At 54.5% G+C, this 230,686-nt stretch carries 184 protein-coding genes, 3 tRNA genes, 13 pseudogenes and 1 riboswitch (2 of these 201 only partly in view); of the genes and pseudogenes, 97 read left to right on the top strand and 103 right to left on the bottom strand.

Annotated elements, in window-relative coordinates; genetic code table 11:
• Positions 1 to 1,049 (top strand): annotated as a pseudogene (gene cobN / locus ACZ1HF_RS09710) (cobaltochelatase subunit CobN) (it extends 2,631 nt beyond the left edge of the window).
• 1 nt (position 1,050) lies between these two features.
• Here the strand turns inward: cobN and ACZ1HF_RS09705 are convergent.
• Positions 1,051 to 1,341 (bottom strand): hypothetical protein, encoded by a 291-nt coding sequence (locus ACZ1HF_RS09705; RefSeq protein ID WP_472657299.1) that lies wholly within the window; start codon positions 1,339 to 1,341, stop codon positions 1,051 to 1,053.
• A 122-nt stretch (positions 1,342 to 1,463) separates the two neighbouring features.
• On the opposite strand from ACZ1HF_RS09705, the gene cobO reads away from it, so the two are divergent.
• Positions 1,464 to 2,087, top strand: a complete 624-nt coding sequence (gene cobO / locus ACZ1HF_RS09700; protein ID WP_472657298.1) for a cob(I)yrinic acid a,c-diamide adenosyltransferase — start codon at positions 1,464 to 1,466, stop codon at positions 2,085 to 2,087.
• A 54-nt stretch (positions 2,088 to 2,141) separates the two neighbouring features.
• Positions 2,142 to 2,675, top strand: a complete 534-nt coding sequence (locus ACZ1HF_RS09695; protein ID WP_472657297.1) for an NADPH-dependent FMN reductase — start codon at positions 2,142 to 2,144, stop codon at positions 2,673 to 2,675.
• 21 nt (positions 2,676 to 2,696) lie between these two features.
• Here ACZ1HF_RS09695 and ACZ1HF_RS09690 read toward each other — a convergent pair whose 3' ends face one another.
• Complete coding sequence (locus tag ACZ1HF_RS09690; protein WP_472657296.1) at positions 2,697 to 3,473, bottom strand: inositol monophosphatase family protein; 777 nt, start codon at positions 3,471 to 3,473, stop codon at positions 2,697 to 2,699.
• On the bottom strand, positions 3,466 to 4,812 hold the full coding sequence (locus ACZ1HF_RS09685) for a TldD/PmbA family protein (protein ID WP_472657295.1): 1,347 nt from the start codon (positions 4,810 to 4,812) through the stop codon (positions 3,466 to 3,468). The genes ACZ1HF_RS09690 and ACZ1HF_RS09685 overlap by 8 nt, the downstream gene beginning before the upstream one ends.
• Before the next feature lie 95 nt (positions 4,813 to 4,907).
• Here ACZ1HF_RS09685 and ACZ1HF_RS09680 point away from each other — a divergent pair, with 95 nt between their 5' ends.
• From ACZ1HF_RS09680 to ACZ1HF_RS09650, 7 genes are all read left to right on the top strand, one after another.
• A complete protein-coding gene (locus ACZ1HF_RS09680) occupies positions 4,908 to 5,531 on the top strand; it encodes an enoyl-CoA hydratase/isomerase family protein (protein ID WP_472659021.1) in 624 nt (207 codons plus the stop codon).
• 133 nt (positions 5,532 to 5,664) lie between these two features.
• Positions 5,665 to 6,975 (top strand): mechanosensitive ion channel family protein, encoded by a 1,311-nt coding sequence (locus tag ACZ1HF_RS09675; protein ID WP_472657294.1) that lies wholly within the window; start codon positions 5,665 to 5,667, stop codon positions 6,973 to 6,975.
• Positions 6,972 to 8,147 (top strand): TIGR03862 family flavoprotein, encoded by a 1,176-nt coding sequence (locus ACZ1HF_RS09670; protein ID WP_472657292.1) that lies wholly within the window; start codon positions 6,972 to 6,974, stop codon positions 8,145 to 8,147. Before ACZ1HF_RS09675 ends, ACZ1HF_RS09670 begins: the two co-directional genes overlap by 4 nt.
• 71 nt (positions 8,148 to 8,218) lie before the next feature.
• On the top strand, positions 8,219 to 9,361 hold the full coding sequence (locus ACZ1HF_RS09665; protein ID WP_472657291.1) for an acetate/propionate family kinase: 1,143 nt from the start codon (positions 8,219 to 8,221) through the stop codon (positions 9,359 to 9,361).
• Between the two features lie 239 nt (positions 9,362 to 9,600).
• Positions 9,601 to 11,601 carry a BTAD domain-containing putative transcriptional regulator gene (locus ACZ1HF_RS09660; RefSeq protein WP_472657290.1) on the top strand — a complete coding sequence of 667 codons (2,001 nt, stop codon included), beginning with the start codon at positions 9,601 to 9,603 and terminating at the stop codon, positions 11,599 to 11,601.
• A gap of 93 nt (positions 11,602 to 11,694) precedes the next feature.
• Positions 11,695 to 12,651: a phosphatase PAP2 family protein gene (locus tag ACZ1HF_RS09655; RefSeq protein WP_472657289.1), complete on the top strand. Its 957-nt coding sequence runs from the start codon at positions 11,695 to 11,697 to the stop codon at positions 12,649 to 12,651.
• Positions 12,652 to 12,674: 23 nt separating this feature from the next.
• On the top strand, positions 12,675 to 13,670 hold the full coding sequence (locus tag ACZ1HF_RS09650) for a hypothetical protein (protein ID WP_472657288.1): 996 nt from the start codon (positions 12,675 to 12,677) through the stop codon (positions 13,668 to 13,670).
• On the opposite strand, the gene ACZ1HF_RS09645 is transcribed toward ACZ1HF_RS09650, so the two are convergent.
• The gene (locus ACZ1HF_RS09645; protein WP_472657287.1) at positions 13,667 to 14,227 is read right to left on the bottom strand and encodes a DUF2585 family protein; all 561 of its coding nucleotides are present in this window, start codon (positions 14,225 to 14,227) and stop codon (positions 13,667 to 13,669) included. The two genes, ACZ1HF_RS09650 and ACZ1HF_RS09645, sit on opposite strands and share 4 nt — an antisense overlap.
• Before the next feature lie 240 nt (positions 14,228 to 14,467).
• Here ACZ1HF_RS09645 and ACZ1HF_RS09640 point away from each other — a divergent pair, with 240 nt between their 5' ends.
• The 7 genes and pseudogenes from ACZ1HF_RS09640 to ACZ1HF_RS09610 all read left to right on the top strand — a co-directional run.
• Positions 14,468 to 15,706, top strand: a complete 1,239-nt coding sequence (locus ACZ1HF_RS09640) for an aspartate kinase (protein WP_472657286.1) — start codon at positions 14,468 to 14,470, stop codon at positions 15,704 to 15,706.
• 302 nt (positions 15,707 to 16,008) lie between these two features.
• Complete coding sequence (locus ACZ1HF_RS09635; protein WP_472657285.1) at positions 16,009 to 16,872, top strand: hypothetical protein; 864 nt, start codon at positions 16,009 to 16,011, stop codon at positions 16,870 to 16,872.
• 78 nt (positions 16,873 to 16,950) lie between these two features.
• Positions 16,951 to 17,748, top strand: coding sequence for a hypothetical protein (locus ACZ1HF_RS09630; RefSeq protein ID WP_472657284.1), 798 nt, complete (start codon positions 16,951 to 16,953; stop codon positions 17,746 to 17,748).
• Positions 17,749 to 17,771: 23 nt separating this feature from the next.
• Positions 17,772 to 19,397: a hypothetical protein gene (locus ACZ1HF_RS09625; RefSeq protein ID WP_472657283.1), complete on the top strand. Its 1,626-nt coding sequence runs from the start codon at positions 17,772 to 17,774 to the stop codon at positions 19,395 to 19,397.
• 3 nt (positions 19,398 to 19,400) lie between these two features.
• Positions 19,401 to 21,170 carry a hypothetical protein gene (locus ACZ1HF_RS09620; protein ID WP_472657282.1) on the top strand — a complete coding sequence of 590 codons (1,770 nt, stop codon included), beginning with the start codon at positions 19,401 to 19,403 and terminating at the stop codon, positions 21,168 to 21,170.
• Between the two features lie 33 nt (positions 21,171 to 21,203).
• Entirely contained in the window at positions 21,204 to 22,319 is a 1,116-nt protein-coding gene (locus ACZ1HF_RS09615) for a hypothetical protein (protein WP_472657281.1), read from the top strand.
• Positions 22,320 to 22,339: 20 nt separating this feature from the next.
• A pseudogene (locus ACZ1HF_RS09610) lies at positions 22,340 to 22,612 on the top strand (response regulator transcription factor); the annotation flags it as partial.
• Positions 22,613 to 22,743: 131 nt separating this feature from the next.
• Here the strand turns inward: ACZ1HF_RS09610 and dxs are convergent.
• The 6 genes from dxs to ACZ1HF_RS09580 are packed head-to-tail and all read right to left on the bottom strand — an operon-like array spanning position 22,744 to position 27,971.
• Positions 22,744 to 24,678 (bottom strand): 1-deoxy-D-xylulose-5-phosphate synthase, encoded by a 1,935-nt coding sequence (gene dxs, locus ACZ1HF_RS09605; protein WP_472657280.1) that lies wholly within the window; start codon positions 24,676 to 24,678, stop codon positions 22,744 to 22,746.
• A gap of 18 nt (positions 24,679 to 24,696) precedes the next feature.
• Positions 24,697 to 25,611 carry a polyprenyl synthetase family protein gene (locus tag ACZ1HF_RS09600; RefSeq protein ID WP_472657279.1) on the bottom strand — a complete coding sequence of 305 codons (915 nt, stop codon included), beginning with the start codon at positions 25,609 to 25,611 and terminating at the stop codon, positions 24,697 to 24,699.
• Positions 25,571 to 25,813, bottom strand: coding sequence for an exodeoxyribonuclease VII small subunit (locus ACZ1HF_RS09595; RefSeq protein ID WP_472657278.1), 243 nt, complete (start codon positions 25,811 to 25,813; stop codon positions 25,571 to 25,573). The genes ACZ1HF_RS09600 and ACZ1HF_RS09595 overlap by 41 nt, the downstream gene beginning before the upstream one ends.
• Positions 25,810 to 26,745, bottom strand: coding sequence for a histone deacetylase family protein (locus ACZ1HF_RS09590; RefSeq protein WP_472657277.1), 936 nt, complete (start codon positions 26,743 to 26,745; stop codon positions 25,810 to 25,812). The genes ACZ1HF_RS09595 and ACZ1HF_RS09590 overlap by 4 nt, the downstream gene beginning before the upstream one ends.
• A gap of 3 nt (positions 26,746 to 26,748) precedes the next feature.
• Positions 26,749 to 27,459, bottom strand: coding sequence for a response regulator (locus ACZ1HF_RS09585; protein WP_472657276.1), 711 nt, complete (start codon positions 27,457 to 27,459; stop codon positions 26,749 to 26,751).
• Positions 27,459 to 27,971: a MarR family winged helix-turn-helix transcriptional regulator gene (locus ACZ1HF_RS09580; protein WP_472657275.1), complete on the bottom strand. Its 513-nt coding sequence runs from the start codon at positions 27,969 to 27,971 to the stop codon at positions 27,459 to 27,461. Before ACZ1HF_RS09580 ends, ACZ1HF_RS09585 begins: the two co-directional genes overlap by 1 nt.
• Positions 27,972 to 28,138: 167 nt before the next feature.
• Here ACZ1HF_RS09580 and ACZ1HF_RS09575 point away from each other — a divergent pair, with 167 nt between their 5' ends.
• The gene (locus tag ACZ1HF_RS09575) at positions 28,139 to 29,008 is read left to right on the top strand and encodes a branched-chain amino acid aminotransferase (RefSeq protein ID WP_472657274.1); all 870 of its coding nucleotides are present in this window, start codon (positions 28,139 to 28,141) and stop codon (positions 29,006 to 29,008) included.
• Here the strand turns inward: ACZ1HF_RS09575 and ACZ1HF_RS09570 are convergent.
• The 3 genes from ACZ1HF_RS09570 to ACZ1HF_RS09560 form a co-directional block, all read right to left on the bottom strand.
• Complete coding sequence (locus tag ACZ1HF_RS09570) at positions 29,005 to 29,193, bottom strand: hypothetical protein (protein ID WP_472657273.1); 189 nt, start codon at positions 29,191 to 29,193, stop codon at positions 29,005 to 29,007. The genes ACZ1HF_RS09575 and ACZ1HF_RS09570 overlap by 4 nt on opposite strands.
• Positions 29,194 to 29,284: 91 nt before the next feature.
• Complete coding sequence (locus ACZ1HF_RS09565; RefSeq protein WP_472659020.1) at positions 29,285 to 30,208, bottom strand: DMT family transporter; 924 nt, start codon at positions 30,206 to 30,208, stop codon at positions 29,285 to 29,287.
• Entirely contained in the window at positions 30,205 to 31,386 is a 1,182-nt protein-coding gene (locus ACZ1HF_RS09560) for a HupE/UreJ family protein (protein ID WP_472657272.1), read from the bottom strand. The genes ACZ1HF_RS09565 and ACZ1HF_RS09560 overlap by 4 nt, the downstream gene beginning before the upstream one ends.
• Between ACZ1HF_RS09560 and ACZ1HF_RS09555 the strand changes: the two genes are divergently transcribed.
• Positions 31,385 to 32,221, top strand: coding sequence for a DUF4198 domain-containing protein (locus ACZ1HF_RS09555; RefSeq protein WP_472657271.1), 837 nt, complete (start codon positions 31,385 to 31,387; stop codon positions 32,219 to 32,221). The two genes, ACZ1HF_RS09560 and ACZ1HF_RS09555, sit on opposite strands and share 2 nt — an antisense overlap.
• A 202-nt stretch (positions 32,222 to 32,423) precedes the next feature.
• Entirely contained in the window at positions 32,424 to 32,768 is a 345-nt protein-coding gene (locus tag ACZ1HF_RS09550; RefSeq protein WP_472657270.1) for a DUF2794 domain-containing protein, read from the top strand.
• A gap of 3 nt (positions 32,769 to 32,771) precedes the next feature.
• Here the strand turns inward: ACZ1HF_RS09550 and ACZ1HF_RS09545 are convergent, their stop codons facing one another.
• From ACZ1HF_RS09545 to ACZ1HF_RS09530, 4 genes are all read right to left on the bottom strand, one after another.
• Complete coding sequence (locus ACZ1HF_RS09545) at positions 32,772 to 33,599, bottom strand: C40 family peptidase (protein ID WP_472657269.1); 828 nt, start codon at positions 33,597 to 33,599, stop codon at positions 32,772 to 32,774.
• Positions 33,596 to 34,978: a leucyl aminopeptidase family protein gene (locus ACZ1HF_RS09540; RefSeq protein ID WP_472657268.1), complete on the bottom strand. Its 1,383-nt coding sequence runs from the start codon at positions 34,976 to 34,978 to the stop codon at positions 33,596 to 33,598. The genes ACZ1HF_RS09545 and ACZ1HF_RS09540 overlap by 4 nt, the downstream gene beginning before the upstream one ends.
• A 74-nt stretch (positions 34,979 to 35,052) precedes the next feature.
• A complete protein-coding gene (locus ACZ1HF_RS09535) occupies positions 35,053 to 35,202 on the bottom strand; it encodes a hypothetical protein (RefSeq protein WP_472657267.1) in 150 nt (49 codons plus the stop codon).
• Positions 35,199 to 35,579 (bottom strand): hypothetical protein, encoded by a 381-nt coding sequence (locus ACZ1HF_RS09530; RefSeq protein ID WP_472657266.1) that lies wholly within the window; start codon positions 35,577 to 35,579, stop codon positions 35,199 to 35,201. The genes ACZ1HF_RS09535 and ACZ1HF_RS09530 overlap by 4 nt, the downstream gene beginning before the upstream one ends.
• Here ACZ1HF_RS09530 and ACZ1HF_RS09525 point away from each other — a divergent pair.
• Both ACZ1HF_RS09525 and ACZ1HF_RS09520 read left to right on the top strand, forming a co-directional pair.
• A complete protein-coding gene (locus ACZ1HF_RS09525) occupies positions 35,578 to 36,225 on the top strand; it encodes a carbonic anhydrase (protein WP_472657265.1) in 648 nt (215 codons plus the stop codon). The two genes, ACZ1HF_RS09530 and ACZ1HF_RS09525, sit on opposite strands and share 2 nt — an antisense overlap.
• A gap of 152 nt (positions 36,226 to 36,377) precedes the next feature.
• Positions 36,378 to 37,055, top strand: a complete 678-nt coding sequence (locus ACZ1HF_RS09520; RefSeq protein ID WP_472657264.1) for a hypothetical protein — start codon at positions 36,378 to 36,380, stop codon at positions 37,053 to 37,055.
• Between the two features lie 10 nt (positions 37,056 to 37,065).
• Here the strand turns inward: ACZ1HF_RS09520 and ACZ1HF_RS09515 are convergent, their stop codons facing one another.
• Positions 37,066 to 38,088 carry an aspartate-semialdehyde dehydrogenase gene (locus ACZ1HF_RS09515; RefSeq protein WP_472657263.1) on the bottom strand — a complete coding sequence of 341 codons (1,023 nt, stop codon included), beginning with the start codon at positions 38,086 to 38,088 and terminating at the stop codon, positions 37,066 to 37,068.
• 154 nt (positions 38,089 to 38,242) lie between these two features.
• Between ACZ1HF_RS09515 and ACZ1HF_RS09510 the strand changes: the two genes are divergently transcribed.
• Entirely contained in the window at positions 38,243 to 39,997 is a 1,755-nt protein-coding gene (locus ACZ1HF_RS09510; RefSeq protein ID WP_472657262.1) for an ABC transporter ATP-binding protein, read from the top strand.
• A 557-nt stretch (positions 39,998 to 40,554) separates the two neighbouring features.
• On the opposite strand, the gene ACZ1HF_RS09505 is transcribed toward ACZ1HF_RS09510, so the two are convergent.
• From ACZ1HF_RS09505 to crtA, 16 genes are all read right to left on the bottom strand, one after another.
• Complete coding sequence (locus ACZ1HF_RS09505; RefSeq protein WP_472657261.1) at positions 40,555 to 41,487, bottom strand: type IV pili methyl-accepting chemotaxis transducer N-terminal domain-containing protein; 933 nt, start codon at positions 41,485 to 41,487, stop codon at positions 40,555 to 40,557.
• A gap of 133 nt (positions 41,488 to 41,620) precedes the next feature.
• On the bottom strand, positions 41,621 to 43,210 hold the full coding sequence (locus tag ACZ1HF_RS09500; RefSeq protein WP_472657260.1) for a phosphate ABC transporter substrate-binding/OmpA family protein: 1,590 nt from the start codon (positions 43,208 to 43,210) through the stop codon (positions 41,621 to 41,623).
• A gap of 386 nt (positions 43,211 to 43,596) precedes the next feature.
• The gene (locus ACZ1HF_RS09495) at positions 43,597 to 44,415 is read right to left on the bottom strand and encodes a hypothetical protein (protein ID WP_472657259.1); all 819 of its coding nucleotides are present in this window, start codon (positions 44,413 to 44,415) and stop codon (positions 43,597 to 43,599) included.
• A 50-nt stretch (positions 44,416 to 44,465) separates the two neighbouring features.
• The gene (locus tag ACZ1HF_RS09490; protein ID WP_472657258.1) at positions 44,466 to 44,822 is read right to left on the bottom strand and encodes a hypothetical protein; all 357 of its coding nucleotides are present in this window, start codon (positions 44,820 to 44,822) and stop codon (positions 44,466 to 44,468) included.
• Positions 44,823 to 44,888: 66 nt separating this feature from the next.
• A complete protein-coding gene (locus tag ACZ1HF_RS09485; protein WP_472657257.1) occupies positions 44,889 to 45,893 on the bottom strand; it encodes a dynamin family protein in 1,005 nt (334 codons plus the stop codon).
• A 17-nt stretch (positions 45,894 to 45,910) separates the two neighbouring features.
• Entirely contained in the window at positions 45,911 to 47,989 is a 2,079-nt protein-coding gene (locus ACZ1HF_RS09480) for a dynamin family protein (protein ID WP_472657255.1), read from the bottom strand.
• Between the two features lie 264 nt (positions 47,990 to 48,253).
• Positions 48,254 to 49,546: a GTPase gene (locus ACZ1HF_RS09475; RefSeq protein WP_472657254.1), complete on the bottom strand. Its 1,293-nt coding sequence runs from the start codon at positions 49,544 to 49,546 to the stop codon at positions 48,254 to 48,256.
• Between the two features lie 220 nt (positions 49,547 to 49,766).
• Positions 49,767 to 50,534 (bottom strand): PP2C family protein-serine/threonine phosphatase, encoded by a 768-nt coding sequence (locus ACZ1HF_RS09470; RefSeq protein ID WP_472657252.1) that lies wholly within the window; start codon positions 50,532 to 50,534, stop codon positions 49,767 to 49,769.
• A gap of 1 nt (position 50,535) precedes the next feature.
• Entirely contained in the window at positions 50,536 to 51,531 is a 996-nt protein-coding gene (locus ACZ1HF_RS09465) for an FHA domain-containing protein (RefSeq protein WP_472657250.1), read from the bottom strand.
• A gap of 98 nt (positions 51,532 to 51,629) precedes the next feature.
• Complete coding sequence (locus tag ACZ1HF_RS09460) at positions 51,630 to 54,386, bottom strand: serine/threonine protein kinase (protein ID WP_472657249.1); 2,757 nt, start codon at positions 54,384 to 54,386, stop codon at positions 51,630 to 51,632.
• A 369-nt stretch (positions 54,387 to 54,755) separates the two neighbouring features.
• Positions 54,756 to 55,226 (bottom strand): 23S rRNA (pseudouridine(1915)-N(3))-methyltransferase RlmH, encoded by a 471-nt coding sequence (rlmH, locus tag ACZ1HF_RS09455; protein ID WP_472657248.1) that lies wholly within the window; start codon positions 55,224 to 55,226, stop codon positions 54,756 to 54,758.
• Positions 55,227 to 55,625: a ribosome silencing factor gene (gene rsfS, locus ACZ1HF_RS09450; protein WP_472657247.1), complete on the bottom strand. Its 399-nt coding sequence runs from the start codon at positions 55,623 to 55,625 to the stop codon at positions 55,227 to 55,229.
• A gap of 118 nt (positions 55,626 to 55,743) precedes the next feature.
• Entirely contained in the window at positions 55,744 to 56,598 is an 855-nt protein-coding gene (gene bchO / locus ACZ1HF_RS09445) for an alpha/beta fold hydrolase BchO (RefSeq protein WP_472657246.1), read from the bottom strand.
• Positions 56,598 to 58,274: a magnesium chelatase subunit D gene (locus ACZ1HF_RS09440; RefSeq protein ID WP_472657245.1), complete on the bottom strand. Its 1,677-nt coding sequence runs from the start codon at positions 58,272 to 58,274 to the stop codon at positions 56,598 to 56,600. The genes bchO and ACZ1HF_RS09440 overlap by 1 nt, the downstream gene beginning before the upstream one ends.
• Positions 58,271 to 59,275: a magnesium chelatase ATPase subunit I gene (gene bchI / locus ACZ1HF_RS09435; protein ID WP_472657244.1), complete on the bottom strand. Its 1,005-nt coding sequence runs from the start codon at positions 59,273 to 59,275 to the stop codon at positions 58,271 to 58,273. Before bchI ends, ACZ1HF_RS09440 begins: the two co-directional genes overlap by 4 nt.
• Positions 59,272 to 60,009, bottom strand: a complete 738-nt coding sequence (gene crtA, locus ACZ1HF_RS09430) for a spheroidene monooxygenase (protein ID WP_472657243.1) — start codon at positions 60,007 to 60,009, stop codon at positions 59,272 to 59,274. The genes bchI and crtA overlap by 4 nt, the downstream gene beginning before the upstream one ends.
• A gap of 111 nt (positions 60,010 to 60,120) precedes the next feature.
• On the opposite strand from crtA, the gene ACZ1HF_RS09425 reads away from it, so the two are divergent.
• The 4 genes from ACZ1HF_RS09425 to ACZ1HF_RS09410 all read left to right on the top strand — a co-directional run bounded on the left by ACZ1HF_RS09425 (position 60,121) and on the right by ACZ1HF_RS09410 (position 64,582).
• Positions 60,121 to 61,668, top strand: a complete 1,548-nt coding sequence (locus tag ACZ1HF_RS09425) for a phytoene desaturase (RefSeq protein ID WP_472657242.1) — start codon at positions 60,121 to 60,123, stop codon at positions 61,666 to 61,668.
• Positions 61,665 to 62,684, top strand: a complete 1,020-nt coding sequence (gene crtB / locus ACZ1HF_RS09420; protein ID WP_472657241.1) for a 15-cis-phytoene synthase — start codon at positions 61,665 to 61,667, stop codon at positions 62,682 to 62,684. The genes ACZ1HF_RS09425 and crtB overlap by 4 nt, the downstream gene beginning before the upstream one ends.
• A 37-nt stretch (positions 62,685 to 62,721) precedes the next feature.
• The gene (tspO, locus tag ACZ1HF_RS09415) at positions 62,722 to 63,177 is read left to right on the top strand and encodes a tryptophan-rich sensory protein TspO (RefSeq protein WP_472657240.1); all 456 of its coding nucleotides are present in this window, start codon (positions 62,722 to 62,724) and stop codon (positions 63,175 to 63,177) included.
• A 559-nt stretch (positions 63,178 to 63,736) separates the two neighbouring features.
• Positions 63,737 to 64,582 (top strand): type IV pili methyl-accepting chemotaxis transducer N-terminal domain-containing protein, encoded by an 846-nt coding sequence (locus tag ACZ1HF_RS09410; RefSeq protein WP_472659019.1) that lies wholly within the window; start codon positions 63,737 to 63,739, stop codon positions 64,580 to 64,582.
• A gap of 933 nt (positions 64,583 to 65,515) precedes the next feature.
• Here the strand turns inward: ACZ1HF_RS09410 and ACZ1HF_RS09405 are convergent.
• From ACZ1HF_RS09405 to ACZ1HF_RS09395, 3 genes are all read right to left on the bottom strand, one after another.
• Positions 65,516 to 66,085: a tyrosine-type recombinase/integrase gene (locus ACZ1HF_RS09405; protein ID WP_472659018.1), complete on the bottom strand. Its 570-nt coding sequence runs from the start codon at positions 66,083 to 66,085 to the stop codon at positions 65,516 to 65,518.
• 40 nt (positions 66,086 to 66,125) lie between these two features.
• Entirely contained in the window at positions 66,126 to 66,980 is an 855-nt protein-coding gene (locus ACZ1HF_RS09400; RefSeq protein WP_472657239.1) for a hypothetical protein, read from the bottom strand.
• A 155-nt stretch (positions 66,981 to 67,135) separates the two neighbouring features.
• Positions 67,136 to 67,212: transfer RNA gene (locus tag ACZ1HF_RS09395), tRNA-Arg, on the bottom strand.
• A 257-nt stretch (positions 67,213 to 67,469) separates the two neighbouring features.
• On the opposite strand from ACZ1HF_RS09395, the gene ACZ1HF_RS09390 reads away from it, so the two are divergent.
• Complete coding sequence (locus ACZ1HF_RS09390) at positions 67,470 to 68,465, top strand: LacI family DNA-binding transcriptional regulator (protein ID WP_472657238.1); 996 nt, start codon at positions 67,470 to 67,472, stop codon at positions 68,463 to 68,465.
• Here the strand turns inward: ACZ1HF_RS09390 and ACZ1HF_RS09385 are convergent.
• The 7 genes and pseudogenes from ACZ1HF_RS09385 to ACZ1HF_RS09355 form a co-directional block, all read right to left on the bottom strand.
• Positions 68,462 to 69,307 (bottom strand): YihY/virulence factor BrkB family protein, encoded by an 846-nt coding sequence (locus ACZ1HF_RS09385; protein WP_472657237.1) that lies wholly within the window; start codon positions 69,305 to 69,307, stop codon positions 68,462 to 68,464. The two genes, ACZ1HF_RS09390 and ACZ1HF_RS09385, sit on opposite strands and share 4 nt — an antisense overlap.
• Before the next feature lie 6 nt (positions 69,308 to 69,313).
• Complete coding sequence (locus tag ACZ1HF_RS09380; RefSeq protein WP_472657236.1) at positions 69,314 to 69,493, bottom strand: PLD nuclease N-terminal domain-containing protein; 180 nt, start codon at positions 69,491 to 69,493, stop codon at positions 69,314 to 69,316.
• A 210-nt stretch (positions 69,494 to 69,703) separates the two neighbouring features.
• On the bottom strand, positions 69,704 to 70,009 hold the full coding sequence (locus ACZ1HF_RS09375; RefSeq protein WP_472657235.1) for a hypothetical protein: 306 nt from the start codon (positions 70,007 to 70,009) through the stop codon (positions 69,704 to 69,706).
• A gap of 201 nt (positions 70,010 to 70,210) precedes the next feature.
• Positions 70,211 to 70,984, bottom strand: coding sequence for an IclR family transcriptional regulator (locus ACZ1HF_RS09370; RefSeq protein ID WP_472657234.1), 774 nt, complete (start codon positions 70,982 to 70,984; stop codon positions 70,211 to 70,213).
• Between the two features lie 11 nt (positions 70,985 to 70,995).
• On the bottom strand, positions 70,996 to 72,357 hold the full coding sequence (locus ACZ1HF_RS09365; RefSeq protein WP_472659017.1) for a TRAP transporter large permease: 1,362 nt from the start codon (positions 72,355 to 72,357) through the stop codon (positions 70,996 to 70,998).
• A gap of 69 nt (positions 72,358 to 72,426) precedes the next feature.
• Positions 72,427 to 72,813: pseudogene (locus ACZ1HF_RS09360) on the bottom strand (TRAP transporter small permease); the annotation flags it as partial.
• A gap of 309 nt (positions 72,814 to 73,122) precedes the next feature.
• Positions 73,123 to 74,356 (bottom strand): annotated as a pseudogene (locus ACZ1HF_RS09355) (TRAP transporter substrate-binding protein).
• A 114-nt stretch (positions 74,357 to 74,470) separates the two neighbouring features.
• Here ACZ1HF_RS09355 and ACZ1HF_RS09350 point away from each other — a divergent pair.
• The gene (locus ACZ1HF_RS09350) at positions 74,471 to 76,102 is read left to right on the top strand and encodes a GMC family oxidoreductase (RefSeq protein ID WP_472657233.1); all 1,632 of its coding nucleotides are present in this window, start codon (positions 74,471 to 74,473) and stop codon (positions 76,100 to 76,102) included.
• A gap of 71 nt (positions 76,103 to 76,173) precedes the next feature.
• On the opposite strand, the gene ACZ1HF_RS09345 is transcribed toward ACZ1HF_RS09350, so the two are convergent.
• Both ACZ1HF_RS09345 and ACZ1HF_RS09340 read right to left on the bottom strand, forming a co-directional pair.
• Complete coding sequence (locus ACZ1HF_RS09345) at positions 76,174 to 77,268, bottom strand: LysM peptidoglycan-binding domain-containing protein (protein WP_472657232.1); 1,095 nt, start codon at positions 77,266 to 77,268, stop codon at positions 76,174 to 76,176.
• Positions 77,269 to 77,374: 106 nt separating this feature from the next.
• Entirely contained in the window at positions 77,375 to 78,910 is a 1,536-nt protein-coding gene (locus ACZ1HF_RS09340) for a PstS family phosphate ABC transporter substrate-binding protein (RefSeq protein ID WP_472657231.1), read from the bottom strand.
• Between the two features lie 363 nt (positions 78,911 to 79,273).
• On the opposite strand from ACZ1HF_RS09340, the gene ACZ1HF_RS09335 reads away from it, so the two are divergent.
• Positions 79,274 to 80,233 (top strand): IS630 family transposase, encoded by a 960-nt coding sequence (locus ACZ1HF_RS09335; RefSeq protein WP_472656335.1) that lies wholly within the window; start codon positions 79,274 to 79,276, stop codon positions 80,231 to 80,233.
• A 77-nt stretch (positions 80,234 to 80,310) separates the two neighbouring features.
• Here the strand turns inward: ACZ1HF_RS09335 and ACZ1HF_RS09330 are convergent, their stop codons facing one another.
• The 8 genes from ACZ1HF_RS09330 to ACZ1HF_RS09295 all read right to left on the bottom strand — a co-directional run bounded on the left by ACZ1HF_RS09330 (position 80,311) and on the right by ACZ1HF_RS09295 (position 98,095).
• The gene (locus tag ACZ1HF_RS09330; protein WP_472657230.1) at positions 80,311 to 81,705 is read right to left on the bottom strand and encodes a GumC family protein; all 1,395 of its coding nucleotides are present in this window, start codon (positions 81,703 to 81,705) and stop codon (positions 80,311 to 80,313) included.
• Positions 81,706 to 81,926: 221 nt separating this feature from the next.
• On the bottom strand, positions 81,927 to 82,880 hold the full coding sequence (locus tag ACZ1HF_RS09325; RefSeq protein ID WP_472657229.1) for a hypothetical protein: 954 nt from the start codon (positions 82,878 to 82,880) through the stop codon (positions 81,927 to 81,929).
• A 3-nt stretch (positions 82,881 to 82,883) separates the two neighbouring features.
• Positions 82,884 to 83,591, bottom strand: a complete 708-nt coding sequence (locus ACZ1HF_RS09320; protein WP_472657228.1) for a 4'-phosphopantetheinyl transferase family protein — start codon at positions 83,589 to 83,591, stop codon at positions 82,884 to 82,886.
• Positions 83,588 to 88,189, bottom strand: coding sequence for a MupA/Atu3671 family FMN-dependent luciferase-like monooxygenase (locus ACZ1HF_RS09315; RefSeq protein WP_472657227.1), 4,602 nt, complete (start codon positions 88,187 to 88,189; stop codon positions 83,588 to 83,590). Before ACZ1HF_RS09315 ends, ACZ1HF_RS09320 begins: the two co-directional genes overlap by 4 nt.
• A gap of 12 nt (positions 88,190 to 88,201) precedes the next feature.
• The gene (locus ACZ1HF_RS09310) at positions 88,202 to 89,224 is read right to left on the bottom strand and encodes a glycosyltransferase family 2 protein (RefSeq protein WP_472657226.1); all 1,023 of its coding nucleotides are present in this window, start codon (positions 89,222 to 89,224) and stop codon (positions 88,202 to 88,204) included.
• 4 nt (positions 89,225 to 89,228) lie between these two features.
• On the bottom strand, positions 89,229 to 95,720 hold the full coding sequence (locus ACZ1HF_RS09305; protein WP_472657225.1) for a type I polyketide synthase: 6,492 nt from the start codon (positions 95,718 to 95,720) through the stop codon (positions 89,229 to 89,231).
• Between the two features lie 285 nt (positions 95,721 to 96,005).
• On the bottom strand, positions 96,006 to 97,277 hold the full coding sequence (locus ACZ1HF_RS09300) for an oligosaccharide flippase family protein (protein ID WP_472657224.1): 1,272 nt from the start codon (positions 97,275 to 97,277) through the stop codon (positions 96,006 to 96,008).
• Entirely contained in the window at positions 97,274 to 98,095 is an 822-nt protein-coding gene (locus ACZ1HF_RS09295) for a glycosyltransferase family 2 protein (RefSeq protein WP_472657223.1), read from the bottom strand. Before ACZ1HF_RS09295 ends, ACZ1HF_RS09300 begins: the two co-directional genes overlap by 4 nt.
• A 214-nt stretch (positions 98,096 to 98,309) precedes the next feature.
• Here ACZ1HF_RS09295 and epsE point away from each other — a divergent pair, with 214 nt between their 5' ends.
• Together epsE and ACZ1HF_RS09285 are read left to right on the top strand one after the other, a co-directional pair.
• Complete coding sequence (epsE, locus tag ACZ1HF_RS09290) at positions 98,310 to 99,509, top strand: exopolysaccharide biosynthesis GT4 family glycosyltransferase EpsE (RefSeq protein ID WP_472657222.1); 1,200 nt, start codon at positions 98,310 to 98,312, stop codon at positions 99,507 to 99,509.
• A gap of 305 nt (positions 99,510 to 99,814) precedes the next feature.
• Positions 99,815 to 100,782, top strand: a pseudogene (locus ACZ1HF_RS09285) (IS481 family transposase).
• Positions 100,783 to 100,873: 91 nt separating this feature from the next.
• On the opposite strand, the gene ACZ1HF_RS09280 reads toward ACZ1HF_RS09285, so the two are convergent.
• Both ACZ1HF_RS09280 and ACZ1HF_RS09275 read right to left on the bottom strand, forming a co-directional pair.
• On the bottom strand, positions 100,874 to 101,272 hold the full coding sequence (locus ACZ1HF_RS09280) for a hypothetical protein (RefSeq protein ID WP_472657221.1): 399 nt from the start codon (positions 101,270 to 101,272) through the stop codon (positions 100,874 to 100,876).
• Between the two features lie 277 nt (positions 101,273 to 101,549).
• The gene (locus ACZ1HF_RS09275) at positions 101,550 to 102,071 is read right to left on the bottom strand and encodes a flavodoxin domain-containing protein (RefSeq protein ID WP_472657220.1); all 522 of its coding nucleotides are present in this window, start codon (positions 102,069 to 102,071) and stop codon (positions 101,550 to 101,552) included.
• A 387-nt stretch (positions 102,072 to 102,458) separates the two neighbouring features.
• Here ACZ1HF_RS09275 and smc point away from each other — a divergent pair.
• Positions 102,459 to 105,912: pseudogene (gene smc / locus ACZ1HF_RS09270) on the top strand (chromosome segregation protein SMC).
• A gap of 152 nt (positions 105,913 to 106,064) precedes the next feature.
• Here the strand turns inward: smc and cbiB are convergent.
• The 3 genes and pseudogenes from cbiB to ACZ1HF_RS09255 form a co-directional block, all read right to left on the bottom strand.
• A pseudogene (cbiB, locus tag ACZ1HF_RS09265) lies at positions 106,065 to 106,987 on the bottom strand (adenosylcobinamide-phosphate synthase CbiB).
• Positions 106,984 to 107,937 carry a threonine-phosphate decarboxylase gene (locus ACZ1HF_RS09260; protein ID WP_472657219.1) on the bottom strand — a complete coding sequence of 318 codons (954 nt, stop codon included), beginning with the start codon at positions 107,935 to 107,937 and terminating at the stop codon, positions 106,984 to 106,986. The pseudogene cbiB and the gene ACZ1HF_RS09260 overlap by 4 nt, the downstream one beginning before the upstream one ends.
• Complete coding sequence (locus ACZ1HF_RS09255) at positions 107,934 to 108,308, bottom strand: DUF1636 family protein (protein WP_472657218.1); 375 nt, start codon at positions 108,306 to 108,308, stop codon at positions 107,934 to 107,936. Before ACZ1HF_RS09255 ends, ACZ1HF_RS09260 begins: the two co-directional genes overlap by 4 nt.
• 201 nt (positions 108,309 to 108,509) lie before the next feature.
• Between ACZ1HF_RS09255 and ACZ1HF_RS09250 the strand changes: the two genes are divergently transcribed.
• Complete coding sequence (locus tag ACZ1HF_RS09250; RefSeq protein WP_472657217.1) at positions 108,510 to 108,866, top strand: response regulator; 357 nt, start codon at positions 108,510 to 108,512, stop codon at positions 108,864 to 108,866.
• On the opposite strand, the gene ACZ1HF_RS09245 is transcribed toward ACZ1HF_RS09250, so the two are convergent.
• Positions 108,863 to 109,837 carry a glutathione S-transferase family protein gene (locus ACZ1HF_RS09245; RefSeq protein ID WP_472659016.1) on the bottom strand — a complete coding sequence of 325 codons (975 nt, stop codon included), beginning with the start codon at positions 109,835 to 109,837 and terminating at the stop codon, positions 108,863 to 108,865. The two genes, ACZ1HF_RS09250 and ACZ1HF_RS09245, sit on opposite strands and share 4 nt — an antisense overlap.
• Before the next feature lie 302 nt (positions 109,838 to 110,139).
• On the opposite strand from ACZ1HF_RS09245, the gene ACZ1HF_RS09240 reads away from it, so the two are divergent.
• The 11 genes from ACZ1HF_RS09240 to ACZ1HF_RS09190 all read left to right on the top strand — a co-directional run bounded on the left by ACZ1HF_RS09240 (position 110,140) and on the right by ACZ1HF_RS09190 (position 120,290).
• Positions 110,140 to 110,352, top strand: coding sequence for a DUF6732 family protein (locus ACZ1HF_RS09240; protein WP_472657216.1), 213 nt, complete (start codon positions 110,140 to 110,142; stop codon positions 110,350 to 110,352).
• Positions 110,349 to 111,548 carry a sirohydrochlorin chelatase gene (locus tag ACZ1HF_RS09235; protein WP_472657215.1) on the top strand — a complete coding sequence of 400 codons (1,200 nt, stop codon included), beginning with the start codon at positions 110,349 to 110,351 and terminating at the stop codon, positions 111,546 to 111,548. Before ACZ1HF_RS09240 ends, ACZ1HF_RS09235 begins: the two co-directional genes overlap by 4 nt.
• A 27-nt stretch (positions 111,549 to 111,575) precedes the next feature.
• A complete protein-coding gene (locus tag ACZ1HF_RS09230; protein ID WP_472657214.1) occupies positions 111,576 to 112,229 on the top strand; it encodes a precorrin-8X methylmutase in 654 nt (217 codons plus the stop codon).
• Positions 112,230 to 112,299: 70 nt separating this feature from the next.
• Positions 112,300 to 113,502, top strand: a complete 1,203-nt coding sequence (gene cbiE / locus ACZ1HF_RS09225; protein WP_472657213.1) for a precorrin-6y C5,15-methyltransferase (decarboxylating) subunit CbiE — start codon at positions 112,300 to 112,302, stop codon at positions 113,500 to 113,502.
• Positions 113,499 to 114,200 (top strand): precorrin-2 C(20)-methyltransferase, encoded by a 702-nt coding sequence (gene cobI, locus ACZ1HF_RS09220; RefSeq protein WP_472657212.1) that lies wholly within the window; start codon positions 113,499 to 113,501, stop codon positions 114,198 to 114,200. The genes cbiE and cobI overlap by 4 nt, the downstream gene beginning before the upstream one ends.
• The gene (cobJ, locus tag ACZ1HF_RS09215; RefSeq protein ID WP_472657211.1) at positions 114,191 to 116,050 is read left to right on the top strand and encodes a precorrin-3B C(17)-methyltransferase; all 1,860 of its coding nucleotides are present in this window, start codon (positions 114,191 to 114,193) and stop codon (positions 116,048 to 116,050) included. The genes cobI and cobJ overlap by 10 nt, the downstream gene beginning before the upstream one ends.
• On the top strand, positions 116,047 to 116,814 hold the full coding sequence (gene cobM / locus ACZ1HF_RS09210; RefSeq protein WP_472657210.1) for a precorrin-4 C(11)-methyltransferase: 768 nt from the start codon (positions 116,047 to 116,049) through the stop codon (positions 116,812 to 116,814). The genes cobJ and cobM overlap by 4 nt, the downstream gene beginning before the upstream one ends.
• Before the next feature lie 91 nt (positions 116,815 to 116,905).
• Positions 116,906 to 117,256 carry a hypothetical protein gene (locus tag ACZ1HF_RS09205; RefSeq protein WP_472657209.1) on the top strand — a complete coding sequence of 117 codons (351 nt, stop codon included), beginning with the start codon at positions 116,906 to 116,908 and terminating at the stop codon, positions 117,254 to 117,256.
• Between the two features lie 211 nt (positions 117,257 to 117,467).
• A complete protein-coding gene (dgcN, locus tag ACZ1HF_RS09200) occupies positions 117,468 to 118,469 on the top strand; it encodes an N-acetyltransferase DgcN (RefSeq protein WP_472657208.1) in 1,002 nt (333 codons plus the stop codon).
• A complete protein-coding gene (gene dgcA, locus ACZ1HF_RS09195) occupies positions 118,466 to 119,428 on the top strand; it encodes an N-acetyl-D-Glu racemase DgcA (RefSeq protein WP_472657207.1) in 963 nt (320 codons plus the stop codon). Before dgcN ends, dgcA begins: the two co-directional genes overlap by 4 nt.
• 4 nt (positions 119,429 to 119,432) lie before the next feature.
• Positions 119,433 to 120,290 (top strand): D-amino-acid transaminase, encoded by an 858-nt coding sequence (locus tag ACZ1HF_RS09190; RefSeq protein ID WP_472657206.1) that lies wholly within the window; start codon positions 119,433 to 119,435, stop codon positions 120,288 to 120,290.
• A 6-nt stretch (positions 120,291 to 120,296) separates the two neighbouring features.
• Here ACZ1HF_RS09190 and ACZ1HF_RS09185 read toward each other — a convergent pair whose 3' ends face one another.
• The 4 genes from ACZ1HF_RS09185 to ACZ1HF_RS09170 form a co-directional block, all read right to left on the bottom strand.
• The gene (locus ACZ1HF_RS09185; RefSeq protein WP_472657205.1) at positions 120,297 to 120,563 is read right to left on the bottom strand and encodes a hypothetical protein; all 267 of its coding nucleotides are present in this window, start codon (positions 120,561 to 120,563) and stop codon (positions 120,297 to 120,299) included.
• Positions 120,563 to 120,832: a hypothetical protein gene (locus ACZ1HF_RS09180; protein WP_472657204.1), complete on the bottom strand. Its 270-nt coding sequence runs from the start codon at positions 120,830 to 120,832 to the stop codon at positions 120,563 to 120,565. Before ACZ1HF_RS09180 ends, ACZ1HF_RS09185 begins: the two co-directional genes overlap by 1 nt.
• An 88-nt stretch (positions 120,833 to 120,920) precedes the next feature.
• Positions 120,921 to 121,220, bottom strand: a complete 300-nt coding sequence (locus ACZ1HF_RS09175) for a DUF1244 domain-containing protein (RefSeq protein WP_472657203.1) — start codon at positions 121,218 to 121,220, stop codon at positions 120,921 to 120,923.
• A complete protein-coding gene (locus ACZ1HF_RS09170; protein WP_472657202.1) occupies positions 121,213 to 121,971 on the bottom strand; it encodes an N-formylglutamate amidohydrolase in 759 nt (252 codons plus the stop codon). Before ACZ1HF_RS09170 ends, ACZ1HF_RS09175 begins: the two co-directional genes overlap by 8 nt.
• A gap of 134 nt (positions 121,972 to 122,105) precedes the next feature.
• Between ACZ1HF_RS09170 and pyk the strand changes: the two genes are divergently transcribed.
• From pyk to rplT, 4 genes are all read left to right on the top strand, one after another.
• A complete protein-coding gene (gene pyk, locus ACZ1HF_RS09165) occupies positions 122,106 to 123,551 on the top strand; it encodes a pyruvate kinase (protein WP_472657201.1) in 1,446 nt (481 codons plus the stop codon).
• Positions 123,552 to 123,584: 33 nt separating this feature from the next.
• Positions 123,585 to 123,806: a hypothetical protein gene (locus tag ACZ1HF_RS09160; RefSeq protein ID WP_472657200.1), complete on the top strand. Its 222-nt coding sequence runs from the start codon at positions 123,585 to 123,587 to the stop codon at positions 123,804 to 123,806.
• A gap of 122 nt (positions 123,807 to 123,928) precedes the next feature.
• Positions 123,929 to 124,129 (top strand): 50S ribosomal protein L35, encoded by a 201-nt coding sequence (gene rpmI, locus ACZ1HF_RS09155; protein ID WP_472657199.1) that lies wholly within the window; start codon positions 123,929 to 123,931, stop codon positions 124,127 to 124,129.
• A 12-nt stretch (positions 124,130 to 124,141) separates the two neighbouring features.
• The gene (gene rplT, locus ACZ1HF_RS09150; RefSeq protein ID WP_472657198.1) at positions 124,142 to 124,504 is read left to right on the top strand and encodes a 50S ribosomal protein L20; all 363 of its coding nucleotides are present in this window, start codon (positions 124,142 to 124,144) and stop codon (positions 124,502 to 124,504) included.
• A gap of 658 nt (positions 124,505 to 125,162) precedes the next feature.
• Here rplT and ACZ1HF_RS09145 read toward each other — a convergent pair.
• The 7 genes from ACZ1HF_RS09145 to xdhA are packed head-to-tail and all read right to left on the bottom strand — an operon-like array spanning position 125,163 to position 134,364.
• A complete protein-coding gene (locus ACZ1HF_RS09145) occupies positions 125,163 to 126,245 on the bottom strand; it encodes a BMP family ABC transporter substrate-binding protein (protein ID WP_472657197.1) in 1,083 nt (360 codons plus the stop codon).
• Positions 126,246 to 126,283: 38 nt separating this feature from the next.
• Positions 126,284 to 127,213 (bottom strand): ABC transporter permease, encoded by a 930-nt coding sequence (locus ACZ1HF_RS09140; protein WP_472657196.1) that lies wholly within the window; start codon positions 127,211 to 127,213, stop codon positions 126,284 to 126,286.
• Positions 127,213 to 128,298, bottom strand: coding sequence for an ABC transporter permease (locus tag ACZ1HF_RS09135; RefSeq protein ID WP_472657195.1), 1,086 nt, complete (start codon positions 128,296 to 128,298; stop codon positions 127,213 to 127,215). Before ACZ1HF_RS09135 ends, ACZ1HF_RS09140 begins: the two co-directional genes overlap by 1 nt.
• Positions 128,299 to 128,307: 9 nt before the next feature.
• The gene (locus ACZ1HF_RS09130) at positions 128,308 to 129,822 is read right to left on the bottom strand and encodes an ABC transporter ATP-binding protein (RefSeq protein WP_472657194.1); all 1,515 of its coding nucleotides are present in this window, start codon (positions 129,820 to 129,822) and stop codon (positions 128,308 to 128,310) included.
• Positions 129,819 to 130,721, bottom strand: a complete 903-nt coding sequence (xdhC, locus tag ACZ1HF_RS09125) for a xanthine dehydrogenase accessory protein XdhC (RefSeq protein ID WP_472657193.1) — start codon at positions 130,719 to 130,721, stop codon at positions 129,819 to 129,821. The genes ACZ1HF_RS09130 and xdhC overlap by 4 nt, the downstream gene beginning before the upstream one ends.
• The gene (gene xdhB, locus ACZ1HF_RS09120; protein WP_472657192.1) at positions 130,718 to 133,000 is read right to left on the bottom strand and encodes a xanthine dehydrogenase molybdopterin binding subunit; all 2,283 of its coding nucleotides are present in this window, start codon (positions 132,998 to 133,000) and stop codon (positions 130,718 to 130,720) included. The genes xdhC and xdhB overlap by 4 nt, the downstream gene beginning before the upstream one ends.
• Positions 132,997 to 134,364: a xanthine dehydrogenase small subunit gene (gene xdhA, locus ACZ1HF_RS09115; RefSeq protein WP_472659015.1), complete on the bottom strand. Its 1,368-nt coding sequence runs from the start codon at positions 134,362 to 134,364 to the stop codon at positions 132,997 to 132,999. Before xdhA ends, xdhB begins: the two co-directional genes overlap by 4 nt.
• 165 nt (positions 134,365 to 134,529) lie before the next feature.
• Between xdhA and dnaE the strand changes: the two genes are divergently transcribed.
• A complete protein-coding gene (dnaE, locus tag ACZ1HF_RS09110; RefSeq protein WP_472657191.1) occupies positions 134,530 to 137,976 on the top strand; it encodes a DNA polymerase III subunit alpha in 3,447 nt (1,148 codons plus the stop codon).
• Between the two features lie 58 nt (positions 137,977 to 138,034).
• Here dnaE and ACZ1HF_RS09105 read toward each other — a convergent pair whose 3' ends face one another.
• Positions 138,035 to 138,238, bottom strand: a complete 204-nt coding sequence (locus ACZ1HF_RS09105) for a SlyX family protein (RefSeq protein WP_472657190.1) — start codon at positions 138,236 to 138,238, stop codon at positions 138,035 to 138,037.
• Between the two features lie 101 nt (positions 138,239 to 138,339).
• On the opposite strand from ACZ1HF_RS09105, the gene ACZ1HF_RS09100 reads away from it, so the two are divergent.
• The 3 genes and pseudogenes from ACZ1HF_RS09100 to hisG all read left to right on the top strand — a co-directional run bounded on the left by ACZ1HF_RS09100 (position 138,340) and on the right by hisG (position 141,809).
• Entirely contained in the window at positions 138,340 to 139,995 is a 1,656-nt protein-coding gene (locus ACZ1HF_RS09100; RefSeq protein ID WP_472657189.1) for a histidine--tRNA ligase, read from the top strand.
• A pseudogene (locus ACZ1HF_RS09095) lies at positions 139,992 to 141,057 on the top strand (ATP phosphoribosyltransferase regulatory subunit). The gene ACZ1HF_RS09100 and the pseudogene ACZ1HF_RS09095 overlap by 4 nt, the downstream one beginning before the upstream one ends.
• Positions 141,054 to 141,809, top strand: a complete 756-nt coding sequence (gene hisG / locus ACZ1HF_RS09090; protein ID WP_472657188.1) for an ATP phosphoribosyltransferase — start codon at positions 141,054 to 141,056, stop codon at positions 141,807 to 141,809. The pseudogene ACZ1HF_RS09095 and the gene hisG overlap by 4 nt, the downstream one beginning before the upstream one ends.
• On the opposite strand, the gene ACZ1HF_RS09085 is transcribed toward hisG, so the two are convergent.
• On the bottom strand, positions 141,777 to 142,190 hold the full coding sequence (locus ACZ1HF_RS09085; RefSeq protein WP_472659014.1) for a DUF1489 family protein: 414 nt from the start codon (positions 142,188 to 142,190) through the stop codon (positions 141,777 to 141,779). The genes hisG and ACZ1HF_RS09085 overlap by 33 nt on opposite strands.
• A 165-nt stretch (positions 142,191 to 142,355) precedes the next feature.
• On the opposite strand from ACZ1HF_RS09085, the pseudogene ACZ1HF_RS09080 reads away from it, so the two are divergent.
• The 6 genes and pseudogenes from ACZ1HF_RS09080 to kdsA all read left to right on the top strand — a co-directional run bounded on the left by ACZ1HF_RS09080 (position 142,356) and on the right by kdsA (position 150,152).
• Positions 142,356 to 144,616, top strand: a pseudogene (locus ACZ1HF_RS09080) (adenosylcobalamin-dependent ribonucleoside-diphosphate reductase).
• Positions 144,617 to 145,118: 502 nt separating this feature from the next.
• The gene (locus ACZ1HF_RS09075) at positions 145,119 to 145,469 is read left to right on the top strand and encodes a hypothetical protein (RefSeq protein WP_472657187.1); all 351 of its coding nucleotides are present in this window, start codon (positions 145,119 to 145,121) and stop codon (positions 145,467 to 145,469) included.
• 110 nt (positions 145,470 to 145,579) lie between these two features.
• A complete protein-coding gene (locus tag ACZ1HF_RS09070; protein WP_472657186.1) occupies positions 145,580 to 146,878 on the top strand; it encodes a Na+/H+ antiporter NhaA in 1,299 nt (432 codons plus the stop codon).
• A 186-nt stretch (positions 146,879 to 147,064) separates the two neighbouring features.
• Positions 147,065 to 147,717: pseudogene (locus ACZ1HF_RS09065) on the top strand (ABC transporter ATP-binding protein).
• Positions 147,701 to 149,311 (top strand): KpsE/RkpR family capsule polysaccharide export protein, encoded by a 1,611-nt coding sequence (locus ACZ1HF_RS09060; protein ID WP_472657185.1) that lies wholly within the window; start codon positions 147,701 to 147,703, stop codon positions 149,309 to 149,311. The pseudogene ACZ1HF_RS09065 and the gene ACZ1HF_RS09060 overlap by 17 nt, the downstream one beginning before the upstream one ends.
• Positions 149,312 to 149,318: 7 nt before the next feature.
• On the top strand, positions 149,319 to 150,152 hold the full coding sequence (gene kdsA, locus ACZ1HF_RS09055) for a 3-deoxy-8-phosphooctulonate synthase (protein ID WP_472657184.1): 834 nt from the start codon (positions 149,319 to 149,321) through the stop codon (positions 150,150 to 150,152).
• A gap of 12 nt (positions 150,153 to 150,164) precedes the next feature.
• Here kdsA and ACZ1HF_RS09050 read toward each other — a convergent pair whose 3' ends face one another.
• A complete protein-coding gene (locus ACZ1HF_RS09050) occupies positions 150,165 to 151,340 on the bottom strand; it encodes a BaiN/RdsA family NAD(P)/FAD-dependent oxidoreductase (RefSeq protein WP_472657183.1) in 1,176 nt (391 codons plus the stop codon).
• A 91-nt stretch (positions 151,341 to 151,431) separates the two neighbouring features.
• Here ACZ1HF_RS09050 and ACZ1HF_RS09045 point away from each other — a divergent pair.
• Positions 151,432 to 151,506 (top strand) — tRNA-Gln (locus tag ACZ1HF_RS09045).
• Between the two features lie 519 nt (positions 151,507 to 152,025).
• On the opposite strand, the gene ACZ1HF_RS09040 is transcribed toward ACZ1HF_RS09045, so the two are convergent.
• On the bottom strand, positions 152,026 to 152,580 hold the full coding sequence (locus ACZ1HF_RS09040) for a type II toxin-antitoxin system RelB/DinJ family antitoxin (protein WP_472657182.1): 555 nt from the start codon (positions 152,578 to 152,580) through the stop codon (positions 152,026 to 152,028).
• An 840-nt stretch (positions 152,581 to 153,420) separates the two neighbouring features.
• Here ACZ1HF_RS09040 and ACZ1HF_RS09035 point away from each other — a divergent pair.
• From ACZ1HF_RS09035 to ACZ1HF_RS09020, 4 genes and pseudogenes are all read left to right on the top strand, one after another.
• Positions 153,421 to 154,440, top strand: coding sequence for an IS110 family RNA-guided transposase (locus ACZ1HF_RS09035; protein ID WP_472655593.1), 1,020 nt, complete (start codon positions 153,421 to 153,423; stop codon positions 154,438 to 154,440).
• Positions 154,441 to 154,541: 101 nt separating this feature from the next.
• The gene (locus tag ACZ1HF_RS09030) at positions 154,542 to 154,853 is read left to right on the top strand and encodes a hypothetical protein (RefSeq protein WP_472657181.1); all 312 of its coding nucleotides are present in this window, start codon (positions 154,542 to 154,544) and stop codon (positions 154,851 to 154,853) included.
• Positions 154,854 to 155,297: 444 nt separating this feature from the next.
• On the top strand, positions 155,298 to 165,362 hold the full coding sequence (locus ACZ1HF_RS09025; protein WP_472657180.1) for a collagen-binding domain-containing protein: 10,065 nt from the start codon (positions 155,298 to 155,300) through the stop codon (positions 165,360 to 165,362).
• 291 nt (positions 165,363 to 165,653) lie between these two features.
• Positions 165,654 to 166,067: pseudogene (locus ACZ1HF_RS09020) on the top strand (RHS repeat-associated core domain-containing protein); the annotation flags it as partial.
• Positions 166,068 to 166,097: 30 nt separating this feature from the next.
• Here the strand turns inward: ACZ1HF_RS09020 and ACZ1HF_RS09015 are convergent.
• Both ACZ1HF_RS09015 and ACZ1HF_RS09010 read right to left on the bottom strand, forming a co-directional pair.
• Positions 166,098 to 167,735, bottom strand: coding sequence for a DNA cytosine methyltransferase (locus ACZ1HF_RS09015; protein ID WP_472657178.1), 1,638 nt, complete (start codon positions 167,733 to 167,735; stop codon positions 166,098 to 166,100).
• Between the two features lie 336 nt (positions 167,736 to 168,071).
• Positions 168,072 to 168,147: transfer RNA gene (locus ACZ1HF_RS09010), tRNA-Lys, on the bottom strand.
• Positions 168,148 to 168,252: 105 nt separating this feature from the next.
• Between ACZ1HF_RS09010 and dapF the strand changes: the two genes are divergently transcribed.
• The 3 genes from dapF to ACZ1HF_RS08995 are packed head-to-tail and all read left to right on the top strand — an operon-like array spanning position 168,253 to position 170,948.
• On the top strand, positions 168,253 to 169,071 hold the full coding sequence (gene dapF / locus ACZ1HF_RS09005) for a diaminopimelate epimerase (protein WP_472657177.1): 819 nt from the start codon (positions 168,253 to 168,255) through the stop codon (positions 169,069 to 169,071).
• Positions 169,071 to 170,330, top strand: coding sequence for a tRNA (N(6)-L-threonylcarbamoyladenosine(37)-C(2))-methylthiotransferase MtaB (mtaB, locus tag ACZ1HF_RS09000; protein WP_472657176.1), 1,260 nt, complete (start codon positions 169,071 to 169,073; stop codon positions 170,328 to 170,330). The genes dapF and mtaB overlap by 1 nt, the downstream gene beginning before the upstream one ends.
• Positions 170,331 to 170,333: 3 nt before the next feature.
• Entirely contained in the window at positions 170,334 to 170,948 is a 615-nt protein-coding gene (locus tag ACZ1HF_RS08995) for a glutathione S-transferase (protein ID WP_472657175.1), read from the top strand.
• A 51-nt stretch (positions 170,949 to 170,999) separates the two neighbouring features.
• On the opposite strand, the gene ACZ1HF_RS08990 is transcribed toward ACZ1HF_RS08995, so the two are convergent.
• Together ACZ1HF_RS08990 and ACZ1HF_RS08985 are read right to left on the bottom strand one after the other, a co-directional pair.
• A complete protein-coding gene (locus ACZ1HF_RS08990) occupies positions 171,000 to 171,773 on the bottom strand; it encodes a hypothetical protein (RefSeq protein WP_472657174.1) in 774 nt (257 codons plus the stop codon).
• A 152-nt stretch (positions 171,774 to 171,925) separates the two neighbouring features.
• Entirely contained in the window at positions 171,926 to 172,354 is a 429-nt protein-coding gene (locus ACZ1HF_RS08985; protein ID WP_472657172.1) for a 6,7-dimethyl-8-ribityllumazine synthase, read from the bottom strand.
• A 77-nt stretch (positions 172,355 to 172,431) separates the two neighbouring features.
• Positions 172,432 to 172,573: riboswitch (FMN riboswitch) on the bottom strand.
• Between the two features lie 65 nt (positions 172,574 to 172,638).
• Here ACZ1HF_RS08985 and ACZ1HF_RS08980 point away from each other — a divergent pair.
• Genes ACZ1HF_RS08980 through ACZ1HF_RS08965 form a run of 4 tightly spaced genes read left to right on the top strand, consistent with a single transcriptional unit; the run spans position 172,639 to position 175,151 of the window.
• Complete coding sequence (locus ACZ1HF_RS08980; RefSeq protein ID WP_472657171.1) at positions 172,639 to 173,274, top strand: FMN-binding negative transcriptional regulator; 636 nt, start codon at positions 172,639 to 172,641, stop codon at positions 173,272 to 173,274.
• Between the two features lies 1 nt (position 173,275).
• Positions 173,276 to 173,884: a glutathione S-transferase gene (locus ACZ1HF_RS08975; RefSeq protein WP_472659013.1), complete on the top strand. Its 609-nt coding sequence runs from the start codon at positions 173,276 to 173,278 to the stop codon at positions 173,882 to 173,884.
• The gene (locus ACZ1HF_RS08970) at positions 173,884 to 174,300 is read left to right on the top strand and encodes a GNAT family N-acetyltransferase (protein WP_472657170.1); all 417 of its coding nucleotides are present in this window, start codon (positions 173,884 to 173,886) and stop codon (positions 174,298 to 174,300) included. The genes ACZ1HF_RS08975 and ACZ1HF_RS08970 overlap by 1 nt, the downstream gene beginning before the upstream one ends.
• Positions 174,297 to 175,151, top strand: a complete 855-nt coding sequence (locus ACZ1HF_RS08965) for an MBL fold metallo-hydrolase (RefSeq protein ID WP_472657169.1) — start codon at positions 174,297 to 174,299, stop codon at positions 175,149 to 175,151. Before ACZ1HF_RS08970 ends, ACZ1HF_RS08965 begins: the two co-directional genes overlap by 4 nt.
• Here ACZ1HF_RS08965 and ACZ1HF_RS08960 read toward each other — a convergent pair.
• Complete coding sequence (locus ACZ1HF_RS08960) at positions 175,148 to 175,603, bottom strand: tRNA (cytidine(34)-2'-O)-methyltransferase (RefSeq protein ID WP_472657168.1); 456 nt, start codon at positions 175,601 to 175,603, stop codon at positions 175,148 to 175,150. The two genes, ACZ1HF_RS08965 and ACZ1HF_RS08960, sit on opposite strands and share 4 nt — an antisense overlap.
• A 137-nt stretch (positions 175,604 to 175,740) precedes the next feature.
• On the opposite strand from ACZ1HF_RS08960, the gene petA reads away from it, so the two are divergent.
• The 5 genes from petA (at position 175,741) to ACZ1HF_RS08935 (ending at position 182,288) form a co-directional block, all read left to right on the top strand.
• Positions 175,741 to 176,307, top strand: coding sequence for a ubiquinol-cytochrome c reductase iron-sulfur subunit (gene petA, locus ACZ1HF_RS08955; protein WP_472657167.1), 567 nt, complete (start codon positions 175,741 to 175,743; stop codon positions 176,305 to 176,307).
• A 12-nt stretch (positions 176,308 to 176,319) separates the two neighbouring features.
• The gene (gene petB / locus ACZ1HF_RS08950) at positions 176,320 to 177,669 is read left to right on the top strand and encodes a cytochrome b (protein WP_472657166.1); all 1,350 of its coding nucleotides are present in this window, start codon (positions 176,320 to 176,322) and stop codon (positions 177,667 to 177,669) included.
• A 12-nt stretch (positions 177,670 to 177,681) separates the two neighbouring features.
• Positions 177,682 to 178,500 (top strand): cytochrome c1, encoded by an 819-nt coding sequence (locus ACZ1HF_RS08945; RefSeq protein ID WP_472657165.1) that lies wholly within the window; start codon positions 177,682 to 177,684, stop codon positions 178,498 to 178,500.
• A 185-nt stretch (positions 178,501 to 178,685) separates the two neighbouring features.
• Positions 178,686 to 179,129 carry a hypothetical protein gene (locus tag ACZ1HF_RS08940; RefSeq protein WP_472657164.1) on the top strand — a complete coding sequence of 148 codons (444 nt, stop codon included), beginning with the start codon at positions 178,686 to 178,688 and terminating at the stop codon, positions 179,127 to 179,129.
• 78 nt (positions 179,130 to 179,207) lie between these two features.
• Positions 179,208 to 182,288, top strand: a complete 3,081-nt coding sequence (locus ACZ1HF_RS08935; RefSeq protein WP_472657163.1) for a M10 family metallopeptidase C-terminal domain-containing protein — start codon at positions 179,208 to 179,210, stop codon at positions 182,286 to 182,288.
• A 122-nt stretch (positions 182,289 to 182,410) separates the two neighbouring features.
• Here the strand turns inward: ACZ1HF_RS08935 and pufC are convergent, their stop codons facing one another.
• The 12 genes and pseudogenes from pufC to ACZ1HF_RS08875 all read right to left on the bottom strand — a co-directional run bounded on the left by pufC (position 182,411) and on the right by ACZ1HF_RS08875 (position 193,445).
• On the bottom strand, positions 182,411 to 183,532 hold the full coding sequence (gene pufC / locus ACZ1HF_RS08930) for a photosynthetic reaction center cytochrome PufC (RefSeq protein WP_472657162.1): 1,122 nt from the start codon (positions 183,530 to 183,532) through the stop codon (positions 182,411 to 182,413).
• Positions 183,460 to 184,503: a photosynthetic reaction center subunit M gene (pufM, locus tag ACZ1HF_RS08925; protein ID WP_472657161.1), complete on the bottom strand. Its 1,044-nt coding sequence runs from the start codon at positions 184,501 to 184,503 to the stop codon at positions 183,460 to 183,462. Before pufM ends, pufC begins: the two co-directional genes overlap by 73 nt.
• 3 nt (positions 184,504 to 184,506) lie before the next feature.
• Positions 184,507 to 185,345: pseudogene (pufL, locus tag ACZ1HF_RS08920) on the bottom strand (photosynthetic reaction center subunit L).
• 120 nt (positions 185,346 to 185,465) lie between these two features.
• On the bottom strand, positions 185,466 to 185,630 hold the full coding sequence (gene pufA, locus ACZ1HF_RS08915) for a light-harvesting antenna LH1, alpha subunit (RefSeq protein ID WP_472657160.1): 165 nt from the start codon (positions 185,628 to 185,630) through the stop codon (positions 185,466 to 185,468).
• A gap of 14 nt (positions 185,631 to 185,644) precedes the next feature.
• Complete coding sequence (pufB, locus tag ACZ1HF_RS08910; RefSeq protein WP_472657159.1) at positions 185,645 to 185,794, bottom strand: light-harvesting antenna LH1, beta subunit; 150 nt, start codon at positions 185,792 to 185,794, stop codon at positions 185,645 to 185,647.
• A gap of 226 nt (positions 185,795 to 186,020) precedes the next feature.
• The gene (gene pufQ / locus ACZ1HF_RS08905; RefSeq protein WP_472657158.1) at positions 186,021 to 186,248 is read right to left on the bottom strand and encodes a cytochrome PufQ; all 228 of its coding nucleotides are present in this window, start codon (positions 186,246 to 186,248) and stop codon (positions 186,021 to 186,023) included.
• Positions 186,241 to 187,719: a chlorophyllide a reductase subunit Z gene (gene bchZ / locus ACZ1HF_RS08900; RefSeq protein WP_472657157.1), complete on the bottom strand. Its 1,479-nt coding sequence runs from the start codon at positions 187,717 to 187,719 to the stop codon at positions 186,241 to 186,243. Before bchZ ends, pufQ begins: the two co-directional genes overlap by 8 nt.
• Before the next feature lie 58 nt (positions 187,720 to 187,777).
• Positions 187,778 to 189,271, bottom strand: a complete 1,494-nt coding sequence (gene bchY, locus ACZ1HF_RS08895; protein WP_472659012.1) for a chlorophyllide a reductase subunit Y — start codon at positions 189,269 to 189,271, stop codon at positions 187,778 to 187,780.
• Between the two features lie 129 nt (positions 189,272 to 189,400).
• Entirely contained in the window at positions 189,401 to 190,402 is a 1,002-nt protein-coding gene (locus ACZ1HF_RS08890; RefSeq protein ID WP_472657156.1) for a chlorophyllide a reductase iron protein subunit X, read from the bottom strand.
• Positions 190,399 to 191,340: a chlorophyll synthesis pathway protein BchC gene (bchC, locus tag ACZ1HF_RS08885; protein WP_472657155.1), complete on the bottom strand. Its 942-nt coding sequence runs from the start codon at positions 191,338 to 191,340 to the stop codon at positions 190,399 to 190,401. The genes ACZ1HF_RS08890 and bchC overlap by 4 nt, the downstream gene beginning before the upstream one ends.
• A 111-nt stretch (positions 191,341 to 191,451) precedes the next feature.
• Entirely contained in the window at positions 191,452 to 192,504 is a 1,053-nt protein-coding gene (locus tag ACZ1HF_RS08880; RefSeq protein WP_472657154.1) for a methyltransferase, read from the bottom strand.
• Positions 192,505 to 192,563: 59 nt separating this feature from the next.
• Positions 192,564 to 193,445, bottom strand: a complete 882-nt coding sequence (locus ACZ1HF_RS08875; protein WP_472657153.1) for a polyprenyl synthetase family protein — start codon at positions 193,443 to 193,445, stop codon at positions 192,564 to 192,566.
• 109 nt (positions 193,446 to 193,554) lie between these two features.
• Here ACZ1HF_RS08875 and crtD point away from each other — a divergent pair, with 109 nt between their 5' ends.
• From crtD to ppsA, 16 genes and pseudogenes are all read left to right on the top strand, one after another.
• Positions 193,555 to 195,129: a 1-hydroxycarotenoid 3,4-desaturase CrtD gene (crtD, locus tag ACZ1HF_RS08870; protein WP_472657152.1), complete on the top strand. Its 1,575-nt coding sequence runs from the start codon at positions 193,555 to 193,557 to the stop codon at positions 195,127 to 195,129.
• Positions 195,084 to 195,959 (top strand): carotenoid 1,2-hydratase, encoded by an 876-nt coding sequence (gene crtC / locus ACZ1HF_RS08865; protein ID WP_472659011.1) that lies wholly within the window; start codon positions 195,084 to 195,086, stop codon positions 195,957 to 195,959. Before crtD ends, crtC begins: the two co-directional genes overlap by 46 nt.
• Before the next feature lie 349 nt (positions 195,960 to 196,308).
• Positions 196,309 to 197,445, top strand: coding sequence for a rhamnan synthesis F family protein (locus ACZ1HF_RS08860; protein WP_472657150.1), 1,137 nt, complete (start codon positions 196,309 to 196,311; stop codon positions 197,443 to 197,445).
• Between the two features lie 151 nt (positions 197,446 to 197,596).
• Positions 197,597 to 198,724, top strand: a complete 1,128-nt coding sequence (locus tag ACZ1HF_RS08855) for a 4Fe-4S dicluster domain-containing protein (protein ID WP_472657149.1) — start codon at positions 197,597 to 197,599, stop codon at positions 198,722 to 198,724.
• A gap of 3 nt (positions 198,725 to 198,727) precedes the next feature.
• Positions 198,728 to 199,198, top strand: coding sequence for a cyclic nucleotide-binding domain-containing protein (locus tag ACZ1HF_RS08850; protein ID WP_472657148.1), 471 nt, complete (start codon positions 198,728 to 198,730; stop codon positions 199,196 to 199,198).
• Positions 199,199 to 199,204: 6 nt separating this feature from the next.
• The gene (locus tag ACZ1HF_RS08845) at positions 199,205 to 200,044 is read left to right on the top strand and encodes an FAD/NAD(P)-binding protein (protein WP_472657147.1); all 840 of its coding nucleotides are present in this window, start codon (positions 199,205 to 199,207) and stop codon (positions 200,042 to 200,044) included.
• Position 200,045: 1 nt separating this feature from the next.
• Positions 200,046 to 200,813, top strand: coding sequence for an NADH-quinone oxidoreductase subunit B family protein (locus ACZ1HF_RS08840; RefSeq protein WP_472657146.1), 768 nt, complete (start codon positions 200,046 to 200,048; stop codon positions 200,811 to 200,813).
• Complete coding sequence (locus ACZ1HF_RS08835; RefSeq protein WP_472657145.1) at positions 200,806 to 202,095, top strand: Ni/Fe hydrogenase subunit alpha; 1,290 nt, start codon at positions 200,806 to 200,808, stop codon at positions 202,093 to 202,095. The genes ACZ1HF_RS08840 and ACZ1HF_RS08835 overlap by 8 nt, the downstream gene beginning before the upstream one ends.
• The gene (locus ACZ1HF_RS08830) at positions 202,088 to 202,531 is read left to right on the top strand and encodes a hydrogenase maturation protease (RefSeq protein ID WP_472657144.1); all 444 of its coding nucleotides are present in this window, start codon (positions 202,088 to 202,090) and stop codon (positions 202,529 to 202,531) included. The genes ACZ1HF_RS08835 and ACZ1HF_RS08830 overlap by 8 nt, the downstream gene beginning before the upstream one ends.
• Before the next feature lie 46 nt (positions 202,532 to 202,577).
• Positions 202,578 to 202,823 carry a HypC/HybG/HupF family hydrogenase formation chaperone gene (locus ACZ1HF_RS08825; RefSeq protein ID WP_472657143.1) on the top strand — a complete coding sequence of 82 codons (246 nt, stop codon included), beginning with the start codon at positions 202,578 to 202,580 and terminating at the stop codon, positions 202,821 to 202,823.
• Positions 202,816 to 203,187 carry a hydrogenase maturation nickel metallochaperone HypA/HybF gene (locus tag ACZ1HF_RS08820; protein WP_472657142.1) on the top strand — a complete coding sequence of 124 codons (372 nt, stop codon included), beginning with the start codon at positions 202,816 to 202,818 and terminating at the stop codon, positions 203,185 to 203,187. Before ACZ1HF_RS08825 ends, ACZ1HF_RS08820 begins: the two co-directional genes overlap by 8 nt.
• Positions 203,180 to 203,947, top strand: a complete 768-nt coding sequence (hypB, locus tag ACZ1HF_RS08815) for a hydrogenase nickel incorporation protein HypB (protein WP_472657141.1) — start codon at positions 203,180 to 203,182, stop codon at positions 203,945 to 203,947. Before ACZ1HF_RS08820 ends, hypB begins: the two co-directional genes overlap by 8 nt.
• A pseudogene (gene hypD, locus ACZ1HF_RS08810) lies at positions 203,944 to 205,073 on the top strand (hydrogenase formation protein HypD). The gene hypB and the pseudogene hypD overlap by 4 nt, the downstream one beginning before the upstream one ends.
• A 13-nt stretch (positions 205,074 to 205,086) precedes the next feature.
• Positions 205,087 to 207,354, top strand: coding sequence for a carbamoyltransferase HypF (gene hypF / locus ACZ1HF_RS08805; RefSeq protein WP_472657140.1), 2,268 nt, complete (start codon positions 205,087 to 205,089; stop codon positions 207,352 to 207,354).
• A complete protein-coding gene (gene hypE / locus ACZ1HF_RS08800) occupies positions 207,351 to 208,361 on the top strand; it encodes a hydrogenase expression/formation protein HypE (protein ID WP_472657139.1) in 1,011 nt (336 codons plus the stop codon). Before hypF ends, hypE begins: the two co-directional genes overlap by 4 nt.
• A 77-nt stretch (positions 208,362 to 208,438) precedes the next feature.
• On the top strand, positions 208,439 to 210,817 hold the full coding sequence (gene ppsA / locus ACZ1HF_RS08795) for a phosphoenolpyruvate synthase (protein ID WP_472657138.1): 2,379 nt from the start codon (positions 208,439 to 208,441) through the stop codon (positions 210,815 to 210,817).
• Here ppsA and ACZ1HF_RS08790 read toward each other — a convergent pair.
• From ACZ1HF_RS08790 to ACZ1HF_RS08770, 5 genes are all read right to left on the bottom strand, one after another.
• On the bottom strand, positions 210,814 to 211,761 hold the full coding sequence (locus ACZ1HF_RS08790; protein WP_472657137.1) for a 1-phosphofructokinase family hexose kinase: 948 nt from the start codon (positions 211,759 to 211,761) through the stop codon (positions 210,814 to 210,816). The genes ppsA and ACZ1HF_RS08790 overlap by 4 nt on opposite strands.
• Before the next feature lie 30 nt (positions 211,762 to 211,791).
• Positions 211,792 to 212,172, bottom strand: coding sequence for a hypothetical protein (locus ACZ1HF_RS08785; protein ID WP_472657136.1), 381 nt, complete (start codon positions 212,170 to 212,172; stop codon positions 211,792 to 211,794).
• A gap of 223 nt (positions 212,173 to 212,395) precedes the next feature.
• Positions 212,396 to 213,781 (bottom strand): siroheme synthase CysG, encoded by a 1,386-nt coding sequence (gene cysG, locus ACZ1HF_RS08780; protein WP_472657135.1) that lies wholly within the window; start codon positions 213,779 to 213,781, stop codon positions 212,396 to 212,398.
• 199 nt (positions 213,782 to 213,980) lie between these two features.
• Positions 213,981 to 215,150 carry a CmpA/NrtA family ABC transporter substrate-binding protein gene (locus ACZ1HF_RS08775; protein ID WP_472657134.1) on the bottom strand — a complete coding sequence of 390 codons (1,170 nt, stop codon included), beginning with the start codon at positions 215,148 to 215,150 and terminating at the stop codon, positions 213,981 to 213,983.
• Complete coding sequence (locus ACZ1HF_RS08770; RefSeq protein ID WP_472657133.1) at positions 215,147 to 215,731, bottom strand: ANTAR domain-containing response regulator; 585 nt, start codon at positions 215,729 to 215,731, stop codon at positions 215,147 to 215,149. The genes ACZ1HF_RS08775 and ACZ1HF_RS08770 overlap by 4 nt, the downstream gene beginning before the upstream one ends.
• A gap of 195 nt (positions 215,732 to 215,926) precedes the next feature.
• Between ACZ1HF_RS08770 and ACZ1HF_RS08765 the strand changes: the two genes are divergently transcribed.
• Positions 215,927 to 216,421: a hypothetical protein gene (locus ACZ1HF_RS08765; protein ID WP_472657132.1), complete on the top strand. Its 495-nt coding sequence runs from the start codon at positions 215,927 to 215,929 to the stop codon at positions 216,419 to 216,421.
• Between the two features lie 219 nt (positions 216,422 to 216,640).
• Here the strand turns inward: ACZ1HF_RS08765 and ACZ1HF_RS08760 are convergent, their stop codons facing one another.
• Positions 216,641 to 217,804, bottom strand: a complete 1,164-nt coding sequence (locus tag ACZ1HF_RS08760; RefSeq protein ID WP_472657131.1) for an alpha-hydroxy acid oxidase — start codon at positions 217,802 to 217,804, stop codon at positions 216,641 to 216,643.
• A 108-nt stretch (positions 217,805 to 217,912) separates the two neighbouring features.
• Between ACZ1HF_RS08760 and ACZ1HF_RS08755 the strand changes: the two genes are divergently transcribed.
• Positions 217,913 to 219,217: an OmpA family protein gene (locus ACZ1HF_RS08755; RefSeq protein ID WP_472657130.1), complete on the top strand. Its 1,305-nt coding sequence runs from the start codon at positions 217,913 to 217,915 to the stop codon at positions 219,215 to 219,217.
• A gap of 10 nt (positions 219,218 to 219,227) precedes the next feature.
• Here the strand turns inward: ACZ1HF_RS08755 and ptsP are convergent, their stop codons facing one another.
• Positions 219,228 to 221,474 (bottom strand): phosphoenolpyruvate--protein phosphotransferase, encoded by a 2,247-nt coding sequence (gene ptsP, locus ACZ1HF_RS08750; RefSeq protein ID WP_472657129.1) that lies wholly within the window; start codon positions 221,472 to 221,474, stop codon positions 219,228 to 219,230.
• Positions 221,475 to 221,798: 324 nt separating this feature from the next.
• Between ptsP and ACZ1HF_RS08745 the strand changes: the two genes are divergently transcribed.
• Positions 221,799 to 222,917, top strand: a complete 1,119-nt coding sequence (locus ACZ1HF_RS08745; protein WP_472657128.1) for a hypothetical protein — start codon at positions 221,799 to 221,801, stop codon at positions 222,915 to 222,917.
• 231 nt (positions 222,918 to 223,148) lie between these two features.
• Here ACZ1HF_RS08745 and ACZ1HF_RS08740 read toward each other — a convergent pair whose 3' ends face one another.
• From ACZ1HF_RS08740 to modA, 4 genes are read right to left on the bottom strand one after another with little or no spacing between them, the layout of a single operon-like run.
• The gene (locus ACZ1HF_RS08740) at positions 223,149 to 226,709 is read right to left on the bottom strand and encodes a hydantoinase B/oxoprolinase family protein (RefSeq protein WP_472657127.1); all 3,561 of its coding nucleotides are present in this window, start codon (positions 226,707 to 226,709) and stop codon (positions 223,149 to 223,151) included.
• The gene (gene modC, locus ACZ1HF_RS08735; RefSeq protein ID WP_472657126.1) at positions 226,710 to 227,795 is read right to left on the bottom strand and encodes a molybdenum ABC transporter ATP-binding protein; all 1,086 of its coding nucleotides are present in this window, start codon (positions 227,793 to 227,795) and stop codon (positions 226,710 to 226,712) included. It lies immediately after the preceding gene.
• Positions 227,792 to 228,481, bottom strand: coding sequence for a molybdate ABC transporter permease subunit (gene modB, locus ACZ1HF_RS08730; protein ID WP_472657125.1), 690 nt, complete (start codon positions 228,479 to 228,481; stop codon positions 227,792 to 227,794). Before modB ends, modC begins: the two co-directional genes overlap by 4 nt.
• Positions 228,481 to 229,233 (bottom strand): molybdate ABC transporter substrate-binding protein, encoded by a 753-nt coding sequence (gene modA, locus ACZ1HF_RS08725; RefSeq protein WP_472657124.1) that lies wholly within the window; start codon positions 229,231 to 229,233, stop codon positions 228,481 to 228,483. Before modA ends, modB begins: the two co-directional genes overlap by 1 nt.
• Before the next feature lie 84 nt (positions 229,234 to 229,317).
• Between modA and ACZ1HF_RS08720 the strand changes: the two genes are divergently transcribed.
• Positions 229,318 to 230,286, top strand: a complete 969-nt coding sequence (locus ACZ1HF_RS08720; RefSeq protein ID WP_472657123.1) for a threonine dehydratase — start codon at positions 229,318 to 229,320, stop codon at positions 230,284 to 230,286.
• On the top strand, positions 230,283 to 230,686 hold the 5' end (the start) of the coding sequence (locus ACZ1HF_RS08715) for a hypothetical protein (protein ID WP_472657122.1). 727 nt of this gene lie beyond the right edge of the window; only the first 404 of its 1,131 coding nucleotides appear in the window; its start codon is at positions 230,283 to 230,285; its stop codon lies off the right edge, out of view. Before ACZ1HF_RS08720 ends, ACZ1HF_RS08715 begins: the two co-directional genes overlap by 4 nt.

The raw sequence follows: 230,686 nt of genomic DNA, 5'->3' as shown, positions 1-230,686 counted from the left end.
TTATTGAAAAGCACCTGCAAACCCATGGCGACTGGCCGCGCGCTTTGCTTTTGACTGCTTGGGGCACTGCCAATATGCGCACCGGCGGAGATGATATCGCACAATGCCTTGCGCTGATGGGATGCAAACCAAGGTGGGATAGTGCCAATAGGCGGGTCATTGGGTTCGAGGTTTTACCCCAAGGTGTACTGGGGCGGCCACGGGTCGATGTGACATTGCGGGTGTCGGGCTTTTTTCGAGATGCGTTCCCTCAACAAATTGCTTTGGTGGATTCAGCGGCGCGCGCGGTTATGGCGTTGGATGAACCGGCGGATTTAAACCCTGCAGCGGCGCGGTTTCGCACGGAAGGGCAGGCATATCGCGTTTTCGGCTCTAAGCCGGGGGCATATGGGGCCGGGCTTCAGGCCATGATTGATGAGCGGCTTTGGACGGATAAGGCCGATTTAGCGGATGCTTACCTTGAATGGGGCAGTTATGCCTATGGCAAGGATAGCGAAGGTACGCAGATGCGCGGGGCGTTTGAAGAGCGTTTGTCTCAGGCTGAGGCCGTTGTGCAAAATCAGGATAATCGAGAGCATGATTTGCTCGACTCGGACGATTATTATCAGTTCGAGGGCGGTGCGGCGGTGGCGATTTCTACGCTTCAAGGTCGGGATCGACCTGTTTACCACAATGATCATTCCCGGCCTGAACGCCCCGTTATCCGTACATTGGAGGATGAGATCGGGCGGGTCGTGCGGTCACGTGTTGTGAATCCGAAATGGATCGCAGGCGTGAAACGGCATGGCTACAAAGGTGCGTTTGAAATGGCGGCAACACTGGATTATCTATTTGCGTTTGCCGCGACAACTGGCGCTGTCAGGGGGCACCATTTTGACTTGGTGTATCAGGCGTTTCTTGAGGATGATGATACGCGGGACTTTATCGCAGAGCATAACGCGCCTGCGTTGCGGGAAATGGCACAACGGTTAAGGGAAGCAATTGAGCGGGGCCTTTGGGTTCCGAAATCCAATTCAGCGCGTGCGCTGATTGACCGCTTGAAAGGTTAGATCAACACAGCAAATCCGCCTCAACCAAAGCAACATCGCCCGAGAGTGACGAAGGATCAACCCTGCAGCCACTTACTTGCGCCATTGCTTGCGCAGCCGCTGCAAACACAATGCGGGATTTAGGGCGTAGCTGTGGGGTCAAACGGTACGCTTCTGCACGGTCGGCCGTGTAAATCACTTTGAATTTATAATCGCCAGCTTCAACGGTTTCGGATTGCCCGCCCCAAACATCAACACCGCCTGTCGAACATGCAGGCAACGCAAGTATCAAAATGAAAAGAAGAAATCGCATATAATCACCATCAGATAAAGACAGACATGCTGACGATAGGAGTGATGGATTAAAGAAACCTTACGGCTTGTAAGTTCTGTCAGGATTGCACAGTTTGAAGTTGATATCAGGAAGGAAATCCAATGAGCGAGAAACCTGTCCAAGATGATCTGGAACGTCATTCCAGCAAGATGGCCAAGAAGAAGGCTGCACGCGACAAGATCATGGCGACGAAGACAGATAAAAAAGGTCTGATCATCGTCCATACGGGGAAAGGGAAAGGCAAAAGCTCAGCCGCTTTCGGGATGATTTTTCGATGTATTGCGCATGACATGAAATGTGCCGTGGTGCAGTTCATCAAAGGCGGTATGAGCACGGGCGAGCGGGACTTGATCCTTGAAAAATTCTCGAACACATGCGCGTTTCATACGATGGGCGAGGGATTTACTTGGGAAACCCAGGACAAATCGCGCGATATCGAGATGGCAAGTGCTGCATGGGAGAAAGCGAAAGAACTGATCCGCGATGAAAGCAACAAGATGGTGCTTCTGGATGAGATCAATATCGCACTGCGCTATGACTACATTGATATTGCCGAGGTGGTGAAATTTCTGGTCGAAGAAAAGCCCGAGATGACCCATGTGGTCCTGACTGGGCGGAATGCAAAGGATGACCTTATCGAGATCGCTGATCTTGTCACTGAGATGGAGCTGATCAAGCATCCTTTCAGGTCCGGTGTAAAAGCGCAGATTGGGGTGGAGTTTTAGAACCTGCCTTCTAAGTACTCAATTCCAGCCAATATGTTAAAAGGACCTCACATTATGAAACTTCTTGGAATTTCCGGCTCGCTTCGTGCGGATTCTTTAAATCGCAAGCTGATCCGTGAGGCGGCGCGATTGGGTGACGTCGATCAATACGTAGAAGCTGATCTGGATTTTCCGCTTTATAATGGTGATGTTGAGGAAGCATCGGGCGTTCCGGCAAAAGTTCAGGAATTGGTTGATCAAGTCAAAGCAGCGGATGCTGTGGCGATCTCTACCCCGGAATATAACAAGGCTATTTCCGGCGTTTTGAAGAATGCGTTGGATTGGGTCAGTCGTACAAAAGATGCGCCTTGGGGTGACAAACCAGTTGCGATCATGTCTGCCACAGCAGGTCGATCAGGCGGTGAGCGGGCGCAATCAAGTCTTCGGTTATGCATGGTGCCTTTTCGGGCACGGGTTCTATCAGGATCAGAAGTTCTGGTGGGTGGGGCGATGAATGAATTTGATGAAAATGGTTATTTGAAATCAGATAGCTATGTGAAGTTTCTGACTGAATTGATGGAGGCGTTAAAGGCCGAGGTTAATCGGTAAACTAAGGCGTAGCTTCTATGCCTATTTTTGGCGTAACTCTTTTTGTAACACCGAATGCAGTGCTGGCCCCGCTGCAAGGCAGCCTTTGGTTTTTGCAGCGGGGCTGTTGAAGCTGAGGGTTGCGTTCGTAATGTCCGTGGCGGAACCGCCCGCCTGCCTGACGATCAGTTCTCCGGCGGCGATGTCCCATTCCCAGCAGTCGCGCACGGTCAGCATCGCATCAAAACGGCCCTCGGCGACAAGACAAAGGCGGTAGGCCAGGGACGGGCGGAATTTACGCGTGACCGGGGGCACGCTGCCTTTCCAATGTTGCGAATCCAGATTGGGACGGGCGGCCAGCATGGTCGCGCCTTCTGCAGTTCTTACGCTGCTGGTGCTGATTGTTTTGTCATTCAGTCGCGCCGGTGTCTCGTTGCTTGCAGTGTAAAGTAGGTCAAGCATGGGAACGTAGACAACGGCAACTGTCACGCGGCCATTCTCGGCAATAGCGAGCGAGTGGGAAAACGTCCGTTCCCCTGCAATAAAGGCGCGCGTGCCATCAATTGGGTCGATAATAAAAGTACGTTGGGTGGTCAGACGTGCAGCAGTGTCCTCGGTTTCTTCAGATAGCCAGCCATAGTCAGGGCGCGCGGACAAAAGCTCGGCTTGTAGCATCTTATCAATGGCCAGATCGGCCTCGGTGACGGGTCCCGCTGTGCCGCCCTTGTCCCATGTTTCAGGGGAGGCTTTCCAGAATTTACGGGCAATATCGCCGCTGGCACGGGCCGCATCAATCAGAAGGGCAAGGTCTTTATTCACCGGCAAGTGTCATACCTTCGACCAGCAGGCTGGGAACGACACGCGATAGATGGGTCCGGGCATCATTGGCAGGGCGGATCGTCATAAGCATGTCGCGCAGGTTCCCGGCGATGGTACATTCGTTGACCGCGTACTTGATCTCGCCGGCTTCGACCCAGAACCCAGAAGCCCCGCGGGAATAGTCGCCGGTATTTGGATTAATGGTTGCGCCAATCATCGATGTGACCAGTAGCCCCGTCCCCATCTCTGACAATAGCTCGTCACGGGTCTGCGTGCCTTGAGTCAGAGCAATGTTGCTAAGCGATGGGCTTGGTGGTGCAGAGGTGCCGCGCGATGCATTGGCCGTGCTTGTCATCCCAAGCTTGTGCGCACTGGCAAGGTCAAGGGTCCAGCCTTGCAATGTGCCATTTGTGACGATGTCGCGTTGTGCTGTCGCAAGCCCCTCGGCATCAAAAGGGCGCGACCCCGCGATGCGGGGGCGATGGGGGTTTTCAGTGATTGACAGACCGTCAGGCAGAACTTGCTGTCCGAGGGCGTCCAGTAGCCATGATGATCCGCGCACGATGGAAGCGCCGTTTGCGGCGACCAGAAGGGAGCCGATCAGCGACGCAGCGACACGTTCGTCATACAGAACCGGGTAGGCCCCGGTTTTTGGCTTGCGTGCTCCGGCGCGGGCAACTGTGCGTTCGGCAGCGATGCGTCCAACCTCTTCGGGGCTTGGCAAGTCGTTTTGAAAGACACGGCCTTCGCCGTAATAATCCCGCTCCATCCCGGTGCCTTCTCCGGTGATGGCGACACAGGACAGCATCCGGTCAGAGCGTTGATACCCACCTGAAAACCCATTGGAAGCTGCAAGGTAGATACTGCGCTGACCATATCCAGCTGATGTGGATTGCACCTGTGATACATCTTTAACTGCAAGCGCTGCCGCTTCAGCGCGTTTGGCGTCTTCTTCCAGAGCAGCCGGGGTGGGCTCGGGGCTTGGGTCGTATAGCTCCAGCAGGTCCACATCCCAATCTTTTGCCAGTTGGTCCGACTCAGCGAGGCCAATATTGGGATCTTCCGGCGCTTCGCGCGCCATAGCGACAGCACGCTCGGACATGGTGATCAGGGTTGGATCGTCAATTAATGAAGAAGACACGCAAGCCTGCCGTTGACCAATCAAGACACGCAGGCCGATTTCGACGCCTTCTTCGCGTTCTGCATGTTCCAGCTTGCCGTTCAAGACATCGATGGATACTGAACTGCCATCGACCGCAACAACATCTGCAGCGTCAGCCCCGGCAGATATCGCAGCAGACAGCAAGCGTTCGGTCAGGGTAGACAGGTCTTTGGACATGGTGTCTCCTTCATAGGGTATAGCCCGGACGTAGTGCCATGCAGCTGAAGGTGCAAGTCGCAATAGGGTGTGGTCGGGACAGCATGGAGTGGATCATGGTGGAAGATGAGATTAGGCTTTCCATAGATGATGGGTTGTGGGTGGTCACGTTAAACCGCCCCGAGAAGGCGAACTCTTTGACCCGTGCCATGTTGGAAAAGCTGGCCAGCATTGCAGAAGATGCAGCAGGTAAAACCAATGCCCTGATCCTGACCGGCGAAGGCAAGGTCTTCAGTGCGGGCGCTGATCTGGAAGCGGCCAAGGCTGGGTTGGCGACGGACCCGGTGTGGGAACGCTTGTCCGGCGCTTTAGTTGCGTTTCCGGGGCTAAGCATCGCAGCCCTGAATGGTACGTTGGCCGGTGGTGCGTTTGGCATGGCACTAGCTTGTGATCTGCGGATTGCGGTGCCAGAAGCCCGATTTTTCTATCCGGTGATGAAGTTGGGTTTTCTGCCACAACCAAGCGATCCAGTACGCATGAAAGTATTGATCGGTCCAGCGCGCGCGAAGATGATTCTGATGGCGGGGCAGAAGATTAGTGCAGACGACGCTCTGCAATGGGGTCTGATCGATGCGATTGTGCCACACGATAGCCTGATGGCAAAAGCTTTGGCGCTATGCGCTGATGCGCTTGCAGCAGACCAACGACATGTGGCGGGGATCAAGGCATTGGTGTCGTAAGGCCAAAACCGGTCTTGCTATAGTCCATGTCTCAGATCAGGCGCAGTTCATCTGAGACATCACTTTCCTTGAGTGTATTCAAGGCTTAAGGATGAATACACATAGCACATACTAGATCGTCAAAGGGTGGCGCATGGATCAGACGGCTTTTCTGGAACAAGCAGCAGAGTACGGCCAGCAGGGGCTTGATATAGCAACGCAATGGCTGACCAGCCCGGCGGCATGGTCTCAATTCGCGGTACTTGTTGTTGCGTTTTTTCTGGCATGGGTCGTATCTCGCAAATTGACGGCACTCTTAGAGCGCCTTCTGACGCCTGCGCCGGACAACCAGAGCGTTCTGGCCAGTGCAAGGCGGTTCATTCTGATTTTTCTACCGTTGATGTTGCCCGTTCTGGCCTATGCGTTCACCGGCATTGGCGAGCAGATCACACGATCTGTTTTTGGTTCAGGGGCAGTCATTGCTTTTGGCAAGCGGGTCTTCCTGTTTCTGGCTGCGCGAATACTGGTACGCCATATCATCAAGGATCCGTTCCTGAATTTGTTGGGCCGCTACGTTTTGATCCCTGTGGCTGCTCTCTATGCACTTGGCCTACTGGATGATTTGATCCTGTATTTGTCGGGCGTGACGGTGTCGCTTGGTAATATCTCCTTCTCGCTGATTGCTCTGGTGCGTGGACTGATTGCAGGCAGTCTCTTGTTTTGGCTGGGGCGCTGGTCGAATGACCAAAGCACTGCTTATCTGACTAAGCGCGAAGAGATGCGGCCTGCCACCCGTCAGCTTGCAGTCAAGGCAGCAGAGATTGCGATATTTGGAACAGCCTTTCTGTTGTTGATGAATATCATGGGCGTCAACTTGTCTACGCTGGCTGTACTGGGCGGTGCGGTCGGTGTGGGCTTGGGGTTTGGTTTGCAGAAGATTGCATCGAACTTCATTTCTGGCGTTATCCTGCTTTTGGAAGGGCAGGCAACCGTCGGAGATTACGTTGAACTGGACGGCGGCGAAGCCGGAACGATCATCAAGATGACCGCACGTGCTACGATTCTAGAGTCCTTTGATGGGCGTTGGATCGTTGTTCCAAATGAAGATTTCATCACGACACGGGTGGTCAATTATTCAGACTCAGGCTCCGCCAACCGCTATGAGGTTGCATTCTCGGTTAGCTATGAGACAGATATAAACATGGTGCCCGCTATTGTAGAGGCTGCGGTCGCCACGCATCCCGGCGTTCTGGATAAGCCGGAGGGCCCTGATTGCGAACTACGTGGGTTTGGCGAGAGCGGCGTGGATTTCGGGTTGGAATTCTGGGTCAGTGGCATTGACGATGGGAAGAACAAATACGCCTCTGACGTGCTGTTCCTGATCTGGAATGCTTTGAAAGACAACAATATCCAAATTCCTTATCCGCACCGTGTGGTTGAGCTGAAAGGCGAGTTGCCCAAGTGAAACGTGCCACTGTCATTGGGGCTGGCCCTGCTGGTTTAATGGCGGCAGAGGTTATGGCAAAGGCCGGGATACGGGTCTGTGTTATAGATCAAAAACCGTCCTTCGGGCGTAAATTCCTGATGGCTGGAAAATCCGGATTGAACCTCACAAAAGATGAAGCGCCCGAACTATTTCATAATGCTTATGACGAAGCAGCTGGCTGGTTGGCCACAATGCTTGAAACTTTTGGGCCGTGCGATGTGGCGCATTGGGCCGAAGGTTTGGGGCAACAGGTGTTTACGGGATCAAGTGGCCGGGTGTTTCCCAAGGTGATGAAAGCCTCACCGTTGCTGCGGGCGTGGCTGGTCCGGCTGGACAGTCTTGGTGTTGAGCGGCGCACGCGTTGGCGCTGGACAGGCTGGCAAGGTGATGCGCTGGTGTTTGAGACACCGCAGGGCGTTGTAACGCAGACCACGGATATCACCATTCTGGCTATGGGTGGCGCAAGTTGGGCGCGGTTGGGGTCTGACGGGCAATGGGCCGCAACTTTAGCTGCGGGAAGCGTTCCTTTGAGGCCGTTTCAGCCGGCCAATGTCGGGCTGCGGATCGATTGGTCAGAATATATGACGCCGCATTTTGGCAAACCGCTGAAAAACCTAGGCTTGCGTACAGGCAAGGAAGTCGTGCGTGGAGAGGCCATGATCTCGGCCAAGGGGCTTGAGGGTGGTGGTATCTATGCGGTGTCCAAGGCTATTCGAAATGGTGCAGCGCTTTCACTGGATTTGCTACCGGATTTGCCGCGGGATGTCGTATCAGAGAGGTTATCCAAACCGCAGGGCAAAGCCAGTCTCAGTACGCATTTGCGCAAGGTTCTGAAATTGGATTCGGTAAAGATTGCATTGCTACATGAATTCGCGCGACCTTTGCCGCAACCACCTTCGGAACTGGCACCCCTGATCAAAGAATTGCCTGTGCCTGTCATCGGTTTGGGGCTATTGGACGACGCGATATCGACGGCAGGTGGTGTTGCACAGGAGGCGCTGGATGATGGCTTGATGCTGAAATCCCGACCTGGCACCTTCGTGGCAGGTGAAATGCTGGATTGGGAAGCTCCAACGGGTGGTTATCTGTTAACAGCCTGTTTCGCGACCGGACGTTGGGCAGGGCAATCCGCGGTCAAGTGGGTCTTATAGCTTAATGCTGGTGTCATTTCTTCACGTGATATGAAATCAAGAAGGCGAACCTTAGCGATATCGGACATGATATGAATGCAATTCTGACCCTGAACTCTGGCAGCTCATCGATAAAGTTTTCTGTTTATGATCAGGCGGATGAGCCTGAAGAGCTAATCGATGGTGAGGTGGAAAATCTTGGCCCCGCGGCGCGGTTATTGCTAAAATCCAAGCCTGCCCAGACGATAGAGATCGGGGCGGCGGATCATACGGCGGCTTTGTCGGCTATTTTGAAAGCGGTAAAGCCGCTATTGGCGGGACGTCAAGTCGTAGGGGTAGGCCATCGCATTGTGCATGGTGGGGTAGAATTCAAAGACCCGACAATCCTGACGGATGGTGTCCTGCAACGTCTTGCGGCATTGGTGCCGCTTGCGCCATTGCATCAGCCTCATAATCTGGCCGGGGTTGCTGCTGCTAAGGCCGCTTTCCCGGACGCAGTTCAGATCGGATGTTTCGACACGGCGTTTCATAACGGTCATCCTTGGGTGAATGATACTTTTGCTTTGCCGCGCCATTTCTATGATGAGGGCGTGCGCCGTTACGGCTTTCACGGGCTGTCTTACGACTACATCACTGGCAAGCTGCAACAGGATTGGCCCGACCTTCCCAAATGTAAAACGGTTATCGCCCATTTGGGCAATGGTGCGTCTATGTGTGCCGTGCAGGAAGGCAAGAGCGTTGGCTCAACCATGGGGTTTTCCGCGTTGGATGGCTTGCCCATGGGGACGCGTTGCGGGCAGTTGGACCCTGGCGTGCTGCTCTATCTGATGGATAAAGGGCTTAGTGCCCCCGAAATTACCTCAATCCTGTATCGGGAAAGTGGTCTCAAGGGTTTGTCCGGTATGACACATGACATGCGAACCCTTCTGAAAAGCGATGCCCCCGAGGCGCGTCAGGCAATTGACTATTATGTGTTTCGCATCAGGCGTGAATTGGGTGCGATGACGGCTGTTCTTGGCGGAATCGATGCGTTGGTCTTTTGTGGCGGGATCGGTGAAAATGCGGTTGAAATCCGAGCCCGCGTTCTGGAAGGCATGGGGTATCTGGGCCTATCTGTTGATCCGCAGGCGAATGCACGCAACGAAACAATCATCGGGCGCGATAAGGCCCTTGTTCTCGTCATTCCCACGGACGAGGAGCGCGTGATTGCACGGGCGGTCAATCACTTAACTTGAAAGGGTCGACAACCCCAGTTCTGCAAGGCCCAGTAACAGGATTGTTGCTCAGGGCTCCATATAAAACCGGGATTTTTGGATATGGTCGTGAAAGCTCAGGTATTACATATATCAAAAATGTTCATGCAATGTGGCTGGCGCGCACAATCAGGACGCAATATCTACGGTATTTAATTGCGTCCTATAGCGCAACGGTTCAAGATAATACTCTAAGTATATAGGTAATGAGGGTCTGGGACTTGGCATCTGATAAGCCAGTGCATCTTGCCGTAATCGGTGGTGCGTTCCTCTCGGTCGGGGGGAAGGCGGGTGTTTTGCGTGGGCGCAAGGCACAGGCTCTGGTTGCGTATCTTGCTTTGTCCGGAAAAGATAGCGTCTCTCGGGAACTTATGGCCGGATTGCTTTGGAGTGATGTGACCACCCAAAAAGCGAAAACATCTCTTAGGCAGGCTTTGATTGAAGTACGGACAGCCTTTGCCGATTATGAAGATTGCCTTGATATTGGACGAACGGATATTTCCTTCCGGCAAGGTCATCTGAGCACAGATATTGATCAGATCATGAGCGGGCTTAAGCAAGGTCAGGTGCCTGATATCCTGCTATCGCGTAGCAATCTTGCTGAGAGCATTCTGCACGGGTTTGAGGACCTCAGCGATGGCTTCCGGGGATGGTTGGAAGATTACCGAGTTAGCACAGAGCACAAGCTTTTGGACACTCTGCAGGAAGGCTACGAAAACCCAACCTATAGCTACGCAAATCGTAAGCGCATGGCAGAGGCCGCGTTATTGTTGGAACCGATGAATGAAGGCGCCTGTCGTGCCATCATGCAGTTGTCGGCAGAAGAAGGTGATCTTGGAACGGCACTTCGGGCCTATAAGAAGCTTTATACGACGATGGATATCGAAATGGGAATGGAGCCCTCGGCCCGTACTCAAGAATTGATTGTCCAGATCAAGCAAGGCAATGTCGAGACACCGCTGGCCGAGACGCCAGAGCCGATTGCGACTGCTGTGCAAGCACCGCCTGCCACACCGATTGCGCCATCTGGCACACCAACTTTGGCGGTTCTGCCGTTTCGTGTGCATGGGGTTGATCCGGTGCCGGATCATCTGGCTGATATGTTGATGGACGATATTGTCTGTAAGCTTGCGACCCTGCGTGAGCCTATCGTCATCTCTAGCAACTCGACCCGGATGTTTTCCAGCGCGCGCGACGCATTTGGCGAAGTCTGTAGCCGCCTTGGGGCGAATTATGCGTTAAGCGGTGCAATCGGTCGTAGTGGGGCAACCTACAAACTGGCAGTTCAGCTTGTGGATGCGCGGACCTCGGTGGTGATCTGGGCCGATGCGTTTCTGATGGACGAGAATGAGTTGTTCCTGACGCAAAGCCTGATCGTTAACAAGATTGCCAACCGGCTTGTACCGTCTCTGCAAGGAACTGAGCTGCGGATGGCCCATGGTCGGGAACCTGCTGATCTGTCGGCCTATCAACTGACGCTGAAAGCCAAAGAACTGATTTTTGAGCTGAAGAAACCGACATTTCTTGAGGCTGGCAATCTGTTACAGCTTGCGGTTCAAAAAGATCCCGGGTTTGCGCAGGCCTATACGGCTTTGGCAGACTGGCACAGCCTGAAAATCGGGCAGGGGTGGTCTAACAATCCGGATGCAGAAAACCGCATTTTGGAACAGGCAGCGCAATCCGCCGTGCGCCTTGGCGGGATGAGCGGACGCGGCTTGGCCATGCTGGGGCATAACAAGGCGATCTATTCCCGTGAGTATTCAGCAGCGATTTCGCTGTTTGATCGGGCTGTGGACAGTTCGCCCAATGACTCGGAAACTTTGATGTGGTGCATCCCGACATTGGCCTATACAGGGCAAAACAAAGACGCGATCCAACGATCTGAAAAAGCGATTAGCCTATCGCCCGAAGACCCGTTCCTGTTCCGCTATCAGCATTTTGCAAGCATCGCCCATTATGCAGCGGGAAATTACGGTGAAGCGGCTGAACTTGGGCTGAACTCTATGCAGCGCAATGTGCATTACACGTCAAATCTACGGGTGACAGCTGCGGCTTTGGTTGAAACCGGGCAGGTCTCGAAAGCGCAAGATATTGCGCAGATCATGCTGAAGGATGAACCGGGCTTTTCGGTGAGTGAGTTTATCAAGCGAAGCGCGTTCAAAGATCATGAAAAACGGGAGAAATACGGTGCCCAGCTTATTGCATGCGGTTTACCTGCCTAGGGCTATTATCTTGAGCTGTATAATCACGTTAGTTTCACGATAGTTTAACGATAGCGCTGCGAGGCTTTGGGGAAATAAAAAGGGGATGGTTCAGTGACAGTCTTTGGAAATGGCGGTATGAATGGGGGGATGAACGGCGGCATGAATGGTGGTATGGCGTCGGGTGCTCAGGACACAGGAATATTTAGTACACCGCCATCCACCCTACCGTTTGATGGTGTTCTGGAGCTGGATGTTCGTAGCACAACCATTCCCAAACATATGGACTTTCCCGAACAGGCTTGGGCGCCAAAGCTGCGTGCGCAACTTATCCTTGCAGAATTCGCCAAAACAGATTGGGAAGAGGCCGGTTCGGTATTGCCCAAGAAAAGTGAGCTTGATTTCAGTAATCTAAAATTTGCAGAGGCTCAGCTTCAACCTCTGATCCAATTTCGTGATACGATACGTGGTAGTCGCAGTGCAGAGATTGCAGCGCAGGCCGATGGATCCGAAGCCTATTGGGCGCATCTATTGATGATTGGGCCGCGTCACCGTGAAGCGACTGCGACGCTGATTGCTGTTGGTATGGCCGTCGGACAGATGGTTGGCATGTATTTCAAGGACAAATACAAGCAGCCCAGACCAGCGCAGTTTTTGCCAGCCTTGATGCCATCTTTGACAACGCCGTCGCATCCGTCCTATCCGTCCGGGCACTCCACCCAGTCTTATCTGATCATGCATCTGGTGACATCGATCCTGCCGGGTAAGTATGACAACCCGATGGCAACATCCATCAAGGCTCTGGCGGATCGTATTGCAGAAAACCGTGAAGTCGCGGGGGTCCATTATCCTATCGACACGGAGGCAGGGCGTCTTTTGGCCGAGAAAGTCTTCAATGACTATCTGTGCGGCAATGACAGGTTGGATAAGCTGATCGAGCAGGCCAAAACAGAATGGGATGATGTGCATCTAAGCGGCTCACCCGGCATTGATGATTTGAATGGCCCAGACTCACTTGGTCAAATTGTGGCTGATCATGTCGTGGACGCGTTGGAGTCGAAAGCAGAATGAGCGTGTCATCCAAGAGCGTGACTATGGCAGGCAACCACGAGGATCCAATCCCGAAACGCCCTATCCCTGTGGCCGAAAGCGCTACGGGCGCTGCGGTTCCTGAAGAATGTGTTCTGCAGGTATTCGCAGAAGAGGAATATCGCGCAGAGGGTGAACGTATCCAGCGCGACCCATCCTATGTCTTGCCTGATAAGCAAGTTGTAGTTGGTGCGGATATACACAAGACGTGGTATTTGCGCGATCAGCGGTATCGCAACACCTGCGTGCCTTTTGCCGTTGCAGCTTGCATTGAGCTTTTGGAAAGTGACAACGATCCTGCAAAGTTGGTCCGTCTATCCCCGCAGTTTCTTTATCACACAATGCGTACCAAACATCCGCTGGAAGGGGATGTGCCACCCGGATATAACCTTGGGGCAACGCGGCTGTCTCAGGCCCGCGATACGCTGGAATGCGAAGGTATCTGCGCCGAAGAGTTCGCGCCCTATGCCCTTGCTATGGCCGGGGATAAAAAACCGCCAATTGAGGGCGCAGCACCTGGTAAAGACGCTTTTGAAGATGCAAGTAAACGTCGGTATCACGGTGGCGATTATGGCATTTTCAAAGATGGCGAACGCCCGGATTTTGACCTGACGCCCAAGTTTTTCGACCTTCTTGAGAACGGTCGCCCAATTGCGGTCGGTGTGCCCGTTTATCGCACGAAGGACGGGCGTGATAATTTCCATACGGTTGATACATTCCGCTCAGGTGTTGTCTATGGTCCGCTGGAACAGCTGGAAGGGCGGATTAATCTGGAACAGATCGTAAGTTCTGGCCATGTGGTCTGTGTTGTAGGCTTTGTGCCAAGTCGGTCCGAACCTATGGGCGGCTGGTTCATTTTCCGAAACAGCTGGGGCGTGACATTTGGGCGAGAACCTGATCGCGCAGTAGGTGTCCCACAACCTGGATATGGCGCGATCTCGGCTTCATATTTGGAACGGTATTGCTGGGAATATTACAGCCCTCCGTCTCAGAAAGTTTAGCCTGCTGCCTGCCAGTCCCGAATGACCTCTAATGGGTAGAGCAGCATAATGATGTTCAGAGCCAACCCGTCGCGGATTATGCTTATGACCACGACCTCCGCAACGATTACAATCGCTACGCTCGCCCAGACAGGAAGCGTGCGTGCCAGCCAAAACCCTATGAACATAGCGCCAATATCAGCAACCGAGTTGACGATACTATCGCCGTAGTAATCCAGCGCAATGGTCACTTCACGATAGCGTTCTATCACCGCATTGGTGTTTTCTGCTATTTCCCATGCAGCTTCGATAATGGTTGCAATGACAAGCCGCCAGCCGACGCTGACTTTACGGGCGACCAGCCAAAGCAGCCCATAGAACAGGATGCCATGCAGCAAATGGGACGGTGTGTACCAATCGCTGATATGCTGTGAGTTTTCAGAACTTACGGTGATACCGTGCCACAGCTTTATATAGCCGCATGTGCATATGGGTTCGCGCCCCATGCCAAGAAGGATTGCGGCGGCCACAACGGTCAAGGCTGCGGTCAGCCAATAGGGTAAGGTTTGTCTGGTCATAAGGGCGAGGGAATCACAGGAAAGTAGCGCTTGTAAATCTCAAATGTTGCGGTGCTGTGCAGCAAGGTGCATATGCGACACGGGCCCATTACATTAATCTATCTCCTGAAACGCTTATGCAGATCGCTCGAAACACGGCAAGTTGAGAGACAGCGCTTCTTCTCTCTTGATCCTGCTCTTGCCCTTTGGTGTGACGCAGCATAGGAAGCAGGCGATTTTAAAGAAGGTATCGAAACGCTCATGCCACGTCTGGTAATGAAATTCGGTGGCACATCTGTGGCCACGCTCGACCGTATCAAACGCGCTGCCAAAAAGGTTGGGCGCGAGGTGGCGAATGGATATGAGGTGATCGTTATCGTCTCGGCCATGTCTGGTAAGACGAATGAGCTGGTGGGCTGGGTTGATGAGACATCTACCTTCTATGACGCGCGCGAATATGATGCGGTGGTCAGCTCGGGCGAGCAGGTAACAGCTGGGCTTATGGCGCTAACTTTGCAGGAAATGGATGTGCCTGCGCGCAGTTGGCAAGGCTGGCAGGTGCCGTTGAAGACAACCTCGGCCCATGGGGCGGCCCGGATCGAGGAAATTCCTACAGGAAATATGGATGCCAAGTTCGCGGATGGTATGAAAGTCGCCGTGGTCGCGGGTTTTCAGGGTATCAGTACCGAAGGACGGATCACCACGTTGGGCCGGGGCGGGTCAGACACCACTGCCGTGGCTTTTGCTGCTGCTTTTGAGGCGGAACGCTGTGACATCTACACGGATGTAGACGGGGTCTACACGACAGATCCGCGTATCAGCAGCAAGGCGCGCAAGCTGGACAGGATTGCGTTTGAGGAAATGTTGGAGCTTGCGTCATTGGGCGCGAAAGTGCTGCAAACCCGATCCGTTGAGCTGGCGATGCGCTATGGGGTCAGACTTCGCGTACTTTCCAGCTTTGAAGAAATGGGCGACAACGCAGGTACTTTGGTTTGTTCGGAGGAAGATATTGTGGAAAGTAATGTTGTCTCAGGGGTCGCGTATTCTCGCGATGAAGCAAAAGTAACATTGATTTCGGTGGCTGACCGCCCTGGTATCGCAGCGGCAATTTTTGGGCCTCTGTCCGAAGCCGGGGTCAATGTGGATATGATCGTGCAGAATATCTCGGAGGAAGGACGTACCGATATGACTTTCTCTTGCCCTGTGGATCAGGTGGCCCGCGCCGATAAAGCGATGCAGGAAGCCAAGGTGCGGGGTGAGATCAATTACCATGATCTGGTGGCCGATACGGATGTTGCCAAAGTTTCTGTGGTTGGCATTGGCATGCGATCCCATGCGGGGGTTGCTGCGAAAATGTTCGAAGCGTTGAGTGTGGAAGGCGTGAATATAAAGGTTATCACGACGTCTGAGATCAAAATCTCGGTCCTGATCGATCGTAAATACATGGAGTTGGCCGTGCAAGCGCTGCATGATATATTCGAGCTGGAAAAAGCCGCCTAAGACCGAAGATGTGTTACGTGATTTCCTTGTCGCGTGGATGACCCGTACCGAAAGTGCGCTGCGCAAAGCTGCACCGCCAGGGTCTGTCTGAATATGTAAGCCCAAATATTTCTGGGCTCCTGCCCGGTGTAACGCACTGCCAAAGCCTAGCATAACCCCGAAACCTGTGTCCCTCATTTGAGGTAACAAAAATCTGCTACTGCGGCTGTGCGACTATTCCCCGCTCCGCTCATTTGCGACTCTTTCAGGTGTAACCGCAGCCCCGGGTGGGCCGCTCCGTTGGATCAACTGGGAGACGTGCGATGAAGGATACATACGATTTTGAAGACTATGACGCAGATGACGATTTCGACATGGAACTCGGCTACGAGGACGATTTCGATGACGGGTATGATGATTATGATGACGACTACGATGATGGGTATGGCGATGACTATGATGCTGTGGGCTATGACGAGGTCGATGTCGAAGACTTTGATGGTATCGACGAATGGGGCTTTCTGAAGAAGGCCTGGCGCGGGATCAAGAAGGTTGCCAAGAAGGTCGCCCCTATCGCCAAGAAGTTGGCTCCTTGGGCGGGCCGCGCCATCGGCATGGCGTTGGGTGGTCCCGCAGGGGCGGCCATTGGCGGTAAGCTGGGCGGTTTCGCCGCTAGTCTTGAAGATGACTACGACGAGATGGACGGCGAGGACACAATAGACGAAATGGAGGCCGAAGACTTCTTCGTGGTCGATTCCATCGACGAGGAAACGGCTGAAATGATGGCGCATGTCGCCTCGAAGACCAAAAAGCCATCGGAGGCCGGGGCGTTGGCGGCGGCATCTGCGGCAGCTTTAGCCTCCAAGGCGCCGCCACCCGTCAAGGCCGTTATGCCTGTCGTCAGTGCGGCATCCAGCAATGTCGCGCAGGTCATGAGCAAAACACCAAAAGCCAGTGTTCTGAAAAAGACCCTGCCGACGATCCAGAAAAAGACCATTGCGACCCTGACCAAGAAAGCCGCGAAGGGCAAGCCGGTCACGACCAAGACTGCGAAACGCGTTATGACCAAACATGCCGCGAAAGTGCTGAACTCTTCCAAGCAGATCGCAAAAGCGATTGCGAAGAACGAGACCAAGCGCCGGTCGCTTAACAAGAAGGCGGTTATGCGCGCTGAGCGCTACATATAATCCGCCTTTCGCACCGGGGGTGTTTGTCCCCGGTGTGCTGCCACATCCCAAGCGACGACAGATAAGGAGTATGGTCCGATGACCGATATGGAACTCTATGCCCCTGACGATTTTGACTTGATGGACAATCTGGACTTTGAAGATGACGCAGAGGGGTTCGATGAATTTGACGACTATAGCGACGAAGTTGATGAACTTGATTGGGGTCGTCTGCTGAACACCGCCGCCTCGTTCGGAGAGACGGCTTATGGTAACTATGTTCCCAAAACATGGGCCAAGAAAAATCGTGGTACTGATGCGACTATCCGGGGCTTGCTTGGCGCGTTGAAGGGTGCCTCCAAAAGCTTTTTTCAGGATGGCATGGATCGCGACGAATTCGAACCGGAATACGAATCCGACACAATCGATGCGATGGAGGCAATGGCCGAAGATGCCATTGACGGCGATGCTATGGACAGCTCGCTGGCTGCGGATGAGATTGTTTCCCGCAGTTTCGGCATGTTGCGCGGCGCGCGCCAGATCCGACCGCTTATGGCCGCACTCAGCCGCGAGGTTCGAAAGTTGCTTATGCGGGCAAGGCGTAATCCTAGATTGCAGACTGCTGCGCAGCTTGCCCCGCTGGCATTGCGCCGTACCGCCGTCACATTGATGCGCATGGCTGTTGCGAACCGGCGCGTTACGCTACCGATCGCTGTCCGCATGTTTCGTACCGCCCTTGGGCAACTGATGCGGTCCGACAGATTGCGTAAGATGGCGTTACAACGGGCACGTCTGCGCGCTCGACGTCACCACAGCCGGCGTGGAGGCTATGGCTCGCGCCACCGTCCAAGCTACCGCCAGCAGCCGCGTCGTGCGGCTTATCCTGTTCGGTATTGAAGCAGGCACGGAGGGGGTTGGTCATGGCACGCACACGCAAAATCAGGCAAAGGATAATGCGGAAGCCACGTCGGATCGTGCGCAGGGCGCCGATCCGCCGGGCCAAGCGCACGACTCCTAAGCCTCGCAACACCGCTTTGCTGCGCAGGCGTGCGGCCAGATTGGCCCGCCGCCGTCGCGCGCTTCTGGCCCGCAAGCGTCGGCTCCGGGCATTGCGTAAGCGTGCAAACCAACGCCGCAATGCCGCCAGGATCAAACGGCGGGTCATCTTTCGCCCCCACCGCCGGCACTGGCCCGCGGTAATCATAGAACGCCCCTACGACACAGAGCCTTTGCCACGGCTACGTTCTCGTACCCGTAACCCTAGCGGCGGTAGCGAGCAGCCCAGGATCAGTACTCCTATCGCGCAACGCTGGGTCCGCGCACAAGTCACCAACGCCCAGCGACATCTATCCCGCTTGACCCCTTTCAAGCGTGAAAACTACGGGACAGGTATCGCCCGTCCCAAAGAGGCAAATGTTCAGGCAGCCAATGCCTTGCTTCGCCGGGAACGCAACAAACAACACTTGCGGGTACAAAAGCTGGCCAAGGTCGGGCGGCGTGCCGAGCAGAGCTTGCAGACCCCGACGTTAAGCGCATTTGCCCGCCTGAAGGATCGCGTTAGCTTCGGCACCCGTCAGACCGAGGCGATCTGGCATTTCTATGATGAACTTTTCGGCCAGCGACTTGGCCCGCTGGCCGAACAATTGGCCGCGATGGATCGCATTGCGCTTGATTGCTATCAGACCTGCTACATGGGGTTGGGGCGTGCCCGGTCTTTGCCGACACCACCGCCGATGGCATTTATGGAACCTGCATCCGGGCCTGCGACCTATCGCCGTGGCGTCAAGGTTCCCAAATTGGCCAAGCGGGCTAACCCATTCCCATTGGTGCGTCTGCCATTTCACCGCATGATGAACCCCTGGTCTTTGGGCGCTGTGCCCCATGAGATCGGCCATAATATGCATGCGGACCTTAAGCTTTGGACGACAACACCACGCCTGATCCGCGCGCAGCTGGCGCAAGATGGGTTGCCACGGGAAACGCAGGACATCTGGGCGAAATGGCACAAGGAGATCTATGCTGATTTGATTGGCGCTTTGCTGATTGGTCCCTACTACTTGGAAAGCCTGTTGGATGTGGTCGGAAAATCGCCTCAACGCGTTGCGCGTTTCCGGGAAGGTTCGGTGCACCCGACATCTTATTTACGCCCGTTCATCACCACCGAATTGTTGCGCCGGATTGGCTTTGCTGCCCGTGCTGACGCTTATGATGCGGGATGGCGACAGATATACCCGCGATCTGTGATGAACCGTTTGCCGCCTGCGTTGCGACAAAGCTTCCCGAAGGCAAGTAAGGCGGTTGTGCAGACGCTCTGTTTCAAGCCGATGCAGGCCTATGGTGGCAAGACGTTGGCACAGGTTGTTCGTTTCCGACCACAAGATATGATCACCGTGCGCGAAGCTGCCGAACGTCTGGCGAAAGGCACTAACCCCGGTATCGCGCCCGCCCGGTTTTTTATCTGTGCCGCCCGTGAAGCCTTGGATCGACGGTTAGCTCCGTCGGATCAAATTGCCCGTAATTTCTACACCGCATTGACCGGGAGTTGAGCCATGCCCACGCCACCAAATGACGTTATCGTCCAGGGAAAGCAGCTTATCAGTATTCTGACCAGGTATCAGAAGTTCATTACCAAGATCATCGACAAGCATAGCGATGACAACAAGGACGGGCCTATCCCTTATGTGGTCTCAATTCTGATGCGAGAGCAGGAAAGCCTTAGCAATGTGACGGAGTTCCTACCGGATTTTGCAAGCTACGATACGCAAGATCTGACAAACGATCAGCGGGATGAATTGCAAAAGCTGTGCGAGCTTCTGGATGATATTGCGCCGTTCTATTTACCCAACGGGCATCATCAGTCCGAACTGCAAGAAGCATTGAAAGACGATACCAGCCTGACGAAGCGTGAGAGAGAGCGTATCGCAAAAGACCATGCCCGCTTGCCAGACCTTCTGGCGCATTTCGATAAGGCTGTGAAAGACATCGTGGCAGCTTCGAATAATGAGCCGGAATACCTCGTCCCACCTCCAACCAAAGACAAGACAGGAGACACCAAAATGTCGAATGGAAACACTTATAACAATCCATCAACCGCCGATGCGCTTGGGGGTGTCGTGGATGCCTTGTCCCGGCTTCAGATCGATGGTCATGGCTATGGCGGAGCTACCGGACATGGCGAAGCGAACCAATATAACGCCTTTGGCAATGTACTGGACCAGAAACTCCAGACCGCCCTTGGCATGCCGAACCTCAACAGTGATGGCGCTCTGGCGATGGATAGGGATGATCTGCTTGATAAGCTGTTCGACGGGCTTGATCGCTCTGTCATTGTTGAGGGTGACGACGGAGCTAATACGTTCACATTCAACCCTTTGCGTGCCCGTGGGTCTGCGATTGGGGCTGACAGTATCGCACTTGGGGCGCAGGCGGTCTCGGCAGATACGATCCGTGCGTTGAAAGCGCCGATCCTGTCCCATCTTTACCGGCTGGAGCCTGAAACCGTCTACGGAGATCAGGACGAAGTTGATGATCTACGTCATGCAATTGAAGCTGGTGTTGACAAGCTGGCGAATGAAGCCAGTACAGAACTTGGCGCCTTTGATACCTGGGCCGGCGAGCTGTTTGAGCAGATATTACTGGATCTGACATCCCTCGTTTCACTCTACGGCATCAAACATAAAGGTGAGGTCAGCAGTTTCTTCAAGCTTCTTGGCCTGAGATACGATTCATCCGATGCATTGTTGTCGGCCATTCCAATAGATCTGGCCCGTGACCGGGTGCTGCGCGATCCAGATATTGGCATTTTGACTGCTGAGGCCAATGATAAGGCAGTTGCTGCAATCCTTTTCCATCTGATCACTATGCATCAGTTGCTGATCGATGACGGCTCTCTTGGGCCGTATCTGGGCCGCATCCGTGTATTGAACGAAGCAATCACCAGTTCTGTCCTATCGGCCCGCAATGCCCTTGTGGCCGCTGGCGTGTCTGTCGCGGATCAATCAGTGATTTTCGCGGGGGAAGGTCAGAATAGTATTGATCTGCGCCGGTTGCTGAGCTGGATTGAAACAGAAAGCATGATGGCCCGTCCAGTCCTGCTGAAGCCTGATCTGAATGGCCGAGACCTTGACCGGCTGCGCAGTGCCCGTCGCACCCAGTATCTGGCACTTAAGGACATCAATGAAAGCGATTTCCCGACCGTCAACACCAACCGTTATGCGCTGGGACGCAGGCATCTGGCCGAACTGGAACGCCATCTCAAAACCATCGAAGAGCTGATCACAAATCTGATCAAGCAAAGCAGCGCCCAGAACCGCCGCTGAGCCCGTACAACCGATATGTAAGGAGACAACACCATGGCTGACGATCCACGCACAAATGGCGAGATTGAGAAGGCGCTTGGGCAATTGGCTGCAACGCGTGAATGGCTTGTGGCCGATGCCCGCGCTGCATTGCTCAAAGATCCGAAACTGGCTGAGGCATTGAATCAGAAGGTCAGCGCCCTGATCGATCTGATCGACGATACGGAAAGGGCCAAAGAGGCCCCTTTGGATCAGGGTTTGATGGATTTGATCGGGCTTAGCGACGTGCCACCTACCGATATTGACGGTGTGCGTTATGTCCCGTCCGTTCCGGTCTACGACGATCAGGTTAGCCGCGAACGTCTGCTTGCTATTTCAGATTTGTATTATCTGTTCCAGATGGAGCAAAGCTCAGTCTTCCGCGCAGTTCTTAAATTGCAAGAACTGTTCCGCGCTGGGTCGGTTCGTCTCTCCGATGGCGAGGGGGCTGTTCGATTGTTCCGTTTTGATCGTCATTCCACCTTGCGCTACACGCTACGCGAACGCCGTGCGGCTTATCGGAAAGTATTCAGCTACACCGATGCCACACCTCCTAAAGGGGCCCGGCCCAATTCGCCTTTCCACAAGCTGTTTACCAATTTCAACATGCAGGTTTCGCAGTTCTTCCAGGATAAGCGGGTGAGCGAAGTCATTCGTAAGGACGGAAGCCGAGAAAGTTTTGGTTCCATGGCTGTTGTGCGTCGTGCTGGTCTTGATCTGCGTCATAACCTACGCCACGTGTCCTACGGTCATATCGCCGTCATGCGGACCGAAGTGATGGGCTTGCTTGAAGCGGCCTTTGCCATTCTGGGGTCTGACGACATCATGAACCTGTTTGGTTCGCCCACTGCTTGGGACACGCTGGAGGAAATACAGCAGCGTTATCTGGATGAGGCGCCCCTTGCGTCGCAACGGTCCCGCATGGCGGTGGCTGGGCGGGATGTGCTGCGCTGGTTAGCGGAGCCCTACATTCTGTCCGATGTCCGTATCGACTTCGAAACCTTCCTCGAAGATATCGTTGATCAATGTGATGATTGGCTGACCTCGGCAGAAAGCCTTGGCTTGCAGAAATCTGCAGGTATCTCGCGGGCCGCAAATGTGATACCTTTGAAAGCGCGAGCCCGGCGTTAAGACCGGACGTGTTTTTCAGAATGTACATTATTGCCAAGTACCCAGGGAGCCTTACCATGACCCAATTATGTAAAAAACAAACCACTCACGATACATTTTCGGAACTGCCGTCACTTAAGAAAGCCGAGTCCCTTTCTGATGTTCTGACACCACGCGAAACCGAAATTACGCGCCTTGCTGCGCGTGGCCTGACCAACAAGGAAATAGCACTGACGCTTGATATCAGCCATTGGACTGTGGCGACCCATCTGCGACGTATCTTCGACAAGGCAAATGTGAACCGCAGGGCAGCTCTGTCGATGATGCTTCTGTCCGAAGGTGGTTTTTTAGGGGCAAAGAGGCTGGATAACCCGTGCAATACACTGGTTCCAGCTTTGAATAATCTGCCGCACCGTCGATCAAGTATCTACCGAATAAACAGGTATTACGCGCCCTTTGAGCGCTGCCCAATGACGTCGACGCCCAAAACTTGCAGGACTTTCGCCTCGATCTGCGGGGCATTCATCGCGGCTACGTCGTACATGTCGCGCGGTGAGGCTTGGTCGATAAAGATATCCGGCAAGACCATGGAACGGAACTTGAGACCGGTATCAAATACTGCGTTTTCGGCCAAAAGCTGGGCTACGTGGCTACCAAACCCGCCGATCGCCCCTTCTTCAATAGTGATCAATGCCTCATGATGGCGGGCGATTTGTAAGATCAGGTCGGTGTCGAGTGGTTTGGCAAATCGCGCATCAACGATGGTTGCTGTGATGCCCTTTGCTGCCAGATTTTCGGCGGCGATCTGAACTTCAGACAGGCGGGTGCCAAACGAGAGGATGGCAACTTGATTGCCTTCGCTGATCAGGCGGCCTTTGCCGATCTCAATGGGTTGACCACGTTCTGGCAGCTCAACCCCCACGCCTTCACCGCGCGGAAACCGGAACGCGCTGGGCGTGTCGTCGATCTGTGCGGCTGTGGCGATCATATGGACAAGCTCCGCTTCATCAGCTGCTGCCATGACGATCATGCCGGGCAGGTTTGACAGATAGGCGATATCATATGAGCCGGCATGGGTTGCACCATCGGCACCGACAAGCCCTGCGCGGTCAATGGCAAACCGCACAGGTAGCCGTTGCAGGGCGACATCATGGACGATCTGATCATATCCCCGTTGCAGGAAGGTCGAATAAATGGCGCAGAAAGGCTTCATGCCGCCTGCAGCAAGACCTGCAGAAAAAGTTACGCCATGTTGTTCGGCAATACTCACGTCAAAACATCGGCTTGGGTAGCGTTCGGCAAACAGATTGAGGCCTGTGCCGTCAGGCATAGCAGCGGTGACAGCCGTGATACGGCTATCTTCTTCGGCTTCGCGGATAAGGGACTGCGCAAAGACCTTGGTGTAGCTTGGTGCATTGGACGGGCTCTTTTTCTGTTCGCCCGTGATGACATCGAACTTCGCGGTCGCGTGGCCACGATCTAAGGCTTCTTCGGCAGGCGCATAGCCTTTGCCTTTCTTGGTGATGGCATGGATCAGGATCGGGCCATCCGCGCGGACCTTGACGGTGCGCAAAACAGCCAGCAGCTGCTCCAGATCATGCCCGTCAATGGGTCCAACATAGGAAAAGCCAAGCTCTTCAAAGAGCGTGCCGCCGACGGTGACACTTTTGAGCATTTCCTTGGCGCGGCGGGCCCCTTCCTGAAACGGGCTTGGCAGCAGCGATACGGCGCTTTTCGCGGCAGCCTTGAATTCTTGAAATGGCTCCCCTGCATAAAGTCGAGATAGGTAGGAGGACATGGCGCCGACAGGCGGGGCAATGGACATATCGTTGTCGTTCAGGATTACGATGAGCCGTTTGCCAAGATGGCCCGCGTTGTTCATCGCCTCATAAGCCATGCCTGCGCTTATGGCACCGTCGCCGATTACAGCAATACAATCGCCAATCCCGTGCTCGGGCGCGCCGCCAAGATCGCGAGCGACGGCCATGCCCAATGCAGCAGAGATCGAGGTAGAGCTATGAGCCGCGCCAAACGGATCATAAGGGCTTTCGCTACGTTTTGTGAAACCGCTGAGGCCATCTTTCTGGCGCAGTGTGCGTATGCGGTCGCGGCGTCCCGTGAGGATTTTGTGGGGGTAGCACTGGTGGCTGACATCCCAGATCAGGCGGTCACGGGGGGTGTCGAACACTGCATGTATTGCAACGGTTAGCTCAACCACACCAAGGCCCGCGCCAAGATGCCCGCCTGTATGTGACACGGCCGAGATTGTCTCGGCCCGCAGGTCGTGGGCAAGATTATGAAGCTCGACATCGGACAGAACTTTCAGATCTGCGGGTATCTTGATGCGGTCAAGGGTCGGTGTTTCCGGACGATCACTCATCGGTTTGCCTTTCAGCGTTCAGCTATCGCGTGCAATCACAAAGCGCGCAGCAGCCTTCAAATTCTGTGCCTCGGACCCATATGGGGCCAAAGTGGTTTCGGCCTGCTGTACCAGTTCTGCGGCGCGGGCCTTTGCTGTGTCCAGACCAAGAAGCGAGACGAATGTTGCCTTACCCGCCGCTTCGTCCTTACCAAGACGTTTGCCCATCTTATCCGCATCGCCCTCTACGTCCAAGATGTCGTCTGCGATTTGAAAGGCAAGCCCAAGCGCGCGGGCGTATTGGCGCAGGGGCCCAGGATCAGCGTCCCCCAGAATTGCGCCGGCCTGTCCGGCCCATTCGATCAAAGCGCCGGTTTTGCAAGCTTGCAATTGTGCGATCTGATCAAGCGTCAGGGCGGTATCCGCTGTCTCGGCAGCCATGTCGAGCGCCTGCCCCAAAACCATACCTTGTGCGCCAGCGGCACGGGTGAGCGAGCTAATCATGGCAAGTCTTGTTTCAGGGCTGTGCGCGGTTGCCGGATCAGCCAGAATTTCAAAAGCCAGGGTCTGCAGTGCATCGCCCGCTAGAACAGCGGTCGCTTCGTCCCATTTTATGTGCACTGTAGGTCTGCCACGTCGTAGGGCATCGTCATCCATGCAAGGCAGATCGTCATGGATCAATGAATAGGCATGGATCGCCTCAATTGCCGCCGCCGCACGGTCTGCCTGCACTGGGGCTACGCCGTGTAATCTCGCGCCTTCGATCACCAGAAATGCCCGCAGGCGTTTGCCGCCCTGACACGCATATCGCATTGCGTCGCCAACCTGACCGGTCAGATCCTTCATTGATGCATCTAGACATGCCTGCACACGTGCCTGTGCGTCAGTTAGCGCTTGTGGGAACACGTTTCGCTCACATGTCCTGCGCGGGCGTGGTCCCGGTAGGTTTTCCATCACTGCCAAGTGTGATTTGCGCGACCTTTTCTTCGGCTTCCTTCAGCTTGGATTCGCAGCGCTTTTTCAGCTCGGCACCCCGTTCATAGAGCGTGATTGATTCCTCAAGCGGAACCTCGCCGCGTTCAAGTTTACTGACCACCGCTTCCAATTCGCGCAAGGCGTCCTCGAAAGACATCTCGGATACGGGTGTGTCGGTCATGCGCCCCTCTTCAGCAATACAGTCAGGTGAGCTGCGGTAGAGGCAGCCAAGGCATCCAGATCATATCCGCCTTCCAGAGTCGAGACGACGCGGCCTTGCGCGTGGGCATCGGCTATATCGCACAGGCGGTCTGTGACCCAAGCGAAGTCGTCCTCGGTCAGGTTAAGATTGGCCAGTGGGTCTGCCCGGTGTGCATCGAAACCTGCCGAGATCAAAAGCAGTTCTGGTTTGAATGCCTCCAGCGCTGGGAAGACAATGCGATCATAGGCATCGCGGAATGCTTTGCTGCCGGAATTGGGCTCAAGCGGGATGTTGAGAATATTATTTGCAATGCCGGTCTCATGCGCTGCCCCTGAACCGGGGTAAAGCGGCATCTGATGGGACGAGATGAACAGGATACGATCTTCGTTCCACAGAAGATCTTGGGTGCCGTTGCCGTGATGGACGTCGAAATCGACGATGGTGACACGTGAAAGCCCGTGATGATCAAGCGCATGTTTCGCAGCGATAGCCACATTACCAAACAGGCAAAACCCCATGGGCTTTGCTGTTTCTGCATGATGACCGGGTGGGCGCACGGCGGCAAAGGCGTTTTTCGCAGAGCCGTCCATGACCAGATCAACGGCTTTCACATTGGCCCCAACCCCGCGATAGGCCGCTGTGAGAGAGCCGGGCGACATATGGGTATCCGCATCCAGCGAGATATATCCCGTATTCGGGGCGACCGCTTTGATTTGGTCGATATGGTCCTGCGGATGTGCCCGCAGAATATCGCTATCATTGCCCATTGGCGCTTCGATGCGCATTAGATTGGGATCATCGATAGCATCCAACAGGGCATAAATTGCCATCAGGCGATCTACCCGTTCGGGATGTCCGTCAGGTGTAACATGTTGCAAGCAATCGGTGTGGGTCAACAAAGCTGTTGTCATCGTTTAATCCGGGGCCAGCATATAGCCCGATCCACGCACGGTTTGAAGGTAGCGGGGTTGTTTCGGGTCTGCCTCTATTTTGCGGCGCAGGCGGGTAATCTGCACATCTATTGCCCGCTCTTGTGCCTGCCCCCGGTCGCGGCCCAGGTCTTCGACCAGTTTCGAACGGCTAACCGGCTCTCCAGGACTGGCCGAGAATATCCTCATTAATGCCACCTCGGTGGCTGTCAGTCGGATCAGGTTATCGCCTTCCCACATCTCGCCACGGTCAATATCATAATGAATGTCGCCAAGGTGCAGCACTTTTGGCTTCTCAATGATTTCATCGTTTTGTGGCACCCTGCGCAGGATCGCATTAATTCTGAGCAGCAGCTCCTTAGGCTCAAAAGGTTTGGGCAGGTAGTCATCTGCCCCCGCCTCAAGCCCTGAAATCCGGTCGGAACTTTCACCTTTTGCTGTCAACAGCAGGATTGGGGTCTGTAAATGCGTGCGGAGCTCTTTCGTGAATGTGATACCATCATCGCCAGGCATCATTACATCCAACACGATCAGGTCAAAATCGAGACCGGCCAATAGTTTACGTGCATGGGCCGCATCACGAGCCGCTGTAGTCCAGAACCCGTTGCGCGTCAGGAATTGCTGCAAAAGCGTCCTGATCCGCTCATCATCATCGACAATAAGCAGATGTGCATCGTTTTGCGTAGGTTCAGCCATTATGATCCATCTTTCAGATTTTGAAAATGATGTCGCATTTTGGGATCCATAATCTGTTCCAGAACAAGACGGAAGCCTGCAACAGCATCCGGACCAGCTTCGCGGTAAGCCGCACGCATACGAACGCGTTGGGCTTCCGACAATTCTTTTTCGAGTGCCTGACCTTTCTCAGTCAGAAACAAGTGCCGTTCGCGGCGGTCCTGTAGACCAACCCTTGATTCGACAAGACCATCTTCTATGAGACTGCGCAAAACCCGGTTTAAAGATTGTTTCGTAACCCCCAGAATGTCCAACAGGTTGTTAACTGTCGTTCCAGGTGAGCGGTTGATAAAATGCACTGCGCGATGATGGGCGCGGCCATAGGAATGCTCTGCCAGAATTCTATCCGGATCCGCGGTAAACCCTCGATAGGCAAAGAACATAGCCTCAATTCCACGCCTCAGTTGATCATCTGTCAGAAACAGCAGGCTTTCGCCGCTGGTCGCAATTTGTCCAGTTCCTCGATCCGACATCAGGGCTTCCTCTGTCTGTCATTTTCTGCAGTTTATGTCAGCCTTGTTGACTTTCCAAGTATCGAATGGTAGCAAATCTATGATTTTGCGAAATATTATGTCCGAAACGGATATATATTGGTAACAAACGAAAATTCTGTGCGTGTTTACAAGAAGGAAGCAGGACTATGGCTGGTGGCTACGATGATCGTGATGGCGTCATCTGGATGGATGGCAAACTGGTAAACTGGCGCGATGCGAATGTGCATATCTTAACGCACGGTCTGCACTATGCCTCTTCCGTTTTTGAAGGTGAGCGCTGTTATGGCGGTACGATTTTCAAAAGCCGTGAGCATTCTGAACGACTGATCTTCTCAGGCAATGAGATCGACATGCCGATCCCCTATACCGTCGATGAAATCGAGGCGGCAAAATATGAAGTACTGAAAGCCAATAACCTGACGGATGCTTATGTTCGTGCTGTCTGCTGGCGCGGCGCAGGTGAAGATATGGGCGTTGCGTCCTCTCGCAACCCGGTGCGTATGGCGGTCGCCGCATGGGAATGGGGTAACTACTATGGTGATGCTAAGATGAAAGGCGCAAAGCTGGATATTTCGAAGTGGAAGCGTCCGTCGCCCGAGACAATTCCGTGCCACGCCAAGGCTGCCGGGCTTTATATGATCTGCACGATGAGCAAACACGCGGCCGAAGCCAAGGGATGCTCTGACGCAATGATGTTTGACTATCGCGGCTATGTGGCAGAGGCGACAGGGGCGAATATCTTCTTCGTCAAGGATGGCGAGGTGCATACGCCGCTGCCTGACTGCTTTTTGAATGGATTAACGCGTCAGACGGTTGTTGGGATGCTCAAGGATCTTCAGGTCAAAGTGCATGAACGCCATATCATGCCTGACGAGCTTGAGGGTTTCGAGCAATGCTGGTTGACCGGCACAGCCGCCGAAGTGACCCCGGTGGGCCAGATCGGTGACTATAACTTTGAGGTTGGCAGCCTGACGCGAGGTATTACCGAAGGTTATGACAAGCTGGTGCGCAGTTAAGCTTGAGATCCCCTGTCAATGGCTGCGAATCGTTCGACCCGGCCTATTTTGTCACGGCTTTTTGCACGCTTTTGTAAAGCCAGTGTCGAGGTGCTGGGGCGCTTTGAGCGTTCAATTTCATAGGCATGGCGACGATAGAGCTTTTCGTTATGAGCAGAAGATTTGTCGAGTATATGCTTCGTCATTATGACCTCCATTCATATGTTGGTGGGTATTTGTAGCATATTTTGGCTGTTTCAGTGAGTGCCGTTTTGCTGAGCAGATAGCCAGACCCTATCACCCCTGCGGCGTCATGACCTTCCGCCCTTTTGCGCGTTCCAGCCCAAGCTGGCGTTCGCGCCAGATGATCAGGATGCCGGCAGCGATGATCAGGCTTACGCCAAAGATCATCATTTTGGTCGGCACTTCGCTGAAAACAAAATAGCCGATGGCCAGCGCCAGCAGGATCGATGCATATTCGAATGGTGCGATAACCGATGCATCCGCATGACGGTAGCTGGAGGTCAGAAAAATCTGACCGACGCCACCAACCAAGCCAGCGCAGACCAGCATAAAAGCGTCACCTGTCGTTGGAATGACCCATCCGAATGGCAACGTGAGCAAAGCGAGTGATGAGCTTGTGACCGAGAACCAGAAGACAATGGCAGAGGTTAGCTCTGTCCGGGTCAGTTTGCGCACAAACACATGGGCAAGTGCTGCCATTACGGCTGAGCCAAAAGCCAACACCGCGCCAAGCGTCATGGTCACGTCAAGTGCTTCTTCAGACAAGACTGTCATACGCGGTGACATGATGATCAGTACTCCAGCCAGGCCAAGAGCAACTGCGGACAATCGAAATGCACGGACTGGTTCACCCAGAAACATGGCAGCGAAGACTACAACCAGAACGGGCTGTGCGTATTGGATGGCTTTGACTTCTGAAAACGGCAGCAATCCCAGTGATGCGAACCCCATTGCCATTGCACAGGTCCCGACCAGCCCGCGCCAGAAATGACCTAAGGGGTTTTGTGTGCTCAGTCCTGTGCGCAAGGCACCTCGCGCACCAATCCAGATCAGGATCACGGGCAAAGCAAAGAACGAGCGGAAGAACACGGTTTGCCCGGCGGGAACCCGTTCGGCTGTGATCTTGATAAGGCTCGCCATCACGATGAACATCGTGACCGCACCAAGTTTGAACAGAATTCCGCGTGAAGGGTTCAGAGAAAGACCCTCTCGAATGTCCAATAGGCGCCGATGATGGCAATGAGAATGGAACCCACAATCGAGATAGCTTGATACATCACCTCATGCTCGCGCACGATTTCTTCCAGTGAATCAAGCTTTTTGATCTTTGCGCCCTGCACCGCCAACCACAGAAGCGCAAGGGCAATCCCGATGACGACAAGTTGGCCGATTTCGACGCCTACATTAAATCCGATCAACCCGGCAACGAAGCGACCTGGTGCGAGGCCGAATTCCTCCAGAACCGAGGCAAAGCCCATGCCATGCAGCAGGCCGAACCCAAATATGATGAACGGTCGCCACCATGTTACTTTACTGGTGAACAGGTTCTCAACCGCCACATAGACGATCGAAGCCGCAATCAGCGGCTCAACGATGGCCGGGTTCACCGACACATAGCCAAGGCTTGCCAAGGCAAGCGTTATAGTATGGGCCACGGTGAAGACAGTGACCTGCGTAAGCAACGGGCGTAGATGCAGAGACAAAAAAAACAGGCCCAACACAAACAGGATATGATCAAGACCTTTGGGTATGATATGATCAAAGCCAACCCCGATATAGCGAAAGAACACCGCTGCACCGCTTTCAGTCACAGCGCCCGCACGTGGGAGCGGTTCGCTCAGCGTGCCATTGTCTAAGTTTGCAGCATAGGCATCACCACCACCACCGACCTGTCGGATAATGATAGGACCGTTATTTGCAACCCAGCCCACACGTACATTGCTGCCATCTTCAGGCAGTGGCGCACTGAGCTTGATTTGCGTGTCGCGGGGCAGTTCTGCATCGCCAGGGTCAGAAACGCTTATGTCATCAAGGTTCAAAAGAATGGCGGTTTCACCTGCTTCAACCAGAAAGCTGGCCTGCAAATAATCCCATGCGTTAATGAAGCGATCCGCAACCTCGTCTGGGGGCAGTGCGCGAAGCGCGTCATACTCCTGCGCCTCTGGGGCGTCGTTTGTATCCTGTAATCCTTGCAGATTTATGCCTGCCAGTAGCGGTTCGATCGTCAAGCGTATATCAACGGAAATACGGTCTTCGCTCAGTTCCACATCAGCTATGGCAGGACGAACCTCATGGGCGTTGGCGGAAAACAGCATTGTGACAAGCAGAATGGTTGACACAGTCACGAGACGCGCCAGCATATGAAGTGTGTTCATGAAAGGATTGCCCATGCTCAGCCTTCGAATTGCGTTTGCCGGTTTGGTTGTTGTCGTATCGACCATGGCAGCGTTTGCCCATGAGTTTTGGATTTCTCCGCCAACCTATACCGTTGCAAGCGGAGAGCAAGTGCAGGCTGACTTGCGCGTTGGTCAGGAATTTCGCGGTAGCGCGTATTCTTATAATCCTAAGCAATATACGCGGTTCGAAACTTGGCAGGCCGGGCAATCTAGTGCGGTGGAAGGCCGTCTTGGTGACACACCTGCAATGACACTTGAGGGCATTCCGGACGGCCTGCTGGTGGTGGTACACGAAACGACAGACAGTCAACTCAAGTATAGCGATTGGGCGAAGTTTGAGAAGTTCGTGAAGCACAAGGATTTTGTGGCTGCTTTGGAAGATCATGTTGCGCGCGGTATTCCAAAGGAAGGATTTACCGAAGCATACCGCCGCTTTGCCAAAAGCCTGATTGCTGTAGGCGATGGGGCCGGGGCAGATCAAAAGGTCGGGTTGCGTACAGAGATCGTGGCGCTTGCAAACCCCTACCGGGATGACCTATCCGAAATTCCAGTACAGGTATTTCTGGACGATGCGCCACGTGCGGATGCGCAGATAGAGTTGTTTGACAAAGATCCATCGGGCGAGGTGACTGTGAGCTTGCATCGAACTGATGCGCAAGGGCAGGCGCGCCTGCCTATATTGCCGGGGCATGAATATCTTGTGGATGCCGTCGTATTGGAACCATTGGATAATGACGACCCGAAAGGTGGCCCGGTTTGGAAATCGTTATGGGCGTCCTTGACCTTTGCAGTGCCGCAAGAGCCGTTACAATAAGAGGTGAAGTTTGTAGCCCCGATGCGGCAATCTGGTGGGGGCTATGATACCGCATCGGGGGTGAGCCAAGGCTCGCTACAAAGGTGCTTATCTACCCAGATCAGGCCGTAAGTGGGGTTAGCACGTGGTAATCTTGCGAATTTATGCTGGCAAATTTGGGGCAAGGCTTGCGTCGTCTAAGTTCACACGTCAATCTTGTTGAATGAACCAGAATACTCCGATCTCGCTGATCCCGTTCAAACCTCCGGAACAAGTCGCGTTTCACCGCAAAGAACTTGCCATTATTCTGAGCCTTTACGGGCGTATGGTCGCCGCGGGTGAATGGCGCGATTATGGAATTTCCATGTTGAGGGACGTCGCAGTGTTTTCGATCTTTCGGCGTGCAGCAGAACAACCTATTTACCGCATAGAAAAACGCCCGACACTGTCCGTGAAACAGCAGCAATATGCAGTGATCGGAATGGATGGCCGTATTTTGAAACGTGGTGCTGATCTGAAACAGGTGCTGCGCGTGCTTGAAAAGAAGCTCATTCGGGCGATCGAATAGGGTTTACAGCCGTTTCAGGCTTGTGACCGGTCCGCCATCAGACTTTTCGATACGCTCTACGGCCACATTCAGAGGCTCATAGGCAACGGCCATATGATGTGCATTTGCGTGCAGCAGCATATCATTTGCAGCCATAATGCCGACATGGCCTCTCCAGAACAGCAAGTCGCCTTTTTGTGGTGTGACATCGCCATAGACCGCGCTGCCTAGATCAGCCTCTTGCATATCGGTGTCTCGGGGGCAGGATATACCGCAAGCGCGGAGCGCAATCTGAACCAACCCTGAGCAATCGATTCCGGCACGCGTCGAACCGCCCCATACATATGGGGAGCCGAGGAACAGGTCTGCCACATCAACGGGATTATCCATCCGCGTTGTAAGGGGGGATAGGTGCAGGCTGGGTACATATTGGCCTGTTTGTAGCCGCGCCCAAGGGCCGTCTTGATCGGCTATTGCGACTTTTGAGGTGAAGTATAATTCGCCCTCATGGATCTGTTTGAAATCAGGTTCACCATATAAGTGGGTCGCTGGCGCTGACACCCAATGGGTCGGTTGTTCACGTTTAGCCAGTTGATCTGCGCGCATATATCCACAATAGCTGTCGCGCGTTGCCTGACCAAAAGCAAAGCCGTCATGGCGTTCGAAGACGGTAAACTCATCCCCATACAGCAATTGCGTGGCGCGTGCCCCACCGGGTTTGCCCAAAAGGTCAGCGACCGCGACATTACAGGACAGTGTTTCGCCCTCAACATAAGCGGGTGATTTGATGCGCCCCTTCAAATATGCAGCAGCCACACGACCGTTAAAAGGTGTCAGGCGTGGGTCGCTCACAGGCCCAGCACTTTTGGCAATGCTGCCAGAATTGCCCGCGCGCCCTGTCCGACGCCGCCTTTGGGGCGTGCCGGTGCTGCGGTGGGTTGCCAGCCGTAAATGTCAAAATGAGCAAAGCGGGCGGTATCCCTGACGAACCGTCGCAGAAAAAGTGCCGCAGTGATGGATCCCGCGAAACCGCCTGATGGTGCGTTGTCCAGATCTGCAATGCCCGGTTCGATCATTGGTTCATAAGGATCGTGGAATGGCATTTGCCAAACCGGGTCGCGGACGGCGTTTGCTCCCTCTCTGATTACATCGGCAAGGGACGCATCATCGGTATAAAATGGCGCAAGGTCTGGGCCAACAGCAACGCGCGCAGCCCCCGTTAGGGTCGCCATGCAGATCATCAAATCCGGCGAGGTTTCATCTGCAAGTGCCAAAGCATCGGCCAGAACAAGCCGACCTTCGGCATCGGTGTTATTTATTTCAACTGTCATGCCGTTGCGGGCGGTCAAAATGTCCTGCGGGCGGAAGGCGGAGCCATCAATGGCATTCTCGACTGCCGGGATCAGGACGCGTAAACGCAATGATAAGCCCAACCCCATGATCATATGCGCAAGACCAAGGACAGTTGCTGCGCCACCCATATCCTTTTTCATCAATTTCATCGACGCACCAGGTTTGATGTTCAGGCCCCCAGTGTCAAAACAAACGCCTTTGCCGACAAGAACCAATGTGGGGCCGCTATCGCCCCAGTGCATATCGATCAGGCGTGGAGCTGTGGCTGAGGCCCGCCCGACTGTGTGGATCATCGGAAAATTTTTCTCCAGAAGCTCAGAGCCTGTGATCACCTTGATCTGTGCATCATAGGTTTTGGCAAGCGCCCGCGCCGCTTTCTCCAGCGCGTCGGGGCCCATATCGCTGGCGGGGGTGTTGATCAGATCGCGTGTCAAGTATTCGCCAGCCGCGATTTGCTCAAGCCGCGCAGCATCCAAATTGTCCGGGCAGATTAGTCGCGCTTTGTGGGGTGGGCGGGTGCGATACCGTTCAAAACTATATTGAGACAAGAGCCATCCAAGCGCGTGTTCCTCTAGCGCATCGGTGGGATGGTCAGAGGCAATTCGGTAACTTCCCTCAGGCAGCCTGGATGCAATGCCAGCCAGCATGAACCGGCTACGGCGCTTGTCCGTCGCTGTTCCTTCACCCGCCAGAACGGCTGCAATGCCGCCGTCTGCGTCTGGCACAACACATAACTGGCCATGATTGGCCGTAAAACCCTGGGTCTTCACCCAGTTTTGGGTGATCTGATCCTGTTGAGCCATCCAGCCATCCAGCCGGTCTTTGGGCAGGATAAAAATGGGCCGCGCAGTTTGCGTCGTCTCTGAAAATCGGGGCATAGGGTATCCAGAATAATGTTTGGGATAGCCTATCTGTCCTGCCGCGATCTTCAAGCACTGAAGATACGGTTATATTATAGAGACATATCATTCACCTCCCAGACGGCGGTCAGGGTTTTGTCAGATACGCGACGCAAACGCGTCAAGGTTGCCGCCAAAGGCACGGACAAGCCAAGTTCTGCGCATTCAATCACATCCTGACTGACCCGCGCAAAGGTTGTCATCCCCACATGATCTGCTTTTTTCCTAACGCCAGTGCGCGTGTTCGGATCACATCCAACTTTTGCGTACTGTAAGCGTCTTCCATATCGGCAAGCCCGACGGATAGTTCTGTCATGGTATCAGCAACAAGCGTTTCTGTTCCTGCTTCACCCAAAGCAACGCAGAGTTCCACCAATCTGTCGGAATCAAGTGTTACGGTTTCCGCAATTCTAATTTGAGAGACATGTCCCATGTCGCACCCCTTTTTTACGCATTTCCCCAAAGCACAGATGTGACATGACTTGTTCAGGGTGAAAAAAGAGTTTCCCTGAAAAGCAATAATATCTCGAAGTTTCCGAAAATTCTTCCTATCAAGGCGCAAGAACAAAGGAAATGTCATGAGTAACATCAAACCGCTGCCTGCCTATCTGGGTCAACGCTACCATGGTTGGAAAGCAACAACCTATACCGAGAATGAGCCGTGGTATCGCAGATTGAGCGAAGTAGGGCAAAATCCGCGGGCTATGGTTATTTCTTGCTGTGACAGCCGTGTGCATGTGACGTCTATCTTTGGGGCAGAGCAGGGAGAGTTTTTCATCCACCGCAATATTGCCAATCTGGTTCCCCCTTATGCGCCTGATGGTGATCATCACGGCACCTCGGCGGCTGTGGAATATGCGGTCAGCAGTCTTCGGGTGGCGCATATTATTGTATTGGGCCACTCACAATGCGGCGGCGTGGCGGGCTGTCATGATATGTGTTCTGGGCAAGCGCCCGAGCTTGAGAAAAAGACCAGCTTTATCGGCAGATGGATGGATATTCTGCGTCCCGGGTATGAGCGCGTCAAAGACGTTGAAGACGAAGACCTTCGCAAACGTGCGCTTGAAAAAGAAGCGATCCTGATCTCTCTTGCCAACCTACAAAGCTTTCCATTCGTTAACGCTGCAGTAGAAAGTGGGCATCTGAGTCTGCACGGATTATGGAACGATATCGCCGAGGGCGGTCTGGAGCATTTCATTCCCGAACAAGGCTTCGTGAAAGTCTGATCCGACTGTTTTCGACGTGTATTTTGTATCACTCCACCGTTGTTTTCAACGGTATAATTAATTTTTCCTTATTTTTTCAGTAGCTTAAGCACTCATTAAAACATCTGCATTATTACTAGGCTCGACGATAAAGAAATTGAGGTCAGCCTAAAATGACAGTTTTTACACTTAAAGGTTTTCAGGTTAACGCATGTGTTAATGGTGAGATGAACGATATCAGCTCTGCGGAACTGCAGATTGTGTCACGCATTGGCGTGAACGAGATATGCGCGTTTTATCGTGATACTGACGAAGATACGGCCTCGGTTGCCCTAAGCGATTACAACATGCTTTTTAACGGGACTCATCTCAATGATGGTTTTGCCTCTACAGATGTTGAGTTTTTCGGACTGACATGGTCGGAAGATGGCATTGTCCGTACCACACATGTATTGAGCTTTGTATTTCAAGATAACGGCACGCAAAGAGATGGGTTATTTGTGGTTGCGGGCCACCCATTACCCGCCTTTTGCAGTGCTGAAGATTTCCAGAACTTCATGCAAAACGCACAGCTTTTCCGATTTGCCGGAGATGTCTGCACAATCACGCTGTCGGATATTCCAGATGTTGCGATCTCGGGTGTTATTGCCGACTTGCTTGAGAGTGCTGATGATATGGTCGAAGAAGACGATTTCATCTTCTCATTTGAACATATGGCAGAAAGTAACACACCGGCTTTTGCGCAAATTCATGCTGATTTCGGCGATCATTCAGATTTACCAACCGAATTGCCTGCTATGCATCTGCGAAACACAATTGCAGCGTCATTCCTGAAGAACGACGCTGCTTAGATACAGTAGCTTAGCCTTTCTTAAGGCAACGCGTGCCTAACACTTCGGCGATCTGCACAGCATTCAGAGCGGCCCCCTTGCGAAGGTTGTCACTGACACACCAAAGGTTCAGGCCGTTCTCGATCGTCGAATCCTGACGTATTCGTGAAATAAAAGTTGCGAAATCACCCACGCACTCGATGGGCGTGACGTAGCCGCCATCTTCGCGTTTGTCGATCACCATCACGCCCGGCGCTTCACGCAAAATATCGCGCGCTTCATCCTCGTCGAGAAAGTCCTCGAACTCGATATTCACGGCTTCGGAATGGCCCACAAAAACCGGCACACGCACACATGTGGCTGTGACCTTGATCTTTGGGTCGACGATCTTCTTCGTCTCGGCGACCATCTTCCATTCTTCCTTGGTGGAGCCATCCTCCATAAACACATCGATATGAGGGATCACATTGAAGGCGATCTGCTTTGTAAACTTCTGGGCAGGTTTATCATCGGTGGGATTGTAGATAGATTTGGTCTGGTCCCAAAGTTCATCCATGCCATCCTTGCCCGCGCCGGAAACAGATTGGTAGGTCGACACGACAACTCGCTTGATCCTTGCCCGATCATGTAAAGGTTTGAGGGCGACAACCATCTGTGCGGTCGAGCAATTCGGGTTCGCAATGATATTCTTCTTGGAATACCCCGTAATTGCATCTGCATTCACTTCCGGCACAATCAAAGGCACATCCGGATCGTAGCGATATAGCGATGAGTTATCGATGACCACACAACCTGCCTTTGCGGCCTTTGGCGCATATTCCTTGGTCGCAGTTGAGCCTACAGCAAATAGCGCAATATCCCAGCCAGAAAAATCAAAGGTCGCCAGATCCTTGATCGTCAGGGTCGTCTCGCCAAACGTGACTTCCGTGCCAAGAGATTTGCGCGATGCAAGCGCGGCGATCTCATCAACAGGAAACTGGCGCTCGGCCAGAATGTTCAGTATTTCGCGGCCCACATTGCCAGTGGCACCAACGACGGCGATTTTGTAACCCATTTCTCTGGTTCCTTTGTCATTTGGGTAGACGCGGCCTGATAGCGCTTCATAACGGCAGTGGGAAGCGCTATCTGCGTTCTTTCTTGTGGCGATGTAGCATTCCGCGTTAAATCGGCACAATCTTGGCCCATGCGCCGCAATATCAGAGCCCTAAATGGCAAAGCCTTCCCAACCACCCCAGTCTTCAGGCCAGCTCTTTGGCAGATTATGGCGTGGTTATCTGCGCAAACACTTACCATGGATCATCGTTGCATCGGTGTTTATGGTCATTGAGGGCAGCACCTTGGGTGCGCTCAGCTATATGTTGCAACCGATGTTCGATCAGGTCTTTGTCGAAGGCCGCAGCTCGGCCATCTGGTTTGTGGCCGTTGGTATATTCAGCCTGTTCGCCATCCGGGCGATTACCGGAATTATACACCGCGTAATTATGATACGGGTCAATCTGCGGGCCTCCACAGAACTTCAGGTTGATCTGCTAAGGCATAGCCTGCATCTGGATAATGCCTACCACTCCAAAACTTCACCTGGTGCGCTGATTGAAAGAGTGCAGGGGGATGCCATGGCGATCCAGTCTATGTGGAGCGCAATTTTGACCGGTGCCGCGCGGGATGTGATCTCGTTGATAATGCTTTTGGCTGTTGCAATTTGGACCGATTGGGTTTGGACGCTGGTTGCAGCGCTCGGCACGCCCTTGCTGCTACTGCCCAGCCTGGCGGTGCAGCGTTATATTCGCAGGAAAAGCATTCACCTGCGTGAAATTGCAGGTAAACGGACAACCCGGTTGGATGAAATTTTCCACGGAATCACGCCGATTAAGTTAAACCGAATGGAGCGATATCAGGTAGAGCAATTTGCAGGCCTATCGGACACTTGGATTACATCGACAGTTAAGACGACTGCAGGCCAATCGACGGTTCCGGCACTTGTCGATATTGCTGTAGGCTTCGGGTTCTTCTGTGTTCTTCTTTATGGCGGGCCACAGATTATCGCGGGTGAGAAAAGCTTGGGACAGTTCATGAGCTTCTTCACAGCCATGTCATTGGCTTTTCAGCCTTTGCGTCGGCTTGGGAATGTAGCGGGCTATTGGCAAATGATGCAGGCCAGTTTGGGCAGGATTTTTGACTTGCTGGATACAGAACCAATGGTGCGCGAGACGATGAAACGTGATTTTGCCATGCCAGACGCGACCGATATCCGGTTTGATGCCATCAGCCTTGCTTATGGGGATTTGCCTGTTTTACGCGATTTGAGCTTTATTGTGCCGGAAGGGAGTACAACTGCTCTGGTTGGCCAATCCGGTGCAGGGAAGAGCACTGTGTTCAACGTACTGACCCGGTTAATTGATCCGCAAGAAGGGCGGGTTACAATAGGAGGGATCAATACGCGCGATTTTGCGATTGCTGATCTTCGAAGTTTGTTTTCGGTCGTGTCTCAGGACGCTTTGTTGTTTGACGAAACGCTGCGCGAAAACATTCTGTTGGGCCGCACAGATGTGGATGAAACAAAGCTACAGGAAGTATTGGAAGCAGCCCATGTTACAGATTTCCTAGACAGTCTACCCCACGGGTTGGACAGTGCCGTTGGGCCACGCGGATCAAACCTATCGGGCGGGCAACGGCAGCGGGTGGCAATCGCGCGGGCTTTGTTGCGCGATACGCCCATTCTTTTATTGGATGAGGCAACGAGCGCTTTGGACGTACAGTCAGAAAAGCTGGTGCAAGATGCATTGGATCGCCTTTCGCAAGGGCGTACAACGCTGGTTATCGCTCACCGGTTATCAACTATACGCAATGCTGACCAGATCATCGTGATGGATGCTGGCCATGTCGCTGAACTGGGCAACCATGATGCGTTGATCAAGGAAAAGGGCATTTATGCGCAGTTGCATGGGATGCAGTTTCAAGCGTGATGATTTGGCTTGCCACTTCGTTTTGCGAACATAAGGACTGAGATGCCGAAGAGTTTTCCCGCGATGTACACGAAAAGGCGATCATCGTCGGATTATAGCGAATAGGATCAATGTCCAACCCAAAAGGGCTTGTCCATGTTCCGAGAGAGTCACCTTGCCATGAAAGGTCAATAACTTCGATAAAGTAACAGGTGAGGGCGGGCTTTGGACCACGTTTTGCAAGGGGAGATCGTCAAAAATCAGCAGATAATATCCATAATAAAATTGAGGGGAGAGCCAGACAAATAGCCAAAATAGGACCAGCGCAATGGCAGCACGTACAGAGCGGCGTCTGTTTTGGCCTAACTTACGGGATATTAGAAGGACGGCAATCGCAAGACTTGCAGATAAAATCACAAGGCCCGTTTGGGCAAGTGAGGTCAGAGTGTGAAAGCTATCGTCCTGATACATATACGCGGCCTCTCAGGTAGACTACGCGGTTAGATTACATAGATGTCTAAAATAAAAATGCCGGGCAGATAATACCCGGCACCTTGTTATTATGTAGATACGATTTCTTAACGGTTTTTGGCGAATGTTTCGTACATCCCAACTGTTGTGTTCATATCCTTCAGGATCACATCAAGCCTAAGGAGAATATCAGCTTCGACATCAAGGGATGCCGTTCCGGTTGATATTAGACCCTCAAGTTCATCTTTAACTATTTCCCAGTTGCCCCAGATACTTTTGAGTGAGGTCTCAATCTCTGGCGTAGGGGGAGGGTTTATGCCAGCGGCTTGCATACCATCACGCAACGCCAGTAGAGATGTTTCAAATGTCCCCATGGTTGACGTCAGGCCTTCAGTATTACCCAAAACAGTATTTCCGGTTTCGACTGCGCAGGCTTCCTTGGCCATTTTCTGAGATAGCATTCTCTGCCGTCCTGAAATATCGATTAGCATTGCGTCGGACTGCAGCAATTCATTGGGATTTGAGTATTGGCCTGAAATTTCTGATACCAGCAAGACAGCCAATTTCAGAAGCTCCAGATTATTCTCTGAAATATGGGCAATGCCACCATCTTTGTCTGATCCGTCCAGAACGCTTTCGGCTGCAGTTTTGAATGGTATCCATAAATCATGCAGGTTTTGGATTGCACGAATTGTTTTCGGGCGTTTTTCCTCACCAATCATACCAAGATCTTCATCGCCTTTTTCAAGGCCTGCAATGATCTTTTCAAATTCGTCGACAGCATTTCTCAGTGCTTTTCCAGCTTCATCTACGGCTATTCCCGCAGCGAAGTTACAGGCTTCGGCCGAGATACGTTGTGTTAGCATTCGTAGTTTTCCGGACAGGTTCACCCGCTCAGATGCACCTTCGGCGGGAACCTGAGCTGTAGCAACGCCCACTTGACCAGTTGCAGTTGAGAATGATGTTGCGAGTGCTATGCAAAGCACTTTTGTGAACGTGCGGGCTTTATGTCTGGCCGGCAGTATAGTTCTAAAAGGCATTTGATATTCCTTTTCTCGGCGAAGGCTCTCACACAAATGTGCGACGAACCTTTCGAGTTAACTGTTTACGCGTACGGTTAAATTTACTGAAAGGAAGGGTCATAGATGCCAGTTCTATGACCCTTATCTGCGCTTAGCCGTTATTGCGAACCCAGATTTCAACCCGGCGATTGATGCGGCGTCCGTCTTCGGACGTGTTGCAGGCCGATGGGGAAAGTTGACCAAAGCCCTTTGCAGCAAATTGAACATCACCCAGTCGGTCTTGCGCAAAGTCATTGATCTGACCGATCACCTGCTGTGCACGTCCGACCGATAGATTCAGGTTTGCTTCAAATGCGCCGACACTGTCGGTAAATCCAACGACAGCAACTTCAGTGCCCTGACCTTGATCTTCCAAATAGTCGACAAGACGTGCCAAATCGAGTTGGGCTTTTCTATCCAGGTTCGTGGAACCCGTTGCAAAGCGGAAAGTGGTCGACAGGCGATCATATTGCTGCATTTCTGACAGCAGATCGCGCATCACACCCAATTCGAATGTGTCGGTTGTGTTGTTGATGATGTCTTTGGCTCGGCTTCCAGATAAATCTTGGCTACGGCGTGTGATGCCCAAATCTATGAAACCAGATTTTGCAACAACACCGTCAGCGGCACTGGAAATCGAGTAGTCCAAGAAAGACTGTATATCGTCTGTCAGATTGTCAGCGCGGTTATAGAGGTACAGGCGTCGTTGAAGTGCGTATTCTTCCGTTTTGGCCGAGAATGGATCTGCTTGCGCTGTGATACCGCATTCGTTAATCAGGTTCAGGGCTTTTGCACCCCGCTGGAATGAATAGCCAACAAATCCTACTCCGCCCGGGTCAGCATTCACAGCGGCGGCCATATCATTGTTCGACTCAACGATTGTTTGGTTCGATCCGGATGATGGGTCTTCTCCTTCAAAGACGCGCGTTTCAAAAACGCCACGCGTACCAGAGCTTTCCTGACGGTTGAAAACTGAAATCGGTAGATCAGGACCACCAACTTCGGACCAATTGGTTACTTCACCGCCGTAGATACGTTTCAGGTCGGTGATTGCAATGCTGTCGATCGGGTTGCTTGGGTGCACAATAGCGACAAGGCTATCAATCGCGACGATATGCTCTTGATTGATATCTACCATATTGCCAGCACCAGCAGCGCGCAGATCACGCGCTTCTTGTGGTCTGATGCGTCGTGAGGACATACCAACTTGAGCCGAAGAATCCAGAAGTGCTTTGAAGGCAGTCCCAGATGTCTTGGAATCAATGAGAATAGTTGAAAGTTCTTCTCCGAATCCGCCGTCTCCGACAAGTTTGGCCAAGACCTCACCGTCATTTCCAGTATTAGACAATTCGGCATCCGCATTCAAAAATGCAGCATAACCAGCAAGCAAGAGAGGCATAAGACCTTCACCTACTGTATCAGATCCGGCAAAGATGATGTCAGATTCTGTGGTATCAAAACTTGGACAGGCGTCACCTTCGCAGAAAACGCGGCTAGAACTGATGCGCATATCGCCCAAGGCAGTGCGGATGACATAGTTGCCATCAACAAATTCGATAAATTGCCCGCTCAGGTTTACTGTCCCATCGCTTGATTTCAGAACAACGTCTTGGGCCATCGTAACGCTGGGCGCCAAGTTTATTGCTGTAATGACCATTGCGCCAAAAGCATGGGTCTTGATGTGTTTAAGAATGCTGCTCACAGCCGTACCTCCAAAAAATTACACGCGCATTTGCGCCTTAGCAGCAAACGCTGCGCACTTCGCAAGCGAAATAAAGATTAACGCAGGGTTCTACATGCGTAAGGAAATTATCTCGTTCACTGTTTAAAGGGTATTATCAGTAAAGTGGCTTATATTATGACACTGGTATTTATTTTTGCAGATGAAACGATTGCGATACTTAGGTTAAGGATTGGCCCCTTTTGCCAATAAAATAAGGTGTCATAAAGTTTTTACAATGTACAATGGTGTGGCACCCAAGAAACAGATTTGGCTAATTTTGTGGCACTAAATAGTTAATATTGGCATGGGAGCTGCGAATCAACTGAATCGGTTCAGTGGGCTTCCCTTACGTCGCGAATCTTTGTCTATGATTCGAGTAGAGTCTTCCATAATGAAACTATGTCTTCAATTTTCATACGATCCAAGCTGATGGCGACTGTCTCAACCTCATCGCTGACATAGGCCACAGCGACGTCCATATCCCCACGTTTGGCGAAGACAATCAATTGAGGATCCGGGATTGCTGCTTCGATATCTCTTTCCAGCGCCTCCCGGGATTGGCTTTGTGATCTTGCAAACTCTTTTAACCAAGGATGTGCTTCTGTTCCTGCCTCTGTAAGAATATCGCCATCAGCCGTGATATGGATGCGCGCAATTGCAATAGCACCCGAATTTTCATACAGCCGGGCAAACAGTGTTGCAGGCTTTGCTTGTTCTGCCGTTTGGGCGGGTGTCGGCGTGTATTCTTCACAAGCCTTGCTTAGCTCGGATGCAGAATAGCCGACTTCGTCGACGCCGTGGTTCAATTTTGGCGGCTCTGAGTGAACAGCCAGATCTAACGAAAGTTCTGCAAACGCTGTCAATAACCCGGCCAGGCCACTAAGCTGTTGTTCGGCCTCATCTTCGATGCGCTTTGAGAACAGCTTACCCTCTTCAGAGACGAGGGTCTCCGGTATAGCAGACACAATCCGTAACAGCCGCCTGCCGCTTGCGTCCAGCGCCAGTGTATTTCCTTGATCCGTCGTGAATGTAAGCATGCGCGGAAGTACAGTTTCATCAATCTCGGTAATGATCGAAGCAACAATGTCTTCTGGCGTATCCGCCTTCAGTGGCCTGCTACTGCTTTTGACAGGCAGTAGCGTAGAGTCGAGCTTTTTAAGCGTCTCAATGACGGTATGTTCCATGCTCACCCTGCACCCAGAATTTCTCAGATTTTCATACCTGCTTTGTGACCCTAATCAAAGGCTTTATCAAGGGTTTGCCGAGCAGTTGTCAGGGCATTGCCGATGTCAGCCGTGCCAGTGCAGATACAACACAATACATCATCGGCTTCATTTTCCGAACGTAGGAAAATATGTAGGCTATTCTCCCCGACGATGATGGCCTCATCGACCGTGCCGTTTATCCCTGAACCGGACTTGGAAGATAGAAGTTTAGACGCAGATTTGGCAATTGCATCAAGCTTTTCCTGACGCACAGGCTCACTTGTCGCAGTGCTCAGCATGATACGACTGCCAAGGTCCACGTATCCCGCAAGCGTACAATTGGGAACTGTTTCAACTATTGAATTCAGAGCATCTTCAACTGACATGTTCACGGCCTTAGATTAACGCGTTGAAATGTCATAGCACAGCACTGAGCTTCAAGGGTAGGCGCTTTATGCGAGCCGCGATTCCTGCGACCTCGGAGGCCGCTGCCTTCCGCTACCACCTTGTTTTACCGCAACACGTCTTGGTAGAACGCCGCGCTGTGGCTCGGCGGTTTTCTGTGGCTGTTCAAGCTCATGCACCTGATTTTCTGCAGGCGTTTGCGGCTCCGCACTTGGTGCCGGGGCTGGCTCTGTTGATGCTGGCTTAGAGTGGTTGCGCAACTGCGAGGGGCGCGAGACAGATATATCGCGGTTGTAGCGATAGCGGTCCAGTAATGCTGCACGCGTTTGGCGCTTTTGTTCGACAATTTCGATCAGTCGGGTTACGAACGCATCCGCGCCGCTTGCGACCCATTTTTCATAATCATCGCCAGCACCAATTGCCTCAAGCAAAGCAACTGGATACCTGTCCTGAAAGTATTTTCCAGCTTCTCGATCAATGCGCTTCAACAGGCGCACCTTGTCTTCTTCCCGTACCAATTTGTCGGCCCGGGTCAGAAGCAAAAGGCTATTCTCGTATAATCGTTTGGGCATCGCCCCCCAAACGGCATTTTCGCTCTGCCGCCAGGCTTGGGTTGCGTGGGTGCACCAGATCACACCGTCTGCATGATGTACCGCACGTTCCCAGACTTCCGCCGGTATGTTGGGGTCAGAGATGCCTGGGGTGTCGATCAGGTCGCAAATCTCAAGTATATCCGCTTCCGTATACACTTGAATATAGCGCGTCTGAGCAACAGGAATATCATCAATATTCGACAAATCGACCGAGTGATGTTTGCCTTGAATGTCCACGCGATAAGGTTCGGACGAGCCGTACTTGAACCAGACCGGCGGGAGCTGAGTTGCTGTAACCTGCGTGGGCAGCGTATCAGTGCCCATCAAAAGGTTCATCAGCGTCGATTTCCCGGCGCTGAACTCGCCCATAAGCGCAAGACGCGGCTTGCGTTTTGCCGCCTTTTCAAGGCGCTTATAAGCTGCTTCGCTTACAGTTCGAGACGTTTTGGAATTACTCATACTACCCGGCCTTCTCTTTACGCTACCTTTATTCCTTCAAGGGTTTGCAGCACAGTCTCAGTGATATCTTTCCGCGTTTGCTGCTTGGTCAAACCAAGAGAGCTTTCAAGATCTTCTACCTGGACTTCGCTTTTCTGAGCGATAGACATCAACGTATCGCGCTGGTCATCAAGAAATGCCTTCAATGCCTCACGATTCGAGTTGAGAACCTTCTGTGCTTGCATATCCCTGAGCTCCGTTATCATGGGATTTGTTTCAGTTGCAATAAGGTCTGCAAAATTTGAAGCAAACGCCTCATAACCACGGCGGCGCTGCCACCAGCGCTTCCACCAGCCACCAGCCATATCCAGTACAATTGTTTGCCCAAGTGCGACAGGGGGCGGTACGCGTGTTGGTTGTGGCGGATCAATACGGAAGCCGTCAATTGTCAGCTTGAACTGACGCACATATAGCTGCTGTACATCGTTTGCAGCAGTAGCAAAAATCTCTTCTGTGGACTTCTGAGCGTTGCGCGCGAAAGCCTGATAAGCTGAACGTAGCAAAAGGCGCAAACCATTCGGATTGTATTGCCAGACTTCTTGCTCTCCGTAACTTTGAAGATGCTGTATCAGAGCATCCGTCGCCCGTTTCACGAAACGGTCCTGTGCCTTGGTCATGCGGTCTGTCAGGTTCGCCATCTGCTCATCACATGATTTCTCAAGCGCGGCCATGTGGCCCGCGCTGATCATGTCGAACTCGGACGCAATGACTTTCGGGTCGACCGAGGGCGGAGCATCGCCTGAAATCTGCAGAGACGCCATAGAGTTCGTCGCCCGCGCACCGTTCACAAGATTAAGGGCGGCGCTATGGACTTTAGACAGCGTACTCTTACCGGGGCCTTCAACGATCCGCTGTGCAATCGCATCATAGAGCTTTGGCAGCCCTGACAGGTTCCAGGTAAAGGCAATGGGGTCGTCATTAGCTTCCATCGCGGTCGACTCAGCCCAATTCACAAGTGCATTGCCGCTATCTTCTGTCATTTCGACAAGGCTGTTCGTCAGTGCTAGATCTGCCCAGTAGGCGCTACCGAAGATGATCTCGCAATCCTTTGGCCCATCATGTGTTTTCAGGGTGTTCCGGATACTTTTACGAATTTCAGGAACTTGTGAGCTAGGATCGGACAGCTCATCAATCCGGTTCACGAAGATAATTACCTCGCGGGCCTTTACGTTGGCAATCAGACGGATCAGCGCCATGTCCATTGTGTTCAGCGCCTGATGCGCGGACAGGACAACAACACAAATCTGTGCTTCGCGCACAGCCGCAATCGTGATCTGCTCACGCATCATAAAGGTGTCGTTAACGCCAGGCGTGTCACGCAGGCTGAAGCTCGCATTGATGTTCGGGCGTTCCAGATACAGTTCTGCAGATTTGGTGATGTCAGCAAAACGGCCCTGATTAGCGACTTCCTCGTCCACCTCTTCTTCGACTTCAACATCTTCGCTGAGGCAAACATAGCGCTTGATGAGCTCTTCATCGAAGTAGCCATAGCTATGCTCTTTGCCCAGAAGCAGCTCAAATTTCCGACCCAGCCGTTCACGGGTCTTTTTCTGCATTTCGTCGATCTGTTGCTTGACCTGCTCGAATTCCTCGCCAGCACCGATCCGGCCCGCAAGTTCACCTATACGGCCACCATTGCTGAGAAGCTTGTCCCATTCGTCGTGTTCGAAGAATTTGAATTCGGCCTTGGTGTCTTTAGACTTGGTTGCAGCGTTGATATGCAGCGTCGTAACAACTGATGTCCACGGGTTCACATCGGATGGCAGGAGCCCGGGCATGCCTGTCATGGCATTCACAAGCATCGTCTTGCCAGCCTTCACTTGCCCGATAAATGTTACGCTTGGTTGGAATGTTTCAATCTGCTGTTGCACGCGGCGGATTTTCTTGGCCCGCGCTTCATCGCTGATAGACGCGAATTCCGCCATGGATTTGTCTATTGCCGTAAACGAGCTAAGAAGCGGCGACATGCGCTTCATAGCAAAGGTCAGAAGCGGTGTTTCAAGCGCTTGCCCAACCTGAACCGGAGGCTCAGAGTAGATTTCCAGTTGTTTGTTCATGGTAGAACCCCAGTAACTTTGATCACCATTCCGGCGTGCAGACATCACAACACTTTAATACCCTCAGGCCATAGGCCAAAGCCATCTTACCTATAAAACGCAATAAGACGCTCAAATTGCGGCTTTCTTGGGACAAATTGTTATCAATTTCGCTTGTTATCGAGTCTTTTTCGGCGGTTTGACGCCATATTGCGGAGAATACATTTTTCTTTAGTGTCTATTCAACGCATTTCGAGCCTTCGAGAGAGAATCGGTTAACGGCTCTTAAGCCGCGGTTGCCCAAGTCAGATCGCGCCCGATTTGAAGCAAAACGCGAGCACTATCCGCTGCCGCCTGATCGGAGTCTTCTGATTGCATCAGGATCAATAGCTCCGATGCCTCGTCCAGTTGATCGCCGACCCAGTCCGCCTCAGAGTTGAGCAGATCGCCCTCTGACAATTTGTCCATAAGGCTTTCAAGAATGCCGCCACACTCCTGAATGAAATCTTTGTTGTCCAAAGCGTCATCTGCTTCCAGCTGTTCAATGAGCTCTTTGGTTTTTTCCGACATTAGCACAAGAAGTTCCGGCAACTCTGTTGCAAGTTCCGTCTCGTCGGATAATTCTGGCTCTGGCTCTGGCTCTGGCTCTGGCTCTGGCTCCTGTGTTTCGGTCGGGCTAGGCTCTACAGCCTTTGCGGCTTCGGCGACACGGGCCAGAATATCTGCATCAGTTGCCGGTTCTGAGCTCTCAATCTCGTTGGTCTCTACGGAATCATGATCATCGGCATCTGACGTTTCTTCTGAGATGCTCTGCCCCGCATCTGGGTTTTCAAACTTGGCCATTTCGCCCGCATATTGCGACAGCATGATCTGCGCACTGTCCAAGTCTGCCTGCCGCCCCAGCTTGGCTTGCGCAAGAAGCGTTGTAATCAAAGCCTTACCACCACTGGCTGCAAGAAGCTGTTTGTCTGCCACACTGCCGTTTGGAGTGGCCTTTATCGCCTTGGGTGTGGCGATTGGAATTAGACTATGAAAATGATCCCCGGCACGGTTTTGCAAATTAACCAGCATATTGCGCAGATCATTGGCTTGCTGAAAGGAGTCAGCAAAGGTAGAGACCAGAAAGCTGCGATCCTTGATTGTTTCTGGCATGGAATACCACAGCTTTTCTTCCATGGCAGTCCAAGGCTTTTGGCTGTGGGTACACCACAGCATGATATCCGCGCGCTCTGCCATCCAAGCTAATCGCTGTGCCATCCGGCGTGGGTCATTTGATCCGCGCAGTTCAAAGAAACCTACGTGTTTCAGTAAGGGCTTTGGCAAGGATAATTCAATATACTCAGGCTTTTCAGCAGCAGCTTCGTCTAACGCGAGACCTTCAAAAACCTTGTTATCTTTTTTCCACCATCCAGCCGCTGTCTTTGGAGTATTCGAATACGAGATCGACAGGGACGGTGTTCCCTTAGCATGTGCTGCTGCAGGCACGATATTTGTACCAACAAGGAAATTGATCAGAGTGGATTTTCCGCATCCGGGCAACCCGACCACTGCCACACGTACCGGAGATTTAAGCCGCATTCGCAGGCGACCGACGCGGCTACGTAACTTTCTGCTACTGATATCGTTTGCGTTCTCGCTTAGCTTCAAAAGCCTGGTTAGGGCCGCAACTTCGCTATCAACAGATGGAAAAACACTCATCATCCAAGTCCTTTGAGCCCAGCTCTACAGAAAAAGCGCCACAGAAATGGCTCTGCAGCGCTTTTTAACCTGTCTCAGAGGGCTCTGCCAGCCTGAAAAATCAGACGATCTTGATAATAGAGAAAGAGATATTGTCCTGATCAGGATCTTGCAGCATCAAAACAGCCGCCAGCATCTCTTCGGCGATATGTTCGCTGCGCTTTTCTCCATGTTCGACCAAAACTTCGCAAATCTCATTATTCTCCAGAAACTGGAGGCCATCACTTGATACAATAATAATATCGCCTGACTTCAGCTCGGTTGGTTGGTCCGAGCAATCAATGCGCGGGATATGAGTACCCATTAGTACCGAGGTTAGGCAACTGCGATCTGGATGCGCTTTTGCAGTCGCTTCGTCGATCTGGCCAGTTTTCACCATGATATCGATTTGCGGCGCCATTGAGTGATCTTCATTCAACTGCGTCAGAGTGCCATCGCGGAACAGATATAAAGGGCTATCCCCAATCGATATCCAATACAGCCGGTCCTCAAAGAATATGGGGGTGACAAGTGTCGATCCCATTCCTCTGTTTTCGGGCTTGTCGGATACATGTTCCTCGATGCAGCCATTCGCAGCGCGCGCAGCGCCGGTCAGAATGGTGGAAACATTATGTTCAAATGCTTTCTTGTCGCCTGAATGAAATTTCAGTTCGCTAAAAACTTCTGTCAGGACAATCTTGCTAGCTACATCGCCAGCGGCATGGCCCCCCATGCCGTCCGCAAGAACGGCATAGCCAAAGTCTGCGCCAATCGGGAAGTCCGCAACAATGGCGTCTTCCTGATAGTCCCGTGCGCCCGTATCAAGCGCTGTCGCTACGTCGTACTGCATCTTAGGCAATTGATACAACGTCAGAGGACTGTTTATCGGCCCATGTGAAGTTTTCGCCGCAGAGAGCCACGAGTTGAAGGGTCGTTTCGCCAATCCGGATAAGGTCACCATTGGTCATTTCTTCCGTACTCAAGACAGGTTTATCGTTCAAACGAACGATGTTCGATTTACCGCCGTGGCCAAGAAAGAACTTCCGTTGCTCTTCGTCGTAGGCAATTGCGGCGTGGTTACTGCGCGAGATGCTGGTATCCCCAAAATCAAGCGCAATTGCTTGGTCATCCCCACGACCGATTTGCGATACGCCAGCCAGCAGAGTATAGGATTCTCCGCAGCCTGGTCCTTCTGTTACAATGATCCAACCCACGGGGAATTTCGAACGACCCGAAGTTGGAATTGCTGTATTCTTCTCAAAAACGTCTTCTACATTGCCGTCAGAATGCTCAAACCCAAGCAGACGTGTTTTCACGCGGCCTGACCGGCGGCGCGCACGGCCAGCGGCTGGCATTGGTACGGCAACAACATTATCTTCTTCAGAAGCAGGTTGTGCTTCGGCTGCATCATCGGCCCACATGCTGTCTGAAGTGTCCGACGTATCTGCCACTGTCGGAGTGTCAGACCCTGCTGACATCAAATCATCTTCTTGGGATGCCGCCATGTGCATATCATCCACTGCGAACTCTGCAGCTTGGGGCATCTCAGGTTCTTGTGGCACCTCAGCTGTGACAATCGAGTCTGCGGCGATCATTTCGTCCAGATTTTGCGCTTCAGTTTCAACTTGATGCTCGAATGACTCGAGGATCTGTTCCTGATCCGGGACTGCAGTTTCCACAGCATTTGAGCTTGGCGCTTTGATCTTCAGCGTCGGCTTTGACGCCGTTGGATTTGCGTCCGCTTCACCCAAACCATCAGTTGAAACATCAGACATGCCATCGGCAATCCCAGCGGAGTCTTCGTCCTGCTGTGTCTTCTTCTTAACCAGCTCACGGATGAACTTCATGTTCTTTCCTCCATTGTCTGACTCATATCCAAATGACTTATGTAGTGCATTATTTCAGTCATATCTTCAGATAAATATCAAACCATCCATTATAGGGCTCAATTGCCTTCAAGTGGCATAATTGCGAGCGTCAGGTTTCCATTACGGCTTACCGCAAAATCAATGGATGTCGCATCTGTTTCAGATACTCCGCTCATGAGTTCTTCAAATGCGGTTGGCGTTTCCAGTTTTTTCTGGGTCGCGAAGTTGGAAATCACCACATCCCCGATTTGCAATCCGTTTGGCAGCGGCGTTTTGACTTCTGTTACGATTGCTTGCCAACCCTCTTCAGTCTGACGGGTGTCAACTGTAACACCCGATTCTGTTACAACACGACGAACAACCGGGATGGCGATCCGATGCGTCACGACTGAGCCATCCAGACCTTTTTCAACGTCCAACTCAGCAACAACCTGACTATCTTCTGCGATGGTTTTAGATTGTCTCAGAACATTCTGAAGCGCTTCGAAGTCAGCAACCTTAAATCCGTTTATGGATAGGATCACATCTCCACCGCCCAAGCCGTCCGTGTCTATGTCACCGCCAAAAACATTCGAAACCAGAAGAACATCTTCATCGCCTTTTGATACAGTTCTTGCGGCAAATGGCATCGTGAAAGACCAGTTAGCATTTGTAACATATTTCGAAGTGGCAAGCGCTGCAGCGGCTTGCAGTTCTTCTGCCAGTTTTTCCAACCGAGCAGCTTCTTCGATGCGTGCTTGTTCCGCGGCTTCAGCCTCGGCAGCCAGACGTGCTTCTTCTGCGGCTTTGCGTTCTGCTTCGATGCGCGCTTGTTCCGCGGCTTCAGCCTCGGCAGCCAGACGTGCTTCTTCTGCGGCTTTGCGTTCTGCTTCGATGCGCGCTTGTTCCGCGGCTTCAGCTTCGGCAGCCAGACGTGCTTCTTCTGCGGCTTTGCGTTCTGCTTCGATGCGCGCTTGTTCCGCGGCTTCAGCTTCGGCAGCCAGACGTGCTTCTTCTGCGGCTTTGCGTTCTGCTTCGATGCGCGCTGCTTGTTCCGCGGCCTCAGCTTCGGCGGCCAGACGTGCTTCTTCTGCGGCTTTGCGTTCTGCTTCGATGCGCGCTTGTTCCGCGGCTTCAGCTTCGGCAGCCAGACGTGCTTCTTCTGCAGCTTTGCGTTCTGCTTCGATGCGCGCTTGTTCCGCGGCTTCAGCTTCGGCGGCCTTTGCTTCCGCCGCAGCTTTTTCAGCCTCTAGCTCTGCAAGGGCTTTGGACAATGCGACTGGGTCAGATAATAACTCATTGTTATTATCTGTAGAATTCTCATTTACTGCAGCTTCAGTTTCATTTGCTGCAACTTCAGTCTCAGATGCTGTGTCGCTCCCTTCAGCCTGAGTATCCGGGCTTTGCGATTGATCAGTATCCGCCGGAACTTCCGGTGTCGTAATAGTAGCGGTGTCAGTCGTAGGAGTTTCGACAGGTGTATCTTCACCACCAAAGAAGAAAGCACCGCCCACAATCAAGGCAATTGCGGCAACGGAGCCTAGCAAAACAACGAGTCCCTTGCCCTTCTTCTCTTCTGCATCACCCGATGGCGCGGCCGTCCGGATAGCATCAAGTTTTACGCTATCTGTATCATCAGATGATGCGTCGCCACTAGGCTGGATAAGTTTTGGGCGTTCTGTCTTGGACGGTTCCTTAACAGTAAGTTTCTTGATTGGACTCTTAGGTTTGGTTGCAACGCGTTGCGGCTGGATAGGTGCTTTTTCTTCAGCGTTGGCGCCTTTACCAGTAACTTTTTCTTTGGCAACAAGCTCCGCTACAACAGCGTCTGTATGCTCATCATTTTCGGCGGCTTTTTTGACGGCTTCTTCGCGGGCTTTCTCGTCGATCTCGGCCAGCCATTCATGTGCGTTTTGAATACGGGCTTTCGGCAATACATTTAGGGCTTTGTCAAGCGCTTCGAGGAAACCTTCAGGATAACCTTCAATCCGCCCGGCAAGTGGCTGATAAGGGTCGGTATCTTCTGCTGCAATCGCAGCAAGACGAGCCTGGCTGTTTGGTGGTGTTTCGCCGGTAATAACATGGTGGAATGTTGCAGCAAGCGCGTAAAGATCGCTCGAATTACTCTGAACACTTCCTGCGATGTAGAATTCCTGTGGCGAATATCCGTCTTTCACAACGCGCAAAGCAGAAAGGGCACGGCTGGCCTTTGTCGCCTGCTCACGGGCGGCGCCAAAGTCGATAAGGACCGGTTCGCCTTCTTTGTTTATCAAAATGTTGTCAGGTGAGATATCGCGATGCAATACGCCGCTTTCGTGGATGAAATCGACAGCAGTCAAAACTTTATGAAGCATATCAGCGATATGCTCTTCTGTCAGTTTTTCAGCGTTTTCATCTTCAATAATTTCAAGAAGGTCACGACCATCAATATAGTCGATTGCCATATAGGCGGTGTCGTTGTCTTCAAAAACCTGATGCACACCAACGATATTAGGATGGTTCAGTTTGGACAGGCTTTTAGCTTCCTGAACAAACAGGCGGACGATGGATTTGAACTCGTTTGCATGGGCGCGCGAGCGAGCACCAACAATGGTATTGCTGCGGCGGCAGAACGATCCTGGGAAACATTCTTTGATAACCACAGGGCGATCAAGACTGTCTTTTGCGAGATATGTGATCCCGAAACCGCCGCTGTTCAGAAAACGCTCAATAGTATACTGACCCTGAAGCAACTTGGTGCCAGGTTTCAGTTCATCAGCAAAAGCCTGTTCCTCATCGTCGATGATGTCTTCTTCCTTATCATCAACAATGTCTTCGTCTTCTACTGGGTTTTCTTTTTTCGCTTCGGTTGCCATCTGACAGCCTCTCCGTGGTACAAAACTCGATTGTGGACGACTGAGGGATAATACGTTCCATTTTTAGCTCAAATGCAGCTCTTTTGTAGTTAATTGCATGGCTAAATTATGGCAGACCTTACTTGACTAGACTTTTAAGCCTGTTTTTCGGAAACAATCCAATTCGTCCGTTACTAGATTTCGATGCCTATGGCACCTCGGATGCTAAATCAACTATGAACTGTTCTGTAAAAAGAATCGATTTACATGGCACTCAATTGCAACAACATCTTAACATTGTGTAAATGAGCATGAATTCCAAGCAATTCGCATGTTCTTTGGTCGATTTAACTCAATAGGTGCGTTAATGGTTGGCCTTCATGACTTGTATCATTCCCGATGGTATGGACCATTCATCAGAATTGATGCGGCACGGTACAATTGTTCACATAATAGGACGCGGGCCAGCATATGGGGCCACACCATTGGACCAAGGGACAGTGAGTACTCAGCCTTCGCCCGCAACTCCGGGGCGATGCCATCTGCGCCACCGATAATAAAACAAACGTCCTGTCTGCCTGAATCACGCCAACCAGTCAGCATTTCTGCATAGGCAGTGGACTTTAGCATCTTACCGCGTTCATCCAGTGTACAGATCAGGCTACCCTTTGGAATGGTGCGCTCCAGAAGCTTGGCCTCGCCCGCCACTCCACCGCCCTTTTTATCCTCAACTTCGATCATTGCGGCAGGCCCGAGTGCAATCGGGCGGCCTGTTCGATCAAACCGTGTCAGATAATCGGTGACAAGCTCATGCTCTGGCCCCGCCCGCAGACGACCAACAGCGCAGATATGAACGCGCATTTAGATGTCAGCGGCAGTGTTGCCGGGGGATAGCCACATTTTTTCGAGCTGATAAAATTCGCGCACTTCGGGCCGGAAAACATGGATGACCACATCACCAGTATCGATCAGAACCCAATCGCCCTGAGATTTACCTTCAATTTTGGCAATACGCCCAAAAGTCTGCTTCACGCTGTCGATCAGCTTTTCTGCCAACGCAGAGACCTGCCGCGTCGAACGGCCTGAACAGATCACCATATAATCGGCAATCTCGGAACGTCCGCGCAAATCGATTTGCACGATCTCTTCAGCTTTCTCAGTTGTCAGAGTGTTTACGATATGGCCCAGCAGTTCTTCGCTGGTGCCAACGTCCTTTGCCTTAGCCGTTGCGGCATTAGGGGTGGTATCATTCTGTACCACGTTTGCATGTTGAGACAGTGCTCAAACCTCCTTTGCGACGCGTCAATCATAGCCCTGACGCCGAGCATACCAAAAGATAACATCTGCAACGTGAAATCTCAATGTGATAGCGCTGTTTTTACTGCAATTCTGTTGTAATGGCGTCGATTACCAGATCCGGAGCCTCTTCATGCAGTAGGTGACCATACCCCTTAATAGCGTTGACTTTCGCGTTTTGCATATGGGCCGCAGCTTTGAAAGATGTCTCTGGCGGTACGGCGCTATCCTTGTCGCCGGTCAGGAATAGCACCTGTTGTTCAAGCTTCGGAAGTTCGGCCAGAAGGCGGTCCAGCGACCATTGTGCCATCATCGATAAGGTCGCGTCCACGTGATCCCGCTCTGAAATAAGCGCCTGATACTGCGCCAAACCTTCCGGTTCGATCTGGCTACCTGTGGAACGAATTAGCCCTTCCACCCGTCTGGGCGATGAACTGGCCATAGAAAACAGTGATGCAGTCAGAGGGTTCATCGCAAGAAATTTCGCTAAGACCGGAAAGAGGATCCCGGCAACCCCTTTGAAATGACCCAATGCCCCATTGATCGAGACAATGCGGCTTGCATTTGGCAGGCTATCGAGCCCCATACGAAGTGCGATGGCAGCCCCTGCGGAATGCCCGATGACGATATCTGGCACGAGGTTTAAACTCTTTATCAGGTTGGTAATGTCTTCGGCCATTCCATCCAACCCACAGCGGCTTTTGCTACCTAGCTGGGTAAAGCCTTGTCCTGGCAGGTCGATAGCAATCACGTGATGGCTCTGTGCAAGTTTTGGAAAGATATCTCGCCAGCTATGGGTTGAAGCTCCGGCGCCGTGCAGTAGAAGCACTGTCTGACCTTGCCCGTCTTCCTGCACATGCCAGATGTGTGGCAAACAATCGACAAATCGGCTTTTGGAAGCATTAGGCCAGTCGTCTTTGTGGTCTGCCCACCTCATTATTCCAACGCAGCTTCGATAGCCTGACTGACCTGCCGCGCATCTGCGCGGGGCAGGGGCATGTAATGTCCGGACAGCTCGTGTGCCAGCGTTTCAAGTGTGGATTGGGGGCGCATTCCAGTATCGATAATCAGCGCAGGTATGTTTTGCGCGCGGATCATGCGCGCCATGGTCTTGGCATTTTCAGATGCCACCATACGATTGGCTGTGCCATCAAGCGCGATATTCGCGCGCCCGTCTGTTAGAAGCGCGAGTGTTGGAGACAGGCCTTTGCGACGTGTGGTCATGGCAAGGCCAAGTGCTGTTTGCAGCCCTGCGGCTAACGGTGTGCCGCCACCGCCGGGCAGGGCGGACAGGCGGCGCTTGGTTTGCACAAGCGAGCGTGTCGGCGGCAATAAAAGCTCGGCTTCGGTCCCTCGAAAGGCAATCAGTGCTACATGGTCCCGTCTTGCATAGGCTTCGGCCAAAAGCAGCTCAATCGCGCCTTTCGCCTCTGAGAGCCGTGCTAGTGCGGCAGAACCAGAGGCATCCACGGCAAAGATCAGTAACCGGTCGCTTTTGTCTTCGAATTGCTTCAGACGAATATCGCTTGCCCTAATATGCAGGGTGCGATCTGGCGCGAAAGCGGCTTGTTTGCGGATGGTTTGCCAAGGTGCTGCGGCGCGCAGCGTGGCGATCAGGTCAATGCGGGCAGCACCCCCGAGCCGCCCGGCGCGGGACGGTTTCGGGCGCCCGCGCCTATTGCTTTTACGCACGGCACCAGCCCCGCTGTTTGTTTGGGCGGCTTTGGTTTTCTGTCTGTCACTGAGCTTATCCAGCACGTTCTTTGGAAGCGATGCCAGAACGGACTCCTTCAGTATATCGTCAGGCGGCTTGTCACCGCTGGGGGTTTGAGATGCCTCCTGCGGGTCCGGTGTTGTTTCGGGCGTTTCGGTGTCTTCCGGCATATCCGGGATCATCGTGGCGCGGGGGGCGAAGACCAAAGCAGCAGCGCTTTTCAGATGAGCCTCGGTAACTGCGGTCTTCTGATCCAAGGCACATAATACCCGTGCAGCACGCAGCACGAAGCTGGGCGCGCGCAGGCTTGGAATACCAAAAGCCAGCGCTGTGCGCGTGACATCGCCAATCTGGGTCGCGCTTATATGAACGCGCTGCAGAATATCGCAGGCGGCTTGGATCGCAGTTAGATCAAGCTCAATATCGGGGGTGTCACGGTAGCTCAGGTTGTCCAGATCAAGATGAAAAGCCAGACGGTCCTGCAAGGCGGTGGCAATGCCTTCGTCTTCTCCTCCTTCATCAAGCGCGATCAGACAGTGACCATGGTTGCTATCCAGTGCCAAAGCCAGCTTCGCACTAAAGTCTGGGAGGCATCGTTCAGCCATACTCAGCAGAAGCGTTTTGTCATAACCGCTTGTCACCCCATCAGCCCAAACGCTATGGCCACTGTCCAGTGTCGCGGTCAGATCCAACCCGCCAAAAAGCTGCTCATCTGAGAGCTGTGGGTGGATACGCTTCAAAACGCGGGTGTCCAGAGCAGGTGCCAGCGCAGATAAGAAACGATCCCGCACTGGCCCTGCGCGGGCGCGCGCCCAGATGCCACCCAAACCGCGCGGATCAACCGCCAACAGGGTCAGAGCCAGTGTGGCTCTTTGCCAATCTGGCGGGCCTTCTGTCACGCCAGAACCTCATCGACTGCGCGCTGTACCCGTGCGGTTGAACCGGCTTCGTCCAATGGGTCGCGGCGCAGGCGATGACGCAGGGAGGAGGGCGCGATGTCGCGCACATGGCGGCGCGTTACTTCTGGTTCACCTTTATAAGCCGCTAAGGCGCGTGCTGCGCGCAATAACGTCAATTCTCCGCGCACACCGTCAGAACCAAGCTGCGTGCAGAGCCGTGCACAATCGCCCAGAATGTCGTCGCATGCCTTAACTGCGGGCAGTGCGTCCCGCCCGGTCAGAATTTTCTTGCGTAACTTGGTGTCCTGTGCTCGCCAACGCTTGAGAAACGCTTTGGTGTCGGTCTCATAGGCATCACGGCGACGGATTACTTCGACCCGTGCTTCGATGTCGCTTGGGGTAGACACCTCGACGGACAGGCCGAACCTGTCTAACAATTGTGGACGCAACTCCCCCTCTTCGGGGTTGCCAGAGCCGATCAACACAAATTTTGCCGGATGGCGTATCGACAGGCCCTCACGCTCTACCACGTTTTCGCCTGAAACGGCGACGTCCAGTAGCAGGTCAACGATGTGATCTTCCAGCAGATTGACCTCGTCAATATAAAGGTATCCGCGATGAGCGCGGGCCAGAAGCCCCGGTTCAAACCGTTTTTCCCCATGTGTCAGTGCCTTCTCGATATCCAGCGCACCAACGACCCTGTCCTCGGTCACGCCAAGTGGCAGATCGACCACCGGGGTAGGGCGGTTGACCTGTTTGGTGTTTTTCAACCCGTCGGGGGCGGGGCAATCTGCCAGAGTTATGCTGTTATAGGGACAGTCAGCGACAACCTTGATCTCGGGCAACAGCGCAGCCAACGCGCGCACAGCGGTAGATTTGCCGGTTCCACGGTCACCAAACACCAGTACCCCGCCAATAGTGGGGTCAATTGCCGTCAGCACCATGGCGCGCTTCATTTCTTCCTGACCCACAATGGCAGAAAACGGGAAGGGTTGCGTCATATAAGTTCCTTTTGGTCGTAAAGGTGGGCCAGTGGGTTTGCGCCGTTCCAGCTGCCAGTGCTGCCAGTTATATTGAACCGAGCATAAAGTTCTTCGGAAAACCAGTCCCCTGTGCGCACAGCCTTGATTGCCCGTGCATGGGGGCCGTCCTTGCGCGCAAACTTGGCCATGCTCTGTGCGTCTGGCCATATCGAGAATGTCATTTGATGCAACCATGGCACTTCGCCCACGCCAATCTTGAAGATCACATTTGGATCATCGCCAATCACGTCGCTGATCGCCGGCACACGCTGCCAGAATTTCAGGGCGATGCGCGGCTTGATCGTGGCGCGGGTCAAAGCCGCTAACGCACCATCTTCGGATGCTTGAGTGGCTACAAACGGAGCCTGCCCCGACCAACTTCCGCGGGTTGATGTAGCCGTCAGAAAAACCGTCCATGCCTCAACTGCTTTTGCCCGGTATTGCTGGAAGATAGGCGCGGTTTCGATCTGCGTTTTGGCGTATTCTGCGTCAGACCACGTCGCAAGAATAGCATAAACATGCGTATTCGGAATTGGTGTGAAGCCTTCCCCCGTACCGCTGCCAAGCAGCTTCCAGAACCCTATGCCGGGCATGCGTTGCAAAGACAATCGTGCTGCGCCCATTTGCGTCAAAGCCCAGAGGCGCGCAGAGCCGGATGAAAACCGGAAAAAGCTAAGGCTTACTGTTTGTATGGCGACTCTCCCGATTGCCATGTGTAAATAAATATTTACATAAATTAGCCTAATTGTAGGCGTATTCTGTTGGTATTATCTAAAATTTTATAAGTGTTGTAAACTATAGTGTACACATATAGGCTTTTGCCTATGACCAGAGTCGACCCTCATTTCGCCTCGCCGGGTGAATTTGCGCAGCAACCAACCGCTGTTGTTATTGGTGCAGGCCTTGGCGGCTTATCGGCCGCCATGCGACTTGGAAGCAAAGGCTACCGGGTCGAGATCGTTGACAGGTTGGATATGCCGGGCGGTCGCGGGTCAAGCATTACAGAGAACGGCCACAGGTTTGACCTTGGCCCAACCATTATCACGGTCCCGCAGTTGTTTCGCGAACTCTGGGCCGATTGCGGGCGCGATTTCGACGCCGAGGTCGATTTACGCCCGCTGGACCCGTTCTATGAGATATGGTTTCAGGATGGGTCAAAGTTCTGTGCAACTGGGTCGACTGAGGGGATGCGTGCCGAAATCGCGCGCTTGTCGCCCTCAGATGTGCCTGGCTATGACAGGTTCCTGAAAGACAGTGAGCGACGCTATCAAGTGGGTTTTGAAGATCTAGGTCGTCGTCCCCTGCATAAGCTGTGGGACTTGATCAAAGTGCTGCCGACCTTTGCCATGCTGCGCGCTGATCGATCTGTTTATGGTCATGCTGCGCGACTTGTGAAGGACGAGCGTTTGCGCATGGCCCTGTCATTCCATCCGTTATTTATTGGCGGGGATCCGTTCAATGTAACCTCAATGTATATCCTTGTCGGTCATCTGGAAAAGACCTACGGGGTCCATTACGCGATGGGCGGTGTGGCTGCGATTGCAAAGGCGATGGCGAATATTGTGCAAGATCAGGGCGGCACACTAACTTTCGGGCGGGATGTGACCGAAATCATGGTCAAAAACGGTCGTGCTGCTGGGGTTAAGCTGGACACCGGGCGGATTATTCCGGCGGATATCGTCGTCTCAAATGCGGATGCAGGGCACACCTATTCTAAGCTCTTGAATCAAAAGCGCAAACGCTGGACGGACAAACGGTTGACACAGTCACGCTGGTCTGCGGGGCTGTTTGTCTGGTATTTTGGGACAAAAGACACCCGTGATATGTGGCGTGATGTGGGACATCATACGATCCTGAACGGCCCTCGCTACGAAGGTTTGCTACGTGACATATTCATCAAGGGTGAACTTGCCGATGATATGAGCATTTACTTGCACCGCCCAACAGTTACTGACCCAAGTGCCGCGCCAGACGGAGATGATACATTCTATGTCCTGTCACCTGTCCCGCATCTGAATGTGGACAACCCAGTGAATTGGGAGGTAGAGCGCGAAGCTTATCGCCAAAAAGTGGAAAAAGTCCTTGAGGACAGGTTGATCCCCGGTTTCATGGACCACATCTCGGCCAGTCGTATCTTTACACCTTATGACTTCCGCGACCGCTATCTATCGCCACACGGTTCAGGCTTTTCGATCGAGCCGCGTATTCTGCAAAGTGCTTGGTTCCGACCACATAATGTGTCGGAAGAACTGCCCGGCCTTTATCTGGTTGGGGCAGGGACGCATCCGGGCGCTGGGCTGCCGGGCGTTGTGTCTTCGGCTGAGGTGCTGGGCAAGCTGATCCCGGATGCAGTGAAAGTGCCTGCCGAATGATCGCGCCAGATGATCTGGCCCATTGCCGGGCAGCGATCCGTACTGGGTCACGGTCATTTTATGCAGCGTCTCATTTGCTGCCCGCGCGCGTGCGTGACCCGGCACTGGCGCTTTATGCTTTTTGCCGTCTGGCCGACGACGCAGTTGATTTACACACAGAAAAAGCTGCAGCGGTTTTGTCCCTGCAAGAACGTCTGCACCATGCCTACCGTGGGACACCGCGCAACGCGCCAGCTGATCGCGCGTTTGCCTGCATGATCGAGCATCATGAAATGCCCCGCGAATTGCCTAAGGCTTTGCTGGAAGGTCTCGCGTGGGATGCAGAGGGTCGCACATATGACAGCCTGTCCGACGTGCGGGCTTATTCGGCGCGGGTTGCTGCTGCGGTGGGCGCGATGATGACCGTTCTGATGGGGGTGCGAAATACGGATGCATTAGCGCGCGCCTGCGATTTGGGTGTAGCCATGCAATTGACCAACATCGCCCGCGATGTGGGCGAGGACGCTCATGAGGGTCGCTTGTATCTGCCACGTGACATGATGGAGGATGAAGGGCTTGATCCTGATGCCTTCTTGGCGGACCCTAAGCACTCTGCGGCCTTGGCGCGCGTGGTTCATCGCCTTTTGGGCGAGGCACAACGGCTTTACTTTCGCTCGGAAGCGGGCATTGCGGCGCTGCCCTTGTCATGTCGTCCGGGTATCTTCGCGGCGCGTCATATTTACGATGGTATCGGACGTCAGGTTCGGCGCAATCAGTATGACAGCTTTACACAACGTGCCTGCACGACGGGACGGAAAAAATTGGGCTGGCTGATCCTGTCCGTGATGCGATCCGCCGTGACAACCCTTATGCCACAATCAGCGGTTCTTTATGCCCCCGCCGTGCCAGAAGTGCAGTTCCTTGTTGATGCCGCCGCGCGGGATACACCGCCTCATCGTAGGAAATCGGGCAAACGCGCCTCTGCGGTTATCGACGTGTTCGCGCAGCTGGAAGCAAAGGATCGCCAAGGCGTTTGATCTTGGAAACCTTTGGAATGTAGCATAGTTAACAGATATGGACTGGATGCTGTTTATTGTTTTCTTCGGCGCTTGCGCCGCTGCGGCAAGCACCGGGGCCATGTTTCAGCCCGGTGCATGGTATGACAGTCTGGACAAGCCAAGCTGGACACCACCTAACTGGGTTTTCCCGGTGACGTGGACAGTGCTTTATATCGCCATTGCAATTGCCGCTGCGCGTGTGGCGCCTTTGGATGGAAGCGCGATGGCTATGGCCTTTTGGGCCCTTCAAATCGCGCTGAATACACTCTGGACGCCTGTTTTCTTCGGGTTGGAGCGTATGAAAGCAGGAATGGTTATTATTCTGGCCTTATGGATCGCGGTGGCTGGGACGCTGATCAACATGATAAGCCTTGATCTGCTGGCGGGGTTGCTGTTCGTGCCGTATCTGATCTGGGTCAGTATCGCGTCGGCGCTGAACTATTCGGTGTGGAAAAGAAATCCAAATAGCTAGTATTGCGGTAGGTGGCCGTCGTGCGCTGTACCTAAAACGCTATTTTTTCCGTGTTTTCTGGGAAAACCGACCGCTAAGATGCCAGCAAGACAAGAAGTTCTCCGTCTGGGTTTCTTGGCCAACTGACATTTGTAGGCATAAGAGCATATCCCCCAATACGTGCATCCTTGCCGTCCGGGGAGCATGGGAGGTCGAAAGAGGTTTTCATTTCCTGTCAACCGCCTGTGTACTGACGCTAAGCCCGACTTCTTAAAAGCGCGACATAAGAAATGCGTAATCTTGAGGGTGCTGGGGATGTATTGAATGGCAGGCAATGTCAATTCGGGCTTGCAGCGGCCTTTTAGAGACTCCGATGCATTGTATACACCATTCAGAAATGCCCCTGACTGTACAAAGTAGAAATGCATTGAGTTGACAATGCTTTAACTCAATTTCGTCATAATTGCACGACAATGTGCACGCTAATCAAAAAGCCTGATATGGAATTGGGTGTACCTTTGGAGTTCGCTTATGCACCACATTCTCAACAGCTTGCTCTTTATTGCAGGTCTAACCGTAGCTGCGTCAGGCGCGTCAGCTCAGCAGCTCGGTATCGAGATCTGATGGCGCGGATCGTATCAGACTGGCTAGCCAGCTCAGCACTCTGACACAACAGGTGGCGGCCGCATCCTGCTCACTCACATCAGGTATTGATGAAGAAGAAGCATATGATGTTTTGGAACGCTCTACCAAACAATTCGAACGCTATATCGATGCCCTTCGGGATGGGGATGAGGAATTGCATATCCTTGGCCCGGAAAAGGGTAGACGCATCCTAACTGATATCGAATTGATCAAAGATGAATGGATGGAGGTGCATGATGCAATTGAGGCAATTCTTGTAAACGATAAGCATGATGTCGAAAGTGCGCATATCATTGATGATCATAACCTGAAGCTTCTCGAACTGACCTCAAACCTTGCGACAGATATCACGACGCAATATGCGCAACCTTTTGAGATTTCGGCGGCAGATGTCATGCTGATAGAGATTGCAGGGCGCCAGCGTATGTTGACTCAGAAGATGGCAAAAGATGCCTGTGAAATTTGGACGGGTTATCATGCAGAAGCAGGCAAGGAAGATTTGCAGAAAACTATGACAATATTCGAAAACTCTTTGACAGCATTGCGTTATGGTATGCCTGCTGCCGGGGTCATTGAAGCACCAAATGATGCGATCCGGGAAGATCTCGACAAACTGCTCACGCGATGGGAAGTGATCAAGGTCAACCAGCAGACCCTTGTCGATGGCGGTGAGCTGACTGAAGAACAGAAGACGGAAATTTTCCACGACCTTCAGGTCGAACTGGCAGATCTTGAGCATTTGCTTGAGGATTACAAAGAATATGCAGAGCGGGCACATTAAAGGGTTCCGGCTTGATTCTGCATCACAAATCTGGGAATTTATAGCCAGTGTGCCGAAAGTCCGTACATATCTACACTGCCGCTGTCGTAACCTTTGAGGCTGGCATTTAGACAGCATAAATCCGACTTGCATTGAGGTCGATGAGTTTCACATGTCGGAATACCCATCGCAGATAAGTGATGTCTTGGTCGATTAATCCAAGTTCAGACCTTAGGCTCTCAACAATCCCTAGTAGCACAAAAGGCTGTATTCCATCCGGTAAACCTTTACGAGTTGCGGTCGTGCTCACGTCACCACCTCATAAACCAACTGTTTGTCGATTGCCTTGCTGAGTAGTTTTTGGGTATGGACGTTGAGAAGACTGGACGCTTTCGTATCTGATTTGATCCCGGTTTCGGTTGCCGCCGAGCCGGGATTTTTCCATTCATGAAGACTCCAAAATCCTTTGCCCAACGATCTGACTGTGCAGGTGATCTCTGCATGTTCTCGCACAGGGACCGTGGAATCCTGTATGATCCTGCAAAGTGAAGAAACGAAAAAGGTGTAATATTCTGTTTTTCAGGCATTTTTGGCGACCCCGGCAGAAGCCAATGGCTTGCAGCAAAGGCCAGAGCCGCCGGAGTTCGTGGTCGCTCAGCACATGGATTGCGCAAAAGCCGCGCGCGAGCCCTTGCGGAGGCGGCGGGAACCTCAGCACAGATAGGCGCTTGGACCGGCCATGAGAGCCTGTCGGAGATCGAAAGATACATTCGCAATTTTAATAAGCGGAAGGTTCTGACTAGCACGAAAACGGAACAGAAAGTTCCAACTTCCGTGACCAGAGTTCCAACTCAACCAAAAAAAGCAGGAGAATCAAATGTTTGAAAAAGTGCTGGCGACCCCGGCAGGATTCGAACCTGCAACCTGCCCCTTAGGAGGGAACCGTTCATAGCGCTATTCCTTCTGTGATTTCTGTTGCTTGGGTGTCTGTACAGGGTCTTCCTGTACATGGTTTGTACGAAAACGAGCCCTGACATCGGCCTCATCTGTCTCTGCGTGGGCATAAATGCGCATAGGCAAATTGGGGTCAGACCACCTTCCAGCCTTGGCTGCTGTGACCGGATCGACGCCTTGCCGGACGACCAATTCGGTGAAGAACCCGCGCCGTCCGGCAGGGTGGGCAGAGAGGTACGGGATGCCTGCGCTCTTGCAGATCGTTTTCCAACGCGTGTTGTAGCCCGTTGAACTACCATAGCCGAAAACACGCGGCTTCATGAACTTGCCGGTCTTTCGGTTCTTCGGGCGCTTTGGCGGCAATGCCAGAAGCTCGTCCATCATCTGAGGCGAAACGGTGATCCAGCTTTCCGGGTGGCCCTTCTGCGCTTTCACCCTGACCTTGTTCTCGGCGGGTCGCAAATCGTCAGGCTCAATCGAGACAGCCTGATCGATCCGCGCCGCCGTCTCGAACATGAACCGGACCAAAGCGGCGTTGTATGCGTCAGCGGCTCGGCAGAAGGCTTCGATCCACTCCTTGCTGTTTGCTCTTCGGTGGGATCGGTAGCGGTCATGGTCTTAGGCCAGCGGCTTGGATTTGCGCCTGCGTCACCAGTTTCGACGCCAGTAATCCGTCGATTTGCTTGGCCGTGATGTGCTTGCACATCGGGCTAAGATCACTGATCCAGCAGGCCAGCCGCGCATGGTGATCGGCTTGCAGCGTTGCCGCCTTTTCCCGGTCTTCCGCCTGCTTCTCAACATAGACCTGCCAGCGCCGTGACTGAAACCAGTTGTCAGAAAAGCAGACCTTGGAGCGTGTGAAACCTGCGCTGTCGGTGGCGTAAGCTCGGACGGCCTGAAGCATGTCCTCCGGTGCGATCCCTTTCTTCATGGCCTCTTCGATCTGGGCAAGGCAGGCCGCTCTGCCGCGCAGTCGGTCAGGTGGATAGGCTGCCAAAATTTTCTCAGCTTCTTCATCCCCCGCCGCCTCGCGCTTGCGCGTAGGTGGTTTATGGATGGTTTTAAGATGGTTTGGGGGCCGTGGTGGCCCCGGTACCCCGGCCACAGTGGCCCCCGTACCGGGGCCAGACTGGACGGGGGCCACTGTGGAACCCCTCTCAATCTCGGGCTCTGCGGTCGGTTCAAGGGCTTCAACCTTGGCCAGATCGATCCGGTAAACGACGGTGAAACCGTTCTTGCAGGTGCGTGCGCCGGTCTCGACTAGGATACCTTCCTTTAGGAACTCGCGGACGGTTCGCTTAACCGTGGTCTCCCCAAGCTCGGTGTGGCGCTGAATCGTTCCCTTGGAGCACCAGATGCCAGAACCATCATCGCTCGCCTTGTCAGCGAGAAACATGATGATCTGCTTGCGCGTCGCGCTGCCGAACTTTCGTTCCGCGCATGTATTCGCAACCCGCCAGCTCATTGGAAGGCCCCAAAGAGCGCAAAGACGTGCGAATTTTGTACAGGTTTTGTACGAGATTTCGGTCGTTTTCGGGGAATTCGGCGGAAAACGAAACGGGCGTTTCTGCACACTTCTGCAGAACCCCTTGCAAATAAGCCATATTTTTCAGGCAGTTTTGGCGACCCCGGCAGGATTCGAACCTGCAACCTGCCCCTTAGGAGGGGGCTGCTCTATCCAGTTGAGCCACGGGGCCATTGCAGTGTTTTGCTGGTTTTAAAGGTTCAGTGCAAGATTGGAAAATAAAAGGGGAAGCATGTTTGGCCCAACGCTTCCCCTTTTAAAGAGCCATGACAAAGACTTGCTTTGCGTGACGGCTCGATTTGTTAGCGGTAACATATTGGTGCAAACGCTTTTGGACAAGTGTCGTTTTCAAAGCTATCAAAGGGGTGTGTGATAGATGAAAGGCCCCTTCCAGTGGTAGAACGCTCCTCCCCTGATTATAGGCATAATATGACTTTGCGCGACGTGTCCGAAGCCTCGGGTGTGAGCGAGATGACGGTCAGTCGTGTATTGCGCAACAGCGGCGATGTTTCAGAAAAGACCCGCGCCAAAGTGTTGGAGGCCGCCCGGCAGCTTGGGTATGTTCCAAACAAGATTGCAGGTGCGCTGGCGTCTAACCGGGTCAATCTGGTGGGCGTCATTATTCCGTCTCTGTCCAATATGGTCTTTCCGGAAGTCATGATGGGTATCAGCCGCGTTCTGGATGAGACACCTTTGCAGCCTGTTGTGGGCGTGACGGATTATCTGCCAGAAAAAGAAGAGCAGGTTATTTTCGAGATGCTGTCCTGGCGTCCGTCCGGGTTGATCGTCGCAGGGTTGGAACACACAGATGCTGCATGCGCCATGATGCGCAATTCCGGTGTGCCGATTGTCGAAATCATGGATGTGGACGGCGAGGCTATCGATGCCTGTGTGGGCATCTCTCATACCCGCGCGGGACAGGAAACGGCAAAAGAAATCCTCAAACGCGGTTACAGCAAGATCGGGTTTCTTGGCACCAAAATGCCGCTGGATTATCGTGCCCGCAAACGGTTTGAAGGTTTCAACTCTGTCATCGAAGAGGCCGGTATTTCTTTACAAGCCGAGGAATATTATTCGGGCGGGTCTGCGCTTCGTAAGGGGCGGGAAATGACGCAGGCCATTCTGGTGCGTAACAAGGATTTGGATTTTCTGTATTATTCCAATGATATGATAGGGGCAGGTGGGTTGCTATATTGCCTTGAGGCGGGCCTGGATGTTCCCGGTGATATTGGACTGGCTGGGTTTAATGGGGTTGAACTGATAGAGGGTCTGCCCCGCCGCCTTGCCACGATGGACAGTTGCCGGACCGAAATCGGTAAAGCTGCCGCTGAAATTATAGCTGCAGGCAGTGACAAGCGTGAGTTACCTCATGGTAAGCGCATTGAGTTAGAGCCGGTTTTCGCGCCCGGAGATACACTGCGTTAGAGTGTGGCCCGCACAGTATTATGATTTCGCAGTTGTGCATTCAGTGCAGCGCCCATCAACACTACCCAGGCGCTTATGTAGAACCACATCAGCAAGGCTATAACCGCACCGATGGACCCATAGACCTGATTGTAATTGCCAAAATTCGACAAATAGGCTGAAAAGCCGACAGAGGCCGCAGCCCAAATCACCATAGCAACAAGAGACCCAACGCTGATCCAGCGTGTCCGAGCAGGGCGCATGTTGGGGCCGTAACGATAGACCAACCCGATGCCAAGTTGCACAACGATCAATACAAGAACCCAGCGCAGGGTGTCGAAGACCAAACCGGTCGATGTTCCAAGCGGGAGAAATGCTAGCACAATCGGAACAACTACAATTGAGCCGAGCGTCACCAGAACAACCCCAATTAGGGCCAGCGTTAGAAAGAAAGCTGTGAACAGGCGTCTCCAACCTGTGCGCGCTGGGGCCCCATGCATTGTGTTTAACCCCCGGATCAGGGCCGAAGCACCCGCGCGCGCAGACCAGATCGCAGCCCCCAGCGAAACGATTGTCGTCCAACCCAGCGTGCTGTCATTCGCGGCAACCAGTGCGTTCACTTGATCAGACAAAATGGTGTAGGCTTCGACTGGTATGAAGTTCTTGGCAATTACGAGTTGATCCTGAATAATGATAGGATCTGCCATGACGCCCCAGATGGCGATTATCGCAGCGACTGCCGGAAAAATTGCCAACATTGCGTAAAAGGCAACACCGGCTGCGATCAGGCCAAGATTTCGTTCGTCCATCGTCTGCCAAGTCCGACGCAGGACCGTTATAATTTGCCAGATATGGTGGATCACCTAAACCTACTGCGTTGCGCGTGGACCCGCAAAAAACCAAATCAGAAAACCGACCAATGGCAGGAATAGGACAAGAAGTATCCAAACGACCTTCTTACCTGTTGTTTCACTTGAATTAATGACCGAAACAATTGCCCAAATATCCAAACAAAAGACAAGTAAACCGCCTATTCCACTGATGCCCATCGCAGTGTCCTCCTGCCACTCTGTATACGGAGCCTTATCGCGTTTACCAAGCCCAACATGATTGTCCTGCCCGGCATATAACCGCAGGTGGTTTCTGTGTTCCTATGAGACAGCCCCGAATATCTCAGGGGATGTCTGCGCTTAAAAAGCAAAACGGCCGATCCCCCAGAGACCGGCCGTTTTGAAACAAATACCGTGTGGTGATATGTCTTAGTCGACCACTTTCATGATATCACCTTTGTGCAGGGCGCCTGCAACAAGGAAACCGGCTTTCACAGCTTCCGTAGGTGGGCAAGCAACACCGCTGCAGTTAACTGCGTGGGCTGCAACTTCAACAATGCCGATAGCACTAGAAATTGTATAGATCTTGCCATCGAACTCAACGAGTTCACCTGAAACCTGAATGGATTGATCGGGGGATTCAACTTTAACTGGACCGGCAATAGCCTGTCCGCACAAAATAACGGCACCAAGACTTACGCCATAGAATGCGCTTTTAAGCGTTTTGCTTTTCATAGTCATGCCTCCAAAAGTAATTTAAGATAGGAAGCAGAATTGCCTCCGCGAGTTAATTTTTAGTTATCAACTGAGACAAAAAATGTGCGAACTATGGTTAATTCTGGGGCGGTGACGTGAGGTAATTAACTAAAGTTTAAACTCGAGTGCCACAATTTCGACACATAATTAGAAGGCAAATACCAACATTTTCTGAAGGACTCAGGTCAGATCCTGTACCAGTTTCGATAGTTCCTCAGAGGCTTCATGTAAGGCAGGCAGAAAACTCAACGCCTTGTCGATGCTGAACCGCTGTGTGGGCGCATGAAAGGATAAGGTAGACATCAAGCGACCGTTTTGTTCAAGGATTGGGACTGCAACAGCGATCATGCCGTCCATGAATTCTTCTCGATCAGTTGAATAGCCAAGCTTTGATATCTCGGAAATCTCTTTTAGAAGAGAGGCGGGGGAGGTGATTGTATTAGCCGTCTTGGCCTTAAGGTTCTCTGCGTTCACGTATCGTTTCAGGTGATTTTTGTTCAGGTGGCTTAGATACATCTTCCCACTGGCCGTGCAATAGAACGGTACGCGGCTTCCGATAGGTAGCTGTATACGCAAAGGCCATTCCGTTTCGACCCGTTCGATGTAAATCATCGCGTCCCGGTCCGGTAAGGCAATATTGCAGGTTTCTCCGATCTCACCGCTCAGCTTTTTCAAAATTGTTTGTCGTGCAGTTCTAATACGCAGGGAAGACAGGATGCCTTGGGACATAGTCCGCAACCTTGCGCCGGGAGAATAGGTTCTGCCGTTAATCTCGCGTTGCAGAAAACCTTCCGCCTCAAGCGTTGAGAAAAGCCGGTGAATTGTCGGCTTCGGCAACCCAAGGGTTGCATTTACTTCGGTCGGAGTGACAGGCTCACCTTTCTCGGAGACTATCTCAAGAACCATAAGCAGTCTGAGATTTGTTGGAATCGTCTCTGTGTGTTGCCCGTCCATCCGTGTGCCTCTCAGCCTTTTGTCGGTACAAGATAGGTCGACAGTTCAGGCACAAGCGCCACAAGGAACCAGACAGAGATCAGAGCCACCAGATAAGGCACCGTGTATCGCAACAAGCGGAAATACGGCACGCCCGTAACACCTGACGCCACATACAGGTTCAAACCATATGGTGGCGTAATGAACCCGATTGAGGCGCCGACGAGGAAGATTACGGAAAACTGAATTGGATCAACCCCAACCTGAGCGGCAATCGGTGCGAGGATAGGGGCCAGAATAATTGTTACCGGTAGAGATTCCAGTACCATACCAGCCACGAACACAATCGCCATGGAGGTGAACAGAACCGGATAATACCCGCCCATCGAAGTCACAAATTCGGTGATTGTTGCCTGCGCTCCGAGTTGCGACAGGATCTGCTGCATCACGATCGAGATCGCAATCAGCGGGGCAAGAATTCCTGTGATCTGCGCAGAGCGCATCGTGATTGAAGGCAGCTCAAGCGGCCCAAACCCGCGTACCACCAGCATTTCAGCAAAGCCTTTTTCTGAGACGTCGCGGTCTTCATCTCGACCCATCAGCTTGTGAAGTGGCAGGCATACGAAGCCGACAATCACGCAGAATCCAACGGTAACGCCAGCAGCCTCGGTCGCCGAAAATTTACCGCTGTAGATGCCATACAGCACCAGACCGATGGCAAAGAACCCCAGCCAGGCACCTAATGCAGTCTTCAAAACCCGTGTCACGCTAAGACCAATCAAAACGCCCCAACCGTTGATGGTGGAAATGATAAAACAGGCGAGCATCATTGCAAAAACCATCAGGGCACCAGGAATAATCCCTGCCACGAACAAGTCTGAAACCGTCAGGTTCAGCAGGAAGCCATACACGATAAAGATGATCGACGGCGGGATGATAATCCCCACGGTTCCGCCAGCTGCGGCCGTGGCAGCCGAGAAACGCTCGTCATAGCCACCTTTTACCATCTCAGGGTGCAGCATGGATCCAATTGTGGCTGTTGTCGCTGAGTTCGACCCAGAAATAGCAGCGAAGAGACCACAGGCCCCAAGCGAGGCCATTGCAAGCCCACCCCGCAACCAGCCAAGACACGCATAGGCGTAATCTGACAAACGGCGAGCAATCCCGGAGCGGTTGATCAAGTCACCCGTTAGAATGAACAGCGGCATAGCTAGCAATGCAAACCCGTCGGTGAACACGTCCGACAGCTGCGACCCCATGTTATCCAGCGTCAATCCGATCAGGAAGGACATACCGATAACCCAGTAGCCGATCACCAGAAAAACTGGAACGCCAAGTGTAAACATTATCGTCACTGCAATTGAGATAATCGTTACCCAAGTTGAAGTTTCCATCGTATCAATCCCCCCGATCACAGCTTGTTTGATGAGCGGCTCACCAGAGCGGTAGTTGCGCAGATCATCGAAGAAATTCTCAAGCGCACGCGCAGTCAGGAACGTGAAGCTGAGCGGAAGGACCAGCAGGAACCACCACTGTTTGAGATCATCCGTACCAGGTACGATTTGAAAGTTCGCGGCAGAGTTGGCAGTGACTTTCATACCTGTGACCAGAACGATCCAGGAAAAGCCGATCCATAAGATTGTATCAAGGCTTAGGCAGGCCATCTGAGCAGGCCTCGGCATTTTTGTTCTAAACTCTGAAAAGGCCAAATGCGTCCGCAGTTTGACGTTATAGCTGCATCCGAGCCAAGCCATGATCAGAAACAGCATTGGCGGAACGGTGGAGGACCAGGACGGCTGACCATTCAGCCAAAAGCGTTGCACAACACCCACGAAGATAATGCCGCCCATCAGCAAGTAGGACGCGACCATGAATGTTGGCTCTAGGTATCTATCGAGAACGGGAACAGTGCGATAGATGAAGACGATCAATAGACCGCTGACGAGTAGGAAGATCAAGCCAAGAGGCCAGACGCCCATATTACTTCTGAGTGCGTCAGAAAGTATCCACGCATCATTTGCGAAAAGAGCGCTTATCACTTCGCCCATCCCGTCGAACCAACTGGCCATCGACGTGTCCTCCCGTATAATCCGAATTTAACCAATCTTAATGTTGGTTTGAATATCCGGGCGCCCGAAGCCGCCCGGACAAAAGCGATATTATGTGCGCCACCAGCGACGCGGCTCAACATTCTCAGGAAGTGTATCAGTCGGGATTTCCCGCGCAACATTGTAAATTTCCTGATAGGTGTCGATGCCGTCAGCCCAGCCATTGAGCCGTTCACGCCACTGCGCCCAAGGCTCTGGGTTGAATTCAGGCGAACACATCTCTTCGGCCATCTTGATCTGGTCATCCGCCAGGAATGCCGGCTTGACGTTTTCTTTGTCGAAGATCGTGCCTGGTAGCTGTGGATCACTGAAACCAACAGTTTTGACGAGTGCAGCTTCGTTTGCTGCCTGAACGTGGACCTGAGCCCAGTAAGCTGATTCCATCACGGCATCCTGAAGATGTGGCTCAAGTGAATCGAACACTTTTGTCGAGATCGACGTATGCTCTGTTCCGCAGAAGAATTTCAGGTCAACCGATTGCGATACAACAGGTGACATGTTGGCATATGCCACAGCAGATGCCCATGTTTCCGCACCGTCGATCAGACCTTGCTTCAGACCGTCAAGCGTTTCTTCCCAAGCAACCGGAACAGGGTTCAGGTTCAACAGCTCCATTGCGATCTCGTCCAAGCTGTGTACCGGTGACCCGGTTTTTGGTTCCGAACAGCTCTTCCAGTTTTGTGACTACTGGTTTGTCTGCAAAGCTTTGACCCAACTGAATGCCACGCAATTCGCAATGGCTGAACAGGAATTTCAGGCCATGGCGTTTTTCCAGAGGCTCCCGCAGAAGCTTCATGGATGCAGGGCTGTACAGGAAGTGATACTGTGCCGCACGGCTTGGGAACATGTATGCGTAGTCCAACACGTTCAGATAAGGTGCGCCACCAGCTGAGTTTTGTGTAGACGCAGAATACATGTCGACAACGCCAAGCTGCGTCTTCTCAACGCAGGATAGCTGACCACAGATCTGGTTATCCCCGATGAATTCTACGCGAATTTCGCCATCTGTCCGCTCCTCAAGGTCACGTGCAAACTCAAGTGGTCCGGCACGTTCGATCAAAAGGTTGCGGGCATTAAATCCAGATGCGCCAAGTTTCAGCGTATGCTTGGCTTCTTTGCCAAAACGCTTTTCGTAGGTGGACTCAGCTGCGCGTGCCAAAGAAGGCAGGGTCACTGCGCCGCCCAAAGCACCGGCACCCATCACGACGGATGATATGCCGTACTGGCCAGTGAGTTTCAGAAGGTCTCGGCGAGACAAGCCGCTGAGGGCTTTGGAAGCTTTCATTTTTTCCTCCCTTGAATAAAAATGATACTTATGTTCTCAAGATTGAACCATTTGTTGAATGATACGCAAGCAAATTCTACGATATCACGACAATACATGCAGGGAGGACGCATTATGGTTGAATTGAAAGCCGACTATATCGTTGTGGGCGCGGGCTCTGCCGGATGCGTCGTCGCTAACCGCCTGAGCGCTGATCCATCAGTCAAAGTCATTCTGATGGAAGCCGGTGGCCGTGACTTGAATCCTTGGATACATATTCCCGTTGGTTATTTCAAGACAATGCACAATCCTTCCGTTGATTGGTGCTACAAGACGGAGCCTGATCCTGGCCTGAACGGGCGGCAGCTCGACTGGCCGCGCGGCAAGGTTCTTGGCGGGTCTTCTTCCTTGAACGGATTGCTTTATGTACGAGGGCAGCCGCAGGATTATGATCGCTGGCGCCAAATGGGCAATACAGGATGGGGCTGGGATGATGTCCTTCCCCTGTTCAAACGCGCTGAAGATCAGGAACGTGGAGAAGACGAATTTCACGGTGTGGGTGGTCCGCTTTCAGTCTCTAATATGCGGATTCAACGCCCTATTTGTGATGCTTGGGTCGCGGCTGCGCAGGATGCTGGATACAATTTCAACCCCGACTACAATGGGGCTGATCAGGAAGGCGTTGGGTACTTTCAGCTGACCACTCGTAATGGGCGCCGCTGTTCGGCCGCAGTTGCCTATCTGAACCCTGTAAAGTCGCGCGAGAACCTGACAATCCTGACTCGTGCGCCTGCAAGCCGTGTGATAATTGAAAACGGGCGTGCCGTGGGTGTTGCCTATTTCGACAAATCCGGGGTCGAGCAAATCGTACGTGCTGATGCCGAAGTGATTCTCGCATCCGGTGCTATTGGGTCGCCGCAACTTCTGATGCTGTCTGGCATCGGTGAAGCCGCTCAATTGACCGAACACGGGATTGATGTTCTTGCTGACCGGCCGGGTGTCGGTAAGAATTTGCAAGACCACCTTCAAGCACGTCTCGTATACAAATGTAATGAACCAACTTTGAACGATGAAGTGCGCAGTTTGTTCAATCAGGCGCGAATCGCTTTGAAATATGCTCTGTTCCGCGCGGGGCCAATGACGATGGCAGCCAGCCTTGCGACGGGGTTCATGCGTACTGGCGACCACGTGGAGACACCGGACATTCAATTCCACGTACAACCTTGGTCTGCAGACAGTCCCGGCGAGGGCGTTCACCCATTTTCGGCCTTTACGATGTCAGTATGCCAACTTCGTCCGGAAAGCCGTGGTGAAATCAGGCTCGCCTCGAATGACGCGCGGGTTTATCCGAAAATACACCCGAATTACCTCGCGACTGAGGCTGACTGCCGCACCATCACGGAAGGCGTTAAAATTGCGCGCGATATTTCAACGCGACCACCATTAGCTTCAAAAATTTCGTCGGAACATGCGCCCGGTGTGGATGCACAAAGCGATGAAGAGCTTCTGGATTGGGTCCGGAATTTCGCCACGACAATTTATCACCCTACTGGAACCTGTAAAATGGGTAAGGGGGATGACGCTGTCGTGGATGAGCGTTTGCGGGTGCATGGTGTTGAGGGGCTGCGGATCGCTGATTGCTCTATCATGCCCGAGATCGTTTCGGGCAATACAAACGCACCCGCCATAATGATTGGTGAAAAGATCAGTGACATGATCGTCGAAGACAGGCGCGCAGGTGCCGTAAAGCAAGCTGCAAATGTGTAAATAAGGCTCTGCATATATAATAAAACGCCCGGCAACAAACCGGGCGTTTTTCGTTTTAAGCTCAGCTTAAATTACTGGTTCTGAGCCCGGAATTCAGCAAGGTGACGACGGATGATCGAGAACCACTCGCCGTTGCCTTTGATTGTCTTTATGCCGCTGTCCAAAGTTGCCAGAAGTTCTTCGCGACGCGGATGCGTTTTGGAAATAACAGCGTGGATCGTAAGAACCTGAGACAGGTTTTCGTTGTAACGAACTTTATCTTTGGTTCCGGTTTCTGTCATTGCACCCTCTGCCGAGTCCACGGCCAGCGCAACAACGTCGTATTTGCCTTCAACAAGACCTGTGAAACAATCTGAAATCACCGCTTCGCGTTTCAGAGTAATGTTCGGCTCTTTTAGATCCTTCTCTTCCAGCTGGAAAGTCGCAAACCCGGCAGGGCGACAGATCGTTTTGCCAAACAGATCTTTATATGACGCCGGCGCTGCATCTTCGATGCGGGTATAGTAGCCAAAGATCTGCTCGAACATTGGTTCGGACCAGTCAAGGTTGTTACAGCGGAACTTGGAGTCATCGCCCAGCTTGTCGATAAAGTCACAGTTCGGACGGAACCAAGCTAGGCTGAAGTCGTAAGCATGATCTGAGATCAGCGGCTGAAGGTGCGCGCCCCAATCGTTAATGAAGTCGATTTTGTATTCTGGTTTGCCGTCTGCTGCTGCGAGTGCAACATTCGTAATTTCGGTGATCATGCCGCCTTGGCCTTGATCTTCGTCAGTGAACGGTTTCCAGTCAGTGCCGACAACAACACGCACGGCCAACTCATCAGGGGCATCTAATGTTTGTGTCGTCTCTATCGGGCGGATAGCGTCTGTGCTGGCGCTTGAAGTGCCAACATTCCCATCAATACAGGGGATTGTCAGACGCATACCTTCATTGATCAAGGCAGGGTTCGGACCAATGATGGCTGAGTTCGCGCTGTAGATGATCTGGAAGTTGGATGATGATCCATAGGCACGCTTTGCGATGCTTGACAGATAGTCACCACGGACAACCGTATATTCGCCGCCGCATTGGATATTCTGAGCTTGGGCTGCGTCAGGTGCAACTGCGGCACCGACCGTGAGCGTAGCAAATGCTAACGCAATAAGGGAAGATTCTGCTTTTTTCATTTCTGTCTCTCCATAGGTTCTTTGATAGGTTTTCCACAATCGCATGTGTTGATCGGTTGCGATAACTGCCCAGCCCCCAAGACTTCGTACAATATAAATGGCTTGCTCATGGTCGAACCCACACTTCGACGCGTTGATTTAGACGAGGGCCCATCGGGTCTGCATGACATGCGACCGGATTAACGCTTCCAAAGCCTGCGGCAGTAAATGACACAGGGCTGCTACCCTCAGTTGAGAATTGCGGTGCATATTCCAGAAATGCAGCAAGAGTTGCATTTGCTGATGCAACAGAGGTTTCAATAGCGTCTTGTGTGTTTTCAGAACCGCCTGAAAACCCTGCAAAGATGACTTCTCCGCCCTCAAATCCACCTTCTTCCAGATATTCTGATAACCGTTGAAACTCGGCTCTACCCCATGCGTTCTGTACCGGGTCATTTTCAGCGAAGCGGAATGTAGATGTCAGACGATCAGCGTCCAACGTAGCTTCGACCATGGCCAGAAGCGATGAGCGTTCTATGAGGCTTCCTTCTGACTGCATCGCATCAGCCAAACGGCTTGCTCTGCGATCATCCTCTTCAGTTTCAATATTTTGGCCGAAAAAACCGGAAGGCGTAATGAGCTTCTGGCTTTCATTGGTCTTGGCTACTTGAAGAAAACCTTTGCCAATAAATGGAAGGTCGCCACTATGTGTGGCAAGTACGGCGCGGGTCAGCGGGTACTGGCCTGTCTTTATCTCAAACTCGTCTGGTTTAGTGACGATCTCGCAAGAGCCTTGAATATCCAGCACTTTCGCATCTGCTATATCGCTCGGATTTGTAACACCAATACCACCATCGAATGACGTCATTGCATAGGCAATGCCTTTATCAGTGTTGACTGAGACAGCATCCTTGGAGACGTCTTTGCTCTGCGGTGCCATGACAATATCAACGAAGTCTGTGCGGTCTTGAGACCCGTTTTCCCTCAAGAAAGGGATGATAGGTAGGTCTGGCCCGCCGAATTCGGACCAGTTTGTGATTTCACCTGAATATATGGCGGCAAGATCAGTCATAGATATGGAATTGATCGTCACACTCGGGGACGCCACCACGACAAATGCAGTCAGGGCAAGTATGCTTTCAGGCGCAGTTGTATCAACGCCATCCCAATTTCCAAGAGGAAGCGGTTCATTGCTGCCAGAAAATGCGGCCGCAGTTCTGACGCTGAGCTGACCCGTTGCGTCTTCAGAACTGACACTGATTGTTGCAGACCCGCCATCTTCTGGTGTGGTCAGGCTGAAGGTCGAGTTCGCTTCTATTATGCCTTCTGATGTAACCTCAGCATCAATTGACGAACCATACGTTTCGATGAGCGGGGCTAAGACAGTTGTGAGGGATGTGTTCTCAACTGAGATTGCAAGCTCACCATCAATTGTTGTAACTGCAAGCTCTGGGGGGCAGGTTGCGCCAATGCATTGTAGATCAGTGGCTGGTACTTTGACTGTACCAACAGAAGTTTTGAATGTGATGATATCCCCATTGAATTCAAGGATTTCACCTTCCAAGTCAATAAAGCCATCCGTCGATTGCAACAAGACGCTGTCTGACAGCGCAATTGAAGGTGCACAACAAAGCACAGCAATAATAGTTGATCTGTTTAGCATTTATTCCACCTGAGAAGCTTTTTATATCAAGATTGGAAACAGTTCTCAATCTCTTCTACAGTAATAAAGTGCTTGATTCAGGCGACTTTATGGCTTGTTTGCGATTTGTTTCAGGCTTGGAAACCGTCGAGCTGTATTGTTTTAACAGTAGCATTTAGCTGGGAGGGTAAAAATATTTTATTTACAACGGCTTGGTTTCTTTTGTGCTGTTAATCTTTTTATCGAATAGTTTTTTAAAGAGCTGGCACAAAAATATCCGCTTTTAATTATAAATAAACATTAAAGCGGTTTGCGTTTGATCTGAATCGAAGGGGGATTCACACGGAGCTGTTTGTGTGCTTCACTTCCTCTGGGAGGTGGATCATGGGCAAACCCTACTCTTTGGACCTTCGGGAACGGATTTGCGCTTACATTGCCAAGGGAAACTCAGCGCGTTCGGCTGGGCGGCTTTTTGGAGTTAGCGCTGCGACGGCGGTCCGTTTTGCGGCAGAGCATCGTGAACGCGGCGCGATAGCGCCCAAGCCTCAAGGCCGCCCGTCTGGTCAATTTGGCAAGCTTGCGCCGCACCGGGATTTTCTGCTGGAGATCGTGAAGGCCGAACCGGATATCACGCTCAAGGAACTGGCTGCTGCCCTCCTGCAAACACATGGCGTAGACGTTCAGCTATCGTCGTTGCACCGCGCCCTCCATCGCGCCGGGCTTTCATATAAAAAAGGACTGATCGCGGCAGAGCGTGATCGGCCCGTGGTGCGTCAAGCCCGCCGTGACTGGATCACGCGCCGTCAGCCCCGCATGCGCCAGGAGCCGCACAGACTGGTCTTCATTGACGAGACGGCGGTGAAGACCAACCTCACACGCCTGCGCGGGCGAGCTCCAGTCGGGGAGAGGCTCTACGGCACCGCTCCCTTTGGCAGATGGGGGACGCAGACATTCATTGCCGGTCTGACGCAAGACGGGCTGATCGCTCCTTGGGTGATCAATGGTCCGATGAACGGACCTACCTTCGACACTTACGTCGACACACAGCTGGCTCCAGTGCTTGATCCCGGAACAGTCGTCATCCTCGACAACCTGTCCACCCACAAAAGCCCGCGCGCCGCCGAAGCCATGCGCAAGCGAGGCTGCTGGTTCCTGTTCCTGCCCGCCTACAGCCCCGACCTAAATCCGATCGAAATGGCCTTCTCCAAACTCAAAGCGCACCTTCGCCGCATCGGAGCAAGAACTTTCGATGCCTTGTTCGAGGCTCTTGGCGATATCTGCAACATGTTCAATCCAAACGAATGCTGGAACTTCCTCAAAGCCGCCGGATACGCCTCAGATTAAATGCAAAACGCTTTAGGCGCGCAAAGTTAAGGTGTCGGTTATTAAATTGACGGGGGCTCAGAATACCTTTGAATTTATTATTCGTTGTCGCCCAGAACATTCTGAAAAAACGCCCTTATAGTAGGGTCATAGGTTTCTCTGATTGCAAGGAAACGGTCTGTGGATATCGTTCCGTCTTCGACGAGGTCGAGTGGCATGACATATTCATCAACCATAATAAGAATGATCGGCAGAGCTGCGATAAATACTGCAACCATAACCAGCGCACTTCCCCAACGCCGCCATTTCTCAGCCCTTGTTCTGATATGGGGGATAGATACAACTGGACGCAAATCCAGTTGTCTTTCCATCTGTGCACTGTTGCGGATCACCGGACGCATCACTTCAAGCAAATAGACAAGTCCAAGCGCAAGCGCGATGGCTGCAGCGGCGCCCATGCCAAATAGCTTCTTGCGGCTGGGGGCAACTGGCCAATCGGGAACAAGTGCAGTTTCCAATATCTCAAGACGTTCTGTTTGCTGACTGGCCTCTAGCTGTTGCGCCATCTCGGCCTCGGACCTGCTGCGCGTTATAATAGCGTATTGATCCTGTAGCTCAGCCAACCGACGATTGAGTACATTGAATTCGCGCTCAACCTGGGGCGAGGCTTTGATCGAGACTTCAAGCGCCTCGCGGCGGCTGGATAAAAGCTGTTTCTGTTCTTGCAAAAGCGCGATCTTACCTTCGTTGATCTGCTCTCGGCGGGGTGTGCTGTTTTCGTTTCGCAAGGCAATGATCTGCTGATCAATCTCAAGCTCACCCGCCTCCAGTGTTGCCACCAGATCCTGACGCGACGAAAGACCAGAGGGCAGTGCTTCAGCGTTTGCTATTTTGAAATCTGCTATGTCAGCCTCAAGGTCCGCTATCTGCGTGTTGATACGGTCTGCTTCCTGCTCAAAGAACGACAAAGCACCCTGAGTACGGATAACGCGTTTACTGCGATACTCATCAAGAACACTTTCGGCGAACTCATTCGCAATATCAGCGGCTTTCTGCGGGTCACCCAGAAGAACTGTTATTCTCAGGGCTGTTGGTCCGCTTGCCTCTGGCCGGAACGCCGCATCCGGGGGCGTGATGCCGACAATCTGTGTAGCCATGCGCAGTAATTCCGCACGTTGTGTGAGTGTCAGACCGGGAACATCACGAAACAGCCCATGCTTTTCGATAACGGCCAACAGATTATCACGCGCCATTATACGCTGCTCAATCAACTGTACCCGTTGCGAGGGCGCGGTACTGGCCATTGATTGCGTCAAAGAATCTGCAACTTGGGCATTCTGTATTTGGATCAGAGCAGTAGATTCATAGATACGCGGTTGGCTGAGTGTGTAGATTAGTGTCGCGATAATACCCAAAGCAGATACTATGAATATTATCCAGAAACGCCTGCGAAACAGGCTTATGAATTCCTGAATTGTCTGTACTTGACCCATATCGCCGTGTTCCTAGATGTTGAACCGGCTGTCAATGCGCAGCATTTGCATGGCATTATTGCCTGAACGCTCATTACTCATATCACTCTCAACACTCACTAAATCTGCAACAACACAAAGACTCATATACTTTAAAAGCCTAGCGTCACAGCTTCCATAGTTTTCTACATAAAACTATCACATTTTCACATGTGCTATCTAGTTTGCCAAACACTGCACTTTCATGACTGCACAATCCCGATTTTAGCATAGCCTCGCACAACATCCCAGACCACCTGTTGCATGAGGTCTGCGGCCTCGGCCCCCGGTGCATCAGCTTCAGACCCGTCTGCCCGTCTTAGCTTGTGGGGCAGGCCGACCGGGTCCTTCTGATAAAGAATCGCATAATGGGTCAAGGCGACTAGATACGCCCCAAGATCGTTCAAATGGATTGTATCCTGTTCTCCGGTGTCGGTCTTTGCAAACAGATCGGCCGCACCTGTTAGCCCATCAACACCGCCTTTTGCCTCAATAGCGCGGACAAAACGGGCCAGCACCTGACCTGCAGGGATCACATAAATCGGTTGCATATTGTCGTAAGCCAAAGCGCGATACAGAATTTCGCGCTGCCAATACCGTTCCAGATCCAGATCAATTCGGTTCAACCAGCCTGCCGGGTCGTCAAGATGATGCCAGGTTTCATACAGATAGACACGTGCAGTCGGATTATGTTGCCAAGCCAGTTGTGCCCAGCGATGTAGATAATCCGGACTGTCTTGATATTTGATCGCGGCTTCGATCTCGACCATTTCGGTCAGCACCACCACATCATACTCACCGCTTTCCAAAGCTTCTTTCGCAGGGCGGAAGCGCGGGTGATTATTTTCGCGCTCAAACCCCCCAATTTCAACGTCAGGTTCCCAATGGGCCTTTAACGGAGTTCCCCATCCAAGTTGCACATCATAGCTATGCCCCGCCTCAGATAATTGAGCCAGCATTGCTGGTATGTCGCGCCCAATCAGGCTGTGCCCAAGGTGATAGACGTTTAAAGCACCTGTCGGTTTTGGCAGCGGGTCTGAATAGAGCGCCGCGACCTCATCCTCAGACAATGGCGCGGGGATGCAGCTTGCAAAACCAAATACTGCCAGTACTTTCAACGCAGCCTTACTGCTATAATGCCTAAGACCAATACCCATAATTTAAGATGCCTCAGCTAAGGGCGGTAGGCGCATTCCCGTTAGGATCAAACCTGCGCCAAATCCAAACTTGCCAGACAACCCTTCCCCTGCTGCGAAGGACCCAACAGGCTGCATGAAAACAGCGCGAAAGACCCCCGCTGTCAGGTTTACTTCTACTTGCATCCCGTCAAATCCATAGAGAGCCCCGCTCAGAGGATACTGGCATTTATAAGCGCATTCCTTGGCGCTGAAGATCAGCTTAGCCAAATATCCCCGCTGATCTGACGGTTGAGCGGCCAGCCAATGAAGCTCTGCTGGCAGGCACACCGTATCCCACAAGTCTTCGTTCAGCGGCGCATCCGTTTCAATGTCAACGCCAAGGGATAAGACGCGGCGTGCGTTAGCTGCGACACATACGCAGTGATCTGCCGTATGCGAAATGCTGCCAACGCAGCCTGTGGGCCAAATTGGCGCACGATCTTCCCCCATAAGAACTGGCTGCCCGGTTACACCAAGTTGCAACAAGGCTTGCCGGGCCGCACTGCGCCCGGCTGCAAATTCACGGTGTCGCTTTACGGCGGCTTTTTGAACAAACACGGCTTCCTCAGGATGCAAATCGCTTGGGTCTGTTTTGGGGTCTGTCACAGCCAATGCGACACCTTCGCCAAATACATTCCGTGCAATCGCAAGAAGCTGTGTGTCGCGTGCAATGTGCAGATTGTCCCTCATGCCGAGCGGCGGGCGCGCATCGCGCGGCGTTTCGACATAGCATCAGACCGGGCTTGCGCGCGCTCAGCCAGTTTGCCCGCCTCGACCGAGCTTTCGCCGGTAATGGGGGCGGGGCGGTCATCCAGCCGTGCTGCAAGGGCGGACAAGGTCGGGAACCGGAAAATGTCGGTAATGCTCAGCTTGCTTGCCCCAAGCGTGTCGCGAATTTCGCGATGCGCTTGAACCGCCAGCAAGGAATGCCCGCCAAGTTCGAAGAAATTGTCTTTGGACCCCACCTGCGGTACACCAAGAATGCGCGACCAGATCGTGGCAATCTGTTCTTCAATGTTGTTTTCAGGGGCAACAAACTGTGCTGCCGGTCGCGCGGGGGCGGCTTTGCTTGGCGCAGGTAGCGCGTTGCGGTCTACCTTCTTGTTGGGTGTCAGCGGAAACGCATCCATTGTGATTAAATGCGCTGGGATCATATAATCAGGCAAGGAAGTTGCCAGAGCGTCACGCAAAGCCACCTCGGAAACGGCACCACTTGGCACGACATAACCCACCAGTCGCGTATCGCCGGGCGTATCTTCGCGCGCGATCACAACGGCTTGGCGCACAGCATCAACTGCTTCAAGGCAGGCTTCGATCTCTCCCAGCTCTATGCGGTGGCCGCGCAGTTTGACCTGATGGTCCACGCGCCCAAAGAAATCGATCTTGCCATCGGCACGCCATCTCACCAGATCACCTGTCCGATACATTCGTGCGCCTGCTGGAGCCGCGCTATCGCCAACAAACGGATCAGCGACGAAACGATCGGCTGTCAAATCCTCTTGCTGCCAATAGCCGCGTGTGACGCCGTGACCGCCGATATATAATTCACCCGGAACACCAACAGGCACCGGGTCACGGTTCTCATCCAGCACATAAAGCTGCGTATTCGCAATCGGTGTACCGATATTTACAATGCCTGCCCCAGCCCGTGCTGTTTCGGTCGAGGACCAGATCGTCGTCTCGGTCGGTCCGTACATGTTTTCAACCGTGGCCTTGGTGATCTTGCCAAACTCTTCAAGCAAAGCGCCGGGCAAAGGTTCCCCGCCGATCATCAGGTGCTTGACCCGCGACAGCGCAAACCGCGCCTCGTCATTCATGGTAATCATTCGCGCCATGCTGGGCGTACATTGCACATGAGTTACGTCATGACGCACGATCTGCGCTGCAATCGAGAAATCATCTGCCGCCACTTCCGTCGGCGCATTGGCGTGTTTCAGCACTTCGGCCAGTGGCCTCAGGCCTTCCAGCACCTCTGGCACCGAGATGCCGTAGTCGATCAGACAGGCGATCTCATCCACGTCGATGCGTTTCAACTGCTCAACCCGCGCAGCACAGTCTTCGACGGTTCCGAACAGACCTGCATCCTCGAAATACCGTTCAAAAGCGAAATCAAGGATGCCTTCCATTTCGTCCTCAGAGAGCGATCCCAGATCAATCTCGAACGGGTTCGACACGCCTTGCGGCTTCTTGAACGCTGGGAATGCCCAGGCATATTGCTTGATCAACCCCGCAGCACTGCGCAGGTAATCTTTCATCGGCTCGAACACGGTGGCCCGGACCTGTTCGCGATCCGCGCCTACATAGGTGTGCAGCATCAGCGTGACTTTGAAATCCGCCGGATCATGGCCAGCTTCACGCAGGGCGGCGTGGTAGATTTTGATCTTGTCTGAGACCTCATCAATGCTTTGACCCAGCAAGTGCGTCAGCACATTACAGCCATTGGCACCGGCTTCGCGCCACGTGTCGGGGTTGCCTGCGGTTGTCACCCAGATCGGCAGCTCTTTTGAGACAGGACGAGGCTGTGTCAGAACCGGAAATAGTTTACCATCTTTGGTCGGAAAATCGACCGTATCCCCGCGCCAAAGCGTGCGCAGATCTTCGATAGCTTGGAACATGGCCGGTTTATTCGCAGGCGGGGTATTTTCAGGTTTCAGCACAAAGTCATCGGGCTGCCAGCCCGATGCAATTGCAAGACCGACGCGCCCGTTGGTCAGGTTGTCAATGACCGCCCATTCCTCGGCGATGCGCGCAGTGTGGTGAAGTGGGGCGACGCAACTGCCTGCCCGCACGGCCAGGTTTTTCGTGACCGCCGCAACCGCAGCCCCGGTCACAGATGGGTTAGGGTAAGGCCCGCCAAACGCATGGAAATGGCGCTCTGGCGTCCACGCGGCGCAGAAGCCATGCTGATCTGCGAATTTCGCGCCTTCTAGCAATAGCTCGTATTTCTTGGGGCCAATGCCATCATCATTGCCCCAGTAGAACAGGCTGAAATCCATGCCGCGGTCAGTCAAAGCCATCTTGCCGCTGGAAATCAGCGCCCGGTTTTCATCGCTGCTGAGCACCAGTTTGAAGCCGCGCGCCAGCGTGTAGAACAGTTCCAGCACTGAGATATCAAAGGACAGGCTTGTGACGGCCAACCAAACACCGGGCGGAGTGTGCACAATACGATCATCCATGCCGGTGAAGAAGTTCGACACATTGCGGTGCTCTACCATCACGCCTTTAGGTCGTCCTGTAGAGCCTGACGTGTAGATCAGATAGGCCAGATCATCTGGCTGAACACTGCTATCCAAATCTTCCTTGGATGCAGCGGCGATACGTGGATCGGTGTCGATTTCAAGAACCTGCGCAGCATGTTTTGGCAGGCTGGCTGCCAGCGCCGATTGTGCGATGATCACCGGTGCCGCGCTGTCTTCGATATAAAGTGCAATCCGGTCCGCAGGATATGCCGGGTCCAGCGGAACGTATGCCCCGCCTGCCTTTTGAATAGCCAAAGCCCCAATCAACAGATCAAGCGAGCGTTGCGTGTAAAGCCCCACCAGAGTGCCGGGTTTCACGCCCATATCGCGCAGCACATGGGCCGTCTGATTGGCGCGCGCGTTTAGTACAGCATAGCTAAGCGCCTGATCCTCGAATACAACCGCAGTAGCGTCTGGCGAGCGTTTGACCTGTGCCTCGAACAGCTGGTGAATACACGCAGCCTCGTCAGTGCCGGTCTGTGTGTCATTCCACCGACGTAGCATTAGGTCGCGTTCTGTGTCGGGCAGAATGGGCAGATCGGCCAAGGCCATCCCGTCCTCAGCCCCATTGGCCAATAGGCGCAACCGTTCTGCAAGCAGCTCAGCAGCCACATCGCTAATCCGCATTTTGTCATAGACGAGCGTTGAACCGGCATCGGCAACGGACACCGTCACGCATGTGCCTTCGATCAAACCGGTCCCGCCGCTATTGAGACCAATATCTGGCACCCGTAACGCGTCGATATCAGCGTCGCGCGCCACCAGATCGCAGGCAAATCCGATATGTTTGCGGGCCAGCGTAACCTCTGTCGTAAAGGCATTTGACATAGCAGCGAAATCCCCGGACCCGTTAAATCGCACTGGGGTCCAGTCGGTGATAAACCCGCGCGCATCCAAAGCGCGCAAGGCATCATCCTGATAGGCAAGATCACAAGATGTCTTGCCGCCGGACAAGGCAGCCCAAGCGCCGATTGCGGACAGCGCAGTATCACCCGTCAGATCAAGCGCAATACGACCTTCGCCCGTTTCAGAGGCTTCCAAAGCAAGTGGCATTTCCGCAGGATCAAAGGCGCGCAGACGTGTGCGCCAATGTCCTTCACCCCCGGCAATTTGAGCCATCTTTGCGCTGAGCGCGTCTGTCTCTGCCATATCAGCGCTGGGCAACACATCCCCAACAGGCACTGATATTGTGGCAGGCTTGCCATCCGTATCCGTGATCCGACTTAAAACAACAGGGGTTGATCCGGTTGCAACGGTCATATCATCCTCAGATGCGGCCAAAACCGTACCGGGAACAGCGCCTTTGTCCAGATCAGACAATTGTGCTTCGCCGACCAGCAAGACCTGATCCCCAAGAACGATCTTCGGACACGCCAGTGGGTTCCAGTAAGTTCCATGATCCAAAGCGCGCACCAGCGCCACCAAGTCTTCGCCATCACGCCGGAAATCCAGACGCGCCGCTGCCTTGGGCCGGTCATCACGGGCAAAATAGGACCGTTTCGACAAGTCCTGCGCCACCCGGCCGGGCGCACCGTTTTCCAGAGAGGTGACAAGCGCGCCAAAACTCTCGATCGCCGCCTCATAGCATTTCGTGTTCAGCGTCAGCGCAGTTTCTGTGCTGTTCAGATCGAATATCCTCTGTTCAAGAATATCGCCCTCATCAATGCCGCCTTCGATCATATGCCACGTAATACCGTGCTGTGTTTCTCGGTTGATCAGCGCCCAGACGGGGGCATTCAGTCCCGCATAGCCGGGCAGGGGACCATCATGGAAATTGATTGCGCCAGAGTTGGCTTTTGACAAGACCTCGTCCGGGATCACGGACAGGTTGGCAATGCTGAACAGCCAGTCTACAGAAATCCCGTTCAGCCGTGTTGCCAGATCGGTGCCTGGCGCTTCGACCTTCAACCCTGCACCTTCGGCCCAGCTGCGGATTTCCGGGTTGCGTGTCACAACCGCGTGGATCGCATGCCCTTTTTGTAGCAAAATATCGCTGCACTGGATCAGCAGGGATTCATTGCCGATGACGATACTGGAAAACATACTCATTACTCTACTCCGTTACGGCTTGGGGGCGGTATCTGCCGGGGTTCCGCTTGAGCGCGGCAAAGGCCGCCGCTGCGTTAACCCACGGGTCGCAGCCCCAAAGGCATGTGCTATCAGATCACGCAGAAAATATTTCGGATCGGCAGCGGGCTTTTGCTGGATCACCCGCCGGATGCGCCACAGCAAACCACCTGCTACATGTGCCATAGTCGCCAAACCCGCATAAAGTGGTCCGTGGTTTTTGCGGAAATAATACTGCCGCGAGTCAAACCAATAGCGCGGCATCCGCGTCCATGTTTTCATCCCGGTCGAGACCGAGCCGATATGCGTCACCTCACTGTCGCGCACATAAACAGTCGGCCATCCGGCGCGATGCGCGCGCAGACAAAGGTCGGTTTCCTCAAAATAAAGAAAGAACGTCTCGTCAAACAGCCCGATGCGATCCAGCACGCTTTGACGCATCATCATGCTGGCCCCGGCCAGCCATTCCACCATGCAGGTTTCATCCGGAATAGGCAGTGGCACGATATGGTTCGACAACCACCGGCTGACAGGGCCAAACCGTGCGGCACCTTCCAACTCGCTCCAGATCGAGGGGAAGCGAAACGCGGTCAGGTGCGGCTCACCTGCTGGGCCGTGAATGTAGCTTCCAGCAAACCCGATTGACGGATTTGCCTCAAGGTATTCCAGAAGCTTCTTGACCGATCCATAATCCGGAAACGCGTCCGAATTCAGGATATAGACATAGTCTGGCTTGGACCCGTCAGGTAGCCCGGCCCGAATGCCCACATTATTACCAGCCCCAAACCCGCCATTGTGACCGGATTGGATGACTTGAACCCGATTGCCTTCTGACCACTCCTTATCCTCGACCGCTTTCAGGATCGCCTCGTAAGATCCATCTTGGGAGTCGTTGTCCACAATCGTCAGCGCACCATCGATACCCTCCATCGCGGCCAAAGCGGCCTCTGCTGCGCGTAGGGTCATGTCCGGTGTTTTGTAGTTCAGGATCACTGTTAATAAAGTTGGTCCGGACATGAGCTTACTCCGCCGCCGTTGCGTTCAACCAAGAGGTTGTTATGTGCCGATCAGGCTCTACTGCTTCAATCACAGCCTTCATACGTCCCGCCAAAACCCGCACATTGGGCTCCAACACCATCGAGTCGTGATCGCCCGGCACCTCGAACACCTCAATCGCAGGGGCCCATTGGGTCCAGTCATTATCTGGAAACACATAGGCGCGCTGGCTGTCTACCCATTGCCCGTTAGACACTTGCCAATGGCCGACCTGCGGAGGCCGGAACAGGGTCAGCGGCCCATCCCAAGCTTTCAGGTCATAGCTGGCGACGGCTTCAAGGAAAGCAGCCTCAATCGCGGCGTTCTGGAACTGATGCTCAGGGGCGGCTTCGGGCTCTGATCCGGCAGCGCGGCGCTTGGCAAGCTCCCACTGGATACGGTTTTTGATCCATTGCACCAGATAGCCGGGGCCTTTGCGCTTCAACTCCTGCATCTGAATAAGGGCTCGATCTTTACGGCTGAGCGGGCGACGCACCGGCAGTGGTGTATCGAGCATTACAATTTGCGCGACCTCTTCACCTGCGGCTTTCAGTTGCTGTGCAATCTCGTAAGCCGTGATCCCACCGCCTGAGAATCCGCCCAGAAGATAGGGCCCATGCGGCTGAACAACCCGTATCTCGGCAATGTAATCCTTTGCAGCTTCATGAAGCGAGCTATGCGGCGCCTCGTCCCCATAAAGCCCTTTGGCCTGCAAGCCGTAAAATGGTCTGTCTGACCCAAGAAGATGCGCAAGATGACGCAAATTCAGCACATTGCCGAACATCCCGGCCACCAGGAAAAACGGCGTTTTCGGCCCGCCCTCACCATCATGCATCGCCACAAGATGCGTGAATCGCCGCGTCACAGGTCTGACCGTGTCAGAGGCGGTGTCGCTGCCTTCATCTGTCTTGGCAGGCCCAACCCGCTCTTCGATCAACGCGGCGCATTTGGCAATTGTCGGGGCTTCGAACAAAACAGAAATCGGGAACTCAATCCGGTAGGCTTTTTTGACCATGGAGAACAGCCGCACCGCAATCAGTGAATGCCCCCCAAGATCAAAGAAGCTGTCCTCTGTCCCGACTTGTTGCACACCCAGCAATTCTTCCCAGAAACCCACCAGCGTGCGTTCAATATCATTCGATGGCTCTACATAGTCAGTATCCAGCTCTGGTCGCTGGAACTTCTGGCCGCTGCTGGCCTCATCCTGCACGCTGGCGGCGGTTTGTGCGGTTAGCTCAGCCAGATCAAGCGATGAGACGACAATTTGTGGCAGGTCCAAAGCCAAGGCACGGCGGAAGGCGTCGGCCCCCTCTGCGGGTAAAATGCCTTGCGACAGGTTGTGGTGCAGACGTTCCTCGGCGGCCGATAGCGGCTGTGGTGCACCACTTTGGTCCACGAATTCAACCTCGTTTGCAGCAGGGCGGGGCGCTTTGGCAAAAGAGACAAGCCCGTCAAGCCGCTTGATCGAGAAACCTTCAACCTCTACGCAGATATTACCATCCGTATCGCAAATGGTCACATCAAAGGACGCAACCGTGCCGTCGGCACGGTTTTCTGCGCTGTTGCGGACCCAGCTTCCGATCTCGGCGGGCAGAGGTCGCAAGACCCGCACGCACCCATAAGACACGGGCACCCACAAATGGGTTGGTTGATAATCCTCGATCAACTCCATCGCCCAGCCTGTGGCCAAATCCATCAATGCCGGATGCAACAGATATCCATCGTCCAGATCGCCGCGCGCGACGTCTGGCAGCGACAGCCGCGCCAGCCCTTCGCCCTCGCCATAAGCGAACGCATTCAACACGCGCCAACGGGGGCCAAAATTCAGATGTGCTTCCTGGGGCGAGCGGTGACCGCTTGTATCCTCGTCCGCCTGTTTGACCGTGCAGCGATCTGCAATCGTCATCAGGTCCAACGGTGCGGCATCAGTGTCCTTGCGCAGTATTATGCGCGCCTGCGCATTCAGCATGAAACCCGGTTTGCCATCTACAACGCAATCGCTGCGAACCTCAAAGCGGTAGCCTTCATCACTGCGTGTCAGTCGGACCTGAATGTTGCGGGTCTCATCATCGGCTACGCTCAAGGGGCGCAGGAAGTACAAATCGCGCAGCTCGAACGCGCCGGGCTCACCATGGGCACGCAGCGCTTCTGCTGCCAGCTCCAGATAGCCCGTACCTGGCACCAGTGCATCGCCGGCTTTGGTGCGATGCTCACCTATGAACCACTGGTTATTGACTGTGTAGCTTGCCGTAAACAGCCGGTTTCCAGCGTTGTCAAATGTTGCTTCGTCCAACAGGGGTGCCGCGACGTTTTCACGAGGGGCCTCAAGGTGGTTGCCCATGCGCTCAGCCACTGCATCCGCGGCCATGCCGACCTCGTTCCAGATACCCCAGTTGAGCGCCATGACTTTGGTTTTGTCACCCGCCCTCGATTTGGCATAAGCGTTTAGATATTCATTGGCTGCTACATAGTCGACTTGCCCTGCAGGTGCCGTGATCGTACTGGTCGAGGAAAACAGCACCAGCCAATCCAATTCCCCATCCGGGAACAACTCATGCAGCACTTGCGTGCCGTGAATTTTTGGCGTGAACACATCCTCGACCGAGCTGGGGCCTTTCGCCAGAAGCGGCCCGTCATCAACCACGCCCGCCCCATGGATCACCCCGTTCAGACCACCAAAACGCGCTTTGGTATCTTCCAACACGCGGCGCATATCCTCGACATTGCAAACATCGGCAGCGGCCACCATCACTTCACCGCCCAAAGCTTCGAGCCGTTGAACGGCGCGGATGCGCTGCGCAGTTGCATTATTCGGGCCATGGCCGCGCAAGAACGCGTCCCATTCCCCACGATCAGGCAAGTCAGAGCGGGCCAGCAGCACAAGCTTTGCCCCACATGCGCCAATCAGCTCTTCGGCTATGGTCAGACCAATGCCACCAAATCCGCCGGTGATCATATAGACCCCGCCGTCGCGATAGGTCGTCTGGTCGTCCTCGACAGCTGCCAAATTCATTGGGCGGAATTCCAGCGCATAGCGCCGGTCGCCGCGCAAAGCAGCAACGCCATTCTCAGGCGGTGCAATCAGATCTTCCAACACACGGTTGGCAAGCGTGCTGACCCATTCCCCAGCTGTGCGGCGCTTGCCGAAGGGCAGACCTTCAGGCTGCGGCACCTCCACATCCAGCATTGCGCAAGTCACCCCCGGCAGTTCCCGTGGGATCACCCGAACCGGTCCTAATGCCGTGCTTTTCTCAGGGTATGGCAATGCCTCTTTGCGAACCTGCGCAGCACCTGACGTGGTGACTGTCATATGCAATGGCTTGGGCAGGTTTTCATCGGCAATGGCTTGTGCCAGAAACAGCAGGCTAAAAAAGCCCTGCTCCTGATTGCGGTGGAAGAAGCTGCCGCCAGGACGAAAGCTTTCCTCTTGGGTCAGCAGCCAGAAATGGGCAATCCGGTTTGGCACGAAACCGCGTGCAACCATATCCTGTATCAATTGGTCATAGCCTTCGCGACCCCGCTCGGGGGCCAGGACATAACGGTCCTCTGCGACGCGGCTAAACGCGTCGCCTGTGACCACTTCAACCACAGTATGGCCTGCATCACGCAAGCGTTTGGCAGTTTGTGCACCAACGCCTGCGTCATCGCTGAAGATAAGCCAGCGCTGTGGTTCTGCCTGATCCAGCTCGCTTGCGATGTCCAGCTCACACGCGGCAAGCTGAGGCCGCCAGACAGGTTTATACCCCCAATCCGACAGGTCTTCGGATTTGATCAGGTAAGTCGATGGCGCACTGGTCTGGGCCGTTCCCGGCTCAACGAAATAGGACGCGCGCTGGAACGCATATGTGGGTAGCGGCACGCGATGGCGTTTGGCCTCGCCCCATATCTGTTCCCAGTCAATAGAGACCCCTACGGCCCAAAGCCGCCCCAGTAGCCCAAGGAAATATTTGTCATCTGCGATCTTGTCTTCCGGGTGGCGCAAAGAGCTGAGCACCTGATTGGACGACACACTGCCATGTTGCTGGGTGAGCGAGCTCAACGCTTTGCCTGGCCCGACCTCAAGGTAAACCCGATCAGGGTTCTGCGACAGGGTCGTGATGCAATCTGCAAACCGCACTGTATTGCGCAGATGACCGACCCAATAGTCTGGGTCCATAGCTTCGGCATCGGTGATAAATACGCCGCTGCGGTTCGACACAAACGGTATCTGCGGGGCGCGCAATTCAATTGATCGCAGATAGGTCCGGAACTTGTCCAGAATCGGTTCCAGCATGCGGGAATGGGCGGCAATATCGATGGGGATGCGCTGGCACTCTGTATCCTTGGCTTCCAGCGTTTTCTGCAATGCGTCCAACGCAGCCTGCGGGCCAGAGATTACCGTCAGCTCTGGCGCATTAAGGCTCGCAATATCCAGATCATCGCCCAGCAAAGGCTCTATGTCACCAACAGCCATTGGCACGCTCAACATGCCGCCTGCAGGCACTGTATCAAACAGTTGTCCACGCAGATGCACCAGCCCGATGCAATCCTCAAACGACATCACACCTGCGACGCAGGCCGCGGTATTTTCACCCATGGAATGACCGACAAGCGCCTTGGGTTGCACACCCCAGGACATCCATAATTGTGCCAGCGCATATTCGATGATCATGATCAGCGGCAATTGCACAGACGGTTTTTTCAGTGTCTTGACCGCTGTGTCGTAGCCAGCCTCATCTGGTAGCCAAATCGCACGTAGATCGTAGTCCAGTTTGGGCTGCAAAATATCGAGCCCCTGATCCACCCATTCCGCAAATACCGGTTCGGTCTCATAGAGATCGCGCGCCATGCCCGCATATTGGGCGCCGCCGCCGGGGAACATGAACACCATCTCAGGATCTGACAGGGCGGAATGGTTGAACACCCGGCGTGGGTCGTTTTCTTCCAGAAGTTCTGCGGCTTCCTCATGGGTTTCCGCCACAACCACGCGACGTTTCTCAAACGCGCGACGGCCTTCTTTCAGCGTATAGGCCACATCGGCCAAAGGTTGGTCAGGGTGCGCGCGCAAATGTGCTGCCAATGCTTTGGCATTGCCATCCAAAGCTGCCCGTGACCGGGCCGACAGGGCAATCACCTGGAATGGCCAATCCGATGGCTCTGATGCGGCGCGTTCGGGGGCCTCTTCCAGAATGGCATGGGCATTGGTTCCACCAACACCAAGTGAGTTTACCCCGGCCCGGCGCGGTGTCGCCCCCGCGGCCCAGTCGGTCAGTCGGTCATTCACCTTGAATGGGCTGGTGTCGAAATCGATTGCCGGGTTTGGCTTTTCAAACCCAAGGCTTGGTGGCAATTGCTTGTTATGCAGCGCCAATGTCGCTTTGATCAGGCTGGCCACGCCTGCGGCTGTGTCCAGATGGCCGATATTGGTCTTGACCGAGCCGATGCGGCAATAGCCGCTTTCGTCAGTTGTCTCGCGGAACGCAGCGGTCAGCGCCGCAACTTCTATCGGATCACCCAGATATGTGCCGGTGCCATGACATTCGACATAGCCAACCGTATCTGCGGTCACACCTGCAATCGCTTGCGCCTCGGCAATAGCACCTGCCTGACCGTCCACACTTGGGGCAAGATAGCCAGCCTTCGCGGCCCCGTCATTATTGACCGCCGTGCCTTTGATGACGCCCCAGATATGGTCGCCATCCGCAACCGCATCAGCCAACCGTCGCAAGACAACGGCACCGGCGCCACTGCCAAAGACCGTGCCCTGTGCGCGATGGTCAAATGCATGGCATTCCCCGTCCGGTGACAGGATTTCGCCGTCCTCAAATACATATCCGCGTCCATGCGGCAGCTCAATCGTCACCCCTCCGGCCAGCGCCATATCACATTCGCCATTCAGCAGCGCCTGACACGCATAATGCGTGGCCACCAAAGAGGTCGAGCACGCCGTTTGCAAACTGATACTCGGCCCCTTCAGGTCAAACACATGACTGACGCGTGTGGACAGGAAATCCTTGTCATTTCCCGTATGGCGCAACAAGAACATGCCGACATTGTCGACCAGATCAGGGTTCGAGCAGACGTTGAAATAGAAATAACTGCCCATGCCACACCCGGCATAAACCCCGACCGAGCCCTCGAATGTCTCGGGTGGATGGCCCGCATTTTCCAGTGCTTCCCATGACACCTCCAGAAACTGGCGGTGCTGCGGATCCATGATCGCGCATTCCTTGGGGCTGAAGCCGAAAAAATCGCCGTCGAATTCTTTGAATCCTTTCAACATCGCGGCCGTCGGCACGTAATTCTTGTGCCGCAGCCGCCCTTGTATTTCGCCTGCCTCAAGGAGCTCTTCTTCGCTGAGGCGGCTGATCGAGCAGACACCATCGCGCAGGTTCGTCCAATATTCAGAGACGCTGCCCGCTCCGGGCAAATGCGCGGCCATACCAACGATAGCAATATCGTTTGAGAAGTCTTCGGAATCACTCACGTTTTCAACCATACACCATTTAACACCACGAGAACCGTGGCTGAAACAGAAACGATTCTGTCTCCAAATCTAAAATTACACAGCAAAATAAGGCAGATATGCTCCGCCTGCTGCAAAACCATTACGCCCCATATCATATATACAACCTGCGCAAGCCATCCACCAAGGATTTTCCTGATTATCTACTTTCCTACGACGCTTTAACCGCTCGAGACTTTGGCGAGTTCGGCAATCGCAGGGCCGTTTTGCCACAGAATATAACCCGCACCTCCGGCACCCAGCATTGCAAAAGAGATATCATGGACGGGATCCCATGCCTTCAGGCCACGTGCCAGCCAGACCACCACCGGATAGATAAATACCATGGCAATTGCCTGACTGAACAATGCGCCAAGCAGCCCTGCATATTCTACACCCAGATAAAGCGCTGATACGAAGAAAGGCTGCGCGCGCGGCGGCCAATACGAAAAACCTGCGCGAATCCCCGGCCGCAAGCGCCACTTGATCATAGGTCAGCACAATGACCTGTGGGATCTGTACACAGGCCACCACGACCAGGATTGCGCCGGATGCGATGTAACGCTGGTCATACAGCAGATCGACAATGGCCACCCCAAGATAGGCCAGCCCCAGCAGGACCGACAAAACCCCAGCCGTCAGACTAAACCGCATCATGCGCAGTTTGCGGAAGTTTTCGATCGAGGCACAGGGCGGTCGTTCCCGATACAGCGGGATCAAAATGCGCTGTGATACCATCCCCGCCAAAAGCAGTGGGAAGCTGGCAAGAAAGAAACCAATATTATAGATGCCAAGCGTCTCTAGTGACAGATACTTGCCCAGAATGATCTTGTCACTTTGGGTAAAGAGGAACCCACAGACCGTGCTGAGGAATATCCATTTGCCAAAATGGATCAATTCGTGCGAGGCGGCCTTTTCCCAGCGAAACCTGTTGCGGATGCCCGGCAGGTAGATGTTGTAGCAGATCAGTTGCGCCATCGCTCCGATCAGGCCGCTGATCACCAGCGCCCAGACTGATTGTAAAATCCAGGCAAAGATGATGGCAGAGATCACACCAATCAATTGGGTTGCCATATCAATCACTGTGACACGCCCCAGTGCCAGATGCCGGTGCGCTGTCTCCAGCCGTGTTGGGTTGAAACCGTTGATCAGCAGGCTCAGGGCCGCAATGGGCAAAAGCTGTGCCAGCTGCGGTTCGCCGTAAAAACCGGCAACCGGCAGAGCCAGCGCCGTTGCCGCCAGCCAGAGAACAACCCCACGGAACACCTGAATGCTCCAGGCTGTGTTCAGAAAGTCCGGATCATCGCCGCGCTTGCTTTGCATGATCGACGGGCCGATACCGACGTCCGAAAACATCGCAAGGCCCTGCATGAACACCATCACAAGGGCCATCATCCCGAAGGCTTCCGGAAACAGCAGCCGCGTCAGGATTAGGTTTGAGGCAAGACGCACCACCTGCGAAAAAGCATAGCCAGATATTGTTAGGGCCGAACCGCGCAAAACGCGTGCCTTGAGCCCTTCGCCTTGCGTGAATTTCGCCAGCCAACTCATCTGCCGCGGCTCCAATCCTTGGACCCGCCGGGCAGCCGCACTGCCAAAGCGACTGCGCAGTAGACACAAAACCCGATAGGATGGCGCAGAGCCAGTTTTGCAAGAAGGTTTTTACCAAAGGGCGGCTTGTCATCATTGGCCAGAAGCTGCGGATAAAGCTGCCTGATCTGTGCAACCCCCAGATCCTGACGACGTCGGACTTTCACAAGGTTACCGAAGCCTTCGACAATCGGCCAGATATAGGGGGCCGTCGCCTCATGCCTTTCTGACGGGTCGAATTGCAGTCTCACAAACGTATCGTCCGAAATGATATCAGGGAAGGCGTCCCACCGTACCCGCCCGGTAGCATTCACTGCAAACAACCCACAGCCCGGTACACCCGTCGTGATGAACGGCACATTCATGTAGATCTTGCGATATGCCCTGCTGATCCAGCTACCCGGTTGCGTAATGACGAGCGCGCCGCTGGCGTATGCGGGCTCTGGGCGCGATAAAAGATCAGCCAATTGCCCCATAAGGGGTGGGCTCACCACCACATCCGCATCCAGATAGACCAGAATGTCGCCCTGCGCCGCAGCCTCCCCTTTGTTTAGCGCATTCAGCTTGCCGCCTTGCTCAATGTCCAGAACGCGTAGCGCCCAACCCTGCGCATGTGCGTCGCTCTGAAAGCTGTTGGCGATCTCGACAGTGGCATCGCTGCAGGCATTTGCAATAACAATAACCTCGCCCGACCCATCCACGTCGGAGGCCAGTACGGATTCCAGACATTCTGCAATGCAATCCGCCTCATTATTGGCGGGTATCAGCACACTTAACATTTACAACACACATCCCTCGCGCCGCTTCCCGTTGGCACGCACTTACCCCGGCTCATATAGTGTCGCATGAAAGATAGGTCTGGCAATCCACAACCACTCATATCCGTGTTTTTCCGCAAGCTGTCGCTGGTATGACATCTTTTCTTGCGGGATTGCGGAAATACCGGGATGATCATCGAGTAAACCAATCAGCTTTGCAAAAGAGATTTCAAGCGTGCGTAAAGAATTAAATATCGGGTACCTGATACCCCAGTTCCCCGGACAAACCCACATTTTCTTCTGGCGCGAATTGCAGGAAATGGAGGCCCGCGGCGCGACCTTGTCTGTCTTCAGCACGCGGATGCCCCCCAAAGGTCTGATCTCGCACAACTGGTCACAGGCCGCGATTGCGCGCACAGAATATCTTGTGCGCCCCGATCCTTTGGGAACGCTGGCCGCACTTGCGGCCTTGCCATGGGGCGATCTGCGCGGTGACATCAAGCGCGAAGGCAAGGCCCTGTTACGCGAAATCATCCTGTGTGCTGCCGCCGCCCGGCAATTGGTCAAATCCTGCAAGGCACAGGGCATCACTCATATTCATGCCCATTCCTGCGCCCGCGCCGCGCTGATTGCAACGCTTGCCAACAGGCTGTCAGGTATCCCCTACAGCCTGACACTCCACGGTCCCATGTCCGATTATGGGATTGGTCAAAACCTGAAATGGCGCCACGCGGCTTTCGCCACGATCATCACAGAAAAGCTGTTGTCCGAGGCACGCGACCAGCTTGGGCCAGACATGCCTGACCGCGTTGTCATTCAACCCATGGGCGTTGATGTGGATGCTTTCAGTCGCCAAAGCCCCTATGTGTCGCCATCCCCCGGCCAGCCAGTTAAGATATTTGCCTGTGGCCGTCTGAACATTGTGAAGGGTCATCAGGATCTGCTGCAAGCCGTGCGTTTGCTCAAAGATCGGGGCATTCCTGTGCAGCTTGAAATCGCGGGCGAGGATGATGATGGCGGCAATGGCTACCGCCAAATTCTTGAAAGCCGCCTGAGCGAACTTGGTCTGGCCGACACAGCCCGCCTGCTGGGGGCAATCGATGGCGATGCAGTCAAACAGAAACTGCTGGAGGCCCATGTCTTTGTGTTGGCCAGTTGGCACGAACCCCTTGGTGTCGCCTATATGGAGGCCATGAGCTGCGCCACGCCCACCATTGGCACCGACGCAGGCGGCGTGCGGGAACTGATCGTCGATGGCGAAAGCGGTCTGCTGGTTCCACCCAAAAACCCCGATGCACTGGCTGACGCTATCGCGCGCATCGCAACCGATCCGGGTTACGCAATGGCCCTCAGCAAAGGCGGCCGCGACCGTGTTGTCACCAACTTCCGCTCCAGCCTTGGTGCCGAAACCCTGTTGCGCGAGATCGGGGAGTAGTGACAGATACCATTTAAATCTTTTGAAGACACTGGATTAATCCAACGTGCCTCTTTGATGCAATGTGGGCCTTCCATGGCGTAGGTAAGCGGCACAAATCGATCATCTGTTAAAAGTCCGCCAAGCCCCGCTTTGGCAAAGGACTCTTACTCGCGAGATTTGCGTAAATTGCGCAGGTTCATTGTGATAGCAGTGTTAGGCGCAGCAGCATCGCACGGCTGTTTTGAATTTTGATCGTTTTTCACTAGGTGTTTAGTCCCGGCATGTGGTGGTCTACTGATTTGTGACCATCAGAAGGGTGAACTATGGGACAAATTCTTCACGGGAGCGCCAAGACCACGCACGCCGTCCGAGCTCTCATACAGCGATCGCAAGCTTCGAACGCGGCGCTGAGTCGGGAACTGGGCATCAACGTCAAGACCGTCGCAAAGTGGCGCAAGCGTGACAGCGTTCAAGACGCTGCTATGGGGCCGAAGGAAGCCCATTCCACGGTTCTCAGCATCGAAGAGGAAGCCGTCATCGTCGCGTTCCGGCGGCACACGCTGCTGCCTCTGGATGATTGTCTCTATGCGCTGCAGCCCAGCATTCCGCATCTCACCCGATCATCATTGCATCGGTGCTTGCAGCGGCATGGGATCAGCCGTCTTCCAGATGTCGAGGGCGACAAGCCGAAGAAGAGGGCGACAAGCCGAAGAAGAAGTTCAAACGTTACCCGATTGGCTATTTCCACATTGACATCGCAGAAGTACGCACTGGAGAGGGGAAGATCCGTTTGTTCGTGGCCATCGACCGAACCTCCAAGTTTGCCTATGTCGAGCTGCATTAGAAGGCGGGCAAGATGATTGCCGCCCAATTCCTGCGCAATCTAATTGCCGCCGTGCCATACAGGATCCACACGATCCTGACGGATAACGGCATCCAGTTCACCAATCGCAAACAGGACACATCCGCATTCGAGCACATCTTTGATCGCGTTTGTCGCGAGCACGAGATCGACCACCGCCTGACAAAGGTGAACCATCCGTGGACGAACGGCCAGGTTGAACGCATGAACCGGACAATCAAAGAGGCGACGGTCAAGCGATATCACTATGACACACATTCACAGCTTGAAACGCACGTCACCGACTTCATTGCAGCCTACAATTACGCACGCCGATTGAAGACGCTGCAAGGCCTCACACCATTCGAATACATCTGCAAAATCTGGACAACCGAACCGGAACGCTTCAATGTCGATCCGACCCACCACATGCCGGGACTAAACAACTAGTGCAACCGCTGAAGCGGCCCAAATCCATGAATGCAGCCACAATAAGCCCGCGCTTGCGGCTAGCCCTTTCAATAGGACCGCGGGTTCAAAGTCAGGTAAATTGAAGCGATTTTTCGGCATTAGCGAAATTACGAAGTGAGACGGCTTCGCCAAGCTGCCAGTCGGCGTAAACCACAGCCGCGATATCAGAAAGCATAAGCGCCCCGCCCTTAGCGATGAGGAGAAACACGCCATATAGAACAGAGTATAAAATCAGGATGTCGTAGGCGGTGCGGCGATGATCGCCCATAAATGACAGCGCCACGCGAATACCAAAAAGGCTAATGAAGGTCGCGGTGATTGGTCCGCTTAGATAACTTGCATATCCGCCCGAGATAAGGTCCAGCAAACTCCATACAAAGGACGACGCGATTACGATTGCAAAGATAGGTAAGATCATGCGTCCGAAGACGCCGAATGACAGAATGAATGATTTGATTATGACTCCCATAATAGGCGGCCAAGGCCGCGCTAGCCTCCTTTTTAATAGTGAATATGATATTAGGTAAATAATACTGACTAATTTTGCCGATATTATGGCGGTGCATTAAAAGCTTCACTAAGGTATTGAAAAATTGTATTTTATATCTCTGACGAATTCTCTTTATGTGGACTATGCGAAAGCAGTGGACAGCTTTAGGCGCAAAAGGAAGCACACCACGCAAAAGCGTCAGATCAGTCTTTAGCCAACACGTAAGGCCTTGCACCCTCTGCTGGCCGTGTCTCTGTCATGTCTCAAAGAACTTTGAAATCTCCGAAGACAGCGCCTGCCAATCGGTGAATTCATGCTCTCCGGCGCTTGGGTCATATTCGCGGCCACGTAGAACCACGTGCCGAAGCACCTGCATGGCGAAATAATCATAATGCCGGGTCCGCACAGCACCGGCTGCCAGAACTTCCGCGTCAGGTTTCAGGCCTGTGCGCATCTTCATTTCGGTGACATAGTCACCGGCCTCTTCAAGACCTTCCGGAAACGCAGCATTCAGGCTGACCGAGATCAAAAGCGTCTTGCGATCCTCCAATTCCTGCCTATTAGCCTGTAAAAGTATCTCGAAACTTTTGGGGTGTCTTCGTTGATGGACAGGGGCAGCCAAAATCACCGCATCAACACCCTTAAACGAAACCGGCGCGACATCCTCTGCATCAAACAACGCAACGTCATGGCCGGACTTGCTTACCTCTTCAGCTGCGAAGCGGGCAATTTTGCCTGTTTGCCCCTCAACCGTAGCGTAAATGATCAAGACATTCATTTCGGCCTCCCTTTGTTAGGGTCTATTGCCGTTCCCATTGAGCCGTGGGTTTCAGCTTCGACACCTGTATTCTTGATAACCTCTCAGAAGCGCGCGTCTTTGTTCTAGGTCAAACCCTGACACACTGTGAAAACGAGGCGCAGTGTTGGACGATGAAAATCTAGCGGCGCATCCCGGGCACAATCTGACCAAGATCATTGACAAGGCAAAAATTGCAATTTGCTGGGTTTCCAGACGTTCGTCTCTCACTCTACAGGCAGAATTTCGCAACATCTTGGGGATAACCTGCCGATCTCCACCTTATACAGTGGTTTTGCGTTGACTTAGCCTGTCTCCGATACAAACAATCCTGTAACCAAGACCCCGATTCCTGCCGGAGCCCGCCTTTTGCGCTTTTCGAAACTCAGACTGAACGGCTTCAAAAGCTTCGTGGACCCCACGGACCTGATTATTGCCGATGGCCTGACGGGGGTTGTGGGTCCCAACGGATGCGGCAAATCTAACCTGCTGGAAGCCCTGCGCTGGGTGATGGGTGAAAACCGCGCAAAGGCCATGCGTGGGGGGGATGGAAGACGTGATTTTTGCTGGCGCCGCCTCCCGGCCCGCCCGGAATTTCGCGGAAGTCTCGCTGAGTATTGATAATTCCGAACGTCTTGCCCCTGCGGGCTTCAATGACCTCGACACACTTGAAGTGATCCGCCGTATTACCCGCGACGCGGGCTCTGCCTATAAAACCAACGGCAAAGATGTGCGTGCGAAAGATGTGCAGATGCTCTTTGCAGACGCTTCCACCGGGGCCCATTCGCCAGCGCTTGTTCGGCAGGGCCAGATATCCGAGCTGATCAACGCCCGCCCAAAGTCCCGGCGTCGCATCCTTGAAGAAGCTGCCGGGATTTCTGGCCTTTATCAGCGCCGCCATGAGGCTGAACTGAAACTCAACGGGGCCGAGAATAACCTGACCCGCGTGGACGACGTGCTTGAACAGCTGGCCGCGCAGTTGGCGCAGCTTGCCCGTCAGGCCCGTCAGGCCGCGCGCTACCGCGAGATCGGTGAAGAGCTACGCGCCTCGGAAGGATTACTGCTCTATCGGCGCTGGAAAGAGGCGGATGAAGCAAGTGCTATAGCCAGTGGGGAACTGACGGAAAGCACGAAAATTGCAGCCGCATCAGAATCTCAGGCGCGCGAAGCGGCCAAACTGCGTGAGATGCAGGAAGCGGCCCTGCCGCCGCTGCGCGAGGAAGAGGCAATCGCGGCCGCGGTTCTGCAACGCCTGACTGTTCAGCGTGATACGTTGACCGATCAGGAACGTCAGGCGCAGCAAACCATCGAAACCCTGACCTCACGTATTGAACAATTAACCAATGATATCGACCGTGAGACATCGTTGAACAAGGATGCCGGTGAGACGATCGAGCGTCTCGAATGGGAAGCGAAAGAACTTGCCAAGCTTGCTGACGGTCATGTCGAAAAGCTTGACGCTGCTGCGACCGAGGCGCGTGAAGCAGCGACTGTCCTGCAAAACCGGGAAACCGAGCTGTCTGAGCAGACAGAAGATGTTGCCCGTCTTGCAGCGCGTCATCAATCGGCGCACCGATTGCTGGAAGACGCCACCAAGACCTTGCACCGCTATGAGGGCGAGGCGCAGAAGGCGCAATCAGCTGTGGTCGAGGCGCAATCCGCGACCGAGCGGTCAGAACGTGATCTGGACGCGGCGCAACTGGCGCTCAAGACTGCCACAACGCAGGCGGAAGCCGCTGATAAAGCTTTGACCGACGCAGAAGCCGCGCGTGCCGCAACACAGACGCGCGAAGCAGATGCGCGTGCCGCCCGGTCAGAGGCAGAAGGTGAAGCCAGCGCCTTGCGGGCCGAGGCCACTGCCCTGGCGCGTCTGGTTGAACGGGACACGGCGGAAGGCGGACAGTTGCTAGACGCTGTGCAGGTGAAATCTGGCTACGAAAAAGCGCTTGGCGCGGCCTTGGCCGATGACTTGCGCGCGCCCCACATCGATGCCGATGAGATAACCGGCTGGGTCACTTTGCCCGGCTATTCAAAGTCACAATCACTGCCCAAAGGTGTGAGTGCGCTGACATCTTACGTGACAATCCCCGAGGTTCTGGCGCGGCGGATGTCGCAGGTTGGGTTGGTTTCAGTTGAAGATGGCGCGCGCCTGCAAGAGCAGCTTGAACCGGGACAACGGCTTGTTTCGACCGAAGGTGATTTGTGGCGTTGGGACGGGTTTCGCACCGGGGCCGAGGATGCGCCGTCCGCCGCTGCGATGCGCCTACAACAGCTCAACCGACTGGAAGAGTTGAAGCAATCGCTGGAAAAAGCCACAGCGCAGTCCGATGGGGCGCGTCAGGCCCATGAAGCCCTGCAAAAGCAGTTGACGGATCTGACCAATGCTGACCGCGAAGCACGCGAGGCCCGTAAGCAGGCCGACCGCATGTTGGCCGAAGCATCGCGTGCATTATCGCGTGCCGAGGGCGAGAAATCCATTGCAGCGGGCAGGGTTGAAAGCCTGCAACTTGCCGTGACCCGTTATGAGGAAGAAGCCCTATCTGCCCGTGATCGCGTGCGCGAGGCGGAAAAAGGCGTTGCTGATCTGGGTGATCTCGATACGGCCCGCGCGCAGGTTGAAGATGTGAAAATGACCGTGGAAGCGGCGCGGATGACCATGCTTGCCAAACGCTCTGCCCATGATGAGTTGCGCCGCGAGGGCGAGACGCGCACCAAACGCACGCAGGAAATTACAACTGAAATCAGTGGCTGGAAGCATCGGCTTGATACGGCTGAAAAGCGCATCGGTGAGCTGGAAGAGCGCAAGACAACCTCTGAGCGTGAATTGAAAGATGCCAGCGCTGCCCCGTCTGAAATTGCAGCCAAGCGCGAAGAACTTGCCAGCGCCATTGAAGAGGCCGAACAGCGCCGCCGCATAGCCTCTGACAAACTGGCAGAGGCCGAAACTATCTTGCGCGAAGCCGTGCAAACCGAACGCGATGCCGAACGCAACGCGTCAGAAGCCCGCGAGGCCCGCGCCCGATCAGAGGCCCGCGCCGATGCCGCGAAGGAAACCGTAGCCTATGCTGTGGAACGTATCCGCGAAGAGATGGAAACGACGCCGGAGGCATTGCTTGAAAGCCTTGGGGCTGACCCTGAGAAAATGCCTGCATCGGAAGCGATTGAAAACAACGTCAACCGCCTGAAACGCCAACGCGATGCTTTGGGGGCGGTTAACCTGCGCGCCGAAGAAGATGCGCGCGAGGTTCAGGAAGAGCATGACACGCTTGCCAATGAAAAGGCTGATCTGGAAAGCGCGATTGCGAAGCTGCGCACAGGTATCGCCTCGTTGAACAAAGAGGGCCGCGAGCGTTTGCTGACGGCATTTGAACAGGTCAACAGTAATTTCGGCACGCTTTTCACGCATCTTTTTGGCGGTGGTGAGGCCAAGTTGGTTATGGTCGAAAGCGACGACCCGCTGGAAGCTGGGCTAGAGATAATGTGCCAGCCACCGGGTAAGAAGCTTTCGACCTTAAGCCTTTTGTCAGGTGGGGAGCAGACTTTGACCGCGCTGGCGTTGATCTTTGCGGTCTTCCTTGCGAACCCCGCGCCGATCTGTGTGCTGGACGAGGTGGATGCGCCTTTGGATGATGCAAACGTAACACGCTTTTGCGATCTTCTGGACGAAATGACCCGGCGCACTAACACGCGCTTCCTGATCATCACGCACCATGCGGTGACGATGGCCCGAATGGACAGGTTGTTCGGGGTTACAATGGGCGAGCTTGGTGTAAGCCAATTGGTCAGCGTTGATCTGAAAAAAGCCGAGGCACTGGTTGCATAAATAAAGCCCCGCAAGCTGTACGACTTGCGGGGCTGAATTTGGAGAGAAACTGTCTTGCTAACCCTTATCGCCAGAATTTGATACCAAATCGTTAACGTCAACCAATATTTTGCTCCGTTAAGCTTTGAATTTAAGCCGGAACTCCTGAAGTTTTAAAAAATACTCTGCAAACAGAGTGATATGGTTAATGCAAGCATCATCAGACCCCACACCCGCCAGAGCGTTGATACAGCAATGTCTATGTCATCTGGCACCAGGTTTTTACGGCCTTCCGTGTTCACAAAGGGTTCGTCCCGCATCATACCTTCATAACTGCGCGGGCCGGACAGGGCGATATTCAGCGAAATCGCCATCGCGGCCTCTGGCCATCCTGCATTTGGGGATCTGTGTAAGACAGCATCGCGTCGGATAATTGGCCATATGTCAAAACGTCCATGGCTCGCTGCGATTAACGCTGCAGTCAGCCGGGCAGGGATCCAGTTCAGCACATCATCCAAACGCGCGGCAGCCCAGCCAAAATGCGCATGGCGTGGAGTGCGATAACCAATCATGCTGTCAGCGGTGTTAACGACTTTGTAGATGAATATACCGGGCAACCCTGCGACCAGATACCAGAAGGCCGGCGCGATAACGCCATCTGACAGGTTTTCCGCAGCACTTTCAATAGCCCCGCGGGCCACACCGGATGCATCAAGTCCGCTGACATCGCGCCCAACGATACGCGCGACCATGTGCTGCCCGTCACCAAGACTAAGCCGCAATGCGTCTGCTACTGCTACCACATGATTCACAAGGCTGCGTTGTGCCAGTAATATGGCAACCAGAAGCCCCTCGATCACTCCGACATCCGGCAAAGCTGACAGTGCAATGCCAACCAGCGTAGCCGCACTGATCAGTGCCAGAATGGTCAGGCTTCCCTTAAGCTTTTTGCCACTCCCCGATTAAACGTCTGATCAAACCACGCGACAGCGCGCCCCATCAGAACGGCGGGGTGGGGTAGTTTTGACCACAGCCATTTCGGCTCCCCGATGGCGGCATCCAAAGCCATGCCACAGAAAAGCAGACCAGTGCTCATGCCAATGCGGTCTCTAGTTGGGACCATGCGGCCTCCGGCCCCGGTAGGCCAAGGCGCACCCAACGATCACTATAGGGAAATATCCGCGACAGAATGCGCGCGCTTGCGAGGCGGTCAAACATGTGGTGCGCGTCATGCGTGTCATAAAGGCGAAACAGCGTTGTACCGCCCACAATTTCTACACCAGCCCGCCCCAGAATGCTGTCCAGCCGCGCCGCATCGCGGGTCAGTTGCGCGCGTGTCGTGTCCGCCCAATCCATATCACCCAAAGCCCGCCCGCCAATTTCAATGGCCGGACCTGACACTTGCCAAGGCCCCAAAGCTGCGCGTAGCGGGGCCAATGTTTCTGGGCGTCCGATAGCAAACCCCAGACGCAGCCCGGCCAGTCCCCAGAATTTACCGAAGCTTTTGAGAACTATGATGCCGGGATGTTCAGCCAGATGCACAAGGCTCTGGTCTGGCGCAACGTCACAGAAGCTTTCATCAATGACCGTCAAGCCCTTGTGTTGGGCCATCACATCGTCTGCATGCCAAAGCTTGCCGTCAGGGTTGTTTGGATGCACGATCACTTGCGCGTCGCCACCTGTCTCTGTCACAATACGCCCGGCATTCTTAAAGGCCGCAGCATGCTCATTATAGGTCGGTGTCGGGATCGAAACAGATGCCGCATCCGTCAAAACCGGCATCTGCGCGATCAATGCCGAGGCACCCGATGCGGCCAGAATGTCAGCACCTTCCGGAACAGTCCAAAACTGCCGTCCGGCGCAGTGCAATGCGCTAAACGCATGCTCATCAGGTAAGGCTGACCATGCGCTCTGGCTTAGCATGCCTATAGGGTAGGGGGTTGGGTTAATCCCTGTTGAAAGGTCCACCCACTCTTCCACTGCGCCGCCATATTTGGCGATGGCTGCATCTAACCGGCCACCGTGATCTCTGGGCGGAGGTGTCATTCCTGTTTGGGCAAAGGCGGTTGACGGGTCACAAAATGTCCCTTCACAGCAGTGGGCCATTGTTTGTAGGGCACTGTACCGGTCTCGCTTACGGCATGTAGTCCTGCATATTCTACAATGGCCTCCGCCGCCTCTTGCGAAGGATCAAATTCCCCTAATGTGTAAGACAGCTTTCCAGTGCTTTGAATGGTAATATTGCAAGCCCGGGTACAGCCCATAAGGCAGGAATGGCGGCGCGTTTTTACATCGTTTCGCCCATCTGCGGCAGCCTCTACAAGCTCGGCCAGTTGCTGCCCGTCCGTAATGTCAGTGCCCCGGTCAGACCAGTCATTATGTTTGCAGGTGTCACAAATCGTAATCCAGGTTGTCATTCATGTCCTCGCGTATCCAATAGCCCTATCAAGCGGATTTTCGGTCAAGACGCAAGAACACGGCTTTGTCATCTCTTGGTAAGGTTTGCGTTAACGATTTGTTAGGGAAACCGCGTCAAACCTTTAAAAAGACATAATGGTAAATTTGACAAGTTAACGGACAAAGCCGCCAGTCCAGAAAAGACTGGGAGGAGCAATGGTATGAGAATTCTGATTGTAGAGAATAACGACAACCTTGCTGCGGTTTGGCGTGCTCACATTACGCGCCAGGGTGTTGAGGCTGAGGTGCGCTCTTCACAGGTGCAAGCTGTTGAGGCATTGCAAAATGCCGAATACGATCTGTTGATTCTCAATCTGAACCTTACCGATGGCAGTGCGCTGGCCGTGGCGGATTATGCAAGCTTCAAACAGGACAGGATCAAGGTGATCTTTGTCACGAACACCAGTTTCTTTTCTGACGGATCCATTTTCAATTATATCTCAAACGCCTGTGCATTGGTGCCTGAAACGACCCCACCCGAAGATATAGCAGCGCTTGTAGAATATCATGGGCGTTAATCACGCCCATGCGGGGCATTCCAATCCAGCTTCGGATTGATCGGAATGATCCGGTGCGGATTGATGCTGTCATGGCTGAAATGGTAGTGCCGCACGATATGGTTAAAATTCACAGTCTCTGCCACGCCGGGCCACTGGTATAGCTCCCGCGTATAAGCCCACAGGTTGGGATAATCGATAATCCGTTTCCGGTTGCATTTGAAATGCAGATGGTAAACTGGATCGAAACGCACCAGCGTGGTAAACAGTCGCCAGTCGGCTTCTGTCACATTGTCGCCCATCAGATATCGGTTACGGCTCAACCGGTCTTCCAGCCACTCAAGGCTGTCAAACAACGCGCCAACAGCTTCGTCATACGCGTCTTGAGATGTTGCAAAACCTGACTTGTAGACCCCGTTATTCACCGAGTGATAAATGCGTTCGTTAACTTCTTCGATCGCCTCACGCAGCGCTTCCGGCCAGAAATCCAGTGTATTCCCGGTAAGCCCGTCAAATGCAGAATTGAACATCCGAATAATCTCAGAGCTTTCATTCGACACAATCGTCTCACGCTGTTTGTCCCACAGAATTGGCACCGTCACACGGCCTGAAACGCCGGAATCAGCTTTCAGATAAATGTCACGCGCAAAGGGTAGGCCGTAGAGCTTGTCGCCAGTTGCGCCATGCGCGTCCGTTTCAAATGTCCAGCCGTCGCCCAGCATATCCGGGTGTACCACGGATACGTCAATCAGCCCTTCCAGCCCTTTCAGCTTACGAAATATCAACGTCCGGTGCGCCCAAGGGCAGGCATGGGACACATAGAGATGATATCGCCCTGCTTCGGCCGCAAAACCAGCTTCGCCCGATGGCCCCGCTGTCCCATCTGGTGTGATCCAGTTGCGAAACCTGGCGGTTGAGCGGACGAACTTGCCCCCGCTTGATTTCGTATCGTACCATTTGTCCTGCCAGACGCCGTCAACAAGAAGACCCATCATAATCCCTTTCACAGATGCGTTACACTTAAAGCACTGCCTGTTGTTCAAAAACCCGCATCAGCGCGCAGAAACCGTGCGTGTGTCCGTGCCTGGGTTGTCGTATTTCACGCATGTCGCGCCGCGAATCCCGTTGCAGGTCCGGGCTGACATCCATATACCAAGATATAGACGAGGCCCATCAGGGCCAGAGAGGTTGGCAGCCTGCGGATCGACCCATTTCGGGGGTTCAACGGCAGCATCGTCAAACGCGGTTTGCTTGCTTCTCCTGTAATATACGTTTGGCTAAGGGGGCTCCGCCGATGAAATACCTGTCTATTCCCGTCGCATTCTGCATCACAACTGCATCTGCCATGGCCCATGTCGGACATTTGGGTGAAGTGGCAGGTCATGATCATTGGATCGCAGGTGCAGCACTTGGGGTTGCTGCGGCCATCACCTTTTGGGGGGTGTTGAAAGGTAAAGGTAAGGCGGAAGAAAAATCAGAGCCCACCGAGGAAGAGGAAGAAGCATGACCAAAATCGGGGTCATGATCTGCGGCCATGGCTCTCGGGCCCAATCTGCTGTGGATGAATTCTCGGTTCTTGCTGACAAGCTCCCTGCGCTTTTGCCGCCCGAATGGGACGTTGAATATGGCTATTTGGAATTTGCCAACCCGGTGATCCGTGACGGGCTCGATAAACTGCGAGCTAAAGGGTGTGATAAAATCCTCGCCGTGCCGGGTATGCTCTTTGCTGCAATGCATGCAAAAAACGATATTCCGACTGTTTTGAACACTTATGCCGCCAAGCATGGTATCGAGATTTCCTATGGGCGAGAACTTGGCGTTGACCCCAAGATGATCGCCGCCGCTGGTGCCCGGGTGCAGGACGCTATCAACAAAGCCAATGCAGAAACATACGTTGCCAACGAGGATACGTGCCTTGTCGTCATCGGACGCGGTGCGTCCGATCCTGATGCCAACGGCAATGTCGCCAAGATTGCCCGCATGATCCATGAAGGCCTTGGTCTTGGTTGGGTTGAGGTCGGGTATTCCGGCGTTACCTTCCCGCTGGTTGAGCCCTGCCTGACACATGCTGCGAAGCTTGGCTACAAACGTATCGTTGTCTTCCCCTATTTTCTGTTCACCGGTATCCTGATCGACCGCATCTACGGCTTTACGGATCAGGTCGCGGCCGCCCACCCTGATATCGAATTTGTCAAAGCGGGCTACCTGAACGACCATGACAAGGTGCTGGAAACCTTCGCAGAACGCATCACCGAGCAGATGGGCGCGAACCCGCCCCCAAATTGCGGCATCTGCGCCTACCGCACGCAGGTTTTGGCGACCGAAGATGGCGCGCCCATTACGATCCCTGCCGAGACCCGCCAAGCCCATCCGGCTTTCTCTGATATGCCGCCGCCCACCTGCGTTTTGTGCAAATATCGCACGCAAGTTCTTGGGTTCGAAGCCGAGGTCGGCGCGGTTCAGGAAAGCCATCACCACCATGTCGAAGGGCAGGGCGCGTCTGCCCCTGGCTCAAATGTTGCTGACTGCGCGTTGTGTGACACATTTTGTACCGGCCTTTGCCGGCTTGAGGCGCAGCATCACCACCATCATCATCACGATGATCATACGCATGACCACGGCCACCAGCATCACCACCATGCGGAATATCCGCATGCCAAACACCCGCACGGCCCCGAGAGCGCCCGTAAATTGAAAGCCTAAGCCGGGTTTCCCCCCGGCATCCAAACCATGAGACCTTACGAAAAAGATCCTCAGGCGATCTACGCCCAAAGCTTTGCCACCATCCGCGCCGAGGCTAATTTGGGCCGTTTCCAACCCGGCATGGCCGCGCTTGCCACGCGTCTTATCCATGCTTGTGGCATGGTTGAAATCGCGGATCGTATTGTTTTCTCGCCCAATGTTCATGATGCCAGCGCTTATGATACAGGCCGCGATGCTTTAAAGGCGGGCAAACCGATCCTGTGTGATGCAGAAATGGTTGCCGCCGGGATTATCCGGCGCTACCTGCCAGCCGATAACCAGATCATCACAACCCTGAACGACCCCTCAACCCCGGACCGGGCCGCAAAGATGCGCAACACAAGATCTGCCGCAGCGGTGGAGTTGTGGGAGCCGCATATTGCAGGCAGCGTCGTTGCCATCGGAAACGCGCCAACCGCGCTTTTTCACCTTCTCGACCTTCTTGACCAAGGCTTCCCAAAACCAGCACTCATCCTTGGCTTTCCCGTGGGTTTTGTCGGTGCGGCAGAAAGCAAGGCCGAACTGGCCTCAAACCCACGTGGTTGTAACTTCATTGCCCTGCGCGGGCGCAAAGGTGGCTCGGCCCTGGCCTCTGCTGCTGTCAATGCGCTTGCGGCGGGCTTGCCAGAGGATACGCAATGACCCTAAGCCCGAAAGTACAACGTAGCTCTGATCATGTTTCCGAGGAATTTAGGTTCTGGACGCTGGCTTCATGAGCGCGCCGTGGCTTCATATTGTTGGCATTGGCGAGGACGGCATGGACGGGCTCACCCCCGCCACCCGCGCTGTGGTGGAAGCCGCCGAGATCATCATTGGTGGTGATCGCCATCACCACCTGTCGGACAATGTAACCGCCACGCGCGTCGCATGGCCGTCCCCCTTTGATGCGCTCATTGAACAGATCAATGGTTTCCAAGGCAAACGTGTTGTGATCCTTGCAACAGGTGATCCTCTCTGGTTCTCAGTCGGGGCTCGAATTGGTCGCGCCATTGACCCGAAACAGATCGTCTACCACCCTCAAATCTCGGCTTTTCAACTGACCGCTGCCCGTATGGGGTGGAGCCTTGCGGATGTTGAAACCCTGACTGTTCACGGTCGCCCTGTTCATCAGATGGTTGCGTTTATTCAGCCAGACCAGCGGCTTATCATCCTGACCACTGGGGCCGATACACCGGGACAGATCGCCAGTTTTCTAGCCGAGCGTGGTTTTGGTCAGTCCCGCATGACTGTGCTGGCACATCTGGGCGGTGAACAAGAGCAGCGCTTTGAGGGAATTGCTGCCGAATGGTCGCACGAGGTTCCTGCCTTCAATACCCTTGCTGTAGAATGTATCGCAGCCCCGGATGCAGCCCTGCTGCCCCGTGTCCCTGGCCTTGAGGACAGCCTGTTCCAGTCCGACGGGACCATGACAAAGCAAGAGGTCAGAGCCGCGACCCTTGCAAAACTCATGCCTATGCGCGGCGCGCTTTTGTGGGATATCGGGGCTGGCTGTGGGTCTGTTGCCATCGAATGGATGCGCGCGGCCCGCTATGCCCGTGCCATCGCGATCGAGCCACGCCCGGATCGCCGCGCCATGGCTGCGGAAAATGCGCTTGCGCTTGGCGCGCCCAAACTCGAACTTCTGGACGGCAAAACGCCTGCGGCCCTGGATGGTCTTGACGCGCCGGACGCAATTTTTATTGGTGGTGGACTTTCTGAGGAAACCTTTGACAAAGCGTGGGGCTCCCTGCGCCCGCTGGGGCGTTTGGTGGCGAATGCCGTCACGCTGGAAAGCGAGGCGCTGCTGATTGCCCTTCATCAGAAACATGGCGGGCAGCTTGCCAAAATCTCGGTGAACAGGGCCGAAGCCGTAGGCAGTATGACCGGCTGGCGTCCGTTCATGCCGGTAACGCAATGGAGCCTCGTAAAGCGATGAGCGGCACCCTCTATGGCGTTGGTCTTGGCCCCGGTGATCCTGATCTGATCACCCTGAAAGCGGCGCGCCTGATCAGCACAGCCGGGGTTATCGCGTATCCAACGCTGGCAGGCGGGGAAAGCTTTGCACGTGCCATCGCGGCAAATCTCATTGCGCCCGGCACGCGTGAGATACGGATAGATGTCCCAATGACACCGGCCCGAGCCCCTGCGCAGCAAGCGTATGATGTCGCAGCCAAAGATATTGCCAATGCCTTGGAAGCAGGCGAGAATGTTATTTGTCTCTGTGAGGGTGATCCGTTTTTCTACGGCTCTTTCATGTATCTCTTTGCGCGCCTATCTGATCGTTTTGAAACCGAAATCATTCCCGGCGTAACTTCCGTGACCGCCTGTGCCGCCCGTACCAAGATGCCCCTTGTGGCGCGCAACGAGCGTCTGACGATCCTTCCCGGCCCGCTGCCTGAAGATGAGCTAACCGCCCGTATTGAAGGTGCCGAAAGCGTTGCGATTATGAAGGTCGGGCGTCACTTGTCCAAAATTCGTAACGTGATCGACGGCTTGGGTCTGATCGATCAGGCCACCTATATCGAACGCGCCAGCTTGCCTGAAGAACGTATCTCGCCTCTGGCTCAAGCGCCCGATAACGCACCCTACTTCTCCATGATATTGCTCACGAAAGGCGCTGACCCATGGCTTTGAAGCCCGTGATCCTCTGCTTGAACCGCGCGGGTGAAGCGACCGCCCACCGTATCGCAAGCCTGCTTGATGCCCCGGTTCATGGCCGCGAAGCCCGTGTTGATAAAGCTGACCTCTTCTTTGCCAATGCGCTTGATCATGCACGCGACCTATTTGCTGCTGGCACACCGATCATTGGTATCTGTGCGTCCGGTATCCTGATCAGGGGTGTCGCGCCTTTGCTGGCTGACAAAACGACCGAACCGCCGGTTCTTTCTGTCTCTGACGACGGCAAAGTTGTCGTCCCGCTTCTTGGCGGGCATCGGGGCGCAAACCGTCTGGCAGGACAGATCGCCGAAAGCTTAAATGCCACAGCAGCCGTGACAACCGCAGGGGACCTAGCACTTGGTATTGCGCTGGATGAACCGCCTGCAGGCTACCGCCTTGCCAATCCACAAAACGCCAAGCAGGTCATGGCTGGGCTGCTATCTGGTAAGCGCTACAAGCTGGCGGGCATGTTCAACTGGCTGGAACCTCTTGCCGCTGCACCCAATGTGGAGACAGCGCCTGCCCAGCCCATCACTGCTGGATACGCGCCATCCTGCACTCTCTACGAAATCAACGAAGGCAACCCCGACCAGCAAACAGCCTGTCTGACATTCTATAAGCAGGAATTCACGCTGGGCCTTGGATGCGCCAGAAATGCCGATCCGTCCGAGATGTGGCAGGCCGTGCAGGCTACGCTGCAAGAGGCCGACATCGTGCCTGAGGCTATCGCCAGCGTAAATTCCATCGATCTCAAGGCTGATGAACCGGCCATACTGAACGTCGCCGCGAAGCTTGGCGTGCCGCTTCATCTGTTCACAGCCGAAGAACTCGAAGCCGAAACAGCGCGGTTGGCCAACCCTTCGGATGTGGTCCTCGCCGAGGTCGGCTGCCACGGTGTCTCGGAAGCTGCCGCGCTGGCTGCTGCCGGTCCAAAGGCGACACTGGTTGTCGCGAAGCGCAAGACCGCCAATACCACTCTGGCACTTGGCGTGTCGCCAGAGCTGCTTACGCAGCTCAAAGGTCGCCCGCGTGGTCGTCTGTCGATCATCGGCATTGGTCCCGGTCAATCCTCATGGCGCACGCCAGAGGCGTCAAAACTGGTGACGGAGGCCGAAGAACTGGTGGGCTACGGCCTTTATATCGATCTGCTAGGCCCGCTTGCGCATGGCAAAACCCGCTCTGATTTTCCGCTTGGCGGAGAAGAAGATCGGTGCCGCTATGCCCTTGAAAAAGCAGGCGAGGGTCGCAATGTCGCGTTGATCTGCTCGGGCGATGCGGGGATATATGCAATGGGCGCGCTTGTCTTTGAACTACTGGACCGCGATGTTCATGGTGTCAGCGATGCAGCCCGCCGCATCGAGGTGGTTTCAGCCCCCGGCGTCTCGGCCTTGCAAGGGGCCGCCGCACGGGCGGGTGCGCCTTTGGGTCATGATTTTTGCGCGATTTCGCTAAGCGATCTGCTGACCCCGCGCGAAGATATACTCAAACGGCTGCATGCTGCTGCCGAAGGCGATTTCGTCATCGCCTTCTACAACCCGGTTTCCATGCGCCGCAGAACCCTTCTGGCCGAGGCCCGTGATATCCTTCTTAAGCACCGCCCTGCGGATACGCCCGTGATGCTGGCAAGCTCACTTGGCCGCCCGGAAGAACATATCCGCTACAGAAACCTGTCCGATTTACAGGTGGATGAAGTCGATATGCTGACGGTTGTTCTGGTTGGCTCTAGTCGTTCCAAACTGGCACAATTGGGCGAGGGACCGCGTATGTATACCCCACGTGGCTATGCACGAAAGATCGACGGAGATTTGGCAGGGGTAGCAGAATGACTGTTTATTTCATTGGCGCAGGGCCGGGCGATCCGGAACTTTTGACGCTCAAAGCGCAACGCCTTATCGCGGCCTGTCCGGTCTGTCTTTATGCGGGCTCGCTTGTCCCGGAACAGGTTGTGGCAGGCGCACCACAAGGGGCGAAAGTTATGGACACCGCATCCATGACGCTTGATGAAACCCACGGCGAAATTGTTGTAGCCCATGAGCGCGGCGAAGACGTTGCGCGAGTCCATTCGGGGGATCCATCCCTTTACGGGGCTATTGCCGAACAAATCCGGCGTCTCAAGGCAGATAATATCGACTACCAGATCATCCCCGGTGTTCCAGCCTATGCAGCTGCGGCGGCGGCTTTGGGGCAGGAGCTTACCATTCCGGAAGTTGCGCAAAGCATTATTCTGACCCGCATGTCGATGAAATCAACCTCCATGCCACCGAAGGAAACGCTTGAAAACTTCGCCAAAACCGGTGCCACGCTGGCAATTCACCTTGGCATTCGTGCCCTGCGCGAGATTGAGCGCCAGCTAATCCCGCATTATGGTCCTGATTGCCCTGTCGTTGTAGCCTACCGTGCAAGCTGGCCGGATGAGCTGTATCTGCGCGGCACGCTTTCAGACATCCGTGAAAAGGTCCGGGTCCAGAAAATCACCCGCACCGCCCTGATTCTCGTGGGTCCTGCGCTGGCAGATGTGAAAGATTTCCGCGATTCGGCGCTTTACGATCCGGCCACACCGCATGTTTTACGACCGAAAGTTAGTGTTTAAAGTGTTTTACACAACATTCATCGATTTGAAACTTGACGTTAACACCTTCGTGGTTGGATGATGGAAGTAACAGTTTGAAAGTGTTGTTACGATGTCGACGTTTTTGTCAAAAGAAGTGCGCGAAGGTCTGGACCTTGCTAGGAAAAAGACTCTCAAGAAGCGTTCCCGTCTGCGGGTTCATGCAGATGATGAGATTTTTCCAATCCTGAGTTTTGATGAAAAGACCTTCACAGTGGATGCAGAAAATGCGCCTCATCTGCGCGGTCTGGTCGATATCTACGATGGATCACGCCACTTGTACCAGGCGTTGATCGTGGCCTCATCTCTTGAAGGCGATCAGATGCTTTTTGAGTTCAAACGCAATACAGTTGCGTCGGATAAGGCCGCCTTGGATTTCTCGGTTGATGAAGATGCGCCGATAGCTTTGATCCCTTCATTTTAACGGCCCCGACAATGTGAATCACTGACTGTTCTTTTTGGGATGAACTTTTGTGCATTCGAAAATTATGCGTGGAATTTCCCGGAATTTGTCGATATTTCGCAGAATTCTTGCGTAAAATTTGCTGCGGCCACCCAAACTCGCCAAGTGCTTTCATCTGGTATATGTAAAATCGCGCTGATTTCGACTGCTGCTTGCGACAAGGGGACCCCACATGATCCAGACACCATATCTTCTCTTCCTCGGCGATGCGCCCGATGCACTGGCCGCGAAGGTCGCTCAGGGGATCAAGGATTGGCGCCCTGAAAATGCCGTTGGTCAGTTCCGCCTGCCGGGCTGCGGGACAAGCGTGGGTTTGACAGATATGTCGTTACAAGATGGTCTTGATGCTGGCGCGAAAACGCTGGTAATCGGGGTTGCCAATCGGGGTGGTGTAATTTCTGAAGCGTGGAGAAAAGTTTTGGTCGAAGCCCTTGAGATGGGCTATGATATTGCCTCTGGACTGCATAATTTGCTGCGCGATGAAAACGAACTGATGCGTGCCGCAGAGGTGCATGGGCGCACCCTGCATGACGTGCGTATCCCGTCGGTCGCCTACCCGATCGCAAATGGCAACAAACGGAGCGGCAAGCGGTGCCTTGCGGTTGGCACAGATTGCTCAGTCGGCAAGATGTATACCGGGCTTTGTATGGATGCCGAGATGCGCAAGCGTGGCATGAAATCAACGTTTCGGCCAACCGGTCAAACGGGTATCCTTATTACCGGTGGCGGCGTGCCGCTGGATGCGGTGATTGCGGATTTCATGGCGGGTGCTGTCGAATATCTGACGCCGGATAATGACGACGACCACTGGGATCATATTGAAGGGCAGGGCAGCCTTTACCATGTGTCCTATTCCGGTGTGACGATGGCGCTGATCCATGGCGGTCAACCCGATGCGCTGGTTCTGGCGCATGAACCGACACGCAAGCATATGCGTGGCCTGCCGGACTATGATCTGCCGACACTGGAACAGGTGCGTGATGCAACACTTTCCATGGCGCGTATCGCAAACCCGGCTTGCCAGGTGACAGGCATTTCCGTTAACACGCAGCATATGCCCGAGGACGAGGCGAAAGCCTACCTTAAAGAGGTCGAAGACCGGATGGGCTTGCCCACAACAGACCCGTTCCGTTTTGGCGCTGAGCGTTTGGTGGATGCATTGGAAGCCCTGTGATCACCGTTACTGCGGATACGTTCCGATTGGCCGAGGTCTTCACCATCTCGCGCGGGTCACGGACAGAGGCGAAAGTTCTGACCGTCAAAGTCATGCGCGATGGCGCGACGGGCTGGGGTGAATGCGTGCCTTACGCCCGCTATGATGAAACGCTGGACAGCGTTACAGCCGAAATCGAAGCTGTGCCTGCTGACATCACCCGCGACGCCTTGCAAAACGCACTTCCCGCCGGGGCGGCACGCAATGCGTTGGATTGCGCGCTCTGGGATCTGGAGGCGAAACAGGCAGGCAAACGGGTCTGTGATCTGCTGGGCCTGCCCGCCCCCAAGCCTGAAATTACGGCCTATACATTGTCGCTCGACACGACTGAGAACATGGAAGCGTCTGCACGCAAGCATGCGGCACGCCCGCTTCTGAAGATCAAGCTCGGCACGCCCGATGACATGCCCCGCCTTGAGGCAGTGCGTCGCGGCGCGCCGGACACACCCATTATCATTGACGCCAACGAAGGCTGGACCGCCGAGGTCTATTCCGATCTTGCCCCGCATCTGGTGCGCCTTGGCGTGAAGCTGGTGGAACAGCCTTTGCCTGCCGGTCAGGACGATATGCTGGCCGAGATTGATCGCCCCTTGCCCGTCTGCGCCGATGAGGCCTGCCATGACCGGGGCTCACTGCCGGGTCTGAAGGGTAAATATGATGTGATCAACATCAAGCTCGACAAAACCGGCGGGTTGACCGAAGCGCTTGCGCTTAAAGAAAAAGGCAAAGCCCAAGGGTACGAGATCATGGTCGGCTGCATGGTCGGCTCTTCCCTTGCGATGGCACCTGCCACGATCCTTGCGCAAGGCGTTGCCTTTACCGATCTTGACGGGCCGCTTTTATTGGCCGAAGACCGGGACACACCGCTGAAATTCGATAAGGCCGGGGTCCATGGCCCCGAGGCCACATTATGGGGATAAAACCATGAGCCGCATAGTCTACGTTAACGGAGAGTATTTGCCCGAGGGCGACGCAAAGGTTTCAATATTTGATCGCGGGTTTCTCTTCGCCGATGGGGTTTATGAAGTCACATCTGTTTTGGATAGCAAACTGATCGATTTCGACGGTCATGCCGTGCGGCTGGAACGCTCGCTGAATGAATTGGGGATGAACCACCCGATCCCCAAGGACGATCTGTTGGAAGTCCACCGAGAATTGATGCGACGCAATGATTTGACAGAGGGCATGATCTACCTGCAAATCACGCGCGGCGCGGATGCTGATCGCGATTTTGTCTATCCGTCTGAGGACACGCCGAACACAATAGTTCTGTTCACACAGGCTAAAAACCTGAAGGACAGCCCGATGGTTGCCAAAGGCATGAAGGTTATTTCGATAGAAGATCAACGCTGGGGGCGACGTGACATCAAAACGGTGCAGCTGCTGTACCCGTCTATGGGCAAGATGATGGCCAAGGCCGCAAATGCAGATGATGCATGGATGGTTGAGGATGGCGCGATCACCGAAGGAACATCGAACAACGCTTATATCGTGAAGGGTAACAGGATCATCACCCGCCATCTTGGCAATGAAATCCTGCATGGGATTACCCGTGCGGCAGTGCTGCGTTTCGCCAAATCCGCGCAGATGGAGGTTGAAGAACGCGCCTTCACACTAGATGAAGCGAAAGCGGCGGATGAGGCATTTATCACCTCAGCCTCTACATTCGTCATGCCAGTCGTCGAAATGGACGGCCAGCCGATCGGCACTGGCAAGCCGGGCTCGGTTGCTTTGCGTTTGCGCGAAATCTATCTGGACGAAAGCCTCAAAGCGGCTGTCTGATGGGTCTTACTTATCGGACCAGCCCAGTATCACTTTGATCTCTTGCTGCAATCGAATTTGATCATATCCAAAACGGGGTGGTCGGTTCGACAGTTTCAAATGCAAAGCGGCAAGCTGCGATGTACTAAGCTGGCTGGCGTCGACATCGCGGAAACCTGTTTCATTGAGCCCCCTTTGCACGGAAAGCACAAGCTGGTCATTCTGCGGCGTAGTATCGTTCGGCGCGGTACATCCCATCAGGACAGCAATCGTAAAGGCGGCAAGAATACGCATTACTTGAACAAATCCCTGATCAGGCTTTTTCCTAAAATAGCCCCCATCTGACCGCGGATTTCAGCAACGCCCTTGTTGCTATGGGCAAGAAAGCTGATATGGGCTAACTGTGCTGAGTTCAGCTTTGTGACATCAACATCTGTGTAGCCAAATTCCCTCAAATCCCGTTCAGCAGATATCTCGGCCTGCGTGCGCCCGTCACTTGCATAGGTCGCCGGGACTGACAGAAGGCCGAGCATCACAGCAGTTATAATAAATCTGGGTTTCATAAGGCACCTCATATTTTGATTATATCAAATGATGGCATCCCATCAAAAGTCCAGACAGCTTACGGTCATGTGTCCCGCCGTGATCAGATCAACCTGCGTTCTTATGTGATACTTCGAAGGCAGTTTTTTGGGCCTCACTGGCTTCGGTCTGGTATTTCGCGCGCCACTCTGCGTATGGCATTCCGTAAAAAGCCTCGCGGGCGTCTTCCTTGCCCATATCAAGCCCGCGTTCAGCGGCGGCCTCCTGATACCAGCGGCTCAGGCAATTGCGACAGAACCCGGCCAAATTCATCATGTCAATATTCTGCACATCGGTGCGCTTGGCCAAATGGTCGCGTAGCGTGCGAAAGGCGGCGGCTTCAAGTTCAAGGCGGGTTTGATCATCCATACTCATGTCCTTTCAAGTTAGCATCCTCAATACTGGCAAGCAGGATCGGCGCAAGCCGAGTAGCCCAAGCCTTTTGATCCTGCTCTGTAGAGATGAGGTCATGGCGCAGCTCAATCAAGACATGCGGATGGCCATGGTGCAAGGCATGTCGGTCAATCGTGTCTCCCTCCAGATGGCCGGAATAGGGTTGATTGTCGCCGACACTCAGATCTTCTTCGTCATGCAACCTTGCCAGAAAGGGCTGCGCAAGCCTCGTATCCCACGAATAGAGCACACCAATATGCCAAGGTCGGGGCGGGCGCCCTTTAAGCCGTGGCGTAAAGCTGTGGACCGAGATCAAAACAGGTTGGTCGCGTTGGTTAATGACCTGCGCAGCGGCATCATGATAGGGTCGATAATATGCATTCAAACGGCGGTCTTTTTCCGCCTGATCCGCATGTCTGTTAGCAGGGATGATCGACCCGTCATAAAGCCGCATCAGTACAGTTGGGTCATCTTCACCCCGGTTCGGGTCAATCACCAGACGCGAGAAATTTGACATTACAGCGGGCGCGTCCAGCAGCTTTGACAGGGCCGCTGTCACCCCGGCCGCACCAATGTCATAGGCGATATGGCGTTCCATATCTTCCAGAGGCAAACCCAGATCACCGCCTGCAACAGCGTCGGGCACCAGATTGGTTGCATGATCACATAGGCAGACAATCGGGCCGGGTCGGTCCTCACCAAGGATCACATAAGGATTATATGTCATGTAGAGTGCTCGTTACATTTTCAGCGCACATTAAGCCAGCAACTGGCAAAGCGCCAGTTGCTCTGACCTGCTATTTCGGCCATAGCTGGAACCGGCCCAACACGATCGCAACATGATAAAAGGACGAAGCAAGTATGAGACGCCTGCGTAGCGTAAAAATCGTGGCCACTCTGGGCCCTGCATCCAATGATTATGAAACGATCCGCGCCTTGTTCGAGGCCGGGGCAGATGTGTTTCGCCTGAATATGAGCCACGGCGATCACAGCGAAATCCGCGTCAGGCATGAGATTATTCGCCAGATCGAAAAAGATCTGGATCGTCCCATTGGTATTTTGGCCGACCTTCAGGGGCCAAAGCTGCGGTGTGGTGTATTTAAAAACGGCGAGGAAGAGCTGAAAGTCGGTCAGGCATTCCGGCTTGATCTGGACCCGGCTGAAGGCGACGCCACCCGCGTCCAGCTTCCCCATACCGAAATCTTTGAGGCTTTGGAGCCGGGTGCAAGCCTTCTGGTCAATGACGGAAAGATACGCCTGAAGGTCAAGGAATGTGGCTCGGACTATGCCAATTGTGAGGTCGTCGTGGCCGGTACGATTTCGAACCGTAAGGGCGTTAATGTCCCTGACGTGGTTCTGCCTTTGGCCGCTTTGTCCGACAAGGACCGCAAGGATCTGGAGTTTGTCTGCCAGCTTGGTGTGGACTGGCTCGCGCTTAGCTTTGTGCAGCGGGCCGAAGATGTGGAAGAAGCACGTAAACTTGCTGCGGGTCGTTCGGCGGTTCTGTCGAAGATTGAAAAGCCTGCAGCGGTAAAGGCTTTCGATGAAATTCTGGCCGTATCAGACGGTATTATGGTTGCGCGTGGTGATCTTGGCGTTGAACTGCCGGTTCAGAATGTGCCGCCGATCCAGAAACGCCTTGTGCGCAAATGCCGGGCCGTTGCCAAGCCGGTGATTGTGGCAACCCAGATGCTTGAAAGCATGATCGACAGCCCGATGCCCACACGGGCCGAGGTGTCGGACGTTGCGACAGCAATCTATGAGGGCACTGATGCCATCATGCTATCAGCGGAGTCTGCGGCAGGCTCTTTTCCGATTGAAGCTGTGACAACCATGAACAACGTGGCGATCGAGGTCGAAAGCGATCCCAATTATCTCGACATTATTGCAGCACAACGCGGCGGCAAGAAAACAACCGTAGCAGACGGGATCGTGGTGGCCGCCCGTGAGATCGCCGAGACGACTGATATCAAGGCGATCTGTTGTTTCTCGCAATCCGGTACGACTGCGCTTCTGGTGGCACGTGAACGGCCTCACGTTCCTATAATCGCGATGACCGCCCTGCGTGGCACGGCGCGCAGGCTTTGCCTGAGCTGGGGCGCGCATTGCGTGATCACCAGCGAGGTTGAGCGGTTCAAAATGGCCGTCGTCAACGCGGCCCGAGCGGCCCGCAAGTACAATTTTGCGACGGAAAAAGACCAAATCGTCGTAACAGCCGGCGTACCATTCAACCAACCGGGCACAACCAACATCCTGCGTGTCGCTCCGTGCGAGGAAAGGTTGATTTTCAAAACTGATCCGGAATAGCATTTCACTGGACTACAACTACAGGAGATTTGCGTGACCCCTGACATTTTATTTGTGACCGGAATTACGTTAGCGGTTTTGTCGATTCCTGCCATTGCGTCGGGAATTATGGCAGGTGACACGCCCCGGTTTGCAATTTTCGCCGGAATTGTTGGCCTTGGTATGCTGTTCTATGCGACGCTCTCAAGAACGGAAGGCTATTCGTTTGAAGAAATTCCTGATGTCTTCATTCGCGTTTTCGGCGCGTTGTTCTAAAGAACTGCTTTAAGACTTGCCAAGTTGTACTTTCTTGACTAACTACCGCGCTCTACCCGTGGGACCGGCCTATATGGCATGCCGAGTCGTGCGGTTCACCACTCGATCTGAAGGAGATGGAAATGCCGAAGATGAAGACAAAATCAGGCGCGAAGAAGCGCTTCAAGGTGACGGCCTCTGGGCGCGTCAAAGCTGGTCAGGCAGGTAAACGCCACGGCATGATCAAGCGTTCCACCAAATTTATCCGCACTGCGCGCGGCACGACGACTCTTTGCAAAGCAGATGAGAATATCGTGAAAAAATACATGCCCTACGCGCGTTAAGGAGAATTTGAAATGTCGAGAGTTACCTCCGGGAAAGTCACCCACGCCCGCCACAAGAAGATCATCAAAGCCGCTAAAGGTTATCAGGGTCGCCGCAAGAATACGTTCCGCGTTGCAACACAGGCCGTAGATAAGGCCAACCAGTATGCAACACGTGACCGCAAGGCTCGCAAGCGCAACTTCCGCGCGTTGTGGATTCAGCGGATCAATGCTGGCTGCCGCTCGCTGGATGAAAGCCTGACCTATTCGCGCTTCATCAATGGCCTGTCGCTGGCGGGTATCGAAGTGGATCGTAAGGTTCTGGCCGATCTGGCTGTGAATGAACCCGATGCATTCGCTGCGGTTGTTGAAAAAGCAAAAGCCGCTCTGGCGTAAAGTCAGGGCATTCATCTGAGGGACAGATGACGCGCCGCGAGGGTTCCCCTTCGCGGCGTTTATTGATTGCGATCATACGCATATGACTAAAGTTCATATCCATGAAGACGATGAAGGGATAAACAACCTTTATCCAGTGGGGAACTTGGCAGCAGCCCAAGCAGATGTGGCGCAAGCCCAAAAATCAGGCGTGGAAAATCGCGGACTATGCGGTGCCGGGTGGACCGATGCGCACCTGATTTCAAAACCCGAGGTCGGTTATCGACCTTTACACCGCGCTGACCAAAAGGCACCCTGCTTTGGTTTGGCCCGCATTTATATCTGAAATTAGAGAAAGAAGTCCGCTCAAAGCCTATAGTTAAGGTTTTAGTATTGAATGTGGCCGTGCTTGTAGCAGAGCAGAACAGAAACGGATGCTACATCTGAACGGCACAGATCAGGGGGGCGGGTCAATCGAACTTATATCTATTGAATGACTATGCGTGGTTTTGTCATATGATCCTGGATGACTTTGCTTGAACAGCTAGCGGCAATTTGGTTGCTGATCTTCAATGCTCCTTACCCTGAAGGCAAACAAACCCCTCGCGCCGCAATTTCTACTCTCAACAAAAAAAGACCCGCCAACAAGGCGGGCCTTTACTGTGTCGTGCAATAAGGCTCAGTTCGGGATGTCGCCGGTCAGGCCTTCGACGTAGAAATCCATACCAGCGAGGGTGCCGTCGTCTGAGACTTCGCCTTCAGCCAGCCAATCGCTGCCGTCCTGTTTTTTCAGTGGGCCGGTGAATGCGTGATATTCACCCGCCGCAATGGCGTCTTTCAGGGCCAGTGCCTCGGCTTTTACATCTTCTGGCACGGCGTCAGATATCTCGCCGATTTCAACCATGCCGGGGGCGATGCCGTCCCAAGTGTCGCTGCTTTCCCAAGTTCCATCCATCACAGCCTTCACGCGCGCGATGTAATAGGGTGCCCAGTTGTCGATGATTGAGCTGACGCGCGGTTTCGGTCCGTATTCCGCCATATCAGAGGCTTGCCCGAAGGTGATCACGTTGCCTGCCTTCTCGGCAGCGGCTTGCGGCGCGGTGGAATCCGTATGTTGCAAGATCACATCTGCGCCTTGTTCGATCAGAGCGGTAGCCGCATCGGCCTCTTTCGCTGGGTCAAACCATGTGTAAGCCCAGACGATGTTAAACTCGACATTCGGGTTTGCTTTTTTGGCGTGGATGTAAGCGGAGTTGATACCGCGGATCACTTCGGGGATCGGGAAGGACGCGATGTAGCCGATTTTGTTGGTTTGGGTCATCTTGCCAGCGATATGACCTTGGATGGCACGGCCTTCATAGAAACGCGCGGAATAGGTCGAGACGTTATCGGCGCGTTTGTAACCCGTGGCGTGTTCAAACTTCACATCGGGAAATTTCTTGGCGACGTTGATTGTCGGGTCCATGTAGCCGAAGGATGTGGTAAAGATCAGCCCGGCCCCGGATAGCGCCATTTGGGTCATCACACGTTCTGCATCAGCGCCTTCTGGTACGCTTTCCTGAAAGACGGTTTCAACCTTATCGCCGAATTCAGCCTCGACAGCCTGACGGCCTTTGTCATGTTCATAGGTCCAGCCGCCATCGCCGACAGGGCCGACATAGACAAAGCCCACCTTCAGCTTCTCATGACCATCGGCCATCGCAAGACCAGTGCTCAGGGCAAGGGCTGCAACAGCTCCGCTCAGAATGGTTCTTCTTTTCATTTGGTAGTTCTCCCCAGTTGGTGTTTCAAAGCAGTCCCTCACTGCGAGGCATGGAATGTTCGTCCCAGACAGGCCGGTGCGGCAAGCGCCATGCGTGATCTGTTGGCAGACATAATGACCAGCACGACGATGGTTATCAGATACGGGCTCATGGACAAGTATTCTACAGGAATTGCAAAGCCTGCGGCCTGAAGGTTCAACTGCAAAACAGTCACACCGCCAAATAAATAAGCGCCCAGCAAAATACGGCCCGGCTGCCAACTGGCGAAGACAACGATGGCCAGCGCGATCCAGCCTGCGCCTGCGGTCATACCTTCGGTCCATTGTGGAACGCGGATCAAGCTAAGGTAAGCACCGCCTAGCCCGGCGCAGGCCCCGCCAAACATGATTGCCAACAGGCGAAGTCGGATCACCTTGTAGCCCAGTGCATGGGCGGCGTCATGGTTTTCGCCAACGGCCCGTAAAATCAGTCCGATGCGGGAATATTTCAGCGTCGCCCAGGCTCCAAATACCAGTGCCAAGGACAGGTAGACCATAATATCATGGCTGAACAGAACACGCCCCAGCCCCGGAATATCGGATAGAAGCGGGATATCAAGCTTCGGTGTCGCGGGTGGTTTGATCCCGATATAGCTCTGCCCGATCAGTGCAGACAGCCCTAGCCCGAACAGGGTCAGCGCAAGGCCTGTCGCGACCTGATTGGACAGCAGATATTGTGTCAGAACGCCAAAGATCAGCGACAGGGCGGCCCCACCCAAAGCTGCGCCGATAAAGCCCACTGTGGGGGAGCCTGTTTCAACCGCAAGAGCAAAGCCGCAGATTGCGCCTGTAATCATCATGCCCTCGACCCCGAGGTTGAGAACTCCTGCTTTTTCAACGACCAACTCGCCAATTGCAGCCAGAAGAATTGGGGTGGCGGCAACCATCAGCGAAGCCAAAAGTAGCTCTATTGAAATTGCACCAAACATCACGCGACCTCCGGTTTGCCAAAGCGTAGCCGGTAGTTGGTCAGTACATCCACAGCCAGTAAGAAAAATAAAAGCATCCCCTGAAAGGCCTGAATGGCTGCGGCGGGGATGCCCAGCATGAATTGCGCCAGCTCTCCGCCGATATAGGTCAGAGCCATCAGCAACCCTGCCAGCAAGATACCAATGGGGTTCAGCCGCCCAAGGAAGGCGACGATGATTGCTGTGAACCCGTAGCCTATGTTGAAGTCGATGCTGATCTGACCTGCGGGGCCTGAGACTTCGAACAAACCAGCCATGCCGGCCAGCATCCCAGATATGCCAAGACAGAACAGGATCAGTCGCGCGGGCACGACCCCGGCAAATCGGGCTGCTTTTGGGGCTTGCCCCGTCAGCCTGATCTGGAAGCCCAGCATATGGCGTGCCAGCAGGATATAGGCGAAGATCATCGCGATAAAGGCTGTCACAACGCCCCAATGCATGCCTGTGCCTGCGACAATCTCGGCGTTAAAAGCTGCAGGGTAGTCCTGAAAGTTACGACTGCCCGGAAAGCCCGCCCCATCGGGATTGCGCAATGCGCCAAGTGAGGCGGAGGCCAGCATAAATTCGGCGACATAGACCAGCAATAGTGACACAAGGATTTCGTTTGTCCGAAATTGTACCCGCAGGATGCCGGGTATCATCGCCCATAAAAAGCCCCCAAGACCGCCAGCAATAACCATCAGCGGGAAGATAAACCAAGCCTCCATCGGATAGAAAGCCAAGCCCGCTGCTGCGCCGCAAATCGCCCCGATGATGTATTGCCCTTCTGCCCCGATATTCCAGACGCCTGCCTTGAAACCCAAAGATAGCCCTATGGCAATCAGGATCAGGGGTGCGGCTTTGACCAGCAATTGTGGGCGCGAGAAGGCCGCAAATTGTTCGTTGAACAATGGATCCCAGAATATCGTCCGGATTGCCTCAAACGGGTCCTTGCCCAAAACGGCAAACATCAGCCCGCCTGCAATCATTGTGGCAATCACTGCAAAAACAGGTGTGATGGCCGTCCAGACGCGCGATGGCGTGGGGCGTTTTTCAAGGCGGATCACGTGTGGGCCTCAGACATGCGCGATTTCCATATCATGGGCACCGCCCATCATCAGGCCGATTTGATCCACCGTCAGTCCCTGTGCGGGAACGGGTTTGGTCAGGCGGCCTTCATTTAGGGCGGCGAATGTGTCGCTGATTTCCATCAGCTCGTCCAGATCTTGGCTGATCACAATGACTGCAGCACCATTGGCCGCCAGATCAAGTAGCGCCTGACGGATATCTGCGGCAGCAGAAGCATCGACGCCCCATGTGGGTTGGTTCACGACCAACACGTCAGGGTCTTGCAAGACCTCCCGTCCAATGACGAATTTCTGCAAATTGCCGCCGGACAAAGCGCGTGCCGCGTTGTCTGGACCCGGTGTGCGAACGTCAAATCTGCTGATCACAGCCTCTGCGAAATTACGGGACTTGGGCCAATCCAGAAAACCTTTCTGGACAAGCCCCTTACGCCGTGCGCCGGTTAGCATGGCATTCTCGGTCAAGCTCATATCTGGTGCTGCCGCATGGCCTAATCGTTCTTCCGGGGCGGCCAAAACACCCAAATCCCGTCTGGCGGGCGGTCCAAGATGGCCAATAGATTTGCCCTTGAACTGGACCATCTCTGCTGTGGTTTTCAGCTCGCCTGATAAGGCGGCTGTTAGCTCGTCCTGACCATTGCCCGCAACGCCACCAATTCCCAGAATTTCCCCTGCATGAACCTTGAACGAGATATCCTTCAGTGCAGTGCCAAAGGCGCTGACAGACCGCAAGTTTAAGCTCTGCACGCCCAGCACAACTTCGGTGGCTGCGTGGGGGGTGCGTTCCGGAATATGCAGCGTGCCACCGACCATCATCTCGGCCAGCGCCCTTGTGGTTTCCTTGCGTGGGTTGCAGGTGGTGACTTTCTTGCCCAGCCGCAGGATCGTTGCCGTGTCGCAAAGCCTGCGGATTTCTTCAAGTTTATGGCTTATATAGAGGATCGAAGTACCTTCTTTCTTCAGTTTCTCCAAGGTTTGGAACAGAATTTGCACCTCTTGTGGCGTCAGAACAGATGTGGGTTCGTCCATGATCAAAAGCTTTGGGTTTTGCAAAAGACAGCGGATGATTTCGACCCGCTGCCGTTCGCCCGCTGACAGGTCGCCCACAGTGCGGTACGGGTCCAGTGGCAGGCCGTAATTTTCTGACATTTGCCGAATGCGCTGCGCCAATGCGTGCATTTTGGGCGGGTGTTCCATACCAAGGGCGATATTTTCGGCAACATTAAGCGCCTCGAACAGCGAGAAATGCTGAAATACCATTGCCACACCGGAGGCGCGGGCGGCGCGGGGTTCAGACGGTGCGAAGGGTTTTCCATGAAGATTCATCGTGCCGCTGTCAGGTTTCACAAGACCGTAAATAATTTTGACAAGCGTGGATTTTCCGGCGCCGTTTTCGCCTAGAAATGCATGAACCTCGCCTTGATTTATGGTGAAGGACACGTCGTCATTGGCGACCACGCCGGGATAGGCTTTGGTCAGGTGAGAGATGCGTAAAAGTTCTGTCAAACCGCGATATCTTTCCCCAGAGTGTCGCTTGAACGGAGCGACATTAGCTGCGCGGCGACGCCAACTGCAATGGCTTGCGGGTGTTTTCCGAGAAATTTTTGACCGATTGGACAACAAATGCGCGAAATTTGTGCATCATGGTGGCCCAGCTTGGTTAATCGGCTGCGGAACCGCGCCCATTTCGTGTCAGACCCTATAAGACCCACCCAGGAAAAGTCGTGGTTGAGCAGAGCATGGCAAATGTCGAGGTCAAGCATGTGGGAATAAGTCAGGATCAGGTGTTGCGCGTTTTTCGGGGCAAGGGCTGCTGCATGCGCAGGATTTGCCACAGGTAAGGTTTTGATGCCGGTTTTTGGGAACCGGTCCGCGGATGTATCAAGCCATGTGATGTCGAAATTCGGCAACGGTTCCAGCGTATGGACAAGTGCGCGCCCGATATGGCCCGCGCCGTAAATCCAAAGTGGCGTTTTTGGGGGCGCAATTGTTTCAAAGAGCCAACCATCCTCATAGATCAAGTCGGCCTTGCCAGAATTGCGGGCCTCTGCCTCGGCGCGAATTATGCTTAACGGCTTGTCTGCCGTGCCCGTAACACGGCGGGTGAAGGTCGGACCTTGCGGGATGAAATCGAGATGTTCTGTGACAAGTGTAACGGCACCGCCACAGCACTGATTAAGCGAAGGTCCCAGTGGAATGCGTCGAACCGAGGGGGCCAACAACGCCCGTTTGGCCGCGTCAAATTCAAGCGCACCACCGCCGATTGTACCGGACTGCCCGCCGTGCCAAACAAACATGGCGGCACCGATTTCGCGCGGGGCAGAACCTTTGACATCTGCCACAACCACGCGCGCGATGGGGCCGTTCTCAAGGGCTTTTTGAAGGGTATCCGGATCAATACTCATGCGCGCAACCTGTCTACGCAACGTAGAATTTCTTCTGCGGTTGCAGGGGCCTGAAGGTTTGGATAGTCTTCGCCACACGCAGAAATTGCGTCAGACAGCGCAAGCCACGCCGAGATGCCCAGCATCAGGGGCGGCTCCCCCACGGCTTTCGATTTGAAGATTGTATCGGCGCGGTTCTCGCCGTCCCAAAGTGCCACGTTGAAGATGTCTGGCGCGTCGGAGGCGCAGGGGATTTTGTAAGTTGCAGGCGCATGGGTCTTTAAAGCCCCTTTGTCGTCCCAAACAAGTTCTTCCATGGTCAGCCAGCCCGCGCCCTGAATATAACCACCTTCGATCTGACCTATATCCAGATCAGGGTTAAGGGAACGCCCGCAATCATGCAGAATATCTGCGCGCAGGATGCGATTTTCGCCGGTTAGCGTGTCTATAACGACTTCTGTGACAGCGGCCCCGTAGGCAAAATAGAAAAACGGGCGACCGTGGCCTTTGATGCGGTCCCACGCAACGTCTGGTGTCGCGTAAAACCCGGTCGCACTGAGGGAAATCCGGTTGGTATAGGCAAGATTAACAGCCTCGGCAAAGATCAACGTCTCTTGGCCGACTTCCACGTTGCCGTCCGTAAAGCGGACATCTTTGGTTTGGTAACGCTCCCCCAGAAATTCGGCGATGCGGGCTTTGATTTCCTCGCACGCGTTGAACACCGCCATACCATTGAGGTCAGAACCAGATGAGGCCGCAGTTGCGGAGGTGTTGGGAACTTTCCCCGTGTCGGTTGCGGTTATCTTGATCTGATCCAGCGGAACGCCAAACGATGTCGATGCAACCTGAGCAACTTTGGTAAACAGCCCCTGGCCCATTTCGGTGCCACCATGGTTCAGGTGGATCGACCCATCCTGATAAACATGAACCAACGCGCCGGCCTGATTCAGATGTGTAAGCGTGAAAGAGATGCCAAACTTTACAGGCGTAAGCGCTATGCCGCGTTTGAGTACGGGATTATGTGCATTCCAATCGGCGATGGCTTTGCAGCGGGTTTTGTAATAGGCGGAAACCTCAAGGGCGTTAACCATGTCGTGCAGGATGAAATCTGTGACTTCCATCCCGTAAGGCGTTGTCTGCGGTATCTGCGTTTCGGCAACAGTTCCATCGTCCAGCGTAGCATAGAAATTGATGCGGCGCACCTCCAAGGGGTCACGGTCCAGATGGTGTGCGATATGGTCCATGACGCGTTCAATGCCGACCATGCCTTGCGGACCACCAAACCCCCGGAACGCTGTGTTGCTTTGGGTGTTGGTCTTGAGGCGGTGAGAGATAATTTGCGCATGTTCCAGGTGATAGGCGTTATCCGCATGCAGCATTGCGCGGTCAGCCACTGGCAGTGACAAATCCTGCGCCCAACCGCAGCGGACGAAGTGTTCAAAATTGATGCCGCTCACGCGCCCTTCGTCATCAAAACCGACCTCGTAAGTGATGCGAAAATCATGGCGCTTGCCGGTGATAAGCATGTCGTCATCGCGGTCGTAGCGCATCTTCACGGGGCGCTTATATTTCGCCGCAACGACCGCGCAAGCGACGCATAAGGCATTGCCCTGGCTTTCTTTTCCACCAAATCCACCGCCCATGCGGCGGACTTCGATCCGGACTGTGTGCATGGCTTGGCCAAGGGCCTCTGCAACTTTATGCTGGATTTCCGTAGGATGTTGCGAAGAGGCATGCACCACCATGTCCCCGCCTTCTTGCGGCAGCGCAAGGGCGGCGTGACCTTCGAGGTAGAAATGCTCTTGTCCGCCGATTTCGACCGCGCCTGTGATGCGGTGTTTCGCCTTTTTGATTGCCTCTGGTGCGTTGCCCTTCTTATAAATGCGTGGGCCTTCTTCAAAACGGCTATCGGCGGTAAGTGCCTGATCTATGGTTAGGATCGGGGGCATCTCTTTGTAAGTGGTCCGGGCCAGACGGGCTGCTTTGCGCGCGGCGAGATGTGTTTCAGCAACCACAAGGAAAATCGGTTGTCCAAGGTAGTGGATAGTGCCATCGCTGAGCAATGGCTCGTCATGGGCGGACGGTGAGACGTCATTGGCGAAAGGCAAATCCGCCGCTTGCAGCACGTCAATGACACCCGGCGCATCCCGAACGGCATTAAGGTTAATGTCAGTGATCCGCCCATGTGCAATGGTCGACAGGCCAAAGGCAAGATGCAGTGTGCCTGCCGGGGTGGGGATGTCGTCTGTGTAACGTGCTTGACCGGTAACATGCAGTTGGCCGGAGTCGTGTTTGGTCATGGCCGTACCTCCAGCACATTGGATGGTACACCAAGACTTTCGACATAGGCGCGCCGCAGCATGTTTTGCGCGGCTTTGAGACGGTACTCACGAGAGGCACGCATATCACTAAGAGGTTGGAAATCCTCGGCAAAGGCGGGTAAAGCTGCCTCGATGTTGTCTTCGCTCCATGCTTTGCCGATCAAGGCCTGTTCTACTGCCAACGCGCGCTTCGGGGTGCCTGCCATACCGCCAAAGGCGATCCGTGCCGTCGCTACAGATCCGCCTGCGACTGCGATATTGAAGCAGCCACAAACGGCTGAGATATCCTGATCATGCCGCTTTGATAGCTTATAACATTTCAGACGGTCCCTTTGCTGTGGGATTGTCACGGTTTCAACAAATTCGCCCGCCGCGCGGTCTTGTTTGCCGTATTCCAGAAAGAAGTCTTCCAGCGGCATGTCGCGCCGGGTGTTCCCTTTGCGCAGATGCAACGTTGCGCCAAGTGCGATCAGGGCAGGGGGGCTGTCCCCGATGGGCGAGCCATTGGCAATATTGCCACCAATCGTCGCTGCATTGCGCACCTGAACCGAGCCATATCGGCGTAGCATTTCGGCAAAGGACGGATGACGGTCGCGCATGGCCTCAAGGACTTGCGTGATTGTACAGGCGGCACCGATGCGTAGGCCAATGTCATTTTCTTCGACCCTTTGCATGTCATAGCATCGGCTGAGAAAGGCAACTTGTGGCAACTCGCGCAATTGTTTTGTCACCCAAAGACCGACATCCGTAGCGCCGCCGATCAAGGTGGCTTCGGGATTGGTTTCATACCATTCTGCTAAAGCATCCGAGGAATTTGGCATGGCAAATTCAAGACTTTTAACACAAAGTGTCGATAAATCTTCTTTCATCCATGCTGGCACAGGCTCTTTCGCTGCCGCCTTTGCCGCCCGTAAAATCGGGGCATAGCCTGTGCAACGGCAAAGATTTCCGGCCAGTTGGTCTTCATGATCTGTCGCGCCGTTTTTATGTGCGGCTGCCATTGCCGTGATGAACCCGGGCGTGCAAAAGCCGCATTGTGATCCATGATGTGTCACCATAGCGTCTTGGACGGGATGCAATTCCCCCGACGGTCCTGAGACGCCCTCGACCGTGCGCACGGCCTTCCCTTGCAATTGCGGCATGAACAGAATGCAGGCATTCATCGCCCGCGCAACCCCGTCTTCACCGGTCACAATCACGGAACAGGCCCCGCAATCGCCTTCGTTGCAGCCTTCCTTGGTGCCGGTCAGCCCGCGATCTTCGCGCAGCCAGTCCAGCAATGTACGTGTGGCCGAGACCTCGGCCTGCACAGTCTCTCCGTTCAGAAGAAACGTCACTCCCATGTTATTTAAACCTGCCGCCTTACCAAGCCGTTGATCCATGAGGCGCGCCTTCGATGCGACGTAGAAAGCGTGCGGAATCTTCGCCTCTAGAAAAGCCGTGTAAAAAACCTTTGGCAAGCCCTTTGTCCGCTTTTCCCCGGACTGTGGGCACGCTACGGTCAGAAAATGAAAAATCATTCCCGATTCATCCACCTTCGCGTCCACACCGAATATTCGCTTCTGGAAGGGGCCATGCGGGTCAAATCGCTGCCCGGTATGTGTGTTAAATCCAGTATGCCCGCCGTTGCAGTCACGGACACAAACAACATGTTCGCGGCATTGGAATTTTCTGAATACGCTTCGGGGGCAGGGGTGCAACCGATCATCGGTTGCCAGCTTGATTTGGCTTATGAGGCCGCAGCCCCCGGTGAACGGCAGCGTGACCCCGCCCCGGTTGTGCTGTTGGCGCAGAATGAAATGGGTTATCTGAACCTGATGAAGCTGAATTCCTGCGCCTATCTGGATAAGGGCGGAGAGCTGGCGCAACTGACATTGGACGAGCTGGCGCAGCATGGTGATGGTCTTATCTGCCTGACAGGTGGCCCGGACGGACCTATCGGGCGCTTGCTGCGCGTCGGGCAGCGTCCCAAGGCAGAAGCACTATTGCGTAAACTGCACGAGATCTATGGCGACCGCCTTTATGTTGAACTACAACGCCATCCCGGCGATGATGGTTTACCTGACGCCGAACGCCTGTCCGAGAGAGGCCATGTGGAAATGGCCTATGAAATGGGGCTGCCATTGGTGGCGACCAACGATGTCTATTTCCCGAAAGCCGAGATGTACGAGGCCCATGACGCCCTGATCTGCATCGCCGATGGCGCCTATGTGGACCAGCAGCAAGACCGTCGCCGCCTGACCCCGCAGCATTACTTCAAATCGCCCGAGGAAATGGTGACTCTGTTCGCTGATCTTCCGGAGGCCATCGAAAACACGGTCGAAATCGCCAAACGCTGCGCGTTCAAGGCCTATAAACGCGATCCGATCCTTCCAAAATTTGCCGATAACGAGATTGAGGAATTGCGCCGTCAGGCGGTTGAGGGCCTGAAAGACCGGCTTGCGGTGATACCGCATGCAGCCTCGGTTGAGGAATATGAGAAGCGGCTGGAGTTTGAGCTTGGTATCATCGAAGGGATGGGCTTCCCCGGCTATTTTCTGATCGTTGCCGATTTCATCAAATGGGCGAAGGACCAACATATTCCCGTGGGGCCGGGCAGGGGCTCGGGCGCGGGGTCTTTGGTGGCCTATGCGCTTACGATCACCGATCTGGATCCTTTGCGTTATTCGCTGCTGTTTGAGCGGTTCCTGAACCCCGAGCGGGTTTCCATGCCCGATTTCGATATCGACTTCTGCATGGATCGCCGGGAAGAGGTGATCCGCTACGTGCAGGACAAATACGGCCGCGACAAGGTGGGACAGATCATCACCTTCGGTGCGCTTCTGTCGAAGGCTGCCGTGCGCGATATTGGCCGCGTTTTGCAAATGCCTTACGGACAGGTGGACAGGCTTTCGAAAATGATCCCTGTCGAGGGTGTCAAGCCGGTCTCGATCGAAAAGGCGCTGGCGGATGAGCCTAAATTGCGGGAAGAAGCACGCAACGAAGAAGTTGTCGCGCGACTGCTGGAATACGGCCAGCAGGTCGAAGGCCTTCTGCGCAACGCCTCGACCCATGCCGCCGGGGTGGTGATTGGCGACAGGCCACTTGATGAGCTTGTTCCGCTCTATCAAGATCCCCGTTCAGATATGCCAGCAACGCAATTCAATATGAAATGGGTTGAGCAAGCCGGGCTGGTGAAATTCGACTTTCTGGGTCTGAAAACCCTGACCGTTATCCAGAATGCACTGGATTTGTTAAAGGTTCGAAATGTGCAAGTGGATATAGGTGCAATCCCATTAGATGACCAGAAAGCGTATGATTTGTACAGCTCGGCCAAGACGGTTGCGGTGTTTCAGGTGGAAAGTTCGGGCATGATGGATGCGCTTCGGCGTATGAAGCCCACCTGTATCGAAGACATCGTGGCGTTGGTAGCTTTGTACCGTCCCGGCCCGATGGAAAACATCCCGACATATTGTGAGGTGAAGAACGGCTTGAAGCCGCTGGAGTCGATCCATCCATTGATCGATCACATCCTTGAGGAAACCCAAGGCATCATCGTTTATCAGGAACAGGTGATGGAAATTGCGCAGGTCATGGCCGGATATAGTCTTGGCGGTGCGGACCTTCTGCGCCGCGCCATGGGCAAGAAGATCAAAGAGGCTATGGACGCCGAACGTCCGAAGTTCGAAGCTGGTGCCAAAGCTAATGGTGTTGATGCCAAGAAAGCGCGAGAAGTTTTCGATCTGCTGGAAAAATTCGCCAATTACGGCTTCAACAAATCCCACGCCGCCGCCTATGCGGTTGTCAGCTATCAGACGGCTTGGCTAAAGGCGAATTATCCGGTGGAATTCATGGCCGGTGTGATGAATTGCGATCTGCATCTGACCGACAAGCTGGGTGTGTACAAAGAAGAGATCGTCAAGAACCTTGATATTGAGATCATACCGCCCTGCGTCAACCGATCTGAGGCGACGTTCAGCGTGTCTGATGGTAAGGTCGTTTATGCGCTGGGCGGTTTGAAAAATGTAGGTGTCGAGGCGATGAAGCTGATCACCGAGGCGCGTGGTGATCAGCCTTTCCTGACTGTATTCGATCTGGCACGCCGGGTTGATCTCAAGCGGGTTGGCAAGCGTCCTTTGGAAATGTTGGTCAGGTCCGGTGCCTTGGATCAGTTGGACCCGAACCGAAGACGGGTTTTTGAAGCGCTTGATGCGCTGGTCAATTATTCTGCCGCGGTCCACACGCAGCGAAGCTCTGACCAGGTGTCTTTGTTTGGCGAGGCGGGCGATGATCTGCCAGAGCCCCGCTTGCCGGTTATGGATGACTGGTTGCCGAATGAACGGCTGGCCGAAGAACATGTTGCGGTTGGTTTCTACCTGTCCGGTCATCCATTGGATGACTACACGGCCCTCTTGAAGCGGAAAAATGTTCTGACTTTGACTGAGATTGAACAAAAGGCGCAAGCTGGCCCGTTGGTGACAAAAATTGCAGCGTCGGTTTCAGGCAGGCAGGATCGAAAATCCGCACGAGGCAACAGATTTGCGTTTGTGCAAGCCAGCGACCCAACGGGGCTTTATGAGGTCACAGTCTTTTCGGACACATTGGAAGCCGCAAGCGATTATCTGCGGACCGGCGCAAATGTGGTGATGACCGTTGAGGCGACGCTGGAGACAGAACAACTGAAATTACTGTGCCGGGCTGTGCAACCGATAGATGATGTGGTCTCGGATGCAGGTGCGATGGGATTGAAAATATTTGTGGATTCTGAAGCTGCAATCCCGACAATCGCGTCTGTTCTGGAACGATCTGGCAATGACAAGACAATCCGTGCGCGCGCGCCTGTTTCCCTGTGCTTGATGGGGCAGGATTTGCCCGGCGAAGTCGAGGTTAATCTTGGGGACAGTTTTGCTGTTAACCCAAAAGTCAAAGTGGCGATCAAATCACTGAATGGCGTTCTTATGGTCGAGGACGTCTGAGAAACCGTTACTGGTGCTGGATAAGAATTGGCAAATTAGCCGATTTTCCGCGCGACTTTTAATAATGGGGTGGTTTCTGGTCTGACAGAACAATACCGCCGCTTGCGTCCAGTTCCCGCTCTGTTTCGCGTTCCATCAGGATGCGGATGCGGTTATTCAAAAGGGCGATATCCTTTTCCTGACGTGCAATGATGTCTGACATATCCTCAACGGCCTGTGTCAGGTGGGCGATCTGTTCTTCAAGGCGTGTTGTATCAGACATGGGGATGCATCCTTTGCACGCACAGATATGGCGCTTTGCTTGCCCCGGCAAGAGGGGCGGGGTAAAGGCAGGGCCGAAGCTTCACGTCAGGACCAAGTGAGATGGCAAAAGAGAAAAAGAAGCCCCGCCCAAAGGCCGAGACCCCTAAGGGGTTTCGCGACTATTTCGGTGCGGAAGTGGCTCAGCGCAAAGAAATGCTGGATAAGATTGCTGCCGTTTACCATCTGTACGGGTTCGAAGCGTTAGAGAGTTCCGCCGTGGAAACGGTTGAGGCTTTGGGTAAATTCCTGCCCGATGTAGACCGCCCGAACGAGGGTGTGTTCGCGTGGCAAGAGGATGACGCCAAGCAAGGACAAGATTGGTTGGCGCTGCGCTATGATCTGACGGCCCCGCTGGCGCGGGTCTATGCGCAGAATCGCAACGATTTGCCAACGCCGTACCGCCGCTATGCGATGGGGCCGGTCTGGCGCAACGAAAAACCCGGACCGGGGCGGTTTCGTCAGTTTTATCAATGCGATGCGGATACGGTAGGGGCCGGGTCGGTCGCAGCGGATGCCGAGATTTGCGCGATGCTGGCGGATACTTTGGAGGCCGTTGGAATTGAGCGCGGCGATTACGTGGTACGGGTGAATAATCGTAAGGTGTTGAATGGGGTGATGGAGGTTGCGGGGATTTTGGACCCGAGCGACCCGTCGAAATTCGAAGCCGAGCGTGGGATCGTTCTGCGGGCGATTGATAAGCTGGACCGGTTGGGCGTTGAGGGTGTTCGTGCTCTGCTTGGCGAAGGACGCGAGGATGAGAGTGGAGACTTTGCTAAAGGTGCAGGATTGCCTGAAGATCAGGCTGAAATTGTAATGGTTTTTTTGAGTGCTCGGGATAACATTCGATCCAAATGGGAAAGGGACGGTAACATTTCGTTGCGACCCGGATTTGCTAAATCAGATTTTCTTGGTGGAACTCATTTTTTAGATTCAAAATTTGCAACTCGCTTGAAGGAAATTCGAGATAGCGGGACCTTTGAGGAAAGGGAAAAATTGCTCAATTTTGGAACTATATCAACCTTGGCCAGTCTGGTTGAATCATCGGAAGTTGGCATGGCTGGCTTAGGAGAATTGACAGAGATTGCTGACCTTTTGGCAGCCCAAGGATATGAAGCAGACCGCATTGTTATCGACCCATCCGTTGTGCGCGGCCTCGGCTATTACACTGGCCCCGTCTACGAAGCGGAACTGACCTTCGAAATCAAGGACGAAAAAGGGCGCGTGCGGCAGTTTGGCTCGGTTGCGGGTGGCGGGCGCTATGATGATCTGGTGAAGCGGTTCACAGGGCAGGAGGTGCCTGCCACGGGTGTCTCGATCGGGGTGGACCGGCTTTTGGCAGCGCTGCACGCAAAGGGGCGGTTGTCGAAAGACGCCGTAGGTCCAGTGATTGTCACCGTCATGGATCGTGACCGGATGGCGGAATATCAGACGATGGTAGCTGAACTGCGTACTGCAGGTATCCGGGCCGAGGTTTATCTGGGCAACCCCAAGAACTTTGGTAATCAGTTGAAATATGCCGATAAGCGGAACGCGCCTGTGGCGATCATTGAAGGCTCGGACGAGGCGGAGCGGGGTGTTGTGCAGATCAAAGACCTTATTCTGGGCGCAAAGATTGCCCAGACCGCGACGTTGGAGGAATGGAAAGGGCAGCCGGCGCAACGGGAAGTTGCGCGCGGTGATCTGGTCGCTGAAATTCGCAAGATGTTAGACGCATGACTGCGCGGGCTGAGGCAGAGCGAATTTTTGCGCTGTTTCAACAGGCTGGTGCTATGCCTGTGGACGTCGCCTTGTTGCAGCCATCGGCAGTGCTACTCGACCTCTATGGCGAGGATATTCGCGGACGGGCCTATGTGACGTCAGACCCGGTTTTCGGAGAGCAGATGTTGCGCCCTGACTTCACGGTGCCAGTGGTTCAAGAGCATATGAAGAATGGCGCTGAGCTTGCGCGCTACACCTATATGGGTGAGGTATTTCGCATGCAGCAGCCAAGCACAGGACGCGCACGCGAGTATCTGCAAGTTGGCTATGAGCTGTTCGCGCGCAACGATCCCGCCAGTGCAGATGCCGAAGTGTTTGCCTTGTTTTCCAAAGCATTAGAGGGGCGCGGACTTTTGGCCTCGATTGGGGATATCGGCATATTGACCGCGGCGGTAACGGGGCTTTCAACGTCGGAGCGTCGCAGAAAAGCGCTTATGCGTCACATCTGGCGACCCGCTCGGTTTCGCGCATTGCTGAAACGGTTCGCTGGTGGCCCCGCCCCTGAAGGGCGCGCGGAAATGATTGCGCTAAGCGATGAAGTTGTCACTGAAGCCGGTCCCGAGATCGGGATGCGGTCCCGGCAAGAAGTCTTGGCGCGTCTGGCCGCCCTGAAAGAAGATGCGGATGTCGCAGCGATTACAGAGGCAGAGATAAAGGCGATCACTGATATTCTGAGCATTGTTTGCGCCGCCCCGGAAGGGCTGACTCGATTACAGGCAATAGCAGCGGAATACCCTGCGATTGCCCCTGCTGTCGTGGCGTTCGGGGAACGGCTGGATGCTTTGGCAGCACGCGGGATCGACCTGTCGGGCCTGTCTTACGAAGGTGCCTATGGGCGCACTAGCATGGAATATTATGACGGGTTTGTCTTCGGGTTTTCTGCGCCAACTGTCGCCGCCCCAATTGCAACAGGGGGGCGGTATGATGCGCTGACTGCGGTGCTTGGACAAGGCCGCGCAATTCCGGCAGTGGGGGGTGATCCGCCCGGAACTGGCGCTTCAGGCGGGGGTTGTCGCATGACACTGAAGCTTGGTGTGCCCTCAAAGGGTCGTTTGATGGAACAGACCTTTGACTGGTTCGGCGAACGCGGTGTCGAGTTGGCGCGCACGGGCTCTGCGCGTGAATATGCTGGGGTTGTCAGCGGTATCGACGGGGTCGAATTGGTGCTTCTGAGTGCTGCTGAAATCCCGCGGGAGCTGGCTTCGGGACGTATTCATTTAGGCGTGACAGGGACGGATTTGATCCGCGAGAAACTGCCTTTGTATAACGATCAAGTCGAGACATTGGCCAAGCTGGGCTTTGGCCATGCGGACCTGATCATTGCCGTTCCGCGCTTTTGGGTTGATGTGGAAACCGTTGATGATCTGGACGCGGTTGCAGCAGCCTTTCGGGCCGAGCATGGGTTTCGTCTGCGGATTGCTACGAAATATCACAGGCTTATTCGCGAATACCTGCGGCGTGAGGGTGTGGCGGATTACCAATTGGTGGATAGTCAGGGGGCTACTGAAGGGACCGTGAAGAACCTGACGGCAGAGGCCGTGGCCGATATTACAACGACCGGAGCAACACTAGAGGCGAACCATCTGAAAGTGCTGCGTGGAGCACCCGTTTTGCAATCTCAGGCGACATTGTTTGCGTCAAAAACTGCGGCTTGGGACGTGTCCGCAAGGTCGGCAGTCGCATCCTTGGCAGAACAGCTTGGAATTGATGGGCCTACAGATATTTTCGAAAGTGTAGCTTTAACGAACCCCGATATCGGCAAGGGCGGCTGACAGTGTTGGTGGAATTGCATCCTCGCGGGCGCGGGCGGCTGTTAGATCTCGAGGTGAATCTTCAGGCCTTAGATAGCGCCACCCCTGAAAAGGGCGTTTGGTCATGGCTTCGACACGGATAAGCTTCGGATCAAAAACCAGCGCACAGCGACGAATGCCGTCGCCATTGTCATATTCATCAAGGCGCACAAGCTTTTGGCGGGCCAGAACAACGCCTTTGATCACCCAGAAAATCGAGCCACCACTCAGCAATTCTGACTCACGCTTCGGCCACATGCGGGTGATATGGCGGGGCAGTCCATCGGCTGCTTTGGGGCGCGGGCTTGATTGCCACGCTTCAAGGCTTTCGACGCTTTCTGTGCCGACGGACAATTTGATCATGTTGATATGTTTTGCCACGACTCACCTTTTCTTGTGAAACTACATCATATTGCGACGTAGCGCCGATACAAGGGCAGGGGTTGTGGATAAGTTTTATGTTTTCGTTGACGTAAAACGTATGCGAGACTACCTTAAATTTCCGCCGAATTTTATCAGGATTGTGCTATGAGCCGTTTCGCTGCCCCCATTGCCGAGCAAATCTGGGATATGAAATACCGCTTCAAACAGGCGGATGGCACGCCGATTGATGTCACTGTCGAAGATAGTTGGCGTCGGATTGCACGTGCCTTGGCTGCTGTCGAGACAGATCCAGCGCAGTGGGAAGAGACGTTTTACGAGGCACTTGCAGATTTCAAATATCTGCCAGCGGGTCGGATTACGGCCGGCGCAGGGACCGAGCGGTCGGTCACTTTGTTTAACTGCTTTGTCATGGGCACAATACCCGACTCGATGGGCGGTATTTTTGAGATGCTCAAAGAGGCAGCGCTGACCATGCAGCAGGGCGGGGGCATTGGTTACGACTTCTCGACAATCCGCCCGAAAGGTGCGGGTGTGAAGGGCGTTGCCGCCGATGCATCGGGGCCTCTTTCCTTCATGGATGTGTGGGATGCAATGTGCCGCACAATTATGTCTGCGGGCTCTCGCAGGGGGGCGATGATGGCCACGATGCGTTGCGATCATCCTGATATTGAAGAGTTTATCACCGCCAAAAAGACGCTGCGCGGCTGCGGATGTTCAATATCTCGGTTCTGGTGACAGATGCATTCATGGAGGCTGTGAAGGGGAATGAGACGTGGGATTTGATCTTTGATGGTAAGGTTTATCACACGGTCGAGGCGCGTGATCTGTGGAACAAGATTATGCAAAGCACTTTTGAATTCGCAGAGCCTGGCGTAATTTTCATCGACCGGATCAATGCCGCCAACAATCTGAATTATTGCGAAATCATTGCGGCAACAAACCCTTGTGGTGAGCAGCCTCTGCCGCCATATGGGGCTTGTCTTCTGGGGTCGATCAATTTGACGCGGCTGGTGATTGATCCGTTTGAGGGGCATGCGCAGCTGGACATGAACGAACTGGATCAACTGGTTCGGGTCGCTGTGCGGATGATGGACAACGTTGTTGATGCATCCCGCTTTCCGCTGGAGGCGCAAGCGCGAGAAGCGCAGGCCAAGCGGCGGGTCGGGCTGGGCGTCACTGGGCTGGCGGATGCGCTTTTGATGGTAGGTTTGTCCTATGGCTCGGAGGAGGCGGCGCGTCTGACCGAGCAATGGTTGCACGCCATCGCCCGCGCCGCGTATCTGGCGTCGGTCGATTTGGCCAAGGAAAAGGGTGCTTTTCCGCTGTTTGACGCCGATGCATACCTTGCAAGCGGGGCGATGGCGGATATGGATGAGGATGTGCGTGAGGCAATCCGGGAACATGGGATCAGGAACGCCCTGCTGACCTCAATCGCCCCTACGGGAACGATTTCTTTATATGCTGGCAATGTCTCAAGCGGGATTGAGCCCGTTTTTGCCTATGCTTATAAACGTAAGGTTCTGCAAAAGGATGGATCGCGCACCGAGGAAGAGGTGGTCGATTACGCCGTCCAGATGTGGCACGAAAAATTCGGTGATGCGGAGCTGCCCGACTATTTCGTCAATGCACAAACACTTGCCCCGCTGGAACATGTGCGCATGCAGGCCGCCGCGCAGAAATGGGTGGACAGCTCGATTTCCAAGACGATCAACTGCCCGGAAGATATCAGTTTTGATGAATTCAAGGACGTCTATATGGCCGCCTGGGATCAGGGCTGCAAAGGGTGCACGACATATCGCCCCAATGCTGTCACAGGGTCGGTTCTGTCGGTCTCTGAAGGCTCTGAGACCGTGGCCGAAGCCGAAACAGGTGCTGATGTGATCTATATGTCCGAACCTCTGGATCGCCCTGGTGAGCTGGATGGGCAGACCTACAAGGTCAAATGGCCAGATAGTGAACATGCGCTTTATATCACAATCAACGACATCGTTTTGAACGGGCATCGCAGGCCATTTGAGGTGTTTATCAACTCCAAGAATATGGAGCATTTCGCCTGGACCGTGGCTCTGACGCGGATGATCTCGGCCGTGTTCCGACGCGGTGGCGACGTGTCATTTGTGGTGGAGGAATTGAAGGCGGTCTTTGACCCGCGCGGCGGGGCGTGGATGCAGGGGAAATATATCCCCTCCATTCTGGCAGCAATTGGTGGGGTGATCGAAAAACATATGATTGCGACAGGCTTCATCGCAGGCGAAGGTATGGGACTAAAAGCGGACCCTCAGTCAGAGGTGGTCAATCTGGGCACAGGTCGCGGCCCTGCTTGTCCAAGCTGCGGGCAATATGAAATGCGAATGGTGGAAGGCTGCATGACCTGCGGGAGCTGTGGGCATAGCAAGTGTAGTTGAGGGCGATAATGGTGGTTGTGGAATGACACGTAATGTGCAGTCTATTGACAGCGAGATGCCCGTTTTTGACATCAAATTTGCAACTTTATCTCAAGACTTGGAAGTAATCACTGCGTTTGACCCCAAATTTTACAAGTGGCTAAACGTCTTTCGTCGCTTATGCCAAATTTCAGAGTTTATAAATTTTTGGACAGTTGTTAACTGATTAAATTTCGATCTATTTTGGTTAGTACCATATCCAAAGGGGCGCTTGTATGTGACAGAAGCCTTGCTACCTTCGCGTGTTCCAACTGATACTTTTCGGTTCGAGCTAGAAATAGTGGGTTTCGTGCGGGACGATGCCGAAGATCTCGCAATACAGATTGGACATTCGAGACCTGTCTTACGCTGTCATCTGTTGGGTGATCCTGATGTTAGGCGCTCTCCTTAGGCGCGTAATCGGGCTTCGGCAAAACGAATTCTTCCCTTCGCTTTGGCAGGCTCTGGGATCGAACGCGAGAACATGGATGACGATACGCTTCTTCAGCTACTTGGTGAATTTGAAGATAACGATGTCAAGCGAATTCGGGATGAATTGTTGGCTCTTGATGACGCACCTGTCGCTCGCTACGGCAACGTCAATGTTGTTTCTCAGCTCGACGCACTTTTTGCCGTTAATCAGTACATCGAACGAGTAGACCTGGATCGCTTTTTTCAATTCGTCCCCGAACTGCTGGATGACAAGGACCCAGCTCTAGATTCCCCTCAGGATCAGTTGTGGATGACAAATATTCTGAGGCATGCACAAAGCCATTCGGGCGCCTTTCTGGCAGGTTTAAGTGATGCGTTGCGCGTATGGTCTCATAAGCGCTGACGTTAGACACAAGGGATGTTGCGGAATTACTTGATGAGATTTTGCGATACTTGCTCCGCCTTGTTGCATACTCTATTGCCCGTTGAAATGATCTGATCATCGGGTGGGCCATGTATCGCGTCTGGGATTTCATTACGACCTATTCTCTTTTGCTGATCATTGGCGCGCTGATTGCGCTGGTTTGGGTAAATGCCGACCCGCATAGTTATCACCATTTTGCTGAATACCCTTTGTGGTTTAGCGATCTGATCGGGCTGGATTATTACCATTGGGCCCAATCCTATGGCGAGGGGTATGAGGCGGTTGAGATCGGGGATGTCACCAAGGTGGTGAGCCTGCGTTATCTGGTTAATGACATTCTGATGGCGTTCTTCTTTGCCATTGCGGGCAAAGAGGTTTGGGAAGCCGTTATCCTGAAAAATGGCTCTCTGCGTGGCAAGAAGGCAGCCACGCCTCTGTTTGCAACCGCGGGGGGGATGATTGGTCCAATTATCATCTATCTGGGGCTGGCCGCGTTGATGGGATCTGACACCTACGATGCCGTGGCGAATGGCTGGGCGGTTCCGACGGCGACGGATATCGCGTTTTCTTATCTTGTGGGAAGGATGGTTTTTGGGGCCGGTCATCCGGCGGTGCGCTTTCTGTTGCTTTTGGCCATCGCGGATGATGCGGCCGGTCTGGTCATTCTGGCGGTATTCTACCCCTCGGGCGAGGTGGATCCGCAGTGGCTTTTGTTGTCGCTTGGCGCTGCAATCGGCGTTTTTCTCTTATTCAACTGGCTGCCACGCAAGATGGACCGGGGTAATCAGGCACGGCCTGTCTCGACTTGGGTACGTACAAAGTTGAGCTTTGTTCCTTATCTGATTGCAGCCGCTCTAAGCTGGTACGGTTTTGCTAGAAGCGGCTTGCATCCGGTGCTTGGTCTGTTGCCGATTGTGCCGACCATTCCCCATGCGGACCGGGCCTTTGGCATTTTCAGCGAGGCAGAGCAATATTTGACCGACCTTCTGAACCAGATTGAACATGCGCTGAAACATCCCGTCGAGATTGTTCTGTTCTTTTTCGGTCTTCTGAATGCTGGTGTTGAGCTCTCGTCCATGGGTGATGCGACCTGGCTTGTGCTGGCGGGGCTGATCATTGGCAAACCTGTTGGCATTCTGATCTTTGGTTGGTTTGCCGCTCGACCCCTGGGGTTTGGTATGCCGCAAGATATGCGGATGGTGGACCTTATTGTCATCGGGTGTGTGGCCGCCATCGGGTTCACCGTGTCGCTGTTTGTGGCCTCTGTCGCGTTTGAACCGGGTCTTGTGCAGGAGGCCGCCAAAATGGGCGCGTTGTTCAGCTCTGTCGCGGCGCTGATCGCGCTTGCGGCAGGCAAGCTGCTGCGGGTTGAAAAGCAACATGGCTAGGCTTTGGTGACACGCTGTATGACTGACATGCAGGGCAATTTGCCTTGATTTACCGCTTGTTCATGCAAATATCGTTGAATTGTCCACGATTGGTACGGCATACTGCACACCCAACGCGCGTTGGACGGGATAACCAACGCCTGTGCAACGGGTCGGCAACAAAAACCCGAGGGTAGAGCGCACCTGATGATAGAGTTTCAAGAGGTCAGCAAGTCCTTCTGGACTGGCACGCAGCGCAAGGTGATCCTTGATCGCGCGTCCTTTCGGGTCGAGCTGGGCCATTCTATCGGGATACTTGCGCCCAATGGCACGGGTAAGACCACGCTTGTGAATATGATGGCTGGGCTGGAAAAACCAGATGAGGGTCAGATTTTGCGCACCAGCCGCATATCATTTCCGCTGGGTTTTATGGGGGGGTGGTTACGCGACACACGGCCGTTGAGAATTGCCGCTATATTGCCCGCCTTTACGGGCTTGATCCGGATTATATCGAAGCGTTTTGCCGTTATCTCTGTGGATTGGAGGAATATTTCGACATGCCCGTTGGCACATATAGCCAAGGGATGCGGGCGCGTCTTTCCTTTGCCTTATTATTGGCTCTGGAGTTCGATATCTATCTGATCGATGAGGGGATGCCTGCCACCACAGATGCCGAGTTCAACCGAAAGGCGGGCTCTATCCTCAAGGACCGTTTGAGAGATGCGACCGTTGTTGTTGTATCCCATCAGGCCAGTACGTTAGAGCGGTTTTGCAGATCGGCAGGTGTTTTGAAGAATGGCCAGCTCCATATGTTTGATACCCTAGAAGAGGCGAAAAGGCTTTATGATTACCAAACCTAAAGCACGCAAATTTCGCCTGCGCCGCAAGGCCAGTCTGGGCGCGAACGCCGGGCCTTTTGATCCGGCGTCCAAGACGAATACGCCGGATGAACCGCTGTTCAACACCGATGACGGGTTTGGCGATCTGACATTTCAGACCGGTGATCCGAAGGATTCCAACGCGGGGGCTGTGGAGCCTGAAGATAGTGAAGTTCTTGAGGCCATAAAACGTGAAGGCCTGACAGGCCGACAATTGCGCATGGCCCGCCGCGTGGCGCAGAAACAGGGGCTTAAACCTGCATCAGATTACGATGCGGTCCGCTTGCTGCGCGAGCAGGGGATTGACCCTTTCAAACGCTCAAACATGATTGATCTGGTGGCCTCTGACGCTAAGGCAGGTCAGCCCACTCTGCTGCCCCAGACTGTTCCGTCACGCCCCGGTGCCATCTCGGCTGACGTGATCTCTGAAGACAAGCGCGCCAGCGATGTTCGCAAGATCCAGCGCGATATTGCCCGTCGCCGCCGTGGCCGGGCTGCATTGCTTTTCACGCGGTTGCTGTTCTTCGTGTTCCTGCCGACAGCTTTGGCCGGATATTACTATTATACAGTCGCAACGCCGATGTATGAGACGAAATCAGAATTTCTGATCCAGAAGGCTGATGCCGCAGCCGGTGGGCAACTGTCGGGGCTTTTCTCTGGTACAGGTCTTGCAAATGCGCAGGATTCGATCACTGTTCAGGGTTATTTACAGTCCCGCGATGCGATGCTGCGCCTGGATGCGGATGAAGGCTTCAAGTCGCATTTCAGTCAGTCGGATATTGATCCTATCCAGCGCATCGAAACAGACGCGACTAATGAAGAGGCCTACAAGCTTTTCAAGAAACATGTCAGGATCGGGTTTGATCCGACCGAAGGCATCATTAAGATGGATGTGATCGCGGCTGATCCTGAAACAAGTGCGAATTTCTCGAAAAAGTTGATCGAATACGCTGAGCAACAGGTCGATCAACTGACCGCTCGTCTGCGCAACGATCAGATGGATGGAGCCGAGAGAAGCCGACAGGAAGCCAATGACAAAATGATCACAGCGCAAAAGCGGATCGTCGACATTCAGGAAAAGCTTGGCGTTCTGAGCCCGGAAAGCGAAATTCAGGCGGTGATGTCCCAGATTACCACGCTAGAGACAGAAGTGCTGACTGAACGTCTGTCTTTACAGACCTTTTTGCAAAATGCACGGCCTAACCAGTCCAAAGTAACGGCGTCACAGAACCGCATCCGCGAATTGGAAACGCTCATAGCTGAGAAACGGGCGCAGTTGACCCAAAGTAGCACGACCTCGGGATCATTGGCGCGTGTAACCGGGGAGCTGATGGTCGCACAGGCCGAGTTGGAAACCCGTCAGGCCTTGCTTGCGCAGGCAGAAGCGCAATTCGAAGCCGCCCGGCTGGAAGCAAATCGACAGGTGCGCTACCTTTCCGTTGGTGTCAGCCCCGTGGCCCCGGATGAACCAACATACCCACGTGCGTTTGAAAATACGGTTCTTGCGTTCTTGATCTTCTCGGGAATCTACCTGATGGTGTCGCTGACAATTTCAATCCTCCGGGAACAGGTCTGATATACCCATGAAAACTGTTGAAATCGGCAAAATCAGTGTTGGAAATGATCTGCCTCTGACTGTCATTGCGGGCCCGTGCCAGCTTGAGTCGCTTGATCATGCGCTGATGATTGCGACCGAGATGGCTGCTGTTTGTGCGCGGGCAGGCGCGTCCTATGTCTTCAAAGCATCTTACGACAAAGCCAACCGCACATCGCTACAGGGCAAACGCGGTTTGGGTATGCAGGAAGGTCTGCGCATTCTTGGCGAGGTCAAGAAGCAGATCGGGTGCCCTGTTCTGACGGATGTGCATGGGGCTGATCATTGTGCACCAGCGGCTGAGGTGGCGGATATTCTGCAAATCCCTGCCTTTTTGTGCCGTCAGACCGACCTTCTGTTGGCTGCGGGGCAAACAGGGGCCGTGGTCAATGTGAAGAAAGGCCAGTTCCTGGCCCCGTGGGATATGCCCAATGTGGCTGATAAGGTTGCCTCGACCGGTAATGAGCGGATCCTTCTGACCGAGCGTGGCGCATCGTTTGGCTATAATACCCTTGTCGCCGATTTCCGCAGCCTGCCGACCATGGCAAAGACCGGTTATCCGGTTATCATGGATGCTACCCATTCTGTCCAGCAACCGGGCGGGCAGGGCGGCTCATCTGGCGGGCAAAGAGAATTTGCCCCGGTTATGGCCCGTGCTGCCGTGTCCCTTGGCATTGCAGGCGTGTTTATCGAGACGCATCAGGAACCTGATACGGCCCCATCAGATGGGCCGAACATGATCCCACTTGATGAAATGGATGCGCTTATCTCAGGTCTTATGGCATTTGACCGTCTGGCAAAGGAAAACCCATGCCGGGTCTAGCGGAATGAAGGTCTAGCAAACCTGACCTGCTGCCCAACCTGATGACCATGCCCACTGAAAATTGTAGCCGCCCAGCCAGCCTGTGACATCCACGACCTCGCCAATGAAATAGAGACCCGGGACGTTGCGCACCTCCATCGTGCGGGCGTTCAGGGCGTTTGTGTCAACGCCGCCCAATGTAACCTCGGCCGTGCGATATCCTTCGGGCCCAACCGGTTTGATCGACCAGCTATGCACGACTTCGCCCAACTGGTCCAACGCAGCGTTGGATTGATCTGCCAAATTGCCGTTGATACCTGCGCGGGTTGTCAAAAACGCTGCCAGCTTTTCGGGCATGTGCATCGCCAACGCGTTCTTGACCGAGATTTTGCCCGAGGCTTGTCGGTGCTCTTTCAGGCGCGGGATCAGATTTGCTGTGGCGTGTAGATCGACCGTAATTGCATCGCCATCCTGCCAATATGACGATATTTGCAACACAGACGGCCCAGATAGCCCTCGGTGGGTAAACAGCAGCCCTTCCTCGAATTGCGCCTTTCCGCAACTGACCCGCGCTGGCACGGATATGCCGGACAGTTCACTGATCGGCTGCAAGTCCTGCTGTGCAAAGGTCAGTGGGACAAGGGCAGGGCGTGTCTCAACAAGCGGTAGGCCGAATTGCTCTGCAATCCTGTAGCCAAAGCCTGTCGCCCCCATCTTCGGGATGGATTTGCCACCTGTTGCAATAACAACTGACCTTGCGGTCAACTCTCCTTGGTTTGTCGCAAGTGCAAAACCGTTCTGTTTGTTCTGCACCGTGTCGATTGACACGCCAAGCCGCAGATCGACCCCAGCCTGCGTCATATGATCCAGCAGCATCGCAATAACATCCTTCGCGGATCTATCGCAAAATAACTGGCCAAGCGTCTTTTCGTGCCACGGAATGCCTGCGGCATCTATCATCGCAATGAAATCCCATTGTGTATAGCGTTTCAACGCAGACAGCGCGAAGCGCGGGTTTTGTGACAAAAACCGCTCTGGCTGAATGTTGAGGTTGGTAAAATTACACCGCCCGCCGCCCGAAATACGAATCTTTTCGCCAGCTTTGCGCGCATGATCCAGAAGGATAACCCGCCTGCTGCGCCGTCCGGCCTCGATCGCGCACATCATCCCAGCGGCACCAGCACCCAATATTACAACGTCTGCATCCATACCGAGGCCTTAATCCGACGCGTTTCAAGCCACAAGACGTGATTTTTGACTTGCAGCACAAGCGATGGCACACTAAATCACCCATCACTGTTGGGATGTAGCCAAGTGGTAAGGCAACTGTTTTTGGTACAGTGTATCGTAGGTTCGAATCCTACCATCCCAGCCACCTACACCAGACAAACTGCTGATGCGAGACGGGTCGCGTAACTCATGCGTAATGTCCGCCATTTACCGGGTGTGTGATCTCTCTGAGACTGCCGGTAGTCAAGATGGGTTGGACGAAGCTGCATGGCAATCCCATAAAACTGCGATAGACAACGCATCTTCGCAGATAATCGGAGAAATTGAGCGTCGGGCGGCGTCGCTCGGTTCGTTGTATCCGTTCAGTTTGCAAGGCGACGTTCTGACATATGAACAATCAGATTCTCAGCTATATGAATTCCTCCTATGCACTTCGCTAACCACAAACCTCACCAAGGGCCCTTGGGTCAATGTCATGACGGAAGGTCCAAGCTATCTGACGTTTTACACTTCATCTTCGGGAAATATCCACGGGGTTTGGGGCAGTCAGCCCCGTATAACAGCTACTAGAAACTGCAAGATATTATCCGGTAGCGCATTTATGTATGCGCTCTTCTAGGAGCCTCTCCTAAGACTTCGGAGGTTCTGAAAACCTACTGGCTTCTCATAATCGTTCGTCTTCCAAGCTCTTCACCATTTGTATTTTATACTGACCACCTGCGAATTGGCAAAGATCGCCGCGCAGTTCGGCAATGCCTTCTCGCAATTCCGAAAGTTCCTTACGAGTTGGCGTATAATCACTATCAGTAAACACACCACGGTTCATCAACGTGGCCATCTGGTTAGTGTTGGTGGCCATACCTTGAAGCTGCCGAAACGATCTCTGAATTGCACTCCTTTGAGACTTCACTGGCTGTGGCGCATGACGAAACTTGGCCATCAATATAGACGCCGCCCAAGTCGATGTCGTCACACCCTGCTCCTTTGCATCAACCACCAAGTTATCGGCCACATCAACTGGCAACCTCACCGTCAGCTTGGCCTTCCGCCGTGATTTGGGCTTTGAGCTTATCGTCGGCTCAATGCCCTCGGTCACTTGATCAATCATCAACCGCAGAAAATCAGACGGCGACAGACCGTTTTCCGCTGCAACAGCCTCGAACCGAGCTTTTGCAGTTTTGGAAACACGCGCTCTGACGACTTCTGATTTTTCTGCCATGATCAATCTGTGCTACAATGCTGGCGCTAAGCCTATCCTGCCCTAGACCCAGCACCAACTTAAAAAGTTACCCGCCCTAGACCCAGCACCAACTTAAAAAGTTACCCGGGGTAACATTTTAAACTTTGCCGATGATTGTAAATGGTTGCCGTTTGGCGAGAGTTTCGCATGGAAAATGGGGCTGACTGCCCCAAACCCCATGGATATTTTTCGAAGATGAAGCTATGGAGCGATAGATGTTTTGACCCTTCTGTCACGACTATGACCAAACCTAAAAGCAGACGTTTGCAGAGAGTACGGTGAAGGGGTCGATAGAGCCGACGGTTCGAACAGCGGCTGTTTGACGAGGTACGTCCAGCCGGAATCTACCCCTTGTATGCCGCAAAGCAAGACATTCTGCCCAATCAGTCCTGCACTAGACCGAGCGCAAACCCTAAAAAGTTACCCGGGGTAACTTTTTCAACTATCCCGATGATTGCAGATACTGACCGTCTGGGGACGATTTTGCATAAAAAATGGGGCTGACTGCCCCAAACCCCGTGGATATTTTCTGAAAATGAAGTGTGGAAAGCGTCCAACCGTCGTTTACCAAGCAGGAATGTGGCACGCAGCCTAGTCCAGATGCAACGAAGGTGTCAGGAGAGCCCTGACTCACCGATGCTGCGTTTCTCTCTAATGGCTGCTATGCGCAGAAAGCAGACACTGCAAATTTGCAAAGTATGCGCGACTATCACCGCATGTCCGGCCCAAAGCGGATGAAGTGGATGGCTCCTGCTCCACCCGGCGTCGCAATGCGCCATAATGCAGGTGTCGAAATCTGCTTTTGAGAGGAGCCACCCAATGCAAGTAAAAACCATAGGACTGGATCTGGCCAAGAATGTTTTTCAGGTTCACGGAGTTTCTGTGACTGGCGACAAGGTCTTCAACAAGAAGATCAAACGCGCAAAACTGTTAGAGTTCTTTGAGGGCCTACCGCCTTGTGTGGTCGGTATGGAAGCCTGCGGTTCGGCCCATCATTGGGGCCGTGAACTTCGCAAGTTAGGGCACGATGTCCGTTTGATGCCAGCAACTTACGTCAAGCCATATGTCAAACGCGGAAAGACCGACGCAGTGGATGCAGAGGCAATCTGCGAAGCGGTTGGCCGCCCGACGATGAGATTTGTTGAGATCAAGACCGAAGACCAGCCAGCTCTTTTGACCGCCCACCGCACGCGCGAACTCATCGTCCGCCAGAGAACCCAGGTCTCAAACATGATACGGGGGATGCTGCGTGAGTTTGGCTATGTTCTCCCAACCGGGGTTGAGGCTGTGGCCCGCTTTTCCAAAAGCCACCTGGACGGTGATCAACCTAAAATTCCCGAACTGGCGAACGGGGTTCTCGGCACCTTGTGTTATCAACTCCTTGGGCTCAGCGCCCGAATTGAAGGCTTTTCCAAGTTGATCGAGAGCCATGCTCGGCGAGATGCCAACGCACGCCGACTGATGCAGGTGCCTGGGATTGGTCCAATTACGGCGTCGGCCATCGTGGCGACCGTCGGCGACGCCAAACAGTTCAAAACCGGACGAGATCTGGCCGCTTGGCTGGGCTTAACCCCGCTCAACAAGTCCAGTGGCGGCAAAGAGAGGCTTGGGCGGATTACCAAGAAAGGTGATCATTACCTCAGGAAACTTCTTATCGTTGGCATGACATCGCGCGCATTGATGGCAAAACTCCATCCCGAGAAAGTCGATATCTGGACAGCGAGGATGCTCGCTGGAAAGCCGGTTCGACTTGCAACAGTTGCCATGGCAAACAAAACCGCGCGCGTGATCTGGGCAATGTTGACGAGACAGGAGAATTACCGGCAGCCGGTCACCTGATCGGGACACCTGCCAGAGATGCAAGGCGCATGACGTGATGATGCGGACTAAGTCAACCAAGAGCGAGGACACTCCGGGAATGACGTTGGCCCTCGAAGGCCGTGAAGCCGATTGGAACCTCGCTTGCGGAAATCATCAAGGCCAGTGGCAGATCACCACATGAACAGGCCGGACAGACGACTGTACTGATTAAACGCCGCAATAAACGTCAAAAATGTCTTGCAATGCAGGAGCCATCCACAGAGGCCGTGAAGCCGATTGGAACCTCGCTTGCGGAAATCATCAAGGCCAGTGGCAGATCACCACATGAACAGGCCGGACAGACGACTGTACTGATTAAACGCCGCAATAAACGTCAAAAATGTCTTGCAATGCAGGAGCCATCCACAGAGGCCATTCAATCGAGATATTAGGCGTTATTGCAAGGTTTGTTCGCTGTGTAACGCTAACGAGGAACGTTTAGTGAACTTGATTGGCTCTTGATCCTGAAGCTTGCCTTCTAGCTATACGACGGTGCTGACAGCGCGCGTTAGCGAGAGAATTGGTCGAATCAATCGCGTCTAGATGCCGTATGGTTTTGTTTCGATTTTCGAGACTATTTTGCGAGGTGGCAATAATATGTGCAGATCGCATGAAGTTTGCATTTGGGGGAGGCGCGGTTGGCTTTGGCGATAAGGGCATCAAACTATAGTCGTTAACCTCTAAACAGCTTTATTGTTTTGTTTTTCTGCTGTTAACTATTTTTAGAAACGGATTGTTTCGTGTTTTGGGTTAATTAATGAGTTGCCTGGCTCTTTGGTTTGATGCGATGATTATGCATCACGGTTTTGTTATAGTGTATTTCTGAGGGGAATTTCGTGTCTTCATTTATGTCCCGCCTGTCGTTGGCGGTGGTTTTTTCGCTTTGTTCATTCTCTGCAAATTCTCAAGCTCTTGATTCTGGTTTTGTTGGTGTTTCGACGCCGATTGCCACGGTGATTGGGCAGACGGTTGTTCTGGACCCAACGGATGGGTTTGTGACCAATGGTGTAACGACGCTGCGCCCGGTTTGGAGCTGGGTCTCGCGGCCGGCGCTCAGCGTGGCGGAGTTCAGCGCAGCGGATGCTTTGCGCCCGCGTGTGACGATTGATGTGGTGGGGACCTATGTGGCCCGGCTTGAGCTGTTTGATGCAACGGATGCCAGCGCTGCGACCCCTCTGCACACGACCGAGCTTCAGATCAGCACCGACAATACGGCCCCTGTGGCCCGGGTGCGGGGCCGTGGCTTGCCCGACGCGCTGGAACTGGTGCTGGATGGTGCCGCGTCCTACGATGTGGATGGCGATGCACTGAGCTATGCGTGGTCGGTTATCTCGGCCCCGGATGGGTCGAACGTGTCCTTTGCCGATCCTGCAGCCCCGATCTCGGAGGTAAGCTATGAGGGCACGGGGTTCTTTGAGCTGGCGCTAAACGTCACGGATGCGAATGGTGCTGTCTCGGTGCCTGCGATATTTGAGTTTGATGTCACGGGCGAAGACCCGTCTGATACCCTTGATGTGCAGGCGACGCTGGGCACGTTCAACCTTGTGTCAGAGCAGTTTTTTGGCCGTCAGGAAGTGGAAGGGCGGACCTATATTGGCTCGACCGTCACACAGACCAATGGCCAGTTTGGCTTCCGCCCACAGACCGATGGTCTGGCATTTGACGAGTTGTATATCGACGGCGATCTGCAGAACTCCAACATCAATCTGACGCCGGGCGATGTGGCGAAGATCTCTGGGGTGCGGGTTCAGTCCAACGTCAATAACGGGGTTCTCGTCGAGAATGCGACGGATCTGCCAGTGTTCGATTTTGATCTGTTCAAGGCGCAATCAGCGTTTCTGGCGAGCCTGACGGGAGAGCGGGCGCAGCTTCAGGATCAGAACCACAAGCGCTTTGGCGGTGCCCCGAATGCAGTAGCGTCTGAGGCTGTGTTTGGTCCGAACACCCGCATTGTTGAGGCACGGATGCAGGATTTGCAGACCGGTGGCTATTCCATTGATGTCAGCCAGTCCGAGACGGTGATCATCAATGTCTCGGGCATATCCGGGCGGTTCCAGATGAACCCGTTGGGGGGCACAGGTTCGGCCGAGAACGTGATCTGGAACTTCTACGAGGCGACCTCAATCGACGTCAATTCTGTGATCATGGGTCATATTCTGGCACCCTATGCGCGGATGACGGGGTTCTCCGGGTCGTCTGAGGGCTCTGTAATTGCGCGCGATGTACAGTTGACCAATGGTGAGCTGCACCAGCGGTCCTGGCTGGGGCAATTGCCTACGGCTGATGAGGGCGGCGCGGTTGAACGCTCTGTCGGGCCTGTGGCGTCAGCCCGGTTTGACCAGTTGCGCGGGGCTGTTGGGACGGCGCTGGTGCTGGACGGGCACCAGAGCACGGATGTGGATGTGGATGTGCTGACGCCTGTGCTGCGGGTAGCTGTTGCGCCTGCGGGTGGTGCGGCTGTGATTGATGCGGGTACAGCCGATGGCCTGAGCGCCGTGACCCCGGATACGGTGGGCGAATATCTTGTGGCGCTGTCTGTGTCGGATGGGTCGCGCAGTGGTGCGGATCAGGTGCTGATCAGCACGGATCCTGCGGCGAACCTGCGTCCTGTGGCGCGGATTGACAGCAGCGGTGCGTTTGCCGTGGGCAGCGCGCAGGCGCTGGACGGGACGCAAAGTTATGATCTAGATGGCGATCTGATTAGTCATGACTGGGCGCTGATTTCGGCCCCGGCGGGTAGCCTGGCAACCATCGCGGGGACGGGCCCAAGCGTGGCGCTGACGCCGGATGTCGAGGGGCTTTATGTGGTGCAGCTGATCGCACGCGACGACCAGACGGCCTCGGTTCCTGCGACCTATGTGATCAAGACTGGTAGTCCGCTGCCAGTGGCCGAGGTCGGGCGTGACGCCTTGGCAAACGCTGCGGGTGTGGCGCAACTGGATGGCACACTATCGCAAGCTATGGCGCCCGGCTATACTTGGGGTGTGACGGGTCTGACGGGCGCCGCACCGGGTGTTTTGAATGATGCCGCGCTGGCTTTGCCAGAGCTGACGTTGGCAGAGGATCAGGGTGCTTTCCTATCCACCGTCTCGCAGCTTGTAGTGTCTGATGCGGGCGGCGTATCCTTGCCCGATACGGTATTTGTTGGCACAGGCAACCTGCGCCCTGTCATGCTGCGAGGGGCTGCGCTGAACAGCTCTGGCGGGCAGGCGGTTGCGCTTGATGCCGCTGATTATGCGTCTGATCTGAATGGCGATACGCTGAGCTATGGCTGGGCGCTGATTGCCCGGCCCGACGACAGTGCTGCGGTGATTGATCCGGCAAATCCGGATGTGCAGGTGCGGGCAGGGGACACGCTCAGCTTTGTGCCGGATCGCCCAGGGTTTTATCTGATCCAACTGGCCGCACAGGATGCGACATTAGCGGCTGAGCCCGTGGTGATCGTGCTTGAGGTCACGAACTCTGCACCCACAGCAGTGGCGACAATCACCAGCCCGGTCTTTGTCGGCGCGGTTGCGGCGCTGGACGGCACCGGCTCGTTCGATCCTGACAGCGATGCGCTGAGCTATAACTGGGTCATCACGGCGCGTCCGACCGGGTCCACGGCGACTATCCCCGACCCGTTCGGCCCGACGGCCAGCTTCACGCCGGATAGCCAAGGCAGCTATACGTTCGAGTTAACGGTTACTGACGGCCTGGTCAGCAGCCCACCCACAAATGTGACGCTGGAGGTGCCCAACCGCGCGCCAGTCGCAGCCCTGAGCGGCGCCACGACAGCAGCGGTCGGCACCGAGCTTGCCCTGAGCGCTGCCGGGTCAACCGACCCCGATGGCGACACGCTGAGCTACATCTTCGCCATGGCCAGTGCCCCGACAGGCAGCACTGCCAACATTACCGCCCTGAACACCACCGGCGATGCAAACTTCACCCCCGATGCTGCGGGGCAATACACCGTGCAAGTCACCGTCTCTGACGGGCTGACGCAGGGCATAGCCACGCTTGAGATCACGGTCGGCGGGTCGAATACGCCCCCCGTACTGGCCGCGCTGCAGGACACTTACACCGTCGAGGTGGGCCTGGAACTGACATTGGATCTGGACGCCACGGATACAGGCGGCGATATCCCCAGCTTTTATGCTCGGCCTTTGCCACTGCCCGCTGGCATGACGCTAAATGCCGAGACGGGTGTGCTGCGCTTCCGGCCTCAGGAAGGTCAGGAGGGCAGCTATGTCCTGACCCTTGGTGCCTCGGACACTGTGTTAACGGATGAACAAACCATCACCATCGAAGTGATCCCGGCTACACTTGGGGACACGGCAATCACGGGCCGCGTGCTGGATGCGACTGATTTTGCCAATGGAGTCGAGACGCCCTTGGCAAATATCCCGGTCCGCCTGCGCGATGCGGCCTTGACGACACTCACCGAAGCTGATGGCAGCTTCAGCTTTGAAGGGCTGAGTGGCACACGCGACGTTGTGCTGATAGAGCCATCCGCCGATGGTGGCCCGGGCGGTTACAGCTCGGACGCGCGTGATATCCGCATCACCGCAAACCAAACCCGTGATCTGGAGCCAGCCTTCCTGCTGACGGCCCTCAATGACAGCTGCGCACCAGTTGTGGCAGGTGTGCAAACGGTGCTGACCGGGGCTACATCGGGGGTTAGGGTCACCATCGCTGCGGATACGATCGAGAGCATCGCGGGTGGTGCTTATACCGGTGAGGTCTGCCTCGGCTCACTGCCACAGCTCTTTGAACATCCCGGCCTGCCGGTCCACACCCAGGCCTGCAACATCTACGCTCTGGATGCCCCCGGCGCAGTGTTCACACAAGGCGTGCAGATCAGCGCGCCAAATGTCGACAACCTGCCTGGCGGTGCCGTTGCCAATGTCTGGTTGTCCCAAGATCGGCTTGGACGCTTTACCCAAACGGGACGTGCCACCGTCTTGAGCGATGCAAGCGCTGTTAGCCTTCAGAACGCGTTCATAGGCCAAGGTCGAGCGTTGTTCACCGTCTTGCCGCAACAGCCAAGAATTACTGCATCTGCTGATCAACCCACAGGGAACAAGACACTCTCGCTGTTCGAAGGCAATCTGTCGGAGACTTTTGAACTAAGCAGTTATCAGGCCTTTAGTCAGTCCCAAAAGATGGCGCTGAGCTACAATTCGGCTTCTGCCGATCCGACTATTATCGTCGCTGGCGATGTTACGGTAGCAGACACTGCGGGCCTGCCAGAGCAGTTGAGTTCTGTGGTGTCGCTGGGCGGTTTATCATCTGCGAATACGCCTGCCTGGTCGCCCCGCCAAGGCGCTGATGGCAGTACCCCTGCGCTTTTGGGTGAGGCGGTTACTTTGCGTCAATCAACCCCGTTTGATGCCACCGGATTGACGTCAGGTCGCTATGATTACCGCTACACCACCAAGGCTGAATACGCGTGTTCTACAGTTGTTGCCAGTTTTGACGGCGAGGCCTATGTCCAGAACAAGACTGACAGCCCCTATGGTCAGGGCTGGTCCATCGACGGGTTGCAAGAGCTGGTCCAGAATAATGATGGCTCGGTCGCGATCATCGATGATGACAGCGTGGCGACTTTCGACCCAGAGAAAAGCTTCACAGAGTTCGACGAAGACGCAAGGCTCGTCTTCCCTGCCGTCGGCGTGCAGGGCTTGGCAATAGCAGATTATGATGGCAATGGTTTTGATGATGTGGCCTTTGGAGATTCAGGCACTGGTCGTGTCGGCTTCATTTACAATTTTGGCGGTCGGGATTTTCAACTCGGTGAATTTGTCGAGGTTGCAGACCCAAATGATGTTCCCGACGAAGGCAGCTACGCCCCGAATATACGCGACGTAGTCCCCATTGATGTCAATAACGACGGATTGATGGATCTTGCTTATGCTACGCAATTACAAGCGACTTTTGGTTATCTGATCAATAATGGGGATGGCACCTTCTCGGTTGAAGAGCGCTTCGCCTATCGTAGCGGGTCGTTGGTCAGGGATTTGGAAGTTGCTGATTTTGACAATAACGGCTTTGACGACGTTGCTGTCGCCCTTTCAGCGCTAGATGCATTCGGGTTCGATGACCAGATCACAATCGATTATCGCGATGAAAACGGCCAAGAATTGGACACTTACAGAAGACGTTTTGGTAGTGGTCAGCTGACCCAAATTCGCGCGGAAGATATCGATAACGATGGTCTGGTTGATTTTAGTATGCGGACGATATTCCGGCATCGCTTCAGGTTCAATGAAGGCAACAGAGATTTTGTCGAATATGATCCTCCTAGACGTGGGAGGCTGTCTTGCGATCTGGAATACCCATTAGGCGACTTTACCGATCTGGCAGATTTCAATGAAGATGGTCTGCTTGATATCGTGATCAGCAATCAGGAACAAACACTCAGATGTGGTGGACCCAACACAGGTGTACCTCCTATTCTGGATGTCTTTCTGAACGAAGATGGCCGTAGCTTTGGCCCCAGAAATCGTGTTGCAAGTTTCCCAGATCAGATATTCAAATCGGCAGGATTTGTTTTTGCACTCGATGTCAATGGTGATCGGCATCAGGATATTATTCGTAGTGACCTTGAGGGAATTACAGTTTTCAAGGGCAACGGTGACGGCACCTTCCAGCCGCCAGAACGCAGCACTCTTGACTATGGAATGTTCTTCCTGAGAGCGGCTGATCTGGATCAAGACGATGCGCTGGAACTGATTTCCGCACAAAGATTCTCGGTCACGATTGAATTTTCCACAACCCCTGAAAATCTGACATACCTGCCAGGTCCTGGCGAATTCTCTGCCCTGATCAAGCTGGGCAATGGCGGTTGGGAGCGGCGCTATAAAGACGGCAATATCGTCGAATTCAATGCCGATGGTCTCCAGACTGCTGAGGTTGATACGAGAGGAAACCGTCGGGAGTTCAGCTATGACGCAGAAGGCAGGCTGCTGACGACGACGGATCAGGCGGGCGGGGTCATGACTTTCGCCTATGCCGGAAATGGTCAACTGGAGTCCATTACTTACCCGGACGGGCGCGTCACCGAGTTCGACATATCGGAAACCGGTCAGCTTGCGGGCGTCACGGACCCCGACACTGGCAACGTCCGGTATCGATATGACGAAAAGGGCCGCTTGGTCGCAGTCACAGATCAACGCGGCAATACGACTGAGCATAGCTATACATCGGTCGGATCCTATGCTGGCACGCTGTATCCAAACGGTGCGCAGATTACGACCCAGGCGGCGGCAACCCTGGGAATTGAGGACCTCAATAACACGCCTCAGCCGCTGAGTTTCGTGACCCCCGAGAATCGGGTTTCGACCCATACTGACGAGCGGGGCGGCGTGACGCAGGTTCGCACCAATAGCTTCGGCGCAATCGTCGAAACCATAGATCCTATCGGTCGCTTTACTTTCTACACCCGCAACGCGGATAATCTTGTCACCCGAATTGAACGCCCAACGGAGAATGGGGCTGAACAAAAAGCTGCTCTGGACGATCCTTGGTATTCGATCAAATCGCACGCACAGACGGCAGCTATTGTGGTGCCAGGCAATATTCTGGCTTTGCCACGCCGTGTCGACGAAATGGAATATGACCCGCGCGGGAACATGACGGTACTGCGTATGGCTGCCGGCACAGTGCTGGAGCGGGAGCGCCTGTACGAATATGAGCCCGACTTCAGCAATGTCACCCGGTTCACCGATTTCGATGGGTTTGTGACAACGTACGAATACGATCAGTTCGGCGATCTGGTTCGCATGGTCGATGCGGAAAACAATGTTCGGGAATGGGCGTATAACATCGTTGGCCTGTATGAAGTGGTCACAGACGAACGCGGTTTCCAGGCATTCTATGACTACTATCCGAATTTTAACGTCAAAACCATTACGCTGCCCGACAACACTATGATCGAGCATGTGTATGATGATCGTGGCAATGTCACTGAGCTTGTCGAGGCTTTCGGCCGCCCCGAGCAGCGCACCTATGTTCGTGAATACGATATCGAAGACCGCATTATCTCCGAAGAAGTTCTGGACGCCAGCGGTACCAGCATCGACGGCAAGATGTTCTACGAATATGACATCCTTGGCAACATGACCGCCTATGTCGATGAGACGGGGCTGCGCACGGACTATGTCTTTGACGAAGTGAACCAGCAGATTTCCGAGACCTCCCCGGGTTACGGCACCATGACCTATGTCTACAACGGCGCGGGTGATGTTCTGTCGGAAACGGATGCGGAAGGCATCACACAGACCTGGACCTATGACATCCTGGGTCGGATGATCCGGAGCGTGGACGGGGTCGGCAACAGCTCGGACTTCACGTATGACATATCGGATAACCTGACGCAGGTGATCGACGGGCGCGGCAATGTCACGACCTTCAACTTCGACCTCCTGGAACGGCGCATCGCGCGTACCAACCCCATCGGCCAGACCATCGCGATGGCTTATGACAAGCGCGATAACCTGATCCAGATCACCCGCGAGGACGGGGCGGTGGAAACTGCGACCTATGACGGGCTGTCCCGCCGTCTGACTGTCACCACGCAGGACAATACCCTGCGCTATGGTTATGACGCCGAGAGCAACCTGCTGGAAGTGGCGGACGATGACAGCCGGGTCACAATGACCTATGACAACCGTGATCGCCTTGCCACCACCACGACGGATGGCACGGTTGGGCCCCAGCCTGCGGTGACGCTCAGCTATACCTATGATGCGCTCAGCCAACGCACCACGCTCACGGACAGCATGGGCGGCAGCTGGACCTACGGCTTTGACGAGAAAAGCCGGGTTTCCTCGATCACGGCCCCCTGGGGGGATGTCCACTCGATGGAATATGACGCTGCCGGGCGGCGGACCGAGCTGACCAACCAGACCGGGCGGCAAACGCTGGCGGGGTATGCCTCGGACAGGCTGGCGCAGTTGGAGCATTTCCAGAACAGCACCTCTGTCGCGCGCTCGGGCTATGCCTATGCGGCGGACGGGGCTGTGTCTTTGCTCCGCGATCTGGACGATGCGTCGCGGTCCCGCAGTCTGGCCTATGACGATATCAACCGGCTGCTGCTGGTTGCAGAAGGGGTGCCTGCGGCGGATGGCGGCGCACCGCTGCCGGTCGAGGATTACGCCTATGATGCGGAGGGCAACCGGACCGCAAGCCACCTGTCGGCCAGCTATGTTGTGGATGATCACAACCGCATGCTTGAGGATGCCGACCATGTCTACACCTACGATGCGAAGGGCAATCGGCTGACGAAGACCGCCAAATCCGGCGGGGCGGTTGAGACCTACAGCTACAACTCGATGAACCAGCTGATTGCCGTGAGCACGCTTGCGGGCGAGACGGTCAGCTACACCTATGACGCCTTCGGGCGGCGGACCTCCAAGGTGGTTGGGGCGGACACGACGGCCTATGTCTACGATGTCGGGGCGTTGCGCGATATCACCGGCCATGACCGCCTGCTGGACTTTGAAAACGGCACGTTGACCAAGCGCTGGCTGCACGGTCAGCAAGTTGATGAGCCTGTCGGCTATGAGGCGTATGGTGCGGATACTGCGCCGGGGGCCGGGACCGCGTATAACCTGCATGCGGACCGTCAGGGCTCGATCATTGCGGTGACCGAGCAGGTCACGGGCGATCTGGCCGCGCGGTATGTGTACGATGCGTTTGGCCAGCGGGAGCAGACTTTGGGTGCTGCGCTGTTGCAGGATATCGGGTTCACGGGGCGTGAGTTTGATGCCGAAACAGGCCTCTACTACTACCGCGCCCGCCATTACGACCCGGTCCTGGGCCGGTTCATCCAGTCCGATCCCTTGGGCTTTGCTGCCGGCGACACGAACCTCTTCGCCTACACCTGGAACGACCCGGCGAACTGGAGCGACCCGAGCGGGTTGACCTCGACCGGCCAGAATGCCGGCCTGTCGGGCGGGTCCATTGCGGTTGCTCAGCAGGCGGTGAAACGCGTGGGTCGGGGCGCGCTGTGCGTGGCGTCCCGGGTCTCATCTGCGCTGAGCTCTATGGGCGATCTGTTGGTCAGCGGGTCCGGGCAGTTCATCGATTACGGCGCGCAGATCGTGTCCGCCGTTGCTTGCCGCAAGAAGCCGAAGCCGCGCGGATGCGGGTGTGGCGCAGGTGGCAAGGGTCGTTTCGGCGCAATTGCTGCTGTGGCAAGCGCAATAGGCAGCCGCTTCTCCTTCCCCGAAGGCACCGAGGTTCTGACGCCTTCGGGCCAGGTCGCCATTGAGACCCTGCGTGAGGGCGATATGGTTGTCGCGCGCAACGAAGAGACTGGCGTCTCCGGCGTGTTCCCTGTCACAGCAGTGATGTCGCGAACGGCTCCGGGCGTTTTGTGGTTAACGCTGGAGAACGAAACGGGTGAGACGACCCGCATGGGCGTCACGTCTGAACATCCGCTGTTCATGGAAGGCGCGGGCTGGACAGAAGCAGGCGACTTGGTTGCCGGCGATATCGTGCGCAACGCTGACCTAGAACCGCTGACGGTGCTGGTGGCTGAGGTGGACGACACCCCCCGCCGCGTGCATAACTTGGAAATCGCCGAGGCGCATACCTACTTTGCGGGAGAGCTGGAAGCGTGGGCGCATAATAGTCGACGTGGCGGCAACATTCGCAAGGGTGTTCGAGAAGCGTCAGACCAAGCCGCTACCGATTGTAATGGAAACCTCCGCTGTACCTATTGTGATCAAATAATGACAACAAGCCCGGGGGAACCGAATAGTAGACAATTTGATCATAAGAGATCATTAGCGAAGTTTCGTGGGCGTTCTTGGGTCAATAGCATCTTTAATGTTTGTAGCGCATGCAGAACTTGTAATCTGAGAAAAGGTGCTAAGGACTTTGTCAGTTGGCTAGTGCAAAGCGGGAGGAGATAGTGGATTTTGAGCAGTTGCCAGAAAACTTCAGAGTGTTTGTCTGTCCACACGTATTCCGAAAAAGCGTAGCACCAACTTTCGTCGGACGCGACGATGATGGAGATTTTTCGATTACATGTGGTTGTGACCCTGAGCAAGCACATTCTGTGGGATACGGCCACTTACGTAGCAAACTATCAGAACTTGACGAGAAACCCATACCTGACAAAAATTGGTGCTACTTTTATGAAGACAGCGTGGGTTGGAGTCTGGAACCTATTTAACAAAATATCGACCTGAGGCCGGGAATATGACCCGGAGACGGGCCTCTATTACTACCGCGCCCGCCACTACGACCCGGTCCTGGGCCGGTTCATCCAGTCTGATCCCTTGGGCTTTGCAGCAGGCGACACCAACCTGTTCGCCTACACCTGGAACGACCCCGCCAACTGGAGCGACCCGAGCGGGTTGACCTCGACCGGCCAGAATGCCGGCCTGTCGGGCGGGTCCATTGCGGTTGCTCAGCAGGCGGTGAAACGCGTGGGCCGGGGCGCGTTATGCGTGGCGTCCCGGGTCTCATCTGCGCTGAGCTCTATGGGCGATTTGTTGGTCAGCGGGTCCGGGCAGTTCATCGATTATGGCGCGCAGATCGTGTCAGCCGTTGCGTGCCGCAAGAAGCCGAAGCCGCGCGGATGCGGGTGTGGCGCAGGTGGCAAATTCATTTGAGTTCAACAAAGTTCCATTCAACAACTCAAACTAACTAGAAGTCTTCATTTTTTGCCATGAGTGATAAGGCTCTTGAATGGCGACGTTCGCTGTCGCCCCGACGAGCATCCCTGCTAAGATCAAATTTGAGTTCCGAACTAGTTTTGGAATTCCTGGAAGATCAGCTACTTTTTCGCCAAACTGGTCAAACAATACATTCTCTATAAGTTCATCGTATTCAAACTCAGAATTATCGAGAGCCCTTCGGACGTCTGAACCTGCGTCATCTAACAGGTCAAGTAGCATGAAAGCCCTCGTCTCTCCCGGACCACGGTGGGTCCACAACGCTTGCATATTCTTTATGTCCGCTACACGAAGCGTTGCCTTCAACTCAGAGAGGGAAACGGAAATGAGGGATAAGTCGTCATCATTCAAGGCATTAAGTACACTCGTTGCAATATCTCCACTTAGATCTAGGGTTTGGATGGATTTTGAAGTCCCGAAGAAGAACTTAACTGACCACTCTATCTCACCGTTTCTGCCCCTGTTAGAAAGCTCAAATCGAACACCGCTTTTTAGCCGTAAACTGGGAATCGCAAATCTAAAGCTACGGCCAAGTGGGTAGCTTCTTCCGGGTTGGTCTGGAACGGTAATTTTCGGTGCCGGTTCCGGGGGAATGAACTTGTTGGCGACATTGCGAACCTCTGGGAGTGGGTCCGCAGGTGTTTTTAGAAAACTATGCCCAACATAAAACGAGAACAAAGGCGGCACGGCATTGCCGATCATTTTCAACTTCTGACTGTAGCTCTCACCATAGAATTGAAATGTTATCGGAAAGCCCTGTAGAGACGCTCGTTCTCGAACAGTAAGCCTTCTAAACAGTCCTGAATTCGAGGGGTTCTCGATTATTACACTTTCTCGAGAAACCCTTGTGCACGTAGCAGTAATCGTTCGCACACTACGGTCCATCGAGTCGGGGAAAGGCATCGGATTGTAGACTGGGTGCAACGCCTTATTTGATCGATTTATGCGCACTTCCTCTTCATTCAGATGAGTTTCGTAAGCATGATCTATCATCTCATCTTTGCTTAGTGAAATCCCGTATATCGGATCAACGGGTTCCTCAAGTTCCAGAGCAGATACAATCTGCTTGAGACTTCTGCCTTTGATATTCTTGCTATATTCGGTCAACAAATCGAAATCGAAATTTCCGATTATGCTACGTTTTCGCCGCTGTGGAAGTCCAAAGTCTTCCATGTTGAATACGCTCATTGTCATGTCTAGATGACAATACTCCTCGAGTTCCCCGCCAATCTTCAGCTCCTCAAATATTACCTTCGCTGCTCTCGGCACGTTTTCCATCGCCCAGAATTTTGGTTGCAGATGATCTACGAATGAAAGGAATTTTTTGATATCTTGAAGACCATCCTTGATGTCTCCATTTCCTCCCCGGTTTGAGTAGGAAAATTGAGTGCACGGCGGACTTCCTACAATGATATCAATATCTTGAGGCAAGTCTTGAGGCAAAAGCATTCTAATATCGACGGTCTGAGCTTGATGCCGGTTGTTCTTAAAATTTGTTTCGTTGGCGGGCCCCCACCGCTCATATGATGCGACAACTTCTATCCCTGCGAGGCGTAAGCCCAGGGACCAACCTCCCACGCCAGAATATAGATCAATTGCCTTCATGACGCATTCGTCCTCGTTCGGGTATTTGAATAACTTTTGTCTATAGGTATCTCAAACCGACCACAAGATCCACGTCAGAGATATAAGCCTAAGCAGGGGCAGGTTGAAGATCTAAAGTACCGATGATCGCACTGGACGGGCTTCACATTGATAGCGATCGAATCACCATAATTGGACGACACTGCGAATGTGCGGGAGAAACAACCGTCTCAGCCAATCCGATGCCTAGCTCGAACTCATCAATCTGCTAGCGGCTAAGGTGCTTAGCGGCACCCAAAAAGGAAAGAGGCCTGTCGCAAAGGAACGATCAAGTGTCATTTGTCACAAGACATAAAATGGTGAGCCCTGCAGGATTCGAACCTGCGACCCACTGATTAAAAGTCAGTTGCTCTACCAACTGAGCTAAGGGCCCACGAAGCGTTTACTTAGAAAGCTCGCCCCATACGGTCAACCCCAAATGCACGGATTGACGCGACATCTTCTTCCAAATGTCTCTTATGGGCGCTATAGGGGCGGTATGCGCAAGGAAGCGACCTCTACTGGCCTGCCGTTCATGAAAATGCACGGGCTTGGAAATGACTTCGTGGTGATAGACCTGCGAAGCAGGGATGCTGTTGTCTCGGCAGATCTGGCGCGCCAGATTGGGGACCGACATCTTGGGGTCGGGTTTGACCAGCTCGCAGTCATCACGACGACGCCGGAGGCTGATCTTGCACTGACATTCTACAACGCGGACGGCTCGACCGCTGCGGCCTGTGGTAATGCAACCCGCTGTATTGCGCGACATGAGATGGACAACACCGGGAAGCGTGAGCTGACGGTGAAAACAGAGCGGGGCATTCTGCAAGCCAAGGACGCAGGCGACGGGCTGACAAGCGTCAATATGGGGCAGCCCTTGTTGGACTGGCGCGATATTCCACTGGTTGAAGAGATGGATACGCTGGAGCTTCCGATCGAAGGAACGCCAACGGCGACAGGTATGGGCAACCCGCATTGTACGTTCTTCGTAGACGATGCAGAAGCGATTCCGCTGGAGACTTTTGGGGCTCGCTGCGAATATCATCCACTGTTTCCTGAGCGCACGAACGTACAAGTTGTGCATGTGCTTGGCCCCGATCATCTGCGGATGCGTGTCTGGGAGAGGGGTGTTGGTATTACGATGGCCTCGGGGTCTTCATCTTGTGCCGTGGCTGTGGCTGCGGCGCGCAAAGGCTTGACCGGACGCAAGGTGTGCGTCGAGGTGGATGGCGGCACATTGCAGATCAACTGGCAGGACGATGGGGTTTGGATGACTGGCCCAACAGCCCACGTCTTTGATGGCGTCTGGAGAGGGTGATGGACGGCAAGGCCCCTGTTTTCAGCACGCATGGGTGCCGCCTCAATACCTATGAGACCGAGGCGATGCGCGATCTGACCGCAAGGACTGGCCTGCAGGATGCAGTGATCGTCAACACATGTGCTGTGACGGCTGAAGCCGTGCGCAAGGCACGACAAGACATTCGCAAATTGCGTCGGGACAACCCGAAGGCTCGGCTGATCGTGACAGGCTGCGCGGCGCAGACCGAGCCGGACACTTTCGCCAATATGGAAGAGGTCGATCTGGTCATCGGCAATACCGAAAAAATGCAATCTGACACCTGGAGCGGGCTTGCAAACGACTTCATTGGCGATACCGAGAAAATTCAGGTGAATGACATTATGTCCGCTCGCGAAACCGCTGATCATCTTATTGATGGTTTTGGCACGCGCAGCCGGGCCTATGTTCAGGTGCAAAACGGGTGTGATCACCGCTGTACTTTCTGCATAATACCTTACGGACGGGGAAATTCCCGATCTGTCCCGGCGGGCGTGGTTGTGGAGCAGATCAAGCGCCTTGTGGATCGCGGTTATAATGAAGTTGTTCTTACAGGTGTTGATCTTACGTCTTGGGGGGCTGATTTACCGGCGACCCCAAAGCTTGGTGATTTGGTGCTGCGTATTCTGAAGCTGGTGCCGGATCTGCCACGGCTCAGGATAAGTTCGATCGACTCGATCGAAGTGGATGATGCGTTGATGCAGGCCATCGCAACCGAGGCCCGCCTGATGCCGCATCTCCACCTGTCGCTTCAGGCGGGCGATGACATGATCCTGAAACGGATGAAGCGCCGCCATCTGCGCGATGACGCGATCCGGTTTTGCGAAGAGGCACGCAAGCTGCGCCCTGATATGACATATGGCGCCGACATTATTGCAGGCTTTCCGACTGAAACAGACGAGATGTTCGAGAATTCGTTAAAGCTGATTGCCGAGTGTGACCTGACCTGGCTGCATATTTTTCCGTACTCTGCCCGCACAGGAACGCCTGCCGCGCGGATGCCCGCAGTGGACGGGTCAACGATCAAAGCGCGTGCAGCAATGCTTCGACAAGCAGGTGCTGCTCAAGTACAAAAGCACCTTGCCGCTCAGGCAGGCAGGGTGCATCGCATCCTTCTGGAAAACCCGCGTATGGGGCGGACAGAGCAGTTCACGGAAGTGGCGTTCACAACTGATCAACCTGAAGGCCAGATCGTGACGCGGCAGATTATGCATGTCGCAGGCGCGCAGCTTGTGGCGTGAGCTATGACACGACCAATCCTGTACAGCTTTAGACGATGCCCCTATGCGATGCGGGCGCGACTGGCGCTTTTGTCCGCGAGTGTAGACTATGAGCTGCGCGAAATCCTGTTGCGGGATAAGCCGCCTGCGTTTTTGGAAAGCTCGCCCAAAGGCACGGTTCCGGTGCTTGTTACCAAAGAAACTGTGATTGAGGAAAGCCTTGAGATCATGCTTTGGGCTTTAGCCTGGAATGATCCGGAAGGTTGGCTTGAGATGCCGGAAGTGGGCCACGCATTGATTGCCGAGAATGACGGCCCATTCAAGATAGCACTGGATCGCTACAAATATCATACACGTTATGGCTCTGACCCAGTGGCAGAGCGTGAAGCAGCGAGCCTATTTTTGCGCAAATTGGATGATATGTTGAACGGTCAGGCGTTTCTGTTTGGCACTGACCCAAAGCTTGCCGATATGGCTATTGCGACATTCGTGCGTCAATTTGCCAATACTGATCGTGCATGGTTTGATGCACAAGACTGGCCGGATTTGATCCGCTGGCTGGACGCATTTCTGGCCAGCCAGCGGTTTGTAACAATCATGAAAAAACATCCAGTTTGGCAAGCCAACACCGATCTCTGATCAATCATAACGTTGGCCGACCCCGCTGCTATGGTTAATGCAAGGCTATTATCACCCCATTACATCATCGGTAATGGTGAAAGACAGATCCAGCTCAGATAGCAGATCGCCCTGTCCTTTGTTCTCTGAATAGCCCTTCAAACTGAGATCATATGTACCTTCTTTGAAGTTATCCCGGCCATTCAAGTCACCATTTTTATCGCCAAACAAAGCATAGGGCTCTATGTTTTCAATCCTTGACGTGACGCCTTCTAAATCCAGGCCAACACTGGTAACAGCATCATTTCCATTCTCTACGACCAATGTGACATCGCGGTTTTCAACAAACTCAAATGGGACTTCGGTGCCGTTCTTGATTTCGGTTAGAATTTTATCCGTATCAGCATCTGCAAGGAAAACCTTGAGATCTGAGTCTGCGGGCGTTTCCGCAACCGGTTCAGGCTCAGGCGCGGGGGTGCTTGGTTGCTGTTCTGCAACTTCAAATTGATAGAGTTGCTTCTTGCCGCCAGCATCATCAGTCAGGCCGAACTCCAAACCTTTGCTTGTGTCGATGTTTTTTCCGATATTAATCGTAAATTTATTCTCGACTGTATTTTCGTCATAGATGTAACGGCCATTACTGTCTCTTGGGCCGTCATCGGCATGAAGTTCGATCTCGTACACCTTGCCATCATAGGTCAAGGCATCGATGTGCCTCGCGGATGCGAAGTCACCGTCTCTTAGGACTTTATCGTAGCTGAACTCCAGTTCCAGATTGCCAGTGTCTGGATCGTAAGTTGCTGATGACAAAGGGGATTTAAACTTATCGCTAAGTGCTAGTTCCATGATGCCTTACCTATTGTTAAAAAACAGGTAAGACATAACAAGCTTGGCTTAAGGCATAAGCCAATGACTGATTTAGTGTGGATTCAAGCGATTGACTGCCAAAAGCGTAGCAAGCACCAGCGATTTTTTGCGCCCGGATATCTCAACGGGTTCTAAGACAAAGATGCATAAGTCTTTTGAACGCTGGCCGCTGCCTGCGCCGCTTCTTGCCCTTTTTGTACAAAATGATTCTTGAAGAAGGCGATCTGTGTTGGCGTTTCCTGAAAGTTATGCGGCGTCAGAACAACGGATAGCACTGGCACGCCAATGTCCATCTGCGCGCGCATCAGCCCGTCAACCACCGCAGAGGCTACGAAATCATGCCGGTAAATTCCGCCATCCACGACGAAAGCCGCGCCGATTACAGCAGCATACTGCCCGGTCTTCGCGAGGTTTCTCGCCAAAAGCGGTATCTCGAAGGCGCCAGGGATGTCGAAAACCTCAACTGTTCCTTCGATTTCTGACTGAAACCCGATAAGGGCCTGATTGACGATTTCTGCATGCCAGCCTGCTTTGATAAACGCATATCGGGTGTGTGTCATAGCGATCTCCTTTCTCAAAAGTGACACGTCACCCAAGGCGATCACGAACGAAAAACCGCGCAGAAAGCACGGGTTTCGCACGTTCTCTTCCATCCGGACTATGACCGTCGGCTCTGGCGTCTCACCAGATCTGCTGACACCCCGAAGGGCCGCTCGCGGGCTCACAGTTTGTTGCTGCATACCGCCGGTGGGGAATTTCGCCCCGCCCTGAGAACACATTCATACTGCCGCCCCCTTGGACATGGTGCAATCCCAATCTAAGGTTTCGTGAAAAAGGACTTGAAATGCACCCGAACCCTGCCTTCCGAAAAGAAACCGATGCACAAAACATCGCATTCGTGCAATCGCGTGCCTTTGGAACATTGGCGATCAATGGCGATGATGGTCCGCTGACCAGCCATATCCCGTTCCTTTTGTCTGACGATGGCAAAATAGGCGAGTTTCATCTGGTGAAATCAAATCCGATCTATCGCGCCCTTGCGGCATCACAAAAGGCTGTGATTACGGTTCTGGGGCCGGATGGCTACATCTCGCCCGATTGGTATGGCATCGACGATCAGGTGCCGACGTGGAATTATGTTGTTGTGCGGTTGGAGGGTGTTATCCGCCCAGCGTCGAAGGATACGCTGCACCCCATGCTGGACCGCCTTTCTGCCCATTTCGAGGATAGGTTGATGCCGAAGCCGCCGTGGGCAAGTGCCAAGATGACCGATGGCGTGATGGAGCGGATGATGCGTGCCATCGCACCGTGTCTGATGGATGTTACCAGCATCAAAGGCACTTGGAAGCTGAACCAGAACAAACCCGATGCTGTGCGCCTTTCTGCAGCAGATCATGTTGCCCACAATGGTATTGGGCATAATACTGAAACACTCGCCTTGCTGATGCGGCAAGCTCAACCCCTTAATGAAAGTTCCTGACATGCGCCTCTATCACAGCCCTACATCGCCCTATGTTCGCAAGGTAGAAGTCCTTCTGAAAGAGACCGGCCAGCTTGACGATGTCGAAATGGTCTCGGCGGGTGGTACACCGCTTGACTCAGGCAGCAATCCCGTTGCCCTGAATCCGCTTGGCAAAATCCCAACGCTGGAGCGGAGTACGGGGGCGACGCTATATGACAGCAGGGTCATCTGTAGGTTTTTGGATGATCGTGCTGATGCGGGGCTTTATGGCAAAGGCGCGCAAATGTGGGAGCTTTTGACACTAGAAGCAACCGCTGACGGCATTCTGGATGCGGCTGTCCTGATGGTCTATGAGGCTCGCCTGCGGCCGGAAGATAAGCGTTTTCCTGATTGGGTTGAAGCGCAATGGCGCAAGATAGAGGGCGCGCTGAACGCGCTTGAGACACGGTGGATTAGCCATCTGTCAGGGCCATTGAATATTGGCCAGATCGCGGTCGGATGTGCTTTGGGTTATCTCGATTTACGCAATGCGGACCGCAACTGGCGAAAAGGCCATGATGGGCTGGCAAGTTGGTATGAGGAATTTGCCAAGCGTGACAGCATGATCAGCACGGTGCCGGTCGGCTAATGCAGATTGTCCGTGCGACACAGGCGGATATAGCGGATTGCCTTGCGATCCGCTGGGCCGTCTTCATTCAGGAACAAAAGGTAAGCGAGGCCGAGGAGGTCGACGGCAAAGACCCTGAATGTCGCCACTATATTATGCGAAGTCAGGATCGCGCAATTGCCACGGCCCGTGTTCTGCCGATGGATGAGGTGGCCAAAATCCAGCGTGTTGCAGTGTTGCAAAGCCATCGCGGCACCGGGCTTGGGGCCGATCTGATGGCGTTTGTGCTGAACGATTTGAAGGGTAGCTTCAAAACCGCCAAGCTTGGCGCGCAGATACAGGCGATAGGTTTCTATGAAAAACTTGGGTTTGGCGTCTTCGGTGATGAATATCTGGATGCCGGTATCCGGCACCGCGATATGAAGATCAATCTATGAAGAAAAGTATTGCTCTGCTTGGGGTCAAAGGTGGCCCTGCAATCCGGCCGGGATCACATATGCCAACCTCGACATTGCTGCATCTGGGGGGACGGGGCATTCTTGTGGATGCGGGGCTTGGTGTCACCCGTGGCATCTGCGATCAGGGCGTCGCTTTGACAGACATAGATATGGTGTTTGTGACGCATCTGCACTCGGACCATTATCTTGAAATCGGACCGCTCTTCCATACGGCCTGGGTCGCCGGTCTAACGCGGCCTGTCCCTGTCTTCGGGCCGCATGGTTTGGACGCATATTGGCAGAGCTTTCTTGCCTCGATGAAATTCGATATCGATCTTCGTATTGAAGATGAGGGCAGATGCGATCTGGACAAGCTGGTTGATTTGCAACATCTGGCCGAGGGCATCGTGTTTGAAGATGACGGCCTGACCGTCACAGCGCTGCACAATGTTCATCCGCCGATTATGGAAACCTATGCTTTACGCTTTGAAACTGCTGATACACGTATCGTGTTGTCCGGTGACACGGCGTTTATGGACGCGATGATTGATTTTTCAAAAGACGCTGATCTTTTGGTGCATGAGGCGATGTTAACAGCCGGTGTTGAAGCGCTTTGTGCGCGGATGACAAATGGGGATGAGCGTTTGCGAACCCATATCCTGCGCAGCCATACAAGTGCCGAGGATGTTGGGCGTATCGCTTCGCAAGCTAACGTGAAGCAGTTGGCGCTTCACCACATGGTCCCTGATGGGGATCCGGATTTCACAGATGCCGATTGGGAGGCCGCAGTGCGCACTCATTGGGATGGGCCGCTGCATCTGGGTAAGGACGGAATGAAGATAACGCTCTAATCGCGCATCTGGCGTAAGGCTTCAGCCACAGCAATACCTGCTGCAATCGCGACATTCAGGCTGCGCCCGCCGCCGGGCATGGGGATTTTCACCCTTGCGTCCGCCGCCTGATGGACTTCCTCGGTCACGCCAGCGCTTTCGCGTCCGACAATCAGGCAATCCCCCGGCTCAAATTTGAAATCCCATAAATCAACTGCGGCTTTTGTGCTGAGCAAGACCAGTCGTCCCGCATCACGATCATGCTGGAAACTATCCCATGTGTCATGCCGCCTGACATCGGCTTTTTCGCCGTAATCCAGAGCGCGCGTGCGGACCTGTTTTAGTGAAAATGGAAAGCCACAGGGCTCGATCACGTGTACGGGGACGTCAAAACAGGCCCCGATACGGATCAGCGACCCCAGATTTGGTGCTAAATCCGGCTGAAAAGCCGTTATTTCAATGAGGTGCGACAAATGGTTTGCCTTATTGCTTTTTCTTGTCTGGACGAGTCATAGGGTTCGAATATATCAACCCCCGACAAGGCTGCGTATTTCACGTGGCCCCTCAAGGGTATCGGCCAATCAACAGGTCAGACAAGGGAGAAGTTCTCGTGTCCCACGCAGACGATCATGATAACGCCACGCGGCGTGACTTTCTTTACTACGCGACCGCAGGTGCGGGGGCTGTGACAACGGGCGCTGCCGTATGGCCGCTGGTCAATCAGATGAACCCATCCGCTGACGTACAGGCGTTGGCCTCTATCGATGTGGATGTATCAGGTGTTGAGCCTGGGACGCAGATCACGGTCAAATGGCTGGGCAAGCCGGTTTTTATACGTCGACGCACGCAGGACGAGATTGATGCGGCGAACGCCGTTGAACTGTCACAGCTGCCCGATCCGGTGGCACGCAACGCGAATATTCAAGGCGACGTTGAGGCGCTGGATGAGAACCGTACCTTGGGGGATGGTGAGGAATGGTTGGTCATGATGGGTGTCTGCACGCACTTAGGTTGTGTTCCTTTGGGCGACGGCGCTGGCGAGTTTGGCGGTTGGTTCTGCCCCTGCCACGGATCGCACTACGATACGGCTGGCCGGATCCGCAAAGGGCCGGCGCCCACGAACCTGCCGGTTCCACCTGCAGAGTTCACTGACGAAACAACGATAAAACTGGGTTAAGGGAGAAGACACATGGCTGGTATCCCACACGACCATTATGAACCGAAGTCCGGGGGCGAGAAGTGGCTCAACAGACGCCTGCCAATTGTCGGGCTGATGTATGACACTCTGATGATCCCGACACCAAAGAACCTGAACTGGATGTGGATTTGGGGTATTGTTCTGACATTCTGTTTGGTGCTGCAAATCGTCACCGGCATTGTGCTGGTGATGCACTATACGCCGCATGTCGATCTGGCCTTCTCGTCAGTTGAGCACATTATGCGCAATGTCAATGGCGGCTATATGTTGCGCTATTTGCATGCCAATGGCGCGTCTTTGTTCTTTGTCGCGGTTTATGCGCATATTTTCCGGGGTCTTTACTACGGGTCCTACAAGGCTCCGCGCGAAATTACGTGGATCATCGGGATGTTGATCTACCTTGCCATGATGGGAACGGCCTTTATGGGCTATGTGCTGCCTTGGGGGCAGATGTCCTTCTGGGGTGCAACCGTGATCACCGGCTTGTTTGGCGCGATCCCTGGTATTGGTGAGCCGATCCAGACATGGCTACTTGGCGGACCTGCGGTGGATAACGCGACGCTGAACCGTTTCTTCTCGCTGCATTACCTGCTGCCATTCGTGATCGCAGGTCTTGTAATCGTCCATATCTGGGCGTTCCACACCACGGGTAACAACAACCCCACCGGGGTTGAGGTGCGGCGGACATCGAAAGAAGAGGCTGCAAAAGACACGTTGCCATTCTGGCCTTATTTTGTGATGAAAGATTTGTTTGCACTGGCTTTGATCATGGTGATCTTCTTTGCCATTGTCGGCTTCATGCCAAACTATCTGGGCCACCCGGACAACTATATCGAAGCAAACGCGCTGGCGACGCCTGCGCATATTGTCCCCGAGTGGTATTTCCTGCCATTCTACGCAATTCTGCGGGCGTTTACGGCCGATGTTTGGGTCGTGCAAATCGCAAGCTTCGTGACCGGTGGTATCATTGACGCCAAGTTCTTTGGCGTTCTGGCCATGTTCGGCGCGATTGCGGTAATGGCATTGGCTCCGTGGCTGGACACATCTTCGGTGCGTTCAGGCCGCTACCGGCCAATGTTCAAATGGTGGTTTGGGTTGCTGGTTGTGGACTTCGTTGCGCTCACATGGCTTGGCGCACAACCAGCCGAAGAACCCTATGCGTCCTTCGCCCTGATCGCATCGGCTTATTGGTTCGGCTATTTTCTGATTATTCTGCCCCTGCTTGGCGTGATCGAAAAACCACTGCCACAGCCAGAAACCATCGAGGCAGACTTTGCCGCGCATTACCCTGCGAAAGATAACGATGCTGGCAGCGTGCCAAACGCAAACCCGGCTGAGTAGAGGAACAATAATATGCTGAAGAAACTCTCACTCTCTGTCGTTCTGGCCACAGGCATTGCGACCAGTGCATTCGCTGCAGGTGATGCAGGTCATACGCATGACGTAGATTTCTCGTTTGAAGGGCCGTTTGGCACATATGACCAGAACCAGCTACAACGTGGTTTGAAAATCTACACTGAAGTCTGTGCAGGCTGTCATGGCCTGAAATTTGTTCCTATGCGCACGCTTGCTGACGAAGGTGGCCCGCATCTGCCGGAAGAGCAGATGAAAGCCTATGTCGAACAATTCTCCGTAAATGATGAGGGCGCCAATCAACACCTCTACGACCCTGAACTGGACGAGCTTCGACCGCTGAAGCCCACCGACCATTTCCCGGCAAACAATTCGCAGGGCGCGCCTGATCTGTCCCTTATGGCCAAAGCGCGCGCTGGGTTTCACGGACCTTACGGCACCGGCATCAGCCAGTTTATAAACGGGATTGGCGGGCCAGAATATATCTATTCTCTTCTGGTCGGTTATACCGGTGAAGAAAAGGAAGAGGCTGGCGTGACGCTTTATGAAAACACGGCTTTTCCCGGTGGCTGGATCAGCATGGCGCCACCCCTTTACGGTGAAGATGTTGAGTTTGATGACGGTCACTCCAACAGCCTTCATCATGAAGCTGAAGATCTTGCGGCCTTCCTGATGTGGACAGCCGAGCCAAAGATGGCTGCGCGCAAGCAAACAGGGTTTGTCGCTGTATTCTTCCTGACTATCCTGACTGTTCTGCTGTACCTGACCAACAAGCGTCTCTGGGCACCGGTCAAAGGGAAAGAGCAGAAAGAAACCTAACCAACGGCTTGAAAGCTTTCTGAAACGCGCCTCCTTTGGGGCGCGTTTTTTCGTTGCGTCAGGCCGAAGCGCAAAATGTTGCTTTTTGCTGATAGCTCTGTGATGTTCAGAGTGGGTAAGGGGATATTAAAGGTTCTGCTCCAGACACGAAGACGTCGTGGATCAGTATTTTGGGGATATGTACGGTGAAAAGACATCTTATCGGCGCGTGCATTGCGCTTGGCTTAGTTTCAAGCGGGCCTGAGGCAATGTCGCGCACAGATAATGCAACCATCATTTACACCTGTAGTGGTGAGCCCGGGACAAAGCCAGATCAGATCAAGATGGCTTGTGCCGCCTTACAAACCGTATTGACTAAGGCTGCTGAAACCAGCGGCAATGCAGTTCAGCAGGGTAATAAGGACATAGCTGCGAAGCAGGGGCGTCTGTTCGTGGAACTGCGCCTGACAGAAACCAGGCCATCCTTCATTGCAGGCCATTTGATCTGGGCAGAATGCAGTGATGGTGTCTGCGAGCGCGAAGTAACCTCAGAATCTGTCCAAACTAGGGCAATGGACACCATATTGAGGCCGCAAATATATGAACAATTTGCGTCAGCTCTTTTGTCTGTGACACGGCTGCCGGTCTGAGTTGCCAATCCGACAAGGTAAATGGAATATACTCAGCCCCTTTGGGTAGGGCGCTGATGAGGGGAAAGTAAAGATATTATGAACACGAACATCGTTCAGTCGCTTGAGGAAGAAATTTTTACCGTTACGTCCAATGCAGTTTTAGTCGAGTCCGGAGATGCTGCAAATAATGCTTCTACAAGTAGCGCTATGGCCGTTGGTGACTCTTTTATCGGCAATATTTCATCGGTTGGTGATCAAGATTGGGTTCGCCTATCTGTGACAGAGGGCCAATCAATCTCTATTACAATGACGGGCACTTCTGGTGGCCTTGATCCTTATCTGGAAGTGTATGCTGCTGATGGCGTAACCCGTCTCGCCTTTAACGACGACATTAATTATGGTGCTGGCAATACTAACGCACAAATCATTTTCGCTCCGACATCGACCGGCGATGTTTTTATAAATGCCCGCGCGCATGCGAATGCGTTTTCTGGTGGTTACAATTTGAGTGTGTCATCCGTAAACACACTACCAGTCTACACAAATGATCAGATAGCCGATTACCTCACTGAGGGATATTGGACAGAATCTGAGGGCACTAGCATTAACCGGTTTTCGTTTAATGTCGCACCCGGTGGAACACTTGATGTCGATATCACCAGTTTGACTGCCGCTGGTCAGCAATTGGCGACATGGGCCTTGGAAGCATGGGCCAATGTGACGGGTCTTGTCTTTAATTTCGTTGATGAATCTGCGGGCTCTGCCGTAGCGGATATTTTCTTTGATGATAATCAGGCAGGCGCCTTCGCGGGGTCTAGTTTCACCGGCAGCGGCGATATCATCAGATCAGAGGTAAATGTCAGCACGGCCTGGTTATCATCAAATGGGACGTCGCTCGATAGCTACTCTTTCCAGACCTATATTCACGAAATTGGGCATGCCCTGGGGCTGGGACATGCTGGCGATTATAACGGTAATGCCAGCTATTCCCCTCTTGCTGGCGGTGGTGGTGACAACCATTATGTCAACGATAGCTGGCAAGTTTCTGTCATGTCTTATATGTCCCAAGCCGAAAATACTTGGCTTAGCGCCAGTTTTGCATTCACGATGACGCCAATGGTTGCTGACATTTTGGCTATACAGAGCTTGTATGGCACAACAGGCAATATCCGTTCCGGCAACACCACATACGGGGAAAACTCAACTGCTGGCGGATATCTGGACCAGCTTGAAGATACGACACGCGCTATCACTTTCACGATCTACGATGAAGGTGGAACTGATACAATTGATTTCAGCTCTGTCACAGTTGCGCAGGAAATTGATCTGCGTGAGGAAGCTGCTTCCAACGTAAATGGTCTGGTAGGCAATATGTTGATCGCCCGAGGGACCGTGATTGAGAATGTACTGTCTGGATCGGGCGCCGACACAATCACCGGAAACGCGGCCAATAACTCAATCCGGGCGGGTGCTGGCAATGACATTGTCAATGGTGGCGCTGGCGCGGACCGGCTATTCGGCGAGGCTGGCAACGACATCCTTATCGGTGGCACTGGCAATGATCGCCTTTACGGCAGCTCTGGCGATGACCGGCTTGAAGGCGGCGACGGTGACGACTATCTGCGCGACGAAAGCGGGCGGGACAGTTTTATCGGTGGCGACGGGGTCGATTTGGTCTCTTACTGGGGTCATAAATCCGGTGTGACCGCCGACCTGGCAACTGGTGCGAATTCTGACGGTGATACCTATGACAGCATCGAAAACCTGTTGGGCTCAAACAGTGCTGACGATACGCTGCGGGGCGATACCGGGGCCAACCGTTTGCTGGGCGCCGGTGGCGATGATCGTTTGGAGGGTCGCTCGGGCAATGACCGACTGGAAGGTGGCGCAGGTAAGGACCGGCTTTATGGCGGGTCTGGCAATGATGAGTTGATCGGCGGCAGTGGCGACGATTACCTGCGCGACGAAAGCGGGCGCGACACATTCAATGGCGGCAGTGGTAATGATACGGCTGCTTATTGGGGCCACAAAGCGGGTGTCACCGTTGATCTTCAGAGCGGCGAAAACTCCAGCGCGGATACTTATATCAGCATCGAAAACCTGTTGGGCTCAAACAGTGCCGACGACACGCTGCGGGGCGATACCGGGGCCAACCGTCTGATGGGTGCCGGTGGCGATGATCGTTTGGAGGGTCGCTCGGGCAATGACCGACTGGAAGGTGGCGCAGGTAAGGACCGGCTTTATGGCGGGTCTGGCAATGATGAGTTGATCGGCGGCAGTGGCGACGATTACCTGCGCGACGAAAGCGGGCGCGACACATTCAATGGCGGCAGTGGTAATGATACGGCTGCTTATTGGGGCCACAAAGCGGGTGTCACCGTTGATCTTCAGAGCGGCGAAAACTCCAGCGCGGATACTTATATCAGCATCGAAAACCTGTTGGGCTCAAACAGTGCTGACGATACGCTGCGGGGCGATACCGGGGCCAACCGTCTGATGGGTGCCGGTGGCGATGATCGTTTGGAGGGTCGCTCGGGCAATGACCGACTGGAAGGTGGCGCAGGTAAGGACCGGCTCTATGGTGGGTCTGGCAATGATGAGTTGATCGGCGGCAGTGGCGACGATTACCTGCGTGACGAAAATGGACGTGACACATTCAATGGCGGCAGTGGTAATGATACGGCTGCTTATTGGGGCCACAAAGCGGGTGTCACCGTTGATCTTCAGAGCGGCGAAAACTCCAGCGCGGATACTTATATCAGCATCGAAAACCTGTTGGGCTCAAACAGTGCTGACGATACGCTGCGGGGCGATACCGGGGCCAACCGTCTGATGGGTGCCGGTGGCGATGATCGTTTGGAGGGTCGCTCGGGCAATGATCGCCTTGATGGCGATAGCGGCAACGACGTTCTGAACGGTGGTGCAGGCGCGGATGTGTTTATCTTCGACAATAATGGCGGGCAGGACGTGATCGAGGATTTCTCGACCACGGAAGGTGACACGCTACGGATTGATGATGCCAACTGGAGCGGGACATTGACCGCGCAACAAATCCTCGACACTTACGGCAGTCAGCAGGGCGCGAACTATGTGCTCGACTTTGGTGATGGCCACAGCATCACCCTGAACGGCAGTGTTGACGAAAACCAACTGGCCAGCCAGATCGAGATTTTCTGAAGTATAACCTGATATAACCAGAGCCACATTGTTGGTATCGACTGTGGCACTGGTATCTGCTCAGGAAAGCTTACTGCACCAAGAGCCGGGTCGGCCAAAATGGCCGATCCCGAAATCGTCAGTTACTCACTGTAGACAGGCGTGCTGCTTGTTGCCAGTTCAGGCCAGTCCTTTATGACATTCAGGCCCTGATACGGTTTCTGGTAGCCTTTGTGACACGTCGCACAAGCCGCCTTTGGTGCATCCCCGTGAGCCACGCCCAACCGTTCTGCAGGATATGTACCCTGCAAAGGTATCAGGTAGTCGTTATTCAGTTCCTGAACCATACCGATACCCAAACTTGCTGTGCCCCATTGCGGTGTGACCTGCTCGGGATCATAGAAAGCACGGGAGTTGTGGCAGAACACACAATTCACCCCAAGCGAATTGCTGAAGTAGTTCATCAGGCTATAGGTGCGCTCGGTATGCTGGATCGTCTGGTATCCTTCATCCCCCGGCACACCGGCAACGCGGCTTTCCAGATCATGCACTGTGATCTGTTCGCCATCGACCAACAGTTTCTCCAGCATGTCAGAGGGTAGGGACGTGGCTTGCGATGTAGACGTTGCCCGATTTTGCACAGCGCTCCACCCGGCCATATTGGTATTCTTGAGGGGTGTATTCTTGAACCAGATATTGCTTGGAACCGGTTGCCCACGATGGCAAGTTGAACAATTCACACCAACCTGACCATTGGCATTCACATGCCCATCCCAGTTTTCATTGATGTTCTGTGTCATCTGGATCATCCGCAGGGAGACGACTTTGGTATAGAGGTCGTCAGAGCCATATGTCTCTACATCGCCATCACCGTGACAATAGGCGCAGCCTTGCTCTGGCGAGACCCAAGCGGTGATCGCGTTCATCAAACGATTGAAATTATCTTCCGTCAGATCACCAAGCACCTGCACGTTTTGATAGATGTCCTTGGCCAATGGATCACCTGCTGTCGGAATGATTGGATCATCTGTATAGTAATCCTCAATCGTTGGGTCCCCAATTGCCAAATCCGCCTTGAACTCTGGCACGGACATACCTGTTCCACGCGGCCCTGCCTGAAGGCTCGTCGTCGCAAAGGGTTGTCCCCAGGACACAAGCAACGCCGCCAGAAAAACGGCCCCACCAACGACCCCTATTGCAATGGCAGGCCCATAGATATTGGTGGGGTTTTCCTTGTTCCAGCTATTAAACCACTTGGGTAACATGGCTCAGTTCCCCCTGCATTATATGCTTCATAGCCGTAGCTGCCATCATACATGGGTGCGAAGTTGTGTTCCTGCGCCCAGATGAACCAGTTATCGACGACCGTGCCAGTCAAGAGGATGCCGATACCACCTGTGATCGGGGTGAGTACTGCAAACCACCATGCCCAACGGTGAATACCTTCCATCGTGGCGTTGAACCCCATGGTCCAGCGCCAGAACAGTCCTGCACGTTCCGAGGCTGTGCCGCGGTCAATGATCTGCTCTAATTCTCGATCACCTCCCTGACGGGTGACGGCCAAAATGGTCGCGCCGTGCATGGCAAACAGCAAGACCGAGCCGTAGAGGAACACGATCGAAAGACAGTGGAATGGGTTGTAATAAAGGTTGCCGTAACGGATCGAGAACGCCGTTGTCCAATCGAGATGCGGGAAGATGCCGTAAGGCACGGCTTCCGACCAGGATCCCATCAGGATCGGGCGGAACAACCCCAGCACCAAAAACAACCAGATGGCAGAGGCAAAGGCCCACGCAACATGTTTGCCCATATTGTGCATCTCCGCCAGAAGGTAGGTTCGCAACCACCATGCACAGACCGACACCAGCAAGAAGAAGCTGGAGATGATGTACCAGCCGCCTTCATTCAGGGGTGGCACGCTAAGTCCATATTCCGGTGATGGCGGCTCCAGCGCCAGCCAGAACAGCTGGCGGATGAATTCCGGGATGTCCCAGCCGACCTGTGCCAGCATATTGATGCCAACGATGTTGAACCAGATCAGCCCTGTGGCCAATGAGATGACCCCAAAATACCCCAGATAGATTGGCCCAAGCTGTGCATTGCCCAGCCAGCCGATCAGGGTGGAATAGCGTGGGGCTCCGGCTCTTTCCGCCATCATGTTGTTTTCATTGTCCATGCCCCATTCGGGCGTGCCCTGGACCTGAACTTGCGTGAAGATGTTTTGATACTCAGGCATGGCTTATAACCCCACTTGGCTTGGCCAGATCGGCATTTCTAACCACCAGTTCCACCATTCCGGCCAGCCTTTCGTCCAGACCGGGCCAGAAATGATGATGCAGACCGCTGACCAGAAGCCTGCATTCAGTGCCAGCAGAAGGCCCACACGGTGGATGCCCAATGTGCCAACGGAATAGCCAATGAAATCGCGGAAGAACGTGTCCTCATGGTCTGGTGTTTTCATTCCTTCGCCCTTGGGCGGGTTGGCGGCAGACAGGATCAGTGCCCCATGAAGTGCCAATGCCAATGTGGTAGTGAAGAAGAATGTGACCGCCAGCATATGCGCCGGATTGTAATGGAAATGCAGGTAGGCGTAGCCGGTGTTCGACACCCAATCGAGATGCGAGAAGATACCATAGGGAAACCCATGCCCCCATGCCCCCATCAGAAGTGGGCGGAAGATAACCAGTGTGCAGTAAGCGAAGATGGCAAAGCTGAAGGCGAACGGGACATGGTATCCGATGCCCAGCTTGCGGCAAATCTCGACCTCGCGCAGCGCCCAGCTGACAAAGGCGCCAACTGCACAGAAGGTGATGATCTGCCACAAACCACCCTCCATCAGCGGAGCCATTCCAAGCCCGTATTTCAGATCAGGCGGTGCAATATTGATCAACCATGGGTTGAACGTGCCTTGTTGTGACGCCCCCAGAAAATCAGGATCGTGCCCAGAAGGGCGAAAAAGGCGGTCGTGACGCCAAAGAAGCCGACGTAAAACGGCCCCACCCAGAAATCGAACAGATCACCACCGACCAGAGTGCCACCCCGGACGCGATATTTCCTCTCGAAACTCAGCAATGCCATGCCTGTGTCTCCTTGTTGGCGGCCTTGATCGTCTTTCGGGTCTTAGCCGTGTGATTATTTCTTGGTTTGCTGCGGCCAGAGGTTCGGGGCGTCCGCCCGCAGCATTGGTAAGAGCTTCGATCAACCGCCTGCAGCTTTTTGTGCTGCAAGTTCAAACCAGTTGAAGTGGTCCGTGCTCAAGAGGACGAGATGGATCATCGCCGCCAGCAAGAACAGGAACACGCCTTGTGCTACAAACACGCGGCGCGGATCGAAAATCAGCCAGATCTTGTAAAACTTAGCCATGTTTCAATCCTTCCTCAGAACCACGGACGCCAGATGAACGTGGCGAGGTGAGCAACGACAGCCACGGCTGAAAACAGCCAAAGCCCGCTCATATACACCGCGTGCAGCTCTTGCGCCTGCTCGTCAGTTAGACCTGTAAAAGACAGGTCTGTTCTATCAGACATGGTTTCCTCCGAAATTAGTCTGACGCCGCGCCCCCCGCGGCCGGGTTATGTCGAGGGCTCATCCCCCGTCACAATCCGCCACCCCGGGGGGAGTGACAGATCAGGTATCCCAGTCTTGCGACCGGAAATTCGTCTCGCCGATAGGCGAGGCGTTGATCTCTGCCGTCTCCCCGACAGAAGCTAATTTCGCTGGCGGCTGTTCAGACCGCCGGGCTCCGAACTTGGGTCAGGCCGAAAAAATCATAGGCGTGATGATCCGCGCCTGTGACCAGGCCCGTGCGACGGGGCCTTTATTCGCCAATGTGCCGTTCTTCAGAAACGCAATGGCCCACGCAATCAGCGCAAGCGGCATCGCAGCAACAAAGATGATGGCGAAATAGACATAAAACTCGGTACGTGGTGTCCTACGCACCGGGGCGGTGTCAAAACCGCCATTTGATGTTTGGTCACTCATTCAGAGCCTCCTCCTTCAACTCAAATCCGGCCGGCGCGAAGGCCGCCATGGTTTCTTTGACAACCCGCTCAGCGCCTTGTTGCAAAGCTGCGGCTTCCGCCTGATCGCGTAGTGTTTTCGCGGCAGATATACGGGTCAGTATCGGGTGTTCCGCGACGATCCGGTCCAGCAGTGCCTGCGCATCTGCGTCCCATGGGAAGTCGCGTTTCAATGTTGTGGGGGTTGCGTCTACCGCGTCCATTTCGCTGCCCAGCGGCAGAATGTGGAACAGGGCATCAAACAGGCTGTTGCAGACCTCTTGAACCAGATAGGTCGCGCCTGCATAGCCCATGAAAGGCGTGCCGGTTGCACGGCGGATCGCGGCACCGGGGAAGCTTGCAGGAATAAACGCAGGCTGCGGCCCGAACCCCGCCCTCATCTCGGCCAGATACATCTTTTCATTGATGGACCCCAATACGACAAGCGGGCGCTTTTGGGCCATCATCGCCCGAACATCATCATTGTTGGTTTTCTTGCCCCGAATGCGCGGCACTGCGAAGGCACATGGCAGGCCCATGTCGCTTTCAAGGAAATTGCGAATACCGCGGGTATAGGTCTCGTTGGCGACAATCGCGAAGCTTGCGGTTGCGAAGAAATCCTGCGTAACCGACCGCCACAAATCCCAGAGCGGCTTTATGGTGGAATGCTTCTCACGCTCGATGAATGGTTCCGGATCCAGCCCCAGTAATTCACCCAGAGACCGCAGGAATTTCGTGGTAGAGTCCAGCCCAATGGGCGCTTGCAGATAGGGTTTGTCCAGAACCTCACAAAGCCCGCGACCAAATTCGCGATACATACAGATATTGACGTCAGCGTTCACCAGATTGCGCATCTCGGCAACATGAGCCCCAAGGGGCATGACCATGTTCAGCTCGGCCCCGATGCCTTCGACCAAGCGTCGGATTTCAGCAAGGTCAGAGGGCATGTTGAATGTGCCATACATCGGCCCAAGGATATTGACCCGCGGGGCCGCGCCATCTTCGCGCTTCGCCTCTTTCGGCATACGCCCCTTGGTCATGCCGAATTCAGTGAAAATCCATGTCATCGCGCGATCTGCGGATTCCCACTGATCCTCATCGATCGTGCGAGGCAGAAAGCGCTGTATGTTGGTGCCCTGCGGGGTCACGCCACCCCCGATCATCTCGGCGATGGACCCTGTGACAACCACAGCGGGCAGCGCCGGATCAAGGGTTTTCCAGGCGCGTTTCATCGCGTCTTCTGTGCCAGAGCCCATTTCCCCTTCGCCCAAGCCAGTGACAACAATCGGCAGCTCATGCGGTGGCATGGCATCGGTGTAATGCAACACTGATGTTATGGGCAGGTTCTCGCACCCGACCGGCCCGTCAATAACGACTTGCAAACCTTTGACAGCGCAAAAGGCGTAAACTGCCCCCCAATATCCGCCTGCTCTGTCGTGGTCCTGAATCAACATATCTCAGGCTCCAAACCATATAGCTGCGTGTTCTGATTATGAGCGCTCAAACGGGACATCAGATCATCTCCTGAGCTTTTGCCGCCTTCGCAGCACGCTCAAGTTTTTTGCGGTTCAATTCGCGGAAATCTGACCGGATATTCGGATCACCTTCCCAGATGCCCGCAGTATCTTCGCGACCTACGCCTTCGAAGAAGGTACGCATCGCGACCATACGGTCTTTGTTGGCAATCGCGCCATTGACAACCTGCGCCAAAGATCCGGCACCTGCGGCCCCCATCAAGGGGCGCGCACTGATCAGATTGGTGAAATAAAGGCCAGGAATTCCTAGCTCTTTCGCTTTTTGTACAACTGGCGTTGTCCCGATAGACAAGTCCGGCTTGATCGCTTCCATCGCGGCACGGTCATCTTCAAGCGATGCGCGGTATTTCACGGTCACGCCCTTCGCGGCCAGCCATTCAGCATCCGCTGCAGACCATTCGGTCTGGGGGCAGGCTGTTCCGACATAAGGGACAGTTGCGCCGCTTTCGATTAACAGGCGCGCGACCAGCAGTTCAGACCCTTCATAGCCACTAAGCGTAATCGTTCCAGAGATCGGGGTAGCAGCAAGCGCAGACTTTATCGCCGGGAGAGACGCATTCTGTGCTGCTGCTACCTCCATGTCAGAAAGACCGAACACGTCTCCCAGACCTCTAAGCCACATGGCAGTGCCATCGACACCAACCGGGGCTGATCCGAGGACAGGCCTCCCGGCAGCCTGAAACTCTCGGATTGAACTTGTGTAAAACGGATGGATCGCCGCAACCGCGCCACAGTCAAGGGCCGCATAAAGCTCGCGCCACTCGCGGCAGGGAACGGTTGGCCCAGCAGCCAGACCAAGAGGCGCGATAAGCTGCGCAATGGTCATCGGGTCCGCAGGGAACATCTCGCCCAGAAGCGTGACTGTCGGGCGATCGGATTTGCCCGATGCAGGCGCTGCGACCGGACCCGCCTCGGCCTCTTGGCGGGCATAGTTGAGCATGGCACCTGCAAGGACGTCTTTCGCTTCCGCATGGGTTGGAATACCAAAGCCCGGCACATCAATGCCAATGATCCGCACGCCATTGACCTCGGATGGCAGCAAGCGAAGTGGAACGCCTGACGCGGTTGGAACGCAAAGATTGGTTACGACAATCGCATCGTAACGGTCAGGATCAGCCAGATCGTGAACGCTGTCGCGGATATCCTCGAACAGCTTGCCTGTGACCAATGTTTCGGAATTGAACGGCACATAACCCACAGATCGGCGCGCGCCATAGAAATGCGATACGAAAGTCAGGCCATAAACACAGCAGGCGGACCCGCTGAGGACCGTTGCAGTGCGGCGCATTCTCAGACCAACGCGCAATGACCCGAATGCAGGGCACATGCTTTGCGGTTGGTCATGCGGGCCTTGCGGGTAGTCCTTGGCATATTGATCAAGGATGTCTGATTTGCCCGCCTTTCGCGCCGCGTCCTTCATCGTGTCCGTAGACGCGCAAACGCCTTCATTTGGCAGCGCGGTTTCGTTCACCTGAATGGTGCCGGTCGCGTCACGGGTGACTTCATATGTGGCGGTTTCGCTCACCCGACATCCTCACCTTCGCAAGGTGGTGTTTCCAGCCCTGCAAGGTCTTCATCCCAAAGCGAAAGCTCATCCAGATCAAACATTGTCATACACCACTTCAAGGGATTGCTTCTCGATTGCATTCTTGCCGCGCATATCCTCATCAGATGCAGGGACAAGCGTTACGTTTCCGCCCGTTTCTTCGGCGTCGAAAAGCCCGAGCAGCCCGTCCTGATCCAAAGGGGTAGGGCGCACAGGTGGGGCCATTGCGACGGCGTCGCCAAGCCCGGCAAACAGATCACCCCATTGGGATGCCGATGTGCCGACGATTTGATAATTGGCGGATTTCTTGCGCAGATCATCGTCCTGTGGGATTGCAGCAAGGATTGGAATATCGACCGCATTGGCGAAAGCTTCTGCTTCGCCCGTGCCATCATCTTTGTTGATCACAAGCCCTGCGACACCGACATTGCCGCCGAGCTTGCGGAAATACTCCACCGCAGAGCAGACATTATTGGCAACATAAAGCGATTGCAGATCGTTCGACGCGACAAGGATAACCTTTTGCGCCATATCGCGCGCGATTGGCAGGCCAAAGCCGCCACAGACCACGTCGCCCAGAAAGTCGAGCAGGACATAATCGAAATCCCAATCATGAAAGCCCAGCTTTTCCAGAAGTTCAAATCCGTGGATGATACCTCGGCCACCGCAGCCGCGCCCAACTTCCGGGCCGCCAAGCTCCATCGCAAAGACGCCGCCACGCTTGAAGCAAACATCGCCGATCTTCACGTCTTCTCCGGCCAACTTTTTCTGGGTCGAGGTCTCGATAATCGTCGGGCATGCCTTGCCACCGAACAGAAGAGATGTTGTGTCAGATTTAGGATCGCACCCGATCAGCAGCACACGTTTGCCTTGTTCGGCCATCATATGGCTGAGATTGGCGAGCGTGAAACTTTTGCCGATACCGCCCTTGCCATAGATTGCAATAATCTGGGTTTTAGAGGTTGGTTCTTCGGCAATTACATCGGCAAGGTCTTCATGGGCCTCATCGCGCAGGCGTTGATCGAAATCCTTCAGATTTGGTACTTCGTCTTTCATGCGACATGTCTCCAATCGAGGATCATTTTCAGGCAGGCCGGATCGCCGAACGCCTGTTCGTATGCATTTGTGGCATCTGTGCTCTTGGCGGTATGTGTGATCAGTCCGTCCAAGGACAGGATGCCGCTTTCAATCAGGGCGCGGGTCGCCATCAGGTCATCTGCATTCCATTCTGCGGAAATGCGGAACCGAGCCTCTTTCATAAAGGCAGGTGGGAAGGCGAAACTCAGCGGTTCGGCATAAAACCCCGCCAAAACGATCTCACCGCCTTTGGCGAGTCGTGTGATCAGATCATTAAGTAAGCTGCTGTCACCTGACGCATCATAAATGCAGCCATAGTCATGGCGCGGGTCGTCATCGGGGTGAATGACCTCATATCCTTGCGCGCCAGTTTGTCGAGCCTTGTCGACTTCCCAAACTGTTGGCGGGTGCCCGCCCGCTGCAACGGTCAGGCGTGCCAGAAGCCTGCCCAATACACCGTGTCCCACGATTAGATCAGGGGTTTCGTTATGCAGCCCTGCCATCGCATGGCGTGCTGTTCCTGCCAGTGCCAGCAATACACCCTCAGCACCCATACCGTGGTCTATGCGTGATACGCGATCCGCCGGAGTCACTATATGACGGGCTGCGCCACCGAAAAGCCCTTTGGCCCCATCGTAGCAATTGGCACCGGGGACAAAGACGCGATCACCCGTTTTGAGGCTACAGTCAGGACGGGCTTCGATCACTTCCCCCACCGCCTCATATCCGGGGACAAGCGGATAGCCCATACCAGGGAAAGGTGGCATCTGACCTGTCCAGAACAGTTTCTCGGTTCCGGTAGAGATACCTGAGTGGGTGATATTGATGACAATGTCACTGTCCCCGGGCGCAGTCAGGGCCAGTTTTTCAAGGCCCAATTTCTTTGGTCCTGAAAGTAAGACCGCGGTTGTTTCCACGAAAGCCTCCCGCTTTTGCAATGCTCTCGGTTTATGGAGAGTCCTTTTATGTAAGTTTAAGTTTACATACTTATATGTCAATAGTTTTAGACAGCACAGTTCTTGTCGTGTTTAAAGGGGCTTCCGTGCTGAGATGCAGCTGGTCAAAAATGGTCTATCGCTTTTGAAAATATGAATATTTTCAAAACCTGCACTATGTAAGATAGCCCCGATGCTATCAGCCGACCGAGCGCGCCCAGTGGTCATTGCCATTGTGTACAGGGAAAAATACACATCCCCTGCGCGAGTCGGGGAGGCACCCCCTGACATTGGCTCAGAGATAAATATGCGCCCACCTACAGGAAGCGTGTCGAAGACATTTCGGATCAAAGTATTCACCGTGTCATCGCTATGATCATAAAGCACCCGGATCAGGCTGATCGCATCCGCGCCCTGTGGCAGGTCATCGTGAAAGCTACCGCCGATCTTGTGTATAGCGGTGTGATCCGATGCGCCTGCAATAACGGATGGCAGATCGAACACTGTCAATTTCAGCGCGGGGTATGCCTTGGCGACGTGGCGTAGAAACGTGCCTGTGCCACCTCCAACATCCATCAGGTGAGATGCGCCGCTGAAATCCAAGATGCGCAGTGTCTCTTCCGCGACCAAGGCTTGGGACTGCGCCATCAAATCGGAATACCTAGCGGCAACCGCATCGGGTATGTCCTTTACACCTTCGCCCCGCACGTAAGGCCAGAACTGCGCAAGCTTGGGGTCTATTTCGTTGCGCAGCAAAGCGACCGGATCCGTCAGGTCGCGGTAAAATACGCAATGGTGGCGGATCATGTCCTGCAAGCCCGGCACACCCAGAATTGCCGCGCCGCGCCGCGCAATACGATAGCCGTCGCCTTTGCGTTCAATCAGCTTTAAAGCCGCCGCCGCCTGGCAAAGAATTTCCGCCCGATCCGGCGTCAGACCTAACGGTGCAGCCAAGGCCTGTGATGTCATAGGCCCGGTTTTCAGGTGATACAGAAGATCAAGCTCCACCACGGCAAGCAAAACCTGACTGTAAGTAAATCCCGCAACCAGATCGAAGATTTCAGTTGCATCCCTGCGCGCTTTTCGGCGGGTCAGTGGGAACGCACTGGCCCAGCTTTGAAATTCAGGCGACGCAATGCGTGACATGAGCCACTGGTGCAAGCTACGGACCGTCTTGAAGGGGTGATCGATAGACGCCACCGCGATCAGACCGTTTGGTGGTGCGCAGAAACGACCGGGGCTACAGGTGTCAAACGCTCAGCTGTTTTGCGCACGACTTCGGCCAGAGCCGCTTCGCCTTCGCACGCAGGGATCGAGGCAATAGCGCCCCCCAGAATATCCTTCAGCCGTCGAATCGCACCCTGAACTCCAAGCTTGGCAACCGCATTGGGGCGGTTGTGGATTTCATCCTGCCCGACGGGTTTGCCAAGGGTTTTGGCGTCATACAACGCGTCGCGCAAATCATCGGCGACCTGAAATGCCTCACCAATGCGGGCGCCAAGCTCTGTCCATGGCTCCGGGTCATGTCCGGCGGCAATCGCCCCCATGCGTGATGCTGCCACAAACAGGGCACCGGTCTTGGCGCGGTGATAGGCGGACAGGTCAACCTTTGGCTCGCTCTCCCAGGCCTGACCGGCACAGATGCCATTGGGCATACCTGTTGATTGGGTAAGCGCACGGATCAGGGCGACACTACGCTGACAATCCAGTTGTGCCTGCCGCGCCAGCACTTCAAACGCCATGATGATAAGGCTGTCCCCGGTCAAAAGCGCAATCGGTTGCCCATATGCCATGTGAACGGTCGGCTTGCCTCGGCGGATATCTGCGTCGTCAAAGCAAGGCATATCATCATGCACCAGGCTGGCGCAGTGAATTAACTCTATCGCAGCCCCGGCCGCATCGGGAATGGCTGGCTTGTCATCTCCGCAGGCATGGGCGACAGACAGGCAGATTTGCGGCCTGATCCGCGCGCCACCGGGCATCACCGCATATTCCAGCGCAGAGGCGAGTTTGGGCGGGGCCGACCCAGCCTGACCGGTTTGAATGGCTTGGGCAATCGCAGCCTCGATACGGCGGGTGAATGGCATGGTTGCTCCCACAATGTCTGATATAAGTTACATTTAATATGTAAAGAAGTCTGGACAGTTTTGTGTAATCTGTCAACAATCCAAGACAGACGACCTGTAAGGAGTACATGTGGCAGACGGAAATCCCAGAACTGTAGTGGTTGGTGCCGGTATCGGTGGCCTCGCGGCTGCGCTGCGACTGGTGAGCGCTGGGCATACTGTGACTTTGCTGGAACGGCATGAGCAGGTCGGCGGTAAAATGCGCACCGTACCCAGTGCTGCAGGGCCTGTAGATGCAGGGCCAACTGTACTGACGATGCGCCATGTTTTTGAGGACCTGTTCCATATCGCTGGTACGCGCCTTGAAGATCACATAACACTGCACCCGCAAGCCATTCTTGCCCGTCACTGGTGGTCAGATGGCAGCATGCTGGACTTGCACGCCGATGCGCACCGAAACGAAAAAGCCATTAGCGATTTCGCCGGGGCTGAGGATAGCAGAGCTTTCATTCGCTTTGCCGCACGCGCGCGTATGTTGTTTGAGGCATTCGAAGCGCCGATAATGCAGGCGGCTACGCCAAGTAGGCTCTCCCTTGCCAGACAAGTGATATCGGACCCAAAGCTGATTCCGGCGATGGCACCGTTCAGCACTTTGGCCGGGTCTCTGTCGCGGCAATTCCGCGATCCGCGCCTGAGGCAATTGTTTGGTCGCTACGCAACATATGTGGGCGGCTGCCCATCGCGCACGCCCGCGTTGCTGTCGCTGATCTGGCATGCCGAGGCGTCAGGTGTCTGGACCGTCGAGGGCGGAATGCACGCTTTGGCGGAAGCTATTGCGGCGCTCATAATCGCCAAGGGGGGCGCGATACGTCTGAATACAGGGGTCGCGCGGTTTGAATTTCAGGATAACAGATTGCGCGGGGTAGTTCTGGAGGATGGCGAACGGCTTGCGGCGGATCAGGTAGTATTCAATGGCGATCCGCGCGCGCTGAGCGAAGGATTCCTGGGCACCCAACCACAGCGGGCCGTACCCGCAAGCGCTGTCGAAGGACGGTCTTTATCAGCCTACGCCTGGTCCTTCGCCGCGCGCGCTACGGGGCTACCCTTGGCACATCACAATGTCTTTTTTGCTGACGATGCTGGGGCAGAATTTGATGCGATACGCAGGGGAAAAATGCCTACCGATGCGACACTTTATGTCTGCGCGCAGGATCGAACTGATCAATGCTGTGCCCCGGCAGGACCAGAGCGGTTCGAGATTATTATGAATGGCGCCCCAGCGACACGGGCAGTCCCGCAAAAGGAGTTTGAGACATGTCAGACACGCACATTCCGACGTCTTGTACAGATGGGCCTGCACTTCGATCCGGGGCCGGGTCAAACGGCTCTGACCACGCCTGCGATGTTCGACGCCCTGTTTCCGGGCTCGGCCGGGTCGCTTTACGGCCGCAGCCCGCACGGGTTGACCGCAGCATTGAAACGCCCTTTGGCGCGCACCGCGATCAAGGGGCTGTATCTGGCGGGCGGCGGGGCGCATCCGGGGGCGGGCATCCCGATGGCCACCCTGTCCGGCAAGCACGCGGCCGAGGCGATCTTGACGGACCTAACTTCAACATCGACGTCCCCCCGGACGGTTACGCGTGGTGGTATATCGACGGGATCTCAGACGATGGCACACGTGCCATCTCGATCATCGGCTTCATAGGATCGGTCTTTTCGCCCTGGTATCGCTGGTCAGGCCGCGCAAACCCGGCCAACCACTGTTGCATCAATGTGGCCACATACGGGCGTGGTGGACGGTGGACGATGACCGACCGGGGCCAAGAGGCACTGCGCCAGACTACCGATACGTTCACCGTAGGCCCCAGCCATATGCATTGGGACGGCACCTGCCTGATGGTTCAGATCAACGAAGTCTCTGTTCCCCACTGCGACCGGGTGCAGGGCTTTGTGAAAATTCATCCGGCGGGCATCACGCAGTCTGAAATATGCTTGCATGAACGTGGTAGCCATATCTGGCGCCCCTTTGCCCCCACGGCGGATATAGAGGTCAACCTGAACCGTAGCGGCTGGCAATGGACAGGGCATGGCTATTTCGACGCGAATTTCGGCACTGCTGCGCTTGAGGATGACTTCAGCTACTGGACATGGGGCCGCTATCCTATGCCAGATGGGACCGCATGTTTCTATGATGTGATCCGGCGGGACGGCTCGGAAGACCTGAGCTTATCGTTGCAGTTTGACAAGGCGGGCGCTGTTCAGATGTTGAAGCCACCTTCTAAAACGTCGTTCCGTCGCTCTCTCTGGGCGGTGCGACGTGAAACGCGTGCAGATGCCGGTTTCGTCCCAAGGCAGACAAAAATGATGCTTGATGCGCCCTTCTATTGTCGGGCCGGGGTGCAAACACAGATCAACGGACATCTCACAAACGGCGTGCATGAAGCTCTTGATCTGAAGCGGTTTGCAAGCCCGCTTCTGAAACCTATGCTTGCCGCCAAAGTTCCTCGCAGACGCGCATGGCGTTTCGGGGATTAGATATTAATGATGCTGGTGAAGGGCAAACTATTGCCAGTCATGTCGTCCTGATCTTGCCATCAGGCCCATCACCGTCAAAATATATTTTATAGCCCGAACGTGTATTGCTGTTTTGAGCATTGGATAATCTTAAGAACGTCTGATATTCGGAAACATCAGACCAGCGTATCCAAAGTGTTTTACAACATTTCTTCGCTGTTGAAGGAAACAAGAAATATGGAAAGCGGGTTGTTGTCTTGCCTATCCTGCTTCAAATGTTGTGGCTTCCGATAAGTTTTGGGCGGTCACACAGTTCAAGTACATGATTTTCGCGGCTCAGCCGAAGAAATGATGGGGACCATTTATTGATATGATCAAGGCCTACAAAATCAAACGGGAGCTGCTTCGTGTCATGCGCCAACCAAAACAATGGTTTGGGGATATTCTGAGTTATTTACTTGGCGTAAGATACTATGATTGGGCTCTTTCTCAAAAGCGTATTACACGCACTGGCGATCAGACTCTTGGTGATCATGCGGCAATTTATCTGATCTACCCCTCTAACGGTCTTAAACCGTCGCATTTACGTGCATTGCGATATCTCAATGCGAAGAACTATTACACCATTGTCGTCTCTAACCTGCCTGTTTCAGAGGAAGAAGAGCAGCAAATCCTGCGCTACTGCCACTCATATATTCAAAGGCCAAACTATGGGTATGATTTCGGTGGCTATCGAGACGGCGTGCTGCACGCTCTTAATAGACCAAAGCCGCCCAAGAGTTTGGTTTTACTGAATGATTCGACGTGGTTTCCAATAGTGGATAAAACTGATTGGCTGGATGACGTCCAAAAGCTTAATGTGGATTTTGGTGGCGCTGCCTCGAATTACGGCGTGCCAAGGCCAGACCCTTCTGAATTTAAAAAGATGGTCTTTGATTACCGGTCAAGCCACAAACGATTTCACTACTGTTCTTTCGCTTTGGCATTCAGTGAACGGATTTTGCGCGATCCTGATTTTAAGAAATTCTGGACAAAATTCCCGCTCACGAACAATAAGAAATCGACTGTACGGCGCGGAGAAGTAGGGCTCACGGCATGGGTTTTGAAAAAGGGATATTCTCACGGGGCGACCTTTAATGTCGCCTCTCTTGAGCAATCCCTCATTAAGCTGGATGAGAAGCAGCTTCACCAAGTGGTCGAGAACTTGATTATACCTCAAGATCGCCCAATGAGAAACGCTTTAAATCAAGAGCTGCAGAACCTTGGCGATCTGTCGAAAGAGGATTGTGTCAAGCTTGTTCTGACTACGATTGCTCGGCAAGGGGTGAGCTATGCATCGGCATATTTCAACATCTTCGAGAGAGGTTTTCCATTCTTGAAGAAATCACCAATATGGCTGGATGATCAGTCACGCGAGGTTACGCTGTCAATTTTGCAGAAGCTAAACAATCCGGCAGCAATTGAAGCAAGAGAAGAAGCTTTGGAAATTATATCCCACAGAAGTTGAAGGTATCTAGGCCAAGCTCTACAGCACCGCTGTTTTCCGAGACATTTTTTGCCGAAATTTTGCAGTTATTGATACGGATCATATTCTACCGACATCTTGTCTGATTAGACTGCCCTGAAAGCGTCGGGTATTGGCGCGAAGGATTGGGTCGATGCAAGCTGATGGGAATAACTGTTTTGTGGTCCAGTCTCCTGCTGATCTGGTAAGCGCGCTGCGCCGTGAGGGGTGGCGTGTCATTGGTCCGCGTTTGTCTGATGGGGCGATCATATACGACGAAATTTCCGACGCCCAGGATATGCCGCGTGGTATGACGGACGCTCAGGATGCTGGCCATTACCGCGTTGTTGAAGGTCGCAAGGGATCATGGTTCGACTATGTGGTTGGCCCGCAAAGTTGGAAAAAATGGTTATTCCCGGCGCGCCATAAGCTGTGGTCTGCAAAAAGGTCTGCGGATGGGTTCGACGTCACGCCCGAAGATCAGCCTTGGCCCAAAACTGCGTTTTTCGGGGTTCGAGCCTGTGAAATTGCTGCGATAGAAATTCAGGATCGCGTATTCGATAACGGCGACTTCGCCGATCCGGGATATGTAAAGCGGCGGGCCGAGACGTTGATCATCGCGGTGCAATGCGCCAGATCGGCCAGCACATGCTTCTGCGTCTCGATGGATACCGGACCACATGCATCCTCGGGGTTTGATCTTGCGCTGACGGAATTGGGCGAGGCGGGCGGTGACACATTTCTGGTCCAATGCGGTAGCGAGCAAGGGCGCGCTCTGCTATCGGATGTGCCCAAATCTGCCGCCGAAAAGCACCATCTTGATGCGGCAGAAGCGGCTCGTACTTTCGCCGCCGAAGGTCAAACGCGGAAGATGCCAAGCGGCATTCCCGATTTGCTACGCCATAACCTTGATCACCCGCAATGGGAGGTCGTGGCAGACAAGTGCCTCAGCTGTGCCAATTGCACCATGGCATGCCCCACCTGTTTTTGTTCGGACGTTGAGGACGTCAATGATCTTGGTGGCGATCACACCGAACGGTGGCGTGTTTGGGACAGCTGTTTCACCGCTGATTTTTCTTATGTGCATGGCGGGTCGGTACGCCCTTCGACAAAGTCGCGCTATCGGCAATGGATGACCCATAAACTGTCGTCCTGGCACGATCAGTTTGGCAGCTCGGGATGTGTTGGGTGCGGGCGCTGTATCGCGTGGTGTCCCGTTGGTATCGACATCACCGAAGAGGCGGCCACTATCGCCGACAGTCCTGAAACAAAGGAGGATTGAGAGATGCAAATCCATGGGTTCAGAGATATCCTGTCCGAGCACCCAGTCTTTCGGGACTTTAATCAAGAGGCACTTGATTTGCTGGCGGGATGCGCCCGCAACGAGCATTTCAAGGCTGGCACGTTGATCTACAAGGAAGATGATGCAGCCAACCGATTGTACCTTCTTCGCCACGGTGATGTGGCTATTGAAGTGTCCACGTCTGAGCGCGGATCGATCATCGTTGAAACGCTGCACGCCGGAGAGGTGCTGGGATGGGGTTGGATGATCCCGCCCTACGTTCATATGTCGGACGCAAAGGCGCAGACTGATGTGCGGGCGATCAGTCTGGACGCACAATGTATGCGCGGGAAATGTGACGAGAACCCTGCGCTGGGCTACTCTCTTTTCCAGCATTTGCTGCCGCATATGGCACAGCGGGTGCGAGTGCTGCGGATGCAGCTGCTCGACCTCTACGGCGCTAAGACAGGTTAAGGAGTTATGGTCGCTGAACAGGATCCAATGCTGCCACGTCGTTACCGCGTGATACGGGCATGGGAAGAGTTGCAGGGTGTTTCGACCATGCAGCTTGCACCTGTAGACGGAGAACCAGTGCCTTTCCTGCCGGGGCAGTTCAATATGCTTTATGCTTTTGGTATTGGTGAGATCGCGGTTTCAATCTCGGGAAATGCGGCGGATACCGACCAGCTGGTCCACACCACGCGGTCTGTCGGGCTTGTGTCAGACGCTGTCACGCGTTTGCGTGAAGGCGATATGCTGGGTGTGCGGGGGCCGTTCGGTGCGCCGTGGCCAGTCGCTGAACAGACCGGGCGCCATATTGTGTTTGTTGCAGGTGGTCTTGGGCTCGCGCCGCTGCGCCCGGCGATTTATCATGTGCTGGCCAACCGGCAGGATTATGCGGGGCTGACGATCGTTTATGGCGCGCGCGCCCCGGAAGAGCTGCTTTATGCAGAGGAGCTCAAAGCCTGGAAGTCCCGGTTCGATACAGAAGTCGAAGTGACCGTGGATCATGCACAGCCCGGATGGACTGGCGCTGTTGGTGTTGTAACGACCGTTCTTGATCGGGCTCTGGCAGGGAACGATGGGGGTAATATCTCGGCATTCCTATGTGGTCCGGAAATTATGATGCGCTTTGGGGCCAAAAGCCTTGCAATTGCAGGGGTACCGGACGAACGCATGTGGGTGTCGTTGGAACGCAATATGAAATGCGCGGTCGGGTTTTGCGGCCATTGCCAGTTCGGTCCCGATTTTGTGTGCCGCGATGGTCCGGTATTCCGTCAGGACCGGGTGGCGCGTCTGCTTGCGATGAAAGAGATCTGATATGGCAAATCCCAAACTCGCTGTCTGGAAATTCGCCTCTTGCGATGGCTGTCAGTTGACCTTGCTTGATTGCGAGGACGAGCTGCTGGAGATCGCGGGTAAGCTCGACATTGCCCAGTTTCTTGAAGCGACAAGCGCGGTTGTGGATGGGCCCTACGATATCTCGCTTGTTGAGGGGTCAATCACAACGGCACATGATGCGCAGCGTATTCGGCAGGTCCGGGCAGAGTCCAAGACGCTCATCTCGATTGGAGCTTGTGCAACGGCAGGGGGCATTCAGGCATTGCGCAACTTTGCGGATGTAGAAGACTTCACCCGTATGGTCTACGCTAGGCCCGATTTTATTGACACGCTGGAAAACTCCACTGCCATTGCTGATCATGTGCAGGTAGATTTCGAACTGCGCGGCTGCCCGGTGTCCAAATCGCAACTGTTAGAACTGATTACCGCCACGCTGGCTGGGCGAAAACCAACGGTGCCGCGCGCGTCGCAATGCATGGAATGCAAGCGACGGGGGACCGTCTGTGTAATGGTCGCGCATGGCACGCCCTGCCTTGGTCCGGTGACACAGGCAGGTTGCGGCAATCTGTGCCCGTCAGTCGGGCGGGGATGTTACGGGTGTTTCGGGCCGCAAGAAAAAGCCAACACCTCAGCCTTGTCAGCGCAACTGGCAACCCTTGGCCTGACGCCACCGCAATTGCGCGACATTTATCGTAGCTTCAACGCGGATGCGCCCGCGTTTGCGCAGGAGAGCCGGACCCATGACTGAACGCACTATTCAGGTTGATGCTCTGGCGCGGGTTGAGGGCGAAGGGGCGCTCTATGTCCGACTGAAAGGGCAGGAGATTGAAAAAGTCGAGTTTCGTATCTTTGAGCCGCCCCGGTTTTTTGAGGCATTTCTGCAGGGGCGCGATGCGCTGGAAGTGCCTGATATTACCTCTCGGATCTGCGGCATCTGCCCGATTGCCTATATCATGGGGGCAAGTCAGGCTGTTGAGCAGGCTTTGGGAATGGATGTCTCGCAAGGGATCAAGGATCTGCGCCGTCTGATTTATTGTGGTGAATGGATACAAAGTAACACACTGCATGCGGTGATGCTCCACGCCCCTGACTTTTTGGGCCTGCATGACGCCATTCAGATCGCACAGGCCCATCCGGAGCTTGTGCAAAAAGGATTGCGCATCAAGAAAGTGGGTAACTCGATCATGGAGGTCATCGGCGGCCGTGCTGTGCATCCGGTCAACACCCGTGTCGGCGGTTTTTACCGCGCGCCGGATATATCCGCCGTGCAAGGGCTGATCCCCGAATTGGAATGGTGCGCCCAGGCAGCGCGTGATCTGGTACGGGCCTTTGCGAAATTTGATTTTCCCGATGATGAGCATGACTATCACTTCGTTTCGCTGATCCATGAGGAAGAATATCCCATCCTTGAGGGCCGGATCGGGTCAAGCCGTGGGTTGGACATTGATGTTGCGGAATTCAACGATCATTTCGTTGAAGAACATGTTGCCCGTTCTAACGCACTGCATGGCCGGATGCGCGATGGGTCGGCCTATTTGACGGGGCCTTTGGCCCGTTACGCCAACAACTTTGCCAATCTCAGCCCGGCTGCGATGGCAACGGCGCAAGAGGCCGGGTTGGGACCTGTCGTGCGTAACCCGTTCAAATCCATCCTCGTTCGGCTGATCGAAGTGCAATACGCCTGTGAGGAAGCCGCCCGATTGGCCCGCGCCTATATGCCGCCTGACCCTGCATTTATAGATGCGCCGGTGCAGGCGGGCGAAGGGCATGGTTGCACAGAAGCCCCGCGCGGTATTTGTTACCACCGCTACGCGGTGAATGCGGAACGGCGGATTGTTGAGGCGCAGATTGTGCCTCCGACATCACAGAACCAACCGCAGATTGAAGTCGACCTGACCCGTGTGGTGTCCGAAAATATGGACATGACCGATGCGGACCTGAAATGGCGTTGCGAACAGACCATTCGCAATTATGACCCGTGCATTTCCTGTGCGACCCACTTCCTTAAGCTGACGGTTGATCGTGTCTGAGCCCGCTACGCAGATCATCGGGATCGGCAATAGTTTCCGGTCTGATGACGGTGTCGGACCTTGGGTGGCCGATCGATTGTCCAAGGCGGGACAACCGGCGCAGGTACATGCGGGCGATGGTACCGGACTGCTTGATCTGTTTTCGACAGGCGGTACCTTTGTGCTTGTGGATGCAACACGGTCCGGTGCTGCGCCGGGAACAACGGTGCGTCTTGATGCGGCGGCAGGGCCGTTGCGGGCCGATTTGTTCCATTACTCAACGCATCGCTTTGGTCTTGCTGAAGCGGTAGAAACGGCCCGCGCCCTGGGGATACTGCCAAGGGCTTTGACGGTGTATGGGATCGAAGGCCGGGATTTTGGCGCTGGGCTTGGCCTGTCCGCCCCTGTCGCAATGGCGGCGGAGACACTGGTGCGCCAACTTGATCCTGCGCAATGACAGGCCGGTGCTCAGAAGCTAAAGTGATAACAGAAGGAGCGAACTGATGTGCCTAGCCGTTCCGATGCAAGTGATCGAACGCAATGATGGTATGGCCGAGTGCGAGGCTCAGGGTATTGGGCGGTCGGTCAGCCTGTTCCTGTTGCAACACGAGGATGTTGCAGTGGGCGACTATGTGATGGTCCATGTGGGCTATGCAATTCAGAAGATATCGCAGGCCGATGCGCAAACGGCATGGGATATGTATGATGCGATGTTCGCAGCCGAAGCAGAGGCAACCCGGAATGCATGAGCTGTCGATTTGTCAGGGTTTGTTGGCCGAGGCTGCCCGCGTTGCCGTGTCGCACGGTGCCAAAGAAGTGTCTCGGCTGAAGGTTCTGATTGGCCCGTTGTCAGGTGTGGAGGCGCCGCTTCTTCAGCGTGCTTTTGAAGTGGCGCGGTTTGGCACGGTCGCGCAAGCGGCAGAGCTGGATATCGAGGAGGCCCCGGTCGTGGTCTGGTGTGCAAATTGTGAGCAGGACAGCACCGTTCCGGCAAATGCGCTTATTTGCGCGCACTGCGGAACGTGGCGCGTTACGTTATCGTCGGGCAATGAACTCTTGTTGAAAACAGTTGATCTGGTGCCAACACCGATGCGGGAGGACAGCCATGTGTGATATGTGCGGATGCGCGGTCGGGTCCGGCGATGTAGAGGTGCGGAGCGTGGATAGCCGCGCATCACATCGCCATAACACGCAGGCCTTGGTCGAGGTTTTGACCCGGTTGCTACACCAGAACGACGAGGCCGCGGCTCATAATCGCGCGCATTTCGACCGCCATGGTGTGGTCGCGGTCAACCTGATGTCTTCGCCGGGGTCGGGCAAGACAAGTCTGCTAGAGGCGACGATTGACGCCATGGGTCATCGATACCGGATTGCGGTGATAGAAGGTGATCTTGAAACGGAGAATGACGCGCAGCGCATTCGGGCAAAGGGCGTTCCTGCGGTGCAAGTGGTCACCGGGCAAACATGCCATCTGGATGCGCAAATGGTGCATGAAGCGCTGCATACGCTCGATTTGAACACGATTGATCTGTTGTTTATAGAGAACGTAGGCAATCTTGTATGCCCGGCGGGGTTCGACCTGGGGCAGCAGGCGAATGTGGTTCTGCTGTCGGTGACAGAGGGCGATGACAAGCCGGCGAAATATCCTGTGATTTTTCGAACTGCTGATCTGGTGTTGCTGAGCAAGGCTGATCTCTTGCCGGTGCTCGATGATTTCTCGCCAGACGCTGCGACCGCGCATGTGCGCAGGCTGGCAAACGCCGCACCAATCCAGACAGTGTCAGCGCGACAGGTTGATAGCCTTGCGTCATGGTTTGAGTGGTTGGACGGATTGCTTGCTGCTCGGCACACCGCCGAGGCGACGACGCGATGAGCCTGATCGCTGATCCAGCGCGGACACGCATGTGGCTGGACCGCATCCACGCCTTGGATTTGTCCGAGCGAGTGCGCGTAATGAATGTCTGTGGCGGACATGAACGTTCGATTTCCATGGCGGGTTTGCGGGGGGCGTTGCCGCCGCAGATTGAGTTGATCCCTGGACCCGGTTGCCCAGTCTGTGTCTGCCCGGAAGAGGACGTATACGCGGCGATTGAGTTGTCGATGCAGCCGAATGTCATCCTTGTTGCCTTCGGAGATATGCTGCGCGTACCGGCCAATGTGCCGAAAAACCAGCTCCGCTCGCTGGAACAGGCGCGCGCGGCGGGGGCGATGTGCGGCCAGTGGCCTCGCCCGGTGAAGTGGTGCGTATTGCGCAGGAAAATCCTGGCTCAGATGTCGTATTCTTCGTGGCGGGGTTCGAGACAACAACCGCACCGGTCGCGGGTATGATTGCGGCGGGGTTGCCTGCCAACCTGTCCTTGTTGCTATCGGCGCGCCTGACATGGCCTGCCGTGGCGATGTCACTGCAAAGTGAGGCACCGGGCTTTGATGCGCTGATTGCGCCGGGTCATGTGGCAACAGTCATGGGTCCCGAGGAATGGGATTTCGTGGTCCGTGATCATGGCATTCCAGCCGCTGTTGCGGGGTTTGAGGCGGAAAGCCTTCTGGCGGCCCTGTATGCCGTATTGCAACAGAAGCTGAGTTGCAAATTGCGATTGGAAAACTGCTATCCGGGCGTGGTTCGTCCGGGCGGCAACCCGACGGCGCAACGTCTGCTGCGCGAAACGCTTGATGTAACAGATGCGAATTGGCGCGGCATTGGGTCCATACCTGCGTCTGGCTTCGCCCTGAAGTCAGACCTTGCTGCATCGGATGCCGTGCAGCGCTTTGGTCTGGACCTTACTGTTGCCCGAAAGCGGGCAGGGCAGATGCCACCCGGATGTGATTGCGCGCGGGTCGTTCTGGGAAAGCTATATCCGGATCAATGTGCGCTTTACGGCAAGGCCTGCACGCCGCGTAACCCGATTGGGCCGTGTATGGTATCGGATGAGGGCGCTTGCCGGATATGGTGGTCAACGGGCATCCGAGAGGGCAGGACCCACGAGCATGAACAGGTCTAGGTCTGAGCCCCACATGACGGGTAAGCTGACGGCCCGCAATATCGTATTGGGTGGCCGGGTGCAGGGTGTGGGGTATCGCCCATTTGTCCACCGAATTGCAGGCCGCTTTGGTCTTGCCGGCGATGTGTCGAATACAGCAGGGCAGGTCTTGATCCATGTTGAAGGGGCATCGGATGCGATAGCGCGATTTGAAACGGCGCTTATCACCGATGCGCCAGGCCTTGCGCGACCGAAGGTTCTGTCATCAACGCCATATGCGCCACGTCACGCGGCTGATTTTGTAATCCGTAAAAGCACCAGTGCCACAGCAGGCGATGCGCACGTACCGCCGGATCTGTTTTGCTGCCCGGATTGTCTTGCAGAGATACAGTCACCGTCCGAGCGCCGCTACCGCTACCCTTTTTGCAACTGCACGCAATGCGGCCCACGATACACCATCATCCGGGATTTGCCGTATGACCGGGTGAACACCGCGATGGATAGGTTTGAAATGTGTCCGGCCTGCCGTGCGGAATATGAAGACCCGTTTGATCGCAGATTTCATGCCCAGCCGCTTGCCTGTCCTGACTGTGGACCTGAATTGACGTTTGTTGCCAATGGCAATCAGTGCGTCGGAAATGAGCCCGCGCTGAGCGCAACACTGGACTGCCTGCGAGACGGCGTGATTGTGGCGGTCAAAGGCATCGGTGGTTATCATCTTGTCTGTGATGCGTCGAGCGATGCGGCAGTGATGCGGTTGCGTGCGCGCAAGGTGCGTCCTGACAAACCCCTTGCTGTGATGTTCCCACAAAGCGGTGCAGATGGGCTGGATATGCTGCGTGCATATGTTCGACTTACGGCAGAAGAAGCCGCGGCTTGTCTTGATCCGGCGCGCCCTATCGTTCTTGCGGCGCGTCGCCCCGACAGTTCTCTGAGCACTGCGCTTGCGCAGGGTTTGTCGGAGCTTGGGGTTTTTCTGCCCTACAGCCCGCTGCATCACCTGCTGCTTGAAGGGTTCGGCGGACCATTGGTGGCAACCTCGGGAAATATTAGCGGGGAGCCCGTTATAACGGAAATCGCCGATGCCCAGAGCCGTCTTGCGGATGTCGCTGATGCCTTCCTGCACCACGACCGACCTATTTTGCGACCCGCAGATGACACCGTCATGCGCGTGATTTCCGGGGTGCCCCGGTTACTGCGTGCGGGTCGCGGACAGGCCCCGTTGGAACTTTACTTGTCTCATCCGTTGCCTGAGCCAGTGATTGCTGTGGGTGGGCATTTGAAAAACAGTGTGGCGCTTGGCTGGGGGCAGCGCGTTGTTGTTTCGTCCCATATCGGTGATCTGGACAGCCCACATGCTCGCGACGCATTTGCAAGGATGATTGAAGATGTGCAGGCGCTGCATCACGTCCGCGCCCGCCATGTGGTGTGTGATAACCATGCTGGATATGCCAGCACGAAATGGGCGCGGGGCTCTGGCCTACCTGTCACTGAAATTGGGCATCATGTGGCGCATGCTTCTGCATTGGCTGGCGAATATCCCGACATGCAGCGTTGGCTGACCTTCACATGGGATGGCACGGGACTGGGCGATCACGGCAGCATTTGGGGAGGTGAGGCGTTTCTGGGTGCGCCCGGAGATTGGCGGCGTGTCGCAAGCGTGCGGCCGTTTCATCAGCTCGGCGGGGATCGCGCAGCGCGCGAGCCTTGGCGTTCTGCCAGCGCGCTGCTTTGGGAAGCGGGCCTGCAATGGATGCCGCCGGTTGAGCGCGCGGCATTGGCGAAAGAGGCTTGGCAAAAGCGTGTTGGAACAGTGCAAACTTCCTCGATAGGGCGCCTGTTCGATGCGGCGGCGTGTCTTGTCATGGGTCTTTCCGAGACAAGCTATGAAGGACAGGCAGCCATGATGATGGAAGCGGCAGCAAAGCCTCAACCCGGTGCGACAGCGTTCCCGATCAAGCGCGACGAGGATGGTTTGCTGGTGATTGACTGGGCGGATGTATTGCCTGCTTTGATGGATAAGACGCGTTCTGTGGAAACGCGCGCAGGTCTTTTTCATGAAGGGCTTGCGCAGGCATTGGTCTCACAAGTGCTGATGCTGCAAGACGGAAACGGCTTTGATGCGGTGGGCCTCACCGGTGGTGTCTTCCAAAACAAAGTGTTGTCGGAACGGGTGGTGGCTTTGTTGGCCGAACGCGATATTCCGGCTTTTCAGCACCGGCAGGTGCCGACCAATGATGGCGGCCTTGCCTTTGGACAGATCGTTGAGTTTGCAGCGTTGAGGCAGGATGCAGCGGTATGAGCGCTGATCGCCATATCACTCTGGCCCATGGAAATGGTGGGCGTTTCATGCGCGAACTGATCGACACCATATTCGCACGGCACCTTTCCAACCCGAAGCTGGATGTTACAGTTGATGCAGCGAAAATTGCACTGTCGCCGGACCTGGAGACGGTGATCACCACAGATGGCTATACGGTTCAGCCATTGGAATTTCCGGGCGGTGACATAGGTTCGCTGGCGATACATGGAACGGTCAATGATCTTGCTGTTAGCGGGGCAACCCCGCTGTTTGTGACCCTGAATGTATTTATCGAGGAAGGTCTCGAACTCGCCACTCTGGACCGGATCGTACAAAGCCTTGGTGCGGCCGCACTGGCCGCAGGCGTGAAGGTGGTGGCTGGCGATACGAAAGTTGTCCCACGCGGAGAAGGGGGCGGCCTCTACCTTGCCACCACGGGTGTTGGTCAGCGTGCACGGGGACAGGGGCTTGGTATGGCCGCAATCCGGGAAGGTGATGCAGTGTTGGTCAGTGGCACGTTGGGGGATCACGGCACGGCTGTGATGCTGGCGCGCGGGGATTTTGATTTGCGCGGCTCAGTCCTGTCGGACAGCGCCAGCGTTCTGTCATTGACCCTTGCTGTGGGCGAGACGCCGGGCGTCCGGTTCATGCGTGACCCGACGCGGGGCGGGTTTGCGACGGTGGCGCATGAGATCGCACGCGCGACGATGTTCGATGTCTACATTGAAGAAGACCACGTGCCGGTGCGGCCCGCAGTGCGGTCTGTCTGCGATATTCTTGGCTATGACCCCTATTATCTGGCCTGCGAGGGTCGTGTTGTTGCGGTTGTCGCACCAGAAGTGGCGGATGAAGTTCTGGCACTTTGGCGCGCGCAGCCGGGCGGGGAAGATGCTGCCCAGATCGGGTCGCTCATCGCTGGGAAGGGCAATGTGATCTTGCGCACAGCTATCGGTGGCACAAGGTTACTGGATGAATTGGAAGACGACCCGTTGCCACGGATTTGCTAGGGCCGTTGACCTAGATCATTTTGTCATTGCCCGACATGCCGCAGGTTCATCGCGAAACATGTGGGAAGGATGACAAAATGGGCCAATCGACTCCACTCGTTAAGGATTTCACCGAAGTCCGGCGCGGCGACGTCGAAACCGTCGGCGGAAAGAACGCCTCACTTGGCGAAATGATCAGCGCTTTGGGGGAGAAAGGCATTCTTGTCCCGCCGGGGTTTGCAACCACTGCAGACGCCTTCCGGGCCTACCTGACTGCGAACGATCTGGATGCAAAGATAGCTATTGCGCTAGAGGCTTTAGCCACTGGAAAGGTGACACTGCATAAGACAGGTCAGGCAATCCGCGAACTGATCCTTGGCGGCGACTGGCCTGCCGATACTGCCAAGGCGATCACAGATCACTATAAAGCGCTTTGTGATGCCAGCGGGGAAAAGGCTGTTCCCGTCGCCGTAAGGTCCAGCGCTACGGCAGAGGATCTTCCTGATGCAAGTTTTGCGGGTCAGCAAGAGACCTTTCTGAATGTCATCGGTGAAATTGCACTGCTGGAAGCCTGCCGCAAATGCTACGCTTCGCTTTTCACGGACCGGGCGATTTCCTACCGTCAGATTCAGGGTTTCTCGCATCAGCAGGTTGCCCTTTCTGTCGGTGTGCAACAGATGGTGCGTGCCGATACGGGCGGGTCGGGTGTGATGTTTTCCATCGATACGGAATCCGGGTTTCCCGATGCGGTGCTCATCAATGCTGCCTGGGGTCTGGGCGAGAATGTCGTCCAAGGGGCCGTCGATCCGGATGAGTACGAAGTTTTCAAGCCTTTTCTGGAGAATGAGGCGCTAACGCCGATCCTGGAAAAGCGCATGGGTGCCAAAGAGATCAAGATGATCCATGATCGTGATGGCACACCGCGCAATGTGCCGACCTCAAAAGCCGAGCGGAAGCAATTTGTCCTGAGTGACGCGGAAATCTTGTCGCTGGCCCGGCAGGCGAAGATCATTGAGCAACATTACGGGCAGCCCATGGATATGGAGTGGGCGCGGGATGGCAAGACCGGAACGCTTTACATCGTACAGGCCCGTCCCGAAACGGTACAGTCGCGTGCTGATGTCGGGTCTTTGAAATCCTACGCGGTGGAAAATCCCGGTGAGGTGCTCGTGACCGGGCTTAGTGTGGGGGACGCCGCAGTTGCGGGACGGGTCTGCATGATCGAACGGGCCGAGGATATCGACCGCTTTGTCGATGGGTCCATATTGGTAACGTCAACTACGGATCCTGATTGGGTGCCGATCATGAAACGAGCCGCTGCAATTGTCACGGATCATGGGGGGCGCACCTCTCATGCAGCGATTGTCAGCCGGGAACTGGGGCTGCCTGCTATTGTCGGCTGCGGCAATGCCACACATCTGCTGCACGACGCGCAGGATGTGACCGTCTCTTGTGCCGGTGGTGAGGAAGGCGACGTGACTGAGGGTATCTCCAAGGTCACTGTTACCGAGGAAGCTTTGGGTGATTTGCCGGACTGTAAAACGAAGGTGATGCTTAATCTGGCCAACCCATCGGCGGCGTTGCGGTGGTGGCGCTTGCCGGTCGATGGCGTAGGTCTGGCCCGGATGGAGTTCGTTGTGAACACCGCTGTGCGCGTTCATCCAATGGCACTGGCGCATTTCGATACGATCACCGATCCGGAAACGCGCGACGCGATCAAGGCATTGACGACCGGCTATGACAACAAGCCGGAGTATTTTGTTGATCAACTTGCGCGCGGTCTCTCGCGCATTGCGGCCTTTTGTTATCCAAAGCCGGTGATCGTGCGGATGAGCGACTTCAAGACCAACGAATATGCCGACCTGCTGGGCGGGCGGGATTTCGAGCCGCATGAAGAAAACCCGATGATCGGCTTCCGGGGGGCATCCCGTTATTACTCGCCCAATTACGGCGATGGTTTCGCCTTGGAATGTCAGGCCATCGCGCGGCTGCGCGGTCAGATGGGATTTGACAATGTGATTATGATGATCCCGTTCTGCCGAACCCCGGAAGAGGCGGACCATGTGCTGGCTGTCATGGCCAAAAATGGACTTGAGAGAGGCAAAGACGGGCTACAGGTCTATGTGATGTGCGAAATCCCGGCAAACGTGGTTCGGGCGGCGGAGTTTGCAGAGCGCTTTGACGGCTTCTCCATAGGCTCCAATGACCTGACCCAGTTGACGTTGGGGATCGACCGCGATTCCGAAGAACTCGCCTCGCTTTTCCATGAAGATGATCCGGCCGTGCTGTGGATGATCGAGACAGTGATCCGCGAGGCCTATAAGGCTGGTTCAAAGGTTGGCTTCTGCGGTCAGGCTCCCAGCAATGATCCTGCTTATGCGCAACGACTGGTTGGCTTTGGCATCGATAGCATCTCAGTGACACCGGACAGTTTCGTTAACGTGCTGCGAAATGTGGCCAAGGCGGAAAGGGGTTAGATCTGCTCGATTGTGCAGAGCGGCAGCAAATCTTCGACCATCTGCTGCTCACATAGTGCTGTGCCTTCGGTGCTGACAGTTGCGCTGGCCGCTGCTACGCCCCACTGCAATGCCCGGTCAAGCGGTTCGTCGCGCGCCAGCGACAGTGTCATCGATCCAACAAACGCATCGCCCGCCCCGATCTTGCTGCGTACAGGCACATGGGGCGCGTGGCACAGGAACTTCTGATCCTGCGATACCAGAACGGACCCTTCCGGACCGCGCCCGGTCACAACAATCCGGGCCACATCCCGTGCAACAAGCCCTTCTGCAAAAGCAACGCTGTCGGCAATGGTGCGCATAGGATGCGCTGCGGCCTCGGCCGCTTCGTTTTGATCAAGGCGTAGCAAATAGACAGGTGAGGTCGGGTTTGCGATCAACCGCATCAAAACAGGTCCAGCCGTGTCGATAATCAGTTTATCTGTGCGCGGTTTGATCGCGTTCAGAATTTGCAACGGGTAGTCGTCAGGCAAGCCGGGCGCAATGCTGCCACTGAGCACGACCAGCCCGTCTTTAGGTGCTGCGGTTGCAATTTCTGCGATTAGCGCATCTGCGTCTTGGGGTGTTAGTGTCTCGCCGGGCAAGCCGAAACGATACTGTGCCCCGGAGCTTTCATCTGTTACAGCAAAGCTTTGCCGCGTTTCCCCACTGACATGCACAGGATGGGTTGGCACGGTTTCAGCATCCAACAAGGCAAGCAACCCGGCGCCCGTCGTCCCGCCAACCGCAATCAGCGCACGTGCCGAATGCCCAAGCTTGCAGACGGTACGGGCCACATTAACGCCACCGCCCCCGGGGTCGATCTGCGGCGCACTGCACCGCAGCTTTGGTCCCGCGATTACTTTGCCAACCGAGGTTGCAAGATCAATAGCGGGGTTCAGCGTAATCGTCAGTATTTCGTGCATAACACTCTTTGCGCGTTTCAATACATGATGTCAGTCAGCGTCAGGTTTTCTCAGCATCATGGCCAGTCGCATCACGGCTGCAAGGATCGCCTGAGCAAGAACCGGTGATCGTCCGGACCCAATCGCGGCATCACTGTCGCGGCTGTCAGTTTCGCGCAACGTGCAACGCCAATGACCATCCTTGTCATTTGCCCGCCCACGAATGTGAACAACCCAATTGGGAAAGGCCTGATCGGCGATATGGATCGCTTCGTCTGTCGTATTGACGTTCTGCGCCGATATGTTGCTTGCAGTGAAAGTGTCGGGCAGTAAAAATTCCAGAGCTCTTACAACCCCGTCAAAATCGGCGACCGTCATGTCATTTTGCTCTTCAAGCTCTGCGATCAGAATGTCGATTTCAGGATCTTTCATCGGGGCGTCTCCATTTGTCGTTACATCCGTATTCAGCCTTTGCTGAATGCGGTCCGAGGGCTGAGCCTGAGAACAGCCCGAACTAAGGGAATATCCGGCTCACCTGTGAGTTTGATTATGCGGCTAACTCTGAGTGACGCAAGCGCATCTTCCGATTGACCCATTCGCGTGGCACAAGAATTGCCCTCTGATGTGGCGCTGCGACCTGACTGAGTTCGCGCGCTTAAGCCAAGGCTTTGTGCAATTGTTGGCTTTCGGTTGCCTTTGGGTAGGTCAGAAACAGCAGGGCAGGCGCATTGATGGCGTGGGATTCGATCGTCTGGGTAAGCGTAGCCGCAGTGCAACGCGCATGTGTTTGTGCGGCACGTCCGACATGACTGACAACGGAGATTTCAACCTTGTCCTGAAGACTCGCGCGTATCAGGGTTGCGGCAATGGCTGGGGCTGCGCCGACGCCCATATAGACGCCGACATTTGTGCCGGGATGCAAATGGTTCAGCAAGTTCGGGGCCTGCGCCGCGTCGCGACACCGCCCTGTTGTCAGAACCAAAGTGTCTGTGCGATCACGCTCGGTCAGGACGTCACCCATCACGGCAACCGCTGCGGAAGCGGCAGTTACGCCGGGGACAATCTCAACGGAAATGCCGGCGTTGCGCAAAGCGGCCAGTTCTTCGGCGGCACGACCGAATATGCCAACATCACCGCATTTCAGACGCACAATACGTTTTCCGCGTTTCGCAGCAGAGACAAGGGTTTGGTTGATCTTGTCTTGCGGCCAGCTATGGCAGCCGGGTGCCTTGCCAACATAGACGCGTTCCGCATCACGTCTTGCAAGTTCAAGGATGTCAGGATCAACAAGACGGTCATAGTAGATGACATCCGCTTCTTGTAGACGTTGTACACCGCGCAGAGTTATGAGGTCTTTGGAGCCGGGCCCTGCACCAACAAGAGCTACGCTGCCTTCGGCATTTGATCCGAAGTCACCCGTTTGGATGGCGTGTTTGATGGCCACCGCCGCAGCGTGTTCGCCACCTTGTGCGTGCTGGTCACGGACCGGGCCGTTAAAGACCCACCGCCACAGGTCGCGGCGTTTGCGTGGCGAAAGATACTGTCCGGCCTGATCACGCAGTCGGCCTGCCAAGGCTGCAAGATCGCCCAAGCGGGGCTCCAGCATTTGCTCTACTCTGGTTTTGATTTGACGGGCAAGGACGGGGGCGGTTCCTTCGGTGCCGATCGCGATAACGACCGGGTCGCGGTCAACGATGGACGGGGTAAGCGCATCACAAAGGTCCGGTTGGTCGACGACATTCACCATAGCGCCTGCAGCCTTGGCGATACCATGGGTCGCCGCATCCGCGCCGGGGCAACCTGTGGCGATAAAGCTCAACGCATTATCGGCGAATGTCTTGGTCGTGATGGCAGAGCGATCCCAAAGGATGCGGCCACTTTGCGCAAGGGATGCAAGTTCCGGGTCAAGCGTCTGCGCGCAGACAACGATCTGAGCCTCAGTTTTAAGGATCAACCGGGTCTTTTGCGCCGCCTGCTCGCCGCCGCCGATGATGACGACGCGCCGATCTGACATACGCAGGAACATCGGGAAATTTTTCATGTTCTGCTTCCGCCCCCCGAAAAACAATATACGCACGATCAGCCATGCGGGAGGAAGCACGGCAGTATCGAGCGACAGTGCTCTTTTCAGGAATAATCCGCAGCGTTGCGGACTAATCCAAGTTTACTGACGGGTTTTGAAGTGTCCAAATCAATGCGCTGATTTTCAATCGGGAATTCAGACTGTGCTTAAAAAGGCGTCACTCATTCTGACTTGGGTCAAAAATTGCGCCATCACAAAAAGCGTCAGGGCCAAGGATCATTTCACCTCTTGTCGATGCGACCGCCGTTGCATGAGGCAGAGCCCCTTCGATTTTTTCTGAAGCACCGGGCAAATCAACGCCAATAGGCGCAAGATATTCGCGGTAAAGATCGGTTCTGATACAGGTTTTGACTGCTTCCATATCGCGTTGCCCGAAGCCTGTGCCCATCTGCCTCGCCATCCAGGCGGCCTGAGACTTCCACGGGAAGGTTGCAGCCCCATCGTAAAACCTGAGAAAATTCGGAACAGTGATGATGTTGGTTCCGGGCGAAGCCGTCAGGCGGCCAAAGAGCGCGGGATCAAGCGTTTGTTCTGAAAGCGCGAGATGTTCGGTGCGCGCCAGAATTTCTGTCGCAAGCACCTTGTTCTCGGGTGTATCAAGCCATTCGCAAGCGCGGTAAACCGCACGTATAAGTGCTGCGCATTTCTCGGGGTGATCCTGCGTCCAGCTATGGCGCACAGAAAGCACCTTTTCAGGGGCGGCGGACCACACGGACGATCCGCTCAATATGATATGGCCAACCTCGCGTTGGACGGCAACGCTCCCCCAGGGCTCACCAACGCAGAACATATCTATGGTGCCGCTCGCCAAAGCATCGGCCATGCGATGTGGGGGGACTGTCTGGGTCTCATAGCTTTTTGAATGACTCTTTGGATTTCCTCGAAGCCAGTAATCAAGCAATAAGCGGTGCATCGAAAATGGAAACGGGACACCGACCCGCAAGGGTCGGTCCAACGCCGTCAGTGCAGCAGTGCCAGCATCCAGCGGGTTTGTGATGTCGCCTGACCAACCGCTGCCCTGAATTATTTTCGCAACCTCGTTCGAGACGCAAAATGTATTGCCGTTCAGGTTGAGGTTCATCAGCGTATCAATGCGTTCGGTTTGCCCACCCAGACCCAATGCGATTGCGACGGGCAGGGGGGCCAGCATATGTGCGGCGTCCAGATGGCCTGCGGCCAACATATCACGGGTGGCGGACCAGGATGGTTGGCGCAACAGATTGAGGCGCAGACCTTCATCAAAGGCAAACCCAAGCTCTTTGGCGATGATCAGCGGGGCACTGTCGACTAACGGAATGTAACCACAATCAAGATCAGTGAAGGTCATTTGAGCAAATCCGCAGCTGTGACCAACGCATGGGCAACATCGGCGACTTTGCGATTTTGATCCATCGCAGTACGGCGGATAAGCGTGTAGGCCTCCTCTTCGGACAAGCCACGCGCGCGCATCAGAAGACCCTTGGCGCGGTCGAGAGTCTTGCGATCCTCAAGCGCTTGCTTGGCAGCATTCAGTTCGGACGCCATTTGACTCATCATCTGAAACCGGGCGATTGCAGTTTCCAGAACGGGTTTGATGCGGTCCTTTTGCAGCCCGTCCACCACATAGGCGCTCAGACCTGCGGCAATTGCCGCTTTGGACAGGGTCTCATCCGAATGATCCACAAACATTGCAACCGGGCGTGATCTGGCATCCGTGACCAAACTGAGATGTTCTAACGTATCCCTATCAGGGTTGGCCAAATCAATAAGCACGATATCAGGCTCATTCTGACTTATCACAGTAGATAATGATGAAGGTTCCGACAGAATAACGACATCGCCCCACCCGCCATCTTTCAGGGCGTCTGCTATTTCCTTGGCGCGTGAAGGATCGGGTTCAATCACTACAATTTTGAGGGAGCTGGCCATGAAAGATACCTGTCGCAGCCATCAGCTGATTTGGAAGGGCGACACAGCAGGGATGCGTCCACGTTGATCCAAGAGCCGTTTATTTCCGCGGCTTTTTGAAATTTGCTTAAGGATGCATCGATTTTTGATTTCCGAGGAATGGTTGACCCTTCTCTGCTCTCTACATAGGGTCTTTCGAATTGTGTGGAGTATATAATGCGCTTTATTTCTACTGTTGTTGTCTGTTTTGGCCTTGCAGCGCCGGGTTTTGCGGAAACTGCCATAGATGACTTCCCGTCTGATGGCCCGCCAGCGGCTGATTACCAAACAGCAGCAGAGCTTTTTGAGACCGGCGACAAAAATGTCGCCACCTGCCTGTTCTATCGTGCACAATACCGGGCGCGGGTGCATCTTTTAGCCCGCCCAGAGCTGCCGCAATCCGGTGATCCGGCGCTCTATGCGTCCCTCAATGATGTTATCGGGACAACCATAAACGGCTGGGCTGCTGGCGATACAGAAGAATGGGCAGACGCTATGCAATGTGCCTTGGATTGGGCGACAGAAAACAACGACAGCTTTACGCCCAAAGCCGAGTTCGCCGCGCAGCATACAGAAATTGCAGAGGGCTTGGCAGAGTTTGTCGAATACGTTCGTAACAACGGCGATGAGATCCGGGCGCAACGTGTGGCGAATGGGTTAGAGAACCGTTAGACCAACGGCTATTATTGCGCCAAATAGCGCGTCATCTTCAGATAACCGTGCCTCTCAACACTCTTGAAATTCCAATGAAAGGCGCGTGACGAACCTAAGTAAAATCCCGCGCACCTGCCTTTAATCCAAAATATCCGTTTTACAAACGACCCAAGTTTGCCTGCCACGCAAGGCAACATCACTTGACGCGCCATCCGAGAGCATTCACCAACCCCCAACCTATTGCCAATCCCCAGAGAAATCCTTCGGGATCAGAAGGTTGTGCTTGCCAAGGTTTTTCACGTCCTTCTCGCCGCAGAGCGCCATGGTGGTGTCCAGCTCTGTATGGATCACCCGCAGGGCTTCGCTGACGCCTTGTTGGCCCATCGCCCCCAGCCCATAAATAAACGCGCGTCCGATATAGGTGCCTTTGGCCCCCAACGCCAACGCCTTCAAGACGTCCTGACCCGACCTTATACCGCTATCCAGATGGACTTCGATCTTATCGCCCACGGCATCCATGATCTGGGGCAGCATGGTGATGGAGCTCATCGCGCCGTCCAGTTGCCGCCCGCCATGATTGGATACGATGATCGCATCGGCCCCGACCTGCAAAGCCTTCTTCGCGTCCTCAGCATCAAGAATGCCCTTGAGGATCAACTTACGGTCCCATTGCTTGCGATAGTCTTTCACCGTGTCCCAGTTCAGGCGGAGGTCAAATTGCTGAGCGGTCCAACTGTGCAGGGATGAAATGTCATCCACCGATTTCGCGTGACCAACGATGTTGCGGAAGGTGCGCCTGTGGGTCTGGAGCATTTGCAGACCCCAGCGCCATTTCGTCATCAGATCAAGGATCACCATCGGCGTCAGCTTGGGCGGGGCGGATAGCCCGTTTTTCAAATCCTTGTGCCGCTGACCCAACAATTGCAGATCCAGCGTCAGCACCATCGCATCGCAATTTGCGTCCTTCGCGCGGTTGACCAGGTTGGCGATAAACTCCGCATCGCGCATTACATAAAGCTGAAACCAGAAAGGTGCAGATGTGTTTTCCGCAATATCCTCGATCGAGCAGATGGACATGGTCGACAGTGTGAATGGCACACCAAATTTCTCGGCCGCTTTGGCCGCAAGGATTTCACCATCCGCATGTTGCATGCCCGTCATGCCGACAGGGGCAAGGGCGACAGGCATCGCGACATCACGCCCGATCATCTGGGACGCGGTTGTTCTGCCTTCCATATCGACGGCCACTTTCTGGCGCAGTCGGATACGGTCAAAATCCGATGAATTCTCCCGAAAGGTTTGCTCGGTCCATGACCCGCTTTCGCAATAATCGTAAAACATCTTTGGCGCACGGCGCTTGTAAAGACGTTTGAGGTCTTCGATCTCTGTGATGATGGGCATATCAGGACTTCCCCGTCATTGGTAAGTTAAAGTTACCAATATTTACATTTACTGACAAGATATCGTTGACGTAAGGTAATTCACTTCTTGTTGGAAAGAGTGAATGATATGAATGCTATTCGAAATATAACCATGCAGATTATTTTGAGCGTCGGCGTTTGTGCGATGGGTTTCGCAGCTTACGCTCAAGTAGAGCCGAAAGTGGGCGTAGATGCGTCCGGCGGCGTATGGTTTTTGTCGCCGTCAGGTACTTTAGTAACAATAGATGCCGCGGGTCTGATCGTCAGGGATGGTCAAACACTGGCAAATTGCCCGTCTAACGAAACGCTCGTAACAAATATATCCGGTATTTCGGTTGTATGTAGCGAAGGCGATATTGTCTTGTCGGATCCAGCAAAAGGACCAGAGGTATTCAGCTGGGCAAATGAAACCCTCAGTCTTCAGGGACCAGGATTTGTACTTGCAAAACAGGTTAGTGAATTGCCGGTAGAAGACGCGCCATCTGTTCAGGGGACAGTCGCTCCGACCAAGGACACACAACCAGAGCAAACCCAGACTGAAAATATAACCACAGCCCCTGCTGTAAGTTGTCCTATAATGACAGGCGTTTACCGCTATGTCTTCTCTGATGGGATCGAGAGTTATTTCTACAAGGATGATACAACGATCCGCGTCAACGAGAGCGGTTCAAAAATTGCCGTTGTCGGCGACTTCAACATTGCCGTCGGCGACAATACCTATTCTCGTCAAGGTGACACCTTCGGATTTAAGAATGCTTCCGGTCAGTACAATAAAATGGCCGATGGTCCGATTATTTTCTCACCCAACGCAGCTTTGGCAGTCACTGCGCAACAGGCCCCGGTCGGCTATAGTTATTCCGATGATTATGGCACATATACAAAAACGGGGCCGGATCAGATCACATTTTCTCCGAAAGTTGTTCTGGAGGATTTGACCATCACAGATGCCGATTGTGCCGCATTTCAGAAAGCGGAATTCAGCTATGAAGAAGTTCTTGAAAATCTGAATGTAGAGCGGCGTGCAAATGAATTGGTGGTTAATCTCGGTTCAGATGTCTTGTTTGGCTATGACAGCGCTGACATTACTGCTGCGGCGGCTAACACGCTGGAACAGGTTGCATTCTTGATCAAGCGGGACGGTAAAGGCCTTGTCGTTGTTACAGGACATACCGATGCGAAAGGGTCAGATCTTTACAATCTTGATCTTTCCTTGCGACGCGCCAACTCTGTGAAGCGCTGGTTGGCTGGACAAGGTCAAATCGCAGCCGATAAAATTGTCACCGCAGGTGAGGGCGAAACATCTCCGATTGCCCAAAACACCAATGCAGATGGGTCTGATAATCCAGAGGGTCGGGCGGCCAACCGTCGTGTGGAAATCCGGATCAGCTCTTAGTGGGCGGTTTTCAGGTCTGACCCGTCAGCCATTTTATCACAGCGGGGCGCACTGATTGCGCGCCGTTGCCGCGTGCCTCGTCGATCACCGACTTGACCTCATCCAGATTACTGCGGCGCAACAGGCTTTTGACTGGCCCGATAGAGGCGGGGCGCATCGATAGGCTGCGCATGCCGATGGCCGCAAAACACAAGGCCTCGACCGGCCGGCCTGCATCTTCGCCGCAAAAGGACAATGGGGTATCGGTCTCGGCGCAGCGGGTCGCGATCATCTCCAGCATCGTCAGGAAGCTGACATTCAGGGTATCATAGCGTTTGCGCACGCGCTCATTCTCGCGGTCGGCTGCAAAGAAGAACTGTTTGAGATCATTGCCACCGATCGAGATGAAATCTGCCAATTCAAAGAACTGTTTTGGCGCAAAGGCTAGCGACGGTGTTTCCAGCATCGTGCCGATTTCGACCTTGGACGGCAGCACATGCCCCATCTTCTTTTCCCGCTCCAGCTCGCTCAGCAAATGTTGACGTGCCTCGCGGAATTCGTCGAATTGCGCCACAAATGGGAACATCACCGATAATGGCCGCCCTGCCGCTGCCCGGATCAGGGCCTGCAACTGCATCCGCATCACACCCTTCTTGTCCAGCGCGACCCGGATCGCGCGCCACCCCATAGCAGGGTTCGGCTCCTCCGTCGGTTTCATATAGGGCAGCACCTTGTCGGATCCGATATCAAGCGTGCGGAAGATGACGCGCTTGCCTTTGGCAGCACTCATCACGCTGCCATAGATCGTGGCCAGCTCAGACCGGCGCGGCACACGGGACCGGGTCAGGAATTGCAACTCGGTTCTGAACAGGCCCACACCCTCGGCCCCGGACCCCTCAAGCGAGGGCAGATCGGCCATCAGCCCTGCGTTCATATGAAGCGAGATCACCTTGCCGCATATGGTCTCTGCCGGTTTGTCGCGGATCGAGGCATAGCGTTCCTGCGCCTGCGTTTGCATCGCAATCTTGTCACGGAAAGCGGCAGCAACCGCATCTTCGGGGCGCAGATGCACAATGCCCTGATCCCCGTCGACCAGAATATGATCGCCGTTCAGCGCCTCGGTCAGAATGCGTTTGGCGTTGATCACCAGTGGAATGGCCCAGGCCCGCGCAACAATGGCCGCGTGTGATCCGACCGAGCCTTCTTCCAGCACGATACCACGCAGCTTCTTGCCATAATCCAGCAATTCGCCGGGGCCAATGTTGCGAGCCACAAGGATTGGATGTTCGGGCATCTCGGCGCCCGTATCCGCCCCTTGCCCCGTCAGCAGCCGTAACAATCGGTTCGACAGATCGTCCAGATCATGCAACCGGTCGCGCAAATACGGATCGGGCACCTGCTCCATCCGGGCGCGGGTGGCCGATTGTTCCTTCTCCACAGCCGCTTCGGCGGACAGACCCAGGGCGATGTCTTCCTCCATCCGCCGCACCCAACTGCGGGAATTGGCGAACATCCTGTAGGCTTCCAGAACCTTGACTTGTTCCTTGTCGGTGGTCTTGCCCATCGACTGCAACATCTGATCGACCGAGCTGCGCAGGCTGTCCATCGCCTCGTTTAGACGCTTCAGCTCGGCATGGGGGTCGTCTGCAATCGGGTTGGTGACGACAACGCGGGGCTCATGTAGATAGACATTGCCCTCGGTCGCGCCTTCCTGTGCTATGCCACCGCGAAACAGTTCCTGACGCGTATGGCGTGCGGACAAGGCCTCCCCTTCGCCGATGAAGGCACCTAGCTCGGTCATCTCTGCCAGAACCATGGCGACAACTTCCAGCGCGTAGACCTCGTCATCCGTATATGTGCGGGCGTCCTTGGATTGAACCACCAGCACACCCAACCTGTCACCGAGCCTCTGGATCGGCACACCCAGAAAAGAGCTGAAACTTTCTTCCCCGGTTTCTGGCATAAAGCGAAACCCCCGCATCGAGGGCGCGTCGGGTGTATTGATAGGATTGGCCGATTTCGCAACCCGTCCGACCAGCCCTTCGCCAATGCGCATCCGTGTTTGATGCACAGCCTCTTGATTCAGACCTTCCGTGGCACAAAGCTCCAGCGTTTCGGGGTCACGGAACAGATAGATCGAGCACACATCCGTCCCCATCTGATCCGCAATGATATGCGTGATCCGATCAAGCCGTTCCTGCCCTGCGCTGTCTTCTGCCAGCGTATCACGCAAGCGCCCCAGCAGCTTGCGGCTTTCGCTTTCCGTTCTTTCGGGCAAATCAGCCCCCCTCGGTAGTTCTTGGTGTAGCTATAGGACAGTTCCGATTGGAAGGGGAGGGTGCGTTTACGTACTTTCGCTGCGAACATAATTACATATCATACGTGGTCCGCGGAACAGAAATGGTGCTTTTTCTTATTGCCGGGCGTCAGGTGAGTTTAACAGGATGCGTCGCTTCAGAGACTGAGGATGCAGTTCAGGCAACCAACTTTGCCCCAAACCCTAAGTATGAATGGTATGGTGTCGGGTATGGGCGAAATCAACTGCAATTGCGCGCACTTCAATGGCCATTTTCGTTGCTTTTTGCCCATGATGGGATGAGATATGAAAATGCAAAAAGGCGAAGTGAGCATGTCATTCAAAACCACTATAGGTCAGAATCTTGAACTTGCGGTTCAACAAGAACTGTCGAGGATGGACAATGAATGGTTTTTCAAGTGGCATTTTATTGGGGAGAGCAAGACAATCGAGATTGACAGCTTTCGCGGGCGACCAATTCGGTACAGTGGCATTGCTTATTCTGGCTCTGCGATTGAGGTCTATTGGGACACTATCTCACGCTATCGAAAAATTAAGGTCGCTGAATTTTTCAACTCAGTCGAACTCGAACTATTGAAGTATGCAAAGAATGTGCGCAGGCAGGCAATCGCGGAGGCTGTTGGCATTATAAAGATGTTTGCGGCGGGCATTCAAAAACGAGCGGTCGAAAAGGATAGAATTTTACGTGGCGACAGGATCAATTTCCCTAAACCGCATGATCGTGGTCGATGGGGAGAGTCAGGTGTCGACGCAATAGATCATCGTGCCGCAGCACTTGTTGAAGGCTACTGTGCAATGAATATCAAGCAAGGAGATTACTACGTGATTAAGGATATGATGACAGAAGAGCTTTCGTTCCTAAAGGCCGATTGCTCTGGGCAGGTGGATAGTATCAAAGGGCTTGTGACTGGTAAGAAGCTCTTTACTTTTAATATCTCTTTGCCAGTAACGCCAGGCGATCGGTTCTTGAGAAAACTACCGTCAGGTTTGGTAGAGGAGTACATTGTCGAAAACCCTGGCTTTCAGTCTGGTTTGGGCGGGGCGATTGAACCTCATTACCAAATCGACATCCGAAGAAGCGATGCGCTGCCTGCTCCCGCGCAAACAATCATTAACAAAATTCAAGGCGAAAATGCTCGAATCAACATCAATTCAGTCGATAATTCGCAGAATTTGTCAGTTTCAACTTCCGACGACGAGATTTTCAAAAAACTGAAGGAAAAATTGTTAGGCGCAAATCTCGCCGATGCTGAGCAACAGCATCTAATGGAAGCAATTGACAGTATGGAGAGCTCAAAGGGTACTCCCGTATTTAAAGAAAAGTATCAGGGATTTATGGTAGCGGCGGCCAACCATGCCAGTGTGTTTGGGGCGCTTATGGGAGCTTTAGCTCTAATGCTGTAAAATACAGTTTGGAGTTGTGTGTTACTTCGCCCTGCTGTCACCGCGCCAATAGCTGATTTATTCGCTTTCCGGTTAAACAAGCGGTAAGCAGCATCCGACAAACTGGCCTCCAACCCAACATTGCATCAATGTCCTGACGTAAAAATCAAACCCATCTAACGTATCGCACTTATTTTCAAGCCCAAGCTTTAGGAATAAACAGTTTTCCTATCATTCTGCCCGGCGCCAAAATCATGGCTTTCCCCAACCCCCGCCGCCCGGTGCCTGCATCTCGAATGCATCTCCTGCGCGCAGGTCGGCCTCGTCATTGCCTTTCAGCACTTCGCGGGTGCCGTCGCGGCGCAGAACGGCGTTGATGCCAACGCCCCCCGGATCGCCGCCATCCACGCCAAAGGCTTGCGTCACCCTATGGCTTGTCAGGGTCGTCACGGTCACATCATCCAGAAATTCCAGCACCCGTATTACGCCCTCGCCGCCTGTCCAGCGCCCCGCGCCACCCGAACCTTTGCGAATTTCAAACCGTTGTAATCGCACGGGGAACCGGGTTTCCAGCACTTCGGGGTCGGTCATCAGTGTGTTGGTCATATGGACCTGCACCGCATTTGCCCCGTCAAACCCGTCACCTGCACCCATGCCGCCTGCGATGGTTTCATAGTTTTGAAACCGAGCGTTGCCCCAGACGAAATTATTCACCGTCCCTTGCGACCCCGCCAGTACGCCAAGCGCCCCGATCAGACAGTCACACATGGATTGCGAAACCTCTGTATTGCCCGAAATCACGGCCGCCGGATAGCGCGGATTGATCATCGAGCCTTCCGGTGCAATGATTTTCAGCGGCGCAAGGCAGCCTTCGTTCAGCGGAATATCCGCGCCCACCAAGGCCCGGAACACATAGAGCACAACCGCATTGCACACAGCCCTAGGCGCGTTGTAATTATTCGCCCCCTGCGGCGATGTGCCGGTCCAGTCGATCACCGCCGAGCCGTCATCCGTGTTCACCGTCACCTTCACTTTGATGATCTGTCCCTCATCAAGCGGGTATTCGAATTCTCCGTCGCGTAATTTGCCGATGACGCGGCGCACGGAAGCCTCTGCATTGGCCTGCACATGGCCCATATAGGCCTGCACCGTTTCGATCCCGAAACTGTCGATCATCTTGTGGACTTCGGAAATTCCTGTCGCATTCGCGGCGATCTGCGCTTCGATATCGCGCATGTTCTCATCGATATTTCGGCAGGGATAGCGCCCGGAGGCCAGCATCGCGCGGGTTTCGGCCCGGCGCAGAACGCCTGCCTCAACCAGCTTGAAATTGTCGATCACGACGCCTTCTTCTTCGATATGGGTGCTGTCCGGCGGGGCGGATCCCGGTGTGCGTCCGCCGATATCAGCGTGATGTCCGCGTGAGCCCACGTAGAACAAAATGTCACTGCCCGATGCGTCAAACACCGGGGTGATCACTGTGACATCCGGCAAATGCGTCCCGCCATTGAACGGGTCGTTCAGCATGAATGCATCGCCCGGTGCCATCTTCCCTGCGTTCAGTCGCGCCACTGTGCGCACGGCATCCGACATAGATCCCAGATGCACCGGCACATGGGGCGCATTGGCGACCAGACCGCCCGTGGCGTCAAACAATGCGCAGGAAAAATCCAGCCGTTCCTTGATGTTTACGGAATAGGCCGTGTTTTGCAGGGTTGAGCCCATCTGTTCGGCAATCGACATGAACAGATTGTTGAACACCTCCAGCATGACCGGATCAGCCTGCGTGCCAAGGGCAGTTTCGCGCGCGATGTCTTGCGTGCGGGTCAGGATCAGGTTGCCCGCAGCATCCAATGCGCCGGACCAGCCGGGCTCGATCACGTTTGTCCCGGTGGCTTCGGTGATGATTGCGGGGCCTTCGATGAGCTGTCCGGCACGCAGATCATCCCGTTGAAACAGCGGCGTCTCAGGCGCGCCATATATCGGGATATGCGCATGTGGTTTGGCTTTGGCGGGCTCTGGCGCAGCCGTCTTGGCCAGGGTGTCGCCTGCGCCAATGGCCTCGACGCTCAGCATCTCGATCAGCACATCCCCATCGGGCGATGCAAAGCCGAAGCGCGAGATATGCGCGGTCTCAAAGGCAGCCTTCATCTTGTCAGGCGTGCCGAACTCTACCGCAAGGCTTTGGTGAGAGCCCCTATAACGCAGATGCGCCCGTCGGATCACCTCGACCCGGTCGCGTGCTACGCCTTGGTTTGCAACCTCATCCCGCGCTTCACCGGCCATATCGTCAAGCTGAGCTGCCGCAGCCACATCATGCAGCGCTCTGTCAAACTGCCGCTCGCGCAGAGCACGAATATCGGCAAGCCCCATGCCAAACGCGCTCAGCACCCCGGCGAAAGGATGCAGAAATACGGTCTTCATCCCCAAAGCATCCGCCACAAGGCAGGCATGTTGTCCGCCCGCGCCGCCAAAGCAATTGAGCGTGTAGCGCGTGACGTCATAGCCGCGTTCGACACTGATCTTCTTGATCGCCCGCGCCATGTTCTGCACGGCAATGCGCAAAAACCCCTCGGCGGTTTCCTCGGCGCCAAGCGGGGCTTGGCCTGCGGCGTCCGCAATTTCTGCGGCGAGGGTTTCGAATTTCTTGCGCACGATGGCTGTATCCAGCGGCTGATCTGCATCGGGCCCAAAAATCGAGGGGAAGTGGTCGGGGTTCAGCTTGCCCAGCATCACATTGCAATCGGTCACAGTCAAAGGCCCGCCACGTCGATAGCAGGCAGGCCCCGGATCAGCACCGGCGCTTTCCGGGCCAACCTGATAGCGCCCGTCTCGGAAGGACAGGATCGAACCACCCCCGGCTGCAACCGTGTGAATATTCATCATCGGGGCGCGCATGCGCACGCCTGCCACTTCGGTCTCAAAAGATCGTTCATATTCGCCCGCGTAGTGGCAGACATCGGTTGAGGTGCCGCCCATGTCAAAGCCGATCAGCCGGTCAAACCCGGCGGCCTCTGCCGTTTTGACCATGCCCACAACACCGCCCGCCGGACCGCTGAGGATCGCATCACGCCCCTGAAACAGACGCGCATCGGTCAGCCCGCCAGAGCTTTGCATGAAGAATAGCCGTGTCTGCGTCCCCAAAGCACCCGAGACCTGATCCACATAGCGCCGCAGGATCGGTGACAGATAAGCGTCCACCACAGTGGTATCGCCGCGCCCGACAAGTTTGATCAGGCGGGATGTCTCGTGCGAGGTAGACACTTGCGTAAAGCCGATGTCGCGCGCAATATCTGCCACAAGCAGTTCATGCGCAGGGTTCAGATAGGCGTGCATGAAGGCAATCGCCACGCCGCGGGTGCCGCGATCATAGGCGGCTTGCAAGGCGTTGCGGGCCGTCGCCTGATCCAATGCTGTAATCTCGGTGCCAGCCGCGTCCAGACGTCCCGGAACCTCGGCCACGTCCTCGTATAACAGCTCTGGCAGGACGACCTGCAAATCAAACAGCTTGGGGCGGTTTTGATAGCCGATCCGCAGCAGGTCGCGCAGCCCTTCGGTGATCAGCAAGAGCGTAGGATCGCCTTTCCGTTCCAACAGCGCATTGGTGGCGACGGTCGTTCCCATCTTGACGGCTTCAATCTGCCCATCGTCGATCCGTGCGGGGTGCAACATACGGCGGATGCCTTCGACCGCCGCGTCCTTGTACTGCTCGGGGTTCTCGGACAGAAGCTTCAGCGTCTCGATCCCGCCATCCGGCCTGCGCCCGACCAGATCCGTGAAGGTGCCGCCACGGTCGACCCAGAACTGCCACATCTATTCTTCCTCCAACGCGGCATGCCGCCCAATGTTTTGTGGCGCGATCGACACCGATTTGATCACCGCAAACACGGATATGCCGAGCGTGAGCTTCATCACGCGGGCCGAGCGCCGGGTAATCCGTGCCACAAGCCGGTCCTGCCCCGATCTCAGGCCTATTGCCACGCCGGGGCCATGCCCCTCAAGCACGTTTTCCACCGTGCAAGGCAGGATATTCAGCGCGCTTAGCCCGTCGGGGCGATCCTTTGACAAAATCACATCGCTGGCCAATATCCGCACCCGCAACTGCGCGCCTTCCGGCATGTCCAAAGCGGGTAAAAACAGACGACCAGCGCTGGTTTCCAACTCGCTAAGCCCATCACCTGCATCTACCTTAAGCACCCGCGCGTTCAGCAATGCGCCTGCCTCGCGCACACCAAGATCGCGGACGGCAGCCGGATCACTGAGCATATCGGCCAGCGGTCCGGCCCGTATGACGCGCCCCTCGCGCAACACGATCAGATCATTTGCCAGCCGCGCGACCTCGGCCATGGCATGAGAGACATAGAAAATCGGCACGCCCGCATGGTCGCGCAGACGTTCCAGATAGGGCAGAACTTCATCCTTGCGGGCCTGATCCAGCGCCGAGAGCGGCTCATCCATCAACAAAATATCTGGCTGGGCGTGCAAAGCGCGCCCAATCGCAACCCGCTGCGCTTCGCCACCTGACAGGCCCGCGGGGCGACGGTTCAGCAGCGGTGCAAGGCCCAACATTTCTATCACATCGCCCGAGGTCTTGCCGCGTGCATAGTCCAGATTGCCCTGCACGCTGAGATGCGGAAACAGCCGGGCATCCTGAAACACATAACCTACCCGGCGCTGGTGCGGCGGGACAAACACGCGCGATGCGCTGTCAAACAGAACCCGTCCGCCCACAACGATCCGCCCTGCATCAGGTCGTGACAGTCCGGCAATCGCGCTAAGCACCGATGTTTTACCCGCGCCCGATGGTCCGAAAATCGCGGTCACGCCGCCGGGGCTTTCAAAGCGCACGTCCAGCTCGAACGCCCCATGCCGGTGCTTGATCTCGACCGAAATGCTCATCGCTGCATTCTTCGCTGCGCTCGTACAGCCAGCCATTCCGACGCCAGTAGCGCGGCGACTGCGATCACCACGGCGATAAGTGTCAGCCGTATCGCGCCGCTTTCCGCGCCCGGCACTTGCAGTAGGGCATAGATGGCCGATGGCAAAGTCTGGGTTTGTCCCGGAATTGCGGCCACGAACGTGATTGTCGCGCCGAATTCCCCCATGGCCTTGGCAAAGGCAAGCACTGCGCCTGCAATCAAGGACGGGACAACCAGTGGCAGCGTGATCGTGCAGAAGACCCGTAGGGGCGACGCGCCAAGGGTGGTTGCGGCCTGTTCCAGCCTGGGGTCCACCGCCTCAAACCCCAACCGGATGGCGCGGACCATCAGCGGGAACGCCATGATGGCGGCCGCCAGCACCGCCCCGGTCCAGCGGAACGCGAAGACCACACCGATTTGTGCCAACGCGCCGCCGATCCAGCCTTGTGTGCCGAATGTCAAAAGCAGCAGGTACCCGGTGACCACCGGCGGCAGGATCAGCGGTAAATGCACTGCTGCATTCAGCGCTTGCTTGCCGGGAAATTCCTTGCGCGCCAGAAGATACGCCACCCATACCGCCAGCGGTAAGCTGAAAACCGTTGCCCAGAAGGCGACCTTCAGCGACAGCGCAACGGCCATCCATTCCTGCGCGCCAAGACCAAGCATCAAAACACCCTGAACCCGTGTTTGGTGTAGATGGTTTTGGCGTCGGGCCCGCGTAATTTTTCAAACACCGCTTTTGCCTTTGGTCCGGCACCCTTTACCAGCCCAAGCTCGTAACTGATTGGTGCGTGGCTTTGTGTGTCGAACTTGGCCAGCACATCTACCTTTGGCTCTGCCAAGGCATCCGTTGCATAGACGATACCAAACGGGACGTCTGCCCTGGCAACAAGCGCCAGTGCGGCGCGCGCGTTATCGGTCTGGACGACCTGTGGCTCGACCGCATCCCATAAGCCAAGTGTCTCAAGGGCGGCCTTTCCATGAAGACCTGCTGGGACGGCTTCGACAAAGCCCATCGCAATCCGGCCTGCGCCGGGCAGATTTTGCAGACTGCTTAGGGTGTGTCCCGGCGCGCCAATCAGAACCAGCGTATTGGACATGACCGCAACGCTTGGTCTTGGATGCTCGCGCGGTGGGCCCTCTATCGGACCGGGTTCCAGCATGCCAGCTTCATCCACCGCAACCACCCAGTCATATTGCGCCGAGAAGAATATATCCGCAGGGGCCCCCAGAATAATCTGGCGGGCCAAAGCGCCAGAACCGCCATAGCTGATCCGCATGGGCACATCTTGTGCGATCTCGTCCAACACTGTCTTGAGGCTGGAGGCCGCAAACACCACCGGGACGTCTTGCGCCATAGCCTGTGGTGCGGCCAGTACCGCCACCGCGGCAAGCATATCTCTGCGCGTTATCTTCATGGCTTCTGATTGTGACGGCACCGCGCGCGGGCGCAAGGGTAAAACGTGTCTTGCAGGGGCGCGCGCGGTGTGTACGGTGATGTTATGTTGACACGTTCTGATCTTGAAACCGCCACTGCGCTTGTCCATCGCCACATGGCTCCGACACCCCAATATAGCTGGCCCATGCTGAATGCGCGCGCAGGCTGCGAGGTTTGGGTCAAGCATGAAAACCACGGACCGACAGGCGCATTCAAAGTGCGGGGTGGTATCACGTTTATCGACTGGCTGACACGCTCTGATCCGGGGGTGAAAGGTATCTGCACAGCCACGCGCGGCAATCACGGCCAGTCTCAGGCACGGGCGGCCACGGCTGCGGGTCTGCGGGCGCTTGTTTACGTCCCGCGTGGCAATTCGGTCGAGAAAAACGCCGCGATGAAGGCGTTCGGGGCAGAACTGGTCGAATTCGGCGATGATTTCGACGAAGCCCGCGTCGAGGCATTTCGTGTGGCTGACGCACAGAACCTGGCTGTCGTGCCACCGTTTCACCCGGAACTTGTGCGCGGTGTGGCAAGCTATGCCTATGAGTTGTTCACGGCTCAGCCGGACCTTGATACGGTCTATGTACCGATCGGCTGCGGCTCGGGTATTTGCGGCACGATCCTGGCGCGTGATGCGCTGGGCCTCTCGACAAAGATTGTCGGTGTTGTGTCAGACCGGGCGCAGACTGCGAAACTGTCGGTCGAAGCGGGCCGCATGGTCGAAACGGACAACGCGAACACCTTTGCGGATGGCATGGCCGTGCGTGTGCCGGTGCCAGCGGCATTCGACATCTATTCCAAAGGGGCAGAGCGGATCGTCACCGTCTCGGATGACGAAGTGGCCGAGGCCATCCGGGCCTATTATCATTGCACCCACAATCTGGCCGAAGGGGCAGGGGCGGCACCACTGGCCGCGCTGATGCAGGAAAAAGCGCAGATGAAAGGCCGCAAAACCGGTGTCATCCTGTGCGGTGGAAATATTGATACGGCCTGGTTTCTGGACGTCATGGCGGGTGGGACACCGACAATATGATGACACGTATCCTGTTTGCCATAGTTCTTATGCTGGTCAGCTCACCGCTTTGGGCGGACACTTTAGCGTGCGACGCGCCAGGCTTTTCTGAGGCTGGGGAAGATCAGACAGCTTGCGTGTTGAACTGGATTGTGAACAACGAAAAGAAGCGTGTGGAATGGTCAAAGGGTGAGTTGCCTACCTCCGTGGCGATCAGCCCGGATGGCAGCGTAAGCTTTACCTCGCAAAACCCACCCTCGCTGATCGATGTCAACAATGACGGCTGGTTTGACCTGACCACAGTTACAAAGACCAAAACAGGGTCAAGCACACGGGACGTTTATCTGCAAAACCCTGACCAGAATGTGTTTCTGCGTATCGATGCGGCAGAGCAATCAACCTTTGCCTTTGACAAAATTGG

It is taken from the genome of Litoreibacter sp. GN1-5, assembly GCF_055693805.1.
The sequence above is the reverse complement of the archived record's forward strand: the minus strand, read 5'-3'. Positions and strand labels throughout refer to the sequence as shown.

Bases quoted from the DNA above. Each gene is read 5' to 3' on its own strand.
- mtaB (WP_472657176.1), top strand. From the start codon at position 169,071: ATGGACGGCAAGGCCCCTGTTTTCAGCACGCATGGGTGCCGCCTCAAT.
- pyk (WP_472657201.1), top strand. From the start codon at position 122,106: ATGAGACGCCTGCGTAGCGTAAAAATCGTGGCCACTCTGGGCCCTGCA.
- modB (WP_472657125.1), bottom strand. From the start codon at position 228,481: ATGCTTGGTCTTGGCGCGCAGGAATGGATGGCCGTTGCGCTGTCGCTG.
- ACZ1HF_RS08850 (WP_472657148.1), top strand. From the start codon at position 198,728: ATGCAAATCCATGGGTTCAGAGATATCCTGTCCGAGCACCCAGTCTTT.
- ACZ1HF_RS08935 (WP_472657163.1), top strand. From the start codon at position 179,208: ATGAACACGAACATCGTTCAGTCGCTTGAGGAAGAAATTTTTACCGTT.
- ACZ1HF_RS09620 (WP_472657282.1), top strand. From the start codon at position 19,401: ATGCCCACGCCACCAAATGACGTTATCGTCCAGGGAAAGCAGCTTATC.
- ACZ1HF_RS08985 (WP_472657172.1), bottom strand. From the start codon at position 172,354: ATGACACACACCCGATATGCGTTTATCAAAGCAGGCTGGCATGCAGAA.
- tspO (WP_472657240.1), top strand. From the start codon at position 62,722: ATGGACTGGATGCTGTTTATTGTTTTCTTCGGCGCTTGCGCCGCTGCG.
- ACZ1HF_RS09640 (WP_472657286.1), top strand. From the start codon at position 14,468: ATGCCACGTCTGGTAATGAAATTCGGTGGCACATCTGTGGCCACGCTC.
- ppsA (WP_472657138.1), top strand. From the start codon at position 208,439: ATGGGCCAATCGACTCCACTCGTTAAGGATTTCACCGAAGTCCGGCGC.
- xdhB (WP_472657192.1), bottom strand. From the start codon at position 133,000: ATGACCAAACACGACTCCGGCCAACTGCATGTTACCGGTCAAGCACGT.
- cbiE (WP_472657213.1), top strand. From the start codon at position 112,300: ATGAGCGCGCCGTGGCTTCATATTGTTGGCATTGGCGAGGACGGCATG.
- ACZ1HF_RS09070 (WP_472657186.1), top strand. From the start codon at position 145,580: ATGTATCGCGTCTGGGATTTCATTACGACCTATTCTCTTTTGCTGATC.
- ACZ1HF_RS09250 (WP_472657217.1), top strand. From the start codon at position 108,510: ATGAGAATTCTGATTGTAGAGAATAACGACAACCTTGCTGCGGTTTGG.
- ACZ1HF_RS09310 (WP_472657226.1), bottom strand. From the start codon at position 89,224: ATGTCCGGACCAACTTTATTAACAGTGATCCTGAACTACAAAACACCG.
- ACZ1HF_RS08840 (WP_472657146.1), top strand. From the start codon at position 200,046: ATGGCAAATCCCAAACTCGCTGTCTGGAAATTCGCCTCTTGCGATGGC.
- ACZ1HF_RS09400 (WP_472657239.1), bottom strand. From the start codon at position 66,980: ATGAGCTGGCGGGTTGCGAATACATGCGCGGAACGAAAGTTCGGCAGC.
- ACZ1HF_RS09060 (WP_472657185.1), top strand. From the start codon at position 147,701: ATGATTACCAAACCTAAAGCACGCAAATTTCGCCTGCGCCGCAAGGCC.
- rplT (WP_472657198.1), top strand. From the start codon at position 124,142: ATGTCGAGAGTTACCTCCGGGAAAGTCACCCACGCCCGCCACAAGAAG.
- ACZ1HF_RS09100 (WP_472657189.1), top strand. From the start codon at position 138,340: ATGGCAAAAGAGAAAAAGAAGCCCCGCCCAAAGGCCGAGACCCCTAAG.
- crtA (WP_472657243.1), bottom strand. From the start codon at position 60,009: ATGGCAATCGGGAGAGTCGCCATACAAACAGTAAGCCTTAGCTTTTTC.
- ACZ1HF_RS09635 (WP_472657285.1), top strand. From the start codon at position 16,009: ATGAAGGATACATACGATTTTGAAGACTATGACGCAGATGACGATTTC.
- ACZ1HF_RS09680 (WP_472659021.1), top strand. From the start codon at position 4,908: ATGGTGGAAGATGAGATTAGGCTTTCCATAGATGATGGGTTGTGGGTG.
- ACZ1HF_RS08980 (WP_472657171.1), top strand. From the start codon at position 172,639: ATGCACCCGAACCCTGCCTTCCGAAAAGAAACCGATGCACAAAACATC.
- pufC (WP_472657162.1), bottom strand. From the start codon at position 183,532: ATGTTACCCAAGTGGTTTAATAGCTGGAACAAGGAAAACCCCACCAAT.
- ACZ1HF_RS09145 (WP_472657197.1), bottom strand. From the start codon at position 126,245: ATGAAAAGAAGAACCATTCTGAGCGGAGCTGTTGCAGCCCTTGCCCTG.
- ACZ1HF_RS09550 (WP_472657270.1), top strand. From the start codon at position 32,424: ATGAACCAGAATACTCCGATCTCGCTGATCCCGTTCAAACCTCCGGAA.
- ACZ1HF_RS09075 (WP_472657187.1), top strand. From the start codon at position 145,119: ATGGATGACGATACGCTTCTTCAGCTACTTGGTGAATTTGAAGATAAC.
- xdhA (WP_472659015.1), bottom strand. From the start codon at position 134,364: ATGGGAGTGACGTTTCTTCTGAACGGAGAGACTGTGCAGGCCGAGGTC.
- ACZ1HF_RS09275 (WP_472657220.1), bottom strand. From the start codon at position 102,071: ATGAATGTCTTGATCATTTACGCTACGGTTGAGGGGCAAACAGGCAAA.
- ACZ1HF_RS09625 (WP_472657283.1), top strand. From the start codon at position 17,772: ATGGCACGCACACGCAAAATCAGGCAAAGGATAATGCGGAAGCCACGT.
- ACZ1HF_RS08770 (WP_472657133.1), bottom strand. From the start codon at position 215,731: ATGGCCAGCTCCCTCAAAATTGTAGTGATTGAACCCGATCCTTCACGC.
- ACZ1HF_RS09345 (WP_472657232.1), bottom strand. From the start codon at position 77,268: ATGAAAAAAGCAGAATCTTCCCTTATTGCGTTAGCATTTGCTACGCTC.
- ACZ1HF_RS09325 (WP_472657229.1), bottom strand. From the start codon at position 82,880: ATGGGTATTGGTCTTAGGCATTATAGCAGTAAGGCTGCGTTGAAAGTA.
- ACZ1HF_RS09305 (WP_472657225.1), bottom strand. From the start codon at position 95,720: ATGGTTGAAAACGTGAGTGATTCCGAAGACTTCTCAAACGATATTGCT.
- cobM (WP_472657210.1), top strand. From the start codon at position 116,047: ATGACTGTTTATTTCATTGGCGCAGGGCCGGGCGATCCGGAACTTTTG.
- ACZ1HF_RS08775 (WP_472657134.1), bottom strand. From the start codon at position 215,150: ATGACCTTCACTGATCTTGATTGTGGTTACATTCCGTTAGTCGACAGT.
- ACZ1HF_RS08860 (WP_472657150.1), top strand. From the start codon at position 196,309: ATGATCAAGGCCTACAAAATCAAACGGGAGCTGCTTCGTGTCATGCGC.
- ACZ1HF_RS09520 (WP_472657264.1), top strand. From the start codon at position 36,378: ATGACAGTTTTTACACTTAAAGGTTTTCAGGTTAACGCATGTGTTAAT.
- ACZ1HF_RS09525 (WP_472657265.1), top strand. From the start codon at position 35,578: ATGAGTAACATCAAACCGCTGCCTGCCTATCTGGGTCAACGCTACCAT.
- ACZ1HF_RS09600 (WP_472657279.1), bottom strand. From the start codon at position 25,611: ATGGAAAACCTACCGGGACCACGCCCGCGCAGGACATGTGAGCGAAAC.
- ACZ1HF_RS09340 (WP_472657231.1), bottom strand. From the start codon at position 78,910: ATGCTAAACAGATCAACTATTATTGCTGTGCTTTGTTGTGCACCTTCA.
- crtB (WP_472657241.1), top strand. From the start codon at position 61,665: ATGATCGCGCCAGATGATCTGGCCCATTGCCGGGCAGCGATCCGTACT.
- ACZ1HF_RS08970 (WP_472657170.1), top strand. From the start codon at position 173,884: ATGCAGATTGTCCGTGCGACACAGGCGGATATAGCGGATTGCCTTGCG.
- ACZ1HF_RS08945 (WP_472657165.1), top strand. From the start codon at position 177,682: ATGCTGAAGAAACTCTCACTCTCTGTCGTTCTGGCCACAGGCATTGCG.
- hypF (WP_472657140.1), top strand. From the start codon at position 205,087: ATGACGGGTAAGCTGACGGCCCGCAATATCGTATTGGGTGGCCGGGTG.
- ACZ1HF_RS08785 (WP_472657136.1), bottom strand. From the start codon at position 212,172: ATGAAAGATCCTGAAATCGACATTCTGATCGCAGAGCTTGAAGAGCAA.
- ACZ1HF_RS09485 (WP_472657257.1), bottom strand. From the start codon at position 45,893: ATGAGTAATTCCAAAACGTCTCGAACTGTAAGCGAAGCAGCTTATAAG.
- cobO (WP_472657298.1), top strand. From the start codon at position 1,464: ATGAGCGAGAAACCTGTCCAAGATGATCTGGAACGTCATTCCAGCAAG.
- dnaE (WP_472657191.1), top strand. From the start codon at position 134,530: ATGAAAAATCATTCCCGATTCATCCACCTTCGCGTCCACACCGAATAT.
- ACZ1HF_RS08755 (WP_472657130.1), top strand. From the start codon at position 217,913: ATGAATGCTATTCGAAATATAACCATGCAGATTATTTTGAGCGTCGGC.
- ACZ1HF_RS09280 (WP_472657221.1), bottom strand. From the start codon at position 101,272: ATGGGAGTCATAATCAAATCATTCATTCTGTCATTCGGCGTCTTCGGA.
- ACZ1HF_RS09255 (WP_472657218.1), bottom strand. From the start codon at position 108,308: ATGACAACCTGGATTACGATTTGTGACACCTGCAAACATAATGACTGG.
- ACZ1HF_RS09560 (WP_472657272.1), bottom strand. From the start codon at position 31,386: ATGAACACACTTCATATGCTGGCGCGTCTCGTGACTGTGTCAACCATT.
- ACZ1HF_RS08880 (WP_472657154.1), bottom strand. From the start codon at position 192,504: ATGTCACGCATTGCGTCGCCTGAATTTCAAAGCTGGGCCAGTGCGTTC.
- ACZ1HF_RS09240 (WP_472657216.1), top strand. From the start codon at position 110,140: ATGAAATACCTGTCTATTCCCGTCGCATTCTGCATCACAACTGCATCT.
- pufM (WP_472657161.1), bottom strand. From the start codon at position 184,503: ATGCCTGAGTATCAAAACATCTTCACGCAAGTTCAGGTCCAGGGCACG.
- ACZ1HF_RS09630 (WP_472657284.1), top strand. From the start codon at position 16,951: ATGACCGATATGGAACTCTATGCCCCTGACGATTTTGACTTGATGGAC.
- ACZ1HF_RS09140 (WP_472657196.1), bottom strand. From the start codon at position 127,213: ATGTTTGGTGCAATTTCAATAGAGCTACTTTTGGCTTCGCTGATGGTT.
- hypE (WP_472657139.1), top strand. From the start codon at position 207,351: ATGAGCGCTGATCGCCATATCACTCTGGCCCATGGAAATGGTGGGCGT.
- ACZ1HF_RS09575 (WP_472657274.1), top strand. From the start codon at position 28,139: ATGGCTGGTGGCTACGATGATCGTGATGGCGTCATCTGGATGGATGGC.
- ACZ1HF_RS09645 (WP_472657287.1), bottom strand. From the start codon at position 14,227: ATGACCAGACAAACCTTACCCTATTGGCTGACCGCAGCCTTGACCGTT.
- rpmI (WP_472657199.1), top strand. From the start codon at position 123,929: ATGCCGAAGATGAAGACAAAATCAGGCGCGAAGAAGCGCTTCAAGGTG.
- cysG (WP_472657135.1), bottom strand. From the start codon at position 213,781: ATGAAAAATTTCCCGATGTTCCTGCGTATGTCAGATCGGCGCGTCGTC.
- ACZ1HF_RS09705 (WP_472657299.1), bottom strand. From the start codon at position 1,341: ATGCGATTTCTTCTTTTCATTTTGATACTTGCGTTGCCTGCATGTTCG.
- kdsA (WP_472657184.1), top strand. From the start codon at position 149,319: ATGAAAACTGTTGAAATCGGCAAAATCAGTGTTGGAAATGATCTGCCT.
- ACZ1HF_RS09320 (WP_472657228.1), bottom strand. From the start codon at position 83,591: ATGAGGGACAATCTGCACATTGCACGCGACACACAGCTTCTTGCGATT.
- ACZ1HF_RS09330 (WP_472657230.1), bottom strand. From the start codon at position 81,705: ATGGGTCAAGTACAGACAATTCAGGAATTCATAAGCCTGTTTCGCAGG.
- ACZ1HF_RS09480 (WP_472657255.1), bottom strand. From the start codon at position 47,989: ATGAACAAACAACTGGAAATCTACTCTGAGCCTCCGGTTCAGGTTGGG.
- pufA (WP_472657160.1), bottom strand. From the start codon at position 185,630: ATGGCTAAGTTTTACAAGATCTGGCTGATTTTCGATCCGCGCCGCGTG.
- ACZ1HF_RS08965 (WP_472657169.1), top strand. From the start codon at position 174,297: ATGAAGAAAAGTATTGCTCTGCTTGGGGTCAAAGGTGGCCCTGCAATC.
- ACZ1HF_RS09585 (WP_472657276.1), bottom strand. From the start codon at position 27,459: ATGGCTGAACCTACGCAAAACGATGCACATCTGCTTATTGTCGATGAT.
- ACZ1HF_RS09235 (WP_472657215.1), top strand. From the start codon at position 110,349: ATGACCAAAATCGGGGTCATGATCTGCGGCCATGGCTCTCGGGCCCAA.
- ACZ1HF_RS09540 (WP_472657268.1), bottom strand. From the start codon at position 34,978: ATGCCCCGATTTTCAGAGACGACGCAAACTGCGCGGCCCATTTTTATC.
- ACZ1HF_RS09505 (WP_472657261.1), bottom strand. From the start codon at position 41,487: ATGCCTTTTAGAACTATACTGCCGGCCAGACATAAAGCCCGCACGTTC.
- dxs (WP_472657280.1), bottom strand. From the start codon at position 24,678: ATGAGTGATCGTCCGGAAACACCGACCCTTGACCGCATCAAGATACCC.
- ACZ1HF_RS09180 (WP_472657204.1), bottom strand. From the start codon at position 120,832: ATGAAACCCAGATTTATTATAACTGCTGTGATGCTCGGCCTTCTGTCA.
- ACZ1HF_RS09460 (WP_472657249.1), bottom strand. From the start codon at position 54,386: ATGGCAACCGAAGCGAAAAAAGAAAACCCAGTAGAAGACGAAGACATT.
- dgcN (WP_472657208.1), top strand. From the start codon at position 117,468: ATGATCCAGACACCATATCTTCTCTTCCTCGGCGATGCGCCCGATGCA.
- cobI (WP_472657212.1), top strand. From the start codon at position 113,499: ATGAGCGGCACCCTCTATGGCGTTGGTCTTGGCCCCGGTGATCCTGAT.
- cobJ (WP_472657211.1), top strand. From the start codon at position 114,191: ATGGCTTTGAAGCCCGTGATCCTCTGCTTGAACCGCGCGGGTGAAGCG.
- ACZ1HF_RS09465 (WP_472657250.1), bottom strand. From the start codon at position 51,531: ATGAAGTTCATCCGTGAGCTGGTTAAGAAGAAGACACAGCAGGACGAA.
- ACZ1HF_RS09380 (WP_472657236.1), bottom strand. From the start codon at position 69,493: ATGGGCATCAGTGGAATAGGCGGTTTACTTGTCTTTTGTTTGGATATT.
- ACZ1HF_RS08875 (WP_472657153.1), bottom strand. From the start codon at position 193,445: ATGCCATTCACCCGCCGTATCGAGGCTGCGATTGCCCAAGCCATTCAA.
- ACZ1HF_RS09175 (WP_472657203.1), bottom strand. From the start codon at position 121,220: ATGGATGATCAAACCCGCCTTGAACTTGAAGCCGCCGCCTTTCGCACG.
- ACZ1HF_RS09535 (WP_472657267.1), bottom strand. From the start codon at position 35,202: ATGACAACCTTTGCGCGGGTCAGTCAGGATGTGATTGAATGCGCAGAA.
- ACZ1HF_RS09595 (WP_472657278.1), bottom strand. From the start codon at position 25,813: ATGACCGACACACCCGTATCCGAGATGTCTTTCGAGGACGCCTTGCGC.
- ACZ1HF_RS09570 (WP_472657273.1), bottom strand. From the start codon at position 29,193: ATGACGAAGCATATACTCGACAAATCTTCTGCTCATAACGAAAAGCTC.
- ACZ1HF_RS09650 (WP_472657288.1), top strand. From the start codon at position 12,675: ATGGCAGGCAACCACGAGGATCCAATCCCGAAACGCCCTATCCCTGTG.
- ACZ1HF_RS09350 (WP_472657233.1), top strand. From the start codon at position 74,471: ATGGTTGAATTGAAAGCCGACTATATCGTTGTGGGCGCGGGCTCTGCC.
- xdhC (WP_472657193.1), bottom strand. From the start codon at position 130,721: ATGAGTATTGATCCGGATACCCTTCAAAAAGCCCTTGAGAACGGCCCC.
- ACZ1HF_RS09475 (WP_472657254.1), bottom strand. From the start codon at position 49,546: ATGCGGCTTAAATCTCCGGTACGTGTGGCAGTGGTCGGGTTGCCCGGA.
- ACZ1HF_RS09530 (WP_472657266.1), bottom strand. From the start codon at position 35,579: ATGACATTTCCTTTGTTCTTGCGCCTTGATAGGAAGAATTTTCGGAAA.
- ACZ1HF_RS09515 (WP_472657263.1), bottom strand. From the start codon at position 38,088: ATGGGTTACAAAATCGCCGTCGTTGGTGCCACTGGCAATGTGGGCCGC.
- pufQ (WP_472657158.1), bottom strand. From the start codon at position 186,248: ATGAGTGACCAAACATCAAATGGCGGTTTTGACACCGCCCCGGTGCGT.
- ACZ1HF_RS08845 (WP_472657147.1), top strand. From the start codon at position 199,205: ATGGTCGCTGAACAGGATCCAATGCTGCCACGTCGTTACCGCGTGATA.
- ACZ1HF_RS09425 (WP_472657242.1), top strand. From the start codon at position 60,121: ATGACCAGAGTCGACCCTCATTTCGCCTCGCCGGGTGAATTTGCGCAG.
- ACZ1HF_RS08855 (WP_472657149.1), top strand. From the start codon at position 197,597: ATGCAAGCTGATGGGAATAACTGTTTTGTGGTCCAGTCTCCTGCTGAT.
- ACZ1HF_RS09050 (WP_472657183.1), bottom strand. From the start codon at position 151,340: ATGGATGCAGACGTTGTAATATTGGGTGCTGGTGCCGCTGGGATGATG.
- ACZ1HF_RS09390 (WP_472657238.1), top strand. From the start codon at position 67,470: ATGACTTTGCGCGACGTGTCCGAAGCCTCGGGTGTGAGCGAGATGACG.
- ACZ1HF_RS09230 (WP_472657214.1), top strand. From the start codon at position 111,576: ATGAGACCTTACGAAAAAGATCCTCAGGCGATCTACGCCCAAAGCTTT.
- ACZ1HF_RS08765 (WP_472657132.1), top strand. From the start codon at position 215,927: ATGCGCTTTATTTCTACTGTTGTTGTCTGTTTTGGCCTTGCAGCGCCG.
- ACZ1HF_RS09695 (WP_472657297.1), top strand. From the start codon at position 2,142: ATGAAACTTCTTGGAATTTCCGGCTCGCTTCGTGCGGATTCTTTAAAT.
- hisG (WP_472657188.1), top strand. From the start codon at position 141,054: ATGACACTGAAGCTTGGTGTGCCCTCAAAGGGTCGTTTGATGGAACAG.
- ACZ1HF_RS08790 (WP_472657137.1), bottom strand. From the start codon at position 211,761: ATGCACGAAATACTGACGATTACGCTGAACCCCGCTATTGATCTTGCA.
- ACZ1HF_RS08975 (WP_472659013.1), top strand. From the start codon at position 173,276: ATGCGCCTCTATCACAGCCCTACATCGCCCTATGTTCGCAAGGTAGAA.
- ACZ1HF_RS09470 (WP_472657252.1), bottom strand. From the start codon at position 50,534: ATGCAGTACGACGTAGCGACAGCGCTTGATACGGGCGCACGGGACTAT.
- ACZ1HF_RS09510 (WP_472657262.1), top strand. From the start codon at position 38,243: ATGGCAAAGCCTTCCCAACCACCCCAGTCTTCAGGCCAGCTCTTTGGC.
- ACZ1HF_RS09040 (WP_472657182.1), bottom strand. From the start codon at position 152,580: ATGGCAGAAAAATCAGAAGTCGTCAGAGCGCGTGTTTCCAAAACTGCA.
- ACZ1HF_RS09675 (WP_472657294.1), top strand. From the start codon at position 5,665: ATGGATCAGACGGCTTTTCTGGAACAAGCAGCAGAGTACGGCCAGCAG.
- ACZ1HF_RS09370 (WP_472657234.1), bottom strand. From the start codon at position 70,984: ATGGACGGGCAACACACAGAGACGATTCCAACAAATCTCAGACTGCTT.
- ACZ1HF_RS09085 (WP_472659014.1), bottom strand. From the start codon at position 142,190: ATGATCAAATTGTCCGTCGGCACAGAAAGCGTCGAAAGCCTTGAAGCG.
- ACZ1HF_RS09190 (WP_472657206.1), top strand. From the start codon at position 119,433: ATGAGCCGCATAGTCTACGTTAACGGAGAGTATTTGCCCGAGGGCGAC.
- ACZ1HF_RS08820 (WP_472657142.1), top strand. From the start codon at position 202,816: ATGCATGAGCTGTCGATTTGTCAGGGTTTGTTGGCCGAGGCTGCCCGC.
- bchO (WP_472657246.1), bottom strand. From the start codon at position 56,598: ATGAGGTGGGCAGACCACAAAGACGACTGGCCTAATGCTTCCAAAAGC.
- ACZ1HF_RS09035 (WP_472655593.1), top strand. From the start codon at position 153,421: ATGCAAGTAAAAACCATAGGACTGGATCTGGCCAAGAATGTTTTTCAG.
- ACZ1HF_RS09245 (WP_472659016.1), bottom strand. From the start codon at position 109,837: ATGGGTCTTCTTGTTGACGGCGTCTGGCAGGACAAATGGTACGATACG.
- hypB (WP_472657141.1), top strand. From the start codon at position 203,180: ATGTGTGATATGTGCGGATGCGCGGTCGGGTCCGGCGATGTAGAGGTG.
- ACZ1HF_RS09580 (WP_472657275.1), bottom strand. From the start codon at position 27,971: ATGTCGGATCGAGGAACTGGACAAATTGCGACCAGCGGCGAAAGCCTG.
- ACZ1HF_RS08720 (WP_472657123.1), top strand. From the start codon at position 229,318: ATGTTGACACGTTCTGATCTTGAAACCGCCACTGCGCTTGTCCATCGC.
- ACZ1HF_RS09490 (WP_472657258.1), bottom strand. From the start codon at position 44,822: ATGTCAGTTGAAGATGCTCTGAATTCAATAGTTGAAACAGTTCCCAAT.
- bchZ (WP_472657157.1), bottom strand. From the start codon at position 187,719: ATGTTGATTCAGGACCACGACAGAGCAGGCGGATATTGGGGGGCAGTT.
- ACZ1HF_RS09015 (WP_472657178.1), bottom strand. From the start codon at position 167,735: ATGAAGGCAATTGATCTATATTCTGGCGTGGGAGGTTGGTCCCTGGGC.
- bchI (WP_472657244.1), bottom strand. From the start codon at position 59,275: ATGACGCAACCCTTCCCGTTTTCTGCCATTGTGGGTCAGGAAGAAATG.
- ACZ1HF_RS09315 (WP_472657227.1), bottom strand. From the start codon at position 88,189: ATGAGTATGTTTTCCAGTATCGTCATCGGCAATGAATCCCTGCTGATC.
- ACZ1HF_RS08890 (WP_472657156.1), bottom strand. From the start codon at position 190,402: ATGAAAGACGAAGTACCAAATCTGAAGGATTTCGATCAACGCCTGCGC.
- ACZ1HF_RS09205 (WP_472657209.1), top strand. From the start codon at position 116,906: ATGTCGACGTTTTTGTCAAAAGAAGTGCGCGAAGGTCTGGACCTTGCT.
- ACZ1HF_RS08995 (WP_472657175.1), top strand. From the start codon at position 170,334: ATGACACGACCAATCCTGTACAGCTTTAGACGATGCCCCTATGCGATG.
- ACZ1HF_RS09685 (WP_472657295.1), bottom strand. From the start codon at position 4,812: ATGTCCAAAGACCTGTCTACCCTGACCGAACGCTTGCTGTCTGCTGCG.
- dapF (WP_472657177.1), top strand. From the start codon at position 168,253: ATGCGCAAGGAAGCGACCTCTACTGGCCTGCCGTTCATGAAAATGCAC.
- ACZ1HF_RS09295 (WP_472657223.1), bottom strand. From the start codon at position 98,095: ATGTTAAGTGTGCTGATACCCGCCAATAATGAGGCGGATTGCATTGCA.
- ACZ1HF_RS08990 (WP_472657174.1), bottom strand. From the start codon at position 171,773: ATGGAACTAGCACTTAGCGATAAGTTTAAATCCCCTTTGTCATCAGCA.
- ACZ1HF_RS09590 (WP_472657277.1), bottom strand. From the start codon at position 26,745: ATGACAACAGCTTTGTTGACCCACACCGATTGCTTGCAACATGTTACA.
- ACZ1HF_RS09375 (WP_472657235.1), bottom strand. From the start codon at position 70,009: ATGAAAAGCAAAACGCTTAAAAGCGCATTCTATGGCGTAAGTCTTGGT.
- rlmH (WP_472657248.1), bottom strand. From the start codon at position 55,226: ATGCGCGTTCATATCTGCGCTGTTGGTCGTCTGCGGGCGGGGCCAGAG.
- ACZ1HF_RS08835 (WP_472657145.1), top strand. From the start codon at position 200,806: ATGACTGAACGCACTATTCAGGTTGATGCTCTGGCGCGGGTTGAGGGC.
- ACZ1HF_RS09185 (WP_472657205.1), bottom strand. From the start codon at position 120,563: ATGCGTATTCTTGCCGCCTTTACGATTGCTGTCCTGATGGGATGTACC.
- modC (WP_472657126.1), bottom strand. From the start codon at position 227,795: ATGAGCATTTCGGTCGAGATCAAGCACCGGCATGGGGCGTTCGAGCTG.
- modA (WP_472657124.1), bottom strand. From the start codon at position 229,233: ATGAAGATAACGCGCAGAGATATGCTTGCCGCGGTGGCGGTACTGGCC.
- ACZ1HF_RS09260 (WP_472657219.1), bottom strand. From the start codon at position 107,937: ATGACACCTCCGCCCAGAGATCACGGTGGCCGGTTAGATGCAGCCATC.
- ACZ1HF_RS09105 (WP_472657190.1), bottom strand. From the start codon at position 138,238: ATGTCTGATACAACACGCCTTGAAGAACAGATCGCCCACCTGACACAG.
- petB (WP_472657166.1), top strand. From the start codon at position 176,320: ATGGCTGGTATCCCACACGACCATTATGAACCGAAGTCCGGGGGCGAG.
- ACZ1HF_RS08825 (WP_472657143.1), top strand. From the start codon at position 202,578: ATGTGCCTAGCCGTTCCGATGCAAGTGATCGAACGCAATGATGGTATG.
- ACZ1HF_RS09495 (WP_472657259.1), bottom strand. From the start codon at position 44,415: ATGGAACATACCGTCATTGAGACGCTTAAAAAGCTCGACTCTACGCTA.
- ACZ1HF_RS09335 (WP_472656335.1), top strand. From the start codon at position 79,274: ATGGGCAAACCCTACTCTTTGGACCTTCGGGAACGGATTTGCGCTTAC.
- pufB (WP_472657159.1), bottom strand. From the start codon at position 185,794: ATGTCTGATAGAACAGACCTGTCTTTTACAGGTCTAACTGACGAGCAG.
- ACZ1HF_RS09615 (WP_472657281.1), top strand. From the start codon at position 21,204: ATGGCTGACGATCCACGCACAAATGGCGAGATTGAGAAGGCGCTTGGG.
- ACZ1HF_RS09170 (WP_472657202.1), bottom strand. From the start codon at position 121,971: ATGACATATAATCCTTATGTGATCCTTGGTGAGGACCGACCCGGCCCG.
- ACZ1HF_RS09555 (WP_472657271.1), top strand. From the start codon at position 31,385: ATGAAAGGATTGCCCATGCTCAGCCTTCGAATTGCGTTTGCCGGTTTG.
- ACZ1HF_RS09365 (WP_472659017.1), bottom strand. From the start codon at position 72,357: ATGGAAACTTCAACTTGGGTAACGATTATCTCAATTGCAGTGACGATA.
- ACZ1HF_RS08745 (WP_472657128.1), top strand. From the start codon at position 221,799: ATGAAAATGCAAAAAGGCGAAGTGAGCATGTCATTCAAAACCACTATA.
- ACZ1HF_RS08740 (WP_472657127.1), bottom strand. From the start codon at position 226,709: ATGTGGCAGTTCTGGGTCGACCGTGGCGGCACCTTCACGGATCTGGTC.
- ACZ1HF_RS08760 (WP_472657131.1), bottom strand. From the start codon at position 217,804: ATGCCCATCATCACAGAGATCGAAGACCTCAAACGTCTTTACAAGCGC.
- ACZ1HF_RS09300 (WP_472657224.1), bottom strand. From the start codon at position 97,277: ATGAGTTGGCTGGCGAAATTCACGCAAGGCGAAGGGCTCAAGGCACGC.
- ACZ1HF_RS09665 (WP_472657291.1), top strand. From the start codon at position 8,219: ATGAATGCAATTCTGACCCTGAACTCTGGCAGCTCATCGATAAAGTTT.